Origin of the sequence: Halomonas sp. Bachu 37, assembly GCF_039691755.1 — a bacterium.
Taxonomy (GTDB): domain Bacteria; phylum Pseudomonadota; class Gammaproteobacteria; order Pseudomonadales; family Halomonadaceae; genus Vreelandella; species Vreelandella kashgarensis.
In genome coordinates this window covers 861399-1089254 of sequence record NZ_CP137552.1, presented here as the reverse complement: position 1 = coordinate 1089254, position 227856 = coordinate 861399, and the positions used below count along the sequence as shown (strand labels likewise).

Below are 227856 nucleotides of genomic sequence, written 5' to 3'. Positions count from 1 at the left end.
GGGGCGGTAACAGAATCCTTCGGCGGCAATTCGCTGGCTTGCTTCCTGCCAGGCCAAGTAATGTTGTTCCGCGGGCAGGCCTTGGCTGGCGTTCAGCAGTGTGGCCAGGATGCTTTGCTCGCAGCTCACCACGATGCTCTTGCGCAGCGCCTTCAAGGTGTTGGCCAGGGCTTGCTGCTGCGCCTGAGTGCCGGTCCGGAGAACGATTTCCAGCGGGCCGTTGGACGACTTCATGACCAGCAGCATCTCGGCATCGGCATCGGCATTGGGATTATCGAGACTGCTTTCCAGCTCCCAGAGCATGACCTTCATGCATCCCGGCTGGCAAGAGGTGGGAATGTCATGGCCCGGCGCCACGAGACAGGCCCGTGTCGACTCATCTGCGTGCCTCACCAGTTCGATGCCCGCACGTTCGGCGTTGGCCTCGAGCTGCTCGAACAGAGGATGCGAGCCCAACAGGGCAATGCGTTCAAGGGTTGGCGCGCTGTCCACGTCGGGTACCTTATGCGGGCTGCGGGCGGCGAAAAAGGCGTGGATCAATCCCGCACGCTGGGGCGAGTCCATACAGGCGAGGAACAGTTCCCGCTCCCGACGCAATCCCTCTTCGAGTGAACCCTGGCTGCTGGCTTCGATGGCATCGATACAGCGAAAAGGAGAGAACAACTCAGGGGCTTCGCTTTCCAGCTTGCTGCGATAGTGGGCGAGTGCCGCCTCGTCGATTTCTGGCGCTGGCAACTGGCCGGTAACCCGCGGGGTTAGCCGACCGGCGATAACGTCTCGTGCCATCGCAATGCCGGCTTGTAGCGGATCGTTTTCCGCGCTGATGGCATCCACTATTCCTGACTCAAGGGCTTCATCGGCGCTGACGAAGCGGCCGCTGGTGATCATGTCGAGGGCGGTCTGCATTCCCGCCAGGCGTGGCAGGCGCTGGGTACCGCCGGCGCCGGGCAGCAAGCCGAGCTTGACCTCGGGCAGTCCGACCCGTGTGCCGGGCAGGGCGATACGCACCTGGCAACCCAATGCCACCTCCAACCCGCCGCCCAATGCCGTGCCATGCAGTGCGGCGACAATCGGCTTGGAGCTGCTTTCCAGTCGGGCGATCACATCGGGCAACAAAGGCGCTTGCGGCGGCTTGCCGAATTCCCGAATGTCCGCGCCGGCAATGAAGGTCCGACCCGTTGCCATGATGACCAGAGCAGCGGCGGCGTCATCGGCCTGTCCCTCGTCCAGTGCCTGGCAAATACCGCTACGCACCGCATGGCTAAGCGCATTGACTGGGGGATTGTCGATGCTTATCACGCCGATATCATCGTGACGCTGGTAGTGGACGCATGACGTCATTCCTATCTCCAGATTCGTTGAGTTTCCTGAATTCAAGCAAAAAGCCGTCTCGACGGGAGACGGCAGTGATCTACACGGCGGTACCGAGCCGATGCCGCTGACCCCATCACGCGAATGCCACGGCGGGAAGCAGGGCGATTACCCCGCCAGCACCGGAGGTCACTTCGTGGGGACGGAAGTAGGGAGCTACCGCCATCATGCGCTTCCACGCCTGCTCATCGTTCGGGTCCAGTTCCGGCCAGCTTATGCCCCTAGAACTGTTGGCCAATTGCTGGGCCGGCGGCGTCACCGTGGTGGTGAAGGAGGCATCGACATCGCCGGCAATAATGCCGTCGAAGGAACGCCCATAACCGGGATAGTCGACCCGCTCGACGTCATCCCAGGTCAAACCGCCAAACGCCAGGTGGGCCTCGGTACACTTTCGATTTCATTCGCTTGGCTTACGCTAATGACTAACAGGGTAAAGGGAAGTGCAGCCAAGGACGCATATTGGTGTAACTGGCGCATAAACGCTCCTTATTTTGTTTGTGATGTCGCAGGTCATTGTAAGTAACAATAGGCAACATGTGTTTTGCTGTGCGGTATTTGATTTTGCTTATTGGTCGATTGATAGTAGGGAGGCGGTCAGGGGAATGTCAATGCTCCCGTCAAACGACAACAGCTGAAGGAACCTAAGGAAACGATGGAGCGCAGCAAGCTACGGGATTGTAGCTATGGAAAAACGCCAGGCATGAGCCTGGCGTTGAGTGAATGGTTCAATGCGAATGGTTTAATAAACGGCGGGAGGTCGGTTCAAGAGAGTTCGCGCCAGGCGGAATAGGTGCTCAGAAAGACCCGGCCGGTCAAGTCGTCGATGAAATCGCTCTGCTTGAGCTGGTCCATGACAGGGCCTTTCACTTCGGCGAGGTGCAAGGTGACGCTGGAATCCTTCAAGCGAGCGTTGATCGCGTCCAGGCTTTCCAGCGCCGATGCATCGATGAGATTGACCGCGGAGCAGATCAATACCACGTGCTCGAGCTCGGGGCGGCTGGCGACAAGATTGTAGATGGTGTCTTCCAGATATCGGGCATTGGCGAAGTAGAGACTTTCATCGATACGGAGCAATGCAAGATGGCTTGCGGTGTCGACATCGTGGCGCGTAATGTTGCGGAAATGTTCGGTGCCGGGGACGCGGCCGACCAGGGCGCTGTGGGGGCGGCTGGTCCGGTAGAGAAACAGGCTGATCGATAGGGTGACGCCGGCAATGATCCCGGCCTCGACGCCCTCCACCAGGGTCAAGACGATGGTCACCGCCATGGCGGCGAAATCGCTACGCGAATAGCGCCAGGTCTGGCGCAGCATGGAAATATCCACCAACGTCAGTATCGACACGGTGATGGTGGCGGCGAGCGTGGCGATCGGCAAGTAGTGCAACAGCGAGGTCATGTAGAGCGTGACCAGGGCGATGCCCAGTGCCGCAAAGGCTCCAGCTGCCGGAGTCTGCGCTCCCGCGTCATAGTTGATGACCGTGCGTGACAGCCCACCGGTGACCGGCATCCCCGCCGTGATTCCCGCCGCCAGGTTGGCACTGCCGAGCCCTATCAACTCCTGGTTGGGCGAGATTCGCTGGCGACGCTTGGCGGCCAGCATCTGTCCCATGGAGACAGACTCGACAAACCCCACAAGACTGATCAGCAAGGCCGGTATCAACAAGGCGCGCCATAAACTGGTTTCAGGCCAGGGGAAGGTCAGCGCCGGAAGGCCCGACGGAATCGCCCCGACCACGTCGACGCCTTTTTCATCGAGTCCCCAGTGGAGGGTAATCAAGGTAGTTAGAACCACGGCGAAGACCGGGCCGGCCTTTGCCAACAGATCGGCAATGCCGGCCGGTAGCCCGGCGTGGGTCATGGTCCGCTTACCGTATCGACGCATGGCGACGAGAAAGACCAGCGTGCCGAGGCCGATCGTCAAAGTCGGCCAGTGCAGCTGCGCTAGATTGGGCAGCAGGCTGGCTAGACGCTCGACCAGCGTAAAACCGGCGCTTTCGATGCCCAGAATACTGCCCAGCTGGCTGGCAGCTATCAATATTCCCGAGGCGGTAAGAAAGCCGGAAATGACTGGATGGCTGAGAAAGTTGCTGAAAAAGCCCATCTTGAGAACGCCCATGGCGATCAGCATGACACCGGAAATCAACGACAGCACCAACGCCGCCTGCACATACTCATCGCTTCCCGGCGTCGCGACGCCGGACAAGGCAGCTCCAGTCATCAAGGCAATAATCGCCACCGGACCAACGGCCAGGGTTCGGCTGGTGCCGAATACGCAGTAAAGTAGTTGCGGCAGGATGCTGGCATAAAGGCCCACAACTGCGGGCAGCCCGGCCAGGAGGGCGTAGGCCAGCGACTGGGGAATCACCATGATGGTAACGATGATTCCCGCCAGCAGGTCGGCGCCGAACAGGCGTCGATGATAATGAGGCAGCCAGCTGAGCAGAGGTAGGTAACGTTTGAGCATGAGCCTCGGTACCGTGTCCCTCGGGACAGGTTGGAATATGCCAACCCGGCTAAACGACAATAGAACTTGCGTTCAGCCTTGGTTAGCCTTTGGAAAAGCGATATCGGAAACGACTTCGCGATAACCGTTCAATTAACTATAACAGCCAACGCCAATAGTATAAGGATACCCAATGAAGCCTGAAACCATCGCCTTGCACCATGGTTATGTGGCCGATGAGCAGCACGCCGTCGCGGTGCCCATTCATCAGACGACATCCTTCTCCTTCGATAATGCCCAGCACGCCGCTGATCTGTTCGATCTCAAGGTGGAAGGCAATATCTATTCCCGCATCATGAATCCCACCTGTGCGGTGCTGGAACAGCGGCTGGCTGCGCTTGAAGGCGGCATTGCCGGATTGGCGGTAGCGTCGGGAATGGCGGCGATCACCTATGCCATTCAGACCATTGCCGAGGCTGGCGACAATATCGTCTCCATCAGCGAGCTGTATGGCGGTACCTACAATCTGTTCGCCCATACCCTGCCACGTCAGGGGATCGAGACGCGTTTTGCCGACAAGGACGACCTTGCCGGTATCGAAGCGCTGATCGACGAGCGCACCAAGGCCGTATATTGCGAAAGCGTGGGCAATCCTTCCGGAGGGATTGTCGATATCGCGGCATTGGCCGACCTGGCCCATCGCCACGGCGTACCGGTCATCGTCGATAACACCACGGCCACACCATTTCTGTGGCGGCCCATCGAACATGGGGCGGACATCGTCGTCCATTCCGCCACCAAGTACATCGGTGGTCACGGCACCACCATCGGTGGTGTGATCATTGACTCGGGCAAGTTCCCCTGGGCCCAGCACGCCGAGCGTTTTCCGCTGCTGAACGAGCCGGATGTCTCCTATCACGGGGTCAGTTACACCCGCGATGTGGGCGATGCGGCTTTTATCGCCCGCGCCCGCGTGGTGCCCCTGCGCAATATGGGAGCGGCGCTTTCGGCTCAGGCAGCTTGGAACCTGCTGCAGGGACTGGAGACCCTGGCCTTGCGTATCGAGCGCATCTGCGCCAATACCCGCCGGGTCGCCGAGCATCTACAACAACATCCCCAAGTCAGCTGGGTGCAGTACGCTGGTCTGTCCAACCACAAGGACCACGCCCTTGCTCAAAAATACATGGACGGACAGGCCTCGGGTATCTTGAGCTTCGGTATCGTGGGCGGTCAGGAGGCGGGAACTAAATTCTATGACGCGCTTCAACTGATCCTGCGTCTGGTCAACATCGGCGATGCCAAGAGCTGCTCGTCGATACCCGCTGCCACCACGCACCGACAGCTCGACGAAACCGAACTCGAAGCGGCGGGGGTGAAACCGGACATGGTGCGCCTTTCCATCGGAATCGAACACATCGACGATATCCTGGCAGATATCGATCAGGCGCTGAAAGCAGCGAATTGACGTTCTCGTATCCCCCCAAAGTGCTACTTCGCTTGGTCTCATAACACGTTAAGCTCAATAGTCGGATGGAAGTCCTCATCCGGCTTTGACGTCGAGTCATCGCAAGATGGGCATTCGATTAACGGCTTAATTCAATAACAAGAGCTCACGCCATGCACATAATTCCGCTAGTGCTTTCCTTGGGTGGCTTTCTGCTCTCCCTTCTTCTGGCCTCGCTGGGAGCCGGGTGGGTTTATGCAGGTCTGGTTCTGGCAGCGTTCAGTGGGGCATTGGGGGTCTTGAGCGGTTTTCTCGGTGTCTATCGAGCCGAGCAGAAGAAGCTCGAGCGCTCCGGAAAAGTCAGCGGACCGCTACGCGATTATCGCTCATTGAGAGCGATGGCCTATCGCTTGATGCAACGAGCCAGCAGTACCGCTATCGCCTCGGCGGAAGTTTCCCACCATGCTGACCAGATGGATCAGCGGCTGGACCGGCAGGAGTCCATGGCGCGCGAGGCCTCCTCCAGCATGACGGCCATCAATGCCGCCATCGTTCAGGTCACTTCCAGTGCCACTCAGGTGGCGTCGTTGGCGGAAAGCGCGAGACAGGCGGGGCACGATAATCGCATCGAACTGGATGAAGTGATTGCGGAAATGATGCAGATCGCCGAGCGCTCTGGCCAGGCCCTGGAAATGCTCAATGCACTGAATGAAAAAATCGAGCGTGTGCGCAATGTCACCTCGATGATCGAAGATGTTGCTGAACAGACGCATTTACTGTCCCTGAATGCTTCGATAGAGGCGGCCAGGGCCGGTGAACATGGGCGCGGCTTCGCGGTAGTAGCGGGAGAAGTGCGGGAACTGGCACTGAAGACATCGAACGCTACTCGCAACGTGGAAACTCTGGTCAAGGATATGCACCAGAGTGGCCAGAGCGTGGTGGAGACCATGGGTCACCTGATGGAGCGAATCAGCGAGCGCTCTCACGGCATCAAGGCCGTCGGCGAGAGCCTGTCGCATATCACCGGGGACTTCGACCAGGTACATCACGAGATCACCAGTGTGGCTGGCGCCATGGAAAACACAAAAGAGCATAGCCAGACCGTGATGGAGAGCCTGCGTCAGCTCGAGCAGGAAGTCGACGAGGGCAATCGCAACATGCACGACCTGGCCCAGCAGGCGCGTGCCTTGATGTCCGCAGCCGAAGGCGTGGATGCGGAGCTGGCGCAACAGCGTCTCGAGGGGCGTCATCAGCAGGTATTTCATGCCGCCAGGGCCGCGGCCGATAAACTGGGCAAGCAGTTCGAGCGAGCCATCGCCAAGGGAGAGCTGCAGCAGAGCGGGTTATTCGAACCGCGTTACAAGCCGATCGAAGGTACCAACCCGCCGCAATACACCACCGGCTTCGACCGTTTTACCGACCGCTACCTTCCCGACATTCAGGAGCCCTTGCTGAAGGAGCTGGGCTTGAGCTACGCCATCGCCTGTGACCGCAACGGCTACGTGCCCACCCACAACCAGGCCGTCAGCCAACCGCCGACCGGCGAGTATCAGCACGATCTGAAATTCTGCCGTAACAAACGCATCTTCGACGACCCCACGGGAAGCCGCTGTGGCGCCCATGAGAAAGCACTGTTGTTGCAGACCTACAAGCGCGACACGGGAGAGATCATGCATGACCTCTCCGTGCCGGTGTATGTGAATGGCAAGCATTGGGGCGGCTTCCGCATCGGTTACCAACCCCAGCCGCAGGTCCAGGACGAATCCCGGGCTCATGAAGCCCAGTCTTATGAAACCAAGGCCTTGCCCTTCACCTCTCGCCCTAAACTAGCTGGCAGCAGCCTCGCGCGGACGTGACTGCCAGGCCGACCACGAGTACAGAGCCAGGCCCGTCCAGATCAGCAGGAAGGTAACAAGCTGGATAGTGTTCAGCGGTTCCTTGAACACGCTGAGTGCAATCAGGAACTGGATGCTGGGGTTGATGTACATCAGAAACCCCAGCGTCGCCAGGCGCAGGCGTCTGGCCGCGCCCGCGAAAGCCATCAATGGCAGCGCCGTGACTATCCCGCTGGTCACCAGCAGCATGGTGGTTTTTTCTTGCTCACCGAAATGCGAGAGGTCTTGAAGGCTAAGCCAGGAAAGCGCCAGTAGCCCTAGCGGGAGTAGCAAGAGCGTTTCGACGAAAAGTCCCGAGAGGCCATCCAACGGAACCTGCTTGCGAAAGAGACCGTAGGTACCGAAGGAAAACGCCAGAACCAGGCTGATCCAGGGAAGCTCACCCAGCAGCAGGAACTGGATAACGATAGCCAGCGTGGCCAGCCCCAGCGCGACCAGCTGCAGACGTGCCATGCTCTCCCTCAGCACCAGCACACCCAGTGCCACGTTAACCAGCGGGGTCAGGAAGTAGCCCAGGCTTGCCTGCAGAACCTGGTGGGTTTCCACCGAATAAATATAGATGCCCCAGTTCAAGGCAATCAGCAAAGCACAACCGAGTACCCGGCCCAGCCTGCGCGGTTGGGACAGCGCCTGAACCACCGGGCTCCAGCGCTTCAGCAGCGAAATCAAGCCAATCAGGAATACGCACGACCAGATGACCCGGTGGATGAGAATCTCGTACGCGGGAACTCCCTGGAACAGGGCGAAGAAAAGAGGAAAACATCCCCACATGACATAAGCGGACACACCGAACGCCACCCCCTTGGCGGCATCGGGGTCACTTTGGGTACTACGCAGCATGGCGGCCTCGCCGACGAAAAATGCTAATCTAGCACATTATGAACTGAGCGTAGGCCGAGAGCCGCCAACTACTGGATACGTTAACCAAGAGCCACGTTAACCAAGGAGCGTTGCCGATGAGCAAGCTAAGAGCCAGCCTGGTGCAGTGTGATTTACGCTGGGAGGATCCGGACGCCAATCATCAGCACCTGGAACGCATGCTGGGCGACCTGGATGAAAACGATACCGATCTCATCATCCTGCCGGAAATGTTCGCCACGGGGTTCACCATGAACTCTCGCGAGATGGCCGAGCCCATGGAGGCGAGCCCCAGCGTGGCCTGGATAACCCAACAGGCACGTCAGCGCGGCTGCGTGGTGACGGGAAGCATCGCTATCCGTGAAGGCGATGCCTATTTCAATCGCCTGGTCTGGGCCACGCCCGATGGCGAATTGATCCACTATGACAAGCGCCACTTGTTCCGCATGGCGGGGGAACACGAACGCTACGCCATGGGCGATCAGCGGCTGATCGTGGAGCTGAAAGGCTTCAAAATACTGCTGAGTGTCTGCTACGACCTGCGCTTCCCGGTCTGGTTGCGCCAGCAGCCTTCCGCCGAGGAGCATTTCGAGTATGATGTCCTGCTTTGCATTGCCAACTGGCCGGCTCCGCGGCGTCACCCGTGGCGTACCTTGCTGCAGGCCCGTGCGGTGGAAAACCTCTGCTATGTCCTGGGCGTTAATCGGGTAGGGGAGGACGCCAAGGGGTTGGAATATGCAGGCGACTCGATGCTTGTCGATTTCAAGGGTGAGCCTGTGATCGATCATTCGCCCCATCAGACCTTCTTGCAAACCGGCACCCTGGACAAGAGCGAGCTGGACAAATTTCGGGAAAAATTTCCCGCTTGGCAGGATGCCGATCGTTTTCAACTGTTACCTGGAGTCGGCCATTAATGCGCCTGGATCGTTTTTTGAGTGAAACCACCGAATTGACACGCAGCCTGGCCAAGCGCGCCTTGAAACGCGAAGAAGTCACGGTGAATGGCGAGGTGGTCAAGCAGGGCGCCGTGCAGCTTGATATCGAGCAGGACAGGGTCAGCTGGAATGGCGCCACCCTCGAACTGGTGGGATTGCGCTACGTGATGATGCATAAGCCCACCGGTGTTGAATGCACGGCGAGGCGTGGTTTGTATCCCCGGGTGGTTGAGCTTGTCGACTTGCCCAAGGCGGAGCGCCTGCAGGCGGTAGGCCGCCTGGACGTGGATACCACCGGCCTGTTGCTGTTGACCGACGATGGTCACTGGTCGCATCGAGTCAGTGCGCCGAAAAAGCGCTGCCCCAAGGTTTATATTGCCACCCTGGCAACACCATGGAGCGAGGCACAAGCGCAGGACGCTGTCGAACGGGTAGCTGAGGGGCTCTTGCTTGATGGCGAAGAGGAGCTGACGCATCCCGCCGAACTCGAAATGCTCTCACCGACCCAGGCGCGCCTGGCGATCACGGAAGGCCGCTATCATCAGGTGAAACGCATGTTCGCGGCATTGGGCAACCATGTCGAGACGCTGCATCGCGAAGCCATCGGTCCGCTGGTGCTGGATGAATCGTTGGCACCGGGGGAGTGGCGTGAGCTTACTGCCGATGAAGTCGCCCTTTTCTAACTTCTTTTTCTAACTTCTAGGGAATGTAAGGTCTAGACAGTAAGGGCAAGAGAGTTAAGCGACCGGTCTTGCTTCATCTAACCCGGCGGCCGTGACTAGTTGACGGGTATACGGCCGCTGCGGATTTTCCAGTACCTCCAGACATTCTCCTTCTTCCACCACTTGTCCTTCCTTGAGCACCAGAATCCTGTGAGCCATGGCACGCACGACCGCCAGGTCATGACTGATGAACAGATAGCTCAGACCGTGGCGTCGCTGAAGTTCGCGTAACAGCGTGATGAGCTGCTTCTGCACGCTGCGGTCCAGGGCCGAGGTGGGCTCATCGAGTACGATCAGTTCCGGCTCGAGTATGATGGCCCGGGCCACGGCAATGCGCTGGCGCTGGCCGCCGGAAAATTCATGCGGATAGCGTGAAGCGCAGCTTTCCGGCAGGCCCACTTCTTCCAGGGTGGCCTTGACGCGTTGAGCGATCTCTTGGGTCGTCAGCCGCGGAAAATGAAAGCGTAGCCCCTCGCTGACGATATCGAACACCGACATGCGAGGTGATAACGCCCCGTAAGGGTCCTGGAAGACCATCTGCATGCGGTAGCGTTGGCGGCGCAGGACATTGCCGCTCAGTTCGTTCAGTTTTACATCCCCAAGCTGAATGCTGCCACTACTTGGGGTGAGGCGCATCAATGCCGCTGCCAAGGTGGTCTTGCCCGAGCCGGATTCACCCACAATGCCTAATGTCTCGCCGGGAGCGATATACAGATCCAGTGGCTTCACCGCTTCGAAATCAGGAGGTTGTCTTGAGAACAGACGCTTCTTGGGCCGCTTGAAACTCACTCCTAACCCTTTCGCTTGTAGTAGCGGGGCAACGCGGCCGACCGGCGTGGGGCGACCTTCCGGTTCGGCATCCAGCAAAGCCTTGGTGTAGCTGCTCGCTGGATGGGAAAATACTTGCTCGACGGGGCCGCTTTCCTGCTCCTGGCCCCGATACATGACGCAGACCCGGTCGGCGTAGCGGCGCACCAGGTTCAAGTCGTGGGTGATGAACAGCATGCCCATGCCGTGCTGGTCGCGCAGTTCGCGCAACAGTGCCAGAATCTCCTGCTGGACAGTGACGTCCAGAGCAGTGGTGGGTTCATCGGCAATCAACAGAGCCGGGCGATTGGCAATGGCCATGGCGATCATCACCCGCTGGCGTTGCCCACCGGAAAGTTGGTGCGGCCAGGTATCCACCAGTTCTTCTGGCCGGGGTAACTTGACCTGGGCAAGTAGTTCGCAGGATCGGGCTCTGGCTTCGCGACCCCGCAGTCCCTGGTGCAGACGCAAGGCTTCGCCGATCTGCTTGCCGACGGTATGCAGCGGGTTGAGCGATGTCATGGGTTCCTGAAAGATGAAACCCACTTGATTTCCCAGTACCCCGGTCCATTGCGCAGCGGAGAGCGTCGAAAGGTCGACTCCCGCCAAGCGACGCCGACCGGAAACCTGGGCGTTGGCCGGCAGCAGGTTCATTGCGCCCAGGGCGCTGACGGATTTTCCAGACCCCGATTCGCCCACCAGCGCCAGCGTTTCGCCACGCGCAATGGTAAGGGACAGCTCCTTGACTACCTTGATGCCATCAAATTCCACGGATAGGCGATCCAGTTCCAGTAGTGGCTCATTCATGGGCCTGCTCCTTATCCTGGGCAAGGCGGCCCTGGTGAATATGGCGCGGATCGAAGGCGTCGCGCAGACCTTCACCGATGAATACCAGCAATGAAAGCATGATGGCGAGGGTCAAGAATGCCGTGATTCCCAGCCAGGGGGCATGAAGATTGTTCTTGCCCTGGGCGGCAAGCTCGCCCAGAGAAGGAGAGCCGGGAGGCAAGCCGAATCCCAGGAAGTCGAGCGCCGTCAAGGTGCCGATGGCACCAGTAAACAGAAAGGGAATGAAGGTTAGGGTGGCGACCATGGCGTTGGGCAGGACGTGGCGCCACATGATCAAGCGTGAAGGAAGCCCCATGGCCTTGGCCGCACGGACATACTCGAGGTTACGTGCGCGCAGGAATTCCGCGCGCACGATATCCACCAGCCCCAGCCAGGAAAACAGCAACATGATGCCCAGTAGCCACCAGAAACCCGGCTGGACGAAGCTGGCCAGGATTATCAGAAGGAACAGTACCGGCAGGCCGGACCATATCTCGGTAAGACGCTGACCGATCAAATCCACCTTGCCGCCGAAGTATCCTTGTACACCGCCGATCACGACGCCCGAGACCAGCGAACCGGCGGTCAATACCAGCGCGAATGCTACCGACAGGCGAAAGCCGTAGATGACCCGGGCCAGCACGTCCCGGCCCTGGTCGTCGGTGCCCAGCCAGTGGCGCCGGTCCGGAGGCGCGGGTGAAGGGCGCGTCATCTGCATATCGAGTGTCTGGTAGGAGAACGGAATCAATGGCCACAGGGCCCAGCCGTGTTCGCTGATCTGCTCGCGGATGAAGGGGTCGAGATAATCGGTACGGGTAGGAAGAAACCCGCCGAACTCGGTCTCCGGGTAATCCACCAGCAAGGGCGAATACCACTGTCCTTGATATTGCATGACGATGGGCTTGTCGTTGGCAATCAGCTCCGCCAACAGACTGATGATGAATAGCAGACCGAAAAGCCACAGTGAAACACGCGCACGGCGGTTGGCCTTGAATGCCGCCAGGCGCCGCCGGGTGATGGGTGAAAGTCGGGAGGAGAGTTGGCTCATCGCTCAGGACTCCCGAGTGGCAAAATCGATGCGTGGGTCCACCCATACATAGGTTAGGTCGGAGATCAGTTTCAGCACCAGGCCGATCAAGGTGTAGAGGAAAAGGGTTCCGAAGATAACCGGGTAGTCACGCTGCATGACGGCTTCGAAACCGAGCAGGCCGAGCCCGTCCAAAGAGAAGATTACCTCGATCAGCAAAGCGCCGGTGAAGAAGATGCCGATCATAGCAGCGGGTAGACCGGCGATGATGATCAGCATGGCGTTGCGAAACACATGGCCGTAGAGCACCCGCTGCTCCCCGGCGCCCTTGGCGCGGGCGGTGAGAACGTATTGCTTGTGAATTTCATCGAGAAAGCTGTTCTTGGTGAGCATGGTCAAGGTGGCGAAGCTTCCTATGGCCGAGGCGACGACCGGCAGGGTGATATGCCAGAAGTAGTCCTTTATCTTGCCTAGGACAGAAAGCTGCTCGAAGTCGGGAGAGGTCAGGCCCCGCAAGGGAAACCAGTCCAGGTAGGTGCCGCCGGCGAATACCACGATCAACATGATGGCGAACAGAAAGCCGGGAATGGCGTAGCCGACGATGACCAGGCCTGAGCTCCAGACATCGAATCGTGAGCCGTGATGAAGCGCCTTGCGAATGCCCAGGGGAATCGAGATGAGATATACCAGAAGGGTGGTCCACAATCCCAGCGAAATCGATACCGGCAGGCGCTCTATCATCAGGTCGATAACAGGGCGGTCACGAAAGAAACTGGTGCCAAAATCGAAGGTGAGATAATCCCCCATCATGCCCAGAAAACGCTCGTGGGCGGGTTTGTCGAAACCGAACTGCTGCTCGAGCTGTTCGATGAAACGCGGGTCGATTCCTCGGGCGCCGCGAGATTCGTCATTGACCTGAATATCGGCCCCGCCCATGTCCAGGCGCGTGCTGGCCATGGCATCGGCGCCTTCGAAGCGTGCCATCATCTGGTCGATCGGCCCGCCTGGGGCTGCTTGCACGATAATGAAATTCAGCAACATGATGCCCAGCAGAGTCGGAATCATCAGTAACAATCGGCGCAGGGTATAACGAGCCACGTAGGATTCCTCTGGGTGAATCAGCGGCGGCGTACGCGACGCTGAATTTCATCTTCTCGCTCGGTGTCCACCCACCAGGCGTCAAGATCCATGGCGTATTCCGGGAACGGTTCGGGATAGCGGAATTTATCCCAGATGGCGATACGTGTCTCCCCCGAATGATAATGGGGAATGACATAGAATCCCCAGCGTAGCACCCGATCAAGCGCTTGTACGATGTGGTTGAGCTCCTCGCGATTATCGACACGTATCAGGCGCTCCACCAGTTCATCGACAACGGGATTTTTCAATCCCATCCGGTTACGACTCTGTGGTGTCTCCGCCGTTGCCGATGTCCAGAAATCACGTTGCTCGTTACCCGGATTGTTGGATTGGGGAAAGTGACTGATGACGATGTCGAAGTCGAAGTTGCGCTGCCGGTTGAGGAATTGGTTAATGTCCACGATGCGGATGCTGGTCTGTACGCCCAGCCGTGCCATGTTGCGCAGCATGGGCTGGACGACACGTTCCAGGGCGGAGTCGTAGAGCAACACTTCAAGCTCCAGTGGACGCCCCGTCTCGCTATTGACCAGCACGCCGTTTCTGACCTCATATCCGGCATCCCGCAGCAGGTCGAGTGCCAAGCGCAGCCGTTCGCGTAACTCCTGCGGATGGTCGATGGGTAACGGCTCGGTGAATAGCCTATCGGAACCGTGCTCCGCTACGATGGCCTCCCGGTGAGGCTCGAGCAGGGCGAGCTCCTCGTCCCCAGGCAAACCTTCGGCTTCCATCTCGGAATTCTCAAAGAAGCTTTGGGTTCGCTGATAGGTGCCGTAGAAGATATTGGTATTCAGCCAAGGAAAATCGAAAGTCAGGCTGAGCGCTTCGCGCACGCGAGGATCGCTGAACTTGTCCTTGCGCAAGTTGAACACGAATGCCTGCATCATCGAAGGATTCACGTCGGGTACCGTAAGGCGCTTGACCAGACCATCCTCATAGGCGGGAAAGTCGTAACCAATGGCCCAGGTGGAGGCGCGGGCATCGGTGCGAAAATCGGTCAAACCGGCCTTGAAGGCCTCCCAGGAAATTTCCCGGTCGCGATAATAATCGAAAGCCAATCGGTCGATGTTGTAACGTCCGCGATTGACGGGCAGGTCCTTGCCCCAGTATGTCTCGTCGCGCTCAAAGACGATTCGCCTGCCTGGGTCCACCTCGGCAATGCGGTAGGGGCCGGAACCGGGGTGTTTCTCCAGCGTCGGGGAGGAGAAGTCGCGCGATTCCCAGTAATGGCGGGGCAGGATGGGAAGCTGCGCGACAATAAGAGGCAATTCGCGGGATTGGGTGTCGTTGAAATCGAATCTGACGCGGTAATCATCCAGTGCTTCGACCCCTTCCACCCCGGCATAGTAACTGCTGTAGAAAGGGTTGCCTTCCTCTCGTAGCAGGTTGAAGCTGAACACCACGTCATGAGCGGTGAGAGGCTGGCCATCCTGAAAGCGTGCCTCGGGGCGCAAGTCGAACTCGATCCAACTGCGGTCGTCCGCCAGACGAACACGATGGGCCAGCAAGCCGTACAGGCTGAAGGGTTCGCCCGGGTTGCTGGCCATCAGAGTGTCGTAGATTTGCGAAATGCCGGTCGCCGGGGTTCCCCGGATGATGAAGGGGTTGGTGGAGTCGAAACTGCTGCCTACGGCCGTCCGTACCATGCTGCCCCCCTTGGGGGCATCTGGATTGACGTGAGGAAAGTAGGGAAAGTCTTCGTCCAGCGCCGGTGTGTCGTAGAGGGAAAGAGCATGTGTCGCGGTAAACTGGTCGCGACTCTCAGTGCTGGTGGCGAAAGCCGACGGTGCCAAGAGCAAAAGCAGGGCAATTAGATGGTTTGCGACACACCGCATTGTCGGCTTCCTTATGCACGGGATTCAATAACCTAGCGCTCAGAAAGTGTCAGGAGTTGCCCCGGTTGTAAAGCCCCGGGTTGCTCCAGCGCATTCCAGCGCGCCAGATCCCGCTGGCTGACATTGTAGCGGGCCGCGATCGCGGACAGGCTGTCACCCCGTTGGACGACATGGGTCGTATCGCCCATGTTCCGGGTCGTATCTACCTCGGCCACCTGGGTCAGACTGGCCAGACGCGAGGTATCGACATCATCTGGAACCAGAAGTGTGCGTGCCGTACGTGGCTCGACTACCCCATTGAGCAGTCCTGGATTGAGTTTGGCGAGATCCCGTTTGTGAACGTTCAATATGCGTGACGCGTCCGTCAGGCTTACCGCCTGCTTTAGTTGCACCTTGGCGAATGCTGGCTCGGCATGAATATCCGGTAGCTCGACCTGATAGCGATCAGGGTCGTTGATTATCGCGGATATGGCGTACAGCTTGGGCAGGTACTGCATGGTTTCATTGGGCAACTGAAGACTCCAGTACGTTGCCGACAGCCCTTGGTTTTCCGCGTTTCGGCGCGCTCGGTTGACCGTGCCGGCCCCGGCGTTGTAAGCAGCTAGCGAGAGAGGGATGTCGCCCTCGTACCACTGTTCCGCCTGGAGCTCGATATATTCCAGCGCGGCACGGGTGGAATTGACCACGTCCAGGCGACCGTCATAGTTGCCGTTACGTACCAGGCCCAGGGCATCGCCGGTACGCGGCATGAATTGCCACAGGCCGGCCGCTCCGCGGTGACTGCGAGCAGCAGGGTCGAATGAACTCTCTATAAAAGGGAGCAATGCCAGCTCGCCCGGCAAACCTCGGGCTTCGATCTGTTGGGTGATCCAGACGAGCCAAGGCCTTGCGCGTTCGGCGATCTCAACGATGTTTTCCGGGTTCGAGAGGTAGTGATCGATCCACTTCTGCACTCGGGCTTGGTCTCTCGTCGCCAGGGAGCGGTGCTCGTCCTGCCATTGGAAGGTCTCGCGCAAGGCGGACCAGGCATCCTGCTGTTGCAGCTCCAGTGCACTCCAGAAGGAGGTGGCAGAAATGCTCGAGATACCGGGCCGTTGAATGGCAGAGGCTTGCGTCGTGCTCGCCGATACCAGCACGGAGCCAAGAAGGAAGGCTCCCGCAGCTGTGATCAGTAGGCGTTGGCGTAGAGTTCGATAGGTCATACCGTAACAGGTGCTCTTTTAGGGCAACGTTCAGAAATTATCTTTCCATTCACGCAGCGTGGTGAAAGTGGCCAGATCATCGTCGGCACTACCTTGCATGGCCGCTGCGGCGCGCATACGATCATCACCGGTGCGCAGAAATGGATTGATTTTCAGCTCGCGTCCTATCGTGCTGGGTAAGGTGGGACGATCCAGTGCCCGGGCTTTTCGGCACTCTTCCAGTGCATTGGCGACTTCGGCATTATCGCCATCGGCGGCAGTGGCAAACTTGAGGTTGGCTTGCGTGTATTCGTGCCCGGCAAAGACCAGTGTATCCTCGGGCAAACGTGCAAGCCGGCTCAGCGAGCGATACATCTGCTCGGGAGTACCTTCGAAAATACGCCCGCATCCCGCCGCGAACAGGGTATCGCCACAGAGCAGCAACGGCGGAATGCCAGCGGTGAAGTAGCTGACGTGATCCAACGTATGCCCCGGCGTCGCGATTACCTCGAACAAGCGGCCCATGACGCGGACTTCATCGCCGTCTCCCACTACCTCGTCGATCCCGTTGATTGCCGGGTTGTCGGGGCCAATGACCCGGGGCTGGTAGCGCTTGATCAGCTCTTTCAGGCCACCAGTGTGATCGGCATGGTGATGAGTGATCATGATGGTATTCAGCACCAGCTCTTCGCGTTCCAGCAAGGCGAGAACGGGAGCGGCTTCACCGGGGTCCACCACACAAACGTCTTGACTCGAATCCTGTCTCAGGAGCCAGATATAGTTGTCGCTAAGTGCAGGGATCGGTGTCACGCTCAGCATCGGCGGGATCCTTGTGATCGGGCTGGCGCGGCGCGAAGGGGCGCCGCGGCAAGTGAAAGAGGTTGCCAAAAAGCCGTTACTGTGGAGGGAAGCGCTTTTCATGTCAAATTCGACAAAGGCGATGGAACTGGCTCGGTGTCTGGAGGAAAGCCGGGACTATTGGCAAACTCGAGCGGGTCAGTCCCAATGGGAGGCCCAGCGGGCATGCCTTGGCCCGGTGTGTGAGCGCCTATTCGGCGCTCACAGCCTGGAAATGGGAATGGCGGCCCCGCTGACCACAATGTGTCCGATTCGCCATGTGCTGCGCTGGGCGCCCGTCAGGGAGATGGCCCAGGATGAGCGGACGTTGATATGTGAACCGCAAGCGCTGCCGTTACCGGATGGCTGCCTGGCCTTGACCGTCATACACCATCTGCTCGAAAGCTTGCCCCACGCTCACCACGCCTTGCAGGAGGCCGCTCGAGTCACCTCCGATGACGGTGCGCTGATTATTTTCGGCTTCATGCCGTACGGCTTGGCAGGGCTGGACAGACAATGGCCCGGTAGACGCCAGCGCTACCCATGGAGCGGAACCTGGCGTACACCGTCCCAGTTGGGAGATTGGCTGGCATTTGTCGATTTTGAAATAGACCGAGTAGACTATTGCGGTTTCCAGCTGCCAGGGCGCCACACGCCCTCCAACGTATGGGAAACATTGGGGAGACGCTATAACCTCCCCATTTCCGCTAGTTACATGATTCGAGCCCGGCGCAAGCAGCAGCGAGCCCATGTCAATCGTCTCAGATTCGGTCTTTCCTCCACGCTGGGCAAGGCCTCGCTGGGGGCGACTCGCTCGGGCTCCAGTCGCCGGCCCCATGAATGACCGCAATATAATGAATGAAAGGATGGTCGCGTGAGTCACGCCTCAAATGACGACAAGCCCGAGGTCACCATCTATACCGATGGTGCCTGTCGTGGCAACCCCGGCCCGGGGGGGTGGGGGGCAATTCTGTATAGTGGCTCGCATGAAAAGACGCTGAAAGGTTATGAAACGCTCACCACCAATAACCGCATGGAGCTGATGGCGGCTATCATGGCGCTGCGTGAATTGAAAAAGCCTTGCCGCGTCACGCTATGGACCGATTCCCAATATGTGCGCCAGGGTATTACCCAGTGGATACACAATTGGCTCAAGCGGAACTGGAAAACCGCTGGGCGCCAGCCGGTGAAGAATGCCGAGTTGTGGAAAACGCTGCATGAGGAAACACAACGCCACGAAGTGGAGTGGCATTGGGTAAGGGGCCACAGCGGCCATGTCGAGAACGAGCGAGCCGATGCCCTAGCCAACGCCGCCATTGACGAACACAACCAGGGAGTCCGCCATGCGTCAGATCATCCTTGATACCGAAACCACGGGTATCGACCCCAGAGACGGGCATCGACTGGTGGAAATCGGTGCGGTGGAAATGATCAACCGTCGTCTTACCGGCCGAACCTATCATCAATACATCAATCCTCAGCGGCATATCGATGCCGAAGTCGTGGCGGTACACGGCATTACCAACGAGAAGGTGGCCAACGAGCCGGTCTTTGCGGATGTAGCGGAAGCCTTCTGGGAATTCATCCAGGGAGCGGAACTGATCATCCACAATGCGCCGTTCGACGTAGGGTTCATCGACCATGAACTGGCGCAGCTAAACTCTCAGGGTACCATGCCATTGGGGCCGGTCGCAGACTACTGCGGAGTACTCGATACCCTGGTCATGGCGCGCCAGAAGCACCCAGGGCAGCGCAATAGCCTGGATGCATTGTGCAAGCGTTACGCGATCGATAACGGCCACCGCGTTCTCCACGGGGCGTTGCTGGATGCGGAGATACTGGCGGAAGTCTACCTGGCGATGACCGGCGGGCAGACGGCGCTCACACTGGAGGCCAATAGCGAAAGCCAGTCCAGCTCTCAGCAGGTTGTCGACGAGGGGATGGCGATCAATCGCCTGCAACTCGAGCCGGGGCGGTTACGGGTGATTCGTCCCAGTGCGGATGAACAAGCCGCTCATCAGGCCAAATGTGCCGCCGCGAGTATCGCCTGGCCGTACACGGCGGGTGAACATGCTTAGACGCGAGATCCCTGTCGGCGAAAGCGAGGGGCGTATTATGTTGCTGGCCCAGGGCAAGATAGCCCCCGCGCCTGCCCAGCCAGACGAATTGCTCTCACTCGGTGAGGAGTTGATACCGTTGCAGCCCAGGCAAGCCTGGGGAGACGACGTCCAGCCATTATGTTATTGGCACGATGAGCCGGTGGGGCTGCGTCTGACAACGGCTGCAAACGAAAGCTGGATCGATGGACGCAACTGGCTGGCGCGGTTACCTGAATCCTGGTACGGGCTGGTCTCTACCGCCTTGCAGGTGAGTGCCTGGTTGGAAAATCATCGCTTCTGCGGCCGCTGCGGAGCGAAAGCCTCCAAGCTGGAAGCGGAATTCGCCATGCATTGCCATGCCTGCGGACATCGCAACTATCCGCGTATCTCCCCCTGCATCATTACGTTGGTGACGTGTGGAGAAGCGATGTTGCTGGCTCGCAGCCCGCGTTTTCCCGCCGGGCGGTATTCGACCCTCGCCGGTTTTATCGAGCCGGGTGAGTCGGCGGAGGAGGCCGTGCATCGAGAGGTCTTCGAGGAAGTGGGGGTGACCATCGACCGTGTTCGCTATCACCGTAGCCAGGCTTGGCCGTTTCCCCATTCGCTGATGCTGGGCTACTTCGCTGAAGCCACCACGCGGCGTATCCGTATCGATGGCGTTGAGATCAGCGATGCCGCCTGGTTCTCCCCCCGTCATCTCCCCAGCTTGCCGCCGGTCTTTTCCATCTCCCGCGAGCTGATAGAAACCCATCTGGCCCACTTGTAAACAAGGCCAGTGGCAGTACATAGCCGTGACAGGAAAGTTTGAAGAAAGCAAAAAGGGTGGTCTTTACGCCACCCCGGTGGAACTTTTTCGCTGAAACAATTTTTTGCCGGAATAGTCTACTCGCTAACTAATTTATTTGCTGGGAAATAGAGACGAGAGCTTGGTTGCCAGCATCACATTGCCTGTCGCCTTGAGCTTGCCGGTCATGAATGCGGTCATGCCGTTGATGTCGCCACTCATGATACCCTTCAGCGTATCGGTGCTCATGCTGAGGCTGACAGACGGGTCGTCGTGTTCCCCTTCATGGACACCCAGAGTTCCATCCTTGATGACCAGATAGTGACTGCCGGCATCGCTGAAATGGAATTGAAACACTTCATCCATGCCCTTGGCGGCTTCGGGATCGAAACGACTTTGCAGTTTTTCCAGAGTGTTGGTCGACATTGTTGCGCTCTTCTATCGAGGCCCTTTCAGGCGGTAATGGATTGGCACCGGAGGCCGGTGCGGATAAACTGCCCAGAGGTTATTTCAAACATTCGTTTTAATCAAGCATGAGAGCGCGTAAAAACGGCGTAGTTCTCATGTATTAACAAGGAGTCACCATGAGTGAATGGGCCATCCAGATGGGCACGTTTACGTTGCAGATCATCATCGTGCTGGTGGTGATTGGTGTCGGGATAGCGCTTGTAGCGAAAATGCGTCAGGACAGCGATGAACAGCTCAACCTGCACATCGAGGTCTTGAACGATCAGCGGCGCTATCGCCGCCGCCGTCTCGCCATGGCGACTGCCGCTCCCAATAGCCGCAAGAAGTTGCTCAAGAAGTTTCGTCGCGATGACAAGGCGCGTCTGAAAGGCAAGGAAGGCGGCTCGAAGAATCTACCGGAGGTCAGGCCGGAACATGTCTGGGTGCTGGATTACCATGGTGACATCAAGGCTTCTGGAACGGACCATCTGGCCCAGGAGATTTCGGCGTTGCTGGAGGTGGCGGAACACGACGACGAGGTAGTGGTCAGGCTGGAATCTGGCGGTGGCCTGGTGCATGCCTATGGTCTGGCATCAGCCGAGCTGGACCGTTTGCGTAATGCCGGCTTGAAGACGGTAGTCTGCGTGGACAAGGTGGCTGCCAGTGGCGGGTACATGATGGCCTGTACGGCCTCTCAAGTCAGAGCGGCGCCATTCGCCGTCATCGGATCGATCGGGGTGGTTGCCCAGGTTCCCAATGTCCATCGCCTGCTGAAGCGCCACGATGTCGATGTCGAGCTGCTTACCGCCGGTAAATACAAGCGCACCTTGACCATGCTGGGTGAGAACACGGACGAGGGACGAGAAAAGTTCGTGGAGGATCTGGAAAATACCCATCGTCTATTCAAGGACTATGTGGCGCAACGCCGCCCGTCCATGGATATCGATGCGCTTGCCACTGGGGAGATATGGTATGGCAGCGAAGCCTTGCAAAACGGTTTGGTGGATGCGGTAGATACCAGTGAAGCTTATCTGGTCGAACGCATGAAGGAGGCCCAGGTGCTGTTGGTCAGACTTGATGGTCCCAAACCACTGAGCAAAAAGCTGGGTCTGGCCATATCCGGGGGCGTGGAAAGTGCCATAGTCAAATTGGTGGGGGCGCTGGATGCGGCTCGGTGGCAAAAGCATTGAGCCTTAGCCGGCATAGTACCTGGCGAGTATCTCAAGTATTGCGCTGGCACTTTTGCTGTTCAACGAGTAATAGATGGTTTGAGAATCCCGGCGAGTGTTGACCAGGCCGTCATGTCTGAGAATGGCCAGATGCTGGGACAACGCTGATTGGCTCAGTGTCAATTGCTGGTTGATCTGGGTAACGGAAAGTTCCTTGTCAGCCAGCAAGCATAGTATCTGTAAGCGCTTTTCATTGGCCATCGCCTTGAGCAGCTGGGTGCCGTTGGCAATGGCTCGACCGTCCTGATCGAGAAGGCGTGAGGCGGCGCTGGATGAAGGGGGCATGACATTCTCCCTGCCAGTGCAATGGGTGTCCCCATGGCGTGTTGTTAGTGATCAGGCGGCATTTGCATGCAACTGCGTCGCGATATGGTGATCTTCTTATCATCATTACTTCAGCGCGACCTGTCCAAGTTCTTGTTTAACGATGTATCAATGATATAAGAATTTTTCCTTCCGCTTGGTTTTTGCCTCACTCTCGAACCTAAAATTAATTGACTGTTGTCAACAATCGTGGCGTTTGGTTTACGCCTTTGGTCGGCTTTTAGCCCATAGTATGAAGCGATAAAGGGTTTAATCCTCTAGAGTGTCAACAATCAAGTCTTGCGGTGCCATTAGACGCTACGAGCGAAACACTCTAATAAGCACACAGGCAGGCGCAACGATCTTCTCGTTCGATACAGCAGGCGGAACCCAATGAGCCGATACCAACAGGAATTTTCCCGTTCCATTAGCGATCCTGAAGCGTTCTGGGCGCAACAGGCCAAGCGCATTCCCTGGTTTACTCCACCCACTTCCATTCTGACCTATGACGAACAGGGGCATGCCCGTTGGTACAGCGACGGTGAAATGAATATCAGCCATGCCGCGCTGGATCACCATGTGGAACAAGGGCGTGGCGATCAACCGGCTATCTACTGGGATTCGCCGGTCACTCAGCAGAAGTCGACTCTGACCTTTCGCCAGTTATGCGATCAGGTCGCCCGATTTGCCGGCGCGCTCAAGCAGCTTGGAGTAGAGAAGGGTGATCGGGTGGTTATCTACATGCCGATGGTGCCCGAGGCTCTGGTGGCCATGTTCGCCTGCGCGCGCCTTGGTGCGGTTCACTCCGTCGTGTTCGGCGGATTTGCTCCCCACGAATTGTCGATCAGGATCGACGACGCTCAACCCAAGGTGATCGTTGCCGCTTCCTGTGGGGTGGAAGTCGACAAGGTGCTGCCCTACAAGCCGATTATCGACGAGGCCTTGCAGTTGAGTGCCCATGCGCCGGATGCCACGGTCATCCTGCAGCGCGAAGCGTGTCTCGCCGACCTTGGGGCGAAGGACCACGACTGGCAACAGTTGATCGAGCAGGCGGAATGGGCCGAGTGTGTGCCGGTCAAGGCGACGGATCCTCTCTACGTGCTTTATACCTCGGGCACGACAGGAAAACCCAAGGGCATCGTACGCGATACCGGTGGCTATGCCGTCGCCTTGCACTATTCCATGGAGGCCATTTACGACATGGCGCCGGGGGAGGTGTTCTTTTCCGCATCGGATGTCGGGTGGGTCGTAGGCCACTCCTATATCGTCTACGCCCCCTTGCTGATGGGGTGCAGCACCGTGGTCTACGAGGGCAAGCCGATCAAGACCCCGGATTCCGGGGCCTTCTGGCGTTTGATTCAGGAGTATCGTGTAAAGAGCTTCTTCACTGCGCCGACTGCCTTTCGTGCAATCAAGAAAGAGGACCCCGAAGGTGCTCAGCTGGAGCGCTACGATATTTCCAGCCTGAAGGCGCTGTACCTCGCCGGGGAACGCTTGGACCCGCCGACCTTTCATTGGCTTGATGATCTGCTCGATGTGCCGGTTATCGACCACTGGTGGCAAACCGAAACCGGGTGGCCCATTGCCGCCAACATGCGCGGTATCGAGCCGATGCCGACCAAGGCCGGTTCCGCTACCGTTCCGGTCTCGGGCTTCAACGTGCAGATACTCGACCGGGATGGGGAGAGCACCGGCCCCATGGAGCAGGGCAGCGTGGTCATCAAGCAACCGCTGCCTCCGGGATGCCTGACGGGGGTTTGGGGTGATCCCCAGCGTTTCCATAGCGCTTACATGGCGGCGTTTCCCGGTTACTACCTGACCGGCGACGGTGGCTACTTCGACGATGACGGTTATCTCTTCATCATGGGTCGCACCGATGATGTGATCAATGTCGCCGGTCATCGGCTCTCGACCGGCGAGATGGAGGAAGTGGTCGGCTCTCATCCCGCAGTGGCGGAGTGTGCCGTCATCGGCATTCATGACGAACTGAAGGGGCAGGTTCCCATCGGCCTGGTCATTCCCAAAGATAGCTTCCAGGGTGATGAAGTGACGTTGGAAGAGGAATTGATCGCACGAGTGCGAGCGCAGATCGGCCCGATCGCCTGTTTCAAGCAGGTGCTGGTAGTATCGAGATTACCCAAGACCCGTTCAGGCAAGATCCTGCGCAAGTTGCTGCGTAGTATTGCCGATGGCAAGGAGTTCGGTGTGCCATCCACGATTGATGATCCCGCTAGCCTGCAAGACGTTCACGACATCATGCTGGAGCGCAACGTCGGAGCGGCCGATCAGGCCCGGCCGACATGATCGACTTGCCATAAGCGTCAAGTCATGCTGGTTTCTGCGCAAGGCGTAACGGACAGCAATTCATCTTCCCTCAAGCCACCTGCCTGCAGGTGGCTTTCTTTCCGATACGGGATGCGTATAATGCCCGCCCTGACGCGCCTTGGGCGCGATCCCACGAGGGTTCCCTAACCCCTCCCGCTTTCCAAGCCCAAAAAGGAACATTCTCGATGTTTGCCCTGACGGAAACCCAGTATCGCCGTTGTCTCGCCCTGATGGTGGCATTTCATATCCTCATCATTACTGCCAGCAATTACCTGGTGCAGTTGCCCTTTACTCTCTTTGGGTTCCATACGACCTGGGGGGCGTTCAGTTTTCCCTTCATTTTCCTGGCTACCGATTTGACCGTGCGGCTGTTCGGCAAGGAGCCGGCCCGTGCGATCATTGTGCGGGTCATGGTGCCAGCGCTGCTCATTTCCTATATCGTCTCGGTCGTTTTCCCGCGCGGTAGCTACGCGGGCCTGGAAGCGCTGGGGGAGTGGAATCTGTTCGTCGCCAGGATCGCCCTGGCAAGCTTCATGGCCTATGTGATCGGCCAGCTCCTCGACGTTCGCGTCTTCGACAGGCTACGCCATATGCGGGCATGGTGGGTGGCCCCGGCCTGCTCCACGATTCTCGGTAACCTTGCCGATACCTTTGCCTTTTTCTCGATGGCGTTTTACCACAGCCCTGATCCGTTCATGGCCGCCAACTGGATGGAAATCGCCTGGGTGGACTACGTCATCAAGCTGGGGATCAGTCTGCTATTCTTCTTGCCGTTGTATGGCATCCTGCTGGCCTGGTTGACGCGTCGGCTGGTGACCTTCACCCATCAGCAGGATCTCGAGCCGGCACCCAGCCGTTAATCTGTCGCCAACGTACGGTTGCCCTGAATGAGGCAGCCGTACGAGGCGAAAGAACAAGGAGCAAACCATGGAAGCGCAGCATCAAGAAACCTCGCAATATGTCTCGCTCCAGTATCTGGATGTCGGTACATCGAATGCCGACGCCTTGCCCTTGATCGTCATTCACGGCCTTCTGGGAAGTGCCGATAATTGGCGCAGCCATATCAAGGCATGGCAGCAGACACGGCGTGTCATCGCAGTGGACCTGCGCAACCATGGCCGTTCTCCCCACGCCTGGGGCATGAGCTACGCCGCCATGGCGGGGGATGTGCTGGCGCTGCTTGACCAGCTCGAGATCGAGCGTGCCCATGTGCTCGGCCATTCGATGGGCGGAAAGGTTGCCATCAGCGTGGCGCGACAGGCTCCGGGCCGTGTTGCTTCCTTGATCGTGGCCGATATTGCCGCCGTTGCCTATGAGCATGGCCACGATGCGGTATTCGCCGGACTGCGACGCCTGGAAGAAGGGCGACCGAAAAACCGGCGCGAAGCCGATGATCTTCTGGCGGAGCACGTCGAGGAACGGGCGACGCGTCTGTTTCTGGCCACGAATCTCGAGCGTGGTGGAGAAAACACGCTTGAGTTGCGTATCGGGCTGGATCAAATCGAGGCGGGATATGAAGATATCATCGCTCCGCCGGCAGGCAGCCAGCCATATACGGGGCCGACCTTGCTGTTGCGTGGCGCGAATTCGCATTACGTAAATCAGGACAATCTCGAAACGACTCGGAATGTCCTTCCCAGCTTGCGTGTCGTGGCGTTGAAGAATGCCGGGCACTGGCTGCATGCGGAGCAGCCCGAGGCATTTCAGGAGGCGGTACGCTTGTTCCTCGACGCTCAAGAAAATAGTGACTCGGCTGGCAAGTAGCGGCTTGGCCGCTTAATGTTCCAGGTTGACGACTTCGAGTTCTTGGCTTTCTCTATCACGTAGAAAGCGGTTGAGAATCCGGTAGCTGTCGCCATCGAATTGCACCGTATCGCGGCCAAGCTTGGCAGCGTCCTGGAGATGGTCGACAGCCCCGAGATAACACCAGTTATTCACGATATGCCACGTTCTTGACGAGGCTGGGGTCGGGGCTTCCCCGATAGCGATTCGGCCCTGCCAAGGCCAGGCTCGAAGCTTGAGGTGAGAAAGGGCTTGCCGAGCCCGGCGGCTATGCTCGGTGATGCTTTCGCTGCCATGGCAAGCGCCGCGGCATTTGCCTAACTGACTCGAGAAACAGCGTCCCTTGCCTTTTTCCAGCCCCAGCAGGCGCGGGCAAAGCTGCGCCTCGTCGGCAATCTGTCGCAGGGCGTTCTGCGCATCCCGAGCACTACGAAACAAGCCGAACAGAGATGCCTCGACCTGCATATCTACCTGGTTGCCGCTGAGCAGGCGAGGAGCGTTCATCTCTTCTTTCCATTGCCATGTGGACAGGTTCGACTGTCGTCTCAGCTTTCTATTCATGACCGGAGACAACTGCTTGATCAGTCGTGACTCGAGCAGTTGTGCGCCTAGATCCCCCGATGTCTCATGCCACTCGATGTGCTGGACTTGCTGGGCGAGTCGCATCTCGCGCTCTTCCTGGTAGTCTCGCTGGAAGTGACCTAGCACTCGGCTGCGCAAGTTGATGCTCTTGCCGATATATAACGGTACTCGATTATGCCCGTAGAAGAGGTAGACGCCTGGCGTTGACGGAATTTGCTCGAGAATGCTGGCGTCGAGGTGGGCCGGCAGGCTCGCATGACGACGCTCGAGCTCGAGCATCCGGATAAAAACAGTTGCGGACATGCCCTCCTGCCATTTTCGCCATAAGGTCATCAAGGCGCTGACATCGTCATCGGCTCGATGATGGCTGGCAGGGGAGATGCCGTTTCGCTCCAGTAGCGCCGTCAGGCCATGCTCCCTGGCGCTGGGATCGAGGCGGCGTGAAAGCCTCAAGGTGCACAGGATTCGGGCGCGGTAAGCGAGCCCAGCGCGCTTGAACTCGTTGCGCAGAAAACCATAGTCGAAACGTGCATTGTGGGCGACGAGGATACCGTCACCAAGCCATTCCATGAAATCCCGTGCGAGCTCGGCAAAGGATGGAGCTGTTTCCAGTATCCCTTCGTCCAGGCCGGTGAGCCGGGTGATAGGCGCCGGAACAGCATTTTGTGGGTTTACCAGGCTCACCCAGCGAGAAACCGTTTCCCCGTTCATCGTCTTGTAAGCCGCAATCTCGATGATCCTGTCTCGTGTGGTCCGGGTTCCGGTGGTCTCGAGGTCGATAAAGATCAACGGCCTATCGGTCATGACAACTCATCGCTACCGGCGAAAATGGTTCAAAGCGCATAAGGATCAAGAGCCAGGCGTTCCACGGGCAAGGGGGTATCGACTAGTCCCGCCTCATGCAGGAAACTTTCGAATCTGGCATAGCCTGCGTAATCGAGTGCCGCGGGGCGCAATGCCACTCGATGCAAGATATCCGTCCAGGCTTCTTGGTTGACGCTGTTATCCAGTACCGGACGTGCCTGGACAAGCAACTCCCAGGCTTCCTCGGGGTGTTCGACCATCCAGTGCGAAGCTTCTTCCAGGGCTCCGATAAGCCGCACTATGGTGTCGCGCTGGCGACGCAAGTGTTCCTGGTTGGCGATCATCACTAGCCCTTCATGGCGTGGGATGTCCAGCGCTTCGTGGCGTATCACGGTATTGGCGATGCCATCGGTTTCCAGCTGTGTGGGCAAATAATGGAAGAAGCCGTCCGCCACCGCCTCGACTCGCTCTTCGCGTAATGCATTGGCAACATTGAAGTGGAGCAGCTCGGGCGCCGGATCATCGGCACGCGGGGAGGTTCGGGAACGCAAGTAACTCAGCAGGACATCGCGGCTGTCGAGGGTGGAATAACCATAATGCAAGGCGGCCGGAGGTGTCTCGTCAAGCGAGCTGCCAGCCACTATTACGGCGGTCAACGATGTTTCGATCAACGTGGCGATGCGCACCAGGGGAGTTCCCTGATGGGCTTGAAGGTGCAGCAAAGGCTGTCGAGTCAAGGCAAAATCCACCTCACCTGCGGCCAACATCTTGGAAGGCAGAGAGGGGTCGCCGGGAGTGATAAGCGTAACGTCGAGCCCCAGCTCGGCGAATAATCCCTGTTCGATCGCGATCATCAATGCCGCGTGTTGAGGACTGGGATACCAGTCCAGCATTATCTCCACGATCTCGATGGGAGGTGGCTCGATAGGATCTGCTGGGATCACCGTCGTGACCGGCACTTCCGCGACTGGCTCTGCGGGAGCGGTGGACTCAATGAATTCAGGCACATTGACCTCGGTATCCAGCGACAGCGCCTCCTCGGTCTCGGGTGTCGGGGAAGCATCTTGCGCCTCCGGTTCTGCCCATAGCGCGCTGGAATAACTCAAAAGCGCTGCCAGCAGAAGAGCTAACCATGCCGTGAGGTGTCTTTCCGCTGGCCGGCCGGCCGGGCGATGGCGCGTCAATGATGAACCAGCGGATGAAAAGACTGATCGAGGCATGTGCAATAGCTCCAGGGAGTCGGCGAGGTTGAAGTGTATCTGCTGGTGAAACTTGCTGACCACCTTTCATGCATAAATTTTCATACATGATAGGGCAGTGTTTGGCACTGCCGCATCAGTAAAATCCAGACAGACATGCGATAATGGGCGCAGTTGGTTGCAAGGAGCGAGGCACCGTGGATTCGATCAATACACTTTTCCTGCTGTGTGGATTTTTAATGTCACTCAGCATTCTCGCCAGCCGCTTGTCGGCCCTCGTCGGGCTGCCTCTGCTGTTGATCTTCCTGGGGCTGGGAATGCTGGCAGGGGAAGAGGGTATTCTCGGCATCGAATTCAGCGATTATTCACTAGCCTTTTTGATTGGCCATCTCGCCCTGGCCATGATTCTGTTGGATGGTGGCCTTCGGACTCGCTTGAAAACATTCCGGGTCGGCTTCAAACCGGCGTTGTCGCTTGCCACCGCAGGTGTATTCATCACCAGCGGGGTGGTGGGACTGATTGCCATGTGGGTCTTCGAGCTTTCGTTGACTCAAGGCCTTCTCGTCGGGGCCATAGTGGGCTCCACTGATGCGGCGGCGGTATTCTCCATGCTCAGTGGCCGCGGGGTGAATCTCAATGAAAGGGTGGGAGCCACCCTGGAAATCGAGTCCGGCACCAACGATCCCATGGCTATATTCCTGACCTTGATGCTGGTCGAGCTTCTGGTCGGGGAGATCGGCGGCATCGGCGAAACGCTATTGTTCCTTGTCTCTCAATTCGGTGTGGGGCTGATCCTGGGGTTGGGCGCCGGCTGGCTCAGCGCCAAGCTGTTGCGTTGGCTGGACCTGGCGCCGGGCCTGTACGCCATGCTGGCGTTGGCCTTGGGGTTTAGTGTCTTCGGGCTTACCAGCATATTAGGTGGCAGCGGCTTTCTGGCGATCTACTTGACCGGCTTGATGATCGGCAATCAGCCGGGTCGCCACCTTAATTTCATCCTGCCGGTACACGATGGCCTGGCCTGGTTGAGTCAGATAGGCTTGTTCCTGATACTGGGGTTATTGGTTACGCCCAGTGAAATGCTGGAATACGCACTGCCGGGCGGGGTGGTGGCATTGGGTCTGATTTTCCTGGCCAGGCCATTGGCGGTATTGCTGACGATCAAGCCCTTCTTCAGGTTTCGCTGGCGCGAGACCTTTTTCATTGCCTGGGTAGGGCTGCGGGGCGCCGTTCCCATCGTGTTGGCGATATTCCCGGTGATCGGTGGTGTGGAAAACGCTTCCTTGTACTTCAATGTCGCCTTCGCCGTTGTGTTGATGTCTCTTCTGGTCCAGGGGGGCTCGATTTCCTGGATGGCGAAATGGCTACGTGTGGAAGTTCCCGCCGGAACCACCCCCAATCAGCGCGGGCCTCTGGGAATTCTTCCCGAAAATGATTTCGAGATGTTCGTCTATGTGGTCGAGAATCAGGACCTAGAGGACGTCCCGATCCGCCTGTTACGCTTTCCCTCCGGGGCACTCATTTCCGCTCTGTTCCGCAGCCATGTCATGCTCCACCCCAAGGGCAGTACACGATTGCGCTTGGGGGACGTTATTTGCGTCATTGGTCGAACGGATGATCTTCCCGCCCTGAATCGATTATTCAATGGTGATGCGAGGCTCAAGCAGGAGCGCGCTTTCTTCGGTACCTTCACTCTGGATGGTAGCGCCCTCATGCAGGATGTCGCCCAAGCCTACGGCTTGACCCTCAGCCCAGGAGAACAGGACATGAGCCTGGCCGAGTTCGTCTCCCTGCGTGTTGGCGGCCACCCCGTGGTGGGGGACGATGTCGATTGGCACGGCATACACTGGGTAGTGAGCGAAATGGATAAAGGAAATATTACGCGCATAGGGCTACGACTTTATTGAGGTCGTTGACTTCCAAGGAAGTTCTGTTAATATACGCACCCGTAAGCCGGAGGGATGGCAGAGCGGTTGAATGCACCGGTCTTGAAAACCGGCATAGGTTAATAGCCTATCCAGGGTTCGAATCCCTGTCCCTCCGCCACTTATTAAAAAAGCCGCTGATTTCAGCGGCTTTTTTGTTGCCTGAGAGTTAATGTCTTATCATTGGCAGTCGATTTCCTGAATCGAAATGCTTGGCCCTTTTTACTTTAACCTTTTCAGCTTACGGCGCTTCCGATTAGTTTTCTTGTTTAAAGCTGGCGTGGCTAAGCATATTTCATGAAAGTATTGACCAGTAAATTAATCACAAGTATTTCGTAATGCCTTGTTGCTGCAGTTGGGCGCCTTTACATCAGAGTGTTTAAATACTATTTTCATAATTGCGTTAGATTTTTGGGCATTTGTATGTTTGTGAATAACATCACGTGAAGTGTATTGGCACCATGGATGGGCCTCTTATTTCCGTTGTGAAATTAATTTCATAGTAATCGCGGTGATAAGTGAAATTTCATAGGGAACTGATAATGAAAAAAATCTATATAAATAATATCGCCACTGCTGTGCCGGACTTTGATATCCATGGCAAGTTCATCGAGTACTGCCCGCAGCTTCTGCCGGACAAGCGTTCAATCAAGCTGTTCCAACGAATGGCAGAACGATCCCAGATAGAACATCGATACTCGTTCCTGCAACCTCATCCGGATGACGATAAGCTGGATATAGAGAGCTTCTATCGGAATGGTGCTTTTCCTGGTACTCAGGCACGTATGGAATTTTACGAACGCTTCGCTTTCACCTTGGCAAAGCGCGCCTTGGACCAACTTGACCTCACCGGCACCACCCACTTGATCACAACAACCTGCACTGGATTTTATGCACCGGGGCTGGATCATCAATTGATTCAGCACTACGGGCTGCCGGGTAATATCGAGCGTACCACCGTAGGCTTTATGGGGTGTTACGCTGCGATCAATGCGCTCAAGTTAGCCCGGCATATTGCTCGTTCGGAGCCTCACGCGAAAGTGCTGGTGCTTAATCTCGAGCTTTGCACCCTTCACCTCAAATCCACGGGAACGCTCGAAGAGATTCTATCGTTTGCGATTTTTGCCGATGGTTGCGCAGCAAGCATCGTGTCGGCGCAGCCCATCGGCCTCGAAATCCAAGGTTTCGACTCGGATGTGATGCCGGAAACTGATGATTTAATTACCTGGCGCGTTGGTAACCAAGGTTTCGACATGCATTTGTCAGGAAAAGTGCCGGGTGCCATTGCCAAGAATCTACCGCTTGTGCTCAACACGCTGCTGGACGGTTACGCACGCAGTGATATCAAGCACTGGGCAATTCACCCCGGCGGACGTACGGTGTTGGACGCGGTAAAAGCGGGAGCGGAGCTCGAAGAGCATCAGCTTAGCGAGTCGCGGGAAGTGCTCCGAAAGTTCGGCAACATGTCATCGGCAACCATCATGTTCGTGCTTCGTAATATGTTGAACAACCCCCAAAAACCGGGTCCAGGCCTGGCAATGGCATTTGGACCTGGACTGACCATCGAAAGCATGCGTTTCGTACATCAAGGATGATAAAAGATACATGCCGGACTTCAGTCAACGCAGTGGCAAAAAGGAACTCATGGATGAGGCGAATATTCCGTATGAAGAATTCCACGATTGTCTCATCGGCCTCGAACGTATTAATCACCTGACGCTGGCCTATCGACCGACCCTGCAATGGCTTCGTCCTTGGATGGAAAGCAGTGAACGTCTTTTTGTTCTTGATGCCGCCAGCGGCGGTGGGGACATGTTGCGGCAAATTGCTAGAAAATGGCCTACTCGTGTCGAGGAGGTGGGTTGCAGTATGGTCGGTGTTGACCTGAACCCGTGGTCAAAGAAATCGGCCGAATCCAGGCCATCGTCTTCAGCAGGAAGTTACGAAACCGCGAATGTACTCGAGTTCGAGCCAGATCAGCCGGTAGATATCGTCATATCGTCGTTGTTTACGCATCATCTTACAGATACACAGATTGTCGATTTCATGCGCTGGATGCAAAGGCGAGCGCGAAAAGGCTGGTTTATCAATGATCTGCATCGAAATCCGCTTCCTTATTATTTTATCAAGGGAGCCACCGCACTGTTTAGTCGCAATCGACTGATCCGCCATGATGCTGCCGTATCGGTGGCGCGCGCCTTTACCAAGGCTGATTGGCAACGGCTGATCGCTGAGGCTGGGCTGGATGATCGTGTGCGTGTTCAATGGTTTTTTCCGTTCCGCCTATGTGTTTCTTGTGTCAAGGAATCACCGATTCGATGAGCGACGAGACGGTAATCATCGGGGGCGGGCCGGCGGGGGCTGCGGCGGCAATCGGATTATCCAGGCGAGGCATACCGGTGCGTCTGCTGGAACGAAAGCGAGGCCCACACCACAAGGTTTGTGGTGAGTTCATCAGCTATGAAGCCGCGCAATATCTCGAGGAACTCGGGTTGGATATTGTTGCGTTAGGTGCTGAACCTATTCGCCATGCGCGGTTTTATAATGGCGAGCATGAACTTGCCTTCAACCTACCATTCACCGCATGGAGCTTGTCCCGATGCAGACTGGATTCGGCCTTGCTTGAGCATGCTGACGCTGCGGGTGCCGCCGTGGAGCTTGGAACAACGGTCAGACATTTGTCACGGGCGGGCGATGGATGGAAACTGAGGTCCTCAAACCAGTCTGTTTTGGGGCGAGCTGGCACAGTGCTTTCAGCAAAGTCGGTATTTCTCGCCACTGGCAAGCATGAACTTCGCCACTGGAAACGCAATGTGCAAGCATCCCGCCACCATGGTTTTATCGGGCTTAAGATGCATTTTAGCCCCAGCGCAATGCAGCAGGATATATGGAGGAATACAGTTGAAATCCATTTATTCAATGGCGGTTACGCCGGCTTGGAGCCGATAGAGGAGGGCGGTGTCAACCTCAGCTTCTTGATCACGCAGGACATCTATAAAGCATGTGGAGGTAATTGGGCCAAGATACTTGATTGGCTTGGTAGCACTTCGTCCCATATGAACCAGCGTCTCGCCAGTTTATCACCGTGCTGGTGCGAGCCTTTGGCAGTATCCGGTATACCCTATGGATATATCCGTTCACCCGATGACTCGGTGCCAGGTCTCTTCCCATTGGGAGACCAAACAGCGGTTATTCCGTCATTTGCAGGCGATGGAATTGCCATTGCCCTGCATACGGCTTCACTGGCTACCCACGTTTATTCCACCGGTGGCGATTCCGTGACGTATCAACGCCTGGCCTTCAAGGATCTCAGGCAGCCTGTACGCGATGCCGAGCGACTTGCCGATGTGCTGTCCTATCGCTTGGGACGAAAGGTGGCCTTCGTTTGTGTACGGCTATGGCCAGCGTTGCTGAGAGAAACGATACGCCGAACACGGGTTGGCCTTTCTGCACGATAAGTGTTGAATAGCTATTATCGTTGACATGGTCGCCACTTGCGTTGAAGGCGCGTAGAAGATAACTTGCGTCGGGAACCATAGACCGGCATTCTTGTCTGTTGTGATATTACGCTTTTAGGGAGCATTCCAACGATGGCTTATCAAGATTCCAACGTGACGCATCAGACGCAACGTGGTGTCAGTTCGGTCAGTGCAAACAAGGTATTACGCAACACCTATGCACTGCTTGCCATGACATTGCTTTTCTCTGCGGTCACGGCAGGTGGCGCCATGGCTCTGGGTATCGAGAGGATGAATATATTCGTCTTTTTTATCGGTGCTTACGGGCTCATGTTCCTGGTACACAAGACAGCCAATTCAGCAGCAGGTCTATTGGCGACATTCGCTTTTACAGGATTCATGGGCTTTACCCTGGGACCTATTCTGAGCGCCTATCTGACGTTGCCTAACGGCGCCGCCTTGATCATGAATGCATTGGCCATGACCGGCCTGACTTTCGTGGGGCTTTCGGCGGTGGCGCTGGTTACCAAGAAAGACTTTAGTTTTCTGGGCAACTTCCTCATGGCCGGGGCGATCGTTCTGATTCTGGCCATGGTGGCGGGCCTTATTTTCAATATCCCGGCTTTGTCGTTGATGGTTTCCGCAGGCTTTGTCCTGTTCGCCTCGGCGGCAATCCTCTACCAGACCAGCGAGATCATTCATCGTGCAGGCGAGACCAACTATATCCTCGCAACGATCACTCTCTATGTCTCGATTTATAACCTGTTCGTCAGCCTGCTTTCCCTGCTGGGTATCATGAGCAGCGATTGATATTCTCTACGTAAGTTTGGTTACTAACCCCTCCGCTTGCGGCGGGGTTAGTCTTTTTCAGGAACCCGAGTAGCATGCGATATGCGCTTTTGGTCATGGGGCCGCCGTATAGCTGCCAGGCCGCTCATTCGGCACTTCGCTTCGCCATCACTTTATTAGAACAAGGGCACACGCTCGAGGCGGTGTTCTTCTACCATGATGGCGTTCATAACGCAGCCAACCTCATGGCGCCTCCTCAGGATGAATTGCACCTGCATGATGAATGGATATCCCTGCAACGCCAATACGGCACGCGTCTGGAGGTCTGCATCGCGGCCGCCTTGCGCCGCGGGTTGATGGATGAGCAGGAAGCCAGGCGTCATGGCAAAGCGCACCATAACGTGGAAGCACCCTTCGAGCTTACCGGGCTCGGCCAGCTGATTGTGCTGCAGCAGCAGTGTGATCGTATGATTACCTTCGCTCCTTGAGATTCACTATGACGTCTTCGGATACCGCCGACCTGCTGATGATATTACGCCACGCTCCGTATGGTTCCAGCTGGCTTCGAGAAGGGCTCGATGCTGCCCTGGTCGCTGCGGCGTTTGGCCAGCAAGTCAGTCTGCTTTTCCTGGGGGAGGGGATTTTATCTCTGTTGTCGAACCAGGCAGCCGGCGCGCCGGGGCAAAAAGCGACAGCGCCATCAATAGATATGCTGCCAATGTACGATATCGAGACGGTGCTGGTCGCTCAGGAAGATCTGGCTCGCTATGAATTGACTCTCGAGGATTTACGCTTGCCGGCAAGGGCATGTGACGACGAGGCGATTCAGCGGGAAATCACTCGGCATGCCGAAGTGCTTACGTTCTAAAGGGGACGCATGAATCTTCACATACTCAACCACCCCCCAGGACATGGCCTTGCCGATAGACAAGCGATCAGTGCCATGGGGGATAAAGACCGCTTGTTGTTGATAGAAGATGGCGTGCAGGCGCTATTGATGCCCCAGTGGGAAGGTTGGCATAAGCTGAATGGGCGTATCTATTTTCTCGAAGAAGATGCTTGCTCGAGAGGTGTGGCGGGGCGAGCGGCACAGCTACAAGATTGCCATGCCGTGGACATGCCGGGATTCGTGGCACTAACTGCGTCAGCCGATAAAACCATTACGTGGTTCTGATTATGGCAAGTACAGAAATATACCGTTATCTTGATTCCAAACATCAAATACCTCTTGATCCTGAAAATTATTTGGTTAAACAAGAGCAGTGGAATTCTGATATTGCGGAATTATTGGCTCAGGAAGAGGGAATGACGTTGACCCAAGCACATTGGGAAATCATTGAGGTCGTTCGACGCTTCTATCAGGATTATGCCATGGCTCCCCCCATGCGCCCCTTGGTCAAGGCTGTAAGTAACGAGCTGGGGCCGGAAAAAGGGCGTTCAATTTATCTAATGCAGCTTTTCCCGGGCAGCCCGGCGAAGCTGGTAGCCAAGCTTGCTGGACTGCCCAAACCGGCGAATTGCCTTTGATCCTGGCAGTCAGTAAGTATGTTGCCTTTTTTCCGGAATCACGAGGTTGGCGAAATTGCAGGGCCGGTGATCGCTATCGAGCTGTTCGGCAAGGATACCTTGCCACGCCGTGCGACAGGCTCCTGTGGAGCCGGGAAGACAAAAGATCAGGGTTTGATTGGCAAGCCCTGCCAGAGAGCGGCTCTGTACCGTGGAACTCCCTATTTCCTGATAGGAAATCTGGCGGAACAGCTCGCCGAAGCCTGTAATAGGTTGATCCAGCAATACGCTTATGGCTTCCGGGGTGGAGTCGCGGCCGGTAAATCCGGTACCGCCTGTGGTAAGAATTACATCTATCGCAGGGTCTGCAATCCAGCGGGAAACTAGAGCTCGGATCTGGTAAATATCATCCGGCACCAGTGACTTTTCCGCCAGGTGGTGACCCGCCTGGGTCAGGGCATCCGCCAGAAAGGCTCCGCTTTTATCGCTGGATTCATCACGCGTGTCGGAGAGTGTCAGTACCGCGATATTCAGACCGATCATTGTTGCTGCTCCTGCTTGCGGCGTTGCTTGGCCTCAAAGGCAGCCATTTGCTCCGCGGTGGCAGGTTGCTGATACTTGGCTTTCCATTCGCGGTATGGCATGCCATAGACATGTTCCCGGGCCTGCTCCTCGGATATCGTTAGTTGCTGTTCTTCTCCCGCTTGAACAAGCCACTTGGAAAGGCAGTTGCGACAGAAATCGGCCAGGATCATCAGGTCGATATTCTGTACTTCCTTGTGTTCATCCAAGTGGGCGAGTAGCCGTCTGAATGCAGCTGCCTCGAGTTGGGTGCGTGTTGCCTCGTCTAGTTCTTGCATTCTTACCTCCTTGCATTGCCTGTTCATCAGTTGACTAGTCCAGGTCGCCGCGGGTACATACCGAAAGCACCGTGGCGTCCGCTTCACCGATGGAAACGAGGGCGTGACCCATATCGCTATCGAAATAGATACTGTCACCTTCATTCAGGCTCAACGGCGCGTAGAATTCGCTATACAGCAAGATACTGCCTGAAAGAATCATGAGAAACTCTTCCCCGTCGTGACGAACCCACTGCTGAAATTCTGTGAAGTCGCGGGCGCGGACAATGGTCTTGAAGGGGATCATCCGCTTTTGTGCCAGCTGATGACCAAGTAGTTCGTGTTCATAGGTCGGCGTTGGGTGAAGCTGCCCCTTGCCGCTACGGGTAAGATCACGTCGCGCCAGAGTATGGTGTTCTTTTTTCGGCGGAGTGAATAGCTGCGGAAGGTCGATATTGAGCCCACCCACCAGTTTCTGCACGGCGGTGAAGGTGGGTGAAAGCTGATCGTTCTCGATCTTGGAGAGGGTCGAGCGTGCCAGTCCCGTGCGTCGGCTGACATCTTCTAATGTCCAGTGGTTGGCCAGGCGGATCGCCTTCAGCCGCTCACCCAAACGCAAGGGCTCGACGAAGGGCTTGCGCCCCGCGGCAATACGTAAAGCAGCATGATGTTCAGGGAAAACGGTCATAGACACAAGGATGGGTATCGGGCCAACGAAATCGCGTATGATAGCACATGGCTTTGGCGCTTTCGGTGGCCCGGCGCGAAAGGGCGTTATGACTCGGTGGTTGGGGTGGCGAAGGGCAGTCCCAGCAAGGCCTTGAGATGCGCTTCCACTCCCCGGGCCAGCGAATCGTGGTCATAGCCGCCTTCGAGTACCGATACCACCCGGTTATCGGCATACAACGTGGCGATTTCCATGGCCATATGGGTAATCCAGTAGAAATCTTCGTCCTCCAGGCAGATATCCGCCATGGGATCTTCCCGATGCGCGTCGAATCCCGCCGAAATCATGACCAGATCCGGTTTGAAAGCATGCAACGCCGGCAACCACTGCCCTTCGATGATGCGCCGGAAGGAGCTACTGTCGGTTCCCACCTCCAGCGGAGTATTCACTACGTTCTGCCATTCGCTGCGCAAGTAACGCCACGGATAGAAGGGGTACTGGAAACTGGTGCAAATTAGTATTTCGGGGTCGTTCTTGAAGATATCGATGGTGCCGTTGCACTGATGCACATCGAAATCCAGGATCGCGATGCGTCGAGCACCGTATTTCTCCCGGGCATGGGCAGCGCCCACGGCGACATTGTTGTAGAAACAGAATCCCATGGCATCGGTGGCTTCCGCATGGTGGCCAGGTGGGCGAACCGCGCAGAAGACGTTATCCGCTTGACGTTTGAAGACCTGGTCGACTCCCCGAATAACCGCGCCGGCCGCCATGCGCGCTGCCTGCAAGCTATCGGGGTTCATCATCGTGTCGCTATCCAGCGTGACAATCCCTTCTTCGGGAACGCATTTATCCAGTGCTTTCAGATGACGGGTGGGATGCACTCTTGCCAACTGCTCTTGGCTGGCTTCCCTGGCATCCGCCTGCATTGTCTGTTGCAATAAACCACTCAGGGAAAGCCGCGCGCGAATCGCCTCGAGACGCAACGGGCTTTCAGGGTGTTCCGGCCCCATATGATGCAATTGGCAGTCCGGGTGGGTAAGGTAGGCGGTGATCATCCAGGCGCTCCATTATGATTAAAATCACCTTAAGCGTGATTCACCCTTGCGCGACAGTGTCAATAAGTCGTACACAGAACCTAACGACCTAAGGGAGAGCCACACGTGAGTACCCGCTTTTTACATCACTTCTTCGAACCCCGGACCCTGGCCGTGTTCGGTGCCTCCGAAAAACCCAACTCATTGGGCGGTCTGGTGCTACGCAACATCCAGGATGGGGCGTACCGGGGCCAGATTTGGGCGGTAAACCTCAAGGGTTACGAGCGGGTATACGGCGAGCCTTGCTTTAGCCGCGTGGAACACTTGCCCGAGGTTCCTGATCTTGCGGTGGTCTGTTCTCCTATTGATGGCGTACCCAAGCTTATCAGTCAACTGGGAAATTTCGGTGTAAAGGCGGCGTTGGTTCTTTCGGGAGGTGCGTATCTCGATCGCGACAAGGGCAACAAGGGGTCTATCCGCGAACGAATGCTGCGTGCCGCGCGGGAATCGGGTATCCGGGTACTGGGCCCCGAATGCATGGGGCTCATCGTGCCGGGCAAGAAGCTCAACGCTTCCTATGCCAGCCAGCCAGTCAAGGCTGGGCGTGTCGCCTACCTGGGCCAGTCGGGGATGCTGGCCAATGCCATGATCGACTGGGCGGCCGGGCGAGGCGTGGGCTTCTCGCATCTGATCACTGTAGGCGATAGTGTCGATGTGCTACTACCCGATTTGATCGACTATGTGAACCAATTTTCTCCAGCCCAGGCGATTCTCTTGCATCTCGAGCATGTCAAGGATGCCCAGCACTTCATGACCTCGGTCAGGGATGCCTCACGCAATCGCTTGGTGCTGGCGATAAAAAGCGGTCGTACTCCCGCCTCGGATATATCCGGGATGGAACCCACACCGGGTATTGCCAATCGAGACGTGGTTTTCGATGCGGCCTTTTCTCGGGCGGGTGTGGTGCGGGTCAACGATTCGGATGAGCTTTTCGATGCCCTGGAGACCCTGTCGCGTATGAAACCGCTGCGCGGTGATCGGCTTGCCGTGGTTTCCAATGGCTTGGGTCCGGCCATGCTTGCCATCGACAAGTTGATCAGTGCCGGCGGTAAGATCGCGGAGTTCACCAACGAGACGCGCGATGCCCTGCGAAGCAGCAATGTAGATATGAGCAAACCCGGCGAAAATCCGGTGGATATCGGCGGGAACGCCACGCCCGAGCGTTTTGTCGAGGCACTGGAAGTGGTAGCGACTGATGCCAATGTCGATGCTGTGCTGGTCGTTCACGCGCCAACTCGGATGGCACCTTCCAAGATTACGGCGCAGGCGCTGATCGCTAACCGCAAGCGCTTCAAGCGTAACTTGCTGACCAGTTGGATGGGGTTGGAAGAGGCCTTGAAAGCCCGCCACGAGTGCAACGTGGCGGGTATTGCTACCTACATCTCCCCGGAAAAAGCAGTGAAGGCTTTCACGCACATGGTGGATTACCAGCGCGTCCAGGCCCTGCTGCAGGAAACTCCGCCCAGCTTGCCATTCTCCACCAGCCAGGAAATTCGTGGGCGTTGCCGGACGCTGATTGCTCAGGCCAAGGAGCAGGGGCGTCAGACCTTGACGCACTCGGAAACGGCACAGGTTCTGGAAGCCTACGGTATTCCCGTTGCCACCAGCCGCTATGTCACCACTGCAGAAGAAGGCTTTCGAGTCGCCGAGGAAATGTCGGGCCCCAAGGCGTTGAAGGTGGTACACGAAGGGAACTGCCGACCTTACCGGTACCGTAAGCATCCTCACAAGATTTCCGCCGGTCTAATGCAGGATCTAGTGTCGCCCGAGCAAGTAGCCGACGGTATCCGCCAGCTAGGGGAGAAGGTTGGCGAGAAGTTTCCCGAGTACGCTATCCGAGAATATTGCTTGCAGCCGATGCAACGTGGCAAGCATTCGATGCAGATCTGTGCCGGTATCACGCGCGATCCGGTTTTCGGACCGGTGATCGTATTCGGCATCGGCGGCTACAAGGTTAACGTGCTGGCGGACCGTCAGGTAGCCTTGCCCCCACTCAACATGAGCCTGGCGGCGGATATGGTGGGCCGTACCCACGCTGCCTCGCTGATTCGTGAACACTCCGCAGATCCACAACGCGATATCCAGCAACTTTGTCAGATGCTGGTCAAGCTCTCGCAGATGGCGTCGGATTTAAGCGAATTACGCGGCCTGGAGCTGAACCCGCTGCTGTTGAATCGCGATGGGGTCATGGCCGTGGACTTTGCCATGGATCTCGGTGCGCCGGCTCGCTTTGCCATTCTGCCGTACCCCGAGGAGCTTCGGGAATGGGTAACGCTGAAAAATGGCTGGCAAGTCGAGGTTCGTCCCATCCGGGCGGAGGATGCACCGCTGATCACCACTTTCCACCGCCAGCTGTCGGAAGAGAGCATTCGCTTTCGCTACTTCCACAACAAGTCGGATTTGACCCAGCGCGACCTGTCGATCCTTTCGCACATCAACTACGATCGCCAGATGGCGTTTATCGCAGAACATCAACGGGATGACGGCGGCAAGGAAATGCTCGGCGTGGTACGGGTATGGAACGACCCCGACAATATTCGTACCGAGTTCTCGGTGATCATCCGCGACGACCTGCAGGGGCTAGGGATCGGCAGCCTGTTGATGAACAAGATGATCGCTTACTGTACCAGTATTGGTACCCTGGAAATGATCGGCAAGATCATGGTGGACAACCATCCCATGCGGGCATTGATGAAGCATCTGGGTTTTCGTTGTCGCTACAACATGGAAGAGCAGGTCGTGGATGCCGTAATGCGACTCAATGAGCCTGAAAGCGAGTGGCAGCGCCATCGCCTGGAAAGCTTGCCAGACTGAATCAAGCCCGGTTTTTTGCCGGGCAAGTGCCGATACTGACTATTATTGACTACCGATTACCGACGAGTCATGACGCTCAAGGTGCCAGACGGAAGCGATTCCAGTGACCGTCACCGTCGCGGCGTTCATAACGAATACGGTCGTGCAGCCGGCTCGGCTGGCCTTGCCAGAACTCGAGCATGTCCGGGACCAGACGATAGCCACCCCAATGAATGGGACGAGGAATATCCTGACCTTCGTAGGCTTGTTCGAAACGTTTCTGACGTTCTTCGATCCAGCTCCGGCCCGGTATAACCACGCTCTGAGTCGCGATCCAGGCTCCCAGCTGGCTTCCACGCGGGCGGCTGGTGAAGTACTCATCTGATTCTTCGGCACTGACGACTTCCACCCTGCCTTCGATACGCACCTGGCGCGAAAGGGAAGGCCACCAGAACACCATGGCGGCAAAAGGTACGTTGGTCAGTTCGCTGCCTTTGTGGCTATGGTAGTTGGTGAAAAAAACCATTCCCTGCTCGTCGAAACCCTTCAGCAGCACCACACGGGCATGCGGGCGCCCCTGGCTGTCCACGGTGGCCAGGGTCATTGCGTTGGCATCGTCTTCTTCGCTTTCCACGGCCAAGGTGAACCACTCGTCGAACAGTACCAGAGGCTCGTTCGGGGTGTCGGATTCTTGCAGATGGCCGCCTTCATAATCGCGCCTGATATCGCTAATATTGCGTGTCATCGGCTTGTTCTCCTTGATTTTTATCCATGTTCGCCGGGATGTATAAAAAGCTCAAGCAGTTCGTTCAGCTCAACGGCGTTGGGTCTGGCGGCTCTTGAATCGTGCATATCCCATGCAACCGGTGAACAGGGCCAACGACACCATCGCCTCGATCACACCTCGCACCCCTTGACCCGGCAGGGTAGCCACCATGACCCCCTGAGTGAAATACAACAAGCTGACGAATGCCAGCCATGCATGACCGCGCGGGCGATGGCCCAGAATCGAAGGCAAAAACAGCAGCAAAGGCAAAACGAAGGCAACCATCGGCCCCCATTGGCTTCCATCGCCCTGGATGGCAAAGCCTCGGTATAGCATCAACAACAAAAGCAGGCAAAAGCTCACCACCACCAGCTGGCGAGAGCGATGGACGAGCAAGGGCAGGCCGTGTCGTTGTTCCACACCTTCCAGCCACTTTCTCATACCGTCGTCTCCTGTCGCATCGCTTCAAGCGCCTGAGTGAGGCGGGCGATCCGCCGCCCTTGTGCGTACGCCAGGGCTCTCTCGTCTTCATCCAGCTGCTTGTCGCTGCGCGCGCCGGCTACATGCGATGCGCCGTAAGGTGTGCCCCCTGATTGCGTGGAGATCAGACGAATTTCGCTGTAAGGAAGCCCGGCATAAACCATGCCGTGATGAAGTAGCGGGAGCAGCATGGAGAGCAGGGTACTCTCCTGACCACCGTGCAGGCTGGATGTCGAAGTGAACGCGCAGGCGGGCTTGTCGATCAGTGCTCCGTTCATCCATAACGAGCTGGTGGTATCGAGAAAGTACTTGAGCGGTGCCGCCATATTACCGAAGCGAGTCGGGCTACCCAGCGCCAGGCCGCTGCATTGTCTGAGATCGTCGAGGGTGGCATACACGGCGCCTTCTGCCGGAATCTCTTCATCCACGGCTTCGCAGGTAGGCGAAACAGCTGGCACGGTTCGCAGCTTTGCCGTCATCCCGGCGACACTCTCGACGCCAGCCGCTATTTGCCGAGCCATTTCCGCCGTGGCGCCATGGCGGGAGTAGAAGAGGATCAGTACATAAGAGGTAGCGTCTGTCATCGTGCATCCTGTCCGGGAAACGAATAATCACCCAATGATACCAGAGGCAAGCCCGGTACAGGGATGCTGCCGGTACTGGAATCCTCTGCCGCCAGGCGCCGGTAGACCCAGGCGCACGAGCCATCCTTCAGCGTGACGCGGAAACGCTCGTAGCGAATACCCAGGCGCTCGTAGCGGTCCAGGCGCGCAAGCTCGCGGGCCGATACCTGCAAGAGTTGTCCCGCAACAGCATCCCCGGCGGAAGCCTTCAGATCCAGCCCTTCGCGACGAAAGCCTTCTAGATAAGCCGGGTCGGGCTCGCCCATGCGGCCTATCACCACAAGCCGTACAAGGGAATGGCGCAAGGTACCGTAGACGAAGACGTCATGGGTGCGATCTTCAATGGGTTGCAGAGTGGAAGGGGGATCGTAGAACCAAGGACTCAGCATGGTCAGCCATAGCCAACAGGCGATTCCCACCACGATGGCGAAAGCGGCAACGATGACACGTTTGAACCGGCGCATGAAAGCTACCCGAGTAAAACCGGCAGCTTGGGCGAAACCGGGATATGGTTCAAGTCATGGGAGTGCCAGATCCGGATACAGGCTTGGCTGAATACTTAAGCTGGACCTCAGGTTTTTGCTAGGATGAAGGCAATCATCAATCGGGAGGCACAGCCATGAACCAGTCTTGTCATCAAGATGTGGACTTTCAAGCGTTGGTGGGAGACGTGAAGCCGCTACGCTCAGGCAACCGTGCCGATATCCGCAAGACCAGCCGTGCCCCGTCCGACGCCCAACTGGCGCGCAGAGCAGGAGCGGAAGCGGCGTTGGGAGACGATAACTTCCTGTCCGATGATTTCGTCGACTTGCTGCCGCCCTTTGATCCCGTCGAGTTTCACCGTGACGGCATTCAGCAGGGGGTGATGGATCGCTTACGCCATGGAGGTTATACCGCCCAGGCCCATCTGCACCTGTTGCGACGCCCCCTGGCCGAATGCCGGCGCATGGTTCTGCCCTTTATTCAGGATGCCTATGCCCATGACTTGCGCTCGGTCATGATCATCCATGGCCGTGGCCGTGAAATCGACAGCCCGGCCAATGTCCTGCGCTCATATCTGGTCAAGTGGCTAGCCCAGATCGACGAGGTACAGGCAATCGCCTCGGCCCAACCCGCGGATGGTGGGCTGGGGGCAACCTGGGTCATGCTACGCAAGAGCGACCGGGCCAAGGCCAATAACCGTGAGCGCCAGCAGAAACGCCGGGGTTAGCCGTTTCGAGCCAGGCCTGGAAAACTCAGGAGTTTTCCAGGCGCTTGGTGAAGATGGCGGTGCGCTCTTGCACATCGGTCTGGTAGCGCACGCTGAAAGCGTTGAGCGCACGCAGCGCATCCTCAGGATGCTGGTCATCGCGTAGCGCCATGGTATCGAAACCGCAGCGACGCATGTAGTTGAGCTGATCGACCAGGACATCGCCTACCGCACGAATTTCACCGGGATAGGCGAAACGCTCACGAAGCAACCGGGCCAAACTATAGCCACGGCCATCGGTGAAGGCGGGAAAATTGACCGCCACCAAAGGGGAAGCTTTCAGCTCCTTGGCAAGCGATACGGTAAGCTCGGTATCGCTTGCCAGCAGCGGGGCGAGTTCGGCATCGCTGCTGTTGGCTAGCCACAGTCCCAGCGGAACAATGGCCGGACGCTGCTCCGGCAACGCTTCCTCGTCGTACGAGACGCACCAGGAGTTCTCTGCCGCAAGCTCGCCGTGAGCGATCAAATGATCGACATGCACAAGAGAATCAGGCATATACACGCTCCTTGAACGGTTTGAGGCCGATACGACGGTAAGTGTCGAGGAAGCGTTCATCCTCGTGACGCTGTTCCACATACACCTTGAGTACCTTGTCGACCACGTCCGGGACGTCCTCGCGGAAGAAGGAGGGACCGAGAATCTTGCCCAAGGATGCATCGTCGGTGGCGTTGCCACCCAGCGAGATCTGGTAATACTCTTCGCCTTTCTTGTCGACGCCGAGGATGCCGATATGGCCGACATGGTGATGGCCACAGGCATTCATGCAGCCGGAAATATTCAGATCCAGCGGACCCAGGTCGTAGAGAAAATCGAGATCCTCGAAGCGTTCCTGTAACGCCTGGGCTATGGGAATGGAAACCGCATTGGCCAGAGCACAATAATCGCCGCCTGGGCAGCATATGATATCGTTGAGGGTTCCCACTGTGGGGTTGGCCATGCCGAGTGCCTCAAGCTCCCGCCACAGCACTTCCAGCTCATCCACCGGGACGTCCGAGAGTACCAGGTTCTGCTCGTGAGTAACGCGGATCTCGCCGAACCCGAAACGGTCGGCCAGGTCCGCCACGGCTTCCATCTGATCGGCGGTCACGTCTCCCGGCGCATGTTCGCGGCGCTTCAACGACAGCGTCACTGCCTTGTAACCCGGCACCTTGTGGTCGGTGACGTTGTTGGTCACGAAGCGCGCGAAACTGCGATTTTCGCTGCGAAGCCGTTCGAAATCGGCTATCGCGCTTTCGGCCACCGGCCGGCGATCGGGCTCGGGGAAGTGTGCCTTGGCGGCGTCCACGGCGGCCTGGTTCAGGGTTTGCGGTCCGTCTTTCAGATGTACCCATTCCTCTTCGACGCGGCGACGGTACTCCTCGATGCCCAACGCCTTGACCAGAATCTTGATACGCGCCTTGAACTTGTTGTCGCGACGTCCGAACTGGTTGTAGACCCGTACACAAGCTTCCAGATAGGTGAGCAGGTGCTCCCACGGCAGATCATCACGAACCACGTCGCCGATCATCGGCGTACGGCCCAGGCCGCCGCCGGCAAGAACGCGCACTCGCAGCTCGCCTTGCTCGTTGTACCACAAGCGCAGGCCGATATCGTGAACCTGAATGGCGGCACGGTCCGTAGTCGCCCCGCTGACCGCAATCTTGAACTTGCGCGGCAGGAAGGCAAATTCGGGGTGCAGAGTGGACCATTGACGGATCAACTCGCACCAGGGGCGGGGATCTTCCACTTCGTCTAGGGCGATACCCGCAAACTGGTCGCTGGTGGTATTGCGAATGCAGTTGCCGCTGGTCTGGATAGCATGCATCTGGATGGTCGCCAGCTCCGCCAGGATGTCGGGCACATCGTCCATATCCGGCCAGTTGAGCTGCAGATTCTGCCGGGTGGTGAAATGTCCGTAGCCTCGATCATAGCGACGCGTGATCTTTGCCAGCCCGCGTAATTGATAGCCCGCCAGCATGCCGTAGGGGATCGCGATGCGCAGCATGGGAGCGTGTCTCTGGATATAGAGACCGTTTTGCAGACGCAAGGGGAGGAACTCGCTCTCACCCAGGCGTCCAGCGCGATAACGCGCCATCTGGTCGCGGAACTGGGCGACACGCTCCTCGACCAGGGTTTGATCATGATTATCGTAACGATACATTAGGCACGGTCCTGCAGATGCAAAGTGATCGCGTCCGGACGGGACATCGAAGTACCCGTTACCTTAACGCGCGGTATATATTCTACAAAAGAATATATAATTATCTTTTTATTTCAAATTTGTATTAAAGAGACATCAAATCCTTCGATGATCGATCCGGGTAGAGCGCGGTCATTAGATAACGCTTGAGTGCAGCCGCCGTGTTACCCAGCGTTTGCGTTGCCAGATCAGCACAAAACCAGCCGAATTGAGTATCCGATAGCCCAGTTGGACCCACCAGACGCCTAGCAGCCCATATCCAAGCTCGACACCGACCAGCCAGGCCAGCGGCAGAAAGACCAGCCATTGCATTCCCAGAGTCAGCGACATGACGGTACGTTGCGCCCCGGCTCCGAGTAGCGCCTGGGCCAGAACAAGGGCTGCAGCATCGAGGACGATCATCACTGCCGTCAATCGCAGGGGAAGAAGCCCCATGTCGATGATCTCGGGATCCGTGAGGAAAATACCCAATACCCGTTCGGGCACCACCAGCATGGGCAGTGCCAAGGCAGCCAGACACCACCAAGCGACGCGCAACACATCCCATCCCCAGCGATGGGCTTCGTGGCGTGCGTCTCGACCCAGCGCTTCACCCACCAGACTCATCGCCGCCACTCCCAGCCCCACTCCCGGCAGAATCAACAGCAGCGAAAGATTGATCAGCACATGTCCCAGCGCAACGCTTGCGGTATCGATCCGCCCCAATAGACAGAACAGGACGGCATAGCCAGCGGCGAACCATAGCTGCTGTAAAGAGTGCGGAACCGCCAGGACCAGGGTAGCAAGCAATGTACGGCGCGGCGGCAGGTTACCGCAAACAGAGGCTTGCCGAGACTCTCTCGGGCTGACGAATAACCAGAGTAGCAGTCCCGCGAACAGCGACAACGTCGTGCCGAGTCCCGCTCCGGCGGCGCCCATTTTCGGCAACCCGAAATGACCGAAGATCAAGCCGATACTAGCCAGCACGTTGAAGACATGTACCACCAGGATGATACGAAAATACATTCCAGTCTGCTGGATACCATTCCAGTAGCCGCGAAAGCACAGCGTCATGGCGATAGCCGCCAAGGATAATACTCGCCAGCGGAAATACTCGACCGCTACCGCCTGGACGTCCGCTGAGTCGTTGAGCAGCGTCACCAGGAGCGGCGCCTGCCATAGCGCCATCAAGGTGACAGGCACGGAGACCGCGAGCCCCAGTATCAGTCCGGCATTAAGAGGCCGAACATGTCCACTGGCTTGCTCGGCACCATAAAAATGCGCGGTTTGCGCCTGAACCGCTGACGACAGACCAAATACCAGTGCTGTGATCATGAACATGGCATAGCCGCCGATGCCCACCCCCGCCAGGGCGATTTCACCAAGCGACCCCACCAGGGCGGCATCGACCAGGTTGAGCACGCTCTGTGAAAGCATCCCGGCGATGATCGGTAACGCCAGCCGCAGGATTCGCCGACGCCGGTGCGGTTCGGGCAGCACGCTCAACTCGGATCGTAGGAGAGCACCGGCGACAACCAGCGCTCCAGCTCCGTCAATGCCATGCCCTTGCGCTGCGCCAAGACTTCTACCTGATCCCGAGTAATCTTGCCGGTGGAGAAATACTTGGATTGGGGGTGAGAGAAATACCAGCCCGACACCGCCGCAGCGGGCCACATGGCGAAGTTCTCGGTGAGACGAAGGCCTGTCTGGCGTTCGGCATCTAGCAAGCGGAACAGCGTTGCCTTCTCGGTATGGTCGGGACACGCCGGGTAGCCCGGCGCGGGACGAATCCCCTGGTATTTCTCCGCTATCAGTGCCTCGTTATCCAGCGTTTCCTGCGGTACATAGCCCCAGAACTCCTTGCGCACCCGCTCGTGCATACGCTCGGCGAATGCTTCCGCCAGGCGGTCCGTCAGTGCCTGCACCATGATGGCGTTATAGTCGTCACCCGCGGCCTCGTAGGCCTTGGACAACTCTTCGACTCCGTGGCCGGTGGTAACCGCGAAACCGCCGATCCAATCCGGCCTGCCGCTTGCCTTGGGAGCGATGAAGTCGGCCAGGCTATAGCAGATACCATCGCGGTTCTTGGTCATCTGCTGGCGAATATGATGCAGTCGCTCGATCACTTCACTACGTGATTCATCGGCATAGACCTCGATCACATCGTCATCGACGCTATTGGCGGGCCACAGGCCGATCACACCGCGCGCCTGGACCAGGTTTTCGTCGATCAGCTTCTTGAGCATGGCCTGGGCATCGGCAAACAAGCTTCGTGCAGCCTCACCGACCACCTTGTCGTCGAGGATCTTGGGATACTTGCCCGCCAGCTGCCAGCTCATGAAGAATGGCGTCCAGTCGATACGCTCGATCAGCTCGCCTAGATCGTAGTCGGTGAAGGTCTTGAGCCCTGTCATATGGGGCGCGGGCGGAGTGAAGCTTTCCCAGTCGGTGCGGAAACGCCGCTTGCGTGCCTGGGCGTAATCGAGATCGGCCGCCTTGGGGCGGCGCTTGGCATTGCGCTCTCGCACCTTCTCATAGTCCTGGCGGATCTCCGCCACGTAGTCCGGCTTGAGATTCGGCGCCAGCAGCTTCCCGGCCACGCCCACCGCTCGCGAGGCATCGGTGACGTAGATTACCGGGTGCTCGTACTGAGGCTCGATCTTCACCGCCGTATGCGCCTTGGAGGTCGTGGCGCCGCCGATCAGCAGGGGCAGGTCGAAGCCTTGGCGCTGCATCTCCTTGGCCACATGCACCATCTCGTCCAGAGACGGGGTAATCAGCCCCGAAAGACCGATGATGTCGGCTTTCTCGTCTCTGGCGGTTTGTAGAATCTTTTCGGCGGGCACCATCACGCCCAAGTCGACGACGTCGTAGTTGTTGCATTGCAAGACCACGCCGACGATATTCTTGCCGATATCGTGAACGTCGCCCTTGACCGTGGCCATGACGATCTTGCCCTTGGCCTGGGTGTCCTCGGTCTTCTCCGCCTCGATATAGGGAATCAGGTAGGCCACCGCCTGCTTCATCACCCGCGCCGACTTGACCACCTGGGGCAGGAACATCTTGCCGGCACCGAACAGGTCGCCGACCACGTTCATGCCATCCATCAACGGCCCTTCGATGACTTCGATAGGTCTGGCGGCCCGAGCGCGGGCCTCTTCGGTGTCTTCCTCGATGTAGGCGGTGATGCCTTTCACCAGGGCGTGGGAGATACGCTCGTTGACCGGCAGGGTGCGCCACTCCAGGTCTTCCTTCTTGGGGCCACCACTGCCGTCGCCCTTGTACTGGTCGGCGATTTCCAGCAATCGCTCGGTACTGTCGGCGCGGCGGTTCTGCACCACGTCTTCGACCGCTTCGCGCAGCTCCGCCGGCAGGTCGTCGTAGACGGCCAACTGACCGGCATTGACGATACCCATGGTGAGACCGGCCTTGATGGCGTGGTAGAGAAAGACCGAGTGAATCGCCTCGCGCACCGGATTGTTGCCGCGGAACGAGAACGAGACATTGGAGACCCCGCCGGAAATCATCGCATGGGGCAGATTATCGCGAATCCACTGGGTTGCCTGGATGAAGTCCATGGCATAGTTGTTGTGCTCTTCGATACCGGTGGCAATGGCGAAGATATTGGGATCGAAGATGATGTCTTCCGCCGGAAATCCAATCTCGTCGACCAGCAGGCGGTAGGCCCGCTCGCAGATTTCCACCTTGCGCTCGAAGGTATCGGCTTGGCCCTGCTCGTCGAAGGCCATGACGATGATCGCCGCACCGAAGCGGCGACAGGCGGTGGCCTGTTGGCGAAAGACTTCCTCGCCCTCCTTCATGGAGATGGAATTGACTACCGCCTTGCCCTGGACGCACTTGAGCCCGGCCTCGATGATCTCCCATTTGGAGGAGTCGATCATGATCGGCACACGAGCGATATCCGGCTCACCGGCGATCAGATTGAGAAAGCGCACCATCGCTTCCTGGGACTCGAGCATGCCCTCGTCCATGTTGATATCGATTACCTGGGCGCCGTTTTGCACCTGCTCCAGCGCCACTTCCAGCGCTGTGGTGTAGTCCTCTTCGACAATCAGGCGCTTGAAACGGGCGGACCCAGTAACGTTGGTGCGCTCGCCGACATTGACGAACAGCGAGTCGGACTCGATGTTGAAGGGCTCGAGACCCGACAGGCGGCAGGCGCGGGGCCGTTCGGGTACCTGCCGTGGCGCCATCTCTCGTACCGCTTCGGCAATGGCCTGAATATGTTCCGGGGTCGAGCCGCAGCATCCACCGATGATATTGACCAGCCCGCTTGCGGCGAACTCGGCGACGATGGTCGCCATTTCTTCCGGCGACTGGTCGTACTCGCCGAATTCATTGGGCAAACCGGCGTTGGGGTGCGCCGAAACGAATGTGTCTGCCTTGACCGAGAGCTCTTCCAGATAGGGGCGTAGTTCCTCGGCTCCCAGGGCGCAGTTGAGACCGACCGAGAGCGGTTGCGCATGACGGACCGAGTTCCAGAACGCCTCGGTGGTCTGGCCGGAGAGGGTGCGGCCGGAGGCATCGGTAATGGTGCCGGAAATCATCACCGGCAAGCGTTCGCCCCGGTCTTCGAACAGTTCTTCCAGAGCATAGATCGCTGCCTTGGCGTTCAAGGTGTCGAAGATCGTCTCGATCATGATCAGATCACAACCGCCTTCGATCAGGGCCTCGGCAGCTTCGTAGTAGTTTTCCCGCAACTCGTCGAACGTCACGTTGCGCTTGGCTGGATCGTTGACGTCCGGCGAGAGCGAGGCGGTTCGCGAGGTCGGTCCCAGCACGCCGGCGACATACCGCGGCACTCCGGTTTCGTCGCCCACGGCATCGCAGACCTCCCGTGCCAGCCGTGCCGATTCCCGGTTGAGTTCGACCACCAGCGACTCCATGCCGTAGTCGGATTGGGAGAGGCGGGTGCTGTTGAACGTGTTGGTCTCAATGATATCGGCACCGGCCTCGAGATAGTCGCGATGAATTTCGCGCACGACTGCGGGGCAGGTCAGGGCCAGCAAGTCATTATTGCCCTTGAGATCCGAGGGCCAGTCCTTGAAGCGCTCACCACGGAACTCGGCCTCGCTGAGCTGGGCATTCTGCAACATGGTTCCCATGCCGCCATCGAGAATCATGATGCGGCGGGCAAGGCGCTCGGCAAGCGTGGTGGTCAAAGCACTAGCAGACATGAGAGGGGAGTGTCTCCAGCTTGGGTCAACAGAAATTGTCAGTGGGAAATTGTTATCATCGTCAAATGCGGCGACATAGCATATCAAATTCCGCCTGACGACGGCAGAGTCAGCTTTGTCGAGTGTAATGGACTGGGCTAGACGGCGCTCAAGGAACCAAATCCTACCAATTTGGTCAAGATTGTGTCAGCGCAAGGTTTTGCTTACCATAGAGACAACTGACATGCGAGGTGGCCAGTCGTCACCGCCACGGGAGGAAACAGACCCTCATGAGCAACACTGCGGAAAGCAAGAGCATCGAAATCACCGATAACGCCCAGGATTACCTCGCCGAACTGCTGGAAAAGCAGAACGTCGAGGGAATTGCCGTACGTATCTTCATTACTCAGCCCGGCACACCTTATGCCGAAACCTGCCTTGCCTATTGCCGGCCAGGGGAGGAGGAGCCCAGCGACGTAAAGCACGAGCTGGACAAGATCAACGTGTTCCTCGACAAGAACAGCTTACCCTTTCTTGACGATGCGGTGGTGGACTTCAATGCCGACCGCATGGGAGGGCAACTGACCATCAAGGCGCCCAATGCCAAGATGCCCAAGGTCAATGCCGACAGCCCCCTGGAAGATCGCGTGAATTACGTGCTGTATAGCGAGATCAATCCCGGCTTGGCGGCCCATGGCGGCGAGATCAAGTTGGTGGAGCTGACCGAGGAAAAATTCGCCATTCTCGCTTTCGGCGGTGGTTGTCAGGGCTGCGCGGCGGTGGATCTGACGCTGAAGGATGGAGTAGAGAAAACCCTAATGGAGCGCATCCCCCAATTGGCCGGCATCCGTGACGTAACCGACCATACCGATACCACCAACGCTTACTATCGTTAAGCCCTGTCGGTGTTATTTACTTGGGCTATCTAGGCTAACAAGTTTCGCCAGACTAGTCTGTTGATTTCCCTTCCTCTTTCGTGCTGGATTCCTGCGTTTGTCCGGTAGGGAGGGAGGGCTTATCCGGTGTAACGCTGGCCATCTGGGCATGAAGGCTTTCCAGGCTGTGCCACAAGCGGTTTTGCCACTCCTGCTCGACTCTTGCCTTTTCCTCCTTGATCTTCTCGATCGCTTCATCCTGAGCGTGCATACGGCTCTCTCGTGCAGCAAGCTCATCTGTCATTCGCTGATTTTCGCGAGTCAGCGCGACAAGCTGCTCCTTGTACTCGCCCAGCGACACTTCCGTTGCGTGATGCAGACGTTGGCTCTGCTCCTGTGCCCGTCGAGCATCCGCTAGTGACTGGGAAAGCGACTCGATCTTGCTTTCCAATTGCTGAGCACGTCTTTGCGCTGCCTTCTCGATAGCGGTCTGCTCCTGGCGAGCCGTATCCAGCATTCCCATCCACTTGCCTTCCGCCGCCTCATGGCGCTGCTCTTCGCGCTCCAGGCGCTCTCGCCATTCATTATCGTGCTTTTCGAGCTGCTGCTGATGGTCACGCTTCAGCATCGAGCGTTTTTCGCGTTCCGACTCAACACTTTCTGTTAGCTGTTCACACTGCAACTGGCTCTTGCGTAACTCATCGCTGGCTTGTTGCAGCTGCGCCTGGCTGTGAGCCAATTCTGCGCTGAGGGTTTCCAGGCGTTGCTCGGTGTGGCGCAAGTGCTCGGCCAGTGCACTTTGTCGCTGCTCGGCATTGGCCGCTTCCCGAGCGGATGATTCTGCCGCTTCTTGGGCACTTTCCACCTGCCGGCGTGCTTCTTCTCGATAGTGGGCAAGCGCCTGGTTGGCCACTTGCTGAGCTTCTCGCCACATTCCCTCCGCCAGGGCGGCGACCTCCGTGGGGACATTCCGGGGCGGGGGTACATCCCGGTTCTGCTCGCGCTCCAGCCGCCACTGGCGCAAGTGCTCATTTATTGTCGTAAAGCTCCCTGTGCCCAATACGTCCCGAATGCGTTGCACGCTGGGCGCATCACCCCTTGCCAGCAGGGTATCGATAGCCTGCTGAACGTCAGCGTACTGGATGCCACTGCGTGCCATTGAAAGCTCCTTGGAAGTTTATAAAGACTGCTCTGGATATGGATACATCATCGAGGGTTTGTCATTTCGATGCAATATTACATAATACGTATTACGTAAGTATATTTATCAAATTGAGATAAAATTCAACATTACGCGCCTTATCTTGAATTTACTGTCCCATATGGACAAAATGACAAGCTGTACCGCCAGCAAGCGCGGCCAGTCCATGAGATCAATCCATGCAACAACCCCCGGCGCCTCCAGAAAACTCCCAAACAGACCTTATGAAACAATGGCTTATGCATGATGCTTTGCTACTAAGACAGGAAACTGTCACGGGATGCCGCATCAGCGCTACCAGCGATATCGAAGCAGTAGGGCAGTGGCTCCAGGAGTATCAAGCCAGTGAACGAACCCAGCGCGCCTATCGACGCGAAGCGGAGCGGTTGCTGTTATGGCTCGGTGTGCAGGGAGTGTCATTGGCGCAAATGGACCGCCAGTACTTGGCAGAATTCGATGCCTTTCTCGCCGACCCCCAGCCCCGATGTGATTGGATAGGGCCGACAAGACCGCGACAGGACCCGAACTGGAAGCCTTTTCGCGGGCCATTGTCCGCCGCTAGTCGCCGCCAGACGCTGGTGATCCTTCAGGGTTTGTTCGCCTGGCTGGTAGAGGCGGGTTGGGTTTCGCATAATCCTTTTCGTTTGATGCGCGATAAACGAAGACGACTGAATAACCAGCACCACACCGTGGAGCGCTATCTGGAAAGCGAGCTGTGGCAGTGGTTTTGGGCATGGCTCAATCAGCCTCCGGCACAAGCAGCGACGGCACGCGAACACTACGAGCATGAACGGCGTATCGTTATCTTCGCTTTCGCTTACCTGCTGGCACCACGGATCAGTGAAATGGCCAGCGCCTCTATGGGAGATTTCAAGAGGCGGGAAGGGCGCTGGTGGTGGGAAGTGATCGGTAAGGGAGGAAAGCACGCCCGCATCCCGCTTCCCGAGGATATGCTCTATTACCTGGGACAGTGGCGCATGACATTAGGCCTGGAAAAGCTGCCGGAAGGAGATGAAGCCGATCAGGCCAGCCCAGTGATACGCGCGCTGGATGGTAAGCGGGGGATTGGCGATAACCAGCTTTATCGGCTAATTCGTCACACGTTCGCCAGAGCCGCGGACGATCTCGAGGCCCAGGGCGGCGATCCTGGTCACGTTCTAGCCTTGCGTCAAGCGACACCACATTGGCTACGTCACACCTCGATCACCCACCAGGCTCAAGCCGGGGTCGAGTTACGCTACCTTGCCGAGAGCGCACGTCATTCGCGCCTGGATACCACTTCGCAGTACTTGCATACGGAAGCGGAGCACTGGCACCTCCAGCAGCAACGGCATCGATTACCCGTCTGATTCTCGACAGGAAACAAATGGCCGCCCACAAGCCGTGCGTTAGTCGTTATACTAACGCCCAAGTAGGTTCCTAACTTCGCAAGCAAACGATAAGGTCTCACCATGAGCACGCCCACCGCCGAGCAGGCTCAACAGGAGTTGCAAGAAGAGTTCGACATGTTCGATAACTGGATGGATCGTTATCAGTACCTGATCGACCTGGGAAAGCAACTTCCGCCATTTCCCGATGAGTGGAAGACCGAGCAGTACAAGATCCAGGGCTGCCAGTCTAACGTCTGGATGCATCATGAGGTGACGGGAGGGCAGCTGCAATTCAAGGCCACGTCGGATGCCGCGATCGTGTCGGGGCTGATCGCGCTCCTGCTGCGTATCTATAATGAACGGGACGCTCAAGAGGTGCGCGATACTCAGCCGCATTTTCTGACAGACCTGGGGCTGGACAAACACCTGTCTCCAACCCGCAGCAATGGGCTGCACGCCATGCTGGAAAGAATCTATCAGGTGGCCGAGACGGCTTCGCGCTAGGTTTTCTCCTGCCGCTGGTCTTGCTGACATAACGTTTCGCTGCGCCCCCCCGGCACGGGGTCCATCCCGCCCTGGCTACCCGGATGGCATTTGATGATCCGTCGAAACGCCATCCAGCCGCCGTTGAAGGGGCCATGAACCTGGATGGCTTCTACCGTATAGTGCGAACAGCTGGGCCAGAAACGACAGCGCGGACCCAGCAACGGACTGATGGTGTATTGATAGACCTTTACCACACCAATCATCATCCAGCTCACCAGGCGCGTACTGGCTTGCCCTATCCGCTGTAATCCCTTGCCCATCATCAGCTTTTCTTGCCTTGATAGAGCAACGCAGGGTCGATCATGACATCACTGACAATCGTGGCTCCGTGCGCGCCGAGTTCAACATAGAAACAGCTACGCCGCCCGGTATGGCAGGCAGGACCGGTCTGATCGACTTGCAACAACAGGGTATCGCCATCGCAATCCAGAGCGGCGCTTTTCAAATGCTGCTGCTGTCCCGATGATTCTCCCTTGCGCCATAATTTTTCTCTTGAGCGCGAGTAATAGCAGACTCTTCCAGTGGCGAGAGTTTCTTCCAGTGCCTCGCGATTCATCCATGCCATCATCAGCACTTCGCCGCTGTCATACTGCTGAGCGATGGCAGGAATCAAGCCATCGGCATTGAGTTTGATTGCATTCAATACTGCTTCCAGTGCCAACTGGCGGCCTTTTTCGGAGGATTCGATCTCTTTGAAGAAGCTCTGCATTGGGTCCTATCCTTGCGAAGAACGCGGGCTGGTATTACGCAAGCTGTTCACGGCAGGCTTGGCATGCACCAAGCAACTCGATGGTCTGTCGTTCTACCCGGAAATTTTGCCGTGCGGCCCGGTCGGCCAGTTGATCGGAAATATCGTCCAGGTGCAGCTCCTCGACATAGCCACAATGGCGACAGATCAACAGCTGAAAACCATGAGCATGCTCGGGGCAGGCGCAGGCTACATAGGCGTTCTGCGATTCTATGCGGTGCACCAGGCCGTGCTCGATGAGAAAATCAAGCGCCCGGTAGACAGTGGGCGGGCGCGCGGCAGCATGTTCCGTGGTCAATTTGTCGAGCAGATCATAGGCTTTCAGCCCACCACCGTTTTCCGCAATCAACTCCAGCACCCGGCGTCGGATAGGGGTAAAGCGTACCCCATGTTTACGGCATTGCTGCTCCGCTTGGTCAAGCAGGGAGGTAGTAGACCGGGAGGGTAGGGAGGATGAATCGGACATTGGCAGCTCACTGAAGGTATGGAAGGCATTCTACGCATCAATTGCATCAACGTCAGTGCCTGTGACGAGTTCGCTGCGACGTGCAAAATGGTGTTGAGCAAAGGCAACACGTTCGGCAGGCGAAAGCGCTATCTTTTGGCGCTCGATCAAGTCCAGGCGGGGTCTGAGACCCTCGCCATTGGTCATCTGGATGGCAAGCCCGGGGCGGGCATTGAGCTCGAGCAGCATCGGCCCGTGGGTCTTGTCCAGCACCATGTCCGTACCCAGGTAACCCAGGCCGGTCATTTCATAGCAGCCTGCCGCCAACAGCAGCAGCGTTTCCCATTGCGGTATAACGAGGCTCGCCAGCTCATGACCGGTATCGGGATGCACATGGCATGGCCTATCGAACTGAACGCCACGCAGAGCGGTACCCGTGGCGATATCCAGCCCCACGCCTACCGCTCCCTGATGCAGGTTGGCCTTGCCATCGGAAGCCGCCGTGGAAAGGCGCATCATCGCCATGACCGGATAGCCTTGAAAGATGATGACTCGGATGTCCGGCACACCTTCATAGGTGTAGGCCAGCAGGCTCTCATCGAAATTGATCAATGTTTCGATTACCGCGACATCCGGCGCGCCACCCAGCGAATAGAGTCCCGAGAGAATATTGGAGACATGGCGTTCCACGTCCACCAGAGTAAGCTGAGCTCCGCTCGGCTTGGTGAAAATACCCGCTTCGCTGTGCTCGATAACCAGAATGCCTTTACCGCCACTGCCTTTTGCCGGTTTGATCACGAATCCTGTGTGACCGTCCAGCATGGGCGCGATATGCTTGACGCCGAACTGCGTGGAAACGGTACCGATCAACACGGGAGTCGTGATTCCATAGCGTTGAGCCAGCAGTTTCGTTTGCAGCTTGTCATCCACCAACGGATAGAGGCGACGATTGTTATATCGACCGATATAGCGAATGTTGCGACGGTTCATGCCTACGATTCCCTTGTCTCGCAGGCGCTTGGGTGTCGTCCAGGAGAGCCAGTTCATGCTTTGCTCTCGTCATCGGTGATCGGCTTGAAACGCCGCAGCTCGAGCAACCGATACCCGGTGTAATTGCCCAGCAGCAGGATCAACGCCATGATGATGAGCTGAACGCCCAGGAAGTTGAAGGTGATATGCCGTACCCAGGGATTGTTCATCGCCAGGTAGGCCAGAACGGCGGTCAAAAGGCTGCCCCCGCCCTGAATCAATACTTGCTTGGGTCCTTCTTCTTCCCACAAGATCGACATCCGCTCGATGGTCCAGGCCAGAATGATCATGGGGAAAAAGGTGATCGTCAGGCCGGCATTGAGCCCCATCTTGTATGCCAGAACGGAGAATATCGAAATAATCGCGATAACCGTGATGATAACCGCAGTGACCCTGGCAACAAGCAGTAAATTAAGGTGTGACAGATAGTTACGGATGACAAGCCCGACGGCAACAATCAATAGAAAGCCGATCAAGCCGGTCAACAGAGTCGTCTGTATGAAGGCAAGGGCAATCAGTACCGGCATGAAGGTGCCTGAGGTCTTGATTCCCACCAGCACCCGCAGGAACACCACAACCAGTGCCCCTATAGGGATCAACAGTATCGTCTGGAATAGCGCCTGTTCTTCGAGTGGCAGGCTGTGGATGGAGAAGTTCAGCAGGGTATCGTCGGACAGATGATTGCGCACCGCGGCTGAAGCCGGCTGGTAATGCGTCAACATGGAGAAACTGACCCGCGAGTTGCTTCCTCCCTCGACCTCGAGCACCGCCTCACCATTGCTTTCCCATAGCAATAGATTTTCCGGTTTCCCCTGCTGCGAAGTCAGCGGATTGAACAGAAGCCACTTTTCCTTCTGGGCATCGAAAACCTGAAGCCAACTCGTCAGTTCCTGGCGACGGCGGCCATCTTCCAGTACCAGACCGCTGACGACACGAGCATGCACACCAGCTTGATTGAGTAGCCGGACCAGGAGCGGGGAAGGCTCGAATTGAGTCAGCAGCAAGCGTGCATTTTCCCCTTGGCTGTCACCGTTGATTTCCTGGATAAGCTCACGGGCAAAGGTGGCGGTATTGGCGCTGCGTGACCAGGCCCGCTCGATGATTTGACTGGCGGAGGTGTCGTAAGGGCGCTCCCATGCGATGTCTGGAGGAGGCGAGGAGGGCGGCTGCAGGGTGCTGCTGGAATCGGGAGAGACGAGCATCTGCACCGAATAGTAAAGTTGCTGCATGCCAGCTGCCTGGCGAATCGTCCATTCGGCACGACGCCCGCGCTCATCAGCCTGATACGCCAGACCATACCCCGAAGAAGCCGTGTTTTCGGTTAGCACTCGGAATCCCTCTTGATGAGAAGGTAAGGCCATGTTGACGCTGACGGGGCCATTCTGAGCGTTGAAATTGACCAGGGCCTCGATTTCCCAGACCTGACGCTGCTCGCCAGGCACCCAGGGAATTTCAAATTGCATGTGGCGTTGGATGCTTGCCGCGATACCAGCGACCAGCAGGGCACCGACAATCAGATAAAAAGGCAACCGGGACATGGTGTTCCTTCAATAAAGTGCTTTAGTCAAAGCAAGCAGATATTACAAAAAGGCAGGAGTAGGCTTACTCTTCGATGACATCTTCCTGATCAGCCAGCTCGTCCTTGGTCGCTTGTTCGGCGGGTCGTCCACCGGGGAATTCAGGACGCTCGTGGATATAGGTTTCCGCCACGTCGATCAAGGCGATATCCATCAAGAACCGGCGGCCCAACAGGACCGGATAATCGAGGTGGCTGCGGTCTGTCAGAGTAAACTCGACATTCTCTCGAATTGGACCCAATGTCATCAACAGGCTGATCACTGGCCGTGATGTTTCACCCGCAGCTTGGATGATGCGGACCCGGCGCTCAACCGGGGCTTCGATCCATTCATCTCGCACGGCATCTACCAGAACATCGTCTTCGTTTACCGCCAACTTGAAGCGAACCCAGTTTTCGCCGTCACGCTCGAAACGCGAGATATCCTGGGCGGACAAGGAGGATGTCTGAGCGCCTGAATCGATGCGTGCCTTGAGATAAGTGCCGACATTGGCCAATCCCACCCACTCATTGCGCCCGACCAGGGTCTTGTTTTCCAGCGTCTCGTCGACACGGCACTCTTCGCGAATGATCACCGGTTCGGCATCACGTTCTCCCAAGCGCGATACGTCACCGCGCAGGTTACGTAACTGGCTGCCGACTTCTCGGACATCCGCCGTCAACGCCTGGTGCTGGTTGGAGCGCTGTTGATGCCAGCTTTGCTGCTGCTCGATACACTGAGTGGCAAGAGTTGTTTCAAGGGCGGCCACCCGTGCTTCGAACTGCTCGGCTAAAAGAGGTTTCGGCTGCTCCGGTGAGGGCGACTGCAAAGCACAGCCCGCCAGTGACAAGCAGGTGAGAGTCAGAGCGAGCCAGAAGGAACCTCGGCGCATGGTTACGTGTATCCTTGAACAAGTGAGACGAGAATCATAAGGAGCGGGCAGGTCAAAGTCCAACAAGTCGAGATCAGTGGTGAGGTAAAATGGCATCCACATGATTTAACATAATATATATTATGCGAACCAGTGTGACTCATATGATAAAGCGCCATTGTGTCCCTGGAGTCTCAAAGTCTCTCAACAAGATAAAGCCTCGGCACTGTTCGTGCCGAGGCCTGCCTGATTTCATTTCTTTTTGCCTGAACTTACTTGTCGCCTGAAGCGTAGGACCCATCTTCGCGATGCACTTCGTTGCCCGTCAGCGGCGGCGTGAAAACACAAGCCAGGTGCATGGTCTTGTGAGCACGCAGCAAATGCTCATCGTGTTTGTCGAGAATATAGATATCGCCCGGCTTGATCGGCCATATCTTGCCATCGGCCAGCGTTTCGACTTCACCCTCGCCTTCGATGCAGTACACGGACTCATAGTGGTGCTTGTAGTGAATATGAGTTTCCGTGCCTTCGAAGATGCGTGTGATGTGAAACGAAAAATTACCGCCGTCGTTGGCCAGCACCATCCGTGTACTATCCCAGTTACCGTTTTCCGCCGTGACGAGACGCTCGGTCTGGCGGGCTTCCTCAAGGTTACGTACGATCATGATCAATGCTCCTTTGATGACAAAACAGCCGGCGTCAACCGGCTGTGGCTTCCTATAGAATGATACCGAATGGCAGTTTCATCCAGCTTAGCGAGTCGCCTATCAGATAACCGCCTTGATGCTGGCTTCGAGGATATCCAGACCTTCCTGCAGGTCTTCATCGGAAATAGTCAATGGACACAGGCACTTGACCACTTCGCCATCCTGGCCGCTGGTTTCGATGATGAGTCCTTTCTCGAACGCCTTGCTAGTAATCTTGTCGGCAATTTCACCGTTGACCACGTCGATACCGCGCATCAGACCACGGCCGCGCTCGGTGGCGGGAATACCGTTTTCGCTGAGCAGTCCTGCCAGCTGCTGGAAGCGCTCCTCGACGATGGCTCCTTTGCGCTGCACATCACGCTCGAAAGTGTCGTCGCTCCAGTACTTTTTCATGGCAGCTGTTGCCGTGACCATGGCCAGGTTGAAGCCGCGGAACGTACCGTTGTATTGGCCGGGCTTCCACTTGTCCAGTTCGGGACGCATGAGGACATGAGCGAATGGCAGCCCGAATCCGGAAAGCGATTTCGAATTGGTGACGATATCAGGCGTCAAGCCGGCGTGCTCGAAGCTGAAGAACTTGCCGGTACGTCCGCACCCGGCCTGTATATCGTCGACAATCAGCAGAATATCATTGGCTCGACAGATCTTTTCGAGACGCTTGAGCCATTCGATGCCGGCCACGTTGATACCGCCCTCGCCTTGCACGGTCTCGACGATGACAGCAGCGGGAACATCCAGACCGCCGGACTTGTCATTCAGCAGTTTCTCGAAGTAATCCAGTGTATCGGTGTGCTCGCCCATGTAACCGTCATAGGGTAGGAAGCTGCCACCCACTGTGGGCACACCACCGGTAGCTTCGCGGAACTTGCGATTACCGGTAGTCGCCAACGCACCCATGGTCACCCCATGGAACCCGTTGGTGAAAGAGACAATGTTGTGGCGTCCCTTGGCGACGCGAGCCAGGCGAATTGCAGCTTCCACGGCATTGGTGCCCGTGGGGCCCGGCAACTGAATCTTGTAATCCAACCCACGCGGCTTGAGGATGAGTTCTTCCAGCGTTTCCAGATAGTCGCGCTTGCCTACCGACCACATATCCAGAGCATGGACAATGCCATCGTCGGAAAGATAATCGAGCATGGCCTGCTTGATATGCGGATTGTTATGGCCGTAGTTCAGGGTGCCGGCACCGGCCAGAAAATCGATGTACTCACGACCGTCTTCATCGGTTAGTCGGGCATTCTGTGCCTTGGTGAAAACGACAGGAAAAGAACGAGAATATGTACGAACACCGGATTCCATCCGTTCAAGTGTCTGGGTCTGCATGGAGCGACCTCCTTTGGTAGTGTCTTGGATAATAAAAAGGCTATCAAGGGAACACGAACGGGAAAGCTAGATACGATCGGTCTGAAACGGGCCGATACGCACCAGGTTTTCCGGGTCGTGCTCTCCGCCGAGTTGCTCTGTAGAAAAGTATTCGCGGCTGTTCAATGGAGCATGCCAGCGCGCCGCCAAGCGCCGGAACAGCCCCCAGGACGCTTGGTTATCGGGAGTGATGGTGGTTTCTAGGTGGTGGACTTCGGCAAGTTCGGGGCGCGACATGATCGCTTCGACCAGGCGCCGGGCAAGACCTGTACCACGCGCCTTCTCACCCACCGCTACCTGCCACAGAAAATACGTGTCGGGAGCATTGTCTTTCACATAGCCGGAAACGAACCCGACGACCTCGCCTTCTTCATTGGTCGCCACGGCACAGGTATCGCGAAACTGGGTGGCGAGAAGCAGATAGGCGTAGGCGGAGTTCACGTCCAGCGGCGGGCATGATTTTATCAACTCGTACACACCCCAGCCGTCTTCCGCATTGGGTTTGCGAATGAACAAAGGGCTGGTGGCATGCCCCACCACGGCGTCCGCCACGGTAGGTCGTGCCAGTTCGGCGGAGGGGGTAAACGAAGGAGTCGGCGTAGTCATGTTTATGTTTCGCTGTAGCGAATTTGAGCATGATTATAACAGCTGCTTATTAGCAATTCAAAACAGCTGTTATCCTAGTGTCTGTTTACCATAATTTTTTATTATAGAAGAGCATTAGTAATCCTATCTGACGTACTTGCTCCAGGCGCCGCTAGCTTTATCATTCTAGACGCATTTACTACAGACGCCTCGTTGACGACCATGAGTAGAACCATGGTTATGACAACTAGTAGCGTGAAACGTCACGCAGGGTAACGAATTCTTCAGCCCCGGTGGGATGTATGCCCACGGTGAGATCGAAATCGCGTTTCTTGAGTCCGGCACGTACCGCGATGGCAATGCCCTGGATCACTTCACCGGCCTCCTCGCCTACCATATGAGCACCTACTACCACATCACTTGCGTCATCCACCACCAGCTTCATCAAGGTGCGCTCCTGGCTGGCCGAAAGCGAGTGTTTCATGGCCTTGAAGTCGGTGCGGTACACACGCACGGAGGCATAACGTTCGCGGGCTTCTTCTTCCGTCAGACCGACACTGCCGATATTGGGATGACAGAAAACGGCGGTGGGAATGGCGTCGTAGTCAAGAGGAGGAGGCGGTGTGTCGCTAAAGTGATGAGCCACGAGCTGCATCGCCTCCGCCAGCGCCACCGGTGTCAGTTCGGGGCCTGCGGTGAGGTCGCCCAACGCCAGTATCGAGGGAACACAAGTCTCGAATCTTTCCGTCACAGGAATCTTGCCGTTTTCGTCCAGAGTGATGCCCAGGTTCTCCAGGCCCAGACCAGCCACATTCGCCCGTCGCCCGGTAGCGGAAAGCACCGCATCGACCGTCAGCGTCTCGCCATTGGTCAGTGAGACCCGATACTCCTGCGACACCTTCTCGATACGCTCGATATTGGCGTGGTAATGCAGGTTGACCCCCTTGCGTGACATTTCGGTCTCGGTAAACTCGCGTACCTCCTCGTCAAATCCTTTGAGGAATCGATCGCCGCGGTAAATCAGGTGGGTTTCGCTACCCAAGCCATTAAATATACTGGCGAATTCGACCGCGATATAGCCACCACCGAGCACCAGAAACCGTTCGGGAAACCGTTCGAGATCAAAGACCTTATTGGAGTCCACTACATGTTCATTGCCGGGGAAGCCAGGAACCCAGGGCCATCCGCCTGTCGCCAGCAGTATCTTGTCCGCCGTCACTCGTGAGGTGGAACCATCGGCACTCTTCAGGCTTACCGTATGCTCATCCACCAGAGAAGCCCGGGCTTCATGCAGTGTCACCCCCGCGCTATCCATCATTCCCCGGTAGATGCCGTTGAGTCGCTTGATCTCGCTTGTCTTGTTGTCCCGAAGGGTCGGCCAGTCGAATACGGGTGGCGTTTCCACATGCCAGCCGAAGCCTGCAGCATCATCGAAGGCATCCTGGAAGTGCGCGGCAAAGGAGTAGAGTTTCTTCGGCACGCATCCCACATTGACGCAGGTGCCCCCCAGGTACAAATCTTCGGCAATGGCGACTCTAGCACCCGCCGCCGCCGCCGTGCGCGATGCCCGCACCCCGCCGGAACCTGCACCGATGACGAAAAGATCATAATCGTATTGGGTCACGCCGCTCTCCTCTTGATGACATTCACTCGTCGACCGCTGCTTTCGTCGACTACTACGTTTACCCTATTAGTTGATAGCTAACCAGCAATCCCTTAGTTTTTCGTTAGCTTTCAGTTTTTCGCTTTTACTCGTTACCTTGGCGGAGCCACCATGAAAGATTCGATTGCCGAACTGCTGAACAATAACCGTGACTGGGCGGAGAGAATGTGTCAGGAAGACCCCGAGTACTTTGCCCGCCTGTCCCGTCAGCAGAATCCTGACTATCTCTGGATAGGCTGTTCCGATAGCCGGGTGCCAGCCAACCAGATCATCGCCCTGCCGCCCGGCGAGGTCTTCGTCCATCGTAACGTGGCCAACCTGCTTCATCATACCGATATGAACGCCCTTTCCGTCGTTCAATACGCCGTGGATGTGCTGCAAGTCAGCCATATCATGATTGTCGGGCATTACGGCTGTGGCGGGATCAGAGCGGCCGTGACCGGCGGCGAATGTGGCGTGGTAGACTACTGGCTTCATTCGGTACGCGAACTCTACAATCGTTACCGCGAATCACTGGAACACTTGCCTCTCGACGATCAGATCGACCGCATGTGCGAGTTGAACGTCAAGGCTCAGGTCAACAGCTTGTGCCGCACCAAGATCCTGCAGCGTGCCTGGCAGCGTGGACAGGAAATTTCCGTGCACGGCTGGGTTTACGGCTTGGGCGATGGGCGCATCAAGGACCTCAATTGTACCGTGACCGGTCTCGAACAAGTGGAAACCCTATACCGTATCGACCGCTTACAAGCCGAAGCCTGAGCCACCCTCGCCTTTCTAGACCGGAGCTGGCTCGACTGAATCCCGGCTCGACTGCACCTGTGACTCAGTCGCGCCCATCGGCAATGGGACAACTAATCCCGGTGCCTTTCAGGCCACAATAACCGCCGGGATTCTTGTCCAGATATTGCTGGTGGTACTCCTCGGCGTAGTAGAAATTCTCCAGTGGCTCCAGCTGAGTGGTGATGGTGCCCTTGCCTGCCTGGCGCAACGACTCCTGATAGCTCGCAAGGCTCTGCCTGGCGACTGCCGTCTGCGCGGGGGTCGTCGGGTAGATGACCGAGCGATACTGGGTGCCCCGGTCATTGCCTTGCCGGTTTCCCTGGGTGGGATCATGGTTTTCCCAAAAGACCCGGAGCAGAGTGGAGAGGTCGATGACCTCGGGGTCGTAAATCACTCGCACGACTTCCGCATGGCCCGTCAGGCCGCTGCACGCTTCCTCATAGGTGGGGTTGGGCGTCTGCCCACCGGCATAGCCTACCGCTGTGACATGCACTCCTGGCAGTTGCCAGAAGAGTCGTTCCGCCCCCCAGAAGCACCCCATGCCCAGGACGATTTCCTCGTGCCCTGCGGGGAACGGCGGCTGCATGGAGCGACCATTGACGGTATGGATCGCACTGATAGCGACGGGTGTCTCCCTGCCCGCCAAGTAGCCTTCGGCGTTTTTCTGACGTGATTTAAACATCGATATTGCCTCGTTTAGCGTGGCTCGAAAATTTCCGGGTCTCCCGACAGGGTAAACTCGTAGATCAGGTCAACGGCCTGACTGGTTCCCGTCACGACCTGTACATACAGGTTGCGCAACAGGGTATAGCGCAGTGTCAGCTCGGCGATGGGCGAAAATATTCCTACGCCGTAGCTGATACGCAAGTCTTCGCTGAGCTGGCCGGTCAAGGCGATCTGGCTATCATCACCGGCACCGGCGGTATCCAGTGTCAGATCATCGATACCGAACGCCTCTCCCAGTGAGCCCACAGCACCGCCTGTACGACCCAGCGACATACCGATCAGCGCGGAGGTCAGGGCGTCTTCCGCACTGCCGCCACCATCCGGGGCATGGCCTCGCAGCAGGTAGGACAAGGCGCGCGCTTCATTCATGGCCGGCTCGGAAAAGATCGCCACGTTGGGCTCCTCGGCGGTCCCCGTAACCCGCACACCGGCAATGACGTCATCTTCGGTCACGCTGGGATTGCGCACGGCCTCGAAATCCAGCACCGGCAGATCCGGCGGGCCACTGAACAGCAGTTCTCCCCGGCGAATCAACAGATCCTGACCGAACGCCTGAAAGCGGCCATCCTCCAGGTTGATATCGCCATAGAGTTGTAGTGCGCCATGATCCTGACGGACCTCGAGAGTGCCGTCCAGGCCGGCTTCCAGACCGTAAGCGGATATCTGCACATCCTCCCCGAGTGACACTCTGATCAGGATATCCATCACCATGCCGGTCTGCATCAGCTCGTCGGCGGCGGATGGGCCCTGTTCGCCTTGTTCTCTAGCTTCTCTTGCGCGTTCGGCTTCACGATCCCGCTCGCGCTGATCGCTTCGGGTAATGATCACTTCATCGGGGCTCGGCGAAATGGCCGAAGGCGGCAACTCACCGACTTCAATACGCGCCCAGGGGATATTCACCTCGCCTCTGACCTGCAGGCGCTCGGGGGTAACACGGACACGGATGTCCGGCGCCGCTTCCAGCCGCCCGAACTGCGGCAGTATCACCAGCAAGGGGGATTCGACCGCATTCAGGTCGACCCCTATCCGCCAGTCGTCACTGCTCGGCCAGACGGCGTCTCCACTGATGTTAAGGCGGCCTTGCTCGGCCGCCAGGTAACCATTGATATCACCTTGGTCGCCATCGAAATTGATCGCCAGCTCACCATCCTCGATATGTACCGGGATATCCGGCCCTCGCGCGCGGATGCCGGTAACCCGTATTCCCCCTTCCAGGCCCGGCGACGTGGTGGTGCCACCGATCAGTATCTCGCCCCCGACACGACCCTCCAGTACGTCGAGCCCCGCAATGAGGCTACGATAAGGAGACAATTCGATATCGTCAGCGGTCAAACGTCCGTCGAGCCTGCCTTCTCCGAGCGGGTCTGCGATTCCCAGCTCAAGGCGAAGCTCACCGGCATCGGCCAGGGTCAGCGTGATCGTGCTGTCGGCACGAGCTTGATCGGCGTTAATGGAGGCGTCCAGTCGGGTACGTGGCAGCCTCACCGGTTGGCCGAAATCATTGACCGCCGTGATGGCTAGATCGCTGACGACTCCCAGCTCGGCCTGCCAGGCCGCCCCCGCCTGACGCCAGTCGACCTGCAGACCAGCGGTGGTATCGCCCGTCAATTGCCAATCATCGGGAAAAGCCGCCTCGAGCGTTTCCATCGGAACTTCACGCAGTGACAGTCGAGCCCGGCCCTGATCGGCCGACGCCTGCAACGTTTCTTCCAGACATACCAGGCCGCCCTGCTCCCGGCGCAGACAGAAAGGTTCGAGGCGTCCGCTCGTATCGTCGAGATTGGCACTGAAACGAGTCGGCTGGTCCAGCCGAATATCGCCAAAATCACTATCGACTTCCAGTTGGGAAAGCTCCCCCTGGTAGCGTCCCGCCGCCTGGTCGAAATCGCCCTGAAGGCTAAGCCGGGCCCCGGATACAGGTGAGCCTTCGCCACTATCGGCCTGGATAGTCAGACGATGCTGAGAGAGCCGCCCATCCAGGCTCAAGGCGATATCGTCAAGGCGTTGCCCACCTGCCGCCACACTGGCGGCATTCAGCTGCAAGTCCACGCGCGGGTCGTCCCGGCCACGGGTAGTACCGACAAGCGATAGAGAATCGACCCGGTTTTCACCAAAACGCAGCGCCGATCCCTCGATATCGAGATCGATAGCGGGCTGCTGAAGATCGCCTCGGCCGATTACGGTTCCCGTCAGTGTGCCCGCCAGATCGGGGTGCAGACTATCGAGCTGGCGCAACGCGATTTCTGCATCCAGTTGCATGTTGCTCTCGCTGACAATGCCCGACGCCTGGACCTGATTGTTACCTTGGTGAAAATCGAGACGCTCAAGCTGTAGGCGCAAGTCACTGTCGAGATCGAATGACGTCTCGAGGGAGAGCGGATACTCCTGCAAGCGTCCCTCGACGGAAAGCGAGGGGACTTGCAAAGCCCAGGCATCTTCCTGCTGCAGGAAGGTGAACTCGGCATTGCCGTCGAGTCGTCCTTCCAGATCCTCGACGAATAGCGAAGGATCGAATTGATCCAGATCGATACCGGCGCGTACCTGGAGGCCGTCACTCCAGTCGATGCTACCTTCGCTGACCAGGCCGCCCTCCTCGAGGCGGAGCGACAGCGATGACCAGTTGAAGTGTTGGAGATCACCTTCGCCCTCCAGTTCAACCATCGTCGGGGGAATTTGCGGGCCTTCGACTCGCGATGACAGGTCCACCTGGTAGTCGGCCAAGCTGCCTTCGATATCGGCTTGCAAGGACTCGGCGATATAGGGTGTTGCCTCTGCCTCGTTCGCGTCTCCTTCCAGCGGCCATTGCAGACGTTCACTGGACAGAGAGGCCTGGAACGGCAAGGTGGGTGCCAGGGCGTCGACACGGCCTTCCAGGTCGGCCTGGATGGGTCCCGCAAGTGCGAGACCCACCTGCAAATCCGCCAGGCTACCGGACAGCTCCAGACGAATTTTCTGCCCTGCAAGCTCAGGATAGCGCTCGGGCAGGAAAAGCTCACTTTCCAGGGTCATATCCAGAGGGTAGTCGTCTCGCAGCAACGCTTCGCCATGCAAGCTCACATTGGCATCGGCCGAGGCTAGCTCGAACTGGCGCACCTCGAGGCGCTGGTCGACGAACGATGCATCGAGCTGTAAGCGGTCCACGTGATAATCAAAGGCCCCATCCAACACCAGATCCTCAACCGTCAGGTCGGGAACGCGGATATCGACCGGCAGCGTGATGTCGGGCAACTGCAATCGCTCGCGTTCTTGCAACGTTTCGATGAACGTCGCCGAATCAGCGCCGTCGTCCGGCGTCGTCTCGTTGGCGATACTTTCATGGGCGACAAGCTCGTTGGCACTATCAATCGCCACGGCGGTCAATGCACTCGGTGTATCGATTGTAAGCTGTTCGCCGGGACTGGGCGGCAGGTAGATTCGTGGACTTGCCAGATGCGTGGGTTGCAAGGTGACGGTGCCATCCTCGGCGATGGCCCCGCCGCTGAAGGCCTCCCATTCGATGCGCGTGCCGTTCCCCAGGTCAAGCGACACGTCGTTGAGCTCCACGTTTCGCAACTCGACGGGGAAAGGCAATGGCAGCGAAGCGCTCTGGCCGTCGGCCGGGGCTTGCTCAGGCGCTTCGCCAGGCTCCCCCTGAACAAGACGAATATTGGCACCATCGACTACGAGATTTTCCAGGCATAGCCGCCGCGACAGCAGGCAGTCATCCGCCCACTCCAGCTCGAGATGAGACACGTCGATCTGTGCCGGTCCGGCTTCCAGTTGAAAGTCCTCCAGTACGAAGTGACCGAACAAGTCGCCTTCGTGGCCGGAAAGCTGAAAAATCCCCCGCTGCGCGCCTTGGTCGAGCAAAAAACCGGTTCCCCAGGGGGACAGTGCGACACCAGCCAAGAGCAATGCCAGCCCCATGAGCCACACGGGGAGTACGATGACCAGGCGCAACAGGCTCCACGCCGCAAGCCCGGTGCGGCGGCGTGAGGACATCTTGACGCGTGTCGTTCCTGCGGGCTTGTCGTTTTCATGTGTTGGGGCGGGCGTTGCTTGCGTCAACACGCATCTCCTAGAATTCAGGACCGATGGAAAAATGCACGCGCCAATCATCGTCATGATCGAACGGGTGAGCGATATCGAAGCGGATGGGCCCCACTGGCGATATCCAGCGAGCCCCTAACCCGGCACCGGTCTTGAGATCATTCGGCGCCCAGTCATCGAACGCATCGCCGCTATCGACAAAGGCGGCCCCCCACCAATCCCCTGAAACACGCCGCTGGTACTCGACACTGGTTGTCAGTTTCTGCTGCCCGCCGCGTAGCCGCCCCTGGTCATTGGTCGGGGCCAAACTTTCATAGGAGTAACCACGCACACTTCTGTCGCCCCCGGCAAAAAAGCGCAATGATGGCGGAATCCTGTCGAAATCGCTGGTAGCAATGGCCCCCACGCTCAGACGCCCGACGAAACGGTTGTCGTTGCCGAGCATGCGAATCCATTCACTGTCGCCGGTCAGGCGGAAGAACTGCGCATCCGATCCCCAGGCGGTATCGGAATATTCCAGCGATAGCTGCTGACGATCCCCCCAGCTGGGAAAACGGGAATTGCGTGTACGCGTGCGACTCCACTGAATACCGGGGTAATAGATCAGCACTTGCGCCTTGTCGCCCCCTTGGGTGAAATCCTCGTAGGTCGTGCGCCAATAGAGCGTCTGAACCCAGCGATTCTCGAATTCCCAGCGACGCGCGAGTTCCACCGTGGCCTCGAGAGTACGGGTGTCGTTATCGTCTTCACTGCGTAGGCCGTATTGAAGACGATAGTTATCGCGTACCGGGTCTTCCAGGGGGATGTTGTAGACCCCGGTAAATCGCTGTTCGGGGGCCGACAGATACAGATCGTGTTTCAGGCTATGCCCCCGGCGATTGATCCAAGGCTGATCCCAGCCAAAGCGCAGGCGCGGTCCCACATCGGTGGCATAACCGACCCCGATTTCGAAACGGTGGCGGTCGGCGGGTTCCACACTGACATCGATGGGTAAGCGCGTATTCTCGGACTGGTGGACCGCCATGGCACTCCCCAGTGAAGCGGCACTCAAGCGGGGGCGACGCTCTCCGCCTGCGGTGAGTGTGGCCTCCTCCCACCATGGCGACTTGTCCGGCTCGGAGATCACCAGCTCATGGGCAGTCTCGAGACGCGGGCGAACCGATACCGAACTGAACCAGCCGGTTTCACCCAAGCGTTGATTGTAGCGGGCGAGCTCGGAGGCCAGGTAAGGCTCGCCGGTCTCGAAGGTCTGCATGCGCTTGAGGCGATCAGGCTGGATATGGCTGCCACGGATACGGATGTTGCCGAACCGGTAGCGCGGGCCACTATCGAAATCCATGTATAACCGCGCACTCTGTTCGAAGGGGCGTACTTCCATGCGCCGATCGGCGAACCCCCAATCGAAGTAGCCTCGCTCCAGGGAGAGGCCGGAAAGCTGGCGCCTCAAACTATCCCATGGAGCATGCAGTAATGGATCTCCCTCCTCCAGAGGAAAATTTTCTACTGCCTCCTTGAAGGGTGGATCGTCAGCGGCATCCCCTCGCAGCAGTATCTCGAGTACTTCGATATTGATTCGGGGACCTGGCTCGATGATTAGCCGGGCTTCGTCGGGCTGCAATCGCCGCAGTTCTATTTGCGGCTCGTAATAGCCGAAAACTCGCATGGCTTCGCGTGTTCGCTGGCGAACCTCGCCCTCGAGTCGCTCGTCACTGTATTGTTCGGCCTCGACCTCATCGAGATAGAGACGCACATTGTCGGCGATTTCCCCTTCAACCCCTTCGATTTGGGCATTCATGGCCCAACTGGTAGAGCCGGCCATGCCCAGCCCCACCACCATGAGGTTCAATGCCACACGTATAGAGCGCCCCACGCGTTTTCCTTGCATAACTTAATCCTAAAACAGTGATGAGGCGAGGCTACCTGCCATTTCAGCAGTCGATACGTTATACGTTAGCGCAACATCTCCAATTGAGCGCTAAAGGCGAGTTGTGCCTGACGCACCTGGCGAACATCGGCGGCGAGGGTGTTGATTCGCGAGACAAGCTCCTCATCGTCTTCTGCGCTATCTCGTTCGGCGAATTCCGCCAAGGCTTCGTCGAGGGTCTGCTGGTCTACGCTTCGTTGCGCCAAGGCCTCCTGGCGCTCCAGCACCTCTTCTTGCAACTGAGCGATCTCCCGCTCCAGCCGCGTGCCTTGCTGCTCGAGACGTTGCTCCAGATGAGCCACCTCCTCGATCAGGTTTTGCCGTCCTTCCGTGCCGGCCTGCTCAAGCGATTGAAGCGAAATATGAATGGCTTCCAGTTGATCATCGCGTAGCTCGCCATTGGCCTCGATGCGGGAAATTTGCTGATTGAGAGAATCGAGCGCTTCCGAGGAAGCTCCTGCTGCCGCCTCCTCTTCGGTTTGCAGGGAGAAAAACTCCTGACGAGTATCCGTCAGCGCGATGGCCAGTTGCTCCTGTTCCTGGAACAAGGTGGCCAACTGTGCCTGGGCTATGGCCAGGTTTTCTTCCACATCGCTGCTGCCGGCATCCAGGCGCGCATGCATGTTGGATACTTCGCCACTGAGCCGATACAACTCCTGCTGCATGCGTTCCCGTTCATACCACACCGCTGCTCCCGCTCCCGCCAGAAGGATCAGGATCAGAAAGATCATCAGCCATAGCGGCCATATGGATGGCCCTCGCGGATGGCGCAGATGCTGGGCGGTCAGGCTTTGATCCACATCCGGGACAATCCGGTGACGCGTTGGAGCTGAGTCGGGCATGGTATTTCCTCAAATGATGGAGGGGTCGGCTCGACGCCCGATTCCCCGGTACTGTAAGCCGCAGCTAGCCACATAACGAGGGTCGTAGATATTGCGACCGTCGAGGACGAGCTTCTCCTTCAAGTGGCCTGCCAGGCGCTGCCAATCCGGATTCCAGTAGAGCTTCCACTCGGTGACCAGCATTAGCACATCGGCTCCCTCGCAGGCCTGGTAAGGGTCGCGGCTGAACGTTACCAGATCGCTACGCTCTCCCACTTCCTCGAGCAGAGCGGGAATTGCCGCGGGATCATGCAGCTGAACCTTGGCTCCTTGCGCCCAGAGAGCCTTGAGCAGTGTCAATACCGGGGCATGGTCGATACGCGCGGTACCGGGCTTGAAGGCGGCACCCCAGATAGCGATGGTACGTCCGTTGAGATCGCCCTGAAAATGTGCCCAGAGCTTGCGAAACAGCGTTTCCTTCTTCTGTTCGTTGATATCCAGGACCTGCTCCAGCAGGGCGGAGTGGCGCCCGCTGGCGGATTGAACATCCGCCAGGCGCATCAGATCTCGGGAGAAATTCGGCCCACCGAATCCACAACCGGGGTAAAGATATTCGAAACCGATACGCGAGTCGGCTCCCATCCCCTGGCGCACATGCTCGACATCTACCTCGAGCGAATCCGCCAGTCCCGCGATTTCGTTCATGTAGCTGATTCGCGTGGCCAGCATGCCATTGATCGCCAATTTGGTCAGTTCCGCCGCCCGTCGTGGCATGCGTTGGAAGACTTCGCTGCGGCGGTTGAAGGCGCGCAGCAGTTCACGGGTCACTTTCTCCGCCAGATCCTCATCACACCCTAACAGCCAGCGACCGGGCCGGGTGAATATTTCCCAGGCGCGCCCCTCTTCCAGCATATCGGGCAAGGCGACGCTGCCCATTGCCACTCCTTCGGCCAGCGTCGCCAGGCGTTCCGTTTCGCCTACCGGAAAGGTCGAATTGTTGATCAACACGAGTCCGCCCGGATGCATGCTCATTACCGTTTTCAGCAGGCTGTCGGCTGCATTGCGCTGAGCAGGCGAAAGGGAGAGCCAAAGAACCTCGGGCTGGTCAAGCTCACTGTCCTCCTCGACCAGGCGCAAGGTGCCTTCGCGTTGACTTTCCTCGATTTGATTCAACAGGTAAGGCTCGCGTTTCAGCCAGTCGGTCCTCTGTAATTGTGACCAGGGCGCTGAAGCATGAGGCAACCATTGCACCTGATGCCCCACCCAGGAAAGGGCCGCCGCAGCCGTGGCGGCGGTCAACTCACTACCATGCACCAGAACACGCATCGACTATTCTCCTTGATGGTAGCGAGCCAGCAATTCTCTGAAACCTTCTCCAAACACGGGATGGCGACGTCCGTAGGCAAGCGTGGCTTCCAGATAGCCCAACTGATGGCCACAATCAAAGGTGCTTCCCTGCATGCGATAGGCCTGCACCCCTTCCTGGCTGCGCAGTGTTTCGATGGCATCGGTCAGCTGTATTTCGCCACCGGCTCCCGGCGGCGTCTGGGCCAACAGGGGGAAGATGCTCGCGGGCAATGCATAGCGGCCAATCACCGCCAGGTTGGAGGGAGCGGCCTCCCGCTCGGGCTTCTCCACCATGCCCTTCAAACCACAGGATTTCCCGGGGCCAGGCATCTCGTTCTCGGGGGCGACAATGCCGTACTTGTAGACTTTCTCCCAAGGGACTTCCTCAACCATCAACTGGGCGGTCTGGCTACTTTCGTAAGCGTGCAGCATGCCGCTCAAATCGGGCTGGGACAGGGCATGGGAGTCCACCAGGACATCAGGCAGCAATACGGCGAACGGCTCGTCGCCAATGATCGGCTGGGCACACAGGACGGCGTGCCCCAGGCCCAGGGGTTCGCCCTGGCGTATGCTGATGATATTGACGTCATCGGGCACGATGGAACGCAGCGTTTCCAGCAATTCATACTTGCCCTTGGCTTCCAGTCCCGCTTCCAGTTCGAAGTGCTTGTCGAAGTGGTTTTCAATCGCACTCTTGCTTGCATGGGTCACCAAGACGATATCGCGTATTCCCGCCGCTACTGCCTCTTCAACGACATACTGAATCACCGGCCGGTCCACTATGGTGATCATTTCCTTGGGGATAGCCTTGGATGCGGGGAGGCAGCGGGTACCAAACCCTGCCACGGGAAGTACGGCTTTACGAATCATATGGATATCCTTTTCATGCGTTCCGAGCCAGGAGTGGTTAGAATGCCCATAATACTGAAGGCGTCAGGGGTTGCCACCTTCCACCCGGCGCCAATCGATACCGACCTTGGAGTCATGGCATGCCAGTGACAACTCAGGATAGCACTCCTAACGTCCCCCACGGCAACGTCGATGCTGCGGAAATAGCCAAATTCGAAGCGCTGGCGAGCCGTTGGTGGGACCCTCACAGCGAATTCAAGCCTCTTCACGACATCAATCCCTTACGTCTTGATTTCATTGACGCCCGTACTGGGCTCGCTGGCAAGAACGTCCTTGATGTGGGCTGCGGGGGGGGCATTCTCAGCGAGGCCATGGCGCATCGCGGAGCCCAGGTCACTGGCATAGACTTGGGCGAAGCGCCACTCGGCGTGGCTCGTTTGCATGCCGCCGAGAGCGGGCTGAGTATCGATTACCAGAATATCAGCGTCGAGCAACTGGCGGCGTCACGCCCGGGCAAGTTCGATGTGGTCACTTGCATGGAAATGCTGGAGCATGTGCCCGACCCGGCCTCCGTGGTTCGCGCTTGCAGTGCCCTGGTACGCCCGGGCGGTTACGTCTTCTTCTCCACCATCAATCGAACGCCCAAGGCGTACGCCTTCGCCATTCTGGGAGCGGAATACGTATTACAATTGCTGCCCAAGGGTACCCACGATTACGCCAAGTTCATTCGCCCCTCGGAGATGGCGGCATGGAACCGTGCCAGTGGTCTTGAAGTGCGGGAGCAGAGCGGGCTGACCTACAACCCCCTCACCCGCCGCTATCGGCTGGTGGCGAATGATGTCTCGGTCAACTACATGATGTACTGTCGCAAGGTAGGTAGCGCATGACTCCAGGCGAGCCACTTCCGAGCAGTGCCCCCGGTCCACGAGCGATCATCTTCGACCTGGATGGAACGCTGGTCGACACCGCACCGGATCTCGCCCAGGCGACCAATGCGTTGCGTCGCCACCATGGACTGGATGCCCTGCCCTTCGAGATTATCCGCAGGGAAGTATCCAACGGCGGCAGCGCGCTGGTTACCCTGGCCCTGGGTCTGGAGACGGACTCGCCAGGCCATGCTCAGGCTCGAACCTTTCTCCTCGAAGCCTACGAGCGAGCTGTCGCCGAGCATAGCCGGGTATTTCCGCCGCTGGAACATTGGTTGGAGGAGTGGGAAGCACAAAACCGGCCCTGGGGCGTAGTGACCAACAAGCCCCGGCGGTATACCGAGGCACTGCTGGAAATCTTGGCACTCAATCCGGGCGCGCTGGTGTGCGCCGATGACCTTCCCGTTAAGAAACCCGCTCCAGATCCCTTGTGGGCGGCAGCCGAAAGACTTCGGGTGCCACCGGCTCAGTGCTGGTATGTGGGGGATCATCTGCGTGACATACAGGCCGCCAAGGCGGCGGGAATGACGGCGGTCGCGGTAGGCTACGGCTATATCGCCGAGCATGACGACTACCGCCGTTGGCCGGCGGATCTATGGTTCGCGAGTTGTGAGGAACTGGTCGCCGACTTGAAAACCCTATAAGCGTACCGAGTCAGCCGCGTGGAGGCTGGGCGTCCCATTTCTGGCCATTGATGCCCCGGCTATCGGGGCCCATCAGCCACAAGTAGGTCGGCATGATCTCCTCCGGTGTGCGCAGGGTAGCCGCATCTTCGCCGGGATACGCGCTGCGGCGCATCTGGGTACGGGTGGCGCCAGGGTTGAGCGTATTGACGCGCAAATTGTCCTGGCTGCCGACCTCATCGGCCAATACTTCCATGAATCCTTCGGTGGCGAACTTCGACACGGAGTAGGCTCCCCAGAATGCCCGCCCCTTCCGTCCGACACCTGAGGAAGTGAAGATGACCGAAGCGTCTTCCGAGGCCTGCAGCAGAGGTAGCAATGCCTGTGTCATCCAGATCGGCCCATTGATATTGACCTGCATGACCTGGCCCCATAGTTCGGGATTGTACTGCTCGAAAGGCGTAATGCGCCCCAGCAGACCGGCATTGTGAAGAATACCGTCGAGGCGGCCGAACTCCTTGTGCAGGGTTTCCGCCATATCGTGGAAATCTTTTAACGTAGCACCTTCGAAATTCAGCGGGAAGATCGCCGGCTGCGGTCCGCCTGCTTCCTCGATTTCGTCGTAGACCTTCTCGAGCTTGGAGATCGTACGCCCCAGAAGAATGACCGTGGCTCCATGAAGTGCATAGCTCAAGGCCGCTGCGCGTCCGATACCATCACCTGCTCCGGTAACGAGTACGATACGCTCCTTGAGCAAATCCGCGGAAGGTTGAAAATCAATCTTGCAACTCATGTCGATTCCTTGGGCATTCTTTCTGTTGCGTTTACCTTGCAACCGGTGGCGCAAGGGAGCCTATCCTGATCATTGGCGCAGGAAATCGGACGCTAGACCTGCGGCACTACTTTGGGGGTAGTCTTCGCGAACCTGATCGAGCAGCTCACGACTGCGCTCCGGCTCCCCCTGACGAGCCTTGACCAGGCCCAGCTTGTAGAGCGCATCGGGCACCTTGCTGCTACCACCATGTTCATCTATGACCCGGGAAAAGGCCTGATCTGCCGCTTCCAGGTTACCTTCCGCAGCGTACAATTCACCCAGCCAATAATAGCCATTGGGAGTCAGCCGAGTATCGGGATGTGAGGCGACGAAATCCTCGAATGCCGCGATGGCTTCCTCGAACCGTCGTGCCTGCACATGGGCGAACGCCGCCTGGTAATCGGCTTGAGCCTCTTCGCTCACACCACTGGGTGATGGTGTCTGTGCCACCTGCTGTGCCGCTTCGGGTTCCACCTGGGGCGTAGCTTCCTCAACGGTAGAAGGGGCGCTGCTCATCAGTCGGTCTTCGATATCCAGATACTGCTGCTGCGACTGGCGGCGTATCTGTTCCAGCTGATGACGAAGCTCTTCGATCTGGCCGCGTAGTTGCTGGATTTCCTGCTGATGTTCCTGTACTTGATTGAACAGCACCAGGTTGCCGGTAGATGCCTCGCGGGTTTCCGTCTGCTGATAAAATGAACTGGAATCGGACCCGGAACTGAGATCCTGCACCACCGGCTGCTGAGCCAGGGCCTGCATGGGCAATAAGGGCAGCGGCAGCATGAGGGCTCCCGTGCCGAACTGCCTCATGGTGCGCCATTTGAGTCTGTGATTCATGAACGACTCCATCCAACACTCACTAGAGTGAGCGAAAGCACCCGGCAAATTGCTTTGCCGAGTGCTGTTTCTCAATGGTTTCTCGCTGCGGTCAGTAGCTGAACACGACGCGACGATTCTGGGAATAGGCACGGTCATTGCTGCCCCGTTCCGCAGGGCGCTCTTCGCCATAGCTGACTACGCTCATTTGTGAAGGTGAAACACCCTGGCTATTCAAGAAGCGCTGCACGGCGTTGGCACGACGCTCACCGAGGGCCATGTTGTATTCACGGGTACCGCGTTCATCAGTGTGGCCATGCAGTACCACCTGGGCGTTCGGGTTGCTGCGCAGGTAGCGTGCGTGGGCCATGACCACGGATTCATATTCGCTTTTGATCGTGTCGCGGTCGAAATCGAAATAGATGGTGCGAACTTCGGGAATCCGGGAATCCGCCTGTTGGCCCGCCCCGCCGGCACTTCCACCGGTCGTGCTGCCATATTGGCCGGTACCGGCGCCTGATGTACCGGTGCCGATACCGCTCGTGCCATCCTGAGAACCGTATGAATCCCCGTCCTGGGTCCCCCCCGTGCTGGAACAGCCAGCGACTACCGCCAGAGATAAAGCAATCGCCAACGTCCGGGCTAACGGCTTGAGTTGCATAGTCAGACTCCTTGCCTGCATGGATTCCATGCCATCATCAATTTAAGAAAGGGGACCACGCGGGTTCGCGTACATCGCCTTGTGGTGAGGGTAGCCGAAATGATGAACGTCCATCAGCGGAAACAGCACTCAGTACCCCATTGTCACCCTGTTGGGTAGCGAAGATTACCATGGTCCCGTTGGGCGCAACACTAGGAGATTCATCTTGTTGTGATTCACTGATTATCACCAACCTGTCACTTTCCAGATTCTGTCGCGCCACCTGATAACCGCGGTTGGAACGATGGATCATGAATATCTCTTCCCCATCGGGAGAGAAGCGGCCCCGAGCGTTATAGTTGCCGGTGAAGGTCAAGCGCTGGGTCTCGCCGCTGCCCAGGTCGTAACGGTAGAGCTGCGGGCCGCCGCTACGATCCGAGGTAAACAGCAGGCTGCGGCCATCCGGCGCCCAGGCGGGTTCGGTATCGATACTGTTGCTTTGAGTCAGCCGTTCGAAACTGCCACCGGAGACGTTCATGACATAGATTTCCGGTTGGCCATCCTTGGAGAGCGACATGGCCAGCTTGCGGCCATCCGGAGACCAGGCCGGTGCGCCATTGATCCCTTCGAAGGAAGTCGCGCGTACCCGCTGTCCACTCGAGACCTCCTGGATATAAATGGATGGGCGTCCAGACTCGAACGAGACATAGGCCAGCTTGCGCCCATCGGGGGACCAGGCGGGTGAAAGAATCGGCTGGTCCGACGTCAATACCTGCTGGCTGTTGCGACCATCGGAATCGGCAACGTAGAGTCCGAACTGCATGTCGTCGCCGACCCCACCGGCAGTAACGTAGGCAATTTTGGTCGAGAAGGCTCCACGGATCTCGGTGATCGCCTCGAATATCTGATCGCTAGCGTAGTGCGCCGCGCCGCGCAGATCATTCGGGTCGGCAGTCACCGTCTCTCCCAGCATCTGCCGCTGACCACTGACATCCATCAGTTCGTACTCCACGCGGTAACCGCCACTGGCCGTGCTGACCCGACCGACCACGACATAACGTACATCCAGCGAACGCCAATTGCCGAACTGTACATCGTCTCCCCGAGTGGGACGTTCGAACATCCCGCTACGCTCCAATGGTGCAAAGAAGCCACTCCGCTCGAGATCGTCCTGAATGATCTGGGCAACATCCTCGGGCAGCTCCCCCTCTTCGGCAAAGGGAACCACGGCAATGGGCAAGGCTCGGTCACTGCCTCGCGTGATTTCGATCGACAGGTTGGCCTGCGCCAAGCTGCTCAACAGCAGCAAGGCGGTAAACAACCAGGCTTTGTGCAAAGTACGCATCAGCGAACATCCCCCGGAGTGAAGCGTAAAGTAAGTTGTCGCGAGTCACGTTGTACCTCGGGCGGTAAATCGCGTAACTCACCAAAAGGTGCTGCGTGTTCCACCGCTTGGACAGCGGAACGGTCAAACGTTGCATCGCCACTAGAATTTAGCACAGTGACATTGAATATCTCGCCGGACGGTCCCAACCTGATCTGTAACGTTGCCGTCATGGAATCGCTTGATCCTGCCGGTATCAACCACGCTTGTTCTACCGCTCGACGTACGATAGCGCCGAAGCTGTTCATTGCCTGCTGCGCCTGGCGGGCATTGGCGGCAGCTTCGGCCTCGCCTGCCAGCTGGCGCTGCATGGCTTCTTCTGCTGCTTCTGCTGCTTCTGCTGCCTCACGCTGGCGCCGCTCCTCGGCCTCGCGTTCGCGTTGGGCCTGTTCCTCGCGTTCACGCTGCTCCTCGGCTTCACGCTCGCGCTGAGCCTGCTCCTCAGCTTCGCGTTCGCGTTGGGCTTGTTCCTCTCGTTGGCGCTGCACCTCGGCTTCGCGTTCGCGTTGGGCCTGTTCTTCACGCTGGCGCTGCTCCTCGGCTTCGCGTTCGCGTTGGGCCTGTTCTTCACGATGGCGCTGTTCCTCGGCTTCGCGCGCTCGAATGGCAGCCTGTTCCTCACGCTGCTCCGCCTGGCGCTGGGCTTCCTCCGCTCGCCGCTGGGCGTCCTGTTCCGCCTCAAGCCGCGCCGCTTCTCGCTCGGCTTCCAGACGCGCCTGCTCCCGGGCCTGCTCTTCGGCGGCTTGTTGCGCGGCCCGCTCGACTTCAGCCGACTGAGTCTCTGGCTCCGTTTCGGCCTCCTGCTCGGTAGCTTGTGGAGCCTCCATGGCGGCCTGCTCTTCAGAAACTTGCTGAGCCTGATCGGTCTGGGTCTGCGTCCCGATCAGCGTGGCCTGTACGATCGACGTGGTTTCTCGCTCCTCGGAGAAGTCGGGCCAGTTAACCAGGCTGAACGCCAGAATGAGCAAATGCAGTGCTACAGCCAGAATCGTCGGCAAAGTATAACCAACGAGCTGGCGGTCACGCTGTGTACTCTTCACAGTCTTGCTGTTCTTAAACATCCTTTCCTTAACCATCCTGGGGAGGCTCGGAAATCAAGCCGACATTGGCGACTCCCGACCGCTGAAGCGTGCTCATCAGTACCACGATTTCGCCGTACGGTACCTGCTTGTCTCCACGCACCATGACTGGCGTTTCCGGTCGACGTTGTAGAATCGCCATGACTCTCTCTGCCATATCGTCCAGGCTTACCGCCGTCGTGTCTTCGCCCATCGAGATATGGTAGGTACCGGCACTTTCCACCGAAATGATGATGGGGTCGAGATCTTCCGGGGTTTCAATGGGTTCCGACGATACCTGAGGCAATTCGACTTGCACGCCCTGAGTCAGCATGGGGGCCGTGATCATGAATATCACCAGCAATACCAGCATCACGTCGATAAATGGCACGACGTTGATTTCCGCCATCGGTTTGCCGCGGCCCTTGGGGTTATAGGGTCCTTGCATGATCCGACTCCCTAGGCTGCAGTGGTATCGCGGCCCTGCAGGTTACGATGCAGGATGGAATGAAACTCTTCCGCAAAGTCCTCGTACTTGCCCAGCAACCGAGCGGCTTCGTTGGAGAGCCTGTTATAGAAGATGACCGCCGGAATGGCGGCCAACAGCCCCATGGCCGTGGCGATCAACGCTTCGGCGATCCAGGGTGCCACCGTAGCCAAGGTGGCCTGCTGCGCCATGGAAAGTGATTGGAACGATCCCATGATCCCCCATACCGTTCCGAACAAGCCAATATAAGGGCTTGCGGATGCTACTGTGGCCAGGAAGATCAGGTGCAGTGTCAAGCGATCTTCCTCACGTGACCAGGCCACACGCATACTGCGCTGCACCCCTTCCAGAACCGTTTCGGGATTACGGGTCTTGGGCAGTAATCGATTGAATTCGCGAAACCCCGCCTGGAAGATATGTTCGGCACCTTGGTTGGGGTCTTCCGCCGGGATATCACGATACAGTTCGTTGAGGTCGACACCTGACCAGAAGGTTTCTTCGAACTCCTTGTAGTCACGTTTGGCGCGCCGAAGGGCAAGGCTACGTTGAAAAATCACCACCCAGGAAAGAATCGAGCCAATAATCAACAGCAGCATGACCAGCTGCACGACGGTACTGGCATTCATGATCAGGTGGGGAATGGACATGGTGTTATCGTTCACAGGTGTCCTCGTCAATCATGTGAGCCGTGGTTACGGCCGGTAAGGGTGGAATCCAGGGCCAGACATTGGCGCAATGCGTCCGGCCATGCAATAGGTCTAAGTCGCTCGGCACTCAGGCAAGCTATCTCGACTGTTGCGGCGCACAAGAGTTCCTGGTCACGGGTAACCTCTTGATGGAAAACCAGACGGCAGCGGCTGACGTTGGTCACCCGGGCAGAAACGTGCAACGCGTCGTCCAGGCGGGCCGGACGGCTATAGTGGCAGCTTAAGCGATGCACCACCAACTGAACGTCATCCTGAAGCAGCAACTGCTGGGTGAAGCCGTGCTGGCGAAGCCATTCGCTACGAGCGCGCTCCATGAATTTCAGATAGTTAACGTAGTAGACGATGCCGCCGGCGTCAGTATCTTCGATATATACCCTTACCGGTAAGCTAAATTCGCGTGGTGCCTCGCTCATGGTCGAAGTTCACCTACCGTATCGAGGGCTTTTTCATGGGGAGCCAATTGAAAGTGCTGCCACGCCTGTCGGGTCACCACCCGCCCCCGGGCGGTTCGCATCATCAGGCCTTGCTGAATCAGATAGGGCTCGATGACGTCTTCGATGGTGTCCCGCTCTTCACCGATAGCAGCCGAGAGCGAATCGACACCCACCGGGCCGCCATCGAATTTCTCGATCATGGCCAGCAGCAGGCGGCGGTCCATGTGATCCAGGCCATGATGATCGACATTGAGCATGTTCAGTGCAGCATCGGCAATGGCTGCGTCGATGGCACCGGTACCTTTGACCTGGGCAAAGTCTCGCACCCTGCGTAGCAGGCGGTTGGCGATGCGCGGCGTACCTCGGGAGCGTCTGGCGACTTCGATGGCGCCCTCTTCGCTGGCCTCCACCTCCAGCAACCGGGCCGATCGACGCACGATTTCCGTCAGTTCTTCCAGATTATAGAATTCCAGGCGCTGAACGATACCGAAACGATCCCGCAACGGCGACGTCAATAGCCCTGCGCGCGTCGTCGCGCCCACCAAGGTGAAACGGGGCAGATCCAGCTTGATGGAACGCGCCGCCGGGCCTTCGCCGATCATGATATCGAGCTGGAAATCCTCCATGGCCGGATAGAGAATCTCTTCCACAACCGGGGAGAGTCGATGTATCTCGTCGATGAAAAGCACATCTCCAGGTTCGAGATTGGTCAGCATGGCGGCCAGATCGCCCGCCCGTTCCAGCACCGGCCCTGAGGTCGACTTGAGCCCGACCTGCATCTCCTCGGCGATGATGTTGGCCAGGGTGGTCTTGCCCAATCCCGGCGGGCCGAATACTAGCGTATGATCGAGACTCTCCTCCCGACGACGAGCCGCACTGATGAAAATCTCGAGTTGCTCGCGAACGCGAGGCTGGCCGATATACTCCTCCAGCCGCTTGGGACGAATCGCATGATCGAAACGCCCTTCACCCTGCTCTTTTTCCGCGGCGATCAGCCGATCGTGTTCTAGCATAGACCCCATCTCGGTTAACTTATCCAGCCATGCGTCGGCTCAAGGCCGCCTTGATCAATTCTTCCGTGGTCTGGTCCTGCTCCAGCCCAGTCAGCATCTTGGCGGCTTCCGTCGGCTTGTAGCCCAGACTGACCAGCGCTGATTCGGCATCGGCCAGCGCATCACGCGTTGAAGCGGCGTTGGCCGTGCCTTCCAACGCCAGGGGAGCATGGTTCGCTCCATTCCAGTCCGGGAAACGATCGCGCATCTCGATTATCAGCCGCTCGGCGGTCTTCTTGCCCACCCCCGGCAGCCGGGTCAATGTCTTGCTGTCGTCGTCGCGCACGCACCGCATGAAGGCATCTTCATCCATACCCGACAGTATCGCCAACGCCAGTTTCGGGCCAACGCCGTTTACCTTGATCAATGCACGAAACAGGGCACGCTCATGCTCACGCAGGAACCCGTACAAGAGATGAGCATCGTCACGAACGCTCAAGTGGGTATACAACGAAACGGTTTCACCGAGAGCCGGCAGAGCCACCAGCGTGTTCATCGAGGCTTCCAGTTCATAGCCGACCCCGTTGACGTCGATCACGACCCAGGGGGGGAGTTTTTCCAGCAACTGGCCACGCAGGCGTCCGATCATATCAAGCTCGCTACGGCAAAGAATGGTCAAGCGCTCACTATAAAGCGCCCATGTACAAGTGACCAGTAGTGTCGAAAGCGCGTCAAGGCGTGAAGTGACGCCAACTCGAGGATTTTCGTTTGCTACTTACACTGCCGGCGGCAACCAGGCCGCTGCGCGAATAGGCGTAGGTCAGCGCGGCAGCGAGCGCATCCGCCGCGTCCTCCTGGGGCGTGGCGTTTAGACCCAGCACCGCTGTCACCATATGCTGCACCTGAATCTTGTCCGCTCCACCCTGACCGGTGACCGCCTGCTTGATCTGGCGTGGGGCGTACTCCTCCATTGCCAGCCCATGATTGGCCACGCATACGATGGCCGCCCCACGTGCCTGGCCCAGCTTGAGAGCGGAATCGGCATTCTTAGACATGAATACCCGCTCCACCGCCACGACTTCGGGGCGGTGCTGACCGATCAGCTCGCTGAGACCGGCATAGATCTGGGCAAGCCGCTGCTCCAAGGCATCATTACGCGTTCGTATACATCCACTGGCCACGTAGCGCGGCTTGGTGTCGGCCAGCTCGATGACCCCGTACCCGGTAATGCGTGAGCCGGGGTCCACTCCCAGAATGCGCATGGGCATACCTGCCGTGAAGTGACATGAAAAGAAGGGTTATGAAAAGATGAGTTATGGAAAAAAGTGCCATGAAAAAACACCGACGCCTGGGCGTCGGTGTCACATCTTGCCCCAGGTGCAAGAAGAGCATGGCTCACCAGGAGCCTGGCTGCTTACTCGCCGGCGGTCTCGGGCTTGGCCTTCTGCCGTAGGCGAATGTTCAAGTCCTTGAGCTGATCGGCGCTTACCTCGCCCGGCGCATCCGTCATCAGACAGGCGGCACTCTGGGTCTTGGGGAAGGCAATGACTTCGCGGATCGTACGTGCCCCCACCATCAGCATGACCAGCCGGTCGAGACCGAAGGCCAAGCCACCATGGGGTGGCGCACCATACTGCAGCGCATCGAGCAGGAAGCCGAACTTCTCGCGGGCTTCTTCTTCGCCAATGCCGAGAATATCGAATACCGTACTCTGCATGGTCTGGTCGTGGATACGAATGGAACCACCGCCAAGCTCGGTGCCGTTGAGTACCATGTCGTAGGCACGCGAAAGTGCCTTGGCCGGGTCCGCCTTGAGTTCTTCCGGGCTACAGGCAGGTGCGGTGAACGGGTGATGCAGCGGGCTCAAGCGGCCGTTGTCATCCGCTTCGAACATGGGAAAATCGACGACCCAAAGCGGCGCCCACTCTTGCGTGTAGAGATCGAGATCTGCACCCAATTTGACCCGTAACGCCCCGATAGCTTCGTTGACGATACGCGCCTTGTCCGCACCGAAAAAGATGATATCGCCATCCTGGGCATCGAGCCGATCGAGCAACTGCTCGATCACGTTTTCCATGAACTTGACGATGGGTGACTGCAGACCTTCCAGGCCTTGCGAACGATCGTTGACCTTGATCCAGGCCAGCCCCTTGGCGCCGTAGATGCCAACGAACTTGGTGTAGGCATCGATCTCCTTGCGCGACAGCTTGGCGCCGCCGGGCACCTTGAGTGCGGCGACCCGGCCATCCGAGTCACTAGCCGGGCTGGAGAAGACGTTGAATTTGACCTGCTGCATCAGGTCATCGACATCGGTCAATTCCAGCGGAATGCGCAGGTCGGGCTTGTCGGAGCCATAACGGTGCATCGCTTCGTGCCAGGTCATGCGCGGAAATTCGGGCAGCTCGACCGCGAGCACTTCTTGGAACAGCTGACGAATCATGGACTCGGTGATGCCCATGATATCGCCTTCTTCCACGAAAGACGCTTCGATATCGATCTGGGTGAATTCCGGCTGGCGGTCCGCGCGCAGGTCTTCGTCACGGAAACACTTGGCGATCTGGTAGTAGCGGTCGAAGCCCGCCACCATCAGTAACTGCTTGAACAACTGCGGCGATTGCGGCAAGGCAAAGAAGCTTCCCGCATGGGTACGGCTGGGTACCAGGTAATCCCGCGCGCCTTCCGGTGTGGCACGGGTCAGCACCGGCGTTTCGATATCCAGGAAGCCCTGGTTCTCGAGGAAGGCACGCACGTTATGGGAAATGCGCGAACGCAGGCGCAGCTTCTCGATCATGTCCGGACGGCGCAAGTCGATGTAGCGATGCTTCAACCGCACTTCTTCGCCCACCTTGCCGTGTTCATCCAGCTGGAAGGGAGGAGTGGCGGCGGTATTGAGCACTTCCACTTCCTTGCTCAATACTTCGATCATGCCGGTGGGCATGTTGGGATTCTGGGTGCCCTCAGGACGCAGGCGCACTCGCCCGGTAATGCGCAGGACGTATTCACTACGTGCGCGGTCGGCATTGGCGAAGGCTTCGGCGGTGTCGGGATCGACCACGAACTGGGCGATACCGTCGCGGTCGCGCATATCGAGGAAAATCACCCCACCATGATCACGGCGGCGGTGTACCCATCCGCATACGGTGACCGTTTGATCCACCAGAGTCTCGTTCAGCTGGCCGCAATAATGGCTGCGCATGTCTCATCCTGTTCTATAGCGTGGCAATGAAATAAAGGGAGCCCAGCGGGCTCAAGCTACCGCGGTCAAGCTGCGGTACCATTGTGTTTTGGTGTTGCGCTGCCGCCGGTATCGCTGGGTTTGGCGGCATTCTTGGACGCTGGCTCGGAGGCAGGCTTTTCACTGCTGCCATTGGCAGCCAGGTTTTTCTTGCTGCCGGTCTTGAAATCGGTTTCATACCATCCACCACCGGCCAGCCGGAAACCTGCTGCCGATACCAGCCGCACCAGATCGGGCTGCTCGCACGAAGGGCAGTCGACCAATGGCTCGGCGTTGAGCTTCTGCAATTTTTCCAATCGATTGCCGCAGGCCTTGCACTCATATTCGTAGATGGGCATGTTGATCACTCCTGAAAAAGCTTCAACCCTACCGGGCTTGGGCAGACCGAGTGGCTGCCATTGCCCAATATGTGGCCGGCGGATATCGATTCCAAGCCTGCCGTTAAAGCCGGCCATTATAGCCTTTTGTTACCCCTGCCGGGCAAGGTCAGTGAACCGTCCGGCAACGATTGGAGGAAAGTCATGTCTACTGCCGTGATGCTGGACGCCCAGAGTCTGGGACCGGATATCGACCTGAGCACGATACAGGGTCAAGTCGATACCCTCGAAGTACATGATCAGAGCACCACGGAACAGGCCAGGCAACGCCTGAAGAGCGCGGATATCGCCATCGTCAACAAGGTCGTACTGGATAACGAAACCCTCGAGGCGCTACCCGATCTGAGATTGATCTGCGTTATGGCCACTGGGCTGAACAATATCGACATGGAGGCGGCAGAACGCCTGGGAATCACAGTCAGAAATGTCACCGCCTACGGCACGGCAAGCGTTTCCCAGCATACCTTGATGCTGCTGCTCACCCTGGCCAATCGGCTGCCTCTCTACCAGCGTGACGTGCAGGAAGGCCAGTGGCAACGCAGTGATTTCTTCTGTCTGCAGGGACACGCCACGCTTCAACTGAAAGACAAACACCTGGTCATGGTCGGTCAGGGGGAACTGGGCTCGGAAGTGGCACGCCTGGCACAGGCATTCGGCATGCAGGTAACGTTCACTGCGCGTCCCGGCAATGAGGCCAATGATTCGCGCCCCGCTCTGGCGGACGTGCTTCCTCAGGCCGATGCCGTCAGCCTGCATTGTCCCTTGACCCAAGCCACCCGCCACTTGATCAATCGCGAGAACCTGACTCGAGCGAAGCCTTCACTGTTGTTGATCAACTGTGCCCGTGGCGGTGTGATCGACGAGGAAGCGGCGCTGGAGGCCTTGCGCGAAGGGAGACTGGGCGGATTGGCGGTGGATGTACTGCCTGTCGAGCCTCCGCGGGAGGGCCATCCGCTACTGGATGCCCTGACGGAGCCGCTGAACCTGATCGTCACACCGCACAACGCCTGGATCACTCCCGAGGCACGCCAGAACATCATCGCCATGACGGCAGAAAACATCCGGAGCTGGAACGATACCCATTGATTCAGCAGCTCTAAGGGCCCCGTTTCACTGAGTCGTAAAGTGATCCGGGGCGTGCCGGGATTCCAACACCTCGAACTCGACATGGGTGACATGAGCTTTTTCGGGCCCTTGCCACAACCATTCACTCAACTCCCGGACGGCTGTTTTCTTGCCACACATGAAAACCTCTACCCGGCCATCTGGAAGATTCCTGGCATAACCGGTAACGGCACGTTTCAGTGCCTGGTCCTGGGTAGCCCGACGATACCAGACACCCTGAACCTTTCCCGTAACCCAGGCTTTGATGCAGCAGTTATCCATAAAGAGCCCTCCTGGTTCTTATGATCCATATGACCTAGACCAACTCGCGCTTGATGATAACCGCGCTATTGCGTGGGACAAGCTCCCGACCGCGACGTAACAGCAAGGAACGGGTGAACGCAGCACCGAACAAAAGAATAAGCGATGAATAGTAGACCCACAGCAGCACCATGACCACGGAGCCCGCCGCACCGTAGGTCGAGGCCGTGGCGGTATAGGCGAGGTAAATGGCAATCAGATTGCGTCCCACCGTGAACAGGATGGCCGTCACCAGCGCGCCCGCCAACACGTCCTGCCAGCGCAGCACCACATCCGGTAAAACCTTGAAGATAGTGGCAAACAGCAGCGTGACCATGGCCAGCGCGACCAGGGACTCCGCGCCGGTAGCCAATAATCCCGAAAAGGGAAACAGGCTGTCTGTCACTTGCAATACGCCACGCAACGCCACCCCCAGCACCAGAGAAACAAGCAGAATAAACCCGATCGCTAATACCACGGTCAACGATAACAGGCGATTCTTGATGAAGATGAACAGGCTGTTGGAGGTCGGCTTGGCGGTGACCCCCCAAAGAGTATTCAATGAGAACTGCATCTGGGCGAAAACGGTAGTCGCCCCGATCAGCAGTGCCCCCACCCCTAGGATGGTAGGTAGCACTCCCGACTCCTCGAGCCGAGACTGCGCCACCGCCCCTTCGATCGCGGTCGCCGCTTCGTTACCCAGCGTTCCTTGCAACTGGGCGACAATCTGGCCCTGCGCGGCCTCTTCACCCAGTACTACTCCGATCACCGTGACCGCGATGATTATGGTTGGAGCCAACGAAAAAAGCGTATAGAAAGCCAACGAGCCAGCATAGCTGAATGCGTTTCGTTCCATCCACAGTGCGGCGGCATCCTGAAATACTCTGCACCAGAACACGGCGGTTTTCTTGATCATGCTAACTCCAGATAATTCGGGGTTATCATCAGCATACCGGATTTTCCCGTTTTCGCGCAGGCAACTCACCGCATTGCACGGGGCCAACCGGCTACGCATAATGCAACTTTATATTTGCTGGCGGGGACTGTATGTGTGCAGACAGGCTTACTTCCGAGGTTCCCGATTTCGATTGCCTGGTCTTTATCGGCCGTTTTCAACCACCACACCTCGGCCATCTGGCGATCATTCGTGAGGCACTGAAACAGGCTCGTCAAGTCATCGTGCTGGTGGGGTCTGCCTGGCAGGCACGTTCGCTGCGCAATCCCTGGCGTTTCGAGGAGCGTCAGGACATGTTGCGCACCGGGTTCGATGAAGAAGAAAACACACGCCTGGAAATAGCCCCGTTGCTCGACGCGTTATACAACAACGACGTCTGGGTACGTGATGTCCAGCGCAAGGTTCGTGATATCGCTTCGCCCTCCCATGCTCGCCTACCACGCATTGGCTTGATTGGGGCTAGCCGAGGGCAATCAAGCTATTACCTTTCCCTGTTTCCGCAGTGGGAATCGGTCAGCGTTCCTGTCGTGGAGGGTATTTCGGCCAGTGGTATCCGGGAGCGTCTGTTTCGCTCCCAGGAGTCTTCTGGAGATTACTTGAGTACCGGTGCCTATCATGATCTACCTCCCGGCGTGGTTGAGCGCGTCAGCCAATTTTGTCAGGGGGAGTTTTACCTGCAATTACTGGAGGAGCAACGTCTTCTCGACCAGTACCGTCACGCCTGGGCTCAGGCGCCGTATCCGCCGGTTTTCGTCACCGTCAATGCCGTCGTCGTACAATCGGGACATGTGCTTCTTGTGCGCCGAACCGCCGCGCCGGGCAAGGGCCTTTTCGCTCTGCCTGGCGGTTTTATCAACTCCCATGAGCGTTTGCTGGATGCTTGCCTGAGAGAACTCAGAGAGCGTTTGCGGCTTAAAGTCCCCGAACCGGTACTGAAAGGGTCACTGCGTGACCAGCGTCTTTTCGACGAGCCACATCGAAGCTGGCGTGGCCGGACACTGGCGGAAGCGTTCTACTTCGCCCTGCGCCCCGACCAGCAGCTGCCGCAACTCAAGCCGGTGAAAGGCGGCGACCACGCCCGCTGGGTGCCACTGGCCGAGCTCGAACCGGAGAGCCTGTTCGAGGATCACTTCTTCATCATCCAGAACTTTCTCGGCCTGCCCGCCGATTTCAGCGGGATCTAGTTTGGGAAAAGGATGAGATTTCCGTCGCGAGCGAAGGCAGGCCGGTCATCGCCGGAGCGGAGCTACCGGAGTGTAGTGGTCTACATGAGGATAGCGACAATCCGCCGGGGGCCGGCCTGTCGAGCGCAGTAGGAAATCGCTCCTTTTCTAAGCTTGGAGGAAGTCGCGCGGGAGTTTCATCATCTGCCGCCAGAGCTTTTCCACCCCTGGCTTGTGAACCAGCGAACAGCGATAAAGGCGAATTTCCAGGGGAATATCCCATTTATCTTCACCGGCCCGGACCAGGCGCCCACTGTTGAGTTCTTCACGTATACAGAAATCGGGAATCCAGGCCACACCAACCCCCTGCAGCACCATGCCCTTGAGACCTTCGGCCATGGCGGTTTCGTATACGGTGCGTAGCTGCAGACGCAGGGGATCGTTTTTCAACAACATGCGGACACTGCGGCCGAGGAATGCCCCCTGGGTGTACGTCAGGTAGGGAATCGAATCCTCTCCATGTAGAGAGTAGCGCGGTTGGCCGCTTTCATCGGGCACCGTGACCGGCACCATGTTGACCTTGCCGATGGAAAAGGAGGGAAAGATTTCGGCATCGAGCTGCATGGTCGCGAAAGGATCATAATAGGCCAGCATCAGGTCGCATTTGCCTTCTCGCAACACATGAATGGCTTCACCCACATTCATGGCCACCAGCCGCGTAGGTAACTCCCCCAAGCCTTTCTGCAGACGAGATATCCAGGGAGGATAGAAGCTCAACGCCAGCGAATGGGCCGCCACAATATCCAGGGCCTCGTTGGCCATCGACAAGCCTCGCAGGTGGCCTAGGCATTCATTGAGCTGTTCTACCAGATTACGGGCAGTCACAAGAAACAGCTGCCCTTCCGAGGTCAGATCCACCGGTGTCGTCGAGCGGTCGACCAGCGTGACTCCCACTGATTGCTCCAGGGCACGAATACGTCGGCTGAAAGCCGGTTGGGTTACATGGCGCTGCCGTGCGGAGGCTGAAAAGCTCCGGGTACTGGCCAGTGTTACGAAATCTTCAAGCCATTTCGTTTCAAGATTCACCCTGCTCTCCTGCTAGTGATAACTGCATTCGGACCTTTCTGCCAGTAATGGTGAACGGACGGATATTACGGATCATTGTATCGGCGCCAGAAGATAGGCGGCCCGAGATAATAGCTGTTTCCACATGGGTCTTGCCTTCAGCTCCCCCAGGCTGACCTGTCGACAACGAGCAAAATCCTCTTCCAGCATCAGACACACCTGCCCCGCGAATTTTGCGTCGGGGATACAAGCTGTAATTTCAAAATTGAGGCGAAACGAGCGGTTATCGAGGTTTACGGTGCCGACCATAGCGGCTTGATCATCTATAAGAATAACTTTTTGATGAAGGAAACCAGGAAGATAACGGTATATTTTTACTCCCGCTCTCACCATATCGGGCAGAAAGGAAAAGGCTGATAGGAATATCAGTAAATGATCCGGACGTTCGGGCATCATGACGCGAACATCGACCCCGCGCATCGCGGCAAGCCTCAGCGCATCCTGAACGCCCTGATCAGGAACGAAATAGGGACTTGTGACCCACAACCGTTTGCGAGCGCTATGAATGGCATGCTGGACCAGCAAGCTGGCAGTCTCCTGGCGATCTGCCGGGCCGGAAGGCACGATAACCACGGAGTGGTTCTCTTCGTAAGTCACTTCCGGCTGCCATGCCAGACTTAGCACTTCATGGGTAGCCCAATGCCAATCCTCCCAAAATGCCTCCTGCAAGCCCATGACGCTGGGTCCCGACAATTTCATATGAGTATCGCGCCAAGGGCCGTGGCGCGGGTCCTGCCCCAGGTATTCGACACCGACATTGAAACCGCCCAACCAACCATGCTTGCCATCGATCACTGCAATCTTGCGATGATTGCGGAAATTGAGCTGGAAGCGGTGCTTGAACCCACGGGAAGAGCGAAACGCACTCACCTCCACCCCAGCGTCGCTCAAATCCGCAAGAAACCCTTCGTTCAGTTTTCTGCTGCCTATCTCATCGTATAAAAAATAGACTCGCACTCCCCGCCGTGCGGCTTGTTGAAGATAACCCTGAAGCTTCATTCCCAGCGAGTCATGACGGACGATGAAGAACTGCAGCAGAATGTAGTCTCGCGCGGCTTCAATCCCTCTAAACAAGCTGTCGAAAGTGGCCGTGCCGTCTATCAATAGCTCGGCACGGTTGCCGCGGGTCAGCGGCATCATGGCCAAGTGCTCAACCGCCTGGATATCGGCATTGTGGGAGGAAGGAGTGAATGGCGACATGTTATGCCGATAACCGTCCAACACCCGACGCAGAATGGTATCCCGCTGGCCTCTGGCGGTTACGTAGCCGTAAAAACGCGGGCGGCCGAATATCCAATAGGCCGGAACCGCCACATACGGAAACGTCAGTAAAGAGATGATCCATGCCACGGCCCCCTGCGAGGTGCGACTGGACATCAATGCCATTATGGCTGAGACAATCCCCAGGATATATACCGCCAAGATGCCCACACCCAACAGCCAGGACGCCATTCCATTTTCCTTGTGAATCAGAACCTTTCAATTGTGGCCGTTGGCCATACTCAAGAAGGCTCTATTGTAGCACTACCTGCAAAAAACAGAGCCCCGCAATTTGCGAGGCTCATAGGGTCTGTCGAAACGAAGCGTTACGCGGTCTGCGCAATAATCTCCTTCCACTTCGCCGGTCCGGTCTGATGCACCGAGATCCCCTGGCTATCCACGGCTACGGTTACCGGCATGTCTTCCACTTCAAACTCGTAGATCGCCTCCATGCCGAGATCCTCGAAGCCGACGACCCGTGACTTCTTGATCGCCTGGGCCACGAGATATGCTGCGCCCCCTACCGCCATCAGATACACCGCTTGGTTGTCCCGAATGGCATCGATTGCCAGCTGACCACGCTCCGCCTTGCCTACCATCCCGAGAAGCCCTGTCTCCTCGAGCATGGTACGGGTGAACTTGTCCATCCGCGTGGCGGTGGTCGGGCCAGCGGGACCAACGACTTCATCACCAATGGGATCTACCGGACCGACGTAGTAGATGAACCGCCCCTTCAGGTCCACGGGCAACGGTTCGCCCTTGGCAATCATGTCGGTCATACGCTTGTGAGCTGCGTCACGGCCGGTCAGCAATTTACCGTTCAACAGCAGCGTGTCGCCCGGCTGCCAGGTCAGTACTTCCTCGGGCGTGACGCTATCCAGATCGACCCGCTTGACGTTACCGCCCGCTTCGCGGGTAATTTCCGGCCAGTCCTCAAGCTTGGGCGCCGGCAACGATGCGCCACCGCTGCCATCGAGCACAAAGTGGGCGTGTCGAGTCGCGGCACAGTTGGGAATGATGGCTACCGGCTTGTTGGCTGCGTGCGTGGGATAATCCTTGACCTTGATATCCAGTACCGTGGTCAAGCCTCCCAGACCCTGTGCACCGATACCGCTTTTGTTGACCTTGTCGAAAATCTCCAGGCGCAGTTCCTCGGCGCGGTTGCTCGCCCCACGAGCCTGCAAGTCCTGAATATCGATCGGCTCCAGGAGAGCTTCCTTGGCCAGTTCCATGGCTTTTTCCGCGGTACCGCCAATACCGATACCGAGCATTCCCGGCGGGCACCACCCTGCCCCCATTTTAGGCAATTGCTCCATCACCCAGTCGACCACGCTATCGGAAGGATTGAGCATGGCGAACTTAGACTTCGCCTCACTGCCACCGCCTTTAGCGGCCACATGAACCTCCACCGTATCCCCAGGCACCAGCTTATGGTGGATGATGGCGGGTGTATTGTCCTTGGTATTGCGCCGTGCACCGTCCGGGTCCGCCAGCACGGAAGCGCGCAGAATATTGTCGGGTAACTGATAAGCGCGACGGACGCCTTCATTGATCATGTCGTCCAGACTCATGTCGGTTTCCCAACGCACATTCATGCCGACATGAACGAAGACCGTGACAATACCGGTATCCTGACAGATCGGCCGATGCCCGGTGGCGCACATGCGTGAATTGATCAATATCTGGGCGATAGCATCCTTGGCCGCCGGATTCTCTTCGCGCTCGTAGGCGGCCGCCATCGCCTCGATGAAATCCTTGGGATGGTAATAGGAAATGTATTGCAGGGCGTCGGCCACGCTCTGAATCAGGTCGTCCTGGCGAATCACGGTCATGGACAAGAGCTCCTCGGTTATCGTCTTATGCGCTGATTCGGTTCTGACGCTAGATCAGCGTGGCAAGATTATACCGTAACGGACCCTTCCCGGCAGTGAGCATCTGATTTCAAGCTTTCTCTTTGGTGGTAAATGACAACAAGATAACGGTATAAGTAAACGATGACCCTTATCCCAGCACCAGCTGTCGCTCTTTCATGCGGTGCAACTGATCCCGCAAGCGCGCCGCTTCTTCGAACTCGAGGTTCTGGGCCGCTTCGAACATGGCGTCCTCCAGCTTGCCGATAGCCGTGCCCAGTTCGGCGCTACTCATGCTCGCGACATCGTAGTTGGCTGTCTTTTCCGCGACCTTTCGCTCATTGCCGCGACGACTATTCTTTCTCCCCGGCGCCTGGGCAGCTTCCAGAATATCCGCCACGGAACGAGTCACCGTGGTTGGCGTTATGCCGTGCTCGAGGTTATGGGCAATCTGCTTGTTACGCCGGCGTTCGGTTTCATCCATGGCTCGCCGCATCGAATCGGTCACCCTGTCGCCATACAGGATCGCCTTGCCGTTGGCGTTACGCGCAGCGCGACCGACGGTCTGAATCAACGAGCGCTCGGCACGCAGGAAGCCTTCCTTGTCGGCGTCTAGAATGGCTACCAACGAAACCTCGGGGATATCCAAGCCTTCCCGCAACAAGTTGATACCGACCAGGACATCGAACTTGCCCAAACGCAGGTCGCGGATGATCTCGACGCGCTCGACAGTATCGATATCGGAGTGCAGGTAACGCACCCGTATATCGTGTTCATCCAGATACTCGGTGAGATCTTCCGCCATGCGCTTGGTCAGAGTCGTCACCAGCACGCGCGCTCCCACTTGCGTGCGCAGGCGTATTTCCGAAAGCAGATCATCCACCTGGGTACTCGCGGGTCGCACTTCGATCTCGGGGTCCAGCAACCCGGTCGGCCTTACCACCTGTTCCACTACCTGTCCGGCGTGTTCAGCCTCGTACTTGCCGGGAGTAGCGGAAACGAAGATGGTCTGAGGGGAGATAGACTCCCACTCCTCGAACTTCATGGGGCGGTTATCCAGCGCCGAGGGCAGGCGAAAACCGTACTCCACCAATGTTTCCTTGCGCGAGCGGTCGCCCTTGTACATCCCACCCACCTGAGGGACGCTGACGTGGGATTCGTCGATGAACAGCAGAGCATCGTCCGGCAGATAATCGAAGAACGTGGGCGGCGGCTCGCCCGGCGCCCGCCCCGAGAGATAGCGGGAGTAGTTCTCGATACCATTGCAGTAGCCCAGCTCTAGCATCATCTCGATGTCATAAAGGGTTCGCTGCTCCAGACGCTGGGCTTCCACCAGCTTGTCGTGCTTGCGCATCCAGTCGAGCCGCTCGACAAGCTCCGCCTTGATCCTATCGATGGCGCCAAGGATCGTCTCCCGCGGCGTCACGTAGTGAGACTTGGGATAGATCGTCATGCGCGGAACTTGGCCGCGCACGTCGCCGGTGAGCGGATCGAATAGACGAATGGAGTCGATTTCGTCATCGAACAGCTCGACCCGTACCGCCTCTTCCTCGGCATCCGCCGGAAAGATATCGATCACATCGCCCCGCACTCGATAGGTACCGCGGCGGAAGTCCATGTCGTTGCGTGTGTACTGCAGCTCCGCCAGACGGCGCAGAAAGGCACGCTGGTCGATCAGCTCGCCCCGAGTGAAATGCAGACGCATCTTGAGGTACTGATCGGGATCACCCAAGCCGTAAATGGCGGAAACCGACACCACGATCAAGGCATCACGACGTTCGAGTAACGCCTTGGTGGCTGAAAGCCGCATCTGCTCGATGTGATCGTTGATCGAGGCATCCTTTTCTATGAACGTATCCGAGGAAGGGACGTAGGCCTCCGGCTGGTAGTAATCATAGTAGGAAACGAAGTATTCCACGGCGTTGTCGGGGAAGAATGACTTGAACTCGCCGTAAAGCTGAGCGGCCAGCGTCTTGTTGGGTGCCATGACGATGGTCGGTCGCTGCAAGCGCTCGACGATATTGGCCATGGTGAAGGTCTTGCCCGATCCCGTTACCCCCAGCAGTGTCTGATGCGCAAGCCCCGCTTCCAGTCCATTGACCAGCCCAGCGATAGCCGTGGGCTGATCACCGGCAGGTTGATACTTCGATTGCAGGCGAAACGCTTTGCTCATTTGAGCTCCTCTGAAAGATAACGGTATAAATACTAGGCCAGCCGAGTTTCGACTTCCACCGTCGCTTGAGTCATCAAGCGCTGGATGGGGCAACGGTGGCTGATGTCGTGCAGCCTTTCGCGCTGTTCTGGATCCTCGATTCCTATCAACTCGAGTTCGACATCAAGCTTGTAGGTTCCCTTGGCTTCCTGTGAATCATCGCGGATTACCTTGACTCGAATCCCTTCCAACGGCCACTGCTTGCGCTTGGCATACATCTGCACCGTAATGGCCTTGCAAGCGCCCAGGGCGATATCGAAGTAATCATGGGGATCCGGGGCGCTTTCTTCACCGCCGAAAGCCTTGGGTACATCCACATAGAGGTCTTCCATCCCATCAAGTTCCACTCGCTGACGGAAGATACGGTTTCTTTCGCTGATCACTTCGATTGCTTTACGCATTATTTGACCTCGATTCCCATTTTCAACGACTCGACTGCCTTGACGAGTTCCTGGTGGTGCGCCTTACCTTCTACCTCTGCGCCGTGGCGTCCGACTTCGGCACTCTCCACACCATCAAGCATCATCAAAGCGGTGGTAATGCGATTAACTTGTTCGGTATTGGTGACGCCCTTAAAGGTCAATGATTGTTGTGCCATGATGGCTCCTGAGGGAAACGTGAAGAGAATAGAGACTAGCGCAGAAGTCTAGCATGGCGAACCTCCCTTGCAATTCAGCGCCCTCGCCCATATTAGAGCCATCATTAGCCAGGATGCGCCAGGCAAAAAGGAGTGATTGCATGTCCCTTGAGAAGCAGGTAACCGCTTTCCGTGACCCCGGCGAAGCCGCCATCGTGCCGTTGTCGCATCTGGGAATACTGGAGGTAAAGGGAAAAGGAGCGGAAACCTTGCTTCAAGGACAGACCAGTGCCCAGGTAGGGTTGGCCAAGGGTGGCTTCGCTCCGCTTACCTGTTTCTGCACCGCCAAGGGACGCATGCTCGCCAACGCTCAATTGTGGCAAGTTTCAGCGGAGCATTACCGCTTGATGCTGTCTCGAGACCTTTTAGCGAGCCTGCACCGGCACCTGGAAAAATTTGCCCCTTTTTATCAAGCCGAATTGAAGGTCCAGGACGATCTGATTCTGATGGGTATCGTGGGCGAGGCGCTAGGTCGAGAGGTTGCCGAGCACTATGGCATGGAGCTACCTGGCGCCAGCTGGCACCAAGCTAATTCCAACGATCAACGAACCCAGCTAGTGCGCCATCCCGGCGAAGAGCCACGTTGGGTGCTCTGCAGTGGAGACAAGCGAGCGTTGACACCTGCCGGCATCGCCACGCCTCTTTCAGATCCCGCTTCGTGGCAGGCCATGGATATACAGAGCGGACTGGCGTGGCTGACCGCCGACCAGCAGGATCGCTTCCTGCCGCAAATGTTCAACTGGGAGGCTTTGGGCGGTATCAGTTTCAAGAAAGGCTGTTATACCGGACAGGAAGTCGTTGCCAGGGCTCACTTTCGTGGTCAGGTGAAAAAACGCCTGGCCCGAGCTCGGGTCATGGCAGAATCATTGCCCGAGATCGGCGCTATCGTCTGCAATGACGAAGGTAAAGCAGTGGGGGAAGTCGTCGCTGCCGTTGCCTATCCGCAAGGCGCGACGGACATTCTCGCGGTGCTATCCACCCAGGCAAGCGAAACCATCCAAGCGAGTGAAACGCCGGCCGCGCTGACGGTTGGGAATAGTGCTGTGGAATTGCTTCCCCTGCCCTATGCTATTGAGCGCGTGGACCCCGAAAGCCTGGTGCAAGGTTTATAGGTCTTCAAGACTTATCGTTCTTCGAGATTTAGTTCTTCGAAATTACAGCTCTTCGAAATTACAGCTCTTCGAGACGGAATAAACGCTTGGCGTTGGCCGTACTATCGGCCGCGACCTGCTCGACCGATTGATGACGCAGCTCTGCCACAACAGCCGCGACCTGCGCTATACGTGCGGGCTCGTTACGCTGCCCCTGATAGCCACACAGAGGCATGTCGGGACTATCCGTTTCCAATACATAGCCATCATCGGGAAGGGTAGCCACCATGCGCCGTACTCGTTGTGCCCTCTCGTAGGTCACGGAGCCACCCAGCCCAACCTTGTAGCCCAGCTCGATAAACTTTTCGGCTTGCTCCGGAGAGCCGGTGAAGGCATGAATAAGCCCTCCCGCCGGCAGGTCGAGCTGCTTCAGGCGTTTCGACACCTTGTCATCGGCATGAACGCAATGGATCACCACGGGGAGTTTGCGTGACTTGGCCAAACGTAACTGCGCGTCAAAGAAATGCCACTGGTCATCGAGCGTTTCGCTGAAACGAGCATCGATACCGCACTCGCCCAAGGCTACCAAGTGGGCGTGTTCATCAAGCATAGATTCGAGAGTTTCAAGATCCTCCTCACGATGCTCATTCATGAAGCAGGGATGCAAGCCAAGGCCCACACTCACCGCATTTCTTTCGCTCATTCGCAGCACCGAGGGCCAACCAGCACGGGTCGTACCCGGCACGATGAAATGGACTACCCCGGCCTCCTCGGCTCGGGCGAACATCGCTTGGCGGTCATCATCGAACTGGGCAAAATCCAGGTGGCAATGGGCGTCGACCAACATGGCTATCCGTGCCTGATTTAGTGTTCGCGAGTTGGCTGGAAGCGCACCTCCGGCCAGCGTTCCTGAGTCATCTGCAAATTGACTCGAGTAGGTGCAATGTAGGTCAAGTATCCTCCGCCATCAATGGCGAGGTTGGTGCTTGCCTTGCGCTTGAATTCCTCCAGCATCTTGGCATCTTCACAATATACCCAGCGCGCGGTCTGCACGTTCACCCCTTCGTAGAGGCAGTCAACCTTGTACTCCTCCTTGAGCCGGTGGGCGACCACATCGAACTGCAGCGTACCGACCGCCCCCAGAATCAAGTCGTTGTTATCCAGCGGCATGAAAACCTGAGTGGCGCCCTCCTCCGAGAGTTGTTGTAACCCTTTTTGCAGGGCTTTCATCTTGAGGGGGTCTTTCAGCCGAACCCGCTTGAACAGCTCGGGAGCGAAGTGGGGAATGCCGGTAAAACGCATGTCCTCGCCCACGGTGAAGGTATCACCGATCTGGATGGTACCGTGGTTGTGCAGTCCGATGATGTCACCGCTCCACGCCTCTTCCACCTGGGAACGATCCGACGCCATGAACGTCAGGGCGTCGGCAATCTTGACGTCCTTCTTGATACGCACATGGCGCATCTTCATGTTCTTTTCGTACTTGCCCGAGCAGACCCGCAGGAAGGCGATGCGGTCGCGATGGTTGGGGTCCATGTTGGCCTGGATCTTGAACACAAACCCGGTAAAGCGACCATCGTCAGGCTCGACGGCACGCAGGTCGGTATCATGCGGCTGCGGCGGTGGCGCATACTCGACGAAACCATCGAGCATTTCGCGCACACCGAAGTTGCCCATCGCCGTGCCGAAGTAGACCGGGGTCAACTCGCCTCGCCGGTAGGCTTCCAGATCGAACTCATGGGAAGCGCCACGCACCAGCTCGACCTCCATGCGTAGCTCCTCGGCCTGGTCCTCGCCCAGCACCTCGTCGACTTCGGCACTGTGCAACCCTTCGATACGGCGGTCGTCGGGAATACGGCTCCCCTGGCCCTGGGTGTACAGGTGGATCACGTCATTGTAGAGGTGATAGACGCCCTTGAACGCGCGGCCCATGCCGATCGGCCACGTCATCGGGGCACACTGGATATTGAGTACCTTCTCGACCTCGTCCATTACCTCGACGGGGTCCCGGGTCTCGCGATCCATCTTGTTGACGAAGGTCAGTATCGGCGTCGTCCTCAGGCGACATACCTCCATCAGCTTGATGGTACGGGCCTCGACACCCTTGGCGCCATCGATGACCATCAATGCCGAATCCACGGCCGTCAAGGTGCGATAGGTATCTTCGGAAAAGTCCTCGTGTCCTGGGGTATCGAGCAGATTGACGATGCGCCCGCCATAGGGAAACTGCATCACCGACGTAGTGACCGAGATCCCCCGCTCCTGCTCCATTTTCATCCAGTCCGAAGTGGCATGGCGGTCGTCACGCTTGCTCTTCACCGAGCCCGCCAGCTGTATGGCGTTGCCGAACAGCAGCATTTTTTCGGTAATGGTGGTCTTGCCCGCGTCGGGGTGGGAAATAATAGCGAAGGTACGCCGAAGCGACGCCTCAAGAGCAATCTTGGAGTCTTGCATGCAACAGCTAATCCTGGTCTGAAAGGGATGATAGGTGCCGAGAGAAAGGCAGATACGCCAATATTACCATGCCGCCCCAGGTTACCCGAATGCCGAAAACAAAAACGCCGGTCAGGTACCGGCGTCGAGATAAATGGATCAGTAAAACGTTAATCAGGCGTAGGTATTGATCTGGGTCCCGACACTACCCTCCTGGGCCAACTGAGGCTCAGCGCTGCTGGATTCGCCTGGCGCCGCGACTTGGCGTTCCTGGCTATCCATGGCTTGCTCGAATACTTGCATCTGCGCTTGTTGTGCCGTTTGGGCCTGATTCATGTAAAGCGCCGAGCTTACTGCATTGCTGATGGGAGCATCCATATGGCTTCCCCTGATGCATGTGAGTGTCAAGGAAGCATAGCAGGGCTTTCTGGGCAGGCCAAACTACCTACCGTGATTGAATTAAGCCACTATTACCAGGTCCATAGTTTGCTAGAATAGCCCGCCCCCGTGATCTCATGGCAAGCGACAAGCATCTAGCTCATGTAGCTACATAGCGAAGTTTTCCGACGTCAGCGGTTCATCCGTCGCATAAGCCACATACGCGGGCACCGATACAACTCTCACAATATACATAGCATCTAATAACCGGTGGAGAGATCCGTGGCCCCCCTGCATAGCCTGCCTGACTATCAAACTGCACTGCTCGACGTGCTGCGTTTGCCGCTAGCCATTGCCGATGCCCAAGCCCCTGACCAACCGTTGATTTTCGTCAATCAGGCTTTTGAAGCACTGACCGGTTATCGTCGAGACGAGGTATTGGGAAGAAATTGTCGAATCCTGCAGGCTGGCGATGTTCATCAACATGAACTTGCACTGATGCACGAAGCCATTGAAGGAAAACGCACCGTCACGTTGACCTTGAAGAATTATCGCAAGGATGGCACAAGCTTCTGGAACGAGCTGACTCTCACACCCTTCACCGGCGGCCTTGACGGACACGCCTATATTATCGCCACCCAGCGTGACGTGACTCAGCTCAAGCACGATCAGCAACGCATGGAACTAGCCAAAGCCGCGTTCGACAATACTCACGACGGTATCATGGTGACCGATGCGGCCAAGATCATCATGGATACCAATCCTGCCTTTACCCACCTGACCGGCTATACCCGGGAAGAGGCTGTAGGCCAGAAACCCAGCCTGCTCTCCTCGGGCAAGCATGATGAGCAGTTCTACCTCGACATGTTCGATGCCGTGGCCAAACACGGCTACTGGAATGGTGATATCTGGAACACACGCAAGGATGGCAGCCAGCTGATCGAGCACACCACAATTTCCGCCATCCACGACGATCAAGGCGATGTCAGCCACTACATCGGGGTATTTCGCGATATTACCAGCAGGCGGCTCAACCAGGCCCGGCTAGAACGCATGGCCAACCTGGATGCCCTGACAGGTCTCTTCAATCGCGAACACTTTTCTACCATGTTGCGCGAAAGGTTACGCGATCAACAGTACAGTTCCACGGGCATGGCCGTGATCTTTCTCGACATGGATGACTTCAAGCCGGTCAACGACGAGCACGGCCATGCCGCCGGTGACGAAGTGCTGGTGGAAATCGGGCACCGCCTACGCCAGGTCACTCGCTCCACCGACCTGGTGTCTCGCTTCGGCGGGGATGAATTCGTCATTGCTCTCACGGGAATCGGCAGTATCGACAAGGCCCACAAGGTGGCCCGCAAGATACTCGACCAGGTCACGCTTCCGATTGTATTGTCTTCGGGTGCGCCGACTCAGCTATCGGCTTCGTTGGGCGTGGCTTTCACCACCGATTTGCGTATCAGCCCGGAAGGGTTGACGGAAGCTGCCGACAAGGCCATGTACAAGGCCAAGGGCAAGGGCAAGAATCGCATTGCCATCGCCAACCATCTCGAACACGGCCAGGCCCAGGATGCCCAGACGCGAATCGGCAACGCCCTGCGTGGCGGAGAGCTACGCTTGCACTTTCAGCCTATCGTCGATCTACATACCAACCAGATTGTCGGCGTCGAAGCCCTGTCCCGCTGGCAACACCCCAAGGAGGGAATGCTGGCGCCGATGCACTTCATCGATATCATCACCCACTCTCCTTTGAGTCTGCCTTTCGGAGAATGGTTGGTCGAGGCCTCCGCCGAGGCGTCGGCGAAATTGCATCGGCTGGGATTCGATATCATCGTGGATATCAACGTTTCCCAGGATCAGATCGAGTCGGGCACATTTCTCAAATCGCTTCAGGGGGCTTTCCAGCGCTATGCCAGCGATGAGCTGAAACTGTCGATCGAAGTGCTGGAATCCACCGAATTCCATGAACTGGATCTGGCCTGCGGTCTGCTCCAGGAGGCCCGGGAACTGGGCATTAAAATCGCCCTGGATGACTTCGGCGCGGGTATTTCATCGCTCACGTATGCCAGCCTGTTGCCACTGGACACACTCAAGATCGACCGCAGCGCCATTCAGCATATCGACCATCGCGAAAGCCAGCGCCTATTGGTGAGCGGGATCATCCAGATGGCACATGCGATGAATTTGCGCGTCATTGCCGAGGGCGTGGAAACCCGGGAACAGTATCAATTGCTGCAGGATATGGGATGTGACCAGGCGCAGGGCTTCTTCATCGGCAAGCCCATGCCGCTGGATGAAGTACTAACCCAGTTCAGCACATCTGATCGAACGGATGGTTTCCAGCTACGCCGGTTAGCTAGAGGGCAGGACTGAGCTGCGCTCGATCCTGCCGTTTCGATGTGGCAGGTTGAATCGCTAGCGAAACCGATCGGCACGAAAGGGAGCCATATTCACCGCAGGCGTCTCCCCTGCCATCATCTCCGCCATCAACCGCCCGGTCGCGGGACCTAGCGTAAACCCCTGGTGTCCATGGCCGAAAGCCAACCACAATCCCTCATGCCCAGGCGCCGGACCAATCACCGGTTTCATGTCCGGCAGGCAAGGACGCGCACCCTTCCAGGCCACCGAGTCACGCCGCGCGCCCAGCGGGAAGAGCTTGCGAGCTTCCTTTTCAGCAGCCTCAAGCTGACTTTCATGAGGTGGAGCCGTTATCCGGTCCAGTTCCGCTCCGGTGGTCAATCGGATCCCCGCCTGCATCGGTGCCAGCAGATAACCGACTTCCGCATCCATTACCCAGTGATTCAGATGGGCGGCTTTCTGAGTTGCGTAATGCATGTGGTAACCACGCTTGACGAAAACCGGGAAATCGTAACCTAACCCCTTCAGCCAATCGCCGGCCCATGGCCCCAGCGCCACCACGACCTGGTCCGCCTCAAGGCAAACCGACTGTGTTGACTCCGAAGAAGACGAATCCGACGACACGGGCTTGGTAGTGACCCGCCAACGCCCTCTCTCTTTCGTCACGGATTCAATATCGGCCTGTACAATCCGCCCACCACGGGTTTCGAAAGCGCGAGCATAGGCCTCGACCAGCGCGCCGGGGTCCGCCACCGTCCACGAGTCCAGCCAATGGACCGCCCCCACGATGGCATCACTCAGGTTGGGTTCCTTGAGTGCCAGTTCCAGACGATCAAGATGCCGAAACTGGACGTCGAATCGCTCCCGACCCTCTTCCGCTTCACGTAAGCGCTGCTCGAGCTTTTTCGGTGTGCGGTAAAGTTCCAGCCAGCCATCCCGGCGTATCAGTTTCTCAGCCTGGGCGTCCTCTATCATTGGCCCATGCTCCTGCAGAGACAGCTGGATCAACGAGGCGTACTCGGGAACGATACGCTGGTAGACCTTAGGCGCCGAATTTTGCCAATAGCGCAAGAGTGGCGAAGCTGACTGCATCATGCCGCCCGGCCGGTAGCGTATATCTACGCGACGATTGGGCAGAACGCTCAGCAAGGTTTTCATGTCACGCGGGAAGGGATAGGGTCGAACCGCTTCGCGCTGGATGATACCGGCATTGCCGAAAGACGTTTCGCGGCCTGGGGGACGACGATCCACCAGCGACACATCATGACCACGCTTGGCAAGATGCCAGGCTATACTGACACCCACCATGCCCGCCCCCAACACCACTATCTGCTGATGCGACATTTCGCTTCCCTTGTTTTTACTAAAAATAGTTTTTACTAGAAACAGTTTTGACTAGACAAAGACTTGACTAGCCACAGTTTTTACATGACAAAGCTCTTAACTAGACAAAGCGCCGCTGGGCCAATCGCCTCACAACCCAAGAGTGTGTTTATAGTTAAAAAATACCACCAGATTACCGTTTTTAATACAGCTGAATATCCTGTTTAAATAATCAAAAAAAGTATTTCCAACCATACACTATCAAAGCCATCTCGAAGACAACGGATCATCTAATGGGCGGTTAAAATATCGCGATGGACCAAGTGTAATGCAGCGCAAACGGCCAGGAATCTGATCCCGGTCATACTCCCCCTCCTTGGTAACGTTTCATCACAACAAGCCGCGAGCCACTACGTTACTCTGGCCATCCTTACTTATCATCATCTCAAGGTAGCCTCTGAAGAGGTTGTTGAACGCAGACATGAGCCAGGATCTTCCCATATCCCGCCTGATGCAGGCGGGCATATTGCATTGTTCTCCCGATACTCCCCTTTGTGACGCAGCAAGACGCATGGCCACCCGCCACTGCAGTTCGATCGTGGTCATGGAGGATGAGCGAGCGATAGGCATCTGGACGGAACACGATGCCTTGATGGTGGATTTCAGCGATATCCACGCCATGCGCATCCCCATTTCCGAAGTCATGAGCCACCCGGTATCGACTATTTCTGCACAGGCATCACTTGGCGAAGCCGCGATGCAGCTTCAGACACAAGGCTATCGACATCTGCTGGTGGTAGACGAGCGCGGCACGGGGCTGGGGATATTGTCGCAAACCGACATCGCCCTGAACCAGGGGCTGGAACCCTACCTGCGCTTACGTGAAGTTCACAATGCCATGCGTGCCACGCCTCTCGTCCTTTCGGGGAACCTGCTATTGGGAGAGGCCGCGAAGACGATGCGCCGCCAACGCCAGGATGCTGCCATTATCTTGTGCGGCGCCGGCACCGATGAGCAGGATGTCCTCGGCATCATCACCGAACGCGACCTGGTTCGCTTCATCGCCCAGCACCCCGGCGATACTCCCATGGCGGAACTTGCCAGCCAGCCCTTGCTCACGGTGCAGGAAAGCGATCCATTGATCCATGCACGCGACCTTCTGATCGACAACCGCATTCGCCACCTGGCGGTAATAGGCCACGACAAGCGTATCGCCGGACTGCTGGGTTTTCGCGAAATGCTTGCCGGGGCCGAGCATCTCTATCTCAAGGACTTGCGCGACGCGCTTGAACAGCGTGACCAGGCCCTGGCCCAGTCTCGGCAGAATCTGCAGTTGGCCGAACGCGTGATCGACTCCTCTCTCGAGGGCATCATCATTACCGATGCACAGACTCGGATCGAATTCGTCAATCCCGCCTTCACCCAGATGACTGGTTATACCTTGGAGGAGATTGCCGGCCGAAAGCCTACGGTACTCGCCTCGGGCCGCCAGGACGAAGCGTTCTACCACAGCATGTGGGAAGCCCTGAAAGAACACGGCTACTGGCGCGGCGAGGTCTGGAACCGACGCAAATCCGGCGAACTCTATCTCGAACTGCTCACCATTACCGCGATTACCGACGACCAAGGTGAAACCCAGCACTACGCGGGCTTGTTCACCGACATTACCCATATGCGGGAGAATGAGGAGCAGATCCGCCACTTGGCCTACTACGACCCACTGACCCGCCTGCCCAATCGACGCCTGCTCGACGATCGCATTTCCCTGGCGATTCGCCACGCGCACCGTTATGCCGAACAGCTGGCGGTCGTGTTCATCGACCTTGACCACTTCAAGCAGGTCAACGATACCCTCGGCCATGCGCTCGGCGACGAGCTGTTGCTTCAGGTGTCCGAACGCATGCGTGAAAAACTGCGCGAAGACGATACGCTGGCGCGTCTTGGCGGTGATGAGTTCATCGCCCTACTGCCCGGCATCACGGAATTCGAAGAAGTCGCGCTTGTTGCTCAACGCCTTATCGAGACCGTCAGTGCCCCGTTTTCCATCCAGAACTACGATTTTCGCATCGGTTGCAGTCTCGGCATCAGCCTATACCCGGCCGATGGAGAACATGCGGAAAGTCTGGTGCAGTGCGCCGACGCGGCAATGTACCGAGCCAAGCAGGAGGGGCGAAACACCTATCGCCTCTATCGTCCCGAAATGGACATACAAGCTCGAAATCATCTTTCACTCGAGACTGATCTACGCAATACAGTGGAAAGCGGGCAAGGGTTGGAAATGGTCTACCAACCTTTGTTGAGTAGCCAGGACGGCAGCCTCGTTTCTGCGGAAGCCCTGCTACGCTGGCACCACCCTACCCAGGGCGTCATCTCACCCGCCAATTTTATCCCCCTGGCCGAGCGCTCCGGCCTGATCGTCCCCCTCGGCAATCACATCATCGATCTGGTGTTCAACCAATTGCAGGCCTGGATAGCCCAGGGACTCGACCCCGTACCCATCGCCATCAACCTGTCGGCACGGCAATTCTGGCAGGAAGACTTGACCGAGCAGATCGTCACCAAGTTGAAAGCGCATGATCTGCCACCTCATCTGGTCAGTTTCGAATTGACCGAAAGCACCCTGCTCAACAAGAAAGCCCAGGGAATAGAAGTACTGGAGCGTTTACGCGACATCGGCTGTCACATCGCAATCGACGATTTCGGCACCGGTTACTCATCGCTCAGCTATCTGCAGGATTTACCGGTCAATACCCTCAAGATAGACCGAAGTTTCGTCAAAACATTGGGAGGTGATAAGCGCGGCAGCAGTGCGATAGTCGCGGCAGTAGCCGGCCTGGGCAGGGAGCTGGGACTCAAGGTGGTGGCCGAGGGAGTCGAAACCGAGCAGCAATGGCAACTTCTGGGCGATCATCAAGTGGATTTGATACAGGGATTCTTGCATGGCAAACCCGTCAGCGCGGATTTCTTTACGCAGCGCTGGCTCAGTAAGCGTGAGAATACGCCATCAGCTGCTCTCGGCTGCCCACCACAGCCCGAGCGCATGCAGCAATAGCCCCAGAGTCGTGCCGTGGGATAGCAGCAACTGCCAACTGAACCAGTCGCTGACCACGGCATGCCAGGCGGTCATTACCCCTACTCCCACTATCAAAAGCACCACCAGTCGCTTGAGCAGCCCGGGCAGCCGGCCTCTGGCTTCACGTGACAATAAACGCCACTGGAAGAGCGTCATGGTAGCCACGACAGCCAGGGCCATGAGAATCAATGATAGCTGGGTATCATGGCCTGCCGCTATGTAGCGCGGCACGGTGGCCACAATCACGACACTTAAACCAGCCAGTATACTGAAGCGCTCCGGCGTAGGGATGGACTGCTGCATCTCAGTCGACCTTCAGTTGTTGATCATCGATCCATTCCTCTACCCAGGGCACCGCCGCGTCATCCGCCATGAAGGTTTCCATGGCATCGATCTCCAGTCGTTCACCCAGACGGGTGGCGCCATGCTCCTCCAGGAGTCTATCCAGCTCTCTTCCCGAACCGCAGAAAGTCTCTCCGTAGGAGCTGTCTCCCAGGGCGATCAAGCCGTAGCGGACCGAGCTCAGTGATGGACTCTGGTCATGCAAGGCGCGAATGAAGGGAACGAAATTACCCGGAAAATCGCCGCTTCCTGTGGTGGAAACACAGAATAAGCAGAGCTCCGCCTCACTCTCGGCAAGATCTTCCAGTTTGGGCTGCTCGATGATATCCACCTCATATCCTACTTCTTCAAAAAGGGGCTTTACCTGCTCCGCCACGTCTAGAGCACCGCCGTACATGGTGCCGACGAAAATATTCAGTTTGGCCATAGTAAAAATATTCCCTGTCAATTTGTCACACTGACGACACTATGGTCGACAAATACCTGATGAATTTGCTCAAATATTAACATGAGCGTCGATGGTTACTCATCAAACCACCCGCTATCGCAACAAGGCGGGATGCCGTAGTGCAATAATAAATGGAATTAAACAAGACCTTCAGCACGGACAGTGGCCGGAGGAAAAGGGAAACGCAACCACAGGAGTCGTCATGCAGCAAACCTTCGAAGCTTGGATTACGCCCCTCATGATCGGGGGGTTAATGCTGTTCATGTGTTTCATCATCTGGGATCTGGCCAAGAAATCCGATGCCGGTCGCTTTGGCACCATCATGCTGTTCATCGTGCTGGGTGCCGGTATGCTGGGTTACGTCTTCAAGGTCGTTATCACCTGGTGGCTCGAGCGCGGTGGCGGCATTTAACGCAAGACGCAAGCCAGCAAAAAGGTGCCGCCCATGGGACGGCACCTACAGTTTCACATCGTTCTGAGGCCGACTATTCGAACCTTGCCAAGGCGATACGGCGTATCTCCACCAAGACCAGACCGCTTCATGAAGATGTGTATCGCTCGACCTGATGCTTGAGCTTCTGTCCCGGACGGAAAGTGACGACACGTCGGGCGGAAATCGGGATTTCCTCTCCCGTTTTCGGGTTTCTACCAGGACGTTCACGCTTGTCCCGCAGATCGAAATTACCGAAACCAGAAAGCTTCACCTGTTCGTTCTCGCGCAAGCAGGCCCGTATTTCCTCGAAAAAGGCCTCGACCATGGCTTTGGCCTCACGCTTGGACAAATCCAATTCGTTATGTAGATGTTCCGCCAGTTCCGCTTTGGTCAACGCACCCATTATAGCCACCCTCCTTGCAGCGAACGCATCGCCAAGATCGATGTCGTCAAGGACATGTCGTCGTGCATCGCCTTTGCCTGTCGCCTACGGTCTCGGTTACCGGGTCAACTACGTAACTGCGCATCCAGCTCAGCACACACATGAGTCACAATATTATCAACCAACTGGTTGATTTCATCATCATTAAGCGTGCGCGATGGATGCTGCCAGGTCAAGCCCAGGGCGATACTCTTGAACCCTTGCGCCACCCCTTTACCGGCATAGACGTCAAACAGCTTCGCTTCCTTGAGCCAGTCACCCGCACGAGAACCGACTTCGTCCAGAAGCTGTTGAACCGGCACCCCCTCTTCGACCAGAAACGCCAGATCGCGTCGAACTTCGGGATAACGCGATAACGGCTCGAAAGCGGGTACCCGCCCTTCACTCAGGGCATCCAGGCGAACCTCGAAGAGTACCGCCTCCGCTTTCAAGCCCAGCTTGGCTCTCACTTGCGGATGCAAGGTACCGATCCAACCGGCCTCGCTTCCACGATAGAGGATCTTAGCGCACTGTCCCGGGTGCAAGGCTGAGTGGTCACCGGGTTCAAAGCGCCACTCATGCGCCGCCCCACCCAGTGCCAGCAGACTCTCCAGATCGCCTTTCAAATCATAGAAGTCAACGTTTTCACGGCCACCCGCCCATCCTTCGGCTTCACGAGCACCGCACACCAGCGCCCCCAACATCGGCACCTGGGAAAGTTCATCCAGCTCACCATTGAACACCAGGCCGCTTTCGAACAAGCGAATACGTGTCTGCTGGCGATTGAGGTTATGTTCCATGGCCCGGATCAGGCCGGGAAAAAGACTCGCCCGCATGACCGAAAGATCCGCTGAAATCGGGTTGGCCAATCTAGGAGATACCGCCTCAGGCAGAAGCACCTGCTGGAGCTCAGGAGCAACGAAACTGTAGGTCACGGCTTCTTGATAACCCCGGGCGACCATTTGCCTGCGCAATTGTGCGAGGCTCAAGCGGGCTTCATCGGCGGAGTGCAGCGCCAGGCGCGCCGCAGGGCGACGGACGGGTAGATTATTGTAGCCATGGATACGTGCGACTTCCTCGATGAGGTCCTCTTCGATGGCCAGATCGAAACGCCAGCTGGGCGTAAGCACATCCCACCGGCTTTGCCCTTCTGTCACCTGCAATCCCAGGCGCTCGAGTATGTCGGTCACTTCCTCGGTCGGCAGAGCCTTGTGTAACGCCTGCTGTAAACGTCCGGCGCGCAAGGTGATGTGTGCTGCCTGCGGCAGCTCATCACTGTTACCCGCTTCGACCAGAGGGCCGGGCTCACCGCCGCAAATATCCAGCAACAAGCGGGTTGCCCGCTCGATAGCAACCGGGGCCAGTTGTGGGTCGACACCGCGTTCAAAGCGATGCGAAGCATCCGTATGGAGACCATAGGAGCGAGCTTGCCCTGCCACCGCCAGCGGTGTAAAAAACGCCGATTCCAGGAAAATCGTATCGGTCGAGGCGCTTACCCCCGAGTTTTCCCCACCCATGATGCCGGCCATGGCCAGCGGGCCACTCTCGTCGGCGATGACTAGAGTTTGCGCCTGCAGTGCGATTTCCTGGCCATCCAGAAGGGTAAGCTTTTCTCCCTCTTGGGCCAGGCGAATGATCATGCTGCCGGTAAGTTGGGCGCGGTCAAAGGCATGCAGCGGCTGGCCAAGTTCGAGCATGACGTAATTGGTGACATCCACGACGGCGTCTATGGAGCGCACACCGCTACGACGCAGGCGCTCGACCATCCACAACGGAGTTGCGGCGGTCGCGTTTACATTGCGTATCAAGCGGCCGATATACCGAGGGCAACGAGACGGCTCTTCCACACGGGCCGGAAAGATATCCTCATGCACGGCCGGGACCGAGCCGGTATCCGGTTCGTTGATGTCCAGTTGATTGAGCACTCCTACTTCACGGGCCATGCCCTTGATGCTCAGGCAATCGCCGCGATTAGGAGTCAAGTCGACTTCCAGCGTATAGTCGTCCAGCCCCATGAAACGGCGGAAATCCTCGCCTACGGGGGCGCTTTGGGGCAGAACCAGGATGCCTTCGGAAGTTTCTTCCTCCAGGCCCAGCTCCGAAGCCGAACAGATCATCCCACGTGACTCCACACCACGCAGTTTGGCTTTCTTGATCTTGAAATCACCCGGCAGCACGCCGCCCACGCGCACGAAGGCGACTCGTTGGCCGGCGTCCACATTAGGCGCACCGCATACCACCTGGACGGGTTCACCACTGCCATCGTCGACGCTGCAGACGTTGAGCTTGTCGGCGTCGGGATGCTGCGTCTTGGTCAGGACTTGCGCTACCACGACGCCACTGAACGCAGCCGCGACCGGCTCCACGGCATCGATTTCAAGACCGGCCATGGTGATCTGATCCGCCAAGGCTTGAGTTTCCAGCTGCGGTGACACCCAGTCACGCAGCCATTGTTCAGAAAATTTCATGAGGATTCCTGTGTTCTACCGCGGGCTCAGGCAAATTGGCGCAAGAAACGAAGGTCGTTCTCGAAGAACAGGCGCAAATCGTTGACTCCATAGCGCAACATGGCCAGGCGCTCCGCCCCCATACCGAAAGCGAATCCGGTGTAACGCTCGCTATCGATAGCGCTATGACGAAAGACTTCGGGATGCACCATGCCGCACCCCATCACCTCGAGCCAGCCGCTATGCGAACACACTCGGCAGCCCTCGCCATTGCACATCACGCACTCGATATCCACTTCCGCCGAGGGTTCGGTAAAGGGAAAGTAGGAGGGACGAAAACGTACCGACAAATCGTCACGCTCAAAGAACGCCTGCAGGAAGTCTTCGATGGTTCCCTTCAAGTCGGCAAAGCTTATGTCCTCGTCCACCAGCAGACCCTCCACCTGATGAAACATGGGGGTATGGGTTAAATCGGAATCGCTGCGATAGACACGACCCGGGCAGACGATACGAAACGGTGGTTCACCATTTTCCATCGTACGCACCTGCACTGGCGAGGTGTGGGTGCGCAACAGGCGGGTCGCATCGAAGTAGAAAGTATCCGCCATACCCCGGGCCGGGTGATGGGCCGGAATATTCAAGGCTTCGAAGTTATGGTAGTCATCTTCGATCTCGGGCCCAACCGCCACTTCATAACCGATGCGGGTGAAAAGCCCCTCGATACGCTCCAGCGTACGAGTAACAGGGTGCAGCCCGCCGCCAAGTTGTCCCCTGCCCGGCAAAGTGACATCGATCCGTTCAGCGGCGAGTCGCGCCTGCAAGGCAGCATCTTCCAGCTGTTGGCGCTGGGTGTCGATATCCAGGGTAAGTGCCTGTTTTGCCTGATTGATGCGCTCGCCGGCCTCAGGCCGCTGTTCCGCCGGCAGTTTGCCCAAGCCCTTCAACAAGGCCGTAACTTCGCCTTTCTTGCCCAGGTAGCGTACGCGTAGTTCTTCCAGGGCGGCGACGCTATCCGCTGCCTGGATGGTCTGGCGAGCTTCAGACACCAGTGAGGGAAGGTGATCCATCCGATTAACTCCGAATTAAGCGATCCCCAGTTCAACGACCGACGAAGGGGTGGCAAAGTAAAATGACAAATAAACGACAAAAAAACAGGGGAAGAGCGGCTGCTCTTCCCCTGGATGGGTCATTTGAGATGACCACGGCATATCACTTGTAATCGCTCCGGCACACCGTGCCCGAGCAACTATGCCTTACTGGGCAGCCTTGGCTTTTTCCACGATAGCAGCAAAAGCCGCTTTCTCGTGCACTGCCAGGTCAGCCAGAACCTTACGGTCGATCTCGATGCCGGCTTTCTTCAAACCACCAACGAAACGGCTGTAGGACATGCCGTTCAGGCGCGCACCAGCATTGATACGCTGGATCCACAGCGCACGGAACTGGCGCTTGCGGTTGCGGCGGTCACGGTAAGCATACTGGCCGGCCTTGATAACAGCCTGCTTGGCTACGCGGAAAACACGCGAACGTGCACCGTAGTAACCCTTGGCCTGCTTGAGAATCTTCTTGTGACGACGACGGGCGACAACGCCACGCTTGACACGGGTCATAACACACTCCTGACTTTAGGGCTGAAACCCGATCTGGATTTCAGTGAAAACGATAACGTTGCGTTACAGATTCGGCAGCATGCGCTGGATCAGCGCCTTGTCGGCACCGTGGATCTGCTTCATACCGCGCAACTGACGCTTACGCTTGGTCGATTTCTTGGTCAGAATGTGGCTACGGAAAGACTGCTTGTGCTTGAAGCCGTTCGCTGTCTTCTTGAAACGCTTCGCAGCGCCGCTGTTACTCTTGATTTTCGGCATGAGAATATCTCCGCTCGAGATTTTTTAAGAAAACCCAGGGCCGACCCCCGCCATGGCGGAGGTCCGTTGAAAACGCCGCTGAATCACTTCTTCTTGGGGGCAAGAATCATGACCATCTGGCGGCCTTCCATCTTGGGGAAGGATTCCACCGCACCGATCTCTTCCAGGTCGGAGGCAATCCGTTCCATCAGCCGACGGCCGATATCCTGGTGTGCCATTTCACGACCTCGAAAGCGCAACGTGACCTTGCCTTTGTCACCACCTTCAAGAAAGCGCGTCAGGTTTTTAAGCTTGACCTGATAATCGCCTTCATCGGTGCCAGGCCGGAATTTGACTTCCTTGACCTGGATTTGCTTCTGCTTCTTCTTCTGAGCAGCTTTCTGCTTCTTCTGCTCGAAGACGAATTTGCCGTAATCCATGATCTTGCAAACAATTGGATCGGCGTTGGAAATCTGCACAAGATCCATACCGGCGCTCTCGGCACGTTCCAGCGCTTCGCTGGTCGCTACAATGCCTAGCTGTTCGCCGTCGCTATCGATCAGGCGGACTTCTTCGTCGGTAATTCGCTCGTTCATTGGGGGGCGTTTTTCTTGGGGACGCCCACGCTGGTTGCTTCGCTTGATCGTTCCGTCTCCTTAGGCAATTGACGATGTTGTTAGAGCAGCTCGTTCTGCATCAATGCGTTGAACAAACTCATCAATCGTCATTGTGCCGAGATTTTCGCCGGTGCGCGTACGCACGGCCACTGAGTCAGCATCGACTTCCTTATCTCCTACCACCAGAAGATAGGGAACTTTTTGCAACGTATGTTCACGGATTTTAAAGCCGATCTTCTCGTTCCTCAAGTCCGCCTTGACCCGTAACCCATTTTTCTGCAAGCGTTGCTCTAACGCAAGAGCATAATCTCGCTGGGCATCGGTAATCGTCATGACCACGGCTTGCTGCGGAGCGAGCCATAGTGGCATGGCTCCCGCATAGTGCTCAATCAGTATACCCAGGAAGCGCTCGAAGGAGCCTAGAATCGCTCGGTGCAGCATAACCGGCATCTTTCGGCTGCCATCTTCATCGACAAACTGAGCTCCCAACCTGCCCGGCAAGTTGAAATCGAGTTGTAGAGTACCACACTGCCAGACACGATTGAGACAATCCCGCAAAGCAAATTCGATTTTAGGCCCATAAAAGGCCCCTTCGCCCGGCTGAAGCTCCCACTCAAGCCCCGTGGAATCAAGCGCAGCCTCCAGCCCTTGCTCGGCGCGATCCCACAGCTCCGCCTCACCGAGAAAGTCTTCAGGGCGAGTGGATAGCTTGAGCTCGACTTCTTCGAACCCCAGTTCCTTGTAGACTTGCAGCGTCAAGGCGATAAAGGCTTCCGCTTCCTTCTGGATCTGGCCCTCGGTACAGAAGATATGAGCGTCGTCCTGCGTAAATCCACGAACTCGCATCAGACCATGCAACGAGCCCGAAGGTTCATTGCGATGACAGCTACCGAATTCGGCCAGGCGTAGCGGCAAGTCACGGTAGCTTTTCAAGCCTTGATTGAACACCTGCACATGGCACGGGCAATTCATGGGCTTGACGGCGTATTCACGCTTTTCCGACTCGGTGGTGAACATCAGTTCACTGTAATGGCCCCAGTGACCCGATTTCTTCCACAAGGAAAGATCGACCACCTGAGGTGTGCGGATTTCCTGATAACCATGTTCGATCTGCACCCGGCGCATGTACTGTTCAAGCGCTTGGTACATCGTCCAGCCATTGGGATGCCAGAACACCATCCCCGGCGCTTCTTCCTGCAGATGGAAGAGATCCATCTTGCGTGCCAGTTTACGGTGGTCGCGCTTTTCCGCTTCTTCCAGACGCTGCAGGTAAGCCTTGAGCTGCTTCTTGTCACCCCAGGCGGTACCGTATACCCGGGTAAGCATGGTGTTCGCTGCATCGCCGCGCCAGTAGGCGCCGGCCAGCTTGGTCAGCTTGAACGCCTTCAGATGACGAGTATTGGGCACATGAGGCCCCCGGCACATGTCGGTGTACTCTTCATGGTGATAAAGCCGGATCGTGGCGCCATCGGGAAGCTCGCGCACAATTTCCTGCTTGTACGGCTCATCTCGGTGCAGGAAAGTGAGCATGGCCTTGTCCCGATCGACATATTCGCGGATTACTTCGTATTCCCGCTCGATCAACAACTTCATGCGCTTCTCGATCGTTTCCAGTTCCTCTGAGGAAATGGAGCGACCAAAATCAATATCGTAGTAAAAGCCGTCGTCAATGACAGGGCCAATGGCCATTTTCGCTTCGGGGAACAACTGCTTGACCGCGTGCCCCAGCAAGTGCGCGCACGAGTGACGAATGATTTCCAGCCCCTCTTCATCACGTGCAGTAATAATAGCGATCTCGGAGTCATGCTCGATGATATCCGCCGCATCCACCAAGGTGCCATCTATCTTGCCCGCCACGCAGGCCTTGGCCAAACCAGGGCCAATGGAATGCGCAAGTTGCATGATGGAAAGCGGTTCTTCGAATGTTCTTTGGCTGCCGTCAGGCAGTGTCACGATGGGCATTCAGATAATTCCTTGAGCGCAGTGGTGATCCATACCAAGGATCACATTTCGCTATCAATGGTCAGGGTAAGTCGAGAACTACATGAGGCGGCTAGCCTAGCAGAACTGAACGAAAGGCAGAAGAGTCAACTATACGACCAACCCCTGAGCCTTTCTGCTGGCCTGCTTCAACAATGAAACGGGAGGCCCATGGCCTCCCGTTGATACGTCACACCTGGCAAATCACCAGGCTAAACGCGGTATTGCTTTAGTTCCATTCGTCGAGTTCAACACGACGATTCTGTGCACGGCCCGCATCGGTCTCGTTGGTGGCAATTGGTTGCTCTTCACCATAACCGACCGCCATCATGCGATCCGAGCTGATACCACGCTGAGCCATATAGCTCACCACAGACTCGGCACGACGCTGCGACAGGTCCTTGTTGTACTGATCGGAACCCACGGCGTCGGTGTGCCCTTCGATACGTACACGTACACCGGGATTGTTAGCCAGGCGCTCAGCGACATCATCAAGTACTTCACGTGCATTAAGCGTCAACTGGGCAGAATCGAATTCGAAATTCACGTTTTCCAGCACGACACCTTCTTCACAACCCAGGGCGTTGACTTCCGCGCCTGCAGGCGTGTTGGGGCACTGATCACGGTAGTCCGGCACGCCGTCGTTATCGGAATCCAGCGGGCAGCCTTGGGCATTCACTTCCACACCTGCCGGGGTACCGGGGCACTGGTCGCGATAGTCCGGCACGCCATCATTGTCGGAATCGAGCGGGCAGCCTTCGGCATCGACGGCAACACCCGCCGGCACTTCACCGTAGCTGGGGCACTGCGCTTCTACCGGCTCGGGTGTACGATCGGCACACAGCAGGCCCCCGATTGCAGCGCCTGCGGTAGCGCCTACCGCCGTGTTGCGCTCTTCATCGGATTGACCGCTGGTGGCATAGCCGAGGCTACCGCCGATCACACTTCCCGCCAGGCCGCAGACGGCCGGATGCTGGTACCAGCTGCGATCGCTGCTTGCGCCTGCCGATCCTTGAGAAGACTGTTGTGCCGAGGATGCGCAGCCCGAAAGACCTACAACCAGAGCAGAACCAAGCAATAAGCCAGTCGTTGATTTTTTCATGCAAGACTCCTTCTTGATATTAATGCTGACATGACCGACAGGAGAGTCAGGGCCATCCAGTGCCTTTTGATGATCGAGTCCATTCATCAGGAACTCTTTCATTTTTTTCAACTCACTTATTCCAAGGGAAGTAATGACTCAAACAAGAATTGTTTTCTCTTGAGATTTTCATCCCTCGGCGCCCAAACTAGTTGATAACTAGAGAAAACGCCTACGCTACGTAGCATAGCAAACATATTTGTAAGCAGTAAAAAAAGCGACCGCTTACGACAATTTCTACTCTACAGAAATTTAACGGGCTTCTCGAGCCAAATCCTGCCGCTGGCCACGCCATTCCATTACTGCTGCAGCGGCGGCCATAACCTCTGCGCGCATCTCGCCTTCGATGGCAAGGCGCTCCTTGTCTTGTTTCATGCGCTCTCTAGGGGTGAGTTCCTGCCGTGCTGAATGGGTCTTGAGATGCCGGGTTCGAGCATACATTTCACCGAAGGCTTGAAAAGCCGTTTCTTTTGCCAGTTCCGCATCGATTATTTCCAGCAGCACCTTGCAGCGCCAGGCTCCTTCGGTGATGTCGACTTGATGCTGTAGCATAGCCGCCACCACCAGGTCCAGGTTTTCCAGGCTATTTTCACGCGCCCTGCGCTCCTCTGCCTCACGCTGACGTTCACGCCTGCTAACTTCCTTGCGCAAGTTAAGCGCATAGGCAGCCAACCCCGCCACAACGACCAATCCTATCCCTAACAGGATAACCGCGCCCAGCGTATTCATGAATTACCTCGGGAGTCCGTGCATGGAATCATTAAAGGATAATTCTACACCCCACAGCATCCCCGCCCAAGGGAGGTAAACGATACCGCGCCTAACGCTGAACTTTTGATCAATACCAGCTCCATGAAGCGGCATAGTGATCCAGTAAGAGTACCCCGAATACGCCCAGCAAGTACCGAATCGAGAACCAGAAGGCAGCCAGCGGGGCTTGAGGATCATGGCCTCGCCACACTTTCCAGTTCCAATACATGAAACGGATATTAAGCAACATCACCCCCACCAGATATATCGCCCCACTCATTCCGATGACGAAAGGCAGCAATGTCGCTCCTACCGTCAGCCAGCCATAGAGCCACACTTGGAGCCGCGTAAAGGCTATTCCGTGAGTTACCGGCAGCATGGGAATACCAGCGCGAGCATAGTCATCGCATTTGTGAATGGCCAGAGCCCAGAAATGAGGCGGAGTCCAGGCAAAGATGATCAGTACCAGCAGCACGGCATCCGCCCCTACTTGACCGGTAATCGCCGTCCACCCCAGAAGCGGAGGAGCGGCACCCGCCACTCCACCGATGACTATGTTCTGCGGCGTAGTTCGCTTGAGAAACGCCGTATAAATCAAGGCATAACCCACCAAAGAAGCGAAGGTGAGAATGGCCGTCAGTGCATTGACCTGCCAAGCCAGCAATGACACACCCGCAAGCGAAAGCAGGCTCGCCCAGGCCAGAGCGATGCCTACCGGCAACCTTCTACTGGCAACCGGTCGTTTTGCGGTACGGGCCATCAAGGCATCCAGGCGACGGTCGACCACATGATTGAATGCCGCCGCCCCACTGGCGACCAGCCCGATGCCCGCCAAGCCGAATATCACTTTTACAGGATCGGGAATGCCGCTAGTGGCGAGAGCCATCCCCACCAGGGAGCAAACCAGCATGACTGCCACTACACGAAGCTTGCATAGCCCCAGCAAGTCACGCCAGCTCCAACTGCAGAACAATGGCGTGGACTGTTGCTGCGTTATCACTGCATTACGCATGGGCCGTCTCCTTCCCCTGAATACTTGGCCTTATGTTAAAACCCTGAAATATAGTCACAAAATATTATTAGGCAAGGCTAATTGCTACCCCTGTATGGCTTCATGGGAAATGCCTTGTGGTAAGCCATGCTTGTTCGGCACACTGTTTGGGGCTTCCTCGTATCGCCATCGCCAGAACGCCAGCAACAGGCTGATAGCCAACAGCATGGCGCCGGCGGTGTGCAGTAAGGCTAACCATAAAGGCAGCCAAAGCAAAACGTTGGCAATGCCAATCGCGGCCTGAGCAGCATAAACCAACAGCACCGACGCCAAATAGGGACGTAGCACTCGAGATTGTCGATATCGCAGTACCAGCCCCAGCAGGACCACACCTAGCACTAGCGCCACCAATCGGTGAGTGAAATGAATGGTGGTGCGGGCCTCTGCGTGCAATTTACCGTGCAAATAATTAGGACCCACGGTCTGGGTTAGATGGAAACCTTCACTCCAGTCCATCGCAGGTAACCACTCGGAATTGCAGGTGGGAAAACCTTGGCAGGCGAGCCCAGCATAATTGCTCGTTACCCAACCACCCAGAGCCAATTGCAGAACCAGGACAAGCGCGGCAAGTCCCCACCCGACGCTGGGACGCCGTGGCGAGCCATCTCCGCCGGATGCGTAGCGCTTCAACCGCAGGTGCAACCAGAGAAAGAGCGAAAGTACCGACAACCCTCCCAGCAAATGCAGCGTCACCACCTGTGGCCAGAGCCTCAGCGTGACGGTAAAAGCGCCAAACGCACCTTGCAGGATAATCACCCCGAGCAACGCCAGGGATAGCTTCCACGGATAACCCGAATCGCGCCTTGATTGCCGTCCCAGCAGGACGATTCCGATCACCAGGAGCCCAAGCAGACTGGCGATATAGCGATGCACCATTTCCACCCAGGCCTTGACGGGTTCCAGTGGCGAGTCAGGATACGCCAGGGAGGCATTGTCACTGCCCGGAACCACCAACTGACCATAGCAGCCGGGCCAATCGGGGCAGCCGAGGCCGGCATCGACAAGACGTGTCCAGGCCCCCACCAGCATTACCAAGGCGGTGAAAACGGTTCCCACAAGGGACAATCGCAACAACCATGTCAAGCGGCGTGAACCAGGCGCCATCGCATCGTACTCCCTAATTCTTGTAGACATTGATTACACGTGATAACGACTTGCGCTTACTTTAATACTTGGGGTTCATCCGCAGAAGGTGATTGATGTCCTCCAATACTGCCTTTGCCGGTGTGCCAGCGGCAAAGGCCAAGACCGGCCGGCCTCGGGGGTCGAGTATCCAACTTCCTCCCGGGCTTGCCCAGGCAGGGCGCTCACGCCAGGAACGGCTTTCCTCACCTGGCAACAGAGGAATCTCACCACCGATACGCAACCGACTGATCCGTGGTGCCTCCTTGCCCAAGGCCCGATGGACCCGCCACCATTCGTCTGCCTGGGCAGCACACTCCCGTTCGCAATCGAACGCCAGCATCCAGGTTGCGGTTTCAACCTCAGAATTCACCCAAGCCCGCTCAAGTGGCCACTGATGCAAGTACGGAATGGCCGGGTCGAGCTCGCCATGAGCGGTGCGTTGCTGGGGGATACCGATATTCCACGTCACCATCACCCAAGCCACGAGCATGGGTAAGGCAAACACCGCAATCAGACACAGGAGCTTGAGCTTCTGGCGAGCGACTCGATTCATGTACTGCCTCCATTCCATTGCTGATTATCGTATCGCAAGCGACGCGCACCCAGCATCATGACGACGAAAGCCGCTAACGCCAGCCCCCACCACTGGACAGCGTACCCCAGGTGCCGCGAAGGAGGCATGACGTTGGCTTCCCACCAAGGCTCCAGTGCGCCCTCTCCGGCTTCAAGATGCAACCACCCCGAATAAGCGAACTCCCCTACCTCCGCCCATTCTTGCAGTTGGATCTGCTGTAGGCGTAGCCCTTCGCTATTGGGACCCAGTAATAGCCCCTGATCGCCCGCCGCCTGCCACTCACCCGTCACTTCCACCTGGTCGCTTGGAGTTTCCACATTGGGCGTATCCCGGCTTGGTCCGGTTGGCAGAAAGCCACGTTCCACCAGCCACATGCGCCCTTTGGAATCTTTCAGTGGGGTCAATGCCGCCACTCCCAAGCGACCGTTCAAGGTTCGGTTGTCCAGAAAGCGTGTGTGCTCTGCCAGATAGTGTCCGGTAAGCGTCACCTTGGCTCCCGGCACGGGTGGCTCGGCAGGGTTGAGCATTACTGGAGCCGTCTGGCGCTGTTCAAGCAATGCCTGCTTGTCAGCGGCCCGTTCCCACTGCCATAGTCCCAGAGCGATACCCAGTATCACCAACACCATCCAGAATCCGTACCAGCCGATCAAGCGCCAGCGATCACGCCGGACCTGAACCGCACCTTGCGAGGAATTCTCCATGTGGCTCAAAGTACTTATCGCTCTTGTATTTGTCGCCATGCTCGTCAGCTTGGTGGCAGGAGCCAACTTCCTGCTACGCGACGACCAGGCCTCACGGCGACTGCTGGTCTCGCTCAAGTGGCGAATATCGCTGGGCTGTCTGCTGATTGCTCTTCTCATCTATGGCTTCTGGTTCGGTGATTTGGGCTAAGCGTTGCGGTATGCATTGCGCTACAACACATAGACGAAGATGAATAGTCCTACCCAGACGACATCGACGAAATGCCAGTACCAACAGGCTGCCTCGAAGCCAAAATGCTCTTCTCGTTTGAAATGTCCCTTGTATACACGCGCCAGCATGACGGCCAGAATCAACGTACCGATAATGACATGCAGGCCATGAAAGCCCGTCAGAATAAAGAAAGTCCCGCCGAAGATGCCCGCCTCCAGGGTAATGCCGTAGTGCGTAAAGGCTTCAAAGTATTCGACACCCTGGATAATGATGAAACAGATCCCCAGCAATACGGTGACGGCCAGCCAATTGCGGCACGTCCGGCGATAGTTTTCCTTCAATGCTTCGTGGGCCACGGTCAAGGTGATGCTGGAGGAAACCAGGATCAGCGTATTGACCAAGGGCAACTGCCAGGGGCTGAAGACATCTCTCGGGCCGATTACCGAGGAGTCGGGAGGGTTCAGCAGTGGCCATTGAGGAACGAATTCAGGCCATAGCAAGGCCGAAACGCCTTTCGCCCCTTCTCCTCCCAGCCAGGGTACGGCAAACATGCGGACATAGAACAGGGCGCCGAAGAACGCGGCGAAGAACATCACTTCCGAAAAGATGAACCATGCCATTCCCCAGCGGAATGAACGATCCATCTGCTCGTCATAAAGCCCCCTGCGTGATTCGGACACGACGTCCCGAAACCATAGCGTCATGACGGCAATTACCCCGACCAGACCGACCAGCATGATGAACATGCCTTTGCTGTAGACGAGCTGCAGGCCCGTTCCCAGCATCATCACGCCAAGGGCTAACGAGCCCAATACCGGCCAGCGGCTCGTCGCAGGTACATAATAGCTACCACTGCTCATATCCTTCCTCCTGCGCGCTGCGCACGTCGATCGGCCATGACTTCTTCGTGTACGGGGTAGAGGGTGTAGACCAGCGTAATAGTGCGGATATCGTCGGGCAGATCCCGGGAAAGCTGGAAAACCAGCGGTATCTCGAGCTTCTCTCCCCCCGCCAGCTGCTGCTCCGCGAAGCAGAAGCAGCTGATCTTGCGTAGATGACGCGACGCGCTGGATGGCGACACACTCGGGACCGCCCGGCCTGTGCTCATGGCGGGGCTATGATTCTGGAAGGTAAAGTTTATTTCCGATGTCTGGCCGGGATGAACGCTGACTTGCCGCGTTTCGACCTTCATCTCCCAGGGCAGCCCCGAACTGCCGCGGGTAATGAACTGCACAGTGACATAACGGGACTCATCGACGCTTTCGTGGACAATCGCCTGGGCGGTGTTATCCACCTTCCCATTGAGCCCGGTGATCTGACAAAACACGTCGTACAGCGGCACCAGAGCAAAGGCGAAGGCAAACATCCCCGCCAGTGCCGCCATGCTGCGCCATACCGTCCGCCTGATTGCAAGGGCCTGTGCCGTTTCGCGCTGCTGATCCATTTCGCACCTCCTGCCGCCTGGACTCACTGCTCAATGTGACGAGCGCTGGAAAACCGGCGGTGTGTCGAAGGTATGCAGCGGCGCGGGGCTGGGAACGCTCCACTCCAGATCTTCCGCACCGTCCCACGCCTTGGCCGGCGCCTTCACGCCCCCCCGCACACACAGCACCACTACCAGCACGAAAAGCAGCTGTGACGCCCCGAAGAGAAACGCCCCCAGGCTGGACAGCAGATTGAAGTCAGCGAATTGCAGGGCATAGTCCGGTATCCGCCGCGGCATGCCGGCCAGACCCGAGAAGTGCATGGGGAAGAACGTTAGATTGACCCCGATTACCGAAAGCCAGAAATGCCACTGGGCCAGGCGTTCATGAGGATAATGCCCCGTCCACTTGGGCAGCCAGTAGTAGACCCCCGCCATGATCGAGAACACTGCACCGGGCACCAGCACATAATGGAAATGCGCCACAACGAAGTAGGTATCGTGATACTGAAAATCGGCGGGAGAAATCGCCAGCATCAACCCCGAGAAACCGCCGATGGTGAACAGCACGACGAAGGCCAGGGCAAACAGCATGGGAGGCTCGAAAGTGATCGACCCCCGAAACAAGGTAGTCACCCAGTTGAACACCTTCACCCCTGTGGGTACAGCGATCAGCATGGTGGAGTACATGAAGAACAGTTCCGCCGCCAGCGGCAAGCCCACCACGAACATATGGTGCGCCCAGACGAGAAACGACAGAATGGCTATCGCCGCGGTCGCGTAGACCATCGATGCATAACCGAAGAGCGGCTTGCGCGCGAAGGTGGGAATAATGGCCGAGACGATCCCGAAGGCCGGCAAGATCATGATATAGACCTCGGGGTGGCCAAAGAACCAGAACAGATGCTGGAACAGCACGGGATCACCGCCGCCGGCGGCATCAAAGAAACTGGAGCCGAAATTGATGTCCATCAGCATCATGGTGATCACCCCGGCCAGTACCGGCATTACCGCAATCAGCAGGAAAGCGGTAATCAACCATGTCCACACGAATAACGGCATGTCCATCAACCGCATACCCGGCGCCCGCATGTTCAAGATGGTAGCGATGATATTGATGGCGCCAAGGATGGAACTGATACCCGCGATATGTAATGACAGGATAAAGAAGGTCGTGGATGGCGGCGCATAGTTTGTGGAAAGCGGTGCATAGAAGGTCCAGCCGAAATTTGGCCCACCGCCCGGCATGAACAGGGTGGAGAGTAGCAAGGTGAAGGCCACCGGCAATAACCAGAAACTGAAATTGTTGAGTCGCGGTAGCGCCATGTCGGGCGCCCCGATCTGCAGAGGAATCATCCAGTTGGCCAAGCCGGTGAACGCCGGCATCACCGCGGCGAAGACCATGATCAAGCCGTGCATGGTTGTCATCTGGTTGAAGAACTCGGGTTGCACGAGTTGCAAGCCGGGCTGGAACAACTCGGCCCTTACCACCAGCGCGAATATCCCGCCGATGAAGAACATCGTCAGCGAGAAAATCAGATAGAGAGAGCCGATTTCCTTGTGGTTGGTGGTCAACAACCAGCGAAGAATCCCCCCGGGAGCCGGATGGTGAGTATCGCCATGGTCATTGACCGTGGTGGCGGTTCCCGAAGCCACACTCTGTTCCAGCGGGTAGCGAGGAGGTGTCTGAGGCGCCATATGGTGTCTCCTGTCATTTTATTGTTGTCGGCAAGCACTTATTGGGTCAGTTCCTCAACCACTTCTGCAGGCTGCACGACATCCCCGGTATCGTTACTCCAGGAATTACGTGTATAGGTCACTACCGCAGCGATTTCCACGGGGTTGAGAGTGGACCGGAATGCCGGCATGGCCGTACCCGAGACACCATTCAATACCGTCGACAAGTGCCAGTCGCGGTCACCGTTCAGTTGCACGTTGCCGTCCAGCGCCGGGAAGGTGGGTAGCGCTCCTTGACCTTCACTCTGGTGACAGGAAGCACAAATGGATTGATAGACCTGTTCCCCGCGCACCATCAATTCATCCATTGTCCAGTCACGATCTACGCTCGAGGCTTCTTGCTCTGCCTCCTCCCGCCGCTGAACCATCCAATCATCGAACTCCTGCTCTTCCACGGCATGCACCACAATGGGCATGAACGCATGGTCTTTCCCGCACAACTCGGCGCACTGTCCCCGATAGATACCGGGCTCGTTGATACGCACCCAATTTTCATTGATGAACCCTGGAATCGTATCCTGCTTGACAGCAAGCTCCGGCACCCACCAGGAGTGAATGACATCATCGGAGGTCATCAGGAATCGAACCTTGCGGTTGATTGGAAGCACCAAGGGATTATCGACTTCGAGCAGGTAGTGCTCGCCGAAATCCTCCTCGCCGCTGATTTGGGCACTTGCTGTGCCCAGGTTGGAAATGAACGAGACATCCTCGCCTAGATATTCGTAACGCCAGCGCCACTGCTGGCCGGTGATCATCACATCGAGGTCGGCTTCGGAAGGGTCATACATTTGCTTCAGCGTGGCAGTGGCCGGTACTGCCATACCCACCAGGATCAATAGGGGAATCGCTGTCCAGAGCACTTCGATCGATGTGTGCTCATGGAAATTGGCCGCCTTGGCGCCCTTGGAGCGACGATAACGAAACAGGGAGTAGAACATTACCCCGAAGACAACGACTCCGATCACCACACAAATCCAGAAGATCGTCATATGCAATCCATGGATATCGCGGCTCACGTCGGTTACCCCAACAGGCATGTTCCAACCATTGGCCTGCGCCGACAACGCACCTAATAGGCAACCGCTACCGATTACCCATTGCCCTCGTGCCCGCATGAGCACCTCCACTATTATTGTTGTTCTTGCTTATCGGCACTCTGTTCTTGTTGATATGCCTCAAAACAATTACATCAGGGAAACGTTAATTGCAGTATAGGTAAGATTGATGATTCGTCACGTCAAGCCATCGCCCGGTAGTCAACGCTAGTGACTTGCCATGGCATTCGCCAGCCAGATCAGCCCCATCACCATCAACGCAGCCAGCACTATCGCCACCAGGATAAAGCTCCATGGACTCGTGGAACTGAAATCCACTTGCCGTTGCCGATCATTCTGCACTCCCAGAAAAGCCGCCAATACCGATTTCACGACTGCCCACATGTAGCCACCCCCTGCATCATTTTAACCATCAAGCGAAAAGGCTCTTGGCTCAGGCCGTTGTTCAAGGACTTTGATCAAAATCAAAATAGTGCTGACACGCCACTCCGCCAACCTTTAGCCTTGACTATACTGAAAGAAAAGCCAATTCCCCTCTTGAGTTCTATCTACAAATCTTTCAACGAACTCTGTCAAAAGCCCTATCAAAACTCTGCCAACAGAAGGAGGCAAACCGTGGCCACACCCAAAGTAACAACATTGAGCCCTGCCTTCTCCACTACCCAGCCAATCGCCGCCTGGTGGAGTCAACAGTGGTTGCAAAGCACACTGCCTCTTACCCGCATGCAACTGGTTTGGATGGAGAACCTGGCCCAGACCATGCAAATGGAAGCGCAATTCATGCAAGCCCTCATGGAAAGCAGTGAAAAGATCAGCCAATGCTTCTGGAATCATCAAGGCAACACCTCAGCCGCTGAGGTTACCGAATGCTATCAGGAGGTTGTGCAATCGCTGACCGAAGCACACATGGAGCGCCTCGAAAGAGTCACTGAACTCACCCAGGATTTCCGGCGGTCTCTTTGGGAAGAAATATAGCGCAACAACAAACAAGCGAGGTGACGAGAGCCTATTGACATCAAGCGCAACATCAGCGTAAAGCCAAGCGGGCAACATATTGAAAACGAAGCGCAAAAACCTCTTTTCATTTGCCGCGCAAAACGCTAGTATACGCACCGTCTTCAAGCAAAGCGCTGGATGACGAAACGGAGCGTGGCGCAGCTTGGTAGCGCGTTGCAATGGGGTTGCAAAGGTCGCAGGTTCGAATCCTGTCGCTCCGACCAAATATAGCAAGAAAAACCGCCACTTACGGATCATGCCGGGTGGCGGTTTTTCGTTTCACTGGCAAACAGAAATTCTAGGTTCCAAATAGGTTCCAGCGGTCTGGAGCTTGGTTTCTGACCTTCGCAGCAGGTATCCAAGGTGAAGCGAAATATTTTTTATTAGGAGAAATTGTAAAATTGGAGATAACGGTATATCAAGCTTGGCCATCTAGTCGATACCAGTGGATATCTTCGATGATGGTCGCCATGGGCCCGCTGCAATTGGCGAGTCCGTGATGCCTTAGCTCGCGCCACGCTCGCCCTGCCGATGCCGATAGAAGAAGCGCAGCATTTACTTCGCGGCGTCGGGGCCCCTGGGGTCGGTATAGCTTCTCCTCGCGCTTCCTCCCGCCCAGGCGTGGCCCGCGCCGTGTATCCGCCATTGCTCCAGACGCAGCTCGCCCTTCGCATCATGATGCGAGGTACGCGTATAGGCATGGCCATTGGTTACCTGCCCCTCCTCCACCGTGACCCTGGCGTTGCCCTGACGCTCGCTCGCCGTTTCGCCCTTTTTACGCGTGGCGGCTACTGGGCGACAACGCGATCCGCATTGCTGGGGTGCACGGTCGTGTCGCGATCTCCATGAAAGATGATGGCTGGCACTTCCGACGCCCACCTGGATTCTCGCGCTGCAACACCGCCTCCCAAGGGACCCGTGCCGCCCTGCATCGCCCCTAGGGCATCGGGGGAAGCTCTGGGCCACACCGTGGGGCAGCCCGGAGTGCACGCCCACCGTCGCAAACAGATCCGGATAGGTCATTTACCAGGGTCGTCGCCATGGCCCCGCCTGCCGAGAGGCCGGCGACATAGACCCGGCTCGCATCGAGCCCGTGCGTGTAGATGATCTGACGGGTCAAACAGGCAAGGATAGCTGGCTCAATACCCTCACGTTGCTGGTCTTCGGCCTTGAACCAGTTCCAGCACTTCGAGCTGTTGGCGGTCATCGGCTGGGCCGGATAGAACACGCAACACAGCTGCTCTTCGGCCAGTCGGTTCATGTTGGTTCCGGCAGCGAAGTCATCAAGATTCTGCGTGCAGCCATGCAGCATACCACCAGTGGCAGCCCCTGACCGTGATGTCCGCTGGGGATGTACAGCTTGTAATCGCGCGCCGGTCCGGTTGGTAAAGCGGCCGGCCGTGAACGTGCCGGGCAGTACCTCCTCGGTGATGCCCGTGCATGCTCGGGCTGCGCTCCGGCGCCTCGAAACCTGAGCCACTTGTCGCGCCATGCTGCAGGCACCCCACTATCGCCGTTCGGGAAACCCCTGTGGACGATTGTCAAGCCTGGCCAAACGCGGAAAAGGCGTCGCTCGCGCTGTCGATTCACCTGTCCGGTCAGATATCGACTCAGCAGATGCTGGCCTTGACGCTGCCATCTCCTCGTCGACGACCTGGCAGTAGATATTGCCTTTGCGGTACGGTTTACCCGGCGTCTCCTCACCCCTCGTTCCATCCTTCCCACGGACATCGCACCCTGCAGGACGGCCATGGCCTCGTGCAGCTTCCAGGCGCGGGTCAGCCGCGTCGCTTCTTCCATTCGCTTCGTCATGGTGGCGTCGATCATCGTCAATATCTCTATGCAATGATTCAGTGAATTCGATCTGCCAGGGTGGCCTTGACCGCCGCGCTGGCATGCAGGGCGCCCAGCACGACCACCGGCTCGATGGTGGCGCGGGCAAGCACGGGCCCGGCAAGGTGGCGAGAAAGTCCTGAAGACACAGCCCCGCTCCGGGCGGCCAACATCGCTGCCTGATGAGAAGATGTCTCAGGTGCTGACTACTGGAGGCGTTGGGACCTGATGGCTTTGGCTAGGGCTATAGTGATTTCTGGTGTACGGGTGGAGGTAGGAAGGGTGGCGTATCCTGTTGATTGATCACGACCAAGATCCCAATCAACATGAGTGGATACGCCATGAACGATTCTACCCTCCGGGCTCTTTCACAACCAGAACCCCAGGTCGCTAACCCGCTGCACGAGCTGCTGCGCCAAGGCGCCCGTGACCTGATCGCCAAGGCCGTCGAGGCTGAACTGGCCGCTTTCCTGGCGCAGACTGCCGACCAACGGCTCGATGATGGCCGCCAAGCCGTGGTCCGCAACGGTTACCTGCCCGAGCGGACTGTCCAGACTGGGGTCGGGGATGTCAGCGTGCAGGTACCCAAGGTGCGTGACCGCAGCGGCGGTGGCGCTCGCTTCAACAACAGCCTGCTGCCGCCCTACCTGAAGCGGGCCCGTAGCATCGAGGAACTGATCCCCTGGCTCTACCTGAAGGGGATCTCCACCGGCGACTACCAGGAGGCCCTGGCGGCACTGCTGGGCGAACAGGCCAAGGGGCTCTCGGCCAACACGGTGTCTCGGCTCAAGAAGCAATGGGAGGCCGAGCATACCGACTGGCGGCAGCGGGATCTGTCAGACCGACGCTACGTCTACTGGTGGGCCGACGGCATCTACAGCCATGTCCGCATGGATGACCGCCTGTGCCTGCTGGTGATCATCGGCGTCACCGAGCAGGGCCGCAAGGAACTGGTGGCCGTCGAGGACGGCTTCCGCGAGTCGGCGGATAGCGGGAAGACGCTGCTGATGGGCCTGCGAGAACGCGGCCTAACTCAGGCTCCCAAGCTGGCAGTAGGCGACGGCGCCATGGGGTTCTGGGCGGCGCTGAGCAAGATTCACCCCGAAACCGACCATCAACGCTGCTGGGTCCACAAGACGGCTAATGTACTGAACAAATTGCCGAAATCCGTTCAGCCCAAGGTCAAGGCCGACCTCCATGACATCTGGATGGCCGAGACCCGCGACGAGGCGCACAAGGCCTTCGAGCGCACCCTGAAACGCTTCGAGGCCAAGTACCCCAAGGCGATGGCGTGCTTGGCCAAGGATCGGGACGAACTGCTGGCGTTCTACGACTACCCGGCAGAGCACTGGGTGCACATCCGCACCACCAACCCGATCGAGTCGGCCTTCGCCACGGTCCGCCTAAGGACCAAGCGCAGCCGGAACTGCGGCTCCCGAGCGACGACCCTGACGATGGTCTTCAAGCTGCTTCAGAGCGCCCAGAAACGCTGGAGACGCATCAAGCATTTTCAGAAATTGGAACTGGTCGTCAGCAACGTCAAGTTCCAGGACGGAGAGCAGGTAACTGATCAGTCAGACAGGACTGCCGCCTGACGGCCATCCATCAGTTTTACTACATTGCTCGTACAATACAGAATCTAGGTACTTGATGGCTTGCAAACCATTTCTTTAGAATAGAGTTACTCCTTAAGCGCCCAAGTCCTTTTGAGCATACATTTAATAATGTGTTCTATGTATTGTGTTATTTTTTTCAGGAAACTAAGTGCAATAAAATAATAAAATGATGAAATTAAGGCAAATTCTCACATCAGCTTCAACCGATCACTCTCACGGTGCAATATGTTGCTTGTTGTCCTCCTTGAGTTGCGCCATAGTCTCTTAAAATAATCTAACGTGATCAGAGCAACATCGGAGCTATTATGGTCAAGCGACTTCCCCGACTATGGATGCTTCCCTGGATATTGTAGTGGTCAAGTGTTTTTGGCCACCGAATTTTGAGTATTCCAGTAGTTCTTTTCTGCCACATTCGGCGGTAGGCCACCGTTATGCTTGTGCGGCCTGAGGCTGCTGTAGTAACCGATCATATAATCAGTGACAGATTGCTTCGCCGCCGCAACATTGGGGTAGCCAATCTCTGGCATCCATTCCGTTTTCAGACTCCTGAAGAAGCGCTCTGTCGGGGCATTATCCCAGCAATTGCCACGGCGACTGAGACTCTGCGTCATCCGGTAGCGCCAGAGCATCTGTCGGAATGCCAGGCTGGTGTACTGGCAACCCTGATCCGAATGAAACAGAATGTCCGGTGGCTCTCGACGCGATTCGTAGGCCATGGTCAGTGCCTTCTTCACCAGCTCCGTATTCGGAGACAAGGACAATGCCCAGCCCACGGGTTTACGGGCATACAAATCGATGACCACCGCCAGATAAGCCCAGCGTGCCCCTGTCCAAATATAGGTAATGTCGCCGGTCCATACCTGATTGGGCTCCTTTACGTCGAATTCCCGATCGAGAAAATTCGGGATATCCAGGTGCGGCTGATCCGCCTTCTTGTAGGCGTGGCTTGGCGGCTGTGTGCTCACCAGCCCCAACTGCTTCATCCGTCTGCTGGCCCGGTAACGACTCAGCGATGTTCCAGCCTGCGTGACCATTTTGGCGATGCTGCGAGCGCCGGCAGAGCCGTTACTGACGGTATGCGCCTCGACAACCTGGTCCAGCAGCTTCTGCTCAGTCTCACAGGGCCTTCTGTCCCGGTCACGCCAGGCCCGGTAGCTACTGCGATGCACCCCAAACACCTGGCACAAGTGCTGCACCGCATAGCTCTCTTCAAGTCGCTCGATTATCGAGAATTGTTCAGGGAGTCCGACATCAAGAGAGCAGTAGCCTTTTTTAATATTTCCTTCTCTTCCTCCACCCGCCGCAGCTTGCGCTTCAGTTCCTGAATCTCACGCTGTTCCGGCGTCAGAGCCTCACCTTTCAGCGGAGTCTTGCCTGCCCGCTCAGCACGAAGCCTGCGTACCCAATACTCCATGGTGGATTTGCCAACGCCCATGGCCTCACACGCCGCCTTCAGCGAGTAACCCTGATCGACCACGAGCTGGGCCGCCTCCAAGCGAAATTCCGGACTGAACGCTCTCTTCTTCGTCATCATCTGCACCTGACTGTCTATGTGAGTGATCATACACTCAAAATCAGGTGGCCAGATTCACTGTGCCACTACATATTGATGCTTGCCGCATGTGGTGATGACGGACCCAATGAATCCATGCTGCAAGAGTCCTTGAGCGACTTCATTCAAGAAGACGCCCAGGAGAATTTCACCCTGGCACTTCCTCTGCATAGCACCCAAATGAGAGCCAATGAGCTGATCATTAATGCAAGGGAGCCCAGTCATGACTATGCCATTCTCCAGACCCTCGCGAACAAGGGAAGGCTAAAACGCAGTGATACCGAAGATCTCATGTTGGTATATTCTGTGATAGAAGACAGCAATGACTTTATCAGAGAAGACATGGAAGGAAACATTACCATCGTAATAGGTAGCTTGACGGTGGATGATATTGTCGGCTTTACGGAGCCCACCGAACAGAGCCAGTCTGGGAAAACAGTGGCGACGGTTAGTTTCAAGGCGGAGTTTGCGCCTTGGTTAGACGACGCCGATGTCCAAGCCATTCGCGGCTGGTCGGCTCTAATGTCCGAGCACATTCACGATGCCGGTCGCAATCCAGCGTCTCAGCCATTTTCGAACACGTTCATGCAATCTGCCTTTCACACTGTGGCGGTTGCAGCCGGTGGAGGGAGCCTGTTTGATCTAGATCAGGCATCGACTTTCTGGATTAACCTTGCCCTGGAATCGTACACGTCCGAAGTGCCGTTTCTGCGAACGGATGATGGCTGGACCCCGGCGCCTAATATGGCCGAGTGGAAATTATCAGAGGTCAACGGCATCGGCAATCTGACCGCCACGGACTTTGAGGAATTGGGCGAAGCCAGTATTGCGAGACTCAACAGCAAAGTACAAAAGCCTGACCCGCCTAGCGCGGACGAGCTTTCCGTCGTGTTAGCAGATGCGAATCGGCTGGCCAACATGACTTTCCGAACGCCGCTTCAGGACGCGGGCAAAAGAGTATGTTCTGCTGGCTATGATACCGATCTGATGGGGCGGGAAACAACGCTGGAGTACGACTGCAACAACACCATTATCGAACAGCTGGAACGCATGGTGGATAATGGCCATGTGACGCGTAGCGTTCCCAGGGCAGGCGAGGTGCACTATGCCATTGAGGAAGATTTAAGCTCCCAATTGTCTGGAAATGGGGTTCTGTCCATCGGCACATATGCCATCGATATGGATTCACTAAGTCAGGCAGTGGTAGAGCTGAATCCTGTTGGTCTCCCCGCCTACGGAACGTCAGTGGCCTTATTGGGTCAGCCTTATGAGTGGGCCAAGCCCTACCATGATACGTCGCAACATGACCGAAAAGAAGTGCATGTAATGATGCTGTACACGAACGGAAAGTGGGTCAACACCTGGTGAACCTTATTCGTCTTCTTCGACTCATTTAGAGTGTGTGACTTATGGATACTTGTCAGCAAAAACGCCCCTCGGGCCATGCCGGTCAATTCTCCCTTGCCCTTGGCTTGGCTCTTGGCTTCTGCATTGTGTTCAGCTCCCCTGGGGTCGCGTCTGAGCCGTACGATGAGCAACACGTTATCGAGGCGATCAATACCTACTTCACCAAACTAGAGCCCAAGCCTTCGCAGCAGTTAGCCCTGTCGATACGGAGTGACCAACTTGCGAGTGACGAGGGCATTATCTGCAAACAAGCACCGCCGAGGTCCGATGAGGGTCGCGATACTGTTCTGGGTTCCGCAGAGTATCAGCGAATCGAGCGCCGCTGTTCTTCCAGCCCCTATATGGGAATTGCCGTTGAGAAGGGCCTTGTGAAGCAGACCGAAAAGTCTCCCTATGTGTATCACTACGAGCTCACTTCGTTTGGCAGGGAGAAAGTCTTCGTAGATGAGTCGAATGCCATGAACTACTTCCGTTATATCGTTCCGGTGGTGGAAAACATTTTGGAGATAGAGGCATCGACCAATCGCTATAACGTCCCCATCCTGCATGTCAGGTATTCCGTCGTATCTGAGCTGACAGACTGGGCAGCCGGCGTTAGCGATTATGAGAATCGATTAAAAATGATTCGACGCCGTGGGGATAGGGCTCAGTACTTGGCGGAACTATGGGAGACAGATCAGGGCCTCGATATATTTCATGTCAAGCAACTGAGATAACTCAGACAAGCGCGATATAGGTTGATCGGGTATGGGCGTCCCGCGACACATCAAGTCTTGGGCACTGGCCAGTGGGTACGTCTGACCCGCATCTCTAGATCGCCTCCGCAGTGTTTGCAGAGGACGTTTTCTTCGGCGCAGGCCCGGCATAACGCATCGGTATTCGTGCTGCCGTAGAAGCCAAAGACCCAGCACTGGCTCTATGTGGCCGAGCCGCATCTCTATGGAGCAGGCCAGGCCATCCTGGATCGCGAGGGCTAGGACAACTTCGAAGTGGTGCACATCGCCACGTACACGCCTCTGGCGCGATGACCTGGCGGGGAGCCATCCGGCTCATCCGTGGCGCATTTTGCGAGCACCGGCTTACGTCGCATCCATCGACGACTACCAGGAGGCTCTGGCGGCGCTGCTGGGTGACTAGTCCAAGGGACTGTCAGCCAACTCCATGACATCTGGCTGGCCGAGACATGCGAAGAGGCGCACAAGGCCTTGAACGTACGCTGAAGCGCTTCGAGGCCAAGTACCCCAAGGCGATGGAGTGTCTGGCCAAGAATCGGGACGAGTTGCCGGCGTTCTACGACTATCCGGCAGAGTATTGGCTGCATATCCGTACCCACCAACCCGATTGAGTCGACCTTCGCCACGGTCCGGCTACGGACTAAGCGCAGCCGAAACTGCGGTTCCCGGGCGACGACCCTGGCGAAGGTCTTCAAGCTGCTCCAGAGCGCCCAGAAACGTTGGAGACGCATCAAGCACTTCCAGAAGCTGGAGTTGGTCGTCAGCAACGTCAAGTTCCAGGACGGAGAGCAGGTAACTGATCAGTCAGACAGGAATGCGGCCTGACCGCCATCCACCAGATTTGACGATAACTCCTTTGGCTATGAGGATCAGCGCTGGACGATACAGCGTATTGTCGACTCGGTCGCTCGGCTGACGGACGTTCGGTATAGCCAGACACACATGGGGCGGCTCCTGAAGCAGTGTGGATGGTCCTGGCAGAAGCCCAGACGACAGGATATCTGCCGCGACGAAGCCGCTACCGAACACTGGCGAGACGTGATCTGGCCGGAATTAAAAACAGGCCCGGAGACAGGAAGAAACCCTGATCTTCGTGGATGAGTCGAGCTTCCACCTCTGCTCGCATCACCGGGAGACATTTTCTCCGTGGGCAGGACCCCAGTTGTCAAAGGGAAGCGGGGGCAATCGCCTCTCCACATGGTGATTGGTGCCGTGTCACTTCAGGGACGATCCTATTTCAGTTGGGCGCCGGGAACCGTTACCGGGGCTACCATCGTTACCTTCCTGAAAACACTGCTCCGGTACTGGCGCGGCAAGCTGCGAATCATCTGGGACAACGCCCCGGTTCATCGCTGCCGAGAGGTTCGTGAGTGGCTGCGCCAACCGGACGTTCAGGCACGCCTGAGTCTGGAGCCGCTGCCGCCTTATGTGCCTGTGCTGAATCCAACGGAGTCCTTATGGAGCTGGATAAAACGCAAACGGGCGACCTTGACGTTCAAGGATGCGCTGGGCTTGGGGCAATGGCTTAAACGCACGACATCGTGGATAAAGCGACGTCATGATCATGTCAGGAAACTGATGAAAGCTTCTCCCGTTCATTTGAAACTAATGGGTGAGATCGGTAAGCCTACAGAGCCCGGTGGTGGTAATTCCCCAGCTCTGGCCGGCCTGTATCTCGGTCGGTTCCAGATGTGTAGTTGCTGATCTAGTCTGGAGAAGACGAATATCGAGTTCTCGGGCGGCTGCATTGATGCAGACACCATCATGTGAGGATCACATCTTGTTAGGTCTCGATATAACGGCACGTGCCTCTTTCACCGAAGAGTTTGCCTTGCCATGGACCCCGCGTCTCGATAAGTGTCTTATCAGGATAGCCATTGCTGCTGGGCAAGATCACCATACCGTTATTAACAGTATCTGATAGTAGCAATCCGATTCCAATCTCAAAAAAATTTATCTGTTACATCTTCGTCTAAACGCCCAATTTCTTTAATTTCAAAGCTCCTAGCACACAAAAAAGGCACTATGATGTCCGAAAATTAAGCCAAGATAATCCCGACATGCCAAACGATGACTACTTAACCATTTTGCAAAATTCACTACATCTATACAAACAAGGGGTATGCTCAGAGCTCATTGAACTGCCCGAAAAAGCCGTATTTCCCCACTTGATTACCTTCTCACCGGCTACTGCCCGAAAAAGCCGTGTTACCGGATTACTTGGCGGCCGGCGAGCACCAATATTCGTCCGACGAGGGCGCATGATACGATACCGCCTCAGTGACATCCTATGTTGGCTTGAAGACAGCCCTTCGGGGCATAGTACAGTTCATATCAAGTTTTCTTCAAACAACAGTCATTCTATATAAACTAGCCAGGGGAAAATCAGGAATTATAAATATTACACATGCATCCCTATACTTATTATAGTGATGCTTGCCTCCGTAGGCCTCAACGGCCCCAAAGTGGAAACTCGATAACGAAGTATTCTTGAAGTGACCCCCTCCAAAGTTGCACAGGCTATCGTGCAGCAACCAGGAGGACAAAATGAGCGAAGAACAATCAATCAAGCGCTGTACCGCCAAGCGCAAATCCGCCGTAGTCATGGATATTTTCAAAGGCAAGACCATCGTAGCTGAGGTGGCCCGGCAGCACGACTTGACGGTTTCCGAAGTCGAGGGCTGGATCGAGGAAGCCCAGCGTAGTATGGAGAACGGCTTCAAGGCCCGCCCCAAGGATATCCGTGAACAGTACGAGTCCGAACTGCGCGAGACCAGGGAGGCGCTGGGCGAAACTCATCTGCAGATTTATGCATCAAAAAAGTGGCGCCGCCTGCTCGACGAGGACGACAACTCGTAATGTCGCTGCAGGCGGAATTGGCCAACGAGGGCCATTCGGTATCGCTAGCTAACCTCTGTCGTTGGCTAAGCGTCCCCAGACGGAGCGTTTATTACCGGCCCAGGAGACGTCAGCGCATGATCAATACAGCGCTGTAAGCACGGGTAAAGCTGACCCTGGAACGCTTCCCCACGTATGGTTACCCACGATTGGCCTGTGTGCTGGGTGAGAACCGCAAGCCCGTACAGCGCATCCTGCAGTTCAAGGGCTGGCAGGTGCGCAAGCGGCCCCAAGGGTTTCGGCCTCGTGCCAAGAGCTTGCCATCTGTGACCACGCAGCCTGATGAGCGCTGGGCCACGGATCTCACTCATGTCTGGTGCGGCAAGGATCGTCGAGCCAGACTGGCAGTCATTATTGACTGCTGCACGCGGGAGATCCTTGGTTGGCGATTATCGGACAATGGCAGCAGCAAGACGGCGGAAGCCGCCCTGGAAGAGGCCCTGATCCATCGACTCGGCGCTCTGGGGCGGGTACATCAGCCTCTAGCGCTACGCTCGGATAACGGGCTCGTTTTCAGCAGCCGGCACTACACGGCGACGGTGAAGGCGTATGGCCTGAGCCAGGAGTTAACGACGCCGTACACACCAGAGCAAAATGGCCTCGTGGAACGCTTCTTCCGCTCATTGAAGGAAGAGTGCATCTGACTTCATCGCTTCGAGTCATTAGGCCAGGCAAGAGCCGTCATCGGTCGCTGGATTCGGTATTACAACGAAGAGCGGCCACATCAGTCACTGGGCTATGTGGCACCCAAAGCGCACCCGGCACTTGTCGCTTGAGGTGAGCAAAAACCAGGGGGTCATTACATTCTCTCTCATTGGCATGTTCCCCATGGTCTCAATAAATATTTAATTTTTAATGAAATTTTAGCCATACACAAAAAAACTTCACCTCGTAATCCAAATTATCTGATAGACATCGCTCATCTTCTTGGCATAACCAATCAAAGCCGATTACCTGGATGAAGTATGAAAGATAGCCCCACCAATAGGTCTACGTCGAGGCCAGCCTATTTAAATTCCTTCTTTTATAACTGTAGAAAACCATGACTGGCCAGGCGCAATCAGTTCAAGTAAGTGAATAATTTTATCGTTGGCGAAAAGCGTAAATGCGCAACTAGGCAGTCACGAGGAAAATTTTGCCATTTTTTCTACGGCGTTTCTTGTATGACCAGGATTAAGATGAGAGTAATACTTAACCGTAGTTTCGATATTGGTATGCGCCATCAACTTAGAAACAGTCAGGAGATCAACCCCTGACATAACTAATTGACTAGCAAAGTTATGTCGCAAGCTATACATATGCAGACTTTTTGGTAGGCCACCTAAATCCTTAACGGCAGCCCAAGATTTATCCATCGCCTTGTTAGTCAGCATCCTGCCAGTCACTGGGGAAGGGAAAACCAGGCCGGTAACAGGACCACCACGCTGATCATACCAGTCACCCAACACCCGCATGAGCTCTGACGACATAGGAAACGCCATTGGAGCTGGGTGATGCCTTTTTGTTTTGGAAATGACTTTCCTTATCAGTTGGTTTTCAAAGTCCAAATGCTCCCAGCGCAGTTCAAAAATATCGCCTTGACGAAACCCTGTATAATACATAAAGAGTATGAATGGCACATGATGGCTAGAAAACCTCACCAGATCAAGATCAGGGAGATACTTCTTACCATGCGCTCTACTATTCCTACGTTCTTTTTTTAATTTTTCGTTATATAATTGCAAGCCTTTAAATAGCCGTTCAGTTTCATCACCTCTTAGATGCCTACGCGATTCAGTAACCCTCTCCTCAGTATCAGGAAGCGAGTAGGGCTGAAGCTTGACACCTTTCAGCGGATTGTTTTCGATTATGCTGCGGGAGGCAGCATGCTCAAGCATAGCATGAATCGAATCATAAGACTTTTTCAGCGTTTTAAAAGACCTCTTCCCCTTTTTAGGTTCCTCACCTTTAGAGATAGCTTCAATTCTAGCCTGCTCCTTTTTATCATCTAGCTTTTCTTGATATGTCTGCCATTCTTCCACATCGAACCGAGTCAGCGACGCCATGGGGCGATCCATCCAGCAAGTAAAATCCCTACGGATTCGACCCAAAGTCCCCTTACCATCTTGCATACGTGACTGATGATAATGATAAGCGGATTGCAGGTATGCTCCTACTGTACTTTCTTCGTTTCGCCTAACCTCCGCTTTGGAGTTTTCAATCAATTGACGCGGATCTCCTCCCCTGGCGACAAGCGCTGCGGATTCACGTGCAAACTCACGCGCTTCTGCTGCCGTTAGTTCTCCATACCTGCCGAACGAAAGAACGCGCCTTTTACCAATCTCATTATAGTATGAAAAGCGAAGCGCCAGCCCACGGCTACCAGCGCGCACATGATATCCAGAAATATCAAGGTCCCAAGCTTCTTCTCCGCGTTTCAATAACTTTGAAAGCTTTTCAAGATTCTTGGTAGTTAGCTTCTCATTTTTCTTTTTCATTGCTACCTATCCTTATTAAAATAGACACAAGTACGGTAGCATGAAGGTTACGACCAGCAAGCTTGGCAAATTAATCAAATTTACGAATTAGAGCGCCATCATAGGACATGCTATGTACCACTCAACCTTAAACCATGTTGTTTGTGTGCGTGCGCTGCGCATTTTGTTATGCCTATCCGAAGCCATACGATTAGAACTGGAATAACCACATTCCATATTGATAAAGGACAAACCATTGTAACCCTCCCCTAAAATAGCGGCATTCGCAATTAGAGTTCTCCGGCTTACACTAGCGCAAACGGGCGGAGAAAGAGGCGACTACCGAGCCGCAACCCCGAGCCCTTGGCCGTGCCGGCATCGGCTAACCGTTGCTGGTCTATCGACTTTATGAGCGACAGCCTGTTCTGCGCCCGTCGGTTCCGGACCTTCAATGTGGTGGATGACTTTAACCGGGAAGCCATCGAGATTGACCTGAACCTGCCAGCGCCGCGGTTGATCCGTGTACTGGAACGCATCAGCACTTGGCGCGGCTATCCCACAAAGCTACGGATGGATAACGGCCCGGAGTTCATCTCTCTCGCGCTTGCGAGCTGGGCTGAAGAACAGGGCATCATGCTGGAATTTATCAAGCCCGGAACACCGACCCAGAACTCCTATGTCGAACGTTTCAACCGCACCTACCGAGACGAGATGACGGCACTACCGTGAATAGGCATGCGCCAGTGAAGGTGGAGGGTCTCAATGATGGGGTGCCAGTCATGGGCGCTGGCGCATACCACACCGCTGGAGCCGCGCATGGCCAGGCCTGGCTCTGGGGCAGGAATGGTTCAGGCAAGTTAGGTGATGGGCGCATAGATCAGCGCCTCATGCCTACCGCTGTCCGGCCCGGACAGTGATCGTCCAAAAACCCTCACTGCGTGGGGGTTTGTAGCCCGCTTTCAGCCTGTATTAGCGCTCTTTTATCTCGATACTTTAGTGCTAGCATCGCTCTATAACGAATAACGAGACACAAAAATGTCCGACATTACTCCGCAATCTCCATGCCCCAGGGCGATTTCCCGCGTCACTGATCCGTTGCCACCACCGGTGGTCTGTCCGCATTGCCAATCCCCGGTAGACGTTGCGTCGCACCGTGAGGTCTACGGTCAGGACTACGGCTCCTGGCCTTGGTTCTACCTATGTACCGGTTGCGAGGCCCGGGTCGGTATACATCCGAAAACCGACATCCCGCTGGGCACTCTGGTCACCGATGCCATTCGCGAAGCCCGCAAGCACAGCAAGGCCCGTTTCACGCCCCTGTACGAAACCGGTAGGATGACGCGCCGCGAGGCCTATCAGGCGCTGGCTGATCGGCTGGGTATCCCGGTCAGCGAATGCCACTTCGGCTGGTTCGATAGCGAGATGTGCGAGAAGGCAGGCAAGGTCGCACGCGAGCTCTACATCGCCTACTTCAACCCGGCGCCGGACCCGGTTGCGCGTACACCGGTATAGTTCGAGGCCGGCACCCCCGTTGCGAATGTGTTCAAACGCTCCGATGACGCCGCGGCGGTATTTGAGCCTGAGGATCTGGAGCTGGAGTGGCGTGAGTGTCTGGTGCCCATCGAAGCCTTTGAGCTGGCTGTTGATCGCTCGTCGTTTCTTTCCGCGCTGCCGAGTGATCACCGGGATAATACGCTGCGCTACCAGTCCGTTCACGACTGGGTGAAGGACGCCGGCGGCATAGCGCCCGCGCTTCAGGAGTCACCGCTGCTGTGCTTTCTGTACGAGGGCAAGCTATTGCTCGACGACGGCTGGCACCGGCTGGGCGTGGCTCACTATGAATATGGTGCCCGTGACCTGCGGGCGCTGTGTGCCATTGGGCTGCCCAGCATGGGTGGCGATTGATCGATCGCTTGTCGAGAGGACGTTGTCGTGACCAAAAACAGGGAACAGAAGGACTTGCCCCATGCGCCATTACATGACGCTATCCGAGATGTCGTCAGGGAAAATCGTTTTCCTGCGCTTAATCAACTCGGAAAGCGCCTGGGCGACAATCCTCAGGCACTCGGTGGCGTGCTCAAGGACGTCATAAAGCGCCAGTCCGAGTTGATGTCGCAGCCGGCCAGGGCTCAGCAATCCCAAGCCCACGAAGAGGACGAGCCTCCGGTTGTCGTAACACCGGCGGTGGAGACTCAGGGAACGCCTGAAAATCCGGATATCTCAGAGCACAAAGCTGTGCGTGCCTGCCGTCAACGGACCATAAAACCCCAACCGATACGGCCGGGCCGTGCCGCCATCAAGGAGGACCTGAAGGCCGAGATGCAGCGGCCACTTTGGCTGACGGCGGTTGATCGGTATCTCGACGATGCCTGTCTTCAAGCCTTTTTGAGGGGAAATTACCCTAATCCCCGGAGCACGAAACGGAAATAACCGAACAAGTTCTGCTTCCATTGCCGAAGACTGGTAAAGAAAAAGCCCTCGCGGGAGACAGGCTCGACCACGAGGGCTTTTGGATTTTAGAGACCCCCCGAGCGGAGGCGGTACCGTTTGAGGATACCTGGACTCAGTGATCTCTTGCCGGTGTTACAGGCCACCGTCGGCTGGGCCGCCCCGATTCACCCCGGGGCCGGGCTGCATTAACTGGTTGAGTGTCGAGGGGCCTGGCCGCCTCGTCTTCATGGAGCGTATATTTACATGCTTGCCGTTTTCAGCAACCCCTTTTTTTCGATTTTTTCACTCGTGGATTAGATATCGCCATCCCTGATCGGCATCTTGGCTCAAGGTGATCATAGGCTGATGCCGGACATGACAGGTCATGCTGATCCCTTTTATATCCGCGCTTTGATGTCTGATGTCCGGTGATAGGATGGCCTTACCCACATGCCGTCACGCCTGCAGTCTGCGAAGACGGCCAGTCACGCCACTCAGGTATCGCCATGTACTATCACGTCACCCTCAAGGAAAACCTGCCAAGCATCCAGGCACATGGCCTGATGCCCATGATTGGGCGATTTTCAAAGGAGCTGGGAGAAACGATACCTGCGGTCTACCTCTTTCCTTCTGCCGAGGCGTGTAAAAATGCCCTGCTCAACTGGCTGGGGGAGGCCTATGAAGAGCACGAGGAAGAAACAGGGGTAGCGTGCGAGCTGGTGATCCTTGAACTTCAGCCAGACGCCTGCACGCTGGAGCGTCACCTGGAGTGGGAGCATGTCAGTCATGCCCCGATTCCAGTAGCGGCGATTGAACGCATCCTGGAAGAGGAAGCGTTCGGTCGAATGTGCCTGGCGCGTCATCAGCTGAGCACACCTGTAACCCATCCCTGAACGTTGAGCACTCAAGCGACCATGCCGTCCCAACATAACCGCGGAAAGCGCAAAGCCAAGAGAAACGTCTACCCTCTCAAAGGGCCCTCTTGGATGCCGGCAAGAGGCAAGCCCGTCGTACCTGATTACGCCTACGGCATAGACCTTACCGGCATGCTCGAACACCATGAGCTCAGCGTGCTGCAGACGCACCGCGCCTTGTCGCCTATCTACCTGGTCAGCGACGACGCCCCCGAGCCCGAGCCCGTGCTCAGGACCTACCCGCCCCTGGGGTATCTCTGGGTCTACGAGCCCGATGACATTGCCGAGCTGACGCTCGATGAGGTTCATCTCATCTGGGAGCACCGAGAGCAGCTCTGCGGCTCCCGCGAAGCCGCGGCCGAAGTGCTGGCCATCATCGAGGTCGCTACCGGTATTGTCGAGACCTACCAGGGGTGGCTCTCCTATATGGACCGGAAGGAGATCCAGTCGCTGGTGCCAAATGTTGAGCCTGAGGCCAAAGCGCCAGCGCCTGATGTCCCGCTGGAGGACGCTCCCCTCCCCGTCCCAGCTCCAGCTCCAGCGTCGGTTCCCGACGATAGTGATCTCTCCTTCCCCGCGCTGACGCGCCAGGACCTGTACGAGTTGAGTGAAGATGAGCTCAAGGATGCCTGGGAGCGTCGCCCGGAGAGCTTTGCCAGCCTGGAAGCGGCCTGTGGTGCGCTGGCGCTTCTGCGCGCCCGGCAGGGAATTGCTGTCGACACTGGCTGGCAGGCACTGATGCGGCACAGCGAGATACTCAAGCTGGTCGACGAGCTGCCCGATCGGGATGTGAGCGAAGGCCCTCCTTCGCCGGAGCGCATCGCGGTACCCAGTCCGCCCCCGCCGAGTGTCGAGGCCCTGCGTACCGATCGGCGCACGCGTCGCCAACATGAAACCGTGGTCCGGGAAGGTCAGCCTGAGTTTCGTCTGGACGTGCTGGCCAACTATGGGGGGCGCTGCTGTCTCAGTGGTTGCCGGGAAAGTGTCATCCTGGAAGCCGCGCATATCAGCCCCTATACCGGGCCGCACTCGAACCACACGGCCAACGGCCTGTGCCTGCGGGTCGACATCCACCGCCTGTTCGATCGCTTTCGTGTCTCTATCCATCCTGACACCCTGACCCTGGCCATCGCACCATCGCTGTCAGACGATCCCACCTACCAGGCGCTCGCCGGCAAGCGGATGACTACTGGTAGGATACCCGCCTCCCAGGCATTGCTCGCCGAGCATTACCGGCGCTTCATGGCAGAGCACTCACCGTCTGCCCCGTGGGACGCGCATAGGTCTGCTGACGTCACGGTCGAGACCGGCTAAGGGCGCTGCTGCCCGGCAAGACAAAAGCATGAGTCACGCATCAAAAAGCCCGGCACGGTGGACGGGCGATAAGAGGATCAATGTCCTTCAAGGCGAGTGGATAGCCCCTAGAAGCCGTACTTGAACACCATGCGTGCGCCCCCGTTTCCGATCTGCGAATTCAGGGATTCGACCACCTCGATCATCACACTGGCCGGCGCGGACCATAGTCCTGCGTCATCTTGAGCCCGGACGACCAGGTGCGTCTGGCGCTGCCAGCGGTCAATTGCTTTGACTGTCAGTTTCCGACCGGTAAACGAGGCCGTGAGGTGCTCTGATCCGGTCAGGATCTCATACACCTGCGCCTGCGGAGAATCGACATCGGAGACAGTCAGCAACGAAGAAGGTCAAAGATCGCGTCAGGCAGTGCCGGCATGGCCACAGGCTCACCGAGGTACTGCCAATCACCCTGGCCGACCACGCCATGCGGAACGCCATCCCCCTCGCCCACCCAGAGCCGTACTCGGTAATCGATCACCCACGGTCCGCAACGGACCCAGAAGTGAGGCGCAATGGGGCCATTAGGCGTGTCCAAGCGCCCCGCTTCCACCTGGTGGGGAATCCCGGCCTTAGTCAAGCGCGTGGTCACCAGCCGGGCCATGCCGTCACATTCCACCGGGGCCGTATCCAGGTCACGGGTCAGCTGGATTAATGTCTCACGGGCGGGCTCGGTCATGCTAGACGTACCACCCTGTCATCGGCCTTGATCGCGTGGTCTTGCTGGCGCTTGTGCCTACACGATCGAGGTGAGATATTCAGGGCCATAATTGTCCACGATCAGCCTATACCGTACGTGGGACAGCTTCCCAGTAACGGTATCAAGGATGCCAATGACGGATTCTTGCAATCCGCCGAGCAGCCAGGGCATGAAAAAGAGAACGATCAGTACGTGGAACCCAATCTCGGCGGGCCTTTCCGGCATCGTTCCATACTTAATGGGGGAGAGAAATGCCTCGAATGGGTTCATTGGGTCCACCGCCAAGCAAATGCCAAAAGCCACGGCACTGAATAAAAGGGCCTTTGCCGGGGTGAGAAATTGACGAGCCCTTACAACGAAATCTTCGATCGCCGTATAGTTCCTGAACGCCCCGCTGGGGTAGTGTCCAGGCGCAGGTGCGCTGATACAGTAACCTCTTATGAATTTGATCACGGCACCTAAAAATCAAGGTGGCTAAGATGTAGGAGACATACTGGATATAAAATAGCCAGTCTTGTGAAAAATTATACGTACCCCGGTAAATAACGCTGATCACCAACGCCACGAGCACAATTCTTCCGAACATATCCCTTTCTCCGTTTACACCTTGAGCCTCTCAGACCGGTTGATATGAGGGCCCTTGATAGTTGGACGCCTATACCTGAGTTCGTGGCCGACCTGCATGCGCTGAGCAGGCAGCGACGTGGTATCCGAGCCCGGAGCGAATAGTGCCACACCCGGCTCGCAGCGTCGCTTAGAGCTGACTGCTAGCATAAGGATTGTGAGAAAGATGTAACTCCCTCCCCTTGCTCCTTGCTACCGGCAGCGTTTCTGCTAAAACATTGTTTCTGCTAAAACATTGTTTCTGCCGGTCAGGTAGACTATTTAAAAACCTCTGGAGAACTGTCATGCCTCGTATCAACTACAGCCTTGTTCTGACGTATTGCATGTACACTGCCCCCGCGGGCGCCGCGCTCGGCTATGCCCTGGCGGTGGTGTTGTAAGCAGGCAGGGAAAGGCCGAGCCCGACGAAGCCCCCCTGCCTGCGTGACGCCCAAGGGGGCATCGCATGACCCAGGAAATTGATCCATCAAGCCCCTTTCGGGGCGTATCCGCCCAGGACGCTCATGCCGTTATTGAGCAGATCGAGGCCGCTGGCATCTCGTTTCTGCTGCTTCCTCAATCGCCCTACGGCCTGTGCTGGTCACTGGAGCTGGATGCGGAAGAGTTGCTTTCGTACCTGCAAGATCCCCTCGGGTACTCGGCTCGCTGCCATCGCGTGACGCGAGATCAACTGCAGGCCTGGATCGCGGCCGAAGGCCATCGGGACGTCACCTGTTCGGCGCAGACCGCCAAGGGCCAGTCGTGCCGCAACCCGGTGCGCGGCAGCACCCCCTCGAATGGCCCGAAGGAGTGGGTCGCGATGCAGGGCGGCTACTGCCCCATCCATGGTGGCGGATGAGCGGCTTCGAGAGGCGGTGAGCCTCCTTCTTCTGCTGAAAAAGCACTCGCTTGCTGCATCGATAATCTGAGCAAGCGCTCTGCCTGGCGTATCCTGTGGCGACGGCTGGCACCGTCTGGGGTGGCCCATTACGAGTTCGGCATGAAGAGCCTACGATCGCTCTGAGCCATTAGGCTGCCTGGGCTCGGTGCGGCGTAGTGTCCGGTATCACCCAGCGCAAGGATGATGGCGTCGCTACAGGTCGAATTCATCCAGCTCATTGCCAGCCGCCTTACGAACGACGTGAGGGAACGCCCTGATCACGGCTCGGGTGGAGGGTAACTCGCGCAGCTCGCGATGCAGAATCGTCGCCATCAACTGTGCCTGAGCTGCGTCCCTGTGACGCTTGACCGGATCACGATCGGCGCGCTGACTGACATACAGCTTGTGCAGCACGTATGCCCGGGGATCGACGGTGGGAATACGTAGCGGCATGCCTTTCTCATCGAACACCACAGCGGTAAAGCGTGGCGAGGCAACCAGCCATTTCAGCGAGGCAATCGTCACTGGCGTCAGATCCTCTGCCTCCAGCTGGCGCTCAAACTCGTTCAACTGCAGTTCGTCGCCTCCCCCCTGGGTGATGAAGTCAACTCGATAGCCGGCATCATTGGCCGCACAGAATGAAAAGCTTGCATCCGAGAGGCGTCGAAAGCTCCTGTCGCTACGTTGGAGCAACGACAGCAGCCCTGAAGGCTTGGACTGGGCCACGATGCGCATACCCTGCCTGACATCCATCAGTACGTCGATATCCGCGGTAGCCAAGTGCTCGGGCTCGATAAGCACGCCTGCCCGTGCCTCGTAGACGCACAGCGCATTGGTGCCCACGATGCGAAAGGGAATCCCTTCACGCTGTAACGATCGGATGACGCGAGCCGCCGTCAGCGGAAAGCGATTCAACCGGTTAGCCCGCACATACGCCGCATGGAGGCTGATTTGCTCCTTGAGAGACTGTTCACGGGTCTTGTATCGTTGCTTGTTTTCCTCAAAAGCCGCTTTCACGGCTTCCGTCTTTGGCGATCGTGGACCCAAGGAGCGATTCTTGCCATGCGAGTAGGCTCGATAGAGATACTCCTGGCCATTGATCTGCTTCCAGTGCATGGAGCCCGCCACGCTCTGTGCCTGGGCCCGAAGATCTTCAAGGGCCTCGAAGAGTTGACGAGTGTTGGTGGCCACTCTTGCCTGTTCCAGTTGTAGGGGGATGTAGCTCATGGCATGCCCTCAAGGTTGCTGGAGCTATTTTAACTAAACTCACAACAGAAAAAATGGATTTTTAGTTAAAGCGCGCCTGCACCTAGAATTTCCCCAGTGAGACCGACAGTCCAGCCTGTCGAGAGCCGACCGAAGCCCCAGTTAATGCCTCATTGAAGTCAACGCGAACGAAGAGATCGGAACTGGCCCGGCAGAGGTCTACGAGGTGGCGCCCGAAAAGTGCCCCGGTCCCGTACCGACCCTCGCGCTATAGTGATGGCATAGTCATAGTCCGAGGTAGCCCTATGTGCAGTCACTACGAAGCCCCCAGCATGGATGCCTTGAGGGCAGCCTACGACGTGGCGCCGAGCGAGCCCGTGACCCACGATCTTTGGCCAGGCTACACCGGCCCCTTCATTCGCCAGGCGCAGGATGCTGACCCAGACGACGAAGACGCGCCCCACCTGGACGCTCTCGTCGGCCGATTCGGTCTGCTGCCTCCGTGGGCGAAGGATGAAAAGCTGGCCAGGAAGACCTATAACGCTCGCAGTGAGACGGCTTCAATCAAGCCCTCCTTTCGTGGCGCCTGGCGCGAGGCCCGACATTGCATCATCCCGGCGCTCTCCATCTACGAACCCGACTGGCGCAGCGGCCGTGCGGTTCCCACACGCATCACGCGACGAGATGGAGAACTCCTGAGCATTGCCGGGTTATGGGAGCGCTGGCGCTCGCCGGCAGGCGATACCGTGCATAGCTACAGCATGTTGACGGTCAATGCCGACGATCATCCCTTGATGCAGCACTTTCATCGTCCCGGGGCCGAACGGCGGATGGTCGTCATTCTCCCGCAGGCACAGGTCGAGGAGTGGCTGTCCGCAACCGACGCTCAAAGCGCCGAGTTTCTTCGGCAATACCCGGCCGAGCGGCTGGCTGCCGAGCCTCGCCCCGGCCGGTAATCCCACCACGCCCTGTCGATCCTCCCAATGTCCGCCGGCGCTTGGATCGCAGGCGTTTTGTTGTATGCTCATTTCCAGTTAATTCATCGCGCCGCAAGGGGTACGACCATGGACAATCTCGACGACTGGTACCGCAACCGTCACCTGCTGGAGTCGATGCAGGTATTCCGCCTTCACGATGGCTCGATCGTCAGACTGGTTCGTCGGGTCCCGGGTGACGGTATTGATTGGATTGTCGATGATTGGGTGGGTGATCACTGGTCGTGTGAAGAGACACAGATCCATCCTGGGGATATCGCAGTAAAGCTCCCCGAAGCGCCTACGCCACCCAGTCAGGCGTCTCAGCAGCGCATGCTGGCGCCGGATATCGGTGCGCTCTTCACCTACCGAGGTAGCCACTTCCGTGTGTCTGGATGGATCTGCCCGTAAGAACCGGCTCCGGTTGCCAGTGACGATCCAGAAGCCCAGCTGATAGCCGAACTAATCGCTGAAATTGGCGCCAACGAGCCACGGGAAACCCGCTACGCTGGTGCACTCGATCAGAAGCCACCCATGTTACGGGCAGCGGCGTATGCGGCTGTCGAGCGCCTATCGAAGAGATCGAGGTGCGTGGCAGGGTACCGTGATCAGAGGAGATGCTCGCTGAACATCGAGCGAGTGCCGAACGCCGGGGGACCCTCGGTATGGTGCTCTGACCGAAGACTCACGACTACCTGCGTACCTCCTGGTACGCCCTGGCCAAGGCCCCCGATAACGAATAAGTGATGACGGCATGACCACAACAGCTTTAAGCCCAGCACAACAGCGTGTGATGCGCTGGCTTAGCCAAGGATGGGCCGCTCGCCTGTCCCATGGCTCGGCCGTCGAGATCAATGGGGAACGGGTGTGCAACCTCGACACCATGACGGTCCTTGTCCGGCTCGGACTGGCCGAGCGGGAGTCTCGTCCTCCTTATTGGGTGGCTACTGGCGAGGGGCGGAAGCTGCGAGAACACTTTGCCTTCGATCGGGTGTGAAGCGACGATGGCTACCCTGACGCTGCCACTCAAGGCGGAATACTTCGATGCCATCAAGGCCGGTAACAAGCCGGAGGAGTTTCGCCTCACTACGCCCTACTGGCGTAAGCGGCTCGAAGGCCGCGTCTACGATCGTATCGAGCTCACCAAGGGTTATCCCAAGCGTGAGGCATGTTGGTCGCCTCATTGTCGAACACGAACAGCAAGGCGCGGCCCGGGCAGCCTACGGGAAGCGCCAGATCGAGCAGCTCGCTGACAGGTTGACCGTGGACTATGGCCGCGGTTTCGATGCCCGTAATCTTCGCAACATACGGGCCTTCTATCTCGCTTTTCCAATTTGGAACACAGTGTGTACCGTATTGAGCTGGTCCCATTACCGCACATTGCTACAGGTTGAGGGAGACGCTGCCCGAAACTGGTACATGCGTGAGGCAGCCGAGCAACACTGGAGCGTACGTGCTCTGGCCTGACAGATCGAGGTTCTCTACTACGAACGCTTGCTCAGCAGCCTGCACAAGGCTGCGGTGCGCGAGGAGGCACAGGAGCAAACCCAGCCACTACAGACCCCGACACGAGACTACCTTCGCGATCCGTACATCCTCGACTTTCTCGACCTGCCGGGGGAACGCTATCTCGAAGCCGACCTGGAGCGCGGGCTGATCGACAATCTGCAGGGATTCCTCTTGGAGCTGGGAAAAGGTTTCGCCTTCGTCGGACGTCAGCAGCGCATCAGTATCGACGGCGAGGACTTCTACCTGGATCTCGTGTTCTATAATTTCGTCCTTAAGTGTTTCGTGCTCATCGACCTCAAGCTCGGCAAGCTCACGCACCAGGATGTCGGCCAGATGGACTCCTACATCCGTCTCTATGACCAGCATCACCGGGGCGCTGACGACAACCCGACGAGATGCCTATCGGTCTCTTCTATGATCACGATATCGCCAATGTCATGCTGCAGTCACCACTGTTGCTCCTGGTCGCCTCCGGACAGCCCATATTACGGGCCCCACGTAAATCGCTGCGCTGGTGGGTGCGCTACCCGTTGGGGATAGCGGTCGCGCTTGGGCTAATGATCAGTCACAGCTACATGATCTTTGACGTGCTCGGCTTTGAAAAGGAAGCCTCCTCAATGGGCTGTTGGTTCTTCGTGATCATTTACTTTATTGGCGGCATGGGCGCGATACAGTGGTGGTTGTTCGCCAATGAAGATTGATCATTATGTGAAAACGCGTTGGGGCCAGGCCGCCTGTAACGGTCTGGCGTTCATCGTGATAGTGCAAGGCGTATTCGACTTCACGCCGCAAACCCTTTCGGTCATTGCCCCGGCTACTTTGACGTTACTCCTGATGGGAATCTACTGCCGCTTTCCCAGGATGCGAGGGTGACATTTCGCCGTCTGTGGCTGATGGTAGTTCCCATCGCGTTGTACACCCCGGCTCCTCCGGTGAGCCCGCTGTGGCTACTGCCTCTGTCCAGCGGGTTGGCGCTGGCCTACCGATATGCCCGGGTGCATTGGGACTGCCCCCTCTCCTGTCTGCTCTCGACCCCTGTATTACCTCAATCCAGCCCCTCTACTCCGCCTTCGGCGGGCGGGTCTTTTGCTAAGTTGCTGGCCCGCCGAGTTGTCGTACCATCGTGTTATCGCCACCCCATATACGGGATGCCAAGTTCACACTACAGACGACACCACGGGAGAAAGCGCGCAATGACAATCCACGAGCAGGCAGGTAGCCATACCACGGGCATTGCCCCCGGGGACATTGTATGTACCGCTCACGCCTTTGGACAGGCGTACGAACAGGTCATCGGCCTCTGTGATCGTATCGAACGCGAAGTGGTGACCATCCGTATGACCCATGTGAAGCGCCACCAGGCAGCCGATTGCCATCGGCCAGCGGACAAGGCGTTCACCCACCGCTTCCCTGCCCTGTTCACCGAGGCTCGCCTGGAAGAGGTATGTGCCATTTCCGCCGAGGAACGCAATGTGCTTATCGAGGCCTCCCATGTCGTCGCGACACGTAACGCCGCCCACTGATCGGGGCGGTCCCTATTGAGAGGAACACGACATGACACAGCAACCGCTCACCCAGGATTTCGCCTCCCTGTATACCCAGGCGCTTTTCAGTGCCGGCGTGGAAGCGCCCAGCTATGACGCCATGCGGGCAGCGGTGATTGAAGGGCTCGATGGCGAGGTGCTTTGCTTCACCAGTTTTCAAGCGTTCTTCGACTGGTGGGACACGCTCACGGCCTATGAGCAAGCTGATTTCGATGAATCGTCCGAAGATCACCGAGCGCTGCTGCACGTGGTGTATCAGTCCCTGGTCTCCGAAGGGGCCATTCAGATTGCGCCTAAAGCGTCGCAGGAGTAGGCCATCCGATGCCGACCGTCCGTACTGGACGACAAGAGAAAAGGAGATTCATGGATACTGCAGCTGATACGCCAAGCCTTGCACAAATGGTCGAGAGGACATCCGCTTTGCCATCGCTCATCCCGGCCCCTCCGGGGAGATTAGTGTGTGGTTGCCGGCCGAGGATGTGCCCCGCTACTGCGCTGACCCGGCGGGCTATCTCGCCAAGCATTACCGCATTACACGAGCTGAGTACCTGGCTTGGCATGACACGGGCTATAACGTGCAGTGCGCCACGATTCGCGAAAATGGCAAGCGGTGCCGGAACATCGTCGACAACGGACATGCGGTGGGCTCACCCAATGACTGGGCCTACCTGCAGGGCAGTATCTGTCACGTCCACGCCGATCTGTGAATCTGGCATAAGGGGATTCATCCCAACCGGTAGCCGTTGACGATCAAGGCGCCCCCTTGTGTCCCTCAGTCCTATGATGGGCACGATCGAGGAAAGGCTCAAATGCTTTCCCACCACTCGGCACTCACCTCACCCTTGCCGGCCTTGAGGTCTGTTCTTTAGGGGAGGTTTAGGGTATTACTCTGTAATGGCAATACAAGACAGCTCAATACAGTACGCTTACGCTCTGGATGACCAGGGCGTTCTCACGCACATAAGAGATGCCCAGCGCTCGTCTGCTTACACCTGCCCAGGCTGCAAAAGCCCCTTAAGTGCGATATTAGGCGAAATTAAGGCTAAGCATTTCCGTCACTTTGAAGATTGCTGCGCCCTTGAAACGTACCTTCACAAGTGTGCCAAAGAGGCTTTCTTCTACCATTACACGCAGGCTCTCAAACGCGCATCGCCAATTAAGCTAGTGCTTGAGAGAACCATTTGCTGTGAGGGGCCTCGTTTAGAGTTGCTTGGCGACAGGAGTATGCAGTGCCAGAAAACCGTGCCTGCATCTTATAACTTACTGCGGCTCTTTGACCAAGCAGAATTGGAGAAACGCGATAGCCGCACAGGGATGCAGCCGGATATTATGCTTAGTGATTCACTCGGAAATAGACACTGCTATGTAGAGATTTTTGTTACTCACCCCTGTACTCAAGAGAAGATTGATTCTGGCATTCCCATTCTGGAATTTAAGATTCGATCCGCAACAGATATTCAAATACTGCTTAGCGATTCATACTCAGTCAATGATGAACGCCTTAGTGCATATAATTGGCGTCCACCGTCAAGAAAAGTGAATGATTGCATAGGCACCTGCTCGGCTGGTGACGCTGATATGTCTGTCTGGAGCTTGAGCAGTTCTGGTCGAATTTGCGAGCAAATGGTTAAACTCGCTGACGTAGATCTCACCTCCAATTCACGAGTCAACACATGGCCAAAAGCGTTAGGCTTGGCCGAGGTCAATGATCGCTTACTCGCTTTTCTACGTCATGCAGATCCACTCTCTCGATTTCCTAATTGCCTTATGTGCACTCAAGCCTCTCAATGGCATAATGGTTACGTGCAATGCAGCACCAAGGCCAAGCGGGTTCCCTATACCGAGGCTCGCCAGTGCGCCAACTACGAAGCTGACATATGAAGAAAAGTCTGACATGGGAACAGAAACGCATTGTTAGCCATGAGAATGGCAATGCACTGGTCATGGCTGTTCCTGGTAGCGGCAAGACAATCACGTTGGTAAAACGCGTTGAGCGGCTGGTAAAGTCCGGGATCGATCCCCGCTCTATCTTGATCCTGATGTACAATAAGTCAGTCAGTCAGACCTTTGCTGCAAAACTAAGGGTGGTATTAAAGTCCAATGCGATCCCGGAAGTCCGTACATTCCATAGCCTAGCTTTAAAGTTGGTCAGCAACGCCGAACACCAGCAAATTTTAAAGAAAAAAGAGTTGGTCTCATCAGACGACTATCGTTACGCGCAGATTGTCAGGCAGTCCTACCGAGAAGGAGCTGATCACAAGCAGAATTTTATCCCTTCTGATGAAATCGAAGAATTCGAGTTATTTATAACTCGTTGCCGTGCAGAGGCAGTAACCCCGGATGAAGCGGCTTCAGACCCAACCTTTAGCAAGAGTAAACCAGAGCATATACGTGCTTACAAAAGGTATTGTGATCTTCTTGAGGAATATGATTTACGCACTTTTGATGATTGCTTGATCGAAGCTGGTTTATTACTTCGTGGCAATCAATATCTCGGTATGAACTTTAAACACATCATCGTCGATGAATACCAAGACGTTAACCTAATTCAACATGAGATGATTCGCTCGCTCGCCAAAGAGGATACGTCAGTAATGGCGGTTGGCGATATCAATCAGTGTATCTATGAATGGCGTGGGGCTCGGCCTGATTTTATCGGCGGTTTATTTGAAAAGCACTTCAAGAATGCAAAAGTGTATCATTTATCTTGCACTTTCCGCTTTGGTCACACGCTCTCCTTAATGTCGAATTCGGTGATCCGGCGTAACTCTACGAAGCTTTCCAAGCTCTGTATCAGCCATCCAAGCACCCCCAAGACAAATGTAAGGATATATTCCGATAATAGTTTACCTGCGGTGTTGTCGCAGATGTCGGAAGCGAGCGGAACGCAGGCTATTCTGTCGCGCACTAAGGCGAGCCTAGCGGAAGCAGAAATGGTGTTACGCCTTTGTGGGTTGCCATTTCGTTATCTTGACCAGGGGGCATCATCGCTCTACAAACGGGCTGAAGTCGGGTTGTTAGTAGTTGGCGCATTGATGTGCGTCTACGGTAACTTGGGGCGGCTAGAAAACCACCCAGAGAAGCAGTCACTGATCTCTGGTTTCTTGGATGGGGGAGGATTCCAGTGGAAGAAAGGGCAACGTAAAGAGGCTCTCAATGGCCTGATGACAGCTAATACTGACCTGTGGGCTGTCTTAGGGGGGATTTGTGTCGGTTCTCACTATCAGAAAGAGCGATTCGAAAAACTCACTTCTGTTCGACAAAAAGATAATGAGGATGCGCTGGCTATTGGCATATTTTATATTCTTGAGAAAGCAGGCTATTTTACTGGGGTTGGATCAGCAGGAGTAACTCGTAGGAATTCGAACGATAAGTATCGCGGTATAGAGAAAATTGAGAAACTGCTTAAATCGAGCAAGGTAAATGCTGGGACGTTTCTGAACCTGATATTGAACTCTGGTCGCCGCAATGATGATTGTGAGCCTTTTGTTCTTTCCACCCTTCATGGCTGTAAAGGCCTGGAGTGGGACAATGTTGCGGTGATCGGGCTGCATGAAAAAGATTTTCCATGCGGTTACCCTGGTGCCACTTTAGGATCACGCTCGCCGGTAAAAGAGCCAATGGTAAAAGACGGAACCGAGGAAGAGCGCCGGCTGTTCTATGTTGGAATCACCCGTGCCAAGCGCCAACTTAATCTGATGGTTCCAGCCGATGAAGGGCTGGCAATTTGGCTCAAGAATGCCTGGGACTCCACGCCTAAAAAAACGACTACTGCTTTACGCTTTGTCTATGAGGCTGGATGGACGGCCTGTGCGCTTACCAGTGATGCGATCTATAACAACTCGGTAGAAGTAAAGCAGAAGTCAGACTTCAGCAAATTTCACCAATGGTATCTAAGGGATCTTCAGCGCCTTAAAGTCTAGGGCAACGCAAACAAGTGACTGTCGACACGGTCGGGGTCGCTCAACCTCAAAGCCTGCTTTCTCCGCAGTGAGCGGAACGCTGGAACGAGGTGCTGGCCCGAGCTTGCTCAGGCCAACCCGTGCTAGTCAGCCTCGATCGCGCTCACCATGAACTGGCGGTCTGTCTCGAACAGGATGGCTACCGTTGCGCCTTCCTTCTCGTCGGCAATGGCCCGGGCCCGCTTGAGCCGTGGGAAGCGTCTGGCCAGCTCCGGCCGGCCCATCACCCATTTGTAGGCAGTGGCGTCCTTTCCCGACTGTATCTGGCACAGGAACTCGTCGCTATCGGGGAGCCACACCACAAACGCGACATACGCCAGCGTGCCGACGTGTGGCAGTTGCTCCAAAAGCGCCCCTCTGGCGGCATCGACATACCCTTGTTCTTGTTCCAACAGCTTCGCCATGCTCTCTCCTGGGTGACGGTGACGGTGATAACCCATTGTCACCCCTAAGCGGAATGCCCGCCAGAGTGGCCAGCCATGGCGATCGTGACCCCGCGGCCGTCGAGACATCTTGCTCGCACCTCTATCGTCACAACCGCCATCGCAGCATGGTCTAGGCCTCCTGGTCGGGGAGTGGGCCCAGGTAGATATCATCATCCTGCGGATACATCAGGCTGCCGAACCTGCCGAAGGTCTGTCGGGACTCAGTGATGATTCGCCCGGTCGGGGCCCGACGGGCTACTCGGGTGCGCGCCTGCAGATCGCCCCGCCGAAAGATCCCCACGGCATCGCCTTCCTCCAGCTTTGCCACCCAGGCGGTGCGCTCTTCATCGGTCAGCGACTTGCCACTGCCACGGTACAGTGGCTTGGCGACGCCGGCCTCTTCCGGGGCGGTGAGACACGGCCATATCTCCGCCTCGTGAAAGGCTTCCCCGCCCTGATTGATGATCGTCACGCGTGTCCAAGCTTCGTTGACCTACTAGCCAGGGCCTCACCCGGACAAACCGCGCTCCGTGTCCGTCCACTCCAGTCAACAATACTCATGTGCACCCATGGGCCTGCCTTCAGTCGGTGGGGTGCGTGCGCCTACTTCATCCGCAAAGCCCTGAGCAGCAAGGCAGTGACTCAACGTCGGTTATTTGCCGAGCGGATCGACGGTTTCCTTCCGGCGCACTGCAGCAATGTCCTGAGCCGACTGTGGATCCATTTCCTGTAAAAAATATGCAGGCTCGACCCGCAGTACCTGCCACGACCTGGCCCATAGGCCGGCTGCCACCTTGCTTCACCTTGGTCGTCCCTTATAGTCGCTTAAGAGAGGCTCGCCGCCGGACAGGCGGGTAAGAGCAGATGACTGATAGCCAGACGAAGAGGAACAAAGTATGGGTAGGCGAAAAGCGCTCGCTTGACGCGTCACCGAGGAATCGTTGGCAAGGGACCTTCAGGGCGCAGCGCATGATGTCCTGAGCCGACTGTGCAGGAACTATGAGTCCGGCAAGGGGATTTGCCTCAACGCCTATGAACTGCATGCGTTGAGCGTGACCCAGGTAGGTGATCTATGGGCTCAGGAAGACCCCAGGGACGACGAAGGCGAGGGATAGGTAACCTGGGCCATGGGCATCGGTGCGGGTCTGGTCCCGTGCCGGTAACAGACGACATCGAAGATGTGTGGCTTGTAGGCCTCTGTCCCGGCTTTCTTCGCAACTGCATCCAGTTATCCGTCAGTACGGTGTGGGTGCGTTAAGGCCAGCAAGGCTGAGCGCCGCGATGATGAGCCCCAGCCGATCAAGGAAGCCACAATAGTATTCCCACTCCCGCTAGCTTGTGGTGTCCTGGGTGGGTCTGCTTTTCGTTCGTTAGCCAGTGCCCTAGCCATGCTGCTTTTCCCTTCAGCGAGCTGTCAGGCTGTCCGGCGAACTTTAGACGCTACGCGTCGTTTCCCCTCCAGAGTAGCTATCGCCGTCCCGTCGCGCGTTTTCTAGCTGCCAGTCCAGTCGATTTCGACGTCCTGCCTTGGTCACCGTCTGCTGGGGGCGTTCCGCCCCATTAAAGTACATAGTGCATCAACACCAAAGCGCAAGGATTCCGATCCGTGCGCGGTCCAAGGGCGAGAATGCCGCCCATGCCGTCACAATCAAGATACGACACCAATTGTCGCAACATGGTCCGACACTGGCAGTACCCCAGACACGAGGTAGCACATGAAGAATACAGTGCAGCCAGGCCACTATGAGCATACGACGTACATGTACTTTAATCAGGCCAATCAAGCGGCCGCTTGGCATTCGGATCGGCAACGGTGGGCCGAAGCATATCCTGTCACCGCGGCACTGGCTGAAGGGCTGTTTATCGAACCAACCATTTCTGCTCATGTTCCAACCGCCACGACCGATGGAAAGCGGGTGTTATTCAACACTAGCTGGAGCGAGACACTGAATGCTACTTCTCGTGAATTCATCCATGCCCACCTCGTGTGGCACGCGGTGGCAGGTGATTACCGCCCAGTTCACTGCCGGGAGCTGCATCGCTGGCATCTCGCGTGTGACCACAACGTCAACATGCAGCTGCTGCAGTTGGGTCACGATTTGTCTAATGATGCCGTGTTTTTTCCTGCTGCGGCAGCCTGGCCTGTAGAGAAGGTCTACACCTGGCTGGCTAAACATCCACGCTTAGATATCGAAGCCCCTCTCGACCGAATGTGTTGGGAAATGGCCCCCTCCCCGGTATCGCTTCAGCTAGAGGCGTTAGAAGCCGGCTGGCACCGGCACGTTCAGGCTGTAATAGAGCGTTACCGTGGTACGCCAGCTCTTCCCGACCCGGTCGCCGCCTGGTTGCTAAAGCGCAAATAATTCGCTCCTCAAGTTCCCTCAGGCTACGCCGATAGATTCCCTATTACCGATACGGAGCGCTCATGTCTGAAATTCGTGACACCTTATTTCGCTACTTGGCCATGCTGCAATTGATTCCTCGTAGTCCAGGCCGCATCAGCACCCCGGTGCTGCTGGAAAAGCTGAATGAACGCGGGTTTCAGATCGATGCACGCTCCCTACAACGCGATTTGCGCGACAAGCTTGCCATTCACTTCCCGCTAGGTTGCGACGATAGCCAGAGACCGTTTCGCTGGTTTTTCGATCGGGAGTTCCACTGCAATCTACCCGCGCTCGATGTGCCCAGCGCGCTAACGTTGGTGCTAACCGAGGAGTACCTCAAGGGCCTGCTGCCGCCAGTAGTAATCGGCCAGCTCACTCCTCAGTTTCGTGATGCCCGGCGACTGCTTGATGATCTGGAACGCAACGGTTTGAGCCAGTGGGCTCGGAAGGTCCGCGCCATACCCAACGGTAAAGCGTTGGTCCCCGCTCCACTGTCTGAATCGACCTGGCAAGTAGTGTCAGAGGCATTACTGACTCAGTGCACCATTGATGTCACCTATCTGTCGCGCAGTGCCGAGAAGGAAAAGCAGCTTACCCTCCACCCCCAAGGGCTAGTTAGCCGTCATAGCGTGACCTACCTGCTGGCCACCGTCTACAAGTACGACGATATCCGGCAGTTCGCCATGCACCGCATCCAAAGCGCTGCACTCAGCGAATCGCCATGGCGAAGGGCGGAGTCATTTGATATCGACGCCTACATCGCTCATGGCGGCTTCGGCTACCTACAGGGGCAGGAGCCTATCAACTTAGTGGCCCATGTCGCGCCTCAGGTGGCCTGGCTACTCAGCGAAACGCCACTGTCCGAGACACAAATGCTTGCTCCCCTGCCCCAAAGCGACTGGCAGCGATTGGAGGCCCGAATCCCCGACGACCAACAGACTCTGTGGTGGTTGATGGGCCTTGGGGCCAACGTGGAGGTGGTCGAACCGGCCGCTTGGAGAAGTGAGATTTACTCGACGGCCAAAGCAATCGTCGAGCGGGGAAAGCACGCCAATGACTGACTCACCCCAATCGGCGAAGCAAGGGCTTATCGTACTGCAGAGCAACCGCATGGAGGACCTGCGCGATCTCGCCCTAAGGTGGCTTGGCAAACACCCGCTGCATCCGCTGGAAAGAAGTGTTTACCTGGTGCAGAGCAACGGCATCGCTCAGTGGCTCAAGACATCCATCGCCGAGCACCAGGGCGAGCCGGGCCACGGTATCTGCCTAGGGGTAGACGTTCAGCTACCTGCCAGATTTCAGTGGCAGGCCTACCGAAGCGTCATCGAGGCAGTGGAAGGACCCGAAAAAGTTCCAGTCACCTCGCCCTATGACAAAACGCGGCTACGCTGGCGGCTGATGGCGCTACTCCCCCAGCTAACTGACAATCCACTGTTCAGCCCCTTGGCACGCTACCTCCAGGGCGACGATGAACTGCGCAAGCACTACCAATTAGCCGAGCGGCTCGCCGACCTGTTTGATCAGTATCAAGTCTATCGCGCAGACTGGTTGAACGCTTGGGAAGCCGGTGATGATACATTGGTTCTTCCGGGCAACCGCACCATTGCGATCCCTGACGAACAGCGCTGGCAACCCGCACTGTGGCGGATGATAATCGAGTCGCTGGGCGATGAACACGTACTAAGCCACCGAGGCGCAGTGCATCGTCGCTTTCTGGCCGCTGCCGAACGTCTTACAGCGCGCCCGGAGGATTTGCCACCGCGAATTTTGATCTTCGGCATCTCCTCGCTCCCCCAGCAAATGCTCGAAGTGTTGGTCGCGCTGTCTCGCGTCAGCGAAGTAGTGTTATGCCTGCTCAACCCGTGCAAACATTACTGGGGCGAAATCATCGAAACCCAGGAAGTTCTGCGAAAGTATCACCGTCAGCAGCGCCGCAAGGGAATGCCAGCTGACTTACATCTTAAGCCTGAAGCGCTCCATCTCTATGCCCACCCGTTGTTGGCCGCCTGGGGCAAACAGGGTCGTGACTATCTGCAACTGCTGAGCGAACACGACGCCACCGATGTGGAAGCCACAAGCACTTTGCTGGATCTTTCGGTGGACCTCTTCCAAGATCCATCGACTGATACCCTGCTGGGCCAGCTGCAAGCGGATATCCTCGAACTTAGCCCTCTGGCTGAAACTCAGGCCAAATGGCCGGCCGTAAACCCGGACCGCGACACATCGATCCGCTTTCACAACTGCCACAGCCCACAACGCGAGCTGGAAGTACTGCACGATCAGTTGCTGGCAGCTTTCGCGGAGGACCCTACGTTACAGCTTCGTGATGTCCTGGTCATGGTGCCGAACATCAATGACTACGCCCCCTACATTGATGCCGTCTTCGGCCAATTCACGCCGGGAGAGGCCAGGCACCTGCCCTACCATGTGGCCGACCAGCAGCAGCGTCATCGCGAGCCGATGCTGGTGGCGCTGGAAACTCTGCTGTCACTACCCCGGCTGCGCTGCCGCGCCAGCGAGATTCTCGATCTGCTGGATATCCCACCGGTACGTGAGCGCTTCGGCCTGGCGGAGAGCGATCTACTTACCCTGCAGCGCTGGGTCCACGAGGCCAACGTGCGCTGGGGGCTGGATGCCGCCCAGCGCAGTGAAATGGGCTTACCAAAGCATGACGAGCTGCATACCTGGCGCTTCGGTCTAGAGCGTATGTTGATGGGCTATGCAGTCGGTGAAGCGACCCATGATGGCGACGAGTGGGCCGATATCGTGCCCTATGATGAGGTCGCTGGACTTGATGCTGCTCTGGTGGGGCCACTCTACCGTCTAATCATGACCCTAGACAGTCTGCGCCAGCGACTTCAGGTAGCGCAGAGTGCCGTAGACTGGGGGAATACTCTTTCCGCCCTACTGCAAGACACGTTAGCGCCAACGTCTACCGCCGAGCAGGTACTGCTGGGTCGGATTCAGACCGCACTGGAGGAGTGGCAGCAGGAAATTGAAGAGGCCGGTCTCAGCAAGGCACTGCCGTTGGCCGTCGTCCGCGAAAGCTGGCTTGGCCGTATCGATGAACCGCAGCTGTCACAGAGTTTCACAATGGGACGAGTGACTTTCGCCACTTTAATGCCGATGCGCGCCATTCCCTTTCGCCATGTCTGCCTGCTAGGCATGAACGACGGCGCCTACCCACGACGTGCCGAGGTCATGGATTTCGACTTGATGGCGATGCGCGGCCACTACCGCGCCGGGGACCGCTCGCGTCGCGACGATGACCGCTACCTATTCCTTGAAGCGTTGCTCTCCGCCCGGGAGTGCCTGACCATTAGCTGGTGTGGACGTAGTCCCAAAGACAACAGCGAACAGCCACCCAGCGTCCTGGTCGGCCAACTACGCGACCACTTGGGTAAGGGCTGGCAGTTGGAGGGACAGCCGGCGCGTTCTGGGCAATCGCCCAGCGATGCCGAAAAGGCAGCTCAAGTGCTTTTGAAAGGCTTGACCACCGAGCACCCTTTGCAGCCTTTTGGAGTCGGCTACTTCCAGGCCGAATCGCCACTGTTTACGTATGCAGATGAATGGCAAGGCGTGTACGACGCGACCGGAAAAGAAGTTGGTGAGCCAGGGTCCTTGCCACCCTGGCTACCAGAGGGCGAGGTAACTCTGGCCAACCTGGTCAGCCTCCTTCGTGACCCTGTATCGGCCCTGTTCCAGCAGCGTCTTTCCACGCACATGCAGAGTGACCACGCTGACATCGAAGATGATGAGCCGTTCGGCTTTGAAGGCCTTGGCAAATGGCAACAGCGCGAAGCCTTGGTGCAACCGCTCGGACAGCGATTATCCCATACACGTGACCTTGACCTGGAAACAATCTTCAATCATTTAGTCGAGCAGCGCCAACGGGCTGGACACTATCCCCCGACGCCGGTTGGTCCAGCCATCTGTCAGGAGCTACTGCAGCGGCTTCCCGACACCTTGGCCGCTTACCGGCAATTGCTGGCGCAGTACCCTCAAAGCCTTTCCATGACCCCACTGGTGCGACATAGCATCCCGATTGATCTTGAGGGTATCGAAGCCGACTCGCTCGACTTGGTAGACACGCTGGATCATCTGTACGCCTTCCCTGATCAGCAGGGAGAGAGCCAGGTCGCGCGTATTGTATTGCTGACCAGTCAGATCCATCAGGGAGACGGCTGGCACTGGCTCCAGATTCTGCGTCATTGGCCAGCACATCTGGGCCTGCAACTGCTCTATCCCGAGTCGCCCAGCTATCTGGTCTCTCCCAGCGGCACGTTGGAGATACGCGGCATGCAGAGTACCCAGGCCGGTGAAAGGCTCACCCACCTGATGACCCAATGGCTCCAAGGCATGCAGAAGATCACACCCACGCACCCTGACCTCGCGTTTGCCGCATTGGCAAATTATCCGGTCGCCGGCGACAGCGCCTGGCCCCCTGCCAACATGGCCGACGACCGCAATTTGCGCGCAGCGTGGGAAGAGGCTTTCGAGCGCTTTCCCGAACGCTACCCTCTGTTCGTGCGGGAATTTCCAACTTTGAATGCTCTGCTGGATTCATCAGAATTCACCAGCGCCAGCCGTGATCTCTATGGCGATCTGCATACTTGGACAACCTTATGAGCCAGTTGCCCCTTGAGCTGCCCCTACGCGGCAGCCAGCTGATCGAGGCCAGTGCCGGAACCGGCAAGACGTTCACCATTGCCCTACTCTACGTGCGCCTAGTGTTAGGGCATGGTCAGCCAGACAGTGACGAATCTCGGCGCGACAATGGCTATACCAGTCCGCTCGTGCCACCCGATATTCTCGTCGTTACCTTCACCGAGGCTGCCAGCCAGGAGTTGCGTGACCGGATTCGAGCAAGGCTTGTGCAAGCAGCAGAGGCATTCAGGGCGGAAAATGATCAGGATGAGCTCGCTCAACGCGACCCGCTGATGGCGGCCTTACGTACTGACTTCAATTACGATATCTGGCCGACCTGCGCACGGCGACTTGAGCTGGCTGCCGAGTGGATGGACGACGCCGCCATCTCGACGATTCACAGCTGGTCCCAGCGCATGCTCAAGGAGCATGCGTTCGACAGCGGCAAGCTATTTCGTCAGGAAGTGGTCACGGATCTGTCTGAGCTGACGTTGGAGGCGGTAACTGACTACTGGCGTACACGTGTCTATCCGTTGAGCGAGCCGCTGGCGGGCTCCATGGTCTCGCTATTTGCCTCGCCCAAGGGACTGTACAAAGCGCTTCGCAACCTGCTCCAGCGCGAGGATGCTTCACTGGTGTTCTGCGGCGAGCCTCTGGAAATAGGAGACTTCAGTAGCCTTCTGGTTGGTTTCAGCCAAAACTGCGTAGCCGCCCAACGGGCTGAAACTCAGGCGCAGCTAGCCTATCAGGCCGAGGCCGATGAGATCCAAGCGACTCTCAAGCAGCTACGTGGCGCCATGAACGGCTCAGTGTTCCGAGGCGTAAAAGAGGACGCCACGTTCGAAAACTGGCTAGAGGAATTGGCTTCATGGGGGCAAGGGAAGCTTACCCTGGATGAGGCGGGGTTCGTACAGAAACTGGCCCGGGGACGATTTAAGCTCAAAAAAGGCACCGACCTGCCTGAGCATACCCTATTCGAGGCTTTGGAAACCTGGCGCACCCGCAGCGAGGAGGGAAATGCCCAGCAGAGAGAACTCTACCCTCAGGTACTCGCCGATGCCCGAGCCTGGGTCGGCCGACGGCTGGCCGAGCAGCTTGAAGCCAACGCCCTGATCGGGTTCAACGACATGATTCGAGGGCTAGCGAATGCTCTGGAAGGCGACGGCGGAAAAGCCCTAGCCAAGCGCATCCGCCAGCAGTTCCCCGTCGCCTTGATCGATGAGTTTCAGGATACCGACCCAGCCCAGTACCGGATTTTCGAGCGTATCTATCGGGTAGGAAATGATGATCACAACGACGAGAGCGAGGCTGACACCACCGCACTCATCCTGATTGGCGACCCCAAACAGGCAATCTACGGATTCCGCGGCGGCGATATCTTTACTTACCTGTCTGCACGACAAGCCACCGCGGGGTGTCATCACACGCTGAAAACAAATTTTCGCTCTTGCCAAACCGTCGTCGAGGCGACGAACCATCTGTTTCAGCACGCTGAAGATAAACATGACCGTGGCGCCTTCCGCTTCACAGATCCGGCTACCTCCACGGATAGCCCTTTGCCCTTTCACGCCGTCGAGGTCAACGGCCGCAAGGAGCATCTGATCCTCAACAGCAAGCCAGCTCCAGCTCTGGTGGGGTGGCTGCTGTCCGGTGACGAAGACGACGGCGGCTGCCTCAATAAAGAGCAATACCTGCGCCTGGCTGCACGTCACTGCGCCAACCGCATCGCCGAGTGGCTCAATCAAGCCAACACCGGCCAGAGCGGTTTTATCAACCCCGAGGACAGTGAGCCGACACCGCTCAGGGCACGTGACATAGCCATTCTGGTACGCGATCGCTCCGAGGCTAGCGCCATCCGCGAAGCGTTGAGCGATCGTGGCTTGGCCAGCGTTTACTTGTCTGACCGCGACAGCGTATTCGCCACTCCCGAGGCTCGCGATCTGCTCCGCTGGCTGAAAGCCATGGCCAACCCCGAAGAGGTCGCCACTCTGCGTACGGCACTGGCCACCGCTACTCTGGGGCTCCCCCTCGTCCGGCTCGATGAGTTGCAGCGCGATGAAAGCGCCTGGGAGCGCGCCCAGGAAGCCTTTCTCGGCTACCGTCAACGCTGGCAGCGCCAAGGCATCCTCCCTGCCCTGCGGCAGCTGATGCATGACTATCGGATCCCGACACGGCTGCTGGCTGGCGCTCAGGGGGAACGCAAACTGACCAATTTGCTGCACTTGGCGGAATGGGCACAACAGGCCAGTGATAGCCTCGATGGGGAACACGCGCTGATTCGCCTGCTAGCTGAACATATCCAGGACCCCGGCCACGACGAGCAGATCCTGCGCTTGGAAAGCGACGCCGACCTCATCCAAGTGGTCACAATCTTTAAATCCAAGGGGCTGGAATACCCCGTGGTCTGCCTGCCTTTCTTGTGCACCTACAAGGAAGTCAACGGCCGCTTTGGCACGCCGCTCTATCATCGGGACGATCAGACCCTATTGGAGTTAGCGCCTAAGAAAGACATGGCCAAGGAGAGTTTCGAACAAGCCGATGACGAGCGGCTCTCGGAGGAAGTGCGCTTGCTCTATGTGGCGCTGACCCGAGCGCGGCATGCCTGCTTCATAGGGTTAGCTGCCCTCAAGGTCGGGAAAAGCAGGTCATCTACCCTGCACAAGTCAGCGCTGGGCTACCTGCTGGCTGGTGGAGACGGCATACCCGACCTGGACGACCTTCGATCGCGCTGGAAAGCCCTAGCCGAGGGCTGCGAGGGCATCTCTTTGGAGGACGGTGATAGCGCCTTGACGTGCTACCGGCCCACCGAGTCCGAACCCCTCAGCAAAGCCGCACGCAAGCCTAGCCACAAACCATTTACTCCATGGTGGGTCGCTAGCTACTCCTCCTTGCAGCAAAAAGGCGCGACTGCGCCGGAAACCCCCGAAGCCGAGATACATGGGGAGGAAGCTGAGGGTGCCAGTGTCCCTGCTGCGGTACGTGACACTCGCCCACCCGTCGCCGGGACACTGCATGCATTTCCTCGCGGGCCCGGTCCTGGCACCTTCTTGCATGGCGTACTAGAGCTTTTGGCCAATCATGGTTTCGCCACCGCCCTGGCGGATGACAGCCTGCTGAACCGAATGGAGCAGCGCTGCCGCCGACGGGGCTGGGAAGAGCATATCCCCGCCCTGCGCCACGGTATCCAAACTTGGCTGACCACGCCACTCAGCGCCATGGGTGACGAAGGTCCGGTGCTGTCTGCACTCGATCGTTACCGCGCCGAGCCCGATTTCTGGTTCGCCACCGCTAATGCGATCACCCCGGCCATGGACAATTTGACCCGTGACTTTATTTATCCCGGTGAGCCGCGGCCCAAGCTGGGCTATCAGCAGCTCAACGGCTTGCTCAAGGGATTCATAGACCTCTTGGCGCAATACGACGGGCGTTATTACATCATCGACTGGAAATCCAACTGGCTGGGTCCTGACGATAGTGCCTATCAACCGAACGCCATGCAGCGTGCCATGCTCGACAAACGCTATGACATGCAGCTGTCGCTCTATCTTGTCGCGCTTCACCGCCACCTGCGCCTAACCTTGCCTGACTATGACTATGACCGTCATGTGGGCGGCGCCATGCTGGTGTTTCTGCGTGGCATCGAGGCGCCCTCACGCGGTGTGGTAGCCATCAAGACGCCACTAGCCTTTATCGAGGCACTGGACTGCTACCTGGCCGGAAAGCACAGCACGGCCCACCGCTCCACAGAGGAGAGCAGGCATGAGTAAAGTCACAGCACGCTTCCCCTCGCAGGAGATAGCTTTAGCCGACAAAGCGGCTCTCCTCGATCTGCTATTCGCTTGGGCGGCGCGAGGCTGGATACGTGACCTGGATGCCGCCTTGGCCCACCGCCTTGCGCAGCTGGCGCCTGATGGCACACCCAGCTGTTTGCTGGCAGCCGCGCTGGTCAGCCATCAGGTCGGTCAGGGCCATCTGCTGCTCAGCCTCGATCAGGCCAGGCAGCATCCGGAAGAACTCATTGCCGTAGAGCGAGATGCGACCGACGATGCCCCACCGCCACCCGATGCGCTGCTAAAGCAACTACCGGAAGCGTGGGAAACGCAGCTAGCGGCGTGGTCAGCGGTCGGTGACGGTCAGGACAACCATCCGCTGGTCCTGCTCAATGGTCGACTCTATCTGCGCCGCTACTGGCGTCATGAAGCGCAGGTGGCAAACGGCGTGAGCGAACGGCTCAGCCAAGCGGAGGAGGTTGTCACTGAAACCCTACGCCCAGTGCTTGACCAGCTCTTCCCGCCTCAGGATCCCCGTGCCGAGAAGGCAAGTTCACAGAAGCTGGCCTGTGCGCTAGGGGTCCGCTCGCCGTTCGCGGTAATCACCGGCGGCCCGGGTACCGGCAAGACCACCACCGTCATCCGTCTTCTGGCCCTGCTGCAGGTCCAAGCCCTCGCAACGCGCCGGGTGCCGCTGACCATCCGTCTCGCCGCGCCCACCGGCAAGGCGGCAGCAAGGCTAAGCGAGTCGATCCGCGACCAGATCAGCCAGCTCGATGCGCTAGACCTGCCCTATGGGGCACAGGTCCGTAACGCTATTCCGAGCGAGGTATCGACTTTGCACCGTTTGCTGGGGGCACGTCCGGATACCCGCCACTTCCGCTACCACCGTCTGAACCCCTTGCCGCTGGACATGGTTGTCGTTGATGAAGCCTCAATGGTCGATATCGATATGATGGCGGCCCTGCTCCATGCCCTGCCGCCACGTGCGCGCCTGGTGTTGTTAGGTGACAAGGATCAGCTCGCCTCGGTGGAGGCCGGGGCGGTGTTGGGTAGGCTATGCGCCCACGCGGAGCGCGGGCTGTACCGCGACGAAGTGGTGAACTGGCTGGAAGACGCCACCGGGATTCGCCTTGATCCTGCCCTGCAGGATAGCCATGGCCGCGACCTGGACCAATCTATCATCATGCTACGTCATTCGTTCCGCTTCGATGACAGCAGCGGTATCGGCCAGCTTGCCCGCGCCATCAATGCCGGCAATAGCCAAGCAGCGCTGAACGTGCTGAAAAGCAATACGTTCTCGGAGGTACAGCGGATACCGCTCAAACGGGATGACGAGCGCCGCCTATTGTCCCAAACCTTGAAAGGCCGCCAGCAAGAGAATGCCTGGGGCTATCGCTATTACCTCCATGCCATTCGCCCGCAACCGGGAACCTCCGAAACCAAGCATTTGGAACATGAGAGCCCCCTGATTCGACGCCCCACGTCGGAGGCAGACAGAGAGGCATGGGACCGCTGGGCAGCTCATGTCCTCAAGGCGCATACCGAGTTTCAGCTGCTGACGCCGCTGCGTAATGGCCATTATGGCGTGGAGGCACTGAACCTGCGTATCGAACAGGCATTGGCGCGTGCCGGCCTGATTGATAAGCCGGACGTCGCCATCTACTGGTATGAGGGGCGCCCAGTGCTGGTGACTGGCAATGACTATGGGCTGAAGCTGATGAACGGCGATATCGGGATTGCCCTGCAAGTTCCCGCCGACTTCGGCAAGCCGGAGCAAGGCACCATCTTGCGTGTGGCATTTCCCGCCGGGGATGGCAAGGGTGGCATTCGCTGGATACTACCTAGCCGCTTGCAACGGATCGAAACGGTCTATGCCATGACGGTACATAAGTCGCAGGGCTCGGAGTTCATGCATACCGCCTTGGTGATGCCAGACACGCTCTCGCCGATCCTCACCCGGGAGCTGGTTTACACCGCAGTGACTCGGGCCAAGAAAAACTTCACGCTGCTCAGCGCCAGCGATGCCGTGCTGGAGCAAGCGATTCAGCGGCGTATCGCACGCCAGAGCCAGCTGTTCCAGTAACCACCGACACTCAGAAGCTAGCGCAATCCCAGCCCACCGCCTAGTGCGACACATAACGTCGCACCAGGCGGTTACGCTTTGATACCTCACCACAGCGGGAGTACGCCATGCGTTGGGCCACGTTAGTTTCACCGAATGACGCTCGATTGAACGAACAGAGCGTCGATCCCCAAGAACTCCTGCTCGCTCAACTCATGACGGTGCGCCTGGTGTTGCTCCAGGACAACCACATCAACCTGGACAGCGATGACTGGGAAAGCCTGCTCGCCTGGCTCGACCTGAAGGTGCCCGAGAGCGCCCGCGACAGCCGGCGCGCCAGCGACTACAGGCCGGCGCTCAAGCGTTGGCTCAAGCGCGCCACCACTAGCGTTTCCCCAGACGATGATATCAGTTGCCTGCTGGTGCAGCTGGTGGAGCACATCGGCGAACTGCTACAGCTGAGTGATGCCGAACGCGACCTGCTCATCATTGCCTGGCTACGCCTGCGCCACCACCCCATGAACCCGGTGCTCAGCGGCATCGAATCCAGCCGCGCCCCCAAGACATTAAGCATGCTCTTGGGACACAGCGGTGAGTCCATTTTACAGGGCCTGAGTTCGACGGGTCGCCTGCACATGCTCGGGCTGCTGGGCGACAAGCCCTTGCGCTTTCATGATCTGGAGGATGCCATCAGCTCCGGCTCACTACTCGATAGCCTGGCCCCGCTCGCCACGGAGGCATTGGCGAAGGCAGAGTGCGCGAGCCTTAAGGAGTTGGTCTCCACTCGGTTAATGAGCCTATGCCCGCCATTACCCAAGGGCAACTATTCCCTGAGCAGCTTCGATGCCGTGCCACTTCGCCAGCTGCTGATGGACTATCTTCGCCAAGCGTTGGCTCAGCGCCGGCACGGCGCCAACGTGCTGATTCATGGCCAGCCTGGCGTAGGCAAGACCGAGCTGGTCAAGACATTGGCCAGCCACCTAAATGTACCGCTGTATGGCGTTCCTTCCTGCGAACGGGACCATCAGCCCCTGAGTCCCAGCAAACGGTTGGGCCGCTATGGCGTGGTGCAGCAGTTGCTTCAGCAACAACCAGCACTGGTGATGTTCGATGAGATTGAAGACGTGATGACCGATGAGGAGGCCCTGCCGAAGGGATGGACTAATCAACAACTGGAGCGTAACCCAGTGCCCGGCATTTGGGTCAGCAACAGCGTACGCTGGCTGGACCCCGCCTATCAGCGTCGCTTTGACCTGATTATCGAAGTGAAAGCCAGTACGGGACCGCAGGCCAGAAGCCGCTTCCAAGTGATGCTTGCCGATATCCCCATTACCCATTCAGCACGGTCTCGGCTGGCCGAGCAGCCCTGGATGACGCCAGCACTGGCCCAGCAGTTGGGACGCATCAGCGGCTTGCTCAACGAGAAAGCACCGCTGCGCAATGAGCAGCATCTGGAGTGCCTTCTCAGCGACCGCCTACAAGCCCAGGGCATGTCACCTGAAGGCTCTCTGCTTCGGGACAACGTCCCCGAGCCAGCCACAGGTATGCCCGCATATGAGCTGGGCTGGCTAAACACCACTCCCAGCTTGGAGCATATCATAAAGCGCCTGCAGCGCCGTGGGCGGGGCCGCCTGTGCCTGCATGGCCTGCCGGGAAGCGGCAAGACCGCCATGGCGGCTCACCTCGCCAAGCAACTCGGGCGCGAACTGATCACCGCCCATGCCAGCAGCCTGATGGACAAGTTCGTTGGTGGCACCGAAGAAAAAATTGCCGAGTTGTTCCGTCGAGCCTGTGAAAAGAAAGCGGTGCTGCTGCTCGACGAGATAGACAGTCTGCTGATGAGCCGCGACGGCGCGCAGCAGAGCTGGGAGATCTCCCATACCAACGAACTACTGGTGCAGTTAGAGAACTTCAATGGCATCCTGCTTGCCACCACCAACCGCCACGACAGCCTAGACCGTGCCGTGATGCGCCGTTTCGATCTTAAGGTAGCCTTCCACCCGCTGGCACCGAAACAGTTACGCAGCCTGCTCAAGACCGTGCTACCCAAGCGCGACCACGCCCGACTAGCAGCCATTCCTGACCACAATATGGCCCAGCGCCGCCTGACGCCAGGCAACGTGCGTACCGCGCTGGACCAGCTTGACCTGCGTGGCTTGCCGGTGCGGTTCAATACGCTGATGGAAGCACTGGCGCAGGAAGAGCGTCAACAGCAGGGAAGCAAGGGGCCGTTGGGGTTTGTATAATCCAACGGCCCCAACCGGCATAGAGCGAATACTGTTTATACCTATATTCCGATGATGTTAATTCTCTAACTCACTAACATCTCGATATGTTTTTTGTTCGCATAGGCTGCTAAACATTTTTCGGGAGAGCTTATTTTATCTACCTTCTCTACTGTTAGTTCACCTTTCAAATGTTCAGTTGCGTAAATATCTAAAAGCGCCAAAATATCCTTACTCCTTTCTCCCCCTTTTTTTTCGGATTTTATAAATATATCAAAGTCCTCAAGCATTTTTCTCCTTTCTACACTCGTAATGCCGAATAAATTGAAAACTACAGAATCTATAGCAATGCGTAACTGAGACCGTTTACCCAACCAATAGCGAGAAGAAAATTCTATGTTATTAAGATCGCATAAAGCTTGGGAACTATGAATTAGAAAGTTCCGATCTGAGGTCGAAAGCACAGCTGGGAAAGGAATATTTCTCCAATAAAATTGATTTATCGTAGTCGAAACCCACCTTCTCATCACCCAGTCAATTACTAGAGAGTTAGCAAAAGCTAACCATAGGAAGTGGTCATCGAGAGAACTGGACTTGAGAACGGGAACTTTATTACCACATATGGCGTTACTAGGTATTAGTGCACCCAGTATAGTTCTTTCATTGGCATGGCCACTTATCTCACAAAAACCAGCCCTTGGCTTGGGCCTCCAGCCACGCTTCAAGGCGTAAGCCTCATTTACAAAGTAGTGGGGCATTATCACCCCCTTTCCGGGCATTGGGACGGACCACTTTGCAGACCTGCCTTGGCCTTCGAGGTAGTATTTTGCTTTATGATCATACTGGTGGACCATCCGCCCTTCGTAAACAGGCAGAAGTATTTCATTAGCTCTGTCCGAAACCCACCGACCATCTGACTCTTGCTTAAATCCTTGACAGATCGCATCTTTAGCTTCAACAAAATTTGAAGAGTCATTCGTCATATCAAGTTCGCGCTTAAAGACAAACCCACCGAAAGCATCAGAAAAGTTACCGCCTCGGTATAGCTTTTCCAAGATAGCTTTTTCTTCCTTATCCCTAACCTCTGGGATTAGCTTATTCAAACCGCCAACAGCATTTAAGAAATTTGAATCTAAAAAAACACGCGGCTTTTCATTAATCTCATTGACCAATGTGCTGGCAAACTTCCCTAAAACCCCCCGAAACCCCTTTCCCTTTATGAACAAAAGAGAAGTAAAACGATACATACTGTGAATATCAAAAATTTTATTTTTATTAATATATTCAGTCACTTCCGCGACTTCTCCTGACTCAAACAGAAGCTGCCTAAGTGGCGTAGAGCCTTGTGCTCGCAATATTCCTGAAGGAAGAAGTAATGCAGCCACTCCATCATAAGCAAGAAGACGAACTGACCTTTCAGTAAAAAACTTATAAAGATCCGGATCACCAGAGGATTTTTTGTTAACTATATATTCCTGCGATGCACGAAGCCTATTAGATAACACCATCGTCCGATCAACATACTTACCCCACTCTTCATGAATAAGAGAATTCATGTTTCTCTCAAGATATACGCCTAAAGCAGTACCCTGAAGGCGCCTAACATTAGCATCGATGTGCTCAAAAAACTCGTGCTTAAGTGGCCTCAGCTTACTCCATGGCGGATTGGTTACAATAAGTTCAAACCCATAGGCAGCACGATCAGGAAACCATTTCTCCCAAGTTTCAATGCTAACACTTATTGAATCGCCCACTTTCAGGTGTTTATCAAGTTGTCTGGCTTCCCAGTCTGGATCTCCTACTTCAGCAACAATAAGTGCATGTGTAGTCGCTATTGCTACTGGGTCAATATCTACGCCATAAATACAGTGATCCGCAACCTCTCGCATTAGCTCTATATTGCCATACATTGCAAATTCTTGCCGGCCACTCAAGACTTCTACGGTTATTCGCAGGGCTGTGATTAAGAAAGCTCCGCACCCCGCAGCTGGATCAAGCATAGCTACTTTTCTTAACGATTCTATCGAGTTAACATTTTTAAGCTTTTCCTCTAATGCGGGTCTAAGCATAGCTATAGCCAGTTCAACCGGCGTAAAATATACGCCTTTCTGACGCTGCTCAGGGGAGGTGGTAATGATTAAATCACCACGCTTATTAACTTTTAACGCTATTCCTCTGAGGCATTCCAAAGAAGCACTAATTTTCTCTGGAAGAGAGCCATCATCAATAGTGGAGAACTCATGACAAAGCTTTTTCGTTACTTTATCACTAACATCATCTAAGGAGATGAGACCTTTAGTGCACATTAAGGCATTTACAGCAGCATTCATTGTAGAAGCCACCGCCAGTTCATGAAGGCTTGAGAGATCCTCTGGATAAAAGCTTTTCATCTCCTCAGCGAAAGACAAGAAGCTTTTCTCGATGGAAGCCCAAACCATTGTGTGATATAGTTTAATATTCCCACCTCTTTTACAGCAAATTTTTCATCGCCTCAGCAAGCCTATGCTCAATCGAGCGCAGTCCCCTAGGTAAGCGCAAATCCATTAAGTCAACTGCAACAGCCCCTATCGTAAGAGTCTTACCAAAAGATGAAATATGCCACACTTGTAGCTTCCTGTCATCAAGAAGTGAATCACTTAATATTTTAGGATAAACTAGTAATCCTTTATCGCAACCATGAGCAGACATTGCTGCTACTAGCTCATAAACATCTTGGTTTTGTGGTTTTCGGGACTTATCCCCCTCATTGTTAGACAACTTCTTATATTTAGCATCTAGGATGAGGTGCGCCGTTTTGTTTTTAACAAGAACGTTATCTGGCTTTGAATAGAATGTTTTCCCTGTGGCTAACTGAGGAAAGGCGTAAGGAGTTGATAATTGGCTTTTGCTTACAAAGTTATCATCTAGCAGTAGCGTAGCTTTCTTAAAGGCAAAGTCGACAAAGTGCTCGAAAAGTTTTTCCATATTAAACGCGAATGAGTAACCACTCAGTAGCCCGCCAGACTGATTATGCGAAAACCCAGAAGAAAGAAGCACAGCGATTTCTAACGCTAAATGCCATGCTCTAAACTGAGGAGGCAAATTAATTTGCTTCTGTTGATGGATGGCCAGAGGCAAGTTCCTTCCGGGGATTTTAATGGAAATTTCGCGCAACTTTCTTGTTAGAACAGGCGATTGAACTAGGCTACAAAACCTGTCAGCTGCCCACTTCAAGAGGTCATTATATTTGTTAAATGAATCTAGCTGATCAATATCACATTCTAAAAAATGAGGCCGTTTAAGGTAAGTTTTAATCTGACGCTGCATGTTTATCCGGCCTCTAAGTGAGGCACCTGCTTCCTCTACAACATTATAAGTATGTATAACCTGATCACGTAATCCGGCCTCAACAGCGTCTATGAACGCCATTGAAAGCAAGTCAACGAACCTTGATCGGTGAGCATTAATCTGAAAATTCTTTTGCAAAAACACATGCTTCGACAAAGCATACTGGACTAGCGCCATTAGGCTAAGCGACCATTCCTTATCCAGATTTTTACCAGCAACAAATTTAGGAGCGACATCTATAGAAAAATGTCCATTGCTGACCGTACCTGCAATACTTCTAGCTCGTATCTCAAAACCCCCTGAAGTTTTTCTTAGCTCAAGTGGATCCTGCCTTAGACGTAGCGAGGCACGCAATTCTTGATTTATTTTATAGACAGCATGGTCTAATTTTCCATAACCTTTCGGTATGAAGCTTGCCACTTCGTTAACAGGCTCCCAAGGGCCATTTTCAATCAAGATTTTAGAGGGCACTAGTCATAACCTTTAAGAAGACCAACAACATGGAATGATATAATCAGTGCGCTAGATATCTTCAGTAGAGCCAAAGGCTAGGGCTCTCAAAAATCCTAAAACTTTATCATTATCAGGCTGCGACGCGGACAACTCAATGTACGTTGTTGCCCCCATAGCAGATTCTTCGTCACTTGGATAACAGACCTCTAAGCCGGAACCACTTTCAGCTTTATTCTCTTCTAGTTTCAGAGCAGATAATAACTGTTCTTCTCGCCCATGGAATAGCTCTATCAATTGCGGGAGCATTCTGTTAAACCATGATTCACATAGTGATTTTTTGGAATCCTCTAAACTCATATTAGCCAAGCAACTTAAATACCACTGTCCCAACATAAAGTCATTGCCTAAAAAAAATCCAATACTACGGTTCAGCCTGATTAAAGCATTAGCAGCAACTAAAGCTACATGTTTCGGATCTAAGATTACACCATCCGGTATAGATATCACGCTATCGTCTTCTAATAAGCCTACAGCACTTAAAATGGCGGATGAGGTAGGGGCAAGGTTAATTATATGGAATCGACGCCTGAGTGCTGTATCCATAGGTGCGATGGACTTATCAACTGAATTCATGCTCGCAAGGATATAAATATTATCCGGCAAATTGAATTCTCTCTCAACTTTAAAGCCTTTTTCACTTTTCTCAAAAGTTATTACTTCCCCCGGAGATAGATAAGGCAATGTAACAGTGACTGTTTCGTCGACAATATTACCTTCAGGGCTTAACCTTTTGTCTTTCTCCATGAGAGTGATAAACTCACCAAATATTTTAGATGTATTCCCCCTGTTTATTTCATCAATTAGTAATAATCCACCTTTACTGCTTTGAGCCTCAGCTACTAGTTCTAACAACACTCCTGGCTTAGGGCGTATAGTAAAGCCACCTCCTTCCACAGCAACGGGGCGCATCCCTAAAATAAAATCTTCATATGAGTAGCCTTGATGGAATGTTACCCACTTTGATACTATTCTAGGTTCACTTCCCTCCTTGAATGGCCGCCTTTCCTCTTCTGTATCTATAACGACGGAATTATTACTCGATTCTCTATCATCTCCTCCTAAGCAGAGAGATACCTCTTTCATTAGGTAAGACTTTCCTGTACCAGGAGGACCATAAATTAAAACATTCTTATGCTTTTTAAGAGCTTCAACCACTCCACTAATACTTATCATTAATATCCCTCCATCCTGCTATAGCTGCGCTTATCGCCTCCTTCATCAATTCAGGAAGAGCGCCAAAATCGTCTGTACGAATCCAACGTGCATGAAAATTATTATTAATATCTCTAGCGATTACTATATAGTCATTTTCACCTACGCTTGCTCTGTCCAAGAACCCTCTTCCTTGCCTCCATAGCTTGTAGGCTGTTTCAGGTCTTTGAGAACGGATATTCCAATCCTTTCGTCTTGAATCTCTACCCATGTAACGCACCGTAATATTACATTTTGGAATAGGATCTGGACCATCAAATGGCTCAATCGGCACAGTGATTTCAAAGCCCCCCAACTCTGTATCTTTGTCTGGTTTAAGCCCTTTAAAAAATTCTTTATAATCATGACTATGTAAAGTAATATGATATTGTCCCGAGGAGAAGCCAAGCAAGGAATCTAGCGTTGCCTTGTTACACTTCCGCCACATGAAAGCTGCAATCTTAATTTTCATATGCTTTCTAAACACGCCTTAGATGATATAGCCTTTCAGACACGGTTGGGCCTTTGTGCGTTAGGCTACTACTTCTGTACCGTCTCAACTTCATCTCAAAATAATTAGTTGTTCCGTACGAACTTAATAGATTTAAAATTCTATCATGTGATATTTGACCATCTTCATTATAACTTAAAAAGAAATGATCACAGCTAGACGTCCTGATTAACCTTTCAAGCGCTCCTTCTGCTTTCCTCTTATAACAAAAATCGGAGGATTGCTCTTCCCAGTTGCGCAAACCTGTGTTACCGAAGAGCTCTGGCTTGTCATTTCTAACAATAGTTTCTAGTACATGGTAATATGCCGCGTATTGTCTTTTCGTATATGGCGGATCTGCATAAACTATCGGGGATTGATTTACTTTAACAGCCTCTTCCGCATCTAATCTCGTCACCTTGTGGCTTTTATCATCACCTACCACAAATGAGCTTGGTTTCAACTGCAAACTATTTAACGCACGTGCCTTCCACTTCTTTAAATAGCAGCCATAAGTTCCCGCCACGTTACTTACCAAGCTAACAGCTCTGATCAAATCTGTTAACAACAAGCTTTTTTCCATTGGAGCAAGGTATGGCTCCCATTCATGGATTTTTTCTCTTATCGCATCAATCTTTGCAGCATTTGATTCCGTGAAATATCGCCTATCGACCCCAAAAACATCAATAGCAGCAGGCGAAAAATTGTTATAGACAAAGCCACGAATAGGCTCAGTCACATTAAGGTGATGTATGACAGAAAGGTAAGGCGATGCTTTAGTCCTGATTAAATCTGAAGGTAAACCATTGAAGTCAGGTGCCTTACTGTTAAGTAAGGATGAGGCCGTCATATTGTAGCATATTGCCAAATGGTCATTGGCGAACACAGAATATCCGCGAGACTTAAATGCAGATGAAACAACGCCTGTTCCAGAGAACAAATCTGTAATTGTTCTAATCTCTTCATCTACCGAATACTCTATTCCATTTATTACGAAGTCTAGCAACTGCCGTTTGCTGCCAATAAATTCGATTGCTGGCGGTAGCGAAGAAAACGAGACATCCAGTTCTTTCTGTAACATCTCCACACCTTCATATCTAAAATAGAAATATTATTTACGACCAATAACCTCAATGATATCATGCGCAGCATGATATGTACATTTGTACAGCAGATTAGAAGGTCCTTCTGCTCCCATGTTTTTTTAACAAACATATTTTAAGTTTCGCTCTAGATGCTCCAACATACTCAATGAGGGGATTACTCGCCCATTCACTGGCTCCAATATTCAACAGAATAACCACCGGAGCTTCCAAGCCCTTCACTGCCGAGACATTAAACATTCGCTCCGCATAGGCCGGCTTCTCATCTGCCAACGCCTGCAGCACCTGGCTTTTCGCGACCTTGAATGGTGTAAGCAGTAGAATATCTTCCGGCGTAAAGCCATTCTCTTCAAGTCCGCTAATCGCCTGAGTTAGTAACGTCGTTTGCTCCTCCTGACTTCTCCATTCAAGGACTTGTACGGCATTTTCACTGCTGGGCAAGTGCTCTCCTGGCTCGGCAGCGGCGCTGTGGCGCTGCTTCAACCAAGCGGCGATCTCGTAGGCGTTGCGATAGTTGCGGTGCAGAGTGAAGGGGTAAGGCACCATGCCGGTGAAGACATCAGATGGGATCTGGTACTCCCGGCTATATAGATTTTGCGCCGGGTCGGCAAACAGGGTAACGCGGGCCTGTTCTGCCAGAAGTTCCTGCAGTACCAACCACCAATAGGGCTCGTAGTCCTGGGCCTCGTCCACTACCAGCGCGGCCCACTGCTCAGGATTTTGCTGTAAGGCTTCGACCAGCAGGTTAGGGGCGGTCTCGTTGTAGAACACACCCAAGGCCTTAGTATCACTAGGTGGTTCCCAGCTAAGCCCGGCACGGCGTGATCGGGATTCGCATAGCTCGTGAAAGGTGGCAACCTCGATACTTTCCAGACCACTCTCAGCCAATGCCTGACGGTGCGCCTCTGCCAAGGCGATGTTATAGCAGAGCATCAGCACCTTCTCACCTTCCCGGGCCAGTTGCTCAGCCTGGGCACGCGCCAGCAAGCTCTTGCCAGTACCTGCCCCGCCATGGATAGCCATGCGCGGAATATGCTCTAGTAGGCGTAGCACCCACTGCTGCTCTTCACTTAGACGGAACAATTCAGCGTCGATATCTCGCGATCTTTCGGCAATGCTGGTCATCAAGGCGCAGGCGGGGCGCAACAGATGATGCTGGATCAGATTCGCCTGCTGCTTGCTCAACGGCAAGGAATTATCGGCCCTAGGCCCAGCCCAGGCGGCGTTGCCGAATCGCCTGGTGATCGCCTCTGCATCCAGTCGCTCCAGCTCACCCTTGAGCAGCAGGTGGTCTCGGTTGAGCGTCAACTCAGGCAACTGCCCCTCCCAAGCGCGGGTATCGGGGAACACCATGACAGGGGCCATCGGCAACCGAATGCCGGGCGTCACCTTCTGCATGACCTGCAGCAGGCTGTTAGTCTGCTTCTTGAGCTGGTCCAGCGGCGTGGTCGATAGCTTGATGTTGCCGTGGTTGCCTTCTGACCACCATTGGCCCTCACCATCCAGCCGGATGCCGCCCCCCTTCACTTCCCAAACCTGAATACCGTACTGGGGGTGAAAGAGCAGGAAATCGATCTCCCCAACCCAAGTTCCCTTATCGTTTTGGGTCTGGGTAGCCAGCCCATGCATGACCTGCAGGCCCGGGAAATCCAGTTCACGCAGCCAGCGGTATACCTTGGCCTCAGCGCGGGAAGGCAGCGTGTCGAGCTCATTGTCGCTCAGGCGGGGGTACAGAGTGGCCACGCTAACTCCTTGTGTTAATGTTGTTTTGCACGGCCACCTACAGAATAAAGCCATGACAGGACTATTCCTGACCGCACACCTCTCATGTATTTATCGGTAGTCAGGCAAAAACTATAAACAAAGGCGATGACTGGTCGCTGTCCGGCCTTTTATCAGACCTCCTCTCGCGAGCTAGTGGCTTTTGCCAACGCTCCGGAGCTCCTCTCTGGCGCTAGCCGGCGTGAGATTGGGCCAGGCGCATAATACCACCGCTGGGGCTCTTTCCTTGGCGAGCGGACTTTATATTACCGCCTCTTGCGACGCAACGTGTCGGATATAGATGAGACGCTACCCCTTACCCAACTCAAGCCCCATTTCCTGCTAACTCGACTACTGGAGGTTGGCGTTCATGTCCCTCAAGGTCCTGCTACGCCGTTTCATCTTACCTTGGCGGAAGGCGCCAGCTCCGCCCAAGGATCGGGTGACATTTGATCTTGAACCGATGCTGGGATACTCCCTCAGGCTGAACCTAGCGCTATGGCGGTCGTCAGCACCGTTCAGTTGGGAAAGCTACGTAGGTCGGGAACAGGTAGCGAAGGGATCCTTTCTGGAGCCACCGGGCATTGGCTGGGATATGCTGTTAACCATTGACCCGCTGATGCTGGGTATACCGGATGACGTTCGGTCGGTGATCGACACAGCACCCTTCTTGGGCGTGGAGCTGGCCCAGGTGTGCGGCCAACTTGAAGCGGCTCGCGAATTAGCGGTGTCGTCGCCCTTGCTGCTGATCCTGTTGGTCAATTGTGGCGCTGCGGCGGGATGGTCGCAAGAGGCCTTCGTCCAGCGCCTCGCCCAGAAGCAGGCCACGCTCTGCGCCACTGTCGGCCTGCCCGGAGGTAAATCCTCAGCCAAACTGCTCAGACGGTGTGCGCTGAGACCCATGATTCGCCGTGAGTTGCTAGAGATCAAGCGAATCCTAAGTCGTCACGAAGATGGGGGACTGCTGCGTCATCACGCCTCTGTTCACCTGGAACACCTGGTCTTTCTGGCGCGCTATGAAGGGCCCCGTTGGCCCGGCTTGCTTGGACTGGTGGATGCAACCATTGAGAGTCAGCGCCCAAGCCCGGGCCATGCAGCATGGCTGCAGCGACTACTCACCGACGTGGAACGCATGATGGCCGGGCACACCCAGGCCCTGCGCCGAGTCACAAGCACGGAAGAGCTACAGGAACTCCACGACCGGCTGGTGCAACAACTCAATGCCCAAGTTACCCTGAATGGTCGAGCCAAGAGCTCAACGGCGTTGCGCCAACAGCATGGCAGCTACCCTGCCCCGCCCCTTCCCGGCCATGAGGCTATTGTCCCAATAGCCTCATGGGAAGCCCTGCTGCAAGAAGGTCAACGCATGCAGCACTGCGTCGGCGCCTATCACAATACGGTCGCGGCAGGCCAAGTAGCCATCTATCACTTAAGTTCACCTGATGCGGTCACAATCGCGATCCGCCCGCAGGGCAGCGGATGGGTTCTCAGCGAGGCCCGGGGTAAATGCAACGCTATGCCCTCGGCTGAGGCCCTTCAGCTAATCCAGACCTGGCTGAGCAGGTCCGCGGAGAAGTGCGGCTGCAACCAAAGAAGAGGATGAGAAGACACTTGCACGGCCATCATGCGACTCCGTTGGCGGCTTTCCAGTAATCAATGGACTGTTCAGCAACCACTCCCCGCGTAGTCCCAATCTCAATGACGACCTGCTGGAATGCCACCGCCAACTCCGGCTGGTGGCAAAGATACAGGCTGCGAATAATCCGTGAAATACGCAGGTGGTTATGTCCACCGCGCTTCAGCCAAATATGTTCACGCATATTGAGACCGGGCAAGGCATCAATCTGCAGGCCCTGCCGAGTTAGGCCAAAAAACGCCAGCATTGTGTCCAAAGAATGGCGCTAATGGGCGCGTAGCGTCGCATCGGCAGCGAAGGCCGCGCGCTCGGCTTCGCCCAGAAGCGGCGCGAAGCCGTTAAAGCGCCCCGCTTCGGGAATCGGAAACAGCCACTGGATATAGTCATGGGTATGTTCCAGCCAAAATGAGGGCATAGCCCAAAGATCACTGAGGGTGCGGCCTCGATGATCGGTGCCCTCATGTTTATAAAAATCAATCAGCTTAGTACGTTGTGAACTCATGTGACTCTCGCCGCATCAAAGACATGCTTGGGAACAGGCCACAGGGGCCTGCCCATGTTATGTTATGGCGGCAGATATCCTATAAGCCCCGACCCTCGGTTAGTGCCTCAGGTTATCCTCGCAACCCCCCGATCTACCGCACGGAAGTACTGGGCGAAGCGCCCAATCATTTCGTTTTGATGCGCCTCGACTAGTTCATCGTTCCACAACTTATTCTTGTAGATAAGCGTCATCTTAAGCGAATCCACTCGCTCTCGGCTTTTCTCCACAAAGCGCGCACGCTTCTCTGCATAGGGCTTATTGCTGTACTCAGAGTTGATGCTGCGTGACACCAAGGCAAGGTTCCCAAATGCATCGAGCCATTCAGCGCTGACTCGGCTGGAGTCAAATGATTTCCGTTGCTGTGGGGAAACGTGCTCGACCGAATTCTTTGCGGTCATACGGAACTCACGCCATGCCTTACTATTTTTATCTTTGAGCTGGTCCCAGAGGATGAACTCAAGCTTGTAGAACCAGTAATGTGCGAAGCTGGTCCCTTGCGTTTCGTTCAGCACCTCCGTCACATCCAACTCACCGCTGCGGAACCAGGGGTCCTCCATAAAGCGCCAGGTCCGCTCGGCCAACGATCCGCCATCTTCCTCGTCGGCACACAGCAGATGGTTATCCAAATGCTTAAGGTAGATAAAGGCGTGCTGCGGCCCCTCTTCCAGGAGAAAGTTAAGCAGTGGCGTCAGCCAGTACTGCGTAGTGAGCTGCTGCGAGTGATACAGCATGCTTTGCAAGAGCGCAAAACCTTGTTCTTTGCTGGTCGTGGTCGGGGCACGTACTAGGCTGGGTCCAGACTCCCCCCGGTTGAGCCGCGGTCGGCGAATGGCGTGGATCTCTTCGTCCTCCTCTTCGACCCATTTGATAATGTGCTTGTCGAAGCGGTAGCGCACTTCCCAAAGCAACATTAGGAAGTCTCGCACCTCGTCTGCATCCGGCTTGTGGCGGAGCCAGCTCTGCTGGAAAATTAGAAGCAGATCCTTGTCGAGAATACGGCTGAGGTCCTCCTGCTCGGTGCGCATCAGATGAATGCGCAACACATGCTGCAGCAGCATTGGGAAGGTGATGATACTCCGGACCCTTAGTGCCCCCTGCTCGTCCTCGACCCGCCGCCCGTGCACCTCCTCGACCTCCACGTCCCCGGTCAGGATGGTGTCGAGCGATAGCGTTTCCATCTCATCGGACCGCGCTGCGCGGTTCAGGGCGCTTATTACCAAGCGAGCGCGAGCGAGCTTTTCGCCATCGCTATGCGCCTTGTCCTGATCGTACAGCTTGGCCACCTTGAGCTCCGTCACCTGCCGCAGGTTCCGCTCAGCGTAATCGCTCATATGCGCGCTGGCATCCCACAGCTGCCCATACGCGGTGCGCTCATCGGCCGGAAGCTTCTCCAGCAGGCGCGCCTTCAGAATTTCATGATGCTGAAGCTGTACACCACGATTGTTGATGATCTCGAACAGCTTGTTGAGGTCGGTTTCAGCCGGCACCTCAGTCAGAACCAGCTCGACCTTGTCCCTGAGATAGCATGTGAATTGTTCAATATCGACCATCTTGTCACGCAGGAAGCCCTCAATCGTATCGATAGCATTCTTAAGGCTAACTGCCTCCGCAACCGCAGGCAGCTCACCCGCCAACACATGCTCGAAGAACCGCTCCACATTCGGCCGAATAGGGAAGCTGATCCGAGGCAAAGAGCTACCATTAACCTTCTGCACCCGGTAATCACTGAGATGATTGGTGTCGCAAGCCCCCTCGGCGGCCAATTTCTCGCAGGCAATGCTAATGAGCCACAAGGTAGTGAAACGCTGCTGCCCGTCGATTAAATCGAAGCGTCGGCTGAGGCCTCGCTGCGGGCGCTCTATCACCAAGACCCCGCCGAGATAGAACACAGGCCGCTGCTCGTGACAGGCCTCGTTGAGATCCTCCAGCAAGACCCGAATCTGCTCCTCCCCCCAAACGTAAAGGCGCTGATAGATTGGCACGTTGAAGAGGTACCGCTCTTCAATGACAGAACCGAGAGTAATGCGTCTAGAGCTGACCATGTTCTTATCTCGCCTCCAATGCGGCTTCGACCCAGAGAGGCTTGTCCTGGAGCGAATCTTTGCCGTAATAGTTCATCAGCGCATCCAGGTACCGCCCTCGTATGCCCTTTCCGCGAACCACCTTGCGCGCCCTTGCGCTTTCATATCCCCGGGTCGCCATATCATCGGAACGCAGAAAATCGATCACCTCCTCCGGCCGGTAAGCCCCGGCTATCACGTCCAGGAGGTTATGCTCCTTGTCCATCAGATAGCGAAGCGGCGCGCGATCAAAGATGTAAGCCTTCTGCAGGCGGATGGCCCCGAGCACGTGATCGAGCCACAACCCAAAGCGCATCAATTGCACCGAGCTAAACTGATCGACGTACATTAGCGCGGCGAGCTTATACAACTCGCGTAGATACGGAGACAGCGTCGCCACTACCCGGTTATAGAAGCCGCGAAACGCGACGACTTCCGCATCTTCAGTCTCATCATGCAGGAGCCAATTCAACAGCGTGGCATACTTCTCGGCATATAGGAAAAAGCCTATCCCTTGGTGGATGGGCTGGCGCAGTGAGAAAGGCAAGCTGGCTGCGCTTTCGTTAATGTCTACGCTCTGCAGGGTCCAGTAATGCTCGTCGTCAGGCCGCAACGTCAGCGCTGCTGCCAACCTGTTGTTCACTCCAGGATAAAGAGGCACCTCCGTCGCTACTGCAGTTGGAATGCTCTGATGCTGGAAGGTCATAAGGAGTTCATCGTGAGTCTCGCGCTCGATGACTTTCTGACCACGCCAGTTCCGTGCACGCCAGAGATAAGAATGAAACAGCTCTGGAGCAAAGTCGTGATCACGGCTCCGTTTGCCCTTCTCCCCACTTACCTGAACTGCCTCCCAGCGGCGGGCACAACTCTCCTGCAGGGCCTCATCCCGTTGTGGTTTACCTGTTTTGATCGCGCGTAGGTGGAATGCCTTCAGCAGATCGGTGGGTTTCAGCGGCACACCGCGGTTGTTCTGGGTATCGAAAAAAGTGAAAGCGAGATCTTCGTTGCCCACTTCGATCACGGTGAAGTTCAGTCGGTTCAACAGTTCGGCGCGCAGCCTGCCAGCAGCTTTCTCTTGCAGAATGGTACAGGCATGCTTGATATTCCGAACCGACACCAAAGAGCTGTACTCAAACGCCATTCGCCGCGGTGGTGGTCGCCTCCGCAGCACGTGATACAAAATGCAGAGACTGGTGAGGCGCTGCTGCCCATCGATTACGAAAAGCGACTCTCGCTCTCGGTTTCGGTGCAGGAGCAAGGTACCCATATAGTAATCCGGCAGGGAGGGATCCTGCTCCTGAAACTCCAGCAGGTCATCGATCAATTGTTCAAGTTTGGCCTTATCCCAGACGTAGGGCCGCTGATAGCTGTCGAGCGCAAGCGGGTAAGCCAGCTGCTGAAGCCCTTTAAACGTTCGAACCTCAACCTGAATCTCATTCGTGATCCGGGGCTGGACACTGGCTTTTCGCCGGGGCCGCCTGACACGGGTAGCTGTATCTTCCAACACGCTTAGTATGTCCTCTAATAATCACAGAGTATTTCTCAAACCATAGCTGCTTGAGCGAATCGATCTTGGGGCAAGCACAGTACGCCGGCCAGCTAAAAGCGGACAGAGCCAGACACAGAGCACTCTCTGAGCCCGACCTGATTATGCTCGAAGCTTGCTGGACTATTTTCACTCTGTAGCATATGCCGAGCCATGTGTAGAAGTACGTCTTCTCTCATTGAAAACGATCATTTCTCAGCTTTACTCCTCTCTTTTTCATATTTTTGCTTGGCTTCTTCTTTTGATGCCCCTTCAATGAAGTAAAGTATCGCGGCTTCGCCAATCGCTTGGGTTCCTATAAAAGCCACGGTGCCAGAGGCCACATTGCCGAATCCGGGAATAAACTTTGCAGCTGCACGAGCCGCTTCCCTGAGGGCAAACCCTACACCTACATTAACTCCCATGGCGCCAAGAAAATCCAAGGCATTCTCTTTTGTAAAGTCACGACCCGAAATTCTTGCAATCCCAGAAACCATAGCTATTTGAAGTGCAGTTATTGGAAAAATATCAGCGAGAGGTATTGGTGTCGCTGCTATAGCTGAGCAAGTGCTTGCGGTAGTTTTAATCAACTTCCTTGAATAATTCTTCTTGGTATCTATTCTTTGATCAGCCCTTGCCTGGAAGAGCTGCGAGCACTTTGGGATGTTATTAATTATCTCCTCTTTTAGACTATCAATATTCCATCGTTCATCATACTCTTCGACTACGATTCCAGAATCGTCATATTCTGCATAAGCACAAACAGGCATAACAGTAATAATCGGGACGTCAAGTTTAGAAAATGAGCTTTTTATGACCCCGCAGGCGGTTTTAATATTTTCAACTTTTCGTGTGTTATTATCCCATAACTGGGCTCGCTTTGGATCTAACTCATCCACTTGCGTCACGACGCAGAGTATCGGAAGCTTGTAGCCATTTTTATTGTAAACAAAATTACGGATATCTTGTATAGCTTGTATATCTTTATCTAGATGAGCGTCAACTTCCTTAGATTTGCATGCAAAAATCAGAATATCAGGCGCTTTGCGCCTGATACTATTTTCAATTTCTTCAACTGCATCGTCAAAACTGGCGCTCTCTGGTCGACTGTTATCGCCTATACCCCGAGTATCTATAATTTCTATTTGCTGGTCACCTTCACCGATAGTATGCCAAGAGGCTTTACCAGTTTCTGAAACTACCGACCCTACCTCAGCAACTTTTTTATTCAACAATGCGTTTATTAGAGAAGACTTTCCTGCCCCCCTTCTTCCCAAGACCATAATACGGGGCGGACGGGCCTCTATAAAGATCTCCTTCATGGATTGTATTTCTTCCATAAAGATTCTCTTTACTGGTTCAGGTAAGCTGCTTGCCAATTCCTCTAGAGAATTAATTAAAGCGGACCCTGAGTTTTCAGTATTCATTTTTCTCCCCTGCATTACCATTATTTGGAATCTTTTAAGCTAACTATATAAATTAAGAATTATTAACATAAGCGAATAATCACAAACAGAAAGCTTCTCCACCTTACATTGCGACTTACTTTGCAATAAGTAATTATCGGCAAAATAGAAAAATACTTTAGCCGTGAAAGAAAAAATCTCGATACACGAACTCACCAAGCTTCCATTCATTTGTCCTTTTCAAGTTGCCACAGGCGCGGTTTGATTACGCTTTGTCTGAAAAATTACGTCCTGCTAGCCTTTCCTTCATCAGGCTTGGAGGTGCTGTCATGGCAGAACGTTACGAGATTTCCGATCAGGGTTGGGCATTGATTGAAGATATCGTTTCTCCTGACACGCCCGCTGGGCGTGGACGCCCACGGCGCGATGACCGGCAGATGCTCAACGGCATCTTCTGGATCCTTTGCTCCGGTGCCAAATGGCGGGATCTGCCCGAGCGCTTCGGCCCGTGGAAAACGGTCTACCAGCGCTTCCGTCAGTGGCGAGATGACGGCACACTCGAACGTATCCTGTCACGCATTCACCTGAAGCTTCGGGAAGACGGCTATATGGACCTCGATACCTGGATGGCCGATTCCACCTCGATTCGAGCGACTCGCTCTGCCGCTGGTGGCGGCAAAAAAGGGGGCTCTCAGGAACCGTTAGACCATGCCCTTGGGCGAAGCCGAGGCGGACTGACGACCAAGATCCACCTGGTTTGCGATACCAATGGCGTGCCCTTGAGCTTCTTGCTATCGCCTGGTCAGCATGCCGATTCACGCTATCTCGTTCCCGTCATGGAGCAGATTCGCTTGCCGGGCCTTACCGGGCGTCCCCGTAAGAGTTGCCGCCATCTGCTTGCCGATCGGGGTTACGATAGCGACGGGTTGCGCCAGTACTGCGACCGGTATGGCATGCGCTCGACTATCCGGCATCGGCAATGCATCACCGCCCCAAGCCAGGACTACCACGCCTGTTCGAACGCACGCGTTATCGGCGTCGTAATGAGATAGAGCGCCTGTTTGGCTGGATGAAGGAAAAGCGGCGACTCTGTACGCGCTACGACAAGCTGGCGAAAAGTTACCGCGCCATGGTCACGCTGGCCTGCATCGAGCGTTGCTTGCGAGTCTATTTTTCACATAAAGCGTAATCTCCTCAAAGATCCGATGGGTCAGGGCATGCTTCTCCAGCAAGTGACGTAAGCGAAGCAGCGTGGTCGCGTCCGGCACGCTTTCGATCACCAGATCGATACCGATGAAGTCACGCATGACCTGGGTGTCGTAGATAGCGTCTTCGAGCGCCTCGTCAGCGAGCATGCTGCAAGAAATGGATTCGCAGCATGCGCTCCAGGCCGATGGGTGGCCGGCCGCGCTTGCCTGCCGAGTCGGGAAGTAGGATAGCGATAGCGCCTCGATCAGCCGTTGCCAAGGCACCAAGGCATCCATCTGAGCCAGGAACCGCTCGCGGCGAGTAATCTTCTTCTTGTTCTGATGTTCTGCCTGGGTGAACTGGTCTAATTGGAGCGGACACCCCAATAAGCCTCATAATGGAGGCAATGGAGGTGTTCATGACAAAGAAGACTCGACGTCGATTTTCCGATGAGTTCAAGGCGGATGCGGTGAGCCTGGTGAGCGATCAGGGGTATTCCGTATCGGAGGCCGCCCGGCGCTTGGGCGTGGAGCGCAGCGTACTGGATCGCTGGTGCCGTCAGCACCGTCAGCAGGCCTCCGGCAGCCCGGGGCGGCGGGAGGACGATCGCGATGCCGAGCTCAAGAAGCTCCGTGAAGAAGTCCGCAAGCTTCAGATTGAAAAGGATATTTTAAAAAAGGCGGCGGCCTTCTTCGCCAAAGAGTCGAGCTGAGATACCAGTTCGTCGAGTCGGAGAAGGCCACCTATCCCGTGGTCGTGTTGTGTCGGGTTATGCAGGTCAGTCGGAGTGGCTTCTATGACTGGCGACGACGTGGCCCTGATGACTAGCATCGGGGCCTGCTCCATCATAGCGATCGCGGCAGCCAATACGCGTCGCATGAGTACCGGGGCACGCTGGTCCGGCATGGGTTCCAAGCCTCGATGAGCCGCAAAGGGAATTGCTGGGACAATGCCGTCATGGAGCGCTTCTTTGGCTCACTGAAAAGCGAGTGGCTGGCCGACCAGCGGTATGCAAGTCACCAGGTGGCACGGCGGGATGTGATCGACTATATCGAGATGGAGTACAACAGCTGCCGACTCCACTCGACCTTGGCCTATCAGACGCCGAGGGAAATCGAACTGGCAGTTGCGGCTTGAAACTGTGTCCGCTCTGACTTGACCAGAACATGGGCGAAAGAGATCTGCTTCATCGGATGGCTCAGTCAGACGGTGGCGAGATAGACAGATTTACCCCGCCGGTGGCTACCATGCAGCTGCGGCGGCCTGTATATCGCGCTCAAGTCTTTAGTTTGCCTGCCGATGTTTGTTTAGCACGCGCAGGGAAACGCCATGATATCTCTCAAGAGAGGACTCACGCTGGCATTCGGGATACTGGTGGAATGACTGCTCTACCAGTAATTGGGCTCTTAACGATCAGACCCACGTGCATGATCATAGTATAGGTAGAAGAAATCAGGCGGAAGCTGGACAGACTGCGGCGGATCTATTCGACACCGCTAAACGCGATGCAAGCCACCAAGTTGCCCCTAACTAAAAATAGGACATCACATGAGCGAAAGAGAACAAGTGCTGGCACAGCTGGAAAATGCTTGCAGTAATCTGTTAGCAGTATCTGTGCTCGGTGAAAAACCTCGTATTGCTGCATGGGGTCTGGTCAAGGCCGGCAAGAGCTCCTTGCTCAACATGCTTTCAGGGCATGTTGAGCAAGAATTCTTCAAAACGGGGGCTGTACGCACTACTCGCGTCAATCGCGAGCTAGAAACAGACCATTATATTTTGGTCGACACTCCCGGGCTCGGCATCGATGACGACGACAGTGAACAAGCCTTCAAGGGGCTGGACAGTGCGGATATCATCCTTTTCGTCCATGCGCTACAAGGCGAGCTCGATCAGGAAGAAATCGACCTCCTCATTGAAGTAAAAGCTGTATATACAGAAGAAATTGATCGGCGCCTAGTTATAGTCCTTAGCCAGTTGGATAAAGATGAAAATGGAGCCATGAACAGTGTTAGCTCCCGTATTATGGAGCAGCTGCAGGAGCAAATTGGCATCCAACCTACCTGCTTTAAAGTTTCCAACACTCGTTATCGTAAAGGCATTGCCGAAAGCAAGCCCGTTCTGACAAAAAAGAGTGGTATCCCTAACCTGGCACAATATCTCGATACGCTATCGCTGGAGATCAAGGATCAGCTTGAAGCCGCTCGTTACAGACGACAGCAGGTGAGAGAAGCGCAGTTGCTGAAAGAGCTGGAGCAAGCCATCGAAGAAGAGCGCCAGTTCATTTCAAGCTTAAAGAAACCTTATATTGAGAAGATAAGCATCTTCAATCAGATAATGGAGAAATTAAGGCAAGAGTTTAATTCGCATAGCGATGAAATCAGTATTATTCAGAAAAAAATTAATAGTATTTAACGAAGGATATACTCATGCCACTACCTTGGCTGATCGGCGCTGCCGCCGTCGCTGCTGCAGCGGCTGTCGTAAAAGCTGTATCTGACGACGATGACGATTCATCGTACACCTGCGGCGAAGAAGAGCGCCGTGAGCAGGAGCGCGAAGCTGAGCGCCAGCGTCAACGCAAGAGCCTCAAAACTCACTTGGCAAACCTCAAGAAAAGTCGACTGGAATATGCACATACCCTCTTGGCTCGCTCAGCAGAGGGATTGGGGAAACCTCTAGAAATAGTAGTACAAAGTGAGAGTGAATATGATTCCTTGGGGAGGATGGAATCTAGGCTACCAGGAGCTAGAAGAAAGTTAACTCTTAAGAAATTAGAGTCAGCCCTTAAGTCTAAGGAGCTAGCCACCTCTGAATATGCCCAAGCAGTAATATCAATACTGAGAACAGATGAAACCTCACAATACTATTGCACCCAAAAAGAAATAAAGGCTTTCCTCACTAACCTACGGGTGCTTGATAGCTTGTCTTCAAGAAACGAACCGATATCTGACAAAAAACCCTCCTATTCATCAATGCTAACTGGCAATGTTGGGGTGTCACTAATGCTAGCCGAGGAGTCCGTTTATATATCTCTTAGTGATGGCGAACGAGAGGATTGCGAGAAAGCTCGCGCAGCTTCAAATCGCATCGAACGCCTGCAACAACTCAAAAGCAAGATCAAGATCAATATCGAGCGGGAAGAGTAATCAAAAATGCAAAAAGAATCCACTTCCCGAGCTGAGTTAATGGCATCGTTCAAAGCTCTTCAGAGAGATTTTGATAACAAAAAAAACGACATTAAGAACAAGGAGTCGGATTTTGATCAGTTGCGAAAAAGGTTTTGCGAACAGCTGAAGCAACGAAACGAAAGATTCGTCCAATTGATCGGATCGGAAAATCCGTTACAGTCTTTGGCATACAATCTTTCAGGCCAACTGGAGAAAAATTTTGATAACTGGGAGCAGCAAGCCGCTGCTCGTTCTAAAGGTATCCAGTTTCGGAAAGATTTTGGCGACTCCTTGCTGGTGTTCATCTACGGTAAGGTGAAATCGGGTAAGAGTTCGCTCGGCAACTACATGGCTTGGGGACATAGTGAGCCGACACCTGAACTTAAGGAAAAATCCCTAAGCCCTACTTATTTTTCTGCCGAGCAAACTAATGTAGCTAGCGGCGACCAAGATAAAGAGGCTGAGAAAACCTTACAATTTCGGGTCAATGCAACCGAGGCCACTAGTTCCATTCAGGGATTCAAACTTCCAGGCCTGACATGGGTCGACTCTCCTGGGCTGCACTCGGTTAATGCCAAAAATGGTGACCTCGCCAAGGAGTACGCCGAGCATGCGGATCTAATTCTTTATACGATGAGCTCGCAAGCACCGGGGCGTGCATCGGACATGGAGGAGATAACCGAACTGCTTAACAGCAATAAGAAGATCATGGTTCTTCTGACCGGCAGCGACACTACCAACGAAGACGAGGATGAGGAAGGCAACTTGGTCACAATGGTGGTGATGAAGGATCTTTTGGATCGCCGGGATCAGGTTGAGTATGTTAATGGTGAGTTGGAACAGTTACAAAACAGTTCCAGCGTCTTGGCAGAGGTACTACCCATTTCCACTCGCTATGCAGAGCGCAACATGACCCCTGAGGGCATCGCCGAGAGCGGCATGGGCAGGTTGATGTACGAACTACAAGTAATTTGTGCTAGCCAAGCTCTGTCCATCAAACTGAACATGCCGATGGAGAATCTCAGGCACTCGATCCGCGTTACTGCTGACGATCTCGCCGGTATGCGTGAGATTATCAGTGGCTTTGCCAATAGCATTGGCAAGCAAAACGATGACTTGCAACGCGAGCTGAGCAGCTTGGGCGTTCAAGGATCGAGTCAGATGAGAGCCTATATCAATCAGGTATTCATTGACGAACACGCTGATCTGGAAAATGCGCTTCGTCAGAAGGCAAGCGAGATAATATCCCAGCTGGCTATAGAAGCCTTAAACAAGATCGGCGAGCGGCAGCAACAAGGCCTTAAGCAGGCATTCGACAGTAGCCGCCTGAGCGGTATTCCCGAGTATCGGGAAATTACTGAAGAGAAAGAGTATTTTGTTGGTACTCGCGAGGGCAATAAAAGCTTATGGGGACTGGGCGGAACCCTTTTAGGGGGTGCTGCAGGCTTCCTTTTAGGTGGTCCTGCGGGGGCCGCGATAGGTGCATCAGTGGGCAGTGCATCCAGTATGGTCGGTCGCTCTGCCAGTGCCGAATATGGCCGCCATCAAGTAGTCGTAAGCGACAATCGTGAAGAGCAGCGTCAGGCAGCCATAGAAAACTACTCGAATATTCTTCCCCGCCTGCTCGATGAACATGTCAATACGCTCTACGGCCCACTTCGCACGGCCATGCTGGAATACTGCGGTGCTCTAGACCGCGACATGACCGAGCTAATGGATAATCTTGAAAACCTCGCGCAGGTAAACCAATGATGCAAGACAGCACTCTATCCCAAGCCTTCACCGCCTTCGAAACCATCGACGGTGTATGCGAGAAATACAATCCCTCTGGGCTAGCCCCGATCCGTAAGATGGTTGCAGTAAAACGCTCTTCCCCTGATGTCTCTATCATGGTCTATGGTGTCTATAATGCTGGCAAAAGCACTCTAATCAATGCACTGCTCGGTGAGGCCGACCGAGCCAAGGTAGCCGACAAACCAGAGACTGACAGGATCAGCAAATATCAGTGGCGTGAATTCGAAATCCTCGACACACCCGGTATTGATGCTCCCAAAAGCCATGAAGCGGTGACTCGGGAGCAGCTGTATTCGGCCGATGCCGTGATCTTCGTGGTCAATCCGCTTGGAGTGCTTGAGGAAGCGAACACTCTGTCTACCCTGCTTGAGCTAGTTGAACGTAATAAAAAAGTTGTTCTGGTGCTCAACTGCAAGAACAGGTTGGAACCGCTAGACGCCGAGCGACTCAAGGATGAACTGCGCCACCGTTTCCAGGAAATGGCCCGACAAAGGGGCCGGCAGCAGGTGTTACAGGCCATTCCAATCCTTGAAGTCAATGCCAAGACCGCCCTGAAGGCTAAACTGGAGAGTAAGGATAATCTGCTAACCAATTCTGGGTTGCCGCACCTTGAGCGCGAATTGTATAAGTTCCTGAATTCGGTCAGGCAGAGCGATATCGTGGAAGGCTTCGTCAGGGAGTTAAGTACCTTCTTCAACGAGACGCTAGATCTGCTCGATAAGCAGAACGACTCCGCCTATATTTCGCAGATTGACACATTCTTTTCGGAAATTGCTCAACGCGAGGTCCACTTGCGATCCAGTTTGAAGGGGCTTATTGAGGCGAAGTCTGCCTTCATAGAAAAACGCTCCTTCAGCATCATTTCGGACAATCCGGATAGCGCTCAGACCAAAGTGGCAGAGCTAGTAAAGGGTTCCAATGCTGAGGTATTTTCCGAGCTTGAGGTAGAACTCCGCAGGTTGGCTACTGAAGCCTCGGTAATGCTTGAAGATGTACTGGAGAGCATCAGGGTAAGCGGACAGATAAAAGCGCCGCAGCACGAATTCGAGTTGGCATCGAGTGATGAAGTTACAGAAATAACCAACAAAGAGGCAGGTATCGATTTCAATATGCTGGAGGCCGGCATCCGGCAGGTTGGGGCAGTCCTTAAACCTGATCATATCGTCAGCGCAATGACGGTGGGCAAGGACCTGCTGCCCAGCCTGTTCAAAGGTATCGGTCCAGTCACCATGGGGAAAATAGGTGAGCAGATAGTTAATAAGATCGTGCCGGCAATCGGCATTGCCGTCCAGGCCGGCCAAATACTGTTTTCTATGTTCGGGAATGATCCCGAAGAAGAGCGTATTCGTGAAGAAGCACGCCAGCGTGAGCAGATGGAAGAGCGCAGAAACCAAGCGATTCGTGGTCTAAGCGAGGATATTGCATGGGAGTTCAAAAACTCTATTCTCAGGGTTGTAGACGAAACCATCCGAAACAACTTTGCAGAGGTCAACGGCAAGCTGAAAGAAATTCGCAACAGCTTCTCCGAAGCACAACGCGAGCGCAGCGAAGACCGAGCCTCTCTCGTTGAGAGTCTGGCAGCTGTGAAAACGTATGCCTGAGATGCCTAAGAGCTTTCCCTGCAGTCAATGTGGGGAATGCTGCAAGCGTGTCCACCTGCTCCCTGAAACAGCCGGTATGGATCGTGGAGACGGCGCCTGTGTGCATTTCGACGAAGTGCTGAAGCAATGCCAGATCTATGCCGAGCGGCCAGACATCTGCCGGGTTGATCGACAATACAAAAAGAACTACCGGCTCATCATGACGTGGAACGAATTCGTTGAACTGAATCAGGTAGCCTGCAAAAAGCTTCAAGAGGCTTGATTGGCCTAAAGTCGGATGTAATGGAATGTGCGGGGTCGTCGCCTCCTCGATCGTACGCCTCATCCGCTCTACTGCCCGTTGGTCGGAGATGGAAGGGACTGGTCAGCCGGTGATCGATCCTGTGCCGGTAGCAGACCATATAGAAGATATGCTGCTTATAGGCTTCTGTCCCGGCCTTCTTCGCAAACTGCACACCGTTGGCCGTGGGCACGGTAAGGCAGGACTCTCAGCGTATCCTCAAGGAAATCGGCGGCGATCTGCCTCGTCATCTTCCGGTATAACTATGCATGGAAGAACTTGGAGGTTCGATCCACGGCGATGAGCAGGCAGGCCTTGCACCGGTTCGGATTTCGCTGATATCGATGCAGGTAGCCGATCGGGTAACGCTTAAATAGTTTTTTCTCGCGTTTCTGGTCGCCAGCCTTGGGTAACTGACTGATGCCGTGTCGCTAGTAGAGGCGATGGCCAACCGCTACCTCCAGTGGCGTCAGCGACGGGGAGCGCGGTACCCTGAACCCATGCGGGTAACCTCGACGTTGTCCCGGTTGTGTCACTTGCGTACGGTCTTGGGGTTAATGCCGTAGCGTCGGCTCAGTGTCGCGACCGAATCCGTCGATCGCTGTATTTCTTTTCGGATGGCGTGCGTGGTCGTGGCGCGTTTGTGAAGAATCTGAGCCATGGATCATCCTCCGGCAGTGGTTCATAGCATGACCCATTACTCTTCGGGACCGCACGGCTGTGCGGTTCCAAAGAGTAACGGTCTAGCTTACGAACTATTACTCCATGCATCCACACAGCCAGGTAACGTATCTCAATCGCTTCGAAAACCAATCATCAGCTCCGGCGCTTGTTGGAGATCAAACCCCGGATACTTTCGCCAGATGAGCTCATACTCCGCTTCATTGCTGACGGCATCGTCGATATCCCAGGCGGGAAAGGTCAGCAGATCCTCAGCCATCTCGGCTATGACGTCGCGTAGCTCCAATGGCTTCATCCATTTCGCCGGTATGCTGTGCTCCCCCAGCCAGACCGCCAACAGATTTCCGGCAATCGCCTCGGCATGCGGCGTCCCGGTGTTCGCCAAGGCCTCTGCCTGCAAAATGGCGCGCAGCGTTTCCTCATGATGAGGCTCCTGTCGCAGGCAGGCTTTCGGGACTACCAAGGCCTCGGCCAGGCTCGCTTCATCAGTCATGCTCAGGACCAGGACAGCGAAAACGCCTGCCGTCAGTTGCCCCGTGGGATGGCCATGGGTCAATGCCCCCAGTTCGGCGCCCAGACGAAACACGTCTTCCGAGGCTTGGCTCTGTCGAAAATACCACCCAAACAGACCGACCGGAGCAACGCGCGTGACCCACCACAGCCTTGCTGTTGTTGCGTGCCCACGCACCCAAGGACGGTATCTCCCGCAATGAAAGGCAGGTATTTCCAGGAGCACGTCGGTCATGAAGTACCCGCTGCTAGATTAACCAGCTCGGCTCCCAACCGAGCTGACTAGGACCGATCATGAGGTCATTAATCGGTGCTCCGCCTTGCGTTTGTAGCCAACGTAGGTAGGCATGGGCGGTTACCCCCGGATACGTCGTAATGCCCTTAATGGCACCACGCCCAGCCTCGCAGTAATCCATCGGCAGTAAACAGCGTCATCTGAGTATCGTCAGTGATTCTGCCCAGCCCGCCGTAGATCGGCGCATAGTCGGTGATCCCTTCCGAGCCGAAACGCTCAAGAATCTCCGCGGGCGACAGAAATTCGACCGAGGCACCCAGGGCATCGCCGACGGCCCCTCCCAGTAGGCAGCCTCGAAAGCGCCCTCTTGTCTCGTCTGCCTTACGTTCGCTAATCATCGCTCCCTGCATTGCCTGATCATTTTCCCAAGGTCCGTACCAGCGTCGTCCTAGGCCGGTTGATCATGCCTGGCCCGTACTTGCTGGCGAGCCAGATAAAAGAGCCCCGATTCCAGTGTTGCCACGCTATACGGCAGCCCATGCCTGGCTAGAAACTCATGGAGGCAGCGAAGAAAGAGCGCATAGCCTGTGGGGTTCATGGCAAATCCCAGCCCCTCGCTGATCACTTCATCGAGTACGGCATACCGATACGGGTCCAGCATTCGTAAATGTTTGCTGGCAAAGGAGACACCCAGCCCCTTGATGGCCACACCCGGCGCAATGGCACTGGCAACGTCGTCTGTGGCTGCCGCGATTGCCAGCCAGTCATCCAGGGCCTGCTCCAGATCGGGTAATCGGTAATGTCGAGTCAGATAACTCCAAACCCGCGGCCCCTTGCCCCACTCGCAGACAGCCTGGCTGAAGTCCAGCGAGTTCATCGTGGGATTATTGTTCAGAAAGGTGGCGCCGATGTTTTCGATACGGCGCGTTCCCTCAAATTCCTGTTGCGCGAGCACTATAGGTCAAGCGCTCCAGTTCCCACCAGCGGGTACGGATATGGTGGCGCGGGTTGCCGTCCTTATCGAAGAACCTGTGCCCCTGGGGTAGTGGAACCTCCAGCCCCTTGACGGTTGTTTCCAAGGCGTCGTAGGGCACAGTGCCCTTTCGGCATAATGCCGGCCAGGCATCCTTCAGGATGCGCTGTTGTTCATCCGTGTAGTCACGCAGGTTCTCCAGCGACGGCGGATGCCAGCAAGCATGGATGACCCGCAGCCCATCGAGATCCAGATACAGCGGCAAGGTACGAAACCAATCGATCATATCGCGGTGTTGCTCCGAGTATTGGCCGACCTGATCGAGAAATGCCTGATGTTGGTTCCGATTCTTGTCGCTATGCGAACGCAGGTATTGACTTGGGGCCTCGGGATCTTCGGTCGCCCAAGCCACGGCATTGAACTCGTGATTTCCCATCACTGCCAGAGCCTGCCCAGCCTCGACCATAGCCCGCGCAATACGTACGGTTTCCACCTGTTCCGGCCCGCGATCGACGAAGTCGCCCAGAAAAACCACCTGCCGCTCGGGGTGCTGCCAGACGCCATCCCGCTCGGTGTAACCCAGCTTGTTCAACAGGTGCTTGAGCGGGGTGGCATAGCCGTGAATATCGCCAATCAGATCGTACATGCTCCCCTCCTTAGTGATTGCTTCGATCATCCTCGCTTGTTTGCACCCCGGCTTACAACGCCGAAGCCGCTGTTCTTGATCCCTCCGTTTCGGCCCAGGGATATCCAGCGGTCTGTCGCGTAATGGAAACGGTAGCCTTCAATCTGGCCCAGGATAGGGAGCTCTCCCCCCGTCTCGGCCATATGTTCGCGCACGAGTTTCTTGGCAAGACGTATCTGCTTCTTCCATGACAACTGCCACGCATCCTTAGGCAGCGATAGGCGGCGCTTACCCACGGCCATAGCCCGGAAAAAACCGCCGACACGCGCTGTCTTGTCGACGACTTCCACGCTCTACCATGGTTTGTACGCTTCATGCTTTGTCGATTCGAAAGCATCTCGCTCCGCGAGAAACGCCTCATCACACGCCTGGGTCATATCAAGCGCTTTGCCGAGCGCCCTGAGGAAGTCGCTGCTGCTATACACGAAGTCATACTCGGAAGCTGTTAACCCAAGCGCCGGGTCGGCAAGTGTCCTTGCTAGTCGGTCTCGGTGTGCCTGCCTCGGTTGCGCATAGCCCACATTTGCCGAAGCAAGACGTCCGGCGCCCAATGGCTTGTCTGCTGTTCCAAAGTCTTTCTTAGCGCCATGGTTATTCATCTCCCTCCAATGCAGTGCGTAGCGGCGCGAGCGTCTCCTCAAGATTGGTCCTAGGTTCTGTCTGAAAAGTCATAAATGCTACGCTATTCCCGTTCATCGAACGGGAGGGCGATATGACAGGCCGTTACGAGCTTTCTGATCAACGTTGGCAGATGATCGAAGACATCGTTTCTCCACCGCAGACCATCGGGCGGCCACGCCGGGATGATCGCCAGATGCTCAACGGTGTCCTGTGGATTCTTTGCTCTGGCGCACAGTGGCGCGACCTGCCGGAGCGTTATGGTCCCTGGAAGACCGTCTATCAGCGTTTTCGGCAGTGGCGTGATGACGGTACCTTCGACCGGATACTGGCCCGTCTGCATCTTCGTTTGCGTGAAGATGGCACCATGGATCTCGACACATGGATGGTGGATTCCACTTCCATCAGAGCGACCCGGTCGGCCAGCGGTGCCGGCAAAAAGGGGGATCGATAGAACCCCGGGATCATGCGCTCGGCCGTAGCCGTGGCGGGCTGACCACTAAGATACACATGCTGTGCGATAGCCATGGCTTTCCACTCGCCTTTTCTCTGTCGGCAGGTCAGCGCGCCGACTCGATTTACCTGACGGAACTACTGGAAAAGGTCCGGTTACCGGGTCGTTCAGGTCGACCCCGCAAACGCAGCCGTTACATCGTGGCAGACAAGGGGTACGACAGTGATGCGCTGCGGCATTACTGCACGCGTTATGGCATGCGCCCGATCATCCCGTATCGCCGTATGCATCGACGCCCGAAGCCCGGACTTCCGCACCGGTTTGACCGGCCAAAATATCGCCAGCGTAACGTGGTGGAACGTCTGTTTGGCTGGCTGAAGGAAAAACGTCGGCTCAATACTCGTTACGATAAACTAGCCAGTAGCTTTAAAGCCATGGTGACATTGGCCTGCATCGAGCGATGCATGAGAGCCGACTTTTCAGACAGAACCTAGCCAGTAGCTCTCTACCAAACCAGTCACAAAGCGTTTGGCGCATTGCCACATCCGCCGGCTCCCCTGCCGATAGCAATTCAACCATTCTCGTCGGCCAAGGCTTGTTTGCGCGCTGAGGCGCTCTGCTGTTGTTGGCCTTGACTCGCCATTGATAGACCTGGCTGGGTTGCAGGCCAAGCTCTCGGGCGGCACTGATGCCGACATGGGCGGCGAGAGCCAAGGCCTCGTCCTTGTAGGCCTGGGTGTCACTGGTACGGGTCTTCTTCATCGAAGATGCTTGCCTTGCCATGCCATGGTCACCTCGTCTCAGTGTACTGCCTTGACGGGGTGTCTACTGCTGCTGGGAAAAATTACAACGCTCTTCTGGAGGGGCATCGCCAAAGTCGGACGGTCATATGGATCATTGAGCCACATGCGAAGTCATTAGCTAAGCCAAGAAGCCTATAGATTTTTTGTTTCCTTTGCCTAATTTCGAAAATCCGGCAATTAGGCTGCGTCCGTACCCTATCTAGGTCTCATAAAGCATCACCTGAAACGGCACGCAAAACGGTACGCAAAAATGTAGCAAAGGTTCATTGACCTTTCCCCCAGAAACCGGTCCACCGCATTATGAAATTTCCGCTACGTTTACCCTGATAGTAGGAGATCCCACGATGAAATGTAACCGACATACCGACGAGCAAATCTCAGCATCTTCAAAGCAATGAGCGAGGAGTATCGATCGCCGAGCTGGCACGGATGTCGATGCAGCGACTCGCCGTCAACGTGAAAACGAAGAGCGTTCATTAGTGTATCTCAGCCTTACCCGCGCTCGACAGTTGGCGTTTGTGTATGGCTACGGCCAGATGAGCGACTGGTTCTGATTCATATCAATTCGGTTTGTAGTGTCTATGGCATGCCACCACCGTCAGGCTTCTCTAGCGCCGTCACCGTAAACTTACTGCTGCTGTTGCCTCAAAGGATGATTCCGAGTACAGCCGCCAATGATAAGCGGTGCCAAGTCTTTTTGCTTTTTTACTGAAATTGCAGCGCAAAACATCTCTCGTTGGTACGTAATAATAGTCGTAACAATTTAAACGAGGAATACTAAATGCGAGATATTCGCAGTGCGCTCTCCGAGGATAAGCATTACATCAACGCCCCTATTCCCCTTTTTCTTCACCTCTGCTCACTGGATATCACTCGTGCCCAGGCAAACATCTTCTGGTTGCACTGGGGTGAAGGGCAGATGCATGGCGACTGGAAAAGCGAGATCCCGATCAAGACGGTTGCCGATCGCTTGAGCCTCAGTGTGTCGACAGTCAAGCGGGCCTACCAGGACCTAGAAAGCCTGGGCTTGATTCGCCGCCATCGTCAGGGCCGCTCCCTACGCAATCCGATGCGCATGGCGATCACTATCACGGAGGTAACCATTCCGGACGATGTTGCCGACCAGTTGCTGGAAGCGCCCAACCGAGCCAAAAGCCGAATAATGCATCAACCACCTGAGGCCTCAGCGGAACCTGAGACAACGATGCAGGCGCTACCAGAGGCGGAGCATGCGCCAGAACCTGAGATAACCAATGAGCGACCTGAGCCGCCGGCACCTAAATATGTCTCCATCGATGACGATGAAGAAACGAATAGGCCGGTAACCATGGAATGGCTGAAGCTGCAGGCTGAAATCGAGAGGGAAACCGCCCGGGAGAAGCAGAAGGCGCAACCTCACTGCGAACACGAGCAGAAGCCCATACTGTCCTACCAGACCGAGGAAGCCATCCAGGCACGAGAGCGTCGCTTGGCTGCGATAAGGGAATGCTTCGCTAAAAAGAAACGCAAAATCTATCCAGGCATGGCCTACAAGATGCTCAACGCCATTCGAGATGAGACGCAGGACGAGAGATGTGCCCGGCAGAGCTGGCATGAGATGCTCTGGAGCCTTGAGCACGGGCTGTTCTCAGATATGCCTGTTCGAAAGGGGTACAATATTATGATGAATCTGCTGAGACGCAAAGACTGGTCATATCCCTCTGGTATGCCAGAAGGGTGGGCCTGGCCTCAGCCGTAGGACCCTGCGAGGGGTGCATAGATGAACCCTCCGGAGGGGTCACTGTTGAACCAGTATAAATACAACCCCTTTGTAAATAACAAACCAGCGTTGAACCAGGCCGCGGAGAAATCATGGATGCAAGCCGTTCTTTTCAAAAAACCTCCCCGCCAGGGGAGTGATGAAGGGGGCATTCTTGCCAAGGCCTCGCGAGGATTCAATCACAATTCGAAGCAGAACAACTCCATGCCGTGGAGGGGAAAACGACGCGAAGCGTCTGGGAGCCCCATATCGGCAAGTGGATCTGCTCAGCCCGAAGGGCTGCCGGGCAAGACATATCATCTTGACCTGCACGGCCAAGCTGGAGTTCGGCACTCGCTAGGGCCAGATAAATACAATGCTGAAATTAGGTGAGCTCACGCTGATATCTAGCAGCTGGAGGAGGAGAACCGCAAGCTCAAGCAACTCGTGGCTGACCTTCCTTGGACAAGACGATGTTGTAGAATGTCCTCGGAAAACAGCTTTGAACGCGTCGCGCAAGTGGCAGCTGGAACAGGACTTAGTGGACCGGTTCGTTGGCAATACACGGCAGGCTTGCGGCGTCCTCGCCCTGGAGCGCTTAAGTTTTTACTACCGCAGTCAGACGCAGGACCAGCGCCCTCTTTTTGCGGCGGATCCGCGAGATCATTGCTCCCGGTTACGCTACGGCTACCGGTGTGTCCATGAGTTGCTCAAGCGCGAGGGCTGTGTGGTCAACCATAAACTCGTTTATCGGTTATACCCAGAGGCTGGTGAGCCTGCGTCTCAAGCGCCCCAAGCGTTGTCGGATGGCTGCTACTCGGCACGAGTTTTCTACTACCCGAATAAGTGACAAGTCGTGCCGTCGCGACTACTGAGGCCCCTCGCCGAGCCTTACGGATCTATTTGCGCAACGACTCGGCGTTCATATGGCGACCCATTAGCGGATACGGCGTGCCAAAGGATGGTAGGAAGGCCCTTCGATGACCTCCCCGTCACAATCGAAGCGACTGCCGTGGCAGGGGCAGTCCCAAGTTGATTCAGCATTGTTCCAATGCACAATGCATTTCATGTGCGGGCACACCGCAGAGAGCACTTTGAGTTGTCCATCCTCGGTACGATGGATGGCCAGTTCTTCGCCATCAACTTTAGCAACCCGTGCCTGGCCCGGCGCAACCTCGTCAGCTTCCTTGAGCTTCTCGGTACTCAGGTAATCCTTGAACATATGACGGGCGACGTGGGCGTTCTCCTTGGTGTATTGCGTTGCTGACTTGCCAGGAGTAATTCGACGTGCGTCGAAGCGTGCCTGCCAGGGATTATCGCGCCCCAACACCTGATCGGAGATAATCATGGCCGCCAGAGTCCCCCAAGTTAGCCCGTCGGCAGCGAAGCCGGTGGCGAGGTAAACAGTATCTTGGCCATGTAACCTGCCGATGTAGGGTAACCCGTCAGGAGAGCTGTACTGCTGAGCGGACCACTGCGAGGTGAACGCTTCCACATCGAAGTGGGTCTGCAGATATTCCTGCAGATGCCGGTAGTGGTCTCCCTTCTGCTCGCCTGTCTTGTGCTTCTCCCCGATGACTATGACATGTTGTTCGTTACCTTGGCGGTAACTACGCAATGAATGGAAGGGATCCATCGCCCAGATGATGCCCTCAGGATAGTGACCGCTCTTCAATCTGGCGCTCACGGCATATTCACGGGATACCAGCATGCCCGCCTGTAATAGGTTAAGACCTTTAGGAGTATGCGTAGCGTAGACGACATGACGTGCCGAGACGCATGCGGTATCGGTCGTCACGGTTCCTTGCTTATGGTCCACATTGCGTACGGGACTGTGCTCATGGATGATAACGCCTAGGTCGCTAGCTACCGTAGCCAGCCCCTGGACATAGTGAAGCGGGTTGAACTGCGCTTGGTCGCTGATCTTGATCCCTTGCGTGGCGAATGGCAGCCCGGGATGATCGGCTGCCTCAACGTCGAGCCCAGCATCAGCTAGGGCCGCTTTTTCCTCGTCCCAGTCGTATCCGGCCTTGCTGTCATTAGCCGGCTCCACGCGGTATGCCGGCTGACGCTGAAATTGACAGTCGATGGCGAAGCGTTCGATAAGAGCCTCAATGACGTCGACGGCTTCACTGCGCGCCCTGATCACGTCTCGTGAAACTTCATCGCCCCATTTCTTGCGGATAGACGCCTGCCCTGAAGCTAGGGTGCTGTAGAGGTTACCGGTCGACCCACCAGTCACACCTCCTCCTACCTCACGCGCTTCGAGTACGATCACTTTCTGCCCCGCCTCGGCTAATGTCAGGGCGGTAGTCAAACCTGTAATCCCGGCGCCGATAATTGCCACATCGGCATCCGCATCCGCGTTAAGCGGTGCATACCGGGGCGTATCTTGGTTACCTAGCGTCCAAATTGCATCCATAACTCCTCCGTCAGTTCCAGGCTCTCCATTTGATTTTACGTAAAATATCACTTTGTGATATTTTATATATAGGTACGTCAATTTCAGCTGTCAAACTTGGAATATGTGAACAGCTTTATCGAAGTGTTGAGAATGCAGCCAAAGACACCGTTACGTAAGCAGGATTTTCAGCAGCTGTCCCAGTTCCGCTACCAGTTACGCTGTTTTCTGCGATACAGCGAAGATATTTGTCGGCGCTACGACCTTACGTCGTTGCAATACCAGCTATTGCTCCATCTGCGTGGTTTCGAAGGGCGGGAGTGGGCAACGGTCGGTGAATTGGCGGAGCGGTTGCAGGCGAAGCATCACGGTACAGTGGCGCTCATAGATCGTTGTGAGCAAATGGGGCTGGTGGAGCGGCGCCAAGGACGGGAAGACCGCCGCCAGATTGAAATCCATCTGCAAAAAGAGGGAGCTCGACGAGTAGAAGCGATTGCAGAGGCACACAAGCCCGAGCTAAAGCATTTGCAAGAAGAGATGCGGTTCCCTTCTTGGTTAAGCGAATCATGACCTCGGCGAGCTAGGCACTATGCTTACAGAGCAATTAAATGAGTCTTAGATGACGCTATGGTGGTGCTATTTTCAAACGCGAGCCATACACAGCAATTTGTAAACTTTACTAAGCTGAAACGATTAAGCTAGAGGGGAGCAGATCAGCTTACATATGATCCCTTCGAGGGGGCACGAGTGAGCCAGTATAAATATAACCCCTTTTAATTAAACTTAACTTCCCCCAGAAACCGGCCTACCGCCAATGTGAGATTTCCGCTACGTTTATTCTTATAGCACTACCTATCCTGATAGCACTACCCCGGTTAAAGCCATCCACCACACTGAAGGTCCGGAAACGGCGAACACAGTATAGCTCGTCACCCATGAAGATCACGGACAGCAACGGCCTATATATGAATGAGAGCTAGGCGCGAGTTGGAGCTAGTGGCATGAAAAAAGTCATTACACGCGCCATGTTAATAGAGGTTAATCTGGGCTACATTAAATATGCATTTTAAATAAATGTTAATCGGATGACATCTAACCATGATTCAGGGCAACGTAGGAGACCTCCATGTCGACTTCTCATCGAGTACTTTTCTCGCTTGGAAAGGCAGCAGGCGCTGTGATGCTGGCCATTACACTGGCACTGGGCAGCTCCGCCACGGCTGATAACCACGAACCCGAAGCAAATGATGCCTGGCTGCCGAGCCTGATCACCGAGACGCCCCAGGAAGGCTTTGCTCTGGCCATCACTCTGTCCCAGAAGGGGGTGGCTACCACTCAACCAGATGCCGAGGTCCGCAAGGAACAGCGTCCTGAGTATGCTCAGGATCCCGATAGCTTGATCGCGATCTCCCATGTGATTGCCACGCACTTTCAGACCGTTGCGGCAGCCAACGACTATTGGCGGGAGTGAGGCGGGTCGAATCTCATCAAGGCCTGTACCTAATCCATTTGATGGTATGACCCGAACAGGTAGCAGTCATGATCAAGGTGCAACTTTACCGCTACAATCCGGAAGAAGACGCCGTGCCACGCGTCGAAACGCGAGAGATAGAGGAGCGTTTCCGCAAGGCTATGGTGCTAGATGTTCTTGAGCATCTGAAGCAGCAGGATGCCACTCTTGTCTATCGACGCTCCTGTCGTGAGGGGGTATGCGGCTCCGATGGCATGAACATCAACGGCAAGAACGGCCTCGCCTGCATCACGCCGGTGGAGGAGGTACTTGGCGACTCAGATACCCTGACCCTGCGTCCGCTGCCGGGGATGCCGGTAATCCGTGACCTGGCCGTCGACTTGGCGCTCTTCTTTCGTCAGTTCGAGAAGATTCGTCCCTGGCTGATCAATGACGAGTCACCCACCACGATTGAACGCCGACAAAGTCCAGAAGACCGCGAAAAACTCGATGGCCTCTATGAGTGTATCTTGTGCGCCTGCTGCAGCTCGGCCTGCCCCTCTTGGTGGTGGAATCCTGAGAAATATATCGGTCCGGCCGGCTTGATCCAAGCTTACCGTTTTCTCGTCGACAGCCGGGATACAGCCACCGAAGAACGGCTGGCCGAACTTGATGATCCCTTCAGCGTGTTCCGCTGTCGTCAGATCGCCAACTGTACTTGGGTCTGTCCCAAAGGGCTTAATCCCATGCGCGCCATCGGAAAAATCAAAGCCATGTTGCTTAGTCACGGCAGCTAAAACAATCACGATTTAACCAGTAAGGAGGTTCGCATGGCATTCCGTCAAGTTCAGGATCTTTTGCATTGGATCGGTGAGTTCCATGAACAGCTAGCGAAGCAGTACAGGGAGCTGGCTGGCAGCCAGACGGATGAACGAATGAAAATGACATTAACGTTCCTGGCTGACCGAGAGACACGCATGAATCGCTCAATGATAAGTTATATAGAAGACGCCGAACCAAACTTGCTGAAGACTTGGCTAAACGATAGCCAGGAGTTCAATCATACCGGCGCCTTGGCACGCATTCCGGAGTGTCTCGGTTGTACCAGTGTCCAGGACATCCGTACTAACGCGTCGACGGCACATCAGACACTGATCGATATGTATCGCTTACGTGCCGAGCTTGCCGCAATTCCGGAAGAGTCAGAGCTATTCGAAAGGCTAGCGCAAAACCAGGAGACCGAAGCTAAACTACAATCTAGAGACATTGCCCGCTTAGAAATCTATTAACAACCGGGGTACTGGATTGGACAACTACCGGCATCACGACCGGTAGTGCAATGATTGTGCACGGAGTTGTGCTCGTCCGAGCCGATGCAAAGGTCGGTTCGCTGAGATGCCGGGTGTCAGGAAATCTCAAGGTGCTGCTCGCAGGGGACTACTGACCGTACTGACACGGGGGCCTATTCTGCTGTTACTTGTTCCGCTATTACTTGAGCCCTAACCGTCGAGCCAGCTTGTGCAGGTTGCTGGGGTCTACCGCCAAATAGCGAGCCGCCGCCGCCCAGCTGTCGTTGCAAGCGCCCAAAGCGTCGCGGATTGCCTGACGCTGAGCCTTCTCGACCCGTTCGCGCAGGTTCGGTGGAGCGGTCTCACTCAATACCTTCGGTTCCTCTCTGCTACCGTCCCGTTCCGTTCGTTGGGGCAGGTCGAGCCACTCAGGTAGCAGGGTGATGATATCGTCGCGTCTGGCACCTTGGCTAAGCGCCTTGATCGCTGCCCGGCTGATCACGTGTTCTAGCTCGCGCACGTTACCCGGCCAGCCATAGGCAAGCAGCGCCTCCTCAGCCTCCGGCGAGAGGCGAAGACTGCGCACTCCAAGACGCACACGGTTGATCTCAAGGAAATGCCCGGCGAGCACCAGCACGTCGCTGCCCCGCTCGCGCAGCGGCGGGATGGCAACCGGATAGACCGATAGCCGGTGATAAAGGTCGGCGCGAAAACTTCCCTCACGCACAGATTCAGCCAGTTGCCGATTGGTGGCAGCGATGATTCTCACATCGACTCGACGCGGGACATCTTCGCCTAAGCGCTGTACCTCGCCCTCTTGCAGGGTACGCAGTAGCTTAGCTTGTACCGACAGCGGTAGCTCGCCTACCTCGTCTAAGAATATTGTGCCGCCGTCGGCCGCTTCGAAGCGGCCTGCACGACCCGTGACGGCACCAGAAAAGGCCCCTTTCACATGGCCGAACAGCTCGCTCTCGGCCAGCGACTCGGGGAGTGCCGCACAATTGACCTGAATTAGTGGCGCTTTATGTCTCGAAGAGCGCCGATGCAACCGACGCGCAAAAAGCTCCTTGCCCACTCCGGTCTCCCCGCTCAGCAGCACCGTCAGGTCGGAAGCCGCCACCACATCAAGCTCACGCAGCAACCGCTGAAGTACCGCGCTATGACCAAGGATATCGCGCATTTCGGACGCTGAAAGGAGCAAGCTGCCCTCCTGATGGGGCATACGCAGAGCGCGCAGGTCCCGCTCCAGACGGCTGACACGCACCGCCGCCTCGACCAGTAGCGCATAGCGCTCCAGCGCCATGCGATCAGCGTCATCGAACGTCCCCGCCTCCAGCGCATCCAGAGTCAGCACGCCCCAGGGTTCGCCTTCCACATGCAAGCTGATGCCCATGCAGTCATGCACATGCAGCGGCTGGCCGAACTGCTGCTCTACCAAGCCGTCGTAGGGGTCCGGCAGGTCGGCATCGGGAGGGAAAAGGGTGGTACGACGGCTAGCGAGAATGGTCGCCAGGCGCGGGTGGTGGGCTACCTCGAAGCGTCGCCCCAATGCCTCGCGCACCAATCCATCCACAGCCACCGGGATTAAGGCATCCTCTTCCAGACGTAGCAGGCAGACAGCGCCGCAGCGAAACCCCTCACGTAGCGTACGTACCAGGCGCTGTAGTCGCACTGCACTTGGTAGATCTACGACCAGGTCAGCCAGTAAAGTATCTGCGAGCATGGTAAAAATAACCTTAAATGGTGATTTTTACCTTATCACGGCACGGTTATCTTCACCATTAACTTCGTATTTTTATGATTTTTAATATTTAAAGATCTGGCATGGCGATTGCTATACCAGTATGTACTCTTCCCCCACGAGGAATCGTCATGACTCTTCTCGACCAGACAGTAGGCCGCATCGCCCTCACCGTGCCTGGCGCCACGCGCGTCTTCCACACGCATCACATCAATTTTTGCTGCGGCGGTCATATCCCCTTACGAGAGGCCGCGCAACGCGTCGGCCTAGATACAGATAAGCTCGTCGCCGAACTTGAGGCCTTGGCGCCGAACGAAACCGACGGCCATGATTGGCAGTCGGCCAGCAACGACGAGCTGATCGAACATATCCTTACCCGCTACCATGATACGCATCGCCGTCAATTGCCGGAGCTGATACGAATGGCCCGCCGCGTCGAGCAGGTCCATGGCGACCATGTGACCTGTCCCCGAGGGCTTGCCGACCTGTTGAATGATATTCATCAGGAAATGGAAAGCCACATGCAGAAGGAGGAGCAGATTCTCTTCCCCATGCTGCGTCGCGATCTGGGTGCCCAGGCCTTGGGACCAATCACGGTGATGCGCCACGAGCATGACGACCATGGCGCAAGCCTCGATCGCCTCCTGGTGCTCACAGATGACATCAATCCGCCCAAAGGCGCCTGCACCACCTGGCGCGCCCTCTATACCGGACTGCGGGAGTTCCGCGATGACCTCATTCAGCATATCCACCTGGAGAACAATCTGCTGTTCGAACGCGCTAGTTAACGCGCCATCGTCTGGCTCCGTGCGCCGCCCTTACGTAACGGGCGGTTTTTGTTTGAGCGCCTAGGAGATGCCATGCGCTTTTTCCACCAAAAATTCCCTTCTCGCCACGAAAGCGAGGCCGAACAGGCCGCTGCCTTATACGCTGAGCGCGATCAGCTCCAGGCCCGCATCGACGCGCTGGAAGCACAACAGCGGCTGCACCAGCATCTGTTTACCAATCTCACCGAATTCGGTGACTCCGTAGTAGCCCTACACGAGTCTTTCGCGGATCTCTCCGAACTGCTGCTGGCTAATCAGCAGATCACGAATTTCGCCGCCAGCGAATCTCAACGCAGCCAGGGTGCATTGAACGCCATGGTCACCGATCTGAGCTCGCTCAATGAGCGCATTGGCACTGCCGCCGAGCAAGTCACCTCTCTGCGCGGTGATGCCGGGCGTATCAATAACTTTGTCAGTGCCATTGACGAGATTTCCATGCAGACCACGCTACTCGCCTTCAATGCCAGCATTGAGGCGGCACGGGCCGGCGAAGCTGGACGTGGCTTTGCCGTGGTAGCCACCGAGGTGCGCGAGCTGGCTTCAAGAACCAACGATGCCACCCATGGGATAGGCGGCCTCAACAACAGTATTATGAGCCAGGCCGACCAAGTCGACGGCATGATGAATGACAACGCTTGTAAAGCCGAACGCTTGAGCACCGAGGCCAACCTGGCTGAGCTATGGTCATTTTTGGATTAGAGGCTACCTCTTTTGGCATGAGTATTCCTGTTTCGGCCAGGAGCTGACGTTCGGCGCAACCTTGTTTAAGCTTTAACATGGCGGTCTCAATGAGCAAGTGCATCGCACCTACCACGGCCATGCTGGCATAGTGGGCGATAGCGGTCAGGTCATCGCTTTATCTGTTACCCACCCTGCCAAGGGCTCCCACGATACCCAGGATAAGATAACTTGAGGATGAATAACTGAGACAAGGGTTCGACTTTTGCTTACTTGTTGCGATACAAAAATCGCCGGGCCTTTTCGGGCCCGGCGACGTTTGGGGACATGGCGATCAGAAGATGGCCCTGACGGCGATGAACAGCACCGTGGGGGCGAGCAGTATGCCAAGACCTGTGTAGAAAGTGGCGGTCATGGCGCCATAGGGCACCAGCCGGGCATCGGTGGCGGCCAGCCCCGCCGCCACCCCGCTGGTGGTGCCGATCATGCCGCCGAAGATCATTGCCGAGCGCGGGTTGTCGAGGCCGATGAACCGTGCCGCCATGGGCGTGACAACCATGATCAGAATCGACTTCACCAGGCCCGCCGCGATGGACAGCGCGATCACCTCGGAGCTGGCGCCAAGCGTTGCTCCGGTGACAGGACCGACGATGTAGGTCACGGCACCGGCACCGATGGTGGTGATATCGACCGGGTCTGTGTAGCCAAAGCCGACCGCTACCAGGCCGCCCGCGAGGAAGGAGACCACCACGCCAGCGAACAGCGCCGTCACACCCCGCATTCCCGCCTCACGTATCTCCTCGAAGCGCACGCCGTAGGCGGTGGCGATGATCGCCAGGTCGCGCAGCATGCCGCCCCCCATCAGCCCGAGGCCGGTGAACAGGGTGATGTCGGCAAGACCATCGTTTCCCCCGGTGAGCTTGCCGCCCACGTACGCCAGCGCCAGGCCGAGGATGATGGCGATCGCCGAGCCATGCAGCTTGCCGCGGGTAAGATGGGTACTGATCCAGTAGGCGGCATACATGGTGAGGCCGATAACGGCGAAGGCCGCCACCAGATGATACTTATCGAAGAGTTCAAGCAGTGATTGCAACATGGTAAGGCCCCCTTCAGCGATTGGCGATGCGGGTCGACAGGTGTTCAGTACGGGCCGCCGGGATGTTTGGCGCGGCCGCCCGCGGAGCCTTTCCCGCAATGACCGGCACCAGTGCCAGCCCCAGCACCACGGCCAGGGCCCCACCCAGCAGGGCTACCAAGCCCCCGCTGAAGGCCGCCACAACGTTCTGGCTGGCCGCCATTGCCACCACGATGGGGATATACATTGCGTTCCAGAAGTTGATACCGCTAACGGTCGCCTCCGGTAACTTGCCACGCGTCTTGAGATAGCCCGTCGAGAAGATCAGCAGCAGCATGGCAATGCCGACCCCGCCGAGATTGGCATCGATGCCCAGCATATGCCCCAGCATGTCACCGATTATCAGGCCTAACATCATGCACCCTGCCAGCAGGGCAACTCCGTAGATAACCATGGTCATTTCCTTCTTTGTCGTTGTAATTAAGCTTTACGGACGTGTCCGAGTATGGGTGTGGCGTGTGCCGCGATGCCCTCGCGGCCGGGGTTTGACTAGATGGTGCGACTCAACCGACCGTGGCTTCCACCTCCTCCGCGGTGTAAAGGTCAGCATAGGTATCGCGCAGCTGGTTCTTCTGCACCTTGCCCATCACATTACGCGGTAGCGCTTCGATGATGAACACACGCTTGGGCTGCTTGTAGCGGGCCAGCCGGTCGGCCAGCGCCGCCTGCACACTGGCCTCGTCGGGCGGGGTTTGTCCCTCCTTCGCCACTACTACCGCGGTGACGCCCTCGCCCAGGTCGGGGTGCGCCACGCCGAATACGGCGGATTCGGCCACGCCGGGCAGTTCGTCGATCAGCTGCTCGACCTCCTTGGGATAGACGTTGTAGCCGCCCGAGATCACGAGATCCTTGTCACGACCGACGATATGCAGGTAGCCGTCGGCGTCGACTCGGCCCAGGTCGCCGGTGATGAAGAAGCCATCGTCGCGGAACTCGGCGCGAGTCTTCTCCGGCATGCGCCAGTAGCCCTGGAAGACGTTGGGTCCGCGCAGCTCCACCAGGCCGGTCTCGCCGCGGGGCAACTCGGCGCCGCTTTCGAGATCGGTGATACGCAACTCGGTGCCGGGCAGTGGGAAGCCCACCGTGCCCGGGCGGCGCTCGCCGTCATAGGGGTTGGAGGTGTTCATGTTGGTTTCGGTCATGCCATAGCGTTCGAGGATGGCATGTCCGGTACGCTCGTGGAACCCTTCATGGGTTTCGGCCAGCAGCGGCGCCGAGCCCGAGACGAACAGCCGCATGTTGGCAACCGTCTCGCGGTCGAGCCGCGGCGACTTGAGCAGCCGGCTATAGAAGGTCGGCACACCCATCAGTACCGTGGCGCGGGGCATCAGGTCGAGCAGCTGCTCGACGTCGAGCCCGGGCATGAAGGTCATTGAGGCGCCGACGGTCAGCACGATGTTGCAGGCCACGAACAGTCCATGAGTATGGAAGATTGGCAAGGCGTGAAGCAGATGGTCGTCGGTGCTGAAGCGCCAGGCCTCGGCCAGCGCCCGGCTGTTGGAGGCCAGGTTGCCGTGGCTGAGCATGGCGCCCTTGGAGCGCCCAGTGGTTCCTGAGGTGTAGAGGATCGCTGCCAGGTCGTGCTCACCGAGCTGGGCAACCTCCGTCACCGGCTCGGCCTTGGCGGCACGATCCATCAGGCTGCCGTCGCCAGCCGCGCTCAGGCTCTCGACGTGCACCACGCTGCCCGCCTGGCAGAAGCGCATCGCATCGCCCACGCGTTCGGGCGCGCAGACATAGAGCTGCGGCTCGGCATCACCCAGGAAGTACTCGATCTCGCTGCCGGTATAGGCGGTATTGAGCGGCAGATAGGCGGCGCCGACCTGCAGGCAGGCGAGATACAGCATGATCGCCTCGGGGCTCTTGTCGACCTGGACCGCCACTCGGTCGCCGGGCTGCACATCCAGCTCCTGCAGGGCACCGGCCAGGCGCTGAGTAGTGGCCAGAACATCGGCATAGCGGTATCGCTTCCCCTCGGGAGTATCGATCAGCACCTTGCTCGGTTGACGCTCGAAGTGGGGCAGGAACTGCAGATAGAGGTTATGGTTCATGACAATCTCCTTGTTGTTGTCATCGGTTGGGATCAGGCATCAACGCTTGTATATCGCAGGGCGTCGGCGCGGGATGCCTGGCGTCGAACATCGGAGGCACAGATCACACTCCCCTCGCGACTGAAGGCCTCATGGTTCTGCTCGATTCGGTCCAGTTCATAGAGGTAATTGACCATCAGTGCATGGGCCTGGCGTACCCCCTTCGACGAGGTATCGCCGGGCCAGTTGAGGCGATGCAGGCTGGCCCCGTTGCCCAGATGGAAGCGGGCCACGGGGTCGAGGGGCAGGCCGCTGGTGTGTTTGGCCTCCAGCAGATAGCGAGCGGCCAGGGCCCGTATTTCGGGCTCCAGAGCCTGGCGAGCCGGCGTGTCTTGCTGCCATTCGGCGGTCTTCAGGGCATTGGCTGCCGGGGCGGAGAGGCGATAGTGCTCTGTCTCGCGTTGCTGGGCCAGCCAGGCGGCGAAGCCGGGTACCGGCGAGAGCGTGACGAACTGGGTGAGATTAGGCAGCTCGCGCTTGAGCTCCTGCACCACCTGCTTGATGAGGAAATTGCCAAACGAGATCCCCTTCAAGCCGCGCTGACAATTGCTGATGCTATAAAAAACCGCCGTATCGGCGTAGCGGGGGGCCACCTCGTCGCCGCCGGCCAACAGCGTTTGAATGTTGTCGGGAATGCCTCGACACAATGCCACTTCGACGAAGATCAGCGGTTCATCCCCGATGGCCGGGTGGAAGAAGGCGTAGCAGCGGCGATCCTCGGGATCGAGGCGACGACGAAGATCGCTCCAGTCCTGGATCTCGTGCACGGCCTCGTAGTGGATGATTTTTTCCAGTACCGCCGCCCGGGTGTTCCAGTCGATGCTCTCAAGCATCAGGAAGCCACGGTTGAACCAAGAGGCGAAGAGATGGGCGAAGTCGGCATCCAAGGGCGCGAGCTCAGGCGCCTCCTTGAGCATGTCGAGCAGATCGGCACGCATCTTGACCAGCTCATGGGTTCCGCCGGGACAGAGGTTGAGGCGGCGCAGCAGATCCTGACGCCGCGGCTCGCAGGCGGTGAACAGACGCTGCAGGCTGGCATTGTTCTCGTGCTTCCGATAGTCAGCATAGGCGGCGTGGACCGCTCCGGGATCAGCGGCGTAGCGCTCCGCCAGTAGGGTGAAGAAGGTCCGGCGCTCGGCGGCATCGAGCCCCGCATAGTGATCCAGAGCCTGCTGGGCGACGAGGATGCGCGACGCCTCACCGCCACTCTGCATCAAGGTGGCACATGCCGCCGTCAGCTGCGCCAGGCTGGGCTTGGATGGAGTGTGTTGCCTGTCGCCAGAGGGCGTGCTGCTGCCCCTCCGGGTGCGATCGGTGATGCGTGACAGCAGATCTTGCAAGAACGTCACGTTCACATTCATGTGCCTCTACCTCATGTTGGTAATCGGGAGCGGAACCGCCGTGGTATAGTACATCCGTGTTCTTTAATATTTGATGCCGGCGTGTTATATATAACAGATAGAGGCAAAATATAAATGAGTCAAGACGGAGGGGGCTATACTTATGTCTAGGGTTTCCCAAGCGCAGCGGCTGCGCGCCCTGCTGGAGGACGCCATTATCGAGGGTCGCTGTTCGCCCGGTTCGCGCCTCGATCCGGAGGCGCTGGCCCGGGAGTACCAGTGTTCGCGAACACCGATTCGCGAGGCACTGCAACAGCTGGCCGCGTCGGGCATGGTGCGAGTGATGCCCAAGCGCGGGACGTTTGTTACCGAGCTAAGCGTGACCGAGCTGGTGGAGCGCTTCGAGGTGATGGCGGAGCTGGAGGGAATGTGCGCGCGACTGTCGGCGCGACGTATCACCGAGGCGGAACTGGTTGCCCTGCGCGAGGCCCACGAGGCGTGCAGGTTGCGCGCCGAGGCTGGCGACACGAACGGTTACTACTACGAGAATGGCATCTTCCATCAGCGCATCTACGAGGCCAGCCACAACAGCTTCCTCACTCAGGAGGCGGCAAGATTGCATGCGACCCTACAGCCCTATCGGCGAATGCAGCTGCAGGTGCGCCATCGCCTGGAGCGCTCCTTTATCGAGCACGAGGCGGTCGTGGCGGCCATTGCCGCTGGTGACGAAGTGCAGGCCGAGACGCTGCTGCGCGATCACGTCGTGATCCAGGGGGAGCGATTCAACGACCTTGTGGCCTCGATGCAGAGCCTGCAACAGCCTCAACGAGCCTGAAGTGCGCCAAGTGCGATCTGCCCGAAAGTGTCTCTGATCTTGAATCAGGACCTGATAGACCGCCCGGGCAAACGAAAAGCCCTACGGCATGCCCGCTACTATGAGATGTCATTCCAGGTGATGGGCGAAAAGGAGCTGCTTGTCCGGATGTGTAGGAAGCCGCACCCGCAACTAGCAGCAAACCGCCCCGCCATAGCCTCTTGAAGGGGTATTCACCGCGTGTAAAGAAAACACCCGAACTGTTCACGGTTGCAAACGGCCAAAAGCTGCCTGTCGCTGCGAACTTCTGAGCGACGGCTTCAGGCCGATCTCGGTCGTTCGTCATGATCACGCCGAACGACCACCTAAACAGGTAACCGACATTCGCAACCGCCAATTTCTACTGCTTCACATGCTTTCGCCCGAACGCGGAAGGAGCAGGAGAAAAGGATCTTGGGTGTCGGCTGTCGACAGGTGCACCAAGTCGCAGAATATCACCCGACTCCAGCGTCGCTCTGATTTCCTATTGCTCTTTTTTTAAAAACGGCGTGGCATAGCCAAAGTATTCATTTTGAGCTGTGCGTTGCACATCCCAGCGCCTCGAATGTCCCGCTGGACGCTCCCGTTGATCGGCATGCGTAAGGACCAAGCGATTCTTAGCACGAGAAACCCCGACGAAATAGGCGCATCGGTTTTCATCCTGATCGCCAAAGAAGATTTCGTTTTCGACGGCCATGATGATGACCGAATCGAACTCAAGGCCCTTGCTCTTATGGATGGTCAGGATTCGTACGGCTTGGTCGTCTGAGAACCGCTCAAGAGCCTTGGGTAAGTCAGCCTCCAACTTTAGCAATTCCTCGATTCTGGCCTTGGTATCGCGAACCACCTCCTTCAACCGATCGCGTGACTCGTAGTCTGGGGAGAGCGACACCAGCGTTTCGATACTGACTTGCTTCAGAAATGCTCGAACCAACTCCCACCAGCCGGAGTAGGACTCATCGACCAGCTCGGCAATGGCTATCTCTTTTCGTTGCTGCTTGACGAGCCGATCAAGGTCCTTGCGCGCGTTCGACTGAATCTCTTCACCAGCAAAAGGGATGAGTTGATTCATGATCCGGATCCAGGCTTTTGGCTCGCGCTGGCCGTAGAGGCAGGAGAGATAGTCCACGATCAAACGTGCAGCCGGCTCGACCGTAATGTCCTGCATCTGCTGCTCGTTACGGAACGGGAGGCCACGTGTCTCCAACGCCGCCATCAGATGATCGGCGTACAGGTCGAGCTGATTACGAACCAGGACTGCTATCTCCGCAGGTGGCAACTGCTCGGTCCTTATCCAGCCTTCAATCAAGCCTGCGAGGTAGTCAGCCTCCTGACGACTATCTTCGAAGCGCCAGGCGAATACCTCGCCTTCGTCGCCGGCAAGCTGCTCATCAGGCATGACGGAAGATGGGTCAAGCTTGCGAATGATCTCGTTTTGCAGGCGAAGCAGTCGCGGCTTTGAACGAAAGTTGCGGTACATATTGAGCGGGGCGGCGGCAAAGTCGGCAACGAAAGTCGGAAAGATGCCGTCCATGGCTCCTGCCCAGCCCATGATCTTCTGTTTAGTGTCGCCCACGGCGGTTAAGCGAATGCTCGTGCCTTGAAAGGCGAGCTTGAGTAGCTCGTACTGCAGGTTGGTGCAGTCCTGGAATTCGTCGAGGAAGACGTCGCTGTAGGTTTGACGGATGGCGTTCCGCGCGACCGCAGACTGCTGCAGAATCTCGATCGCAAACGGCACTAGGTCGGAAAATTCGATCAAGGTACGTGATGGGCTAGGCTTTCTATCCGCAATTTTGTACCCCGCATCCAGCGCATATTCGCCCGTCAGCACAGGGCGGAAACGGTCGATAATGCGCTTGGCGAAAGCATGAAAGGTATAGCTGTCAAACCGCGTGGCAAGCTCGGAACCACAGCGCCGCTTGACCCGCTCTTTCAGGTTACTACTGGCATCAACCTTAAACGAGATGGCCAGAATCCGTTTGGGATAACGACAGGTGCCTGTGCGCAGTAAAAAGTCTGCCCGTTGCGCAAGCATTTCGGTCTTGCCAGCTCCAGGGCCTGCCGTAAGTGCGAGACTGCGCGCGCACTCCTTGGCTGCCAATAGTGCATTCGGTTCAAGAGTCAGCCCATCTGCAGACTTCCAAGCATCGACCGCGATCACTCCGGCAACTCCGCGAGCTTGGCAATGATGGCATCAGCCAATCTGCTTAGCGATGCGGGCATATCCGCCAGCAACTCCTCATCAGTCAGTTGAGCCAGTGCCTCAATATGGGCTGCAGGTTTGCTACCAAGCTTGAAGCGCTGATGGTAGGTGTTGAATAGCTTCTGTTCTTCTTTGCTGTACTGGTTGGCGTCGTGGTGACTTTTACCCAAGACAGCTTTGATCGTGTCATCCTCGGGGTCTTCCTCTGTCACGCCATACGCATCTGGGTACGCAAGCAACATAGCGAAATCTAGATCCATGGGATATGAGAAGTAAACATCTCGATCCTCAAGCAGATCAAGGTAGTGTTCGTACTCACGGACCATGCTCTTTGTTGAGTCCCATTTTGGAATGCCATGATCCTTCGGTAACTTTTGTTCTGGCCGATACTTTGCGAGCTGATCATTCACGTACTTGATCCGCCCCCACCCAGCCTGGTAGCGCGCCACATCGAGATCAAGCAATGTCAGATAAGGGACTTGAAGGGCGGAAAGAAGCCGCCAGAAATGGTTAACGTGTCTACCGCCCAAAGGCGCAATCGTAATGGCGGACTCGTCAACAGGCGCCCCATTGACCTGCAGCAGCCTTGGCAAAACAATCTCTTCGCTATCACCTTCGCCCAGAACGACAAGTCGCGAAAAATAGATCTCGGGAAATGCCTGGACGGCTTCTCGCACGAATTTGTGCGCTTCGTCCGCGCTTTCCGGCAGTTGAATGTGCGTGACGCGCGACGTTCGATTCCGGGTCAGCCGCAGATAGCGGATACGTTCCGGAGCGACGCGCCGCAGCATCGACGGCGCGTGGGTCGCAATCAGTGCTTGTGCGTCACCTTCGCTGGTCATCTTGTTGAGCGCATTGACGATCCGCCCAAGGTAGTGCGGCGAGAGGCTGTTTTCTGGCTCTTCGACCGCCACCAGCGTAAACACGGGCGGGCGCAGCTTGTCTGCGTCGAAAGAATCGTCATCTTCAGCTAGGACAGCGCGACCGATGGCTTGCGAGGACAGCACGAGGGACAGATACAGCATCGACTTCTGACCATCGCTCAGTCGCGAGAAGTCCACCAACTGCTCGTCATGGCCCGGCGTGAATGAAACCGACATGTGTCGCAGCAAGGCTTCAATCTCGGACGCAACAAATGTGAGCTTGGGGTCGACAAAGAAGCTTCCCTTGTGCAAAGCACTCCATGCCGATTTCAAGCTTGTGCTGAACGCATTGATTGATTGATTCGCCGCCAAGCTGTCGCTGATTTGGTCGGTCAGGCCCTTGATAACAGTTCGCTCTGCATCCCAGTTCACCGCACGCAGCATGCGTCCCAGCAATGCATTGGCGCCATAGGCAATGTGATCGGCAGGATCACGGCGTGCGGGCAGGTAGTGAACGTGGATATGGTTGCGTTCAGATCGGGGAACTTGAGCTGTGCTCAGCGGCGAGCCATCTGCATTGATGTCCAGCACATAGACCATGCTTTCTTCTATATCCCCATCCAAGCCCATGGTGGCGGTGAGGCGGAAACGCACTCGCGGTGTGCCGTCGATTTCGTCAAGGCGCATGTGGCCGAAATGAGGGGCTACCGTGCTATTGTCATCGTCATCCTCGTCGCCGAGTTCCGGGAACAGAAAGTCTGCCTCGATCCATAGCTGACGCTCATCAGGCGGTGCTTCCTCGTTGAATGGGACATGAAAATCCGAGCGCAAGATCCGGCGCAGTGATGGCTCAAAGGCAAACAGACGGCACAGGGCTTGGAGTGCTGCTGTCTTGCCTGAGCCGTTAGGGCCGATGAGATAAGTAATCTCCTCCAGCCGGATCTCGGTGGGTGCCGCTCCGAATGATTGGAAGTTCGAGAGCCGGATCGTTTGAAGCTTCATTGAATGTCCTCACCTGAGTTTGTCGTTATGGGGAGGTGAGTGGTCAATCTTCACCGAAGAGCGGTCGTTTGGCCGACAACCCCGACCGACAACAACCGCTGCGGAGCAGTCATCGGCCTTTCCTCATCGAACTTCCGCTTTGGGTCGAAACCAGCCCTTACGTTACCTATCGGCAGCGTTTCGGGCTTCTTTAGTTACGGATATCATGAGGCTTTTGCTTCCATCCTGGTGATCCATGAACCTGCCGATCCTGGCTGTATTACTCCTAAGTCTTCCGACTCTGGCTCTGTCGGCTCCTCCTGCGTCTTTCTCCGCTGCCAAACGTATCGCTGAGGCGCAGGTCTACTACGACCACAGCGGCACCTTCTACTGCGGCTGCGATTACAGTTTTGAGCATGGTCCTGATCTCGCTAGTTGCGGCTACGAGGTACGCAAACAACCGAAGCGTGCAGCACGGATCGAGTGGGAGCACGTCATGCCGGCTTATGATTTCGGTCGATCACTACAATGCTGGCAAGATGGAGGACGCGACAATTGTCGAGCGACCGATGCGGCATTTCGCCAAGCGGAGGCAGACCTCCACAACCTGGTTCCGACGATTGGAGAGGTGAATGGGGATCGCTCCAACATGCGCTTTGCCATGGCAGTGAGTAGTGACGCGTACCAGTACGGGCAGTGCCAAGCGAAGGTCGATTTCAGTGAGCGTGCTTTCGAGCCACCGGCCAACGTTCGTGGCGATGTCGCGCGGACTTACTGGTATATGCGAGACACCCACGGCGTTACGATCAGCAGACAACAGCAGCAGCTCTTCGAAGCCTGGGCTCGGCAAGACCCCGTTGATGCTTGGGAAATAGAACGCAACCGGCGAATCGCCAATATCCAGGGCAACGGTAACCGCTACGTCAGTGACGAGACCGTTCCCCATCAACCGGTGGTACCCACCGCACCGGCAGCCACTGACACACCCTTCAACTGCTCGACACGTAAAACGTGCGGTGCCATGACGTCATGCGGTGAGGCACTGTTTCACCTGCGCCAATGCGGTAACACGCGTCTCGATGGTGACGGGGATGGCACCCCCTGCGAAGCCATCTGCCGTTGACGGTCGGCTTATGCCGGATTGATCAGCGACTCGTCTCCCGCGCCGCTTGGCCGGTTGACCTTCGTGCTGACCGGCCAGTGAGTAATGAGCTGAGCATCGATATGATGGACGAGGTTGCGCAGGATTTCGCGGTCGGTCAGATCAGGGGCGAGCCACGGCGCTAGGCTTTCATCATCCAGGATCAGCGGCATGCGATCATGGATGTCCTGAGCGGCGCCCCGGGCCGGCTCGGTGATAATCGCACAGCCCAAGGTGCCGTCTTCGCGTTCGGTGTAGATCCCGGCAAAAAAGATCGGCTCGCGATCCTTCCGGCAGATGAAGTGCGGCTGCTTGGGGGTGGTGGCCTTGTCCCACTCAAACCATCCGTCGGCGGGGACTAAGCATCGGCGCTTCTGAAAAGCGGATTTAAAGTAGCCCGACGTGGCGACGGTCTCGACCCGTGCATTGATGGGTTGGCTTGCCTTGCCTTTCGCCCATTTGGGTTGGTATCCCCACCACAACGTCCCCAAGTGTGGCGGCTCGTCGTCCGATGGCTGGCGTATTGCCGTGATCCAGGTGCCAGGAGGTACATTGAAGCGTGGTGCCGGCTCCTCGTCGACGGCTACCACTCCCGCCTTGGTTGAGAATGTCGGGTAGGCACTGTAAAGCGCAAAACGACCGCACATAAACGCGTCCTGACGTGGGTTTCCCTAAGTGTCGGCAGCAAGACTGCATTCGGCAAGCCGCCGTTCTTGGCGGCGGATAGCGGGACTGCTCTTGCTTCACTCCGCAGGCGTTTTCGCGTCACGTTAACGGCTTGGTTTCCCGGACATTATTTGCCCATTCCCGACCCGGTATCGGCCTTGGAAGGCATATTAGCGTTTGCCTGGCTTCGGGAGGTTGATAGATACTGTATATACAAACAGTTACTAGAGGAGGCCATCATGTCGATACTTGTCCATGCGGCACTTGCACCACGTCCGCTTGCCCTGCCATTTCCGGAAACATTGATCCGCGCCGGGCTCAGCGGTTTTCCCAGCCCCGCGCAGGATTACGAGGGACGCACGCTAGATCTCAATGAACGGTTGGTCAAGCGTCCTTCGTCGACGTTTTTTATGGCCGTCACCGGTGACAGCATGGAGACGTTTGGCATGCAGGATGGCGACATTCTGGTCGTGGATCGTTCTCTTGAGCCCCGTCCGGGACAGATACTCGCTGCCCTGGTCGATGGTGAGGTGATCGTCAAACGCTATGAGTTGATCGGTAACCGACCCTACCTCTGCTCAGGCAACCCGCGCTACGCGCCCATCCCCCTGGGAAACTGCGATTGCCAGGTATGGGGCGTGGTCCGCTCGATGATTCATGAGTACCCGGTATGATCGGGCTCGTTGACTGCAACAACTTCTATGCCAGCTGTGAACGGGCCTTTCAACCGCACTTGAATGGGGTGCCCGTGGGAGTGCTCAGCAATAACGATGGCTGTGTCATTGCCCGGTCCAACGAGCTCAAGGCGTTGGGTATCGAGATGGGAACCCCCGCGTTCGAGCTACAGCACCTGGTGCGGCAGAAGCGGATTGTGCTGCTGTCGTCCAATTATGAGCTTTACGGCGACTTCTCGGCCCGGGTGCAGTCGGTGCTGGAGGAGTTCGCCCCGCAGGTCGAGCGCTACTCCATCGATGAGATGTTCGTGCGCTTTGACGGCTTCGATACGGCGACGCTGACCGACCACTGCCGCACCCTCCGTTGGCAAGTGGAACGCTATACCGGCATTCCCGTGTCCATTGGCGTCGCCTCCACGCGTACGCTCAGCAAGCTCGCCAACCGCGCCGCAAAGAAGATCCCCGCTTATGGCGGCGTATGCGTACTGGACAAGGATGGCCCCGCGACCAAGGGCCTGCTCCAGCGGATCGAGCTAGGTGATATCTGGGGGGTCGGCCGTCGCTTGGTCGAGCGGCTGAACCTGATGGGGATTCGCTCCGCCTGGGAGCTGCGTAATGCCGAGCCCAAACAGATCCGGCGACGCTTCAGTGTCACCCTCGAACGTACCGTGCTGGAGCTGCGTGGTATCCCCTGCATCGAGATGAACGATTTCGATGAGCCGAGACAGCGCATCATGACCAGCCGCTCGTTCGGCAAGTTGACCGGCGACTATGGCGAAATCCATGAAGCCATACGTCAGCACGGCCAGCGTGGCGCCGAAAAGTTGCGTCAGCAAGGGAGCCTGGCCCGAGCCGTGCTGGTGTTTCTCAAGACCAACCCGTACCGGCCCGACCTGGCGCAGTACTCCCCGAGCCTGATCGTGGAGCTCGAACGCCCCTCCGATGACAGCCGGGCTATCCTGCACGCAGCGAGCCAGGCGCTGCAGCGCATTTATCGGCCCCGCTACGCCTTCATGAAAGGGGGCGTGATGCTGCTCGACTTAATCGACACCGACCGTCAGCAACTGTCACTGCTCGACAAGCCCCAGAACGCCGACGAACGCGCGCGTAGCGAGAAACTGATGGCGACCATGGACGAGTTGAACCGGAAGATGGGCCGGGGAGCAGTGAGCCTGGGTGTTCCCACGCCCGGGGCTGCCTGGCACTTGCGTTGTGCCAACCGGTCACCCCGCTGGACGACCCGCTGGGAGGAGATACCTAAGGTCAGGGCGTTGTAGAAGTTAGGAAGCAAGATAACACTGGAGATCGAAGCGCAACCCAAGGACAGGCCGAGTCAAACTTCAGCGCCTGTCCCGGTTGCCCTCTCCCAGCTCGGTCAAGGTGGGTATAGCGATTTCATCCGCATGAGCGGTCTCGGGCGTGAGATCGTCGAGCAGCACCGCTTCCCACTCCTCCATGCCGACCGGCTCGAATGGACTGGCGTATTCCAGGACTGAGCCTTTCAACTTCCTCAGCGCACGATCGGAGTGATCACCCGCGGTATCGCCCGGTTGCTGGTCGTTTTCTCGCATCGGACTTGTCTCCCCGCCACATATAGACGTTCAGTGTCTTTATAGGATGGTCTCAAAATAGCCTCTTATCTAGGCTATGCGCCAGCGCAGTCTCGCGCCGGTACGCCGAGCCATACCCACAGCCCAGAACGGGTTCTGTGTCTCCTAACCTACAGAATCGATTCCGGACATCAGGCAGCCGTGATCGCCAGCCACCGTGATGGCCGCCTTACGCTTGGATCGGTTGTGGTATCAATTGCGTATTAGCTCAGAACGGTCAGCTTCGGTATCCTTTTCAGTAAGATGGACCACCATTTGTCAGCGGGATCACCGAGGTTAACGGTGATACGACGAGCGTGTAGCGAGATGGTGGAAACGATCTTGAGCACCTACTCTCGCATCCGGCTCAGGCTCCAGCTCTGGCGGGTTTGCCGCACCAGAAGACAGCGCAACCCATGTAGGATCTGGTAAGCGTAGAGGCGTCTCCACGCCCGGTGCTGCCTGGCAATTGCGCTGTGCCAACCGTACGCCACGCTGGACGACCCGCTGGGAGGAGATACCCAAGGTGAGGACGTTATAAAAAGCTCGCTCGGCAAGAAAACAAAGACCGAAGCGCAACCCAGGGGCAAGCCGAGTTCAGGCTTCACCGCTTGTCCGGGTTGTCCTCACCCAGCTCGGTCAAGGTGGGCGTAGCGACTTCACCCGCGTGGGCGGTCTCGGGAATAAGATCATCGAGCAACACCGACTCCCACTCATCAATGCCGACCGGCTCCAATGCCGTCAAGGATGTCGAAACAGGACGCCCAGGCAGCACATCGAATTCGTGAAGAACTATTCCGCCAGCGGACGGCCAAAGCCAACCGGATCCATTGTTGGTCGGTGAATACGGGCTGGTGGTGGCACCCGTCGGTATTGGTCAGCTCCGGGTTGCACTGCCTCGCTGGTTGTAAGATGCCGAGAATGGCCTTACGGAGGATCTGCGTTTCTTGGATATCCGTATTGAGGCGATCACGGGGAGCATCGAGCAGAGCACGTACAGACTGACCCGGTGGCGAAGCGCTTGATGGCGCTACGAGGCGTTGGAACGCTATCAGCCAGTACTCTGGTCTGCGCATTCGGCGATGACCAGTCGTCAAGCATCAGCCGGCGGGGGATTATCCCCCCGCCGGCTCCCGACTGTGGAGGCATGATGCGCCAGCTCGGCCACGACGAAGCCCGCTGCGGCTGTTAATAGTTAGGCGCTCGCAAGGTAGTGGAGCTGGAATCCATATATCACGTATCCGCTGCGCTCCATTCCATAAGCAACTCCGGGTGTCCTGTATGGTATTCTTGCCTCTCCTCAAGCACTCTAAATCCAGATTTTTTGTAAAAGCCTACGGCACGACGGTTCTGAGTGTAGACGCACAGGGAGAGCACTTGTCGCTTACTCTGCGCGAAGACCAGCAATTGCTTGCCATAGCCTTGGCCTTGAGCAGATGGATGAACGAACAGCGCGGCAAGATGCTCATCCACCAACGAGACGAAACCGCGGACGTCACTTTCGCTAACACTGACGTAGGTTTCAGAGTTGGGCAGATAGACGGTCTTCATGTCCTCGATGCGGCTGAGCCAGAAGCTATAGGGGATGAAGCTGTGTGCGAGCTGAGAGCCACGCAGCCAAATATCGGCCATGGCTTCTATATCCTGTCTGGTAGCACGTCGAATCAAAGCGTCTCTTCCCACAATCTATCGATCAAACAGTTATTATACGGAACGCTTTGATATTGAGTGATCGCACCGGCGTGTTCAATATTACTCAGTCCCGAAAAGCGGTTCTTAGCCACATCATGTGGATTGGGTGTGATCTAGCCGCGTAAACCCACCAGATTTTTACGGGAAGCTCCACCCGGCTAACCGGGGGGGAATCCGGACTGGCATGCGACCGATGCTCTTCGTCACTTTCAGGAGCTTCCCACTCTTCGCCGTCGTCTTGCTCGTCGAAGGTAAACTCTTCCTCTTCGTATTCGGTGTCGTACTCTTCGGTTTCAAGCTCGTCATTGCCGAACTCGTTATTGGTATCGGCATCCGGTCGGCTCTATGTCGGGAATCGACGGGGAGCGTATCGTCTCATACATCTGCGCTCCCCTCGGCGCTAGCCAAGCGAGGAGTACACCACCTCGGCAGAGCATGAGTAGAGGGAGGACAGGAACACCCAGTAGCAGCCTTGCCACCAGCACGCCACTCCCGGTATCGCTGGGCGATGCGGGCAGCCAGTCTCACCGAACCCGCAGGGCAACACTGACACCGCCGGGTACCGGGGGGGACATTCAGGTCTGATTCCGACGCCGACTGTGTGGCTCGGTGAACGTGCGCCTCTGTCGGAACCGCGCAGGCGAGGCCCGCAGGAAAGACAACCTCCGCGCTACGCGCCACCCGAATTTTCCGAATGACTTGCGCAGACCGAAAGCGGGCTTTGGCTATTTTAAAGCCAGGCATCAGAAACTGCTTGGCCCGCTTACGGCTCAGGTTGCTCAGTGTAAGCCAATCGGTCTCCTCGAAACCCTTCTCCTTGATGCTGTCCCACAGCCAATTATCCGATTCAGCCTCCTCCCTGAGCTGGACTTCCCGCTTAGTAAGCTTTTTCTCCAACAGTACCCCTCCCGACACTAACCTATCTATGTGGCTACATGCCCCATGTAGCCACATGTCAGCGCTTTCATGTGTCGATATGCCCCCCATGCA

The 227856-nt window shown here is 56.5% G+C and carries 215 protein-coding genes, 2 tRNA genes and 10 pseudogenes (1 of these 227 cut by a window edge); 97 read left to right on the top strand and 130 right to left on the bottom strand.

Translation table 11 applies throughout. The features are described from left to right. The 3 genes and pseudogenes from R5M92_RS05000 to R5M92_RS04990 form a co-directional block, all read right to left on the bottom strand. A protein-coding gene (locus tag R5M92_RS05000) for an enoyl-CoA hydratase/isomerase family protein (protein WP_346798305.1) crosses the window boundary here: on the bottom strand, window positions 1-1341 show its 5' portion. It extends 78 nt beyond the left edge of the window; the window shows 1341 of its 1419 coding nt (coding positions 1-1341); its start codon is at window positions 1339-1341; its stop codon lies off the left edge, out of view. 133 nt (window positions 1342-1474) lie between these two features. After that, window positions 1475-1762 (bottom strand): annotated as a pseudogene (locus R5M92_RS04995) (C4-dicarboxylate ABC transporter substrate-binding protein); the annotation flags it as partial. Window positions 1763-2133: 371 nt separating this feature from the next. After that, entirely contained in the window at window positions 2134-3834 is a 1701-nt protein-coding gene (locus tag R5M92_RS04990; protein ID WP_346798304.1) for a SulP family inorganic anion transporter, read from the bottom strand. A 172-nt stretch (window positions 3835-4006) separates the two neighbouring features. Here R5M92_RS04990 and R5M92_RS04985 point away from each other — a divergent pair, with 172 nt between their 5' ends. After that, window positions 4007-5278 carry an O-acetylhomoserine aminocarboxypropyltransferase/cysteine synthase family protein gene (locus tag R5M92_RS04985; RefSeq protein WP_346798302.1) on the top strand — a complete coding sequence of 424 codons (1272 nt, stop codon included), beginning with the start codon at window positions 4007-4009 and terminating at the stop codon, window positions 5276-5278. A 152-nt stretch (window positions 5279-5430) separates the two neighbouring features. After that, window positions 5431-7113, top strand: a complete 1683-nt coding sequence (locus R5M92_RS04980; protein ID WP_346798301.1) for a methyl-accepting chemotaxis protein — start codon at window positions 5431-5433, stop codon at window positions 7111-7113. Here R5M92_RS04980 and rarD read toward each other — a convergent pair. Then, window positions 7084-7992, bottom strand: a complete 909-nt coding sequence (gene rarD, locus R5M92_RS04975) for an EamA family transporter RarD (protein WP_346798299.1) — start codon at window positions 7990-7992, stop codon at window positions 7084-7086. The two genes, R5M92_RS04980 and rarD, sit on opposite strands and share 30 nt — an antisense overlap. 116 nt (window positions 7993-8108) lie before the next feature. Between rarD and R5M92_RS04970 the strand changes: the two genes are divergently transcribed. Beyond that, a complete protein-coding gene (locus tag R5M92_RS04970) occupies window positions 8109-8924 on the top strand; it encodes an amidohydrolase (RefSeq protein ID WP_346798298.1) in 816 nt (271 codons plus the stop codon). After that, complete coding sequence (locus R5M92_RS04965; protein WP_346798297.1) at window positions 8924-9628, top strand: pseudouridine synthase; 705 nt, start codon at window positions 8924-8926, stop codon at window positions 9626-9628. Before R5M92_RS04970 ends, R5M92_RS04965 begins: the two co-directional genes overlap by 1 nt. A gap of 54 nt (window positions 9629-9682) precedes the next feature. Here the strand turns inward: R5M92_RS04965 and R5M92_RS04960 are convergent, their stop codons facing one another. The 6 genes from R5M92_RS04960 to gloB are packed head-to-tail and all read right to left on the bottom strand — an operon-like array spanning window position 9683 to window position 17301. Continuing rightward, on the bottom strand, window positions 9683-11281 hold the full coding sequence (locus R5M92_RS04960) for a dipeptide ABC transporter ATP-binding protein (RefSeq protein WP_346798296.1): 1599 nt from the start codon (window positions 11279-11281) through the stop codon (window positions 9683-9685). Then, window positions 11274-12350: an ABC transporter permease gene (locus tag R5M92_RS04955; protein WP_346798295.1), complete on the bottom strand. Its 1077-nt coding sequence runs from the start codon at window positions 12348-12350 to the stop codon at window positions 11274-11276. The genes R5M92_RS04960 and R5M92_RS04955 overlap by 8 nt, the downstream gene beginning before the upstream one ends. A gap of 3 nt (window positions 12351-12353) precedes the next feature. Then, window positions 12354-13427, bottom strand: a complete 1074-nt coding sequence (locus R5M92_RS04950; RefSeq protein WP_346798294.1) for a microcin C ABC transporter permease YejB — start codon at window positions 13425-13427, stop codon at window positions 12354-12356. 20 nt (window positions 13428-13447) lie between these two features. Then, the gene (locus R5M92_RS04945) at window positions 13448-15301 is read right to left on the bottom strand and encodes an extracellular solute-binding protein (protein ID WP_346798293.1); all 1854 of its coding nucleotides are present in this window, start codon (window positions 15299-15301) and stop codon (window positions 13448-13450) included. Between the two features lie 32 nt (window positions 15302-15333). Then, on the bottom strand, window positions 15334-16503 hold the full coding sequence (locus tag R5M92_RS04940; protein WP_346798292.1) for a transglycosylase SLT domain-containing protein: 1170 nt from the start codon (window positions 16501-16503) through the stop codon (window positions 15334-15336). Window positions 16504-16533: 30 nt separating this feature from the next. Continuing rightward, complete coding sequence (gene gloB, locus R5M92_RS04935; protein ID WP_346798291.1) at window positions 16534-17301, bottom strand: hydroxyacylglutathione hydrolase; 768 nt, start codon at window positions 17299-17301, stop codon at window positions 16534-16536. 100 nt (window positions 17302-17401) lie between these two features. Here gloB and R5M92_RS04930 point away from each other — a divergent pair, with 100 nt between their 5' ends. From R5M92_RS04930 to nudC, 4 genes are read left to right on the top strand one after another with little or no spacing between them, the layout of a single operon-like run. Further along, window positions 17402-18163 carry a methyltransferase domain-containing protein gene (locus tag R5M92_RS04930; RefSeq protein ID WP_346798290.1) on the top strand — a complete coding sequence of 254 codons (762 nt, stop codon included), beginning with the start codon at window positions 17402-17404 and terminating at the stop codon, window positions 18161-18163. 30 nt (window positions 18164-18193) lie between these two features. Further along, window positions 18194-18682: a ribonuclease HI gene (rnhA, locus tag R5M92_RS04925; protein WP_346798289.1), complete on the top strand. Its 489-nt coding sequence runs from the start codon at window positions 18194-18196 to the stop codon at window positions 18680-18682. Then, the gene (dnaQ, locus tag R5M92_RS04920) at window positions 18663-19397 is read left to right on the top strand and encodes a DNA polymerase III subunit epsilon (RefSeq protein ID WP_346798287.1); all 735 of its coding nucleotides are present in this window, start codon (window positions 18663-18665) and stop codon (window positions 19395-19397) included. Before rnhA ends, dnaQ begins: the two co-directional genes overlap by 20 nt. Continuing rightward, on the top strand, window positions 19390-20184 hold the full coding sequence (gene nudC, locus R5M92_RS04915; RefSeq protein ID WP_346798286.1) for an NAD(+) diphosphatase: 795 nt from the start codon (window positions 19390-19392) through the stop codon (window positions 20182-20184). The genes dnaQ and nudC overlap by 8 nt, the downstream gene beginning before the upstream one ends. Before the next feature lie 132 nt (window positions 20185-20316). Here nudC and R5M92_RS04910 read toward each other — a convergent pair whose 3' ends face one another. Then, window positions 20317-20628 (bottom strand): SCP2 sterol-binding domain-containing protein, encoded by a 312-nt coding sequence (locus tag R5M92_RS04910; RefSeq protein WP_346798285.1) that lies wholly within the window; start codon window positions 20626-20628, stop codon window positions 20317-20319. 158 nt (window positions 20629-20786) lie between these two features. Here R5M92_RS04910 and sohB point away from each other — a divergent pair, with 158 nt between their 5' ends. Continuing rightward, entirely contained in the window at window positions 20787-21839 is a 1053-nt protein-coding gene (gene sohB, locus R5M92_RS04905) for a protease SohB (protein ID WP_346798284.1), read from the top strand. Window positions 21840-21842: 3 nt separating this feature from the next. Here the strand turns inward: sohB and R5M92_RS04900 are convergent, their stop codons facing one another. Continuing rightward, entirely contained in the window at window positions 21843-22163 is a 321-nt protein-coding gene (locus tag R5M92_RS04900) for a metalloregulator ArsR/SmtB family transcription factor (RefSeq protein WP_346798282.1), read from the bottom strand. Window positions 22164-22574: 411 nt separating this feature from the next. Here R5M92_RS04900 and R5M92_RS04895 point away from each other — a divergent pair, with 411 nt between their 5' ends. The 3 genes from R5M92_RS04895 to R5M92_RS04885 all read left to right on the top strand — a co-directional run bounded on the left by R5M92_RS04895 (window position 22575) and on the right by R5M92_RS04885 (window position 26270). Further along, window positions 22575-24485, top strand: a complete 1911-nt coding sequence (locus R5M92_RS04895) for a propionyl-CoA synthetase (protein ID WP_346798281.1) — start codon at window positions 22575-22577, stop codon at window positions 24483-24485. 206 nt (window positions 24486-24691) lie between these two features. Then, window positions 24692-25366 carry a 7-cyano-7-deazaguanine/7-aminomethyl-7-deazaguanine transporter gene (locus R5M92_RS04890; protein ID WP_346798280.1) on the top strand — a complete coding sequence of 225 codons (675 nt, stop codon included), beginning with the start codon at window positions 24692-24694 and terminating at the stop codon, window positions 25364-25366. Between the two features lie 67 nt (window positions 25367-25433). Then, window positions 25434-26270, top strand: a complete 837-nt coding sequence (locus tag R5M92_RS04885) for an alpha/beta fold hydrolase (RefSeq protein WP_346798279.1) — start codon at window positions 25434-25436, stop codon at window positions 26268-26270. A 12-nt stretch (window positions 26271-26282) separates the two neighbouring features. Here R5M92_RS04885 and R5M92_RS04880 read toward each other — a convergent pair whose 3' ends face one another. Beyond that, window positions 26283-27674 (bottom strand): 3'-5' exonuclease family protein, encoded by a 1392-nt coding sequence (locus tag R5M92_RS04880; protein WP_346798278.1) that lies wholly within the window; start codon window positions 27672-27674, stop codon window positions 26283-26285. Between the two features lie 29 nt (window positions 27675-27703). Next, a complete protein-coding gene (locus R5M92_RS04875; protein WP_346798277.1) occupies window positions 27704-28780 on the bottom strand; it encodes an ABC transporter substrate-binding protein in 1077 nt (358 codons plus the stop codon). 290 nt (window positions 28781-29070) lie between these two features. On the opposite strand from R5M92_RS04875, the gene R5M92_RS04870 reads away from it, so the two are divergent. The 10 genes from R5M92_RS04870 (at window position 29071) to R5M92_RS04825 (ending at window position 36569) form a co-directional block, all read left to right on the top strand. Then, window positions 29071-30777 (top strand): potassium/proton antiporter, encoded by a 1707-nt coding sequence (locus tag R5M92_RS04870; RefSeq protein ID WP_346798276.1) that lies wholly within the window; start codon window positions 29071-29073, stop codon window positions 30775-30777. A gap of 48 nt (window positions 30778-30825) precedes the next feature. Then, window positions 30826-30916, top strand: a tRNA-Ser gene (locus R5M92_RS04865). A 421-nt stretch (window positions 30917-31337) separates the two neighbouring features. Continuing rightward, window positions 31338-32390 (top strand): type III polyketide synthase, encoded by a 1053-nt coding sequence (locus R5M92_RS04860; RefSeq protein ID WP_346798275.1) that lies wholly within the window; start codon window positions 31338-31340, stop codon window positions 32388-32390. A 10-nt stretch (window positions 32391-32400) separates the two neighbouring features. Continuing rightward, window positions 32401-33117, top strand: a complete 717-nt coding sequence (locus R5M92_RS04855) for a methyltransferase domain-containing protein (protein ID WP_346798274.1) — start codon at window positions 32401-32403, stop codon at window positions 33115-33117. Further along, a complete protein-coding gene (locus R5M92_RS04850) occupies window positions 33114-34253 on the top strand; it encodes an NAD(P)/FAD-dependent oxidoreductase (protein WP_346798272.1) in 1140 nt (379 codons plus the stop codon). The genes R5M92_RS04855 and R5M92_RS04850 overlap by 4 nt, the downstream gene beginning before the upstream one ends. A gap of 132 nt (window positions 34254-34385) precedes the next feature. After that, a complete protein-coding gene (locus tag R5M92_RS04845; RefSeq protein WP_346798271.1) occupies window positions 34386-35063 on the top strand; it encodes a Bax inhibitor-1/YccA family protein in 678 nt (225 codons plus the stop codon). A 74-nt stretch (window positions 35064-35137) separates the two neighbouring features. After that, a complete protein-coding gene (gene tusD, locus R5M92_RS04840; RefSeq protein WP_346798269.1) occupies window positions 35138-35530 on the top strand; it encodes a sulfurtransferase complex subunit TusD in 393 nt (130 codons plus the stop codon). Between the two features lie 8 nt (window positions 35531-35538). Further along, on the top strand, window positions 35539-35910 hold the full coding sequence (gene tusC / locus R5M92_RS04835) for a sulfurtransferase complex subunit TusC (protein WP_346798268.1): 372 nt from the start codon (window positions 35539-35541) through the stop codon (window positions 35908-35910). Between the two features lie 9 nt (window positions 35911-35919). Continuing rightward, window positions 35920-36216, top strand: coding sequence for a sulfurtransferase complex subunit TusB (gene tusB, locus R5M92_RS04830; RefSeq protein WP_346798266.1), 297 nt, complete (start codon window positions 35920-35922; stop codon window positions 36214-36216). 2 nt (window positions 36217-36218) lie between these two features. Beyond that, window positions 36219-36569: a TusE/DsrC/DsvC family sulfur relay protein gene (locus R5M92_RS04825; protein WP_346798264.1), complete on the top strand. Its 351-nt coding sequence runs from the start codon at window positions 36219-36221 to the stop codon at window positions 36567-36569. A 9-nt stretch (window positions 36570-36578) separates the two neighbouring features. On the opposite strand, the gene moaB is transcribed toward R5M92_RS04825, so the two are convergent. The 4 genes from moaB to R5M92_RS04805 form a co-directional block, all read right to left on the bottom strand. Then, entirely contained in the window at window positions 36579-37091 is a 513-nt protein-coding gene (moaB, locus tag R5M92_RS04820) for a molybdenum cofactor biosynthesis protein B (RefSeq protein WP_346798262.1), read from the bottom strand. Next, window positions 37088-37408 carry a DUF1244 domain-containing protein gene (locus R5M92_RS04815; RefSeq protein ID WP_346798260.1) on the bottom strand — a complete coding sequence of 107 codons (321 nt, stop codon included), beginning with the start codon at window positions 37406-37408 and terminating at the stop codon, window positions 37088-37090. The genes moaB and R5M92_RS04815 overlap by 4 nt, the downstream gene beginning before the upstream one ends. 34 nt (window positions 37409-37442) lie before the next feature. Next, complete coding sequence (locus tag R5M92_RS04810; protein WP_346799249.1) at window positions 37443-38075, bottom strand: XRE family transcriptional regulator; 633 nt, start codon at window positions 38073-38075, stop codon at window positions 37443-37445. A gap of 86 nt (window positions 38076-38161) precedes the next feature. Next, window positions 38162-39112: a histone deacetylase family protein gene (locus R5M92_RS04805; protein WP_346798258.1), complete on the bottom strand. Its 951-nt coding sequence runs from the start codon at window positions 39110-39112 to the stop codon at window positions 38162-38164. Between the two features lie 105 nt (window positions 39113-39217). Here R5M92_RS04805 and R5M92_RS04800 point away from each other — a divergent pair, with 105 nt between their 5' ends. After that, complete coding sequence (locus tag R5M92_RS04800; RefSeq protein WP_346798256.1) at window positions 39218-41965, top strand: bifunctional acetate--CoA ligase family protein/GNAT family N-acetyltransferase; 2748 nt, start codon at window positions 39218-39220, stop codon at window positions 41963-41965. Between the two features lie 76 nt (window positions 41966-42041). On the opposite strand, the gene pdxH is transcribed toward R5M92_RS04800, so the two are convergent. The 4 genes from pdxH to R5M92_RS04780 all read right to left on the bottom strand — a co-directional run bounded on the left by pdxH (window position 42042) and on the right by R5M92_RS04780 (window position 44277). Then, entirely contained in the window at window positions 42042-42689 is a 648-nt protein-coding gene (gene pdxH, locus R5M92_RS04795; protein ID WP_346798255.1) for a pyridoxamine 5'-phosphate oxidase, read from the bottom strand. 69 nt (window positions 42690-42758) lie between these two features. Next, window positions 42759-43151, bottom strand: coding sequence for a DUF2069 domain-containing protein (locus R5M92_RS04790; RefSeq protein ID WP_346798254.1), 393 nt, complete (start codon window positions 43149-43151; stop codon window positions 42759-42761). Continuing rightward, complete coding sequence (gene wrbA, locus R5M92_RS04785; RefSeq protein WP_346798252.1) at window positions 43148-43774, bottom strand: NAD(P)H:quinone oxidoreductase; 627 nt, start codon at window positions 43772-43774, stop codon at window positions 43148-43150. The genes R5M92_RS04790 and wrbA overlap by 4 nt, the downstream gene beginning before the upstream one ends. Then, complete coding sequence (locus tag R5M92_RS04780; protein ID WP_346798250.1) at window positions 43771-44277, bottom strand: gamma-glutamylcyclotransferase family protein; 507 nt, start codon at window positions 44275-44277, stop codon at window positions 43771-43773. The genes wrbA and R5M92_RS04780 overlap by 4 nt, the downstream gene beginning before the upstream one ends. 155 nt (window positions 44278-44432) lie before the next feature. Between R5M92_RS04780 and smrA the strand changes: the two genes are divergently transcribed. Next, window positions 44433-45023 (top strand): DNA endonuclease SmrA, encoded by a 591-nt coding sequence (smrA, locus tag R5M92_RS04775; protein WP_346798248.1) that lies wholly within the window; start codon window positions 44433-44435, stop codon window positions 45021-45023. 25 nt (window positions 45024-45048) lie between these two features. Here the strand turns inward: smrA and R5M92_RS04770 are convergent, their stop codons facing one another. The 4 genes from R5M92_RS04770 to metH all read right to left on the bottom strand — a co-directional run bounded on the left by R5M92_RS04770 (window position 45049) and on the right by metH (window position 52419). Beyond that, window positions 45049-45558, bottom strand: a complete 510-nt coding sequence (locus tag R5M92_RS04770) for a DUF934 domain-containing protein (protein WP_346798246.1) — start codon at window positions 45556-45558, stop codon at window positions 45049-45051. Next, window positions 45551-47203 (bottom strand): nitrite/sulfite reductase, encoded by a 1653-nt coding sequence (locus tag R5M92_RS04765; protein WP_346798244.1) that lies wholly within the window; start codon window positions 47201-47203, stop codon window positions 45551-45553. The genes R5M92_RS04770 and R5M92_RS04765 overlap by 8 nt, the downstream gene beginning before the upstream one ends. A gap of 174 nt (window positions 47204-47377) precedes the next feature. Next, window positions 47378-48721, bottom strand: a complete 1344-nt coding sequence (locus tag R5M92_RS04760; protein ID WP_346799247.1) for an MATE family efflux transporter — start codon at window positions 48719-48721, stop codon at window positions 47378-47380. Window positions 48722-48723: 2 nt separating this feature from the next. Then, a complete protein-coding gene (gene metH, locus R5M92_RS04755) occupies window positions 48724-52419 on the bottom strand; it encodes a methionine synthase (RefSeq protein ID WP_346798242.1) in 3696 nt (1231 codons plus the stop codon). Window positions 52420-52688: 269 nt separating this feature from the next. Here metH and nfuA point away from each other — a divergent pair, with 269 nt between their 5' ends. Further along, a complete protein-coding gene (gene nfuA, locus R5M92_RS04750; RefSeq protein WP_346798240.1) occupies window positions 52689-53294 on the top strand; it encodes a Fe-S biogenesis protein NfuA in 606 nt (201 codons plus the stop codon). A 52-nt stretch (window positions 53295-53346) separates the two neighbouring features. Here the strand turns inward: nfuA and R5M92_RS04745 are convergent, their stop codons facing one another. Beyond that, window positions 53347-54432 (bottom strand): DNA-binding protein, encoded by a 1086-nt coding sequence (locus tag R5M92_RS04745; protein ID WP_346798239.1) that lies wholly within the window; start codon window positions 54430-54432, stop codon window positions 53347-53349. Between the two features lie 281 nt (window positions 54433-54713). Between R5M92_RS04745 and R5M92_RS04740 the strand changes: the two genes are divergently transcribed. After that, window positions 54714-55823, top strand: a complete 1110-nt coding sequence (locus tag R5M92_RS04740) for a site-specific integrase (protein WP_346798237.1) — start codon at window positions 54714-54716, stop codon at window positions 55821-55823. Between the two features lie 102 nt (window positions 55824-55925). After that, entirely contained in the window at window positions 55926-56348 is a 423-nt protein-coding gene (locus R5M92_RS04735; RefSeq protein WP_346798235.1) for a SufE family protein, read from the top strand. Here R5M92_RS04735 and yidD read toward each other — a convergent pair. From yidD to gorA, 10 genes are all read right to left on the bottom strand, one after another. Continuing rightward, window positions 56345-56650 carry a membrane protein insertion efficiency factor YidD gene (gene yidD, locus R5M92_RS04730; RefSeq protein ID WP_346799245.1) on the bottom strand — a complete coding sequence of 102 codons (306 nt, stop codon included), beginning with the start codon at window positions 56648-56650 and terminating at the stop codon, window positions 56345-56347. The two genes, R5M92_RS04735 and yidD, sit on opposite strands and share 4 nt — an antisense overlap. 2 nt (window positions 56651-56652) lie before the next feature. Then, window positions 56653-57099, bottom strand: coding sequence for a phosphoribosyl-AMP cyclohydrolase (hisI, locus tag R5M92_RS04725; protein WP_346798233.1), 447 nt, complete (start codon window positions 57097-57099; stop codon window positions 56653-56655). Between the two features lie 34 nt (window positions 57100-57133). Next, window positions 57134-57604 (bottom strand): Fur family transcriptional regulator, encoded by a 471-nt coding sequence (locus R5M92_RS04720; protein ID WP_346798232.1) that lies wholly within the window; start codon window positions 57602-57604, stop codon window positions 57134-57136. Between the two features lie 30 nt (window positions 57605-57634). Next, the gene (locus R5M92_RS04715; protein WP_346798230.1) at window positions 57635-58630 is read right to left on the bottom strand and encodes an alpha-L-glutamate ligase-like protein; all 996 of its coding nucleotides are present in this window, start codon (window positions 58628-58630) and stop codon (window positions 57635-57637) included. Next, window positions 58627-60150 carry an inactive transglutaminase family protein gene (locus tag R5M92_RS04710; protein ID WP_346798229.1) on the bottom strand — a complete coding sequence of 508 codons (1524 nt, stop codon included), beginning with the start codon at window positions 60148-60150 and terminating at the stop codon, window positions 58627-58629. Before R5M92_RS04710 ends, R5M92_RS04715 begins: the two co-directional genes overlap by 4 nt. A gap of 64 nt (window positions 60151-60214) precedes the next feature. After that, window positions 60215-61060 (bottom strand): ATP-dependent zinc protease, encoded by an 846-nt coding sequence (locus R5M92_RS04705; RefSeq protein ID WP_346798227.1) that lies wholly within the window; start codon window positions 61058-61060, stop codon window positions 60215-60217. A gap of 251 nt (window positions 61061-61311) precedes the next feature. Then, complete coding sequence (locus R5M92_RS04700; RefSeq protein ID WP_346798225.1) at window positions 61312-61704, bottom strand: ectoine synthase; 393 nt, start codon at window positions 61702-61704, stop codon at window positions 61312-61314. Between the two features lie 102 nt (window positions 61705-61806). After that, window positions 61807-63069, bottom strand: a complete 1263-nt coding sequence (gene ectB / locus R5M92_RS04695; RefSeq protein WP_346798224.1) for a diaminobutyrate--2-oxoglutarate transaminase — start codon at window positions 63067-63069, stop codon at window positions 61807-61809. Between the two features lie 66 nt (window positions 63070-63135). Then, on the bottom strand, window positions 63136-63714 hold the full coding sequence (gene ectA, locus R5M92_RS04690; protein WP_346798222.1) for a diaminobutyrate acetyltransferase: 579 nt from the start codon (window positions 63712-63714) through the stop codon (window positions 63136-63138). 226 nt (window positions 63715-63940) lie between these two features. Beyond that, the gene (gene gorA / locus R5M92_RS04685) at window positions 63941-65317 is read right to left on the bottom strand and encodes a glutathione-disulfide reductase (RefSeq protein WP_346798220.1); all 1377 of its coding nucleotides are present in this window, start codon (window positions 65315-65317) and stop codon (window positions 63941-63943) included. A 150-nt stretch (window positions 65318-65467) separates the two neighbouring features. Between gorA and can the strand changes: the two genes are divergently transcribed. Beyond that, window positions 65468-66115 carry a carbonate dehydratase gene (can, locus tag R5M92_RS04680; protein ID WP_346798218.1) on the top strand — a complete coding sequence of 216 codons (648 nt, stop codon included), beginning with the start codon at window positions 65468-65470 and terminating at the stop codon, window positions 66113-66115. 64 nt (window positions 66116-66179) lie between these two features. On the opposite strand, the gene msrA is transcribed toward can, so the two are convergent. The 6 genes from msrA to galU all read right to left on the bottom strand — a co-directional run bounded on the left by msrA (window position 66180) and on the right by galU (window position 75853). Beyond that, window positions 66180-66818: a peptide-methionine (S)-S-oxide reductase MsrA gene (gene msrA / locus R5M92_RS04675; protein WP_346798217.1), complete on the bottom strand. Its 639-nt coding sequence runs from the start codon at window positions 66816-66818 to the stop codon at window positions 66180-66182. A 14-nt stretch (window positions 66819-66832) separates the two neighbouring features. After that, the gene (locus R5M92_RS04670; RefSeq protein WP_417339062.1) at window positions 66833-70912 is read right to left on the bottom strand and encodes a translocation/assembly module TamB domain-containing protein; all 4080 of its coding nucleotides are present in this window, start codon (window positions 70910-70912) and stop codon (window positions 66833-66835) included. 7 nt (window positions 70913-70919) lie between these two features. Beyond that, on the bottom strand, window positions 70920-72776 hold the full coding sequence (locus R5M92_RS04665; protein ID WP_417339061.1) for an autotransporter assembly complex protein TamA: 1857 nt from the start codon (window positions 72774-72776) through the stop codon (window positions 70920-70922). A 65-nt stretch (window positions 72777-72841) separates the two neighbouring features. Further along, window positions 72842-73657 (bottom strand): hypothetical protein, encoded by an 816-nt coding sequence (locus R5M92_RS04660; protein WP_346798214.1) that lies wholly within the window; start codon window positions 73655-73657, stop codon window positions 72842-72844. 9 nt (window positions 73658-73666) lie between these two features. After that, a complete protein-coding gene (locus R5M92_RS04655) occupies window positions 73667-74962 on the bottom strand; it encodes a nucleotide sugar dehydrogenase (RefSeq protein ID WP_346798213.1) in 1296 nt (431 codons plus the stop codon). Between the two features lie 3 nt (window positions 74963-74965). After that, window positions 74966-75853 carry a UTP--glucose-1-phosphate uridylyltransferase GalU gene (gene galU / locus R5M92_RS04650; protein WP_346798211.1) on the bottom strand — a complete coding sequence of 296 codons (888 nt, stop codon included), beginning with the start codon at window positions 75851-75853 and terminating at the stop codon, window positions 74966-74968. 119 nt (window positions 75854-75972) lie between these two features. On the opposite strand from galU, the gene ubiG reads away from it, so the two are divergent. Together ubiG and R5M92_RS04640 are read left to right on the top strand one after the other, a co-directional pair. After that, window positions 75973-76719, top strand: coding sequence for a bifunctional 2-polyprenyl-6-hydroxyphenol methylase/3-demethylubiquinol 3-O-methyltransferase UbiG (gene ubiG, locus R5M92_RS04645; RefSeq protein ID WP_346798210.1), 747 nt, complete (start codon window positions 75973-75975; stop codon window positions 76717-76719). Continuing rightward, a complete protein-coding gene (locus R5M92_RS04640) occupies window positions 76716-77402 on the top strand; it encodes an HAD-IA family hydrolase (protein WP_346798208.1) in 687 nt (228 codons plus the stop codon). The genes ubiG and R5M92_RS04640 overlap by 4 nt, the downstream gene beginning before the upstream one ends. Before the next feature lie 10 nt (window positions 77403-77412). Here R5M92_RS04640 and R5M92_RS04635 read toward each other — a convergent pair whose 3' ends face one another. The 13 genes from R5M92_RS04635 to R5M92_RS04575 all read right to left on the bottom strand — a co-directional run bounded on the left by R5M92_RS04635 (window position 77413) and on the right by R5M92_RS04575 (window position 88286). Continuing rightward, window positions 77413-78174 carry a YciK family oxidoreductase gene (locus tag R5M92_RS04635; protein ID WP_346798207.1) on the bottom strand — a complete coding sequence of 254 codons (762 nt, stop codon included), beginning with the start codon at window positions 78172-78174 and terminating at the stop codon, window positions 77413-77415. A gap of 69 nt (window positions 78175-78243) precedes the next feature. Then, window positions 78244-79032 (bottom strand): tol-pal system protein YbgF, encoded by a 789-nt coding sequence (gene ybgF / locus R5M92_RS04630; protein WP_346798205.1) that lies wholly within the window; start codon window positions 79030-79032, stop codon window positions 78244-78246. Window positions 79033-79123: 91 nt separating this feature from the next. Beyond that, window positions 79124-79672 (bottom strand): peptidoglycan-associated lipoprotein Pal, encoded by a 549-nt coding sequence (gene pal, locus R5M92_RS04625; protein ID WP_346798204.1) that lies wholly within the window; start codon window positions 79670-79672, stop codon window positions 79124-79126. Window positions 79673-79709: 37 nt separating this feature from the next. Next, entirely contained in the window at window positions 79710-80996 is a 1287-nt protein-coding gene (gene tolB, locus R5M92_RS04620; RefSeq protein WP_346798202.1) for a Tol-Pal system beta propeller repeat protein TolB, read from the bottom strand. Next, on the bottom strand, window positions 80996-82096 hold the full coding sequence (tolA, locus tag R5M92_RS04615) for a cell envelope integrity protein TolA (RefSeq protein ID WP_346798200.1): 1101 nt from the start codon (window positions 82094-82096) through the stop codon (window positions 80996-80998). Before tolA ends, tolB begins: the two co-directional genes overlap by 1 nt. Before the next feature lie 7 nt (window positions 82097-82103). Beyond that, window positions 82104-82541: a protein TolR gene (tolR, locus tag R5M92_RS04610; RefSeq protein ID WP_346798199.1), complete on the bottom strand. Its 438-nt coding sequence runs from the start codon at window positions 82539-82541 to the stop codon at window positions 82104-82106. Between the two features lie 11 nt (window positions 82542-82552). After that, window positions 82553-83227, bottom strand: coding sequence for a protein TolQ (gene tolQ, locus R5M92_RS04605; protein WP_346798198.1), 675 nt, complete (start codon window positions 83225-83227; stop codon window positions 82553-82555). Window positions 83228-83253: 26 nt separating this feature from the next. After that, window positions 83254-83700: a tol-pal system-associated acyl-CoA thioesterase gene (gene ybgC / locus R5M92_RS04600; RefSeq protein WP_346798196.1), complete on the bottom strand. Its 447-nt coding sequence runs from the start codon at window positions 83698-83700 to the stop codon at window positions 83254-83256. Continuing rightward, entirely contained in the window at window positions 83697-84734 is a 1038-nt protein-coding gene (gene ruvB, locus R5M92_RS04595; RefSeq protein WP_346798194.1) for a Holliday junction branch migration DNA helicase RuvB, read from the bottom strand. The genes ybgC and ruvB overlap by 4 nt, the downstream gene beginning before the upstream one ends. A 19-nt stretch (window positions 84735-84753) precedes the next feature. Beyond that, window positions 84754-85362 (bottom strand): Holliday junction branch migration protein RuvA, encoded by a 609-nt coding sequence (ruvA, locus tag R5M92_RS04590; protein WP_346798193.1) that lies wholly within the window; start codon window positions 85360-85362, stop codon window positions 84754-84756. An 82-nt stretch (window positions 85363-85444) separates the two neighbouring features. After that, on the bottom strand, window positions 85445-85975 hold the full coding sequence (ruvC, locus tag R5M92_RS04585; protein WP_346798191.1) for a crossover junction endodeoxyribonuclease RuvC: 531 nt from the start codon (window positions 85973-85975) through the stop codon (window positions 85445-85447). 152 nt (window positions 85976-86127) lie between these two features. Next, a complete protein-coding gene (gene aspS, locus R5M92_RS04580; RefSeq protein ID WP_346798190.1) occupies window positions 86128-87909 on the bottom strand; it encodes an aspartate--tRNA ligase in 1782 nt (593 codons plus the stop codon). A gap of 65 nt (window positions 87910-87974) precedes the next feature. Then, complete coding sequence (locus tag R5M92_RS04575; RefSeq protein ID WP_346799242.1) at window positions 87975-88286, bottom strand: zinc ribbon domain-containing protein; 312 nt, start codon at window positions 88284-88286, stop codon at window positions 87975-87977. Between the two features lie 183 nt (window positions 88287-88469). On the opposite strand from R5M92_RS04575, the gene R5M92_RS04570 reads away from it, so the two are divergent. Continuing rightward, window positions 88470-89411, top strand: coding sequence for a D-2-hydroxyacid dehydrogenase (locus R5M92_RS04570; RefSeq protein ID WP_346798188.1), 942 nt, complete (start codon window positions 88470-88472; stop codon window positions 89409-89411). 24 nt (window positions 89412-89435) lie between these two features. Here R5M92_RS04570 and R5M92_RS04565 read toward each other — a convergent pair whose 3' ends face one another. Both R5M92_RS04565 and R5M92_RS04560 read right to left on the bottom strand, forming a co-directional pair. After that, window positions 89436-89711, bottom strand: coding sequence for an acylphosphatase (locus tag R5M92_RS04565; protein ID WP_346798187.1), 276 nt, complete (start codon window positions 89709-89711; stop codon window positions 89436-89438). Between the two features lie 34 nt (window positions 89712-89745). Beyond that, window positions 89746-90645, bottom strand: coding sequence for a YihY/virulence factor BrkB family protein (locus tag R5M92_RS04560; RefSeq protein WP_346798185.1), 900 nt, complete (start codon window positions 90643-90645; stop codon window positions 89746-89748). Between the two features lie 131 nt (window positions 90646-90776). Between R5M92_RS04560 and R5M92_RS04555 the strand changes: the two genes are divergently transcribed. Further along, window positions 90777-91868, top strand: a complete 1092-nt coding sequence (locus R5M92_RS04555) for a bifunctional nicotinamide-nucleotide adenylyltransferase/Nudix hydroxylase (protein ID WP_346798183.1) — start codon at window positions 90777-90779, stop codon at window positions 91866-91868. Between the two features lie 147 nt (window positions 91869-92015). Here the strand turns inward: R5M92_RS04555 and R5M92_RS04550 are convergent, their stop codons facing one another. The 6 genes from R5M92_RS04550 to R5M92_RS04525 all read right to left on the bottom strand — a co-directional run bounded on the left by R5M92_RS04550 (window position 92016) and on the right by R5M92_RS04525 (window position 98892). After that, a complete protein-coding gene (locus R5M92_RS04550; RefSeq protein ID WP_346798181.1) occupies window positions 92016-92933 on the bottom strand; it encodes a LysR substrate-binding domain-containing protein in 918 nt (305 codons plus the stop codon). Between the two features lie 72 nt (window positions 92934-93005). Further along, a complete protein-coding gene (gene cls, locus R5M92_RS04545; protein WP_346798178.1) occupies window positions 93006-94424 on the bottom strand; it encodes a cardiolipin synthase in 1419 nt (472 codons plus the stop codon). A 134-nt stretch (window positions 94425-94558) separates the two neighbouring features. Beyond that, the gene (locus R5M92_RS04540; RefSeq protein WP_346798177.1) at window positions 94559-96064 is read right to left on the bottom strand and encodes a fumarate hydratase; all 1506 of its coding nucleotides are present in this window, start codon (window positions 96062-96064) and stop codon (window positions 94559-94561) included. A gap of 169 nt (window positions 96065-96233) precedes the next feature. Then, window positions 96234-98255, bottom strand: a complete 2022-nt coding sequence (gene uvrB, locus R5M92_RS04535; protein ID WP_346798174.1) for an excinuclease ABC subunit UvrB — start codon at window positions 98253-98255, stop codon at window positions 96234-96236. 32 nt (window positions 98256-98287) lie between these two features. Next, window positions 98288-98695, bottom strand: coding sequence for an OsmC family protein (locus R5M92_RS04530; protein WP_346798172.1), 408 nt, complete (start codon window positions 98693-98695; stop codon window positions 98288-98290). Continuing rightward, window positions 98695-98892, bottom strand: a complete 198-nt coding sequence (locus tag R5M92_RS04525) for a hypothetical protein (protein ID WP_346798170.1) — start codon at window positions 98890-98892, stop codon at window positions 98695-98697. Before R5M92_RS04525 ends, R5M92_RS04530 begins: the two co-directional genes overlap by 1 nt. A gap of 140 nt (window positions 98893-99032) precedes the next feature. On the opposite strand from R5M92_RS04525, the gene R5M92_RS04520 reads away from it, so the two are divergent. Continuing rightward, window positions 99033-100043, top strand: a complete 1011-nt coding sequence (locus tag R5M92_RS04520; RefSeq protein ID WP_346798168.1) for a folate-binding protein — start codon at window positions 99033-99035, stop codon at window positions 100041-100043. Window positions 100044-100101: 58 nt separating this feature from the next. Here the strand turns inward: R5M92_RS04520 and R5M92_RS04515 are convergent, their stop codons facing one another. The 3 genes from R5M92_RS04515 to R5M92_RS04505 all read right to left on the bottom strand — a co-directional run bounded on the left by R5M92_RS04515 (window position 100102) and on the right by R5M92_RS04505 (window position 102833). Next, on the bottom strand, window positions 100102-100869 hold the full coding sequence (locus R5M92_RS04515; RefSeq protein ID WP_346798166.1) for a TatD family hydrolase: 768 nt from the start codon (window positions 100867-100869) through the stop codon (window positions 100102-100104). A 17-nt stretch (window positions 100870-100886) separates the two neighbouring features. Beyond that, window positions 100887-102476, bottom strand: coding sequence for a peptide chain release factor 3 (locus R5M92_RS04510; protein WP_346798165.1), 1590 nt, complete (start codon window positions 102474-102476; stop codon window positions 100887-100889). A 153-nt stretch (window positions 102477-102629) separates the two neighbouring features. Continuing rightward, entirely contained in the window at window positions 102630-102833 is a 204-nt protein-coding gene (locus R5M92_RS04505; RefSeq protein WP_346798164.1) for a hypothetical protein, read from the bottom strand. 282 nt (window positions 102834-103115) lie between these two features. On the opposite strand from R5M92_RS04505, the gene R5M92_RS04500 reads away from it, so the two are divergent. Next, window positions 103116-105209: a putative bifunctional diguanylate cyclase/phosphodiesterase gene (locus tag R5M92_RS04500; RefSeq protein WP_346798163.1), complete on the top strand. Its 2094-nt coding sequence runs from the start codon at window positions 103116-103118 to the stop codon at window positions 105207-105209. Between the two features lie 42 nt (window positions 105210-105251). Here R5M92_RS04500 and R5M92_RS04495 read toward each other — a convergent pair whose 3' ends face one another. Beyond that, window positions 105252-106538: an FAD-binding oxidoreductase gene (locus tag R5M92_RS04495; RefSeq protein ID WP_346798162.1), complete on the bottom strand. Its 1287-nt coding sequence runs from the start codon at window positions 106536-106538 to the stop codon at window positions 105252-105254. Window positions 106539-106998: 460 nt separating this feature from the next. Between R5M92_RS04495 and R5M92_RS04490 the strand changes: the two genes are divergently transcribed. After that, on the top strand, window positions 106999-109569 hold the full coding sequence (locus R5M92_RS04490; protein WP_346798161.1) for an EAL domain-containing protein: 2571 nt from the start codon (window positions 106999-107001) through the stop codon (window positions 109567-109569). Here the strand turns inward: R5M92_RS04490 and R5M92_RS04485 are convergent. Beyond that, complete coding sequence (locus R5M92_RS04485; protein ID WP_346798159.1) at window positions 109522-109893, bottom strand: hypothetical protein; 372 nt, start codon at window positions 109891-109893, stop codon at window positions 109522-109524. The genes R5M92_RS04490 and R5M92_RS04485 overlap by 48 nt on opposite strands. Window position 109894: 1 nt before the next feature. Continuing rightward, the gene (locus R5M92_RS04480; protein ID WP_346798157.1) at window positions 109895-110359 is read right to left on the bottom strand and encodes a flavodoxin; all 465 of its coding nucleotides are present in this window, start codon (window positions 110357-110359) and stop codon (window positions 109895-109897) included. 223 nt (window positions 110360-110582) lie between these two features. Between R5M92_RS04480 and R5M92_RS04475 the strand changes: the two genes are divergently transcribed. Beyond that, window positions 110583-110792 (top strand): DUF2788 domain-containing protein, encoded by a 210-nt coding sequence (locus R5M92_RS04475; protein WP_346798155.1) that lies wholly within the window; start codon window positions 110583-110585, stop codon window positions 110790-110792. Between the two features lie 127 nt (window positions 110793-110919). On the opposite strand, the gene R5M92_RS04470 is transcribed toward R5M92_RS04475, so the two are convergent. The 13 genes from R5M92_RS04470 to R5M92_RS04410 all read right to left on the bottom strand — a co-directional run bounded on the left by R5M92_RS04470 (window position 110920) and on the right by R5M92_RS04410 (window position 123464). Beyond that, entirely contained in the window at window positions 110920-111216 is a 297-nt protein-coding gene (locus tag R5M92_RS04470; protein WP_346798154.1) for an integration host factor subunit alpha, read from the bottom strand. Between the two features lie 104 nt (window positions 111217-111320). After that, window positions 111321-113702 (bottom strand): phenylalanine--tRNA ligase subunit beta, encoded by a 2382-nt coding sequence (gene pheT / locus R5M92_RS04465; RefSeq protein ID WP_346798152.1) that lies wholly within the window; start codon window positions 113700-113702, stop codon window positions 111321-111323. Between the two features lie 26 nt (window positions 113703-113728). Next, window positions 113729-114748 (bottom strand): phenylalanine--tRNA ligase subunit alpha, encoded by a 1020-nt coding sequence (pheS, locus tag R5M92_RS04460; protein ID WP_346798150.1) that lies wholly within the window; start codon window positions 114746-114748, stop codon window positions 113729-113731. A 186-nt stretch (window positions 114749-114934) separates the two neighbouring features. After that, complete coding sequence (gene rplT, locus R5M92_RS04455) at window positions 114935-115288, bottom strand: 50S ribosomal protein L20 (protein ID WP_346798149.1); 354 nt, start codon at window positions 115286-115288, stop codon at window positions 114935-114937. 63 nt (window positions 115289-115351) lie between these two features. Next, on the bottom strand, window positions 115352-115546 hold the full coding sequence (rpmI, locus tag R5M92_RS04450) for a 50S ribosomal protein L35 (protein ID WP_079550932.1): 195 nt from the start codon (window positions 115544-115546) through the stop codon (window positions 115352-115354). A gap of 83 nt (window positions 115547-115629) precedes the next feature. Next, window positions 115630-116121, bottom strand: a complete 492-nt coding sequence (gene infC, locus R5M92_RS04445) for a translation initiation factor IF-3 (RefSeq protein WP_417339060.1) — start codon at window positions 116119-116121, stop codon at window positions 115630-115632. Window positions 116122-116181: 60 nt separating this feature from the next. Next, window positions 116182-118104 (bottom strand): threonine--tRNA ligase, encoded by a 1923-nt coding sequence (thrS, locus tag R5M92_RS04440; protein ID WP_346798147.1) that lies wholly within the window; start codon window positions 118102-118104, stop codon window positions 116182-116184. A gap of 247 nt (window positions 118105-118351) precedes the next feature. Next, the gene (locus tag R5M92_RS04435) at window positions 118352-119224 is read right to left on the bottom strand and encodes an OmpA family protein (RefSeq protein ID WP_346798146.1); all 873 of its coding nucleotides are present in this window, start codon (window positions 119222-119224) and stop codon (window positions 118352-118354) included. A gap of 291 nt (window positions 119225-119515) precedes the next feature. Beyond that, window positions 119516-119992 (bottom strand): DUF2489 domain-containing protein, encoded by a 477-nt coding sequence (locus tag R5M92_RS04430; protein ID WP_346798144.1) that lies wholly within the window; start codon window positions 119990-119992, stop codon window positions 119516-119518. A 109-nt stretch (window positions 119993-120101) separates the two neighbouring features. After that, on the bottom strand, window positions 120102-121025 hold the full coding sequence (cyoE, locus tag R5M92_RS04425; RefSeq protein WP_346798142.1) for a heme o synthase: 924 nt from the start codon (window positions 121023-121025) through the stop codon (window positions 120102-120104). A gap of 84 nt (window positions 121026-121109) precedes the next feature. Continuing rightward, window positions 121110-122198 (bottom strand): COX15/CtaA family protein, encoded by a 1089-nt coding sequence (locus tag R5M92_RS04420; RefSeq protein ID WP_346798140.1) that lies wholly within the window; start codon window positions 122196-122198, stop codon window positions 121110-121112. A 31-nt stretch (window positions 122199-122229) separates the two neighbouring features. Further along, window positions 122230-122742: a hypothetical protein gene (locus R5M92_RS04415; RefSeq protein ID WP_346798138.1), complete on the bottom strand. Its 513-nt coding sequence runs from the start codon at window positions 122740-122742 to the stop codon at window positions 122230-122232. Then, window positions 122739-123464, bottom strand: a complete 726-nt coding sequence (locus R5M92_RS04410) for an SURF1 family protein (RefSeq protein WP_346798137.1) — start codon at window positions 123462-123464, stop codon at window positions 122739-122741. Before R5M92_RS04410 ends, R5M92_RS04415 begins: the two co-directional genes overlap by 4 nt. Between R5M92_RS04410 and R5M92_RS04405 the strand changes: the two genes are divergently transcribed. Next, window positions 123463-123654, top strand: coding sequence for a DUF2909 domain-containing protein (locus R5M92_RS04405; protein ID WP_346798135.1), 192 nt, complete (start codon window positions 123463-123465; stop codon window positions 123652-123654). The genes R5M92_RS04410 and R5M92_RS04405 overlap by 2 nt on opposite strands. Window positions 123655-123674: 20 nt before the next feature. On the opposite strand, the gene R5M92_RS04400 is transcribed toward R5M92_RS04405, so the two are convergent. The 5 genes from R5M92_RS04400 to R5M92_RS04380 form a co-directional block, all read right to left on the bottom strand. Then, window positions 123675-124535 (bottom strand): cytochrome c oxidase subunit 3, encoded by an 861-nt coding sequence (locus tag R5M92_RS04400; protein WP_346798133.1) that lies wholly within the window; start codon window positions 124533-124535, stop codon window positions 123675-123677. Further along, on the bottom strand, window positions 124532-125119 hold the full coding sequence (locus R5M92_RS04395; protein ID WP_346798132.1) for a cytochrome c oxidase assembly protein: 588 nt from the start codon (window positions 125117-125119) through the stop codon (window positions 124532-124534). Before R5M92_RS04395 ends, R5M92_RS04400 begins: the two co-directional genes overlap by 4 nt. 30 nt (window positions 125120-125149) lie before the next feature. Beyond that, the gene (gene ctaD, locus R5M92_RS04390; protein ID WP_346798131.1) at window positions 125150-126796 is read right to left on the bottom strand and encodes a cytochrome c oxidase subunit I; all 1647 of its coding nucleotides are present in this window, start codon (window positions 126794-126796) and stop codon (window positions 125150-125152) included. Window positions 126797-126834: 38 nt separating this feature from the next. Beyond that, entirely contained in the window at window positions 126835-127950 is a 1116-nt protein-coding gene (gene coxB / locus R5M92_RS04385; protein WP_346798130.1) for a cytochrome c oxidase subunit II, read from the bottom strand. 147 nt (window positions 127951-128097) lie between these two features. Continuing rightward, window positions 128098-128274, bottom strand: coding sequence for a DUF2970 domain-containing protein (locus R5M92_RS04380; protein ID WP_346798128.1), 177 nt, complete (start codon window positions 128272-128274; stop codon window positions 128098-128100). A gap of 231 nt (window positions 128275-128505) precedes the next feature. Here R5M92_RS04380 and R5M92_RS04375 point away from each other — a divergent pair, with 231 nt between their 5' ends. Then, window positions 128506-128865: a hypothetical protein gene (locus tag R5M92_RS04375; protein ID WP_346798127.1), complete on the top strand. Its 360-nt coding sequence runs from the start codon at window positions 128506-128508 to the stop codon at window positions 128863-128865. Between the two features lie 168 nt (window positions 128866-129033). Continuing rightward, window positions 129034-129110 (top strand) — tRNA-Pro (locus R5M92_RS04370). A gap of 713 nt (window positions 129111-129823) precedes the next feature. Here the strand turns inward: R5M92_RS04370 and R5M92_RS04360 are convergent. Then, entirely contained in the window at window positions 129824-130147 is a 324-nt protein-coding gene (locus R5M92_RS04360) for a PHB depolymerase family esterase (protein ID WP_346798125.1), read from the bottom strand. Window positions 130148-130736: 589 nt separating this feature from the next. Beyond that, window positions 130737-130868, bottom strand: coding sequence for a hypothetical protein (locus R5M92_RS04355; protein WP_346798124.1), 132 nt, complete (start codon window positions 130866-130868; stop codon window positions 130737-130739). A 192-nt stretch (window positions 130869-131060) separates the two neighbouring features. Here R5M92_RS04355 and R5M92_RS04350 point away from each other — a divergent pair, with 192 nt between their 5' ends. After that, window positions 131061-132314, top strand: a complete 1254-nt coding sequence (locus R5M92_RS04350) for an IS256 family transposase (protein ID WP_346798123.1) — start codon at window positions 131061-131063, stop codon at window positions 132312-132314. A 377-nt stretch (window positions 132315-132691) separates the two neighbouring features. Here the strand turns inward: R5M92_RS04350 and R5M92_RS04345 are convergent. Continuing rightward, a protein-coding gene (locus tag R5M92_RS04345; protein WP_346795833.1) for an IS3 family transposase occupies window positions 132692-133866 on the bottom strand; the annotation gives its coding sequence in 2 pieces (ribosomal slippage) (window positions 132692-133611 and window positions 133611-133866; 1176 coding nt in all). Between the two features lie 132 nt (window positions 133867-133998). On the opposite strand from R5M92_RS04345, the gene R5M92_RS04340 reads away from it, so the two are divergent. The 8 genes and pseudogenes from R5M92_RS04340 (at window position 133999) to R5M92_RS16190 (ending at window position 139702) form a co-directional block, all read left to right on the top strand. Continuing rightward, window positions 133999-135255 carry a hypothetical protein gene (locus R5M92_RS04340; protein WP_346798121.1) on the top strand — a complete coding sequence of 419 codons (1257 nt, stop codon included), beginning with the start codon at window positions 133999-134001 and terminating at the stop codon, window positions 135253-135255. A gap of 41 nt (window positions 135256-135296) precedes the next feature. Beyond that, complete coding sequence (locus tag R5M92_RS04335) at window positions 135297-136010, top strand: hypothetical protein (RefSeq protein ID WP_346798119.1); 714 nt, start codon at window positions 135297-135299, stop codon at window positions 136008-136010. A gap of 441 nt (window positions 136011-136451) precedes the next feature. Continuing rightward, window positions 136452-136853 (top strand): annotated as a pseudogene (locus R5M92_RS04330) (transposase); the annotation flags it as partial. A 57-nt stretch (window positions 136854-136910) separates the two neighbouring features. Then, window positions 136911-137129 (top strand): winged helix-turn-helix domain-containing protein, encoded by a 219-nt coding sequence (locus R5M92_RS16195; RefSeq protein WP_417339122.1) that lies wholly within the window; start codon window positions 136911-136913, stop codon window positions 137127-137129. Window positions 137130-137225: 96 nt separating this feature from the next. Beyond that, window positions 137226-137732 carry a transposase gene (locus R5M92_RS04325; RefSeq protein ID WP_417339059.1) on the top strand — a complete coding sequence of 169 codons (507 nt, stop codon included), beginning with the start codon at window positions 137226-137228 and terminating at the stop codon, window positions 137730-137732. Window positions 137733-138575: 843 nt separating this feature from the next. After that, window positions 138576-138887 carry a DUF1153 domain-containing protein gene (locus R5M92_RS04320; protein ID WP_346798116.1) on the top strand — a complete coding sequence of 104 codons (312 nt, stop codon included), beginning with the start codon at window positions 138576-138578 and terminating at the stop codon, window positions 138885-138887. 197 nt (window positions 138888-139084) lie between these two features. Then, a pseudogene (locus R5M92_RS04315) lies at window positions 139085-139615 on the top strand (transposase); the annotation flags it as partial. Further along, window positions 139610-139702: an integrase core domain-containing protein gene (locus R5M92_RS16190; RefSeq protein WP_417339120.1), complete on the top strand. Its 93-nt coding sequence runs from the start codon at window positions 139610-139612 to the stop codon at window positions 139700-139702. The pseudogene R5M92_RS04315 and the gene R5M92_RS16190, both read left to right, overlap by 6 nt. 345 nt (window positions 139703-140047) lie before the next feature. Here the strand turns inward: R5M92_RS16190 and R5M92_RS04310 are convergent, their stop codons facing one another. Then, complete coding sequence (locus R5M92_RS04310; protein WP_346798114.1) at window positions 140048-141403, bottom strand: tyrosine-type recombinase/integrase; 1356 nt, start codon at window positions 141401-141403, stop codon at window positions 140048-140050. A gap of 309 nt (window positions 141404-141712) precedes the next feature. On the opposite strand from R5M92_RS04310, the pseudogene R5M92_RS04305 reads away from it, so the two are divergent. The 6 genes and pseudogenes from R5M92_RS04305 to R5M92_RS04280 all read left to right on the top strand — a co-directional run. Continuing rightward, a pseudogene (locus tag R5M92_RS04305) lies at window positions 141713-142096 on the top strand (DDE-type integrase/transposase/recombinase); the annotation flags it as partial. A 321-nt stretch (window positions 142097-142417) separates the two neighbouring features. Further along, on the top strand, window positions 142418-142894 hold the full coding sequence (locus tag R5M92_RS04300) for a zinc-finger-containing protein (protein ID WP_346798113.1): 477 nt from the start codon (window positions 142418-142420) through the stop codon (window positions 142892-142894). 27 nt (window positions 142895-142921) lie between these two features. Beyond that, window positions 142922-143287: a hypothetical protein gene (locus R5M92_RS04295; protein ID WP_346798112.1), complete on the top strand. Its 366-nt coding sequence runs from the start codon at window positions 142922-142924 to the stop codon at window positions 143285-143287. 27 nt (window positions 143288-143314) lie between these two features. Continuing rightward, window positions 143315-143812: a hypothetical protein gene (locus tag R5M92_RS04290; RefSeq protein ID WP_346798110.1), complete on the top strand. Its 498-nt coding sequence runs from the start codon at window positions 143315-143317 to the stop codon at window positions 143810-143812. A 506-nt stretch (window positions 143813-144318) separates the two neighbouring features. Next, complete coding sequence (locus tag R5M92_RS04285; protein WP_346798108.1) at window positions 144319-144705, top strand: hypothetical protein; 387 nt, start codon at window positions 144319-144321, stop codon at window positions 144703-144705. 93 nt (window positions 144706-144798) lie between these two features. Continuing rightward, on the top strand, window positions 144799-146040 hold the full coding sequence (locus tag R5M92_RS04280; protein ID WP_346798106.1) for an HNH endonuclease signature motif containing protein: 1242 nt from the start codon (window positions 144799-144801) through the stop codon (window positions 146038-146040). A 107-nt stretch (window positions 146041-146147) separates the two neighbouring features. On the opposite strand, the gene R5M92_RS04275 is transcribed toward R5M92_RS04280, so the two are convergent. Genes R5M92_RS04275 through R5M92_RS04265 form a run of 3 tightly spaced genes read right to left on the bottom strand, consistent with a single transcriptional unit; the run spans window position 146148 to window position 147229 of the window. Further along, window positions 146148-146417 carry a hypothetical protein gene (locus tag R5M92_RS04275; RefSeq protein WP_346798104.1) on the bottom strand — a complete coding sequence of 90 codons (270 nt, stop codon included), beginning with the start codon at window positions 146415-146417 and terminating at the stop codon, window positions 146148-146150. After that, window positions 146411-146755, bottom strand: a complete 345-nt coding sequence (locus R5M92_RS04270) for a hypothetical protein (RefSeq protein ID WP_346798102.1) — start codon at window positions 146753-146755, stop codon at window positions 146411-146413. The genes R5M92_RS04275 and R5M92_RS04270 overlap by 7 nt, the downstream gene beginning before the upstream one ends. Before the next feature lie 57 nt (window positions 146756-146812). Beyond that, the gene (locus tag R5M92_RS04265) at window positions 146813-147229 is read right to left on the bottom strand and encodes a hypothetical protein (protein WP_346798101.1); all 417 of its coding nucleotides are present in this window, start codon (window positions 147227-147229) and stop codon (window positions 146813-146815) included. 616 nt (window positions 147230-147845) lie between these two features. Between R5M92_RS04265 and R5M92_RS04260 the strand changes: the two genes are divergently transcribed. After that, on the top strand, window positions 147846-148238 hold the full coding sequence (locus R5M92_RS04260; RefSeq protein WP_346798100.1) for a hypothetical protein: 393 nt from the start codon (window positions 147846-147848) through the stop codon (window positions 148236-148238). 234 nt (window positions 148239-148472) lie between these two features. Here R5M92_RS04260 and R5M92_RS04255 read toward each other — a convergent pair whose 3' ends face one another. Beyond that, window positions 148473-149486 carry a GSU2403 family nucleotidyltransferase fold protein gene (locus R5M92_RS04255; protein ID WP_346798098.1) on the bottom strand — a complete coding sequence of 338 codons (1014 nt, stop codon included), beginning with the start codon at window positions 149484-149486 and terminating at the stop codon, window positions 148473-148475. 284 nt (window positions 149487-149770) lie between these two features. On the opposite strand from R5M92_RS04255, the gene R5M92_RS04250 reads away from it, so the two are divergent. The 13 genes and pseudogenes from R5M92_RS04250 to R5M92_RS04190 all read left to right on the top strand — a co-directional run bounded on the left by R5M92_RS04250 (window position 149771) and on the right by R5M92_RS04190 (window position 157415). Then, on the top strand, window positions 149771-150421 hold the full coding sequence (locus tag R5M92_RS04250) for an SOS response-associated peptidase (RefSeq protein ID WP_346798097.1): 651 nt from the start codon (window positions 149771-149773) through the stop codon (window positions 150419-150421). A 108-nt stretch (window positions 150422-150529) separates the two neighbouring features. Further along, window positions 150530-150850 (top strand): hypothetical protein, encoded by a 321-nt coding sequence (locus tag R5M92_RS04245; protein ID WP_346798096.1) that lies wholly within the window; start codon window positions 150530-150532, stop codon window positions 150848-150850. Between the two features lie 343 nt (window positions 150851-151193). Further along, the gene (locus tag R5M92_RS04240) at window positions 151194-151436 is read left to right on the top strand and encodes a hypothetical protein (protein WP_346798095.1); all 243 of its coding nucleotides are present in this window, start codon (window positions 151194-151196) and stop codon (window positions 151434-151436) included. 7 nt (window positions 151437-151443) lie between these two features. Continuing rightward, complete coding sequence (locus R5M92_RS04235) at window positions 151444-151692, top strand: hypothetical protein (protein WP_346798093.1); 249 nt, start codon at window positions 151444-151446, stop codon at window positions 151690-151692. Next, complete coding sequence (locus tag R5M92_RS04230) at window positions 151601-151906, top strand: DUF1016 N-terminal domain-containing protein (RefSeq protein WP_346798092.1); 306 nt, start codon at window positions 151601-151603, stop codon at window positions 151904-151906. Before R5M92_RS04235 ends, R5M92_RS04230 begins: the two co-directional genes overlap by 92 nt. A gap of 54 nt (window positions 151907-151960) precedes the next feature. Continuing rightward, a pseudogene (locus tag R5M92_RS04225) lies at window positions 151961-152281 on the top strand (PDDEXK nuclease domain-containing protein); the annotation flags it as partial. Between the two features lie 62 nt (window positions 152282-152343). Beyond that, window positions 152344-152649, top strand: coding sequence for a hypothetical protein (locus tag R5M92_RS04220; protein ID WP_346799411.1), 306 nt, complete (start codon window positions 152344-152346; stop codon window positions 152647-152649). Next, entirely contained in the window at window positions 152639-152821 is a 183-nt protein-coding gene (locus R5M92_RS04215) for a hypothetical protein (protein ID WP_346798091.1), read from the top strand. The genes R5M92_RS04220 and R5M92_RS04215 overlap by 11 nt, the downstream gene beginning before the upstream one ends. Window positions 152822-153141: 320 nt before the next feature. Next, on the top strand, window positions 153142-153471 hold the full coding sequence (locus R5M92_RS04210) for a hypothetical protein (RefSeq protein WP_346798089.1): 330 nt from the start codon (window positions 153142-153144) through the stop codon (window positions 153469-153471). Between the two features lie 31 nt (window positions 153472-153502). Further along, entirely contained in the window at window positions 153503-153805 is a 303-nt protein-coding gene (locus R5M92_RS04205) for a hypothetical protein (RefSeq protein ID WP_346798087.1), read from the top strand. A 145-nt stretch (window positions 153806-153950) separates the two neighbouring features. Then, complete coding sequence (locus R5M92_RS04200) at window positions 153951-154199, top strand: hypothetical protein (protein WP_346798086.1); 249 nt, start codon at window positions 153951-153953, stop codon at window positions 154197-154199. 187 nt (window positions 154200-154386) lie between these two features. After that, entirely contained in the window at window positions 154387-155373 is a 987-nt protein-coding gene (locus tag R5M92_RS04195) for a hypothetical protein (protein WP_346798085.1), read from the top strand. Beyond that, window positions 155370-157415 (top strand): ATP-dependent helicase, encoded by a 2046-nt coding sequence (locus R5M92_RS04190; RefSeq protein ID WP_346798083.1) that lies wholly within the window; start codon window positions 155370-155372, stop codon window positions 157413-157415. Before R5M92_RS04195 ends, R5M92_RS04190 begins: the two co-directional genes overlap by 4 nt. 122 nt (window positions 157416-157537) lie before the next feature. Here R5M92_RS04190 and R5M92_RS04185 read toward each other — a convergent pair whose 3' ends face one another. Both R5M92_RS04185 and R5M92_RS04180 read right to left on the bottom strand, forming a co-directional pair. Further along, the gene (locus R5M92_RS04185; protein WP_346798081.1) at window positions 157538-157858 is read right to left on the bottom strand and encodes a hypothetical protein; all 321 of its coding nucleotides are present in this window, start codon (window positions 157856-157858) and stop codon (window positions 157538-157540) included. A 151-nt stretch (window positions 157859-158009) separates the two neighbouring features. Further along, entirely contained in the window at window positions 158010-158351 is a 342-nt protein-coding gene (locus R5M92_RS04180) for a hypothetical protein (RefSeq protein ID WP_346798080.1), read from the bottom strand. A 469-nt stretch (window positions 158352-158820) separates the two neighbouring features. Between R5M92_RS04180 and R5M92_RS04175 the strand changes: the two genes are divergently transcribed. The 7 genes from R5M92_RS04175 to R5M92_RS04145 all read left to right on the top strand — a co-directional run bounded on the left by R5M92_RS04175 (window position 158821) and on the right by R5M92_RS04145 (window position 172991). After that, on the top strand, window positions 158821-158994 hold the full coding sequence (locus tag R5M92_RS04175) for a hypothetical protein (protein ID WP_346798078.1): 174 nt from the start codon (window positions 158821-158823) through the stop codon (window positions 158992-158994). 600 nt (window positions 158995-159594) lie between these two features. After that, the gene (locus tag R5M92_RS04170; RefSeq protein ID WP_346798077.1) at window positions 159595-160242 is read left to right on the top strand and encodes a DUF2201 family putative metallopeptidase; all 648 of its coding nucleotides are present in this window, start codon (window positions 159595-159597) and stop codon (window positions 160240-160242) included. Between the two features lie 62 nt (window positions 160243-160304). Continuing rightward, window positions 160305-161324, top strand: a complete 1020-nt coding sequence (locus tag R5M92_RS04165) for a WYL domain-containing protein (RefSeq protein ID WP_346798075.1) — start codon at window positions 160305-160307, stop codon at window positions 161322-161324. After that, window positions 161317-164892, top strand: coding sequence for an exodeoxyribonuclease V subunit gamma (recC, locus tag R5M92_RS04160; protein WP_346798073.1), 3576 nt, complete (start codon window positions 161317-161319; stop codon window positions 164890-164892). Before R5M92_RS04165 ends, recC begins: the two co-directional genes overlap by 8 nt. Then, window positions 164889-168677 (top strand): exodeoxyribonuclease V subunit beta, encoded by a 3789-nt coding sequence (recB, locus tag R5M92_RS04155; RefSeq protein ID WP_346798071.1) that lies wholly within the window; start codon window positions 164889-164891, stop codon window positions 168675-168677. Before recC ends, recB begins: the two co-directional genes overlap by 4 nt. Further along, window positions 168670-170766: an exodeoxyribonuclease V subunit alpha gene (recD, locus tag R5M92_RS04150; RefSeq protein ID WP_346798069.1), complete on the top strand. Its 2097-nt coding sequence runs from the start codon at window positions 168670-168672 to the stop codon at window positions 170764-170766. Before recB ends, recD begins: the two co-directional genes overlap by 8 nt. Before the next feature lie 107 nt (window positions 170767-170873). Further along, window positions 170874-172991, top strand: a complete 2118-nt coding sequence (locus tag R5M92_RS04145) for an AAA family ATPase (protein ID WP_346798068.1) — start codon at window positions 170874-170876, stop codon at window positions 172989-172991. Window positions 172992-173056: 65 nt separating this feature from the next. Here the strand turns inward: R5M92_RS04145 and R5M92_RS04140 are convergent, their stop codons facing one another. The 6 genes from R5M92_RS04140 to R5M92_RS04115 form a co-directional block, all read right to left on the bottom strand. Continuing rightward, window positions 173057-175360, bottom strand: a complete 2304-nt coding sequence (locus R5M92_RS04140) for an Eco57I restriction-modification methylase domain-containing protein (protein ID WP_346798067.1) — start codon at window positions 175358-175360, stop codon at window positions 173057-173059. Window positions 175361-175439: 79 nt separating this feature from the next. Further along, window positions 175440-176768, bottom strand: a complete 1329-nt coding sequence (locus tag R5M92_RS04135) for an McrC family protein (protein WP_346798065.1) — start codon at window positions 176766-176768, stop codon at window positions 175440-175442. A 51-nt stretch (window positions 176769-176819) separates the two neighbouring features. Continuing rightward, on the bottom strand, window positions 176820-177983 hold the full coding sequence (locus tag R5M92_RS04130; protein WP_346798063.1) for an McrB family protein: 1164 nt from the start codon (window positions 177981-177983) through the stop codon (window positions 176820-176822). Continuing rightward, a complete protein-coding gene (locus R5M92_RS04125) occupies window positions 177970-178473 on the bottom strand; it encodes a hypothetical protein (protein WP_346798061.1) in 504 nt (167 codons plus the stop codon). The genes R5M92_RS04130 and R5M92_RS04125 overlap by 14 nt, the downstream gene beginning before the upstream one ends. A 7-nt stretch (window positions 178474-178480) precedes the next feature. After that, entirely contained in the window at window positions 178481-179572 is a 1092-nt protein-coding gene (locus R5M92_RS04120) for a DNA adenine methylase (protein ID WP_346798060.1), read from the bottom strand. A gap of 94 nt (window positions 179573-179666) precedes the next feature. Then, window positions 179667-181391 (bottom strand): nuclease-related domain-containing DEAD/DEAH box helicase, encoded by a 1725-nt coding sequence (locus R5M92_RS04115; protein ID WP_346798058.1) that lies wholly within the window; start codon window positions 181389-181391, stop codon window positions 179667-179669. Window positions 181392-181725: 334 nt separating this feature from the next. On the opposite strand from R5M92_RS04115, the gene R5M92_RS04110 reads away from it, so the two are divergent. Continuing rightward, window positions 181726-182958: a PcfJ domain-containing protein gene (locus R5M92_RS04110; RefSeq protein WP_346798057.1), complete on the top strand. Its 1233-nt coding sequence runs from the start codon at window positions 181726-181728 to the stop codon at window positions 182956-182958. A gap of 19 nt (window positions 182959-182977) precedes the next feature. On the opposite strand, the gene R5M92_RS04105 is transcribed toward R5M92_RS04110, so the two are convergent. The 5 genes from R5M92_RS04105 to R5M92_RS04085 form a co-directional block, all read right to left on the bottom strand. Continuing rightward, on the bottom strand, window positions 182978-183238 hold the full coding sequence (locus tag R5M92_RS04105; RefSeq protein ID WP_346798055.1) for a hypothetical protein: 261 nt from the start codon (window positions 183236-183238) through the stop codon (window positions 182978-182980). An 18-nt stretch (window positions 183239-183256) separates the two neighbouring features. Further along, on the bottom strand, window positions 183257-183493 hold the full coding sequence (locus R5M92_RS04100; RefSeq protein WP_346798054.1) for an opioid growth factor receptor-related protein: 237 nt from the start codon (window positions 183491-183493) through the stop codon (window positions 183257-183259). A 107-nt stretch (window positions 183494-183600) separates the two neighbouring features. Beyond that, the gene (locus tag R5M92_RS04095; RefSeq protein WP_346798052.1) at window positions 183601-185577 is read right to left on the bottom strand and encodes a DUF262 domain-containing HNH endonuclease family protein; all 1977 of its coding nucleotides are present in this window, start codon (window positions 185575-185577) and stop codon (window positions 183601-183603) included. Window positions 185578-185581: 4 nt separating this feature from the next. Then, window positions 185582-187102, bottom strand: a complete 1521-nt coding sequence (locus R5M92_RS04090) for a DUF262 domain-containing protein (RefSeq protein WP_346798050.1) — start codon at window positions 187100-187102, stop codon at window positions 185582-185584. Between the two features lie 227 nt (window positions 187103-187329). After that, on the bottom strand, window positions 187330-188547 hold the full coding sequence (locus R5M92_RS04085) for a GTPase family protein (RefSeq protein ID WP_346798048.1): 1218 nt from the start codon (window positions 188545-188547) through the stop codon (window positions 187330-187332). 308 nt (window positions 188548-188855) lie between these two features. Here R5M92_RS04085 and R5M92_RS04080 point away from each other — a divergent pair. Beyond that, window positions 188856-189715, top strand: a protein-coding gene (locus R5M92_RS04080) for an IS5 family transposase (RefSeq protein WP_346798047.1) whose coding sequence is annotated in 2 segments (ribosomal slippage) — window positions 188856-189504 and window positions 189504-189715 — 861 coding nt in all. Because the reading frame shifts where the segments join, the coding sequence is not laid out codon by codon here. On the opposite strand, the pseudogene R5M92_RS04075 reads toward R5M92_RS04080, so the two are convergent. Next, window positions 189702-190100: pseudogene (locus tag R5M92_RS04075) on the bottom strand (transposase); the annotation flags it as partial. The gene R5M92_RS04080 and the pseudogene R5M92_RS04075 overlap by 14 nt on opposite strands. 32 nt (window positions 190101-190132) lie before the next feature. Here R5M92_RS04075 and R5M92_RS04070 point away from each other — a divergent pair. The 6 genes and pseudogenes from R5M92_RS04070 to R5M92_RS04045 all read left to right on the top strand — a co-directional run bounded on the left by R5M92_RS04070 (window position 190133) and on the right by R5M92_RS04045 (window position 196538). Then, window positions 190133-190851, top strand: a pseudogene (locus R5M92_RS04070) (transposase). 411 nt (window positions 190852-191262) lie between these two features. Then, a complete protein-coding gene (locus R5M92_RS04065; RefSeq protein WP_346798045.1) occupies window positions 191263-192126 on the top strand; it encodes a GTPase in 864 nt (287 codons plus the stop codon). A gap of 14 nt (window positions 192127-192140) precedes the next feature. Continuing rightward, window positions 192141-192860: a hypothetical protein gene (locus R5M92_RS04060; RefSeq protein WP_346798044.1), complete on the top strand. Its 720-nt coding sequence runs from the start codon at window positions 192141-192143 to the stop codon at window positions 192858-192860. Window positions 192861-192866: 6 nt separating this feature from the next. Continuing rightward, the gene (locus R5M92_RS04055) at window positions 192867-194633 is read left to right on the top strand and encodes a dynamin family protein (RefSeq protein ID WP_346798043.1); all 1767 of its coding nucleotides are present in this window, start codon (window positions 192867-192869) and stop codon (window positions 194631-194633) included. Then, window positions 194633-196276, top strand: coding sequence for a GTPase (locus tag R5M92_RS04050; protein ID WP_346798042.1), 1644 nt, complete (start codon window positions 194633-194635; stop codon window positions 196274-196276). The genes R5M92_RS04055 and R5M92_RS04050 overlap by 1 nt, the downstream gene beginning before the upstream one ends. Before the next feature lie 76 nt (window positions 196277-196352). Continuing rightward, window positions 196353-196538, top strand: a complete 186-nt coding sequence (locus R5M92_RS04045; protein WP_417339058.1) for a YkgJ family cysteine cluster protein — start codon at window positions 196353-196355, stop codon at window positions 196536-196538. Between the two features lie 811 nt (window positions 196539-197349). Here R5M92_RS04045 and R5M92_RS04040 read toward each other — a convergent pair. The 6 genes from R5M92_RS04040 to R5M92_RS04015 all read right to left on the bottom strand — a co-directional run bounded on the left by R5M92_RS04040 (window position 197350) and on the right by R5M92_RS04015 (window position 200239). Then, window positions 197350-197982 (bottom strand): ADP-ribosylglycohydrolase family protein, encoded by a 633-nt coding sequence (locus tag R5M92_RS04040; protein ID WP_346798040.1) that lies wholly within the window; start codon window positions 197980-197982, stop codon window positions 197350-197352. Between the two features lie 146 nt (window positions 197983-198128). Then, window positions 198129-198380, bottom strand: a complete 252-nt coding sequence (locus R5M92_RS04035) for an ADP-ribosylglycohydrolase family protein (protein ID WP_346798039.1) — start codon at window positions 198378-198380, stop codon at window positions 198129-198131. 50 nt (window positions 198381-198430) lie between these two features. Further along, entirely contained in the window at window positions 198431-198937 is a 507-nt protein-coding gene (locus R5M92_RS04030) for a hypothetical protein (RefSeq protein ID WP_346798037.1), read from the bottom strand. Next, entirely contained in the window at window positions 198915-199601 is a 687-nt protein-coding gene (locus tag R5M92_RS04025; RefSeq protein WP_346798035.1) for a metallophosphoesterase, read from the bottom strand. The genes R5M92_RS04030 and R5M92_RS04025 overlap by 23 nt, the downstream gene beginning before the upstream one ends. Before the next feature lie 26 nt (window positions 199602-199627). Further along, window positions 199628-199930, bottom strand: coding sequence for a hypothetical protein (locus R5M92_RS04020; RefSeq protein ID WP_346798034.1), 303 nt, complete (start codon window positions 199928-199930; stop codon window positions 199628-199630). Window positions 199931-199933: 3 nt separating this feature from the next. After that, window positions 199934-200239: a hypothetical protein gene (locus R5M92_RS04015; protein WP_346798033.1), complete on the bottom strand. Its 306-nt coding sequence runs from the start codon at window positions 200237-200239 to the stop codon at window positions 199934-199936. A 113-nt stretch (window positions 200240-200352) separates the two neighbouring features. Between R5M92_RS04015 and R5M92_RS04010 the strand changes: the two genes are divergently transcribed. Next, window positions 200353-201206, top strand: a protein-coding gene (locus R5M92_RS04010; protein ID WP_346797987.1) for an IS5 family transposase whose coding sequence is annotated in 2 segments (ribosomal slippage) — window positions 200353-200695 and window positions 200695-201206 — 855 coding nt in all. Because the reading frame shifts where the segments join, the coding sequence is not laid out codon by codon here. An 83-nt stretch (window positions 201207-201289) separates the two neighbouring features. Here the strand turns inward: R5M92_RS04010 and R5M92_RS04005 are convergent. Continuing rightward, a pseudogene (locus tag R5M92_RS04005) lies at window positions 201290-201495 on the bottom strand (transposase); the annotation flags it as partial. Between the two features lie 801 nt (window positions 201496-202296). Between R5M92_RS04005 and R5M92_RS04000 the strand changes: the two are divergent. Then, window positions 202297-203253 (top strand): hypothetical protein, encoded by a 957-nt coding sequence (locus R5M92_RS04000; protein WP_346798031.1) that lies wholly within the window; start codon window positions 202297-202299, stop codon window positions 203251-203253. Window positions 203254-203926: 673 nt separating this feature from the next. Then, window positions 203927-204025: pseudogene (locus R5M92_RS16185) on the top strand (IS3 family transposase); the annotation flags it as partial. A 165-nt stretch (window positions 204026-204190) separates the two neighbouring features. Here R5M92_RS16185 and R5M92_RS03995 read toward each other — a convergent pair. Further along, on the bottom strand, window positions 204191-205675 hold the full coding sequence (locus R5M92_RS03995; protein WP_346798029.1) for an FAD-dependent oxidoreductase: 1485 nt from the start codon (window positions 205673-205675) through the stop codon (window positions 204191-204193). 105 nt (window positions 205676-205780) lie between these two features. Here R5M92_RS03995 and R5M92_RS03990 point away from each other — a divergent pair, with 105 nt between their 5' ends. The 4 genes from R5M92_RS03990 to R5M92_RS03975 all read left to right on the top strand — a co-directional run bounded on the left by R5M92_RS03990 (window position 205781) and on the right by R5M92_RS03975 (window position 208393). Beyond that, a complete protein-coding gene (locus tag R5M92_RS03990) occupies window positions 205781-206224 on the top strand; it encodes a MarR family transcriptional regulator (protein ID WP_346798028.1) in 444 nt (147 codons plus the stop codon). Window positions 206225-206780: 556 nt separating this feature from the next. After that, on the top strand, window positions 206781-207125 hold the full coding sequence (locus R5M92_RS03985; RefSeq protein WP_346798026.1) for a hexameric tyrosine-coordinated heme protein: 345 nt from the start codon (window positions 206781-206783) through the stop codon (window positions 207123-207125). A gap of 68 nt (window positions 207126-207193) precedes the next feature. Next, the gene (locus R5M92_RS03980) at window positions 207194-207901 is read left to right on the top strand and encodes a succinate dehydrogenase iron-sulfur subunit (RefSeq protein WP_417339057.1); all 708 of its coding nucleotides are present in this window, start codon (window positions 207194-207196) and stop codon (window positions 207899-207901) included. A gap of 33 nt (window positions 207902-207934) precedes the next feature. Continuing rightward, window positions 207935-208393, top strand: a complete 459-nt coding sequence (locus tag R5M92_RS03975) for a 2-hydroxyacyl-CoA dehydratase (protein ID WP_346798024.1) — start codon at window positions 207935-207937, stop codon at window positions 208391-208393. A gap of 199 nt (window positions 208394-208592) precedes the next feature. Here the strand turns inward: R5M92_RS03975 and norR are convergent, their stop codons facing one another. Beyond that, window positions 208593-210116, bottom strand: a complete 1524-nt coding sequence (gene norR, locus R5M92_RS03970; RefSeq protein WP_346798022.1) for a nitric oxide reductase transcriptional regulator NorR — start codon at window positions 210114-210116, stop codon at window positions 208593-208595. A gap of 149 nt (window positions 210117-210265) precedes the next feature. Here norR and ytfE point away from each other — a divergent pair, with 149 nt between their 5' ends. Then, a complete protein-coding gene (gene ytfE / locus R5M92_RS03965; RefSeq protein WP_346798021.1) occupies window positions 210266-210922 on the top strand; it encodes an iron-sulfur cluster repair protein YtfE in 657 nt (218 codons plus the stop codon). Between the two features lie 72 nt (window positions 210923-210994). Beyond that, window positions 210995-211660 carry a methyl-accepting chemotaxis protein gene (locus R5M92_RS03960; RefSeq protein WP_346798019.1) on the top strand — a complete coding sequence of 222 codons (666 nt, stop codon included), beginning with the start codon at window positions 210995-210997 and terminating at the stop codon, window positions 211658-211660. A gap of 313 nt (window positions 211661-211973) precedes the next feature. Here the strand turns inward: R5M92_RS03960 and madM are convergent, their stop codons facing one another. The 4 genes from madM to R5M92_RS03940 form a co-directional block, all read right to left on the bottom strand. Continuing rightward, window positions 211974-212735, bottom strand: coding sequence for a malonate transporter subunit MadM (gene madM, locus R5M92_RS03955; RefSeq protein ID WP_346798018.1), 762 nt, complete (start codon window positions 212733-212735; stop codon window positions 211974-211976). Window positions 212736-212748: 13 nt separating this feature from the next. Then, window positions 212749-213168, bottom strand: coding sequence for a malonate transporter subunit MadL (gene madL, locus R5M92_RS03950; protein WP_346798016.1), 420 nt, complete (start codon window positions 213166-213168; stop codon window positions 212749-212751). 109 nt (window positions 213169-213277) lie between these two features. After that, window positions 213278-214825: a malonyl-CoA synthase gene (locus R5M92_RS03945; RefSeq protein ID WP_346798015.1), complete on the bottom strand. Its 1548-nt coding sequence runs from the start codon at window positions 214823-214825 to the stop codon at window positions 213278-213280. A gap of 32 nt (window positions 214826-214857) precedes the next feature. After that, on the bottom strand, window positions 214858-216219 hold the full coding sequence (locus tag R5M92_RS03940; RefSeq protein ID WP_346799234.1) for a malonyl-CoA decarboxylase: 1362 nt from the start codon (window positions 216217-216219) through the stop codon (window positions 214858-214860). 148 nt (window positions 216220-216367) lie between these two features. Here R5M92_RS03940 and R5M92_RS03935 point away from each other — a divergent pair, with 148 nt between their 5' ends. Beyond that, window positions 216368-217039, top strand: coding sequence for a GntR family transcriptional regulator (locus R5M92_RS03935; RefSeq protein ID WP_346798013.1), 672 nt, complete (start codon window positions 216368-216370; stop codon window positions 217037-217039). A 502-nt stretch (window positions 217040-217541) separates the two neighbouring features. Here the strand turns inward: R5M92_RS03935 and R5M92_RS03930 are convergent. Both R5M92_RS03930 and R5M92_RS03925 read right to left on the bottom strand, forming a co-directional pair. Further along, window positions 217542-219218, bottom strand: coding sequence for an ATP-dependent helicase (locus R5M92_RS03930; RefSeq protein WP_346798012.1), 1677 nt, complete (start codon window positions 219216-219218; stop codon window positions 217542-217544). Then, complete coding sequence (locus R5M92_RS03925; protein ID WP_346798011.1) at window positions 219215-221125, bottom strand: ATP-dependent nuclease; 1911 nt, start codon at window positions 221123-221125, stop codon at window positions 219215-219217. The genes R5M92_RS03930 and R5M92_RS03925 overlap by 4 nt, the downstream gene beginning before the upstream one ends. Window positions 221126-221360: 235 nt before the next feature. Here R5M92_RS03925 and R5M92_RS03920 point away from each other — a divergent pair, with 235 nt between their 5' ends. Next, window positions 221361-222227, top strand: coding sequence for an endonuclease (locus tag R5M92_RS03920; protein WP_346798009.1), 867 nt, complete (start codon window positions 221361-221363; stop codon window positions 222225-222227). An 8-nt stretch (window positions 222228-222235) separates the two neighbouring features. On the opposite strand, the gene R5M92_RS03915 is transcribed toward R5M92_RS03920, so the two are convergent. Next, the gene (locus R5M92_RS03915; RefSeq protein WP_346798008.1) at window positions 222236-222892 is read right to left on the bottom strand and encodes an SOS response-associated peptidase; all 657 of its coding nucleotides are present in this window, start codon (window positions 222890-222892) and stop codon (window positions 222236-222238) included. A 258-nt stretch (window positions 222893-223150) separates the two neighbouring features. Here R5M92_RS03915 and R5M92_RS03910 point away from each other — a divergent pair, with 258 nt between their 5' ends. After that, window positions 223151-223585, top strand: coding sequence for a translesion error-prone DNA polymerase V autoproteolytic subunit (locus tag R5M92_RS03910; protein WP_346798006.1), 435 nt, complete (start codon window positions 223151-223153; stop codon window positions 223583-223585). Next, window positions 223582-224862 carry a Y-family DNA polymerase gene (locus tag R5M92_RS03905; RefSeq protein WP_346798005.1) on the top strand — a complete coding sequence of 427 codons (1281 nt, stop codon included), beginning with the start codon at window positions 223582-223584 and terminating at the stop codon, window positions 224860-224862. Before R5M92_RS03910 ends, R5M92_RS03905 begins: the two co-directional genes overlap by 4 nt. A gap of 63 nt (window positions 224863-224925) precedes the next feature. Here R5M92_RS03905 and R5M92_RS03900 read toward each other — a convergent pair whose 3' ends face one another. Together R5M92_RS03900 and R5M92_RS03895 are read right to left on the bottom strand one after the other, a co-directional pair. Further along, window positions 224926-225156, bottom strand: a complete 231-nt coding sequence (locus R5M92_RS03900; RefSeq protein WP_346798003.1) for a hypothetical protein — start codon at window positions 225154-225156, stop codon at window positions 224926-224928. Between the two features lie 242 nt (window positions 225157-225398). Beyond that, window positions 225399-225614: pseudogene (locus R5M92_RS03895) on the bottom strand (IS1380 family transposase); the annotation flags it as partial. 29 nt (window positions 225615-225643) lie between these two features. On the opposite strand from R5M92_RS03895, the gene R5M92_RS16180 reads away from it, so the two are divergent. Beyond that, on the top strand, window positions 225644-225715 hold the full coding sequence (locus tag R5M92_RS16180) for a DUF4113 domain-containing protein (protein ID WP_417339118.1): 72 nt from the start codon (window positions 225644-225646) through the stop codon (window positions 225713-225715). Window positions 225716-225778: 63 nt separating this feature from the next. Here R5M92_RS16180 and R5M92_RS03890 read toward each other — a convergent pair whose 3' ends face one another. Continuing rightward, window positions 225779-225919, bottom strand: coding sequence for a hypothetical protein (locus tag R5M92_RS03890; protein WP_346798002.1), 141 nt, complete (start codon window positions 225917-225919; stop codon window positions 225779-225781). A 488-nt stretch (window positions 225920-226407) separates the two neighbouring features. Next, on the bottom strand, window positions 226408-226806 hold the full coding sequence (locus tag R5M92_RS03885; protein ID WP_346798001.1) for a GNAT family N-acetyltransferase: 399 nt from the start codon (window positions 226804-226806) through the stop codon (window positions 226408-226410). Between the last annotated feature and the right edge of the window lie 1050 nt (window positions 226807-227856).

What these genes read in the sequence shown, in the direction of transcription:
- rpmI (WP_079550932.1), bottom strand. Translation starts at nt 115,546, where the DNA reads ATGCCGAAAATCAAGAGTAACAGCGGCGCTGCGAAGCGTTTCAAGAAG.
- R5M92_RS04055 (WP_346798043.1), top strand. Translation starts at nt 192,867, where the DNA reads ATGCAAAAAGAATCCACTTCCCGAGCTGAGTTAATGGCATCGTTCAAA.
- R5M92_RS04715 (WP_346798230.1), bottom strand. Translation starts at nt 58,630, where the DNA reads ATGAACTGGCTCTCCTGGACGACACCCAAGCGCCTGCGAGACAAGGGA.
- R5M92_RS04260 (WP_346798100.1), top strand. Translation starts at nt 147,846, where the DNA reads ATGACCCAGGAAATTGATCCATCAAGCCCCTTTCGGGGCGTATCCGCC.
- R5M92_RS04045 (WP_417339058.1), top strand. Translation starts at nt 196,353, where the DNA reads ATGGATCGTGGAGACGGCGCCTGTGTGCATTTCGACGAAGTGCTGAAG.
- R5M92_RS04195 (WP_346798085.1), top strand. Translation starts at nt 154,387, where the DNA reads ATGGCAATACAAGACAGCTCAATACAGTACGCTTACGCTCTGGATGAC.
- R5M92_RS04405 (WP_346798135.1), top strand. Translation starts at nt 123,463, where the DNA reads ATGTGGCTCAAAGTACTTATCGCTCTTGTATTTGTCGCCATGCTCGTC.
- R5M92_RS04990 (WP_346798304.1), bottom strand. Translation starts at nt 3,834, where the DNA reads ATGCTCAAACGTTACCTACCTCTGCTCAGCTGGCTGCCTCATTATCAT.
- metH (WP_346798242.1), bottom strand. Translation starts at nt 52,419, where the DNA reads ATGTCTGCTAGTGCTTTGACCACCACGCTTGCCGAGCGCCTTGCCCGC.
- smrA (WP_346798248.1), top strand. Translation starts at nt 44,433, where the DNA reads ATGAACCAGTCTTGTCATCAAGATGTGGACTTTCAAGCGTTGGTGGGA.
- R5M92_RS04400 (WP_346798133.1), bottom strand. Translation starts at nt 124,535, where the DNA reads ATGAGCAGTGGTAGCTATTATGTACCTGCGACGAGCCGCTGGCCGGTA.
- R5M92_RS03915 (WP_346798008.1), bottom strand. Translation starts at nt 222,892, where the DNA reads ATGTGCGGTCGTTTTGCGCTTTACAGTGCCTACCCGACATTCTCAACC.
- hisI (WP_346798233.1), bottom strand. Translation starts at nt 57,099, where the DNA reads ATGCAGAGCTTCTTCAAAGAGATCGAATCCTCCGAAAAAGGCCGCCAG.
- R5M92_RS04015 (WP_346798033.1), bottom strand. Translation starts at nt 200,239, where the DNA reads ATGAATAACCATGGCGCTAAGAAAGACTTTGGAACAGCAGACAAGCCA.
- R5M92_RS04165 (WP_346798075.1), top strand. Translation starts at nt 160,305, where the DNA reads ATGTCTGAAATTCGTGACACCTTATTTCGCTACTTGGCCATGCTGCAA.
- R5M92_RS04740 (WP_346798237.1), top strand. Translation starts at nt 54,714, where the DNA reads ATGCATGATGCTTTGCTACTAAGACAGGAAACTGTCACGGGATGCCGC.
- R5M92_RS04280 (WP_346798106.1), top strand. Translation starts at nt 144,799, where the DNA reads ATGCCGGCAAGAGGCAAGCCCGTCGTACCTGATTACGCCTACGGCATA.
- R5M92_RS03945 (WP_346798015.1), bottom strand. Translation starts at nt 214,825, where the DNA reads ATGAACCATAACCTCTATCTGCAGTTCCTGCCCCACTTCGAGCGTCAA.
- R5M92_RS04025 (WP_346798035.1), bottom strand. Translation starts at nt 199,601, where the DNA reads ATGTACGATCTGATTGGCGATATTCACGGCTATGCCACCCCGCTCAAG.
- R5M92_RS04810 (WP_346799249.1), bottom strand. Translation starts at nt 38,075, where the DNA reads ATGACCGTTTTCCCTGAACATCATGCTGCTTTACGTATTGCCGCGGGG.
- pheS (WP_346798150.1), bottom strand. Translation starts at nt 114,748, where the DNA reads ATGGATCACCTTCCCTCACTGGTGTCTGAAGCTCGCCAGACCATCCAG.
- R5M92_RS04850 (WP_346798272.1), top strand. Translation starts at nt 33,114, where the DNA reads ATGAGCGACGAGACGGTAATCATCGGGGGCGGGCCGGCGGGGGCTGCG.
- R5M92_RS04735 (WP_346798235.1), top strand. Translation starts at nt 55,926, where the DNA reads ATGAGCACGCCCACCGCCGAGCAGGCTCAACAGGAGTTGCAAGAAGAG.
- R5M92_RS04145 (WP_346798068.1), top strand. Translation starts at nt 170,874, where the DNA reads ATGCGTTGGGCCACGTTAGTTTCACCGAATGACGCTCGATTGAACGAA.
- R5M92_RS04890 (WP_346798280.1), top strand. Translation starts at nt 24,692, where the DNA reads ATGTTTGCCCTGACGGAAACCCAGTATCGCCGTTGTCTCGCCCTGATG.
- madM (WP_346798018.1), bottom strand. Translation starts at nt 212,735, where the DNA reads ATGTTGCAATCACTGCTTGAACTCTTCGATAAGTATCATCTGGTGGCG.
- pal (WP_346798204.1), bottom strand. Translation starts at nt 79,672, where the DNA reads ATGCAACTCAAGCCGTTAGCCCGGACGTTGGCGATTGCTTTATCTCTG.
- R5M92_RS04885 (WP_346798279.1), top strand. Translation starts at nt 25,434, where the DNA reads ATGGAAGCGCAGCATCAAGAAACCTCGCAATATGTCTCGCTCCAGTAT.
- R5M92_RS04860 (WP_346798275.1), top strand. Translation starts at nt 31,338, where the DNA reads ATGAAAAAAATCTATATAAATAATATCGCCACTGCTGTGCCGGACTTT.
- R5M92_RS04170 (WP_346798077.1), top strand. Translation starts at nt 159,595, where the DNA reads ATGAAGAATACAGTGCAGCCAGGCCACTATGAGCATACGACGTACATG.
- R5M92_RS04140 (WP_346798067.1), bottom strand. Translation starts at nt 175,360, where the DNA reads ATGAAAAGCTTTTATCCAGAGGATCTCTCAAGCCTTCATGAACTGGCG.
- can (WP_346798218.1), top strand. Translation starts at nt 65,468, where the DNA reads ATGAAAGATTCGATTGCCGAACTGCTGAACAATAACCGTGACTGGGCG.
- R5M92_RS04895 (WP_346798281.1), top strand. Translation starts at nt 22,575, where the DNA reads ATGAGCCGATACCAACAGGAATTTTCCCGTTCCATTAGCGATCCTGAA.
- R5M92_RS04035 (WP_346798039.1), bottom strand. Translation starts at nt 198,380, where the DNA reads ATGATTAGCGAACGTAAGGCAGACGAGACAAGAGGGCGCTTTCGAGGC.
- R5M92_RS04420 (WP_346798140.1), bottom strand. Translation starts at nt 122,198, where the DNA reads ATGTCTACAAGAATTAGGGAGTACGATGCGATGGCGCCTGGTTCACGC.
- ybgF (WP_346798205.1), bottom strand. Translation starts at nt 79,032, where the DNA reads ATGAATCACAGACTCAAATGGCGCACCATGAGGCAGTTCGGCACGGGA.
- ytfE (WP_346798021.1), top strand. Translation starts at nt 210,266, where the DNA reads ATGACTCTTCTCGACCAGACAGTAGGCCGCATCGCCCTCACCGTGCCT.
- R5M92_RS04705 (WP_346798227.1), bottom strand. Translation starts at nt 61,060, where the DNA reads ATGCGCCGAGGTTCCTTCTGGCTCGCTCTGACTCTCACCTGCTTGTCA.
- R5M92_RS04880 (WP_346798278.1), bottom strand. Translation starts at nt 27,674, where the DNA reads ATGACCGATAGGCCGTTGATCTTTATCGACCTCGAGACCACCGGAACC.
- R5M92_RS03980 (WP_417339057.1), top strand. Translation starts at nt 207,194, where the DNA reads ATGATCAAGGTGCAACTTTACCGCTACAATCCGGAAGAAGACGCCGTG.
- R5M92_RS04245 (WP_346798096.1), top strand. Translation starts at nt 150,530, where the DNA reads ATGGACAATCTCGACGACTGGTACCGCAACCGTCACCTGCTGGAGTCG.
- R5M92_RS04970 (WP_346798298.1), top strand. Translation starts at nt 8,109, where the DNA reads ATGAGCAAGCTAAGAGCCAGCCTGGTGCAGTGTGATTTACGCTGGGAG.
- R5M92_RS04250 (WP_346798097.1), top strand. Translation starts at nt 149,771, where the DNA reads ATGTGCAGTCACTACGAAGCCCCCAGCATGGATGCCTTGAGGGCAGCC.
- ectA (WP_346798222.1), bottom strand. Translation starts at nt 63,714, where the DNA reads ATGACTACGCCGACTCCTTCGTTTACCCCCTCCGCCGAACTGGCACGA.
- pdxH (WP_346798255.1), bottom strand. Translation starts at nt 42,689, where the DNA reads ATGACACGCAATATTAGCGATATCAGGCGCGATTATGAAGGCGGCCAT.
- thrS (WP_346798147.1), bottom strand. Translation starts at nt 118,104, where the DNA reads ATGCCCATCGTGACACTGCCTGACGGCAGCCAAAGAACATTCGAAGAA.
- R5M92_RS03885 (WP_346798001.1), bottom strand. Translation starts at nt 226,806, where the DNA reads ATGGCCGATATTTGGCTGCGTGGCTCTCAGCTCGCACACAGCTTCATC.
- R5M92_RS04335 (WP_346798119.1), top strand. Translation starts at nt 135,297, where the DNA reads ATGGATACTTGTCAGCAAAAACGCCCCTCGGGCCATGCCGGTCAATTC.
- R5M92_RS04780 (WP_346798250.1), bottom strand. Translation starts at nt 44,277, where the DNA reads ATGCGCCGGTTCAAACGTGTCATCGTTGCCGCTTTCGCCATCGTGGTG.
- R5M92_RS04770 (WP_346798246.1), bottom strand. Translation starts at nt 45,558, where the DNA reads ATGCCTGATTCTCTTGTGCATGTCGATCATTTGATCGCTCACGGCGAG.
- rarD (WP_346798299.1), bottom strand. Translation starts at nt 7,992, where the DNA reads ATGCTGCGTAGTACCCAAAGTGACCCCGATGCCGCCAAGGGGGTGGCG.
- pheT (WP_346798152.1), bottom strand. Translation starts at nt 113,702, where the DNA reads ATGAAATTTTCTGAACAATGGCTGCGTGACTGGGTGTCACCGCAGCTG.
- R5M92_RS03975 (WP_346798024.1), top strand. Translation starts at nt 207,935, where the DNA reads ATGGCATTCCGTCAAGTTCAGGATCTTTTGCATTGGATCGGTGAGTTC.
- R5M92_RS04410 (WP_346798137.1), bottom strand. Translation starts at nt 123,464, where the DNA reads ATGGAGAATTCCTCGCAAGGTGCGGTTCAGGTCCGGCGTGATCGCTGG.
- R5M92_RS04720 (WP_346798232.1), bottom strand. Translation starts at nt 57,604, where the DNA reads ATGTCCGATTCATCCTCCCTACCCTCCCGGTCTACTACCTCCCTGCTT.
- R5M92_RS04300 (WP_346798113.1), top strand. Translation starts at nt 142,418, where the DNA reads ATGTCCGACATTACTCCGCAATCTCCATGCCCCAGGGCGATTTCCCGC.
- R5M92_RS04115 (WP_346798058.1), bottom strand. Translation starts at nt 181,391, where the DNA reads ATGGCTTTATTCTGTAGGTGGCCGTGCAAAACAACATTAACACAAGGA.
- R5M92_RS04700 (WP_346798225.1), bottom strand. Translation starts at nt 61,704, where the DNA reads ATGATCGTACGTAACCTTGAGGAAGCCCGCCAGACCGAGCGTCTCGTC.
- R5M92_RS04525 (WP_346798170.1), bottom strand. Translation starts at nt 98,892, where the DNA reads ATGGCACAACAATCATTGACCTTTAAGGGCGTCACCAATACCGAACAA.
- R5M92_RS04040 (WP_346798040.1), bottom strand. Translation starts at nt 197,982, where the DNA reads ATGACCGACGTGCTCCTGGAAATACCTGCCTTTCATTGCGGGAGATAC.
- R5M92_RS04110 (WP_346798057.1), top strand. Translation starts at nt 181,726, where the DNA reads ATGTCCCTCAAGGTCCTGCTACGCCGTTTCATCTTACCTTGGCGGAAG.
- R5M92_RS04965 (WP_346798297.1), top strand. Translation starts at nt 8,924, where the DNA reads ATGCGCCTGGATCGTTTTTTGAGTGAAACCACCGAATTGACACGCAGC.
- R5M92_RS04930 (WP_346798290.1), top strand. Translation starts at nt 17,402, where the DNA reads ATGTCAAATTCGACAAAGGCGATGGAACTGGCTCGGTGTCTGGAGGAA.
- R5M92_RS04505 (WP_346798164.1), bottom strand. Translation starts at nt 102,833, where the DNA reads ATGGATGCTCCCATCAGCAATGCAGTAAGCTCGGCGCTTTACATGAAT.
- R5M92_RS04270 (WP_346798102.1), bottom strand. Translation starts at nt 146,755, where the DNA reads ATGACCGAGCCCGCCCGTGAGACATTAATCCAGCTGACCCGTGACCTG.
- ruvB (WP_346798194.1), bottom strand. Translation starts at nt 84,734, where the DNA reads ATGCTAGAACACGATCGGCTGATCGCCGCGGAAAAAGAGCAGGGTGAA.
- R5M92_RS04415 (WP_346798138.1), bottom strand. Translation starts at nt 122,742, where the DNA reads ATGAATCGAGTCGCTCGCCAGAAGCTCAAGCTCCTGTGTCTGATTGCG.
- R5M92_RS03960 (WP_346798019.1), top strand. Translation starts at nt 210,995, where the DNA reads ATGCGCTTTTTCCACCAAAAATTCCCTTCTCGCCACGAAAGCGAGGCC.
- norR (WP_346798022.1), bottom strand. Translation starts at nt 210,116, where the DNA reads ATGCTCGCAGATACTTTACTGGCTGACCTGGTCGTAGATCTACCAAGT.
- R5M92_RS04530 (WP_346798172.1), bottom strand. Translation starts at nt 98,695, where the DNA reads ATGCGTAAAGCAATCGAAGTGATCAGCGAAAGAAACCGTATCTTCCGT.
- recB (WP_346798071.1), top strand. Translation starts at nt 164,889, where the DNA reads ATGAGCCAGTTGCCCCTTGAGCTGCCCCTACGCGGCAGCCAGCTGATC.
- tusD (WP_346798269.1), top strand. Translation starts at nt 35,138, where the DNA reads ATGCGATATGCGCTTTTGGTCATGGGGCCGCCGTATAGCTGCCAGGCC.
- gloB (WP_346798291.1), bottom strand. Translation starts at nt 17,301, where the DNA reads ATGCTGAGCGTGACACCGATCCCTGCACTTAGCGACAACTATATCTGG.
- coxB (WP_346798130.1), bottom strand. Translation starts at nt 127,950, where the DNA reads ATGCGGGCACGAGGGCAATGGGTAATCGGTAGCGGTTGCCTATTAGGT.
- R5M92_RS04190 (WP_346798083.1), top strand. Translation starts at nt 155,370, where the DNA reads ATGAAGAAAAGTCTGACATGGGAACAGAAACGCATTGTTAGCCATGAG.
- R5M92_RS04210 (WP_346798089.1), top strand. Translation starts at nt 153,142, where the DNA reads ATGACAATCCACGAGCAGGCAGGTAGCCATACCACGGGCATTGCCCCC.
- tolA (WP_346798200.1), bottom strand. Translation starts at nt 82,096, where the DNA reads ATGTTTAAGAACAGCAAGACTGTGAAGAGTACACAGCGTGACCGCCAG.
- R5M92_RS04565 (WP_346798187.1), bottom strand. Translation starts at nt 89,711, where the DNA reads ATGGATAACTGCTGCATCAAAGCCTGGGTTACGGGAAAGGTTCAGGGT.
- R5M92_RS03995 (WP_346798029.1), bottom strand. Translation starts at nt 205,675, where the DNA reads ATGGATGCAATTTGGACGCTAGGTAACCAAGATACGCCCCGGTATGCA.
- ctaD (WP_346798131.1), bottom strand. Translation starts at nt 126,796, where the DNA reads ATGGCGCCTCAGACACCTCCTCGCTACCCGCTGGAACAGAGTGTGGCT.
- R5M92_RS04825 (WP_346798264.1), top strand. Translation starts at nt 36,219, where the DNA reads ATGGCAAGTACAGAAATATACCGTTATCTTGATTCCAAACATCAAATA.
- R5M92_RS04325 (WP_417339059.1), top strand. Translation starts at nt 137,226, where the DNA reads ATGGTGATTGGTGCCGTGTCACTTCAGGGACGATCCTATTTCAGTTGG.
- R5M92_RS03900 (WP_346798003.1), bottom strand. Translation starts at nt 225,156, where the DNA reads ATGCGAGAAAACGACCAGCAACCGGGCGATACCGCGGGTGATCACTCC.
- R5M92_RS04655 (WP_346798213.1), bottom strand. Translation starts at nt 74,962, where the DNA reads ATGCGTGTTCTGGTGCATGGTAGTGAGTTGACCGCCGCCACGGCTGCG.
- ruvA (WP_346798193.1), bottom strand. Translation starts at nt 85,362, where the DNA reads ATGATCGGACGCCTGCGTGGCCAGTTGCTGGAAAAACTCCCCCCCTGG.
- R5M92_RS04665 (WP_417339061.1), bottom strand. Translation starts at nt 72,776, where the DNA reads ATGCAAGGAAAACGCGTGGGGCGCTCTATACGTGTGGCATTGAACCTC.
- R5M92_RS04945 (WP_346798293.1), bottom strand. Translation starts at nt 15,301, where the DNA reads ATGCGGTGTGTCGCAAACCATCTAATTGCCCTGCTTTTGCTCTTGGCA.
- R5M92_RS04640 (WP_346798208.1), top strand. Translation starts at nt 76,716, where the DNA reads ATGACTCCAGGCGAGCCACTTCCGAGCAGTGCCCCCGGTCCACGAGCG.
- R5M92_RS04100 (WP_346798054.1), bottom strand. Translation starts at nt 183,493, where the DNA reads ATGAGTTCACAACGTACTAAGCTGATTGATTTTTATAAACATGAGGGC.
- R5M92_RS04815 (WP_346798260.1), bottom strand. Translation starts at nt 37,408, where the DNA reads ATGCAAGAACTAGACGAGGCAACACGCACCCAACTCGAGGCAGCTGCA.
- R5M92_RS03985 (WP_346798026.1), top strand. Translation starts at nt 206,781, where the DNA reads ATGTCGACTTCTCATCGAGTACTTTTCTCGCTTGGAAAGGCAGCAGGC.
- yidD (WP_346799245.1), bottom strand. Translation starts at nt 56,650, where the DNA reads ATGGGCAAGGGATTACAGCGGATAGGGCAAGCCAGTACGCGCCTGGTG.
- wrbA (WP_346798252.1), bottom strand. Translation starts at nt 43,774, where the DNA reads ATGACAGACGCTACCTCTTATGTACTGATCCTCTTCTACTCCCGCCAT.
- msrA (WP_346798217.1), bottom strand. Translation starts at nt 66,818, where the DNA reads ATGTTTAAATCACGTCAGAAAAACGCCGAAGGCTACTTGGCGGGCAGG.
- R5M92_RS04570 (WP_346798188.1), top strand. Translation starts at nt 88,470, where the DNA reads ATGTCTACTGCCGTGATGCTGGACGCCCAGAGTCTGGGACCGGATATC.
- R5M92_RS04510 (WP_346798165.1), bottom strand. Translation starts at nt 102,476, where the DNA reads ATGCAAGACTCCAAGATTGCTCTTGAGGCGTCGCTTCGGCGTACCTTC.
- R5M92_RS04215 (WP_346798091.1), top strand. Translation starts at nt 152,639, where the DNA reads ATGAAGATTGATCATTATGTGAAAACGCGTTGGGGCCAGGCCGCCTGT.
- R5M92_RS04900 (WP_346798282.1), bottom strand. Translation starts at nt 22,163, where the DNA reads ATGCCCCCTTCATCCAGCGCCGCCTCACGCCTTCTCGATCAGGACGGT.
- R5M92_RS04235 (WP_346798093.1), top strand. Translation starts at nt 151,444, where the DNA reads ATGGCTACCCTGACGCTGCCACTCAAGGCGGAATACTTCGATGCCATC.
- R5M92_RS03920 (WP_346798009.1), top strand. Translation starts at nt 221,361, where the DNA reads ATGAACCTGCCGATCCTGGCTGTATTACTCCTAAGTCTTCCGACTCTG.
- aspS (WP_346798190.1), bottom strand. Translation starts at nt 87,909, where the DNA reads ATGCGCAGCCATTATTGCGGCCAGCTGAACGAGACTCTGGTGGATCAA.
- R5M92_RS04130 (WP_346798063.1), bottom strand. Translation starts at nt 177,983, where the DNA reads ATGATAAGTATTAGTGGAGTGGTTGAAGCTCTTAAAAAGCATAAGAAT.
- R5M92_RS04205 (WP_346798087.1), top strand. Translation starts at nt 153,503, where the DNA reads ATGACACAGCAACCGCTCACCCAGGATTTCGCCTCCCTGTATACCCAG.
- ectB (WP_346798224.1), bottom strand. Translation starts at nt 63,069, where the DNA reads ATGCAGACCCAGACACTTGAACGGATGGAATCCGGTGTTCGTACATAT.
- R5M92_RS04125 (WP_346798061.1), bottom strand. Translation starts at nt 178,473, where the DNA reads ATGAAAATTAAGATTGCAGCTTTCATGTGGCGGAAGTGTAACAAGGCA.
- R5M92_RS04430 (WP_346798144.1), bottom strand. Translation starts at nt 119,992, where the DNA reads ATGAATACGCTGGGCGCGGTTATCCTGTTAGGGATAGGATTGGTCGTT.
- R5M92_RS04105 (WP_346798055.1), bottom strand. Translation starts at nt 183,238, where the DNA reads ATGCTGGCGTTTTTTGGCCTAACTCGGCAGGGCCTGCAGATTGATGCC.
- dnaQ (WP_346798287.1), top strand. Translation starts at nt 18,663, where the DNA reads ATGCGTCAGATCATCCTTGATACCGAAACCACGGGTATCGACCCCAGA.
- R5M92_RS04985 (WP_346798302.1), top strand. Translation starts at nt 4,007, where the DNA reads ATGAAGCCTGAAACCATCGCCTTGCACCATGGTTATGTGGCCGATGAG.
- sohB (WP_346798284.1), top strand. Translation starts at nt 20,787, where the DNA reads ATGAGTGAATGGGCCATCCAGATGGGCACGTTTACGTTGCAGATCATC.
- R5M92_RS04980 (WP_346798301.1), top strand. Translation starts at nt 5,431, where the DNA reads ATGCACATAATTCCGCTAGTGCTTTCCTTGGGTGGCTTTCTGCTCTCC.
- R5M92_RS04350 (WP_346798123.1), top strand. Translation starts at nt 131,061, where the DNA reads ATGAACGATTCTACCCTCCGGGCTCTTTCACAACCAGAACCCCAGGTC.
- rplT (WP_346798149.1), bottom strand. Translation starts at nt 115,288, where the DNA reads ATGACCCGTGTCAAGCGTGGCGTTGTCGCCCGTCGTCGTCACAAGAAG.
- R5M92_RS04560 (WP_346798185.1), bottom strand. Translation starts at nt 90,645, where the DNA reads ATGATCAAGAAAACCGCCGTGTTCTGGTGCAGAGTATTTCAGGATGCC.
- R5M92_RS04480 (WP_346798157.1), bottom strand. Translation starts at nt 110,359, where the DNA reads ATGGCCAAACTGAATATTTTCGTCGGCACCATGTACGGCGGTGCTCTA.
- R5M92_RS04120 (WP_346798060.1), bottom strand. Translation starts at nt 179,572, where the DNA reads ATGTTACAGAAAGAACTGGATGTCTCGTTTTCTTCGCTACCGCCAGCA.
- R5M92_RS04065 (WP_346798045.1), top strand. Translation starts at nt 191,263, where the DNA reads ATGAGCGAAAGAGAACAAGTGCTGGCACAGCTGGAAAATGCTTGCAGT.
- recD (WP_346798069.1), top strand. Translation starts at nt 168,670, where the DNA reads ATGAGTAAAGTCACAGCACGCTTCCCCTCGCAGGAGATAGCTTTAGCC.
- ubiG (WP_346798210.1), top strand. Translation starts at nt 75,973, where the DNA reads ATGCCAGTGACAACTCAGGATAGCACTCCTAACGTCCCCCACGGCAAC.
- R5M92_RS04310 (WP_346798114.1), bottom strand. Translation starts at nt 141,403, where the DNA reads ATGAAAAAGAAAAATGAGAAGCTAACTACCAAGAATCTTGAAAAGCTT.
- ruvC (WP_346798191.1), bottom strand. Translation starts at nt 85,975, where the DNA reads ATGCGCATTCTGGGAGTGGACCCCGGCTCACGCATTACCGGGTACGGG.
- R5M92_RS04220 (WP_346799411.1), top strand. Translation starts at nt 152,344, where the DNA reads ATGCCTATCGGTCTCTTCTATGATCACGATATCGCCAATGTCATGCTG.
- R5M92_RS04360 (WP_346798125.1), bottom strand. Translation starts at nt 130,147, where the DNA reads ATGAACCGACTGGCCGAAGAGCAGCTGTGTTGCGTGTTCTATCCGGCC.
- R5M92_RS04490 (WP_346798161.1), top strand. Translation starts at nt 106,999, where the DNA reads ATGAGCCAGGATCTTCCCATATCCCGCCTGATGCAGGCGGGCATATTG.
- R5M92_RS03905 (WP_346798005.1), top strand. Translation starts at nt 223,582, where the DNA reads ATGATCGGGCTCGTTGACTGCAACAACTTCTATGCCAGCTGTGAACGG.
- R5M92_RS04765 (WP_346798244.1), bottom strand. Translation starts at nt 47,203, where the DNA reads ATGTATCGTTACGATAATCATGATCAAACCCTGGTCGAGGAGCGTGTC.
- R5M92_RS03925 (WP_346798011.1), bottom strand. Translation starts at nt 221,125, where the DNA reads ATGAAGCTTCAAACGATCCGGCTCTCGAACTTCCAATCATTCGGAGCG.
- tolB (WP_346798202.1), bottom strand. Translation starts at nt 80,996, where the DNA reads ATGCGTACTTTGCACAAAGCCTGGTTGTTTACCGCCTTGCTGCTGTTG.
- ybgC (WP_346798196.1), bottom strand. Translation starts at nt 83,700, where the DNA reads ATGAGCGAGGCACCACGCGAATTTAGCTTACCGGTAAGGGTATATATC.
- R5M92_RS04635 (WP_346798207.1), bottom strand. Translation starts at nt 78,174, where the DNA reads ATGAGTTGCAAGATTGATTTTCAACCTTCCGCGGATTTGCTCAAGGAG.
- nudC (WP_346798286.1), top strand. Translation starts at nt 19,390, where the DNA reads ATGCTTAGACGCGAGATCCCTGTCGGCGAAAGCGAGGGGCGTATTATG.
- galU (WP_346798211.1), bottom strand. Translation starts at nt 75,853, where the DNA reads ATGATTCGTAAAGCCGTACTTCCCGTGGCAGGGTTTGGTACCCGCTGC.
- R5M92_RS04185 (WP_346798081.1), bottom strand. Translation starts at nt 157,858, where the DNA reads ATGGCGAAGCTGTTGGAACAAGAACAAGGGTATGTCGATGCCGCCAGA.
- uvrB (WP_346798174.1), bottom strand. Translation starts at nt 98,255, where the DNA reads ATGAGCAAAGCGTTTCGCCTGCAATCGAAGTATCAACCTGCCGGTGAT.
- R5M92_RS04000 (WP_346798031.1), top strand. Translation starts at nt 202,297, where the DNA reads ATGCGAGATATTCGCAGTGCGCTCTCCGAGGATAAGCATTACATCAAC.
- R5M92_RS04060 (WP_346798044.1), top strand. Translation starts at nt 192,141, where the DNA reads ATGCCACTACCTTGGCTGATCGGCGCTGCCGCCGTCGCTGCTGCAGCG.
- R5M92_RS04555 (WP_346798183.1), top strand. Translation starts at nt 90,777, where the DNA reads ATGTGTGCAGACAGGCTTACTTCCGAGGTTCCCGATTTCGATTGCCTG.
- infC (WP_417339060.1), bottom strand. Translation starts at nt 116,121, where the DNA reads ATGAACGAGCGAATTACCGACGAAGAAGTCCGCCTGATCGATAGCGAC.
- R5M92_RS04495 (WP_346798162.1), bottom strand. Translation starts at nt 106,538, where the DNA reads ATGTCGCATCAGCAGATAGTGGTGTTGGGGGCGGGCATGGTGGGTGTC.
- R5M92_RS04380 (WP_346798128.1), bottom strand. Translation starts at nt 128,274, where the DNA reads ATGTGGGCAGTCGTGAAATCGGTATTGGCGGCTTTTCTGGGAGTGCAG.
- R5M92_RS04475 (WP_346798155.1), top strand. Translation starts at nt 110,583, where the DNA reads ATGCAGCAAACCTTCGAAGCTTGGATTACGCCCCTCATGATCGGGGGG.
- R5M92_RS04320 (WP_346798116.1), top strand. Translation starts at nt 138,576, where the DNA reads ATGAGCGAAGAACAATCAATCAAGCGCTGTACCGCCAAGCGCAAATCC.
- R5M92_RS04660 (WP_346798214.1), bottom strand. Translation starts at nt 73,657, where the DNA reads ATGCCCGACTCAGCTCCAACGCGTCACCGGATTGTCCCGGATGTGGAT.
- tusC (WP_346798268.1), top strand. Translation starts at nt 35,539, where the DNA reads ATGACGTCTTCGGATACCGCCGACCTGCTGATGATATTACGCCACGCT.
- madL (WP_346798016.1), bottom strand. Translation starts at nt 213,168, where the DNA reads ATGGTTATCTACGGAGTTGCCCTGCTGGCAGGGTGCATGATGTTAGGC.
- R5M92_RS04470 (WP_346798154.1), bottom strand. Translation starts at nt 111,216, where the DNA reads ATGGGTGCGTTGACCAAAGCGGAACTGGCGGAACATCTACATAACGAA.
- recC (WP_346798073.1), top strand. Translation starts at nt 161,317, where the DNA reads ATGACTGACTCACCCCAATCGGCGAAGCAAGGGCTTATCGTACTGCAG.
- R5M92_RS04845 (WP_346798271.1), top strand. Translation starts at nt 34,386, where the DNA reads ATGGCTTATCAAGATTCCAACGTGACGCATCAGACGCAACGTGGTGTC.
- nfuA (WP_346798240.1), top strand. Translation starts at nt 52,689, where the DNA reads ATGAGCAACACTGCGGAAAGCAAGAGCATCGAAATCACCGATAACGCC.
- R5M92_RS04855 (WP_346798274.1), top strand. Translation starts at nt 32,401, where the DNA reads ATGCCGGACTTCAGTCAACGCAGTGGCAAAAAGGAACTCATGGATGAG.
- R5M92_RS04955 (WP_346798295.1), bottom strand. Translation starts at nt 12,350, where the DNA reads ATGAGCCAACTCTCCTCCCGACTTTCACCCATCACCCGGCGGCGCCTG.
- moaB (WP_346798262.1), bottom strand. Translation starts at nt 37,091, where the DNA reads ATGATCGGTCTGAATATCGCGGTACTGACACTCTCCGACACGCGTGAT.
- R5M92_RS04285 (WP_346798108.1), top strand. Translation starts at nt 144,319, where the DNA reads ATGTACTATCACGTCACCCTCAAGGAAAACCTGCCAAGCATCCAGGCA.
- R5M92_RS04050 (WP_346798042.1), top strand. Translation starts at nt 194,633, where the DNA reads ATGCAAGACAGCACTCTATCCCAAGCCTTCACCGCCTTCGAAACCATC.
- tolR (WP_346798199.1), bottom strand. Translation starts at nt 82,541, where the DNA reads ATGCAAGGACCCTATAACCCCAAGGGCCGCGGCAAACCGATGGCGGAA.
- R5M92_RS03935 (WP_346798013.1), top strand. Translation starts at nt 216,368, where the DNA reads ATGTCTAGGGTTTCCCAAGCGCAGCGGCTGCGCGCCCTGCTGGAGGAC.
- R5M92_RS04575 (WP_346799242.1), bottom strand. Translation starts at nt 88,286, where the DNA reads ATGCCCATCTACGAATATGAGTGCAAGGCCTGCGGCAATCGATTGGAA.
- R5M92_RS03910 (WP_346798006.1), top strand. Translation starts at nt 223,151, where the DNA reads ATGTCGATACTTGTCCATGCGGCACTTGCACCACGTCCGCTTGCCCTG.
- R5M92_RS04745 (WP_346798239.1), bottom strand. Translation starts at nt 54,432, where the DNA reads ATGGCACGCAGTGGCATCCAGTACGCTGACGTTCAGCAGGCTATCGAT.
- R5M92_RS04485 (WP_346798159.1), bottom strand. Translation starts at nt 109,893, where the DNA reads ATGCAGCAGTCCATCCCTACGCCGGAGCGCTTCAGTATACTGGCTGGT.
- R5M92_RS04520 (WP_346798168.1), top strand. Translation starts at nt 99,033, where the DNA reads ATGTCCCTTGAGAAGCAGGTAACCGCTTTCCGTGACCCCGGCGAAGCC.
- cyoE (WP_346798142.1), bottom strand. Translation starts at nt 121,025, where the DNA reads ATGCGTAATGCAGTGATAACGCAGCAACAGTCCACGCCATTGTTCTGC.
- R5M92_RS04790 (WP_346798254.1), bottom strand. Translation starts at nt 43,151, where the DNA reads ATGAGAAAGTGGCTGGAAGGTGTGGAACAACGACACGGCCTGCCCTTG.
- R5M92_RS04960 (WP_346798296.1), bottom strand. Translation starts at nt 11,281, where the DNA reads ATGAATGAGCCACTACTGGAACTGGATCGCCTATCCGTGGAATTTGAT.
- R5M92_RS04910 (WP_346798285.1), bottom strand. Translation starts at nt 20,628, where the DNA reads ATGTCGACCAACACTCTGGAAAAACTGCAAAGTCGTTTCGATCCCGAA.
- R5M92_RS04095 (WP_346798052.1), bottom strand. Translation starts at nt 185,577, where the DNA reads ATGGTCAGCTCTAGACGCATTACTCTCGGTTCTGTCATTGAAGAGCGG.
- tolQ (WP_346798198.1), bottom strand. Translation starts at nt 83,227, where the DNA reads ATGTCCATTCCCCACCTGATCATGAATGCCAGTACCGTCGTGCAGCTG.
- R5M92_RS04240 (WP_346798095.1), top strand. Translation starts at nt 151,194, where the DNA reads ATGACCACAACAGCTTTAAGCCCAGCACAACAGCGTGTGATGCGCTGG.
- R5M92_RS04805 (WP_346798258.1), bottom strand. Translation starts at nt 39,112, where the DNA reads ATGATCACCGCCTACCTTACCCACCCGGACTGCCAATTGCATCATATG.
- R5M92_RS04940 (WP_346798292.1), bottom strand. Translation starts at nt 16,503, where the DNA reads ATGACCTATCGAACTCTACGCCAACGCCTACTGATCACAGCTGCGGGA.
- cls (WP_346798178.1), bottom strand. Translation starts at nt 94,424, where the DNA reads ATGGCGTCCTGGCTGTTGGGTGTGGGCATCTTGGCGGTATATATCCTG.
- R5M92_RS04540 (WP_346798177.1), bottom strand. Translation starts at nt 96,064, where the DNA reads ATGACCGTGATTCGCCAGGACGACCTGATTCAGAGCGTGGCCGACGCC.
- R5M92_RS04435 (WP_346798146.1), bottom strand. Translation starts at nt 119,224, where the DNA reads ATGAAAAAATCAACGACTGGCTTATTGCTTGGTTCTGCTCTGGTTGTA.
- R5M92_RS04085 (WP_346798048.1), bottom strand. Translation starts at nt 188,547, where the DNA reads ATGAATACTGAAAACTCAGGGTCCGCTTTAATTAATTCTCTAGAGGAA.
- R5M92_RS04710 (WP_346798229.1), bottom strand. Translation starts at nt 60,150, where the DNA reads ATGTCCCGGTTGCCTTTTTATCTGATTGTCGGTGCCCTGCTGGTCGCT.
- R5M92_RS04395 (WP_346798132.1), bottom strand. Translation starts at nt 125,119, where the DNA reads ATGGATCAGCAGCGCGAAACGGCACAGGCCCTTGCAATCAGGCGGACG.
- R5M92_RS04255 (WP_346798098.1), bottom strand. Translation starts at nt 149,486, where the DNA reads ATGAGCTACATCCCCCTACAACTGGAACAGGCAAGAGTGGCCACCAAC.
- R5M92_RS04515 (WP_346798166.1), bottom strand. Translation starts at nt 100,869, where the DNA reads ATGTTGGTCGACGCCCATTGCCACCTGGATTTTGCCCAGTTCGATGAT.
- tusB (WP_346798266.1), top strand. Translation starts at nt 35,920, where the DNA reads ATGAATCTTCACATACTCAACCACCCCCCAGGACATGGCCTTGCCGAT.